Source organism: Arthrobacter sp. K4-10C, from assembly GCF_059090085.1.
In genome coordinates, this window is the sequence record NZ_JBNHFI010000004.1 from 109,834 (window position 1) to 338,382 (window position 228,549).

The window sequence follows — 228,549 nt, forward strand, 5'->3', positions numbered from 1 at the left end:
CTTCGGTCCGGCCAACCGCTCCTCCCTCGTCCACGACATGACGGAGGAGAACCGCAGGCTGCTGGTCCAGCGCCAGGCCGAGAGCCAGCAGTGGGAAACCCTTACGCGGCCGGACGGCAGCACGTACGTGGTTCCCAGGAACCGGGATGACAAATCCCTCCGCTGAGCTTCCAGGCCTGACTCACCAGCCCGTGCTTCAGGCCCCTTTCCCGGCGCTGTCCGGCCCTCAGCCGGCTCCATTTTCGGGCCCCGGGCGTAAAATGGGGGCACTGGCTCCCGCAGGAGGCAGCAGCTCTTTGCCCTGAAAATCGGGAAGGGGGTGGAAAACAGTGGCTCGTGTAGTCAGCGGGTTCGTCAACGCGACAGACAGGCTCCGTTTCATCTTTGGACCTGCCAGCCGGCTGGACGCCGATTCGCCGGTGGTGCACAAACACGATGCGTTTGAGCAGGCCTCCGAGGAGGAACTCTCGCACTTCGTGGTCGAAACCGATTCATCCGGCCATCACTACGCTGTCCGCCGCGAGGACCTTGAGCGGGAAACCTGACCCTGCCCGCAACCAACTTCCTTTGGCCAACCAGAAAGCCGGGCTGCCCTCCGTACGAACGGAAGGCAGCCCGGCTTTTTGTGGCAGCGGACGGTCCGGGCTTAGCGGCCGGTTCCGCCGTACACGGTGGCTTCGTTGTCTGCATCGAGGTCGAAAGCCTTGTGGATCACGCGCACCGCTTCGTCCAGCAGGTCCGCGTGGGTGACCACCGAGATACGGATTTCCGACGTGGAGATCATGTTGATGTTGATGCCGGCGTCGGACAGCGCCTTGAAGAACGTGGCGGAAACACCGGGGTGTGACCGCATGCCCGCGCCGATGAGCGAAAGCTTGCCGATCTGCTCGTTGTATTCGATGCTTTCAAAGCCAATCTGGTCCTGCGCTGCGTGCAAGGCGGCCAAGGCATCGGCACCTTCGACGATGGGCAGCGTGAACGAAATGTCGGTGCGGCCCGTGCCGTGCGTGGACACGTTCTGCACGATCATGTCGATGTTCGAGTGGGCGTCGGCGATGACCTGGAAGATTGCCGCGGCCTTGCCGGGGATGTCCGGTACGCCTACAACGGTGACCTTGGCTTCGGAACGGTCGTGTGCAACGCCGGAGATGATTGGCTGCTCCAAGGCAACTCCCTCTTGAGTGGTGATCTTGTCTTCGGCGCTGGGGATGACCCAGGTGCCTTCATGCTGGCTGAATGAGGAACGGACGTGCAGCGGGACACCGAACCTGCGGGCGTATTCCACGCAGCGGAGGTGCAGGATTTTAGCCCCGGACGCTGCAAGTTCGAGCATTTCCTCGCTGGAGATGGTGTCGATCTTCTGTGCTGAGGGGACAACCCGGGGGTCGGCCGTGTAAACGCCGTCCACGTCCGTGTAGATTTCGCAGACATCGGCCTCGAGTGCTGCTGCCAGTGCCACGGCTGTGGTGTCGGAACCGCCGCGGCCCAGTGTGGTGATCTCGTTGGTGGCGCGGCTCATGCCCTGGAAGCCCGCCACGATGGCGATGTTTCCCTTGTCGAGGGCCGTGCGGATGCGGTGCGGATCGACGTCGATGATCCGGGCCTTGCCGTGGATGCCGTCGGTGATCATGCCGGCCTGGGAACCCGTGAAGGACTGGGCCGAGGCGCCGAGCTTGTCGATGGCCATGGCCAGCAGCGCCATGGAAATGCGCTCACCGGCGGACAGCAGCATGTCCATCTCGCGGGCAGGAGCGGAATCGGTCACCTGCGCTGCGAGGTCCAGGAGCTCATCGGTGGTGTCACCCATGGCGGACACCACCACCACCACTTCGTTGCCGGCTTCCTGCGCGTCAACCACGCGCTTGGCCACGCGCTTGATGCCGTCGGCGTCCGCCACGGAGGAGCCGCCGAACTTTTGCACGATGAGCTGTTTGGTCACCGCACTGCCGGTGGGCAGCCCTTGCTGCTGCGTTGCGTTGTGCACTTCGGTAGTGGGCGAACTCATGCGCGTACCTTCATCGGGTTGTGGAGATCTAGAGGCCAGGCAGCCTGACGCCTGACGGCGCGACTTTCCCTGGACAGTTTATCGCCGCCCGCAGCGCGGCGTTGAATTGTGACCGAATCTCAGCCCGCAGGAGGAGCATTGGGAACGGGCGGCGGGCGTACGCTCAAGGGGTCGGAATGCTCAAAAACTGTGGGGGACAGGGGCGCAAAAAATGGCGATAGTGCCGGAAACATCGAAAGAACCGGACGGGCGGGACTCCGACGCCGGGATAACGGCCCGGGCGGTCAGCCGCAGCTTCGGCCCGGTGCGCGCCGTCGAGGATATGGACTTCCACGCCCCGGCCGGCAAGGTTACGGCGCTCATTGGCCCGAACGGAGCGGGCAAGACCACCCTCCTGCTGATGCTTGCCTCACTGCTTGCCCCGGACGCGGGCACCATCAGCGTGGGCGGGCTCGATCCGGCCCGGCACCGGGCAGAAGTCCGGAGCCGGCTCGGCTGGATGCCGGACACCCTTGGCGTCTGGGAATCGCTGACCGCGCGCGAAATCCTGACCCAAATGGCCCGCTTCTACCGGCTCCCGGCATCCGGGGTCGGGCAGCGGGTGGCAGGCATGCTTGAACGGGTCCGGCTGTCCGAGCTTGCCGACCAGCCTGCCCGGGTGTTGTCACGGGGCCAGCAGCAGAGGCTCAGCCTGGCACGGGCACTGATCCACGATCCCTCCGTCCTGCTCCTGGATGAGCCGGCCTCGGGGCTGGATCCGGGTTCCCGTGTCGAGCTGCGGACCATGCTCCGGCAGTTGGCGGCGGAGGGCAAGGCAGTGGTGGTTTCCTCCCACGTCCTCAGTGAACTTGACGAGATCGCGGACGGTGCTGTCTTCGTGAACAAGGGGAGGACAGTCCGGCAGCAGACCACCGAGGAGGCCGCGGCGGCCGGCCGGCGGTACGCCATCTCGGCCTCGGACATGACGTCGCTCGCGGCCAGACTCACCGAGCTGGGGCTGGTGTTCCGGCAGGAGGACGGGCGCCGGCCTGGGGTAAGCCTCCTGCTTCTCAACGACGGCGATGCGGAGCGGCTCCTGCGCGACCTGGTGCTTGCCGGCGTCGGAATCACTTCGTTTGCCCCGGCGTCGGGAGCACTGGAAGAGACATACATGAACCTCGAGGGGGAGCGGCAATGAGCACGCTGGCCGGGCACCGGCAGGAATCGTCCCTATCCGGCCACGCCGGAGCCTACCTGGCAGGCATTGGCCATGTGGTGGCCCTCGAACTGAAACAGCGGCTGCGCTCACGCGGCTGGTACATCATGCTTGCCATCTGGTTCGTGCTGACAGCGCTTGTGACATGGCTGACGTGGGCCAGCTGGAATGCCTCCCAGGCAGCCCAACGGGCCTACGGCGGCTACATCCCGCCGGAATCCGCCGGCCCGGGCTCGATGATCTTCGAAGTGGTGCTGGCGTTCGTCCTCCTGTTCGCCTTGCTGGTGGCGCCGGCCTTGTCGGCCAACGCAGTGAACGGCGACCGTGCCGGCGGAACGCTTGCCATCCTCCAGGTGACGCTGCTGGAACCCGGGCAGATCCTGTGGGGGAAGTTCTTTGCAGCCTGGCTGGCAGCCCTGGCGTTTCTCGTGGCCAGCATCCCGTTCCTGGTGATCGGGGTGGCGCTCGGCGGCTTGACGCCGGGTCACGTCCTGGTGTCGCTGCTGATGCTTGCCGTGGAGGTGGGGGTGGTGTGCGCCCTGGGTGTTGGCATTTCGGCCCTGGCCAACCGGCCGCTGTTTTCCATCGTAGTGACCTACCTTGCGGTGGCCGGATTGGCGGTGGGAACGCTGATCGCTTTCGGGCTGGGCAGCGGGCTCTCGCAGGGAACCGTCATGGCGAACAATGCCCAGTACCGGGCATACGAGCCGCTTGCCAACGGACCGGTGCAGCCGGAATACACCTGCGTCGGCCCGCTGCGGGAGCAACCTGCGACACGCACTGAGCGTGTGGCCTGGCTGCTCGCGATGAACCCCTACGTGGTGGTGGCAGACGCCATCCCCTACCCGGACCGCACCCTGCAGCATGGCTTCCCCACCTCGGGTGCCATCGAAGGCATCAGCCAGGGTGCCCGCTATGCGCTGGCCGGCCCCGAGGGTACCTATCCGTGCGCCAACGGCACCGTCCAGCCCACCTATCTCGGGCAAAAGACACCGCTGTGGCCACTGGGGCTGGGCCTTCAGCTGATGCTCTCAGGGCTGCTGATGTGGCTTGGCTGGCGTGCGCTCCGGACCCCGGCCCACCGGCTGGCCAGGGGTACGCGCATCGCCTAGCGGCGTAGCCGATGGGGCCACCGCGCAGGCGGGTGCTGGACAGGGCCACCCGGCTGGACCACGATTGAGGCAGTTGAAACTTCGGTGGCCGGTACCTCCCGGCCACAACCGGGGCTGGGGCTGTCCTTGGAAAGGCGGGGCTCCCATGACCGATGACCAGCACGTCTCTGCGGATTCCCACTACGAGCCCTACTTCGAGCCGATAGGGCCACGGCCAGGTGAGTGGCTGCCGCCTGAAGATGACGACGACGACGGCGGCCGCCGCCACGGACCCGGCTTCCGGGCGGAGCTGCTAGCGGCGGCAGCAGACTGGAGTGCAGGCGTGAGGACCTTGCGGTTCTGGGCCGTCGCCATGGGGGCTTTGTGTGCCACCTGGAGTGTAGTTGCGGGCCTGGTGCTCCTGCCCGGAACCGGCGGGGATTCAGCTGACTGGCTGCCCGTCCCCGTGCTCACGTACATGCTGGCGTCGTTGCTGCTCCCGGCCACCGCCGCTTTCACCTCGGTTCACTGGGGGATGGCTGCTTCCGGAAAGGCGGGTGCGGGCACGGACGCGGGGCGCGGCCTCCTCACGCCAGTGCTCGCCAGTGGCTTGCGGAGCCTGGTATTCGCGCTGCTCATCCTGCTGACGCTGCTGCTGCAGGCGGCGGCAGCCGGACAACCCGGAACCGTGGCTGCCATATCGGCTGGGGTGGCCGCCGTGGAGAGCGTCCTTTTTGGCGGCATGGGGGTGGCGGTGGCAGCACTGGGACGCCACGCTGTCCGGATGCGCCTGGCCGGGTGGGCGCTGGCCTTGGTCCTGGTTGCGGGCACCATTGCCGCCGGGTCCCTCCTGGTCCCCGCGGTGCGCAGCGAGGAACCGGTGACAGTGGCCATGAATGTGCAACGGGCGCCGGACGGAACTCCCATCGCCTATGAGTGCACGAGCATTACGGCAGGGATGACCGAGGTGTACAGGACGGAACGGATCACCTGGCTGGCCACGACAAGCCCGAGCGTGGTGTTTGTGATGCTGGCCGGGCAGCCAGGCGCCGGCGCTGAACTCCTGGGGTGGCTTTCCGCGGCACTGCAGGAAGCGGCGGATGGGACCCGGGTGGCATGCGTCAACGGTGAACCGCGAAGCCCCGATACCCCACGCATGCCCTTGGCCGCGGTGGGCCTCCTTCTGCAGGCAGCCGTGGCGGGCGCGCTGCTGGCGGCCGCGCAGGTGGCTGCGGTCCGTCGCCGGAATCTACCCTAAGGGCCGCACAGCGCCGGCATCCGCGGGATCAGGTCAGGGCGTTGCGGCGGCCTTCGAACGCACGTCCCAGCGTGACCTCATCGGCGTACTCAAGGTCGCCGCCCACGGGAAGACCGGAGGCAAGCCTGGTCACGCTGATGCCGATGGTTTTGAGCATGCGGGCCAGGTACGTGGCCGTCGCTTCACCTTCGAGGTTTGGATCGGTGGCGATGATCACTTCCTGGATGGCACCATCGTTGAGCCGGGTCAGCAGTTCCCGGATCCGGAGTTGCTCCGGCCCGATGCCGGCGATCGGATTGATGGCCCCGCCCAGCACGTGGTAACGGCCCCTGAACGAGCGCGTCCGCTCCACGGCCAGGACGTCCTTGGACTCCTCCACCACGCAAATGACGGCGGGGTCGCGGCGGGGGTCGCGGCAGATATTGCAGAGCTCCTGTTCGGTGACGTTGCCACACACCGTGCAGAACTTGACCCGGTCCTTGACAGTGGTGATCGCGTCCACCAGCCGTTTCATGTCCTGTGGATCCGCTTCAAGGATGTGGAACGCCAGCCGCTGTGCGGACTTGGGTCCCACGCCTGGAAGGCGTCCAAGCTCATCTATCAGCTCCTGGACAGCACCTTCGTACACAGTTTCCTCTTTAGCTTGGAGTGGACAGCGGGTAAAGCGGCAGGGGTCCATCCGGCTCACGGCCGGACAGTCCAGTCAGTGGCGGGGCGGCAGGGGGCTTCCGTCGGCAGAGCGCTCTTCAATCAGCTTTCCGCCCAGAATACGCTCAACCGCCGCGCGGCCGAACACCCCGGATTCTTCGATGGTTTCATCGTCGGCGCTTGGAACGTCCTGCACGTAGCTGGTGGCAGTTGATACTGCGCGTGCGGGTGCCTTGGCGCGGCCGGCCTCAGCTTCCGGGCTGTTGGACAGCCGCTGGTAGAGGCTTTGCCGGCCGTTCCCTGCTGAAGGGGACGCAACAGGAGAAGGTGCGCCGGCCCTGGACGGGACGGCCGCAGGCACAGCGGCAGGCGCCGGCCGTGCAGCGGTGGCGGGACCTGCAGCGGGCACAGCAGCGGCCATCGCGTATTCCGGCGCCCGGACCTGTTCCGCCCCCGACGGCGTTCGTAGCTCCGCCCCGGACGGGGTGACCTGTGACCGATCCGCGAGTGCCGCCGCAGGGACAGCGGCAAGACCCCAGTCCGGTTCGGTGGTCGCCCCCGGTGACGTGACGGGAATGGACGGGGGAACCTGGGCAGTGGCTGGTTCGTAGCGGGGTGCTGGAACCTGCCCGGCCTCCGCGTCCATGGAGGCGGAAGCAGGGAACCTTCCTACGTTGCTTTCGTTTCCAACCACCCACACGCCAGGTGCTTGTTCCACTGCACGGGCCCAGGGGTCCTGGGCTGCGTCATTCGCCGCAGGCTTATGCGCTGCCGTTAGTGCTCCGGGGGAAGCAGTGGCCGGGGAAGCCCCGGACGGGGAAGCCTGAACGGGAGATCCCGGGGTGCCGGGTCCTCCGGCAGTGCTGGTGTCCGGCGAGGGCGGGGGTGCAGGTGGGCGCCGGTCCGCAGGTGCCGATGAAGGCTCCCAGTCCATGGGAGGTTCCTCGTCCAGCGGAGGAGCGTCTTCATCCCGGGGCGAACCCCAGTCGTCGTCCGAGTACGAGTAATCGCCCTCCAGCGGAGGATAGGAGTTCGAGCGGGCGGCAGTGGTGGCCGGAGCCGCCTGCTGGGAGCCGTCGGCCGCGGGGCGCCGGGTTAGGCCCCCGGGGCCATAGGAATCCGGAGCTGGCGCAGAAGGTGCGGGCACAGAAGGCGCAGCCATAGAAGATGCCGGCACAGAAGTTGCGGGCACAGAAGATGCCGGCCCCGCGGATCCGGTGGTTGCCGGTGCGCCGGACCGGGAGGCTTCAGGAGCAGGAGCAGGAGCAGGAGCAGGAGCAGGGGCAGGAGCCGGGCCGGGTGCAGGAGCAGGTGTGGGCGCGGTTGGGTTTGGCGCGGGCGGGGCAGGAGCAGGGGCCAGGCCCCAGGCCACGTCAGCGGACGTGGGGGCCGCCGCTTCGCTCATTGGTGCTTTTGGGTTTGGGTCAGAGCTCGCTTGCTTTGCGCCACCGGCAACAGCGTTGATCTGGCAGTCAATCCCGACTGTCTTATGAATCGCCTGGCGCAGGTTTTCGGCGTGGTCAGCCCGCCCGAAGGCGCCAGCGAGTCCGGACGTGGTGAACGACAACGTGAGGACGGAGCCGTCGAAAGCACTCACCTGCGCGTTGGGCTCCACCAGTGCCCACGTGCTGCGCTTGATCCTGGACAGAGTCTGCAGGACATCGTGCCAGGCGCGGCGGAGTACCTCGACGTCCCCCATCGCCGGGGGAGCGGGGCGCGCCTGGGCGGAGGAGCCGGCAGCGGAGGCAGATCGCTGCGGGGGGCTTTCGCCTGCGGGAGTGGTGTCAGTCTGCCCACGACCGGTGGAGGAAGGCGCTCCTGCTTCCGGGTGGGGAGCCTGTCCGGCGGGAGGCAGGGCGGCGACCGGGGCAGGGCGCTCCGGGGAGTGGCCCTCTGGAATTGGGCGGGCAGGAGCCTGGCGTACGGGACCGGGCTGCCCAGGCGAATGGCGGCCGGCTGAGGGCGCTTCAACCGGCCAGTCGCTGGTGGTCACGCGGGGAGGGGTAAGGGGAGCCCCGGCACCTGCATCCGAAGTTGCGATGCCGGCAGGTGCGGGAACCTCCGGGCGCGGTTCAGCGGAAGTGCGTTCGGGAGCGGAGGCTGGTTCAGACGTGGCCTGCTGAATCGATGTGGCCTGCTGGGGCTGGTTCTGCCGCGGTGAGGCCGCCACCTGCGGCGGGGCGGAAGGCGCAGGGTTAGCGGTGGACGCAACTGGAGACGCCGCGGGGGCGCCGACGTCGTTCCCTGCATAGTTGAAGCGCCGTTCCACACGGTCTATCCGGGCAGCCAGGCCGCGCTCGTTCTGGTCGGAGGTGGGCAGCAGGATCCTGGCGCAGAGCAGCTCAAGGTGCAGCCGCGGGGATGTAGCACCCGTCATCTCGGTGAGCGCCGTGTTTGTGACGTCCGCGGCCCGCGACAGCTCTGCTGAACCAAGGTTGTGGGCCTGGTTCTGCAGCCTGGCGATCTGGTCCGCTGGCATCCCGCGCAGGATGGTGTTCGCGCTTTCCGGCATGGCCTTGACGATGATCAGGTCGCGAAAACGCTCCAGCAGGTCTTCAACGAAGCGGCGCGGGTCGTGACCGGTCTGGATCACCCGGTCCACCGCCCGGAATACCGTGGCGGCATCGGAAGCAGCCACCGCCTCAACCACATCATCCAGCAGCGAGGCGTGGGTGTAGCCCAGCAGCGCGACCGCAAGCTCGTAATCAAGCCCGTTGGACCCGGCGCCTGCCATGAGCTGGTCCAGGACGGACAGCGAATCACGGACGGACCCGCCGCCGGCGCGGATCACCAGCGACAGGACGCCGGGGGCCACGGGGACGTTCTCCTGGTTGCACAGGAGTTCGAGGTAGGCCATCAGGGGCTCGGGCGGCACCAGCCGGAAGGGGTAATGGTGCGTGCGGGAGCGGATGGTCCCGATAACCTTGTCCGGCTCGGTGGTGGCAAAGATGAACTTGATGTGCTCCGGCGGTTCTTCGACGATTTTCAACAGCGCGTTGAAGCCCGCGGACGTGACCATGTGCGCTTCGTCGATGATGAAGATCTTGTAGCGGTCCCGGACAGGGGCAAAGGTGGCCCGTTCACGAAGATCGCGGGCGTCGTCCACACCACCGTGGCTGGCGGCATCGATCTCGATGACGTCCAGCGATCCCGACCCGCCGCGGGCCAGTTCGATGCAGCTGGGGCACTGGCCGCAAGGGGTGTCCGTGGGGCCTTCAGCGCAGTTGAGGCAACGGGCCAGGATGCGGGCGGACGTGGTCTTGCCGCAGCCTCTGGGGCCGGAAAAGAGGTAGGCGTGGTTGACGCGGTTTTTCCGCAAAGCCGTCATGAGCGGCTCGGTGACATGCTCCTGCCCGATGACGTCGGCGAACGAGTCGGGACGATATCTGCGGTAGAGGGCGGTAGTAACTGTCACAGAGAAAACCCTACCAATCCGGGCCGACATCCTGCCGCCCTGTGGGGGAATAGTAAAGACCCCCCATGCACCCGCCAGAGCCCGTCTACCCTTGCTACCTTCCGGTCCTGGGGGAGTTCAACAGGATGACGCCACATGAGGGGCCGTCAGATACTTTACCCGATCATCGGGCACGGTTCGAATCGGGCCCCGGGGGCCAGCCTTCCACCCGCCAACTCATGAATGCCGGTTCCTCGTAGGGGTGGGCCGCCCGCAACGCTGCAACCACCCCTGACAGCAGCCGCTCCTCGACCACGCACTCGATTCTGTCCTCAGGCACCTCCTCCGGCCTGCCGGCTTCCCCCAGAAAAGGCCTGGCGCCGTCCTGCGGGAAGAAGCGGCCGGTGCCAGGAGATGTGAAGGAGCAGTGCGAATAGTTTCCGATCCGCCCTGCGCCGGCGTCGCCGATGGCCGCCAGGACAAGTTCTGTATGGGTTCTGGGCGAATAAATCACCAGGGCATGGAGCTGGGTCATGGATCCACTGTGCCGCAAGGTCAGGCAGATTCCCCGGATTTTCATTGCTTATCCAAGCGGCACCCACGATCATGGGTATGTACACCGATTGGGGCAATCTCAAGATTGTGAGCTGCGTGGCCTGGCTGAACGGGGCCGGACCCGGCAGCTCAACGGAGGTACCTACGGAATGGGCGCGTTGGGGGCGTCCATTTCTGGTTAAGCCGCCGGACCCTGTCGTCCCCAGCCCTAACGTATGGTCCAGGGATCCCCCGGCGGCACCCAATTTGGGCTATGCGCAAAACGTCAGGTAGTCTTGTACCTGCTTTTGATTCAGAAGCAGTTGGAGAATTCGCCTAGCGGCCTATGGCGCACGCCTGGAACGCGTGTTGGGTTAACGCCCTCGGGGGTTCAAATCCCCCATTCTCCGCCACAAGAAAAGCGGCTCTGACCTGCGGAAACGTAAGTCAGGGCCGCTTTCTTTTTGTCTCATGCAAACAGCTATGCAATAGGGGCTAGATGGAGGGCTACGACAGCAGTTGGCTAAGCCTTGCAACAGCATCACGCTGCATTGTGGGAGTCACGTGTGAGTAGATGTTCATCGTGGTGCTGATGTTGGAGTGTCCTAGGCGCTCCTGCACAACTTTCGGATGAACACCCGCCTCTAGTAGCAGAGTTGCGTGGGTGTGCCTCAATTCCTTGAGTGTCACTGCTTTGAGGTTCTCCTCGCCGAGGGCCTTACGAGCGTTAACCACCCGCGTCCGCCAGCGGCGGCCCACTTCATTCGGAGACCGAATCTCTCCCGCCACGTTTCCAAAAATATAGGCATCGGATCGAACTAGCTCAAGTGAAAGGGTTCCACGCTTCCGCTTGTATCGCTGGAGTACGTCAGCAGTCGCGTCGTCTATGTCGATTGGCCTGGCGCCGTTCGCTTTCGTGCTCTTGGTCTGGTTGCGCTTGATCGTGTCGGCCGCCCGCCTGACGCTGATCCTCAGGTTTTTTGCATCAAGGTCGGACCAACGCAAGGCCAGTGCCTCACTTCGCCGCATGCCCGTCTGCGCTATCACGTGCCACAAAGGGTGCAGATCATCTAGGTAGATGTCTCGATCCCACTGCATGAAGCCATTCAGCTCCGCTGGCGTCCACGTTACAATTTCTGGCTTAGCGGCTCGAATCTGCTTTCCTGTAGGGGCGTTAACCGTCTTCGTCTTGCGTGCAACGTTGATGCCAATAAGCCCGTCGTTAACGGCTAAATCCAGCATCGCCCCTATAAGTACGTGTACCTTGCTCACACTGTTGGCAGAAAGCGGATCGCCCACGTGCCCTGCATCTTTTCGCCCGGACTCTCGTAACTCCCTGTAGTGCCGCTGTAGTCGAGTTGCGGTCAGGTTGTCGAGTCTCACGCTGCCGAGATAGGGAGTCACATGGTTTCGAGCCATTTTTCGGTACCCGTACATCGTGGAGCTTTCCAGCTGAAGGCCGTCCAGCCACTGTTCTATGTAGGTTCCAACTGTCGGAGTTCCTGTCGCCGTAAAAGCCAGCTGGTTCTTGAGCTTCTTCCTAGCCTCCTGAAGCGCGTCGTCTGCCTCCGAAGCGGTGGCGAAGCCACCCTGGCCTGTAAGACGCATACCGTCCTCCGGGTGCTCTGGGTCCCTGGGCACCATGAGCTGCCACCGCCATCGTGTACCGGCTTTGATCGTGTACTTGGTAATCGACCCAGCGCCTCGACGACGGGTGCGTGTCTGAGCCCTAGGCATTGTCAGCCGCCCGGACGATAGTCACAGTCCGCATATCAGGGCTATCAGTGATGGGTTTAGGCGGCTCAACACCCCAACGCCTGCGGATCTCATCTTCTATACGTCGGGACTCTGCGTGGGCCGCGGCCGCGGCGTCCCGGTAGTGCTTTACCAGATCTTTTTGGTTCTTTATGTCCATTGCATCGGCCATGACGACCGCCTCGTAGAACTTTTCACGCTGCGCCTCATGTTCATTGAACTTAGCAATCACCCCGATGGGGTGTTCCTCCGTGGGTGGTTGTCCATCGCCTCGTACCCAACGGGCTGCACGCCATGTACTCACGGTGTTAGCGGGCAGTATTTCGACCTCACTTTCAATGCCTAGGGGCAGGATCAATAAGAGCGGGGTGGTCTGCAGGGCTTCGGCGATCACGAGGATTTCGGCCAGAGAGATGCCTTTGCGGCGGCCGTTTTCCATGTTCGCAAGGGTGGTCCGCAGCATGGGGTATCCAAGCGCCACGCACGCGTCCGCCAGATCCTGATAGCTCATTTTCAGTGCGATGCGGCGTCCCTTTATGCGAGACATGACGCCTGTGGTAAGCCGCTCAGGCCAATCTTCGGGTGGGAGCAAATTCTGAGAAGTGTTCATGAATCATGACGATACACGTGCTTTTGGCATGAATCTACTTGCCAGAACATTTTTAACCGTGTAGAACTTTGCTGTACACAAAAAAACACGATGAAAGCGATGATGTGCGGAATTATGGACAAGGACCTGATGGTAGAAACGCTCGAGGATCTGAAGCGCTCAACCAAGGCGGCTGTAACGAGAACCGAGGTCGCCGCTTTGTTTGGTGTGGACCCGCGCTCTGTCGACCGAGCGATTGAGGCTGGAGACATTCGGTGCGTTCGCTTTGGCAAACGCGTGATGATTCCCAGGGAGCCGCTCCTGGCCCTACTTTCCGCACGTGAATAGGTCAGGACGTAGTTGGTTTGACCTGTTGCCGGTGCAGCTCACGTACTGATCATGAGCACAAGCCGACTTACGCGAATGACTAGCAACATCGCAGTAGGCCGCTGCTGGAGGGCGGCCCCACTTGGCTGGACCGAAGAGCAACAGATCGCGGGAGCGAGCGGATCCGCCCACCAATTCCATGGAGCTCTAGACGCGGGTCCCGGTCAATCGCGGTGCCCACTCGTCTGCGATCGCTGTTTCTGAACTGAACCTTCGAAGTCCGGCACTGGACTAACTAGAAATTTGAGGAAAACACAATGAAAGATACGACCCCTAGCCACGCATCCGTTTTGACTGCTCTGAGTTCGGGCCCGGAGACCATCCTGCGAGAATATTCCGCTGGCGTTCTTGGTCGGCGGGAGGACAACTTGCAAGGTGGCGCGCCAGGCCAGAAGGATGACCTCTTGTTGGCTGGGTTACATGCACAGGCGAGTGCGGATGCCGCGATGATTGCTGGGCTAACCGGGCGAGCTTCGGTGGCATTTCAACGTGCGCAGGCACGACTTCCCGTGGCTGAAGCAATGATGCGGCGCGCGGCGCTGATACCCGATCACATACCCGCACCCTATGTTGTCGTCACATTGCAGGGCAGTGGATTCTATCAATTGACTGTTGAGCCCGGACGCTCGCAGAGGTTCGCGCTGAAGCCCAGTTGGTGGCGGGCGACGGGGCGACAGAAGCAAGCCGCATTCGACCACGCGTTGCAGTTGATGGGTTATCACCGGACGGGGCCCTGGCAATCCTGTGCTGCCGGGAGCCGCGATATCGGCATTTCCATTCTGCAAGCACTCATCGGGCCGATTGGGGCTAAGAATGCTTAAGCAACAGGATGCTTGGGGCGACCCCGCCTTCCAGGACGAGGCTGTTGCAGGTCCTTGGGGAGAGTTTGCTACTCCGAAAATTACAGAAGATGAACCGATTCCGTTGCGCTTGGAACCAGCGGGACCGCCATTTCCGGTGGAGATTCTGCCCAAATGGTGGGGTGCTTACGTCACCGCGTTGGCAGTGGCGACTCAAACTCCGGTAGACCTTTCGGCGTCGGTCAGTCTCGGGGTTATGGCGGCGTGTGCTGCGGGTCGGGTCCGAGTGCGATTGAATCGGAGTTGGACTGAACCACTGAACCTTTACACGGTCGCTGCAATGGCCCCAGGGAATCGTAAGTCCGGAGTCTATAAGGCGGTGACTTGGCCGCTTCGCACGTTCGAAAAGGACCTGATCGAGTCTGTGCGTACGGAAATTCGACAACAGGAAACAACTAAAAAACTCCGTGAGGACAAGGCGGAAAGGCTTCGTAGGGATGCGTTGAAGGATGCTGCCGCGGAAGGGGAGTATCTACAAGCCGTTCGCGAGGCGGATGAGAGCCAGGTTGCCCCTGCACCCCGGCTCATGGTCGACGATGCGACCCCGGAAGCCATCGCGTCATTGGCGGCATCGCAGGGAGGCCGAATCGCCATAGCATCAGCGGAGGGCGGTATTTTCGACATCTTTGCTGGGCGGTATAGCGGTGCACCGAATATGGAGGTTCTGCTTAAGGGCCATTCTGGCGACTCTCATGTGATAGACCGCAAGGGCAGGGAAAGTGAACGCATTGACTCATTGACGGTAACCATGATCCTTACGGTCCAGCCCTCGGTGCTGCGACAAATCGGGTCCCAGTCGGTCGATAAGTCGAGAGGTGAACTGGAAAGGTTTCTTTACTGCCTTCCCAGATCACACGTGGGGTTTCGTAACATCGATGCTGCTCCGGTCCCGGAGGAGACAGAGCTGGCTTACCGAGAACGGGCGTTGGAGTTGGCAGCCCGGCTTTATTCGGTGCCGGGTGAACCTGCACTCACTCTCGAGCCAGGCGCCGACGACGTCTTCCGGTCGTGGCAGATCGAAGTGGAACAGGCGCTTCGCCCGGAGGGAAAGCTTGGGAGTCCCCGACTGATCGGCTGGGGATCGAAGCTTGTTGGGGCAACAGCCAGGTTTTCGGGCATCCTTCATTTGGCCGGCGGGTATCCGATCGAGATCCCGATCAGTGGCGAGACGATGGAGGCCGCCGTGAGTCTTGGGCGGTACTACGCCGGTCACGCTGACGCGGCCTTTACGATGATGTCGGACCATGAGAATCACCGATCGGCGGGTATGTTGCTTGCCACAATTCGCCGTTATCGCTTGGCTGAGTTCAGCCGGACCGAACTCATGTCCAAGGCTTCCAGGTCGACGTTTCCGGATGCTGAATCTCTACGCCAAGCGTTGGGAGTGCTGACAGACCATGGTTGGGTGACGGCCCTGACCATGGATGAGAGGGAAGGGCCTGGGCGCCGACCTTCTCCAAGATATAGGGCCCACCCAAGTGCTCTCCGGTAGGAGAATCGGCCAGATCGAGTCGTGGCCGCGGGTCGTGCTTGAATTCCGCATGGCTACTAATGAATCAATGGAAATCAGAATCATGATATCGTTATGGCAAAGCATCCAAAACATGAAACCAGCCCGAATCTCTTGTAGAGTTCGGGAGGGGTCACCCGTATCCAGCGCAGTCCGCGCAGGATAGCCAAGATCGGTGAGCCGCACCTGGGCGGTCGCTATGGCAATAAGTGATGAGACGAATTTCCTGACTGGCGCGAGGAGCCATACCGTATCAACAGCCTTCCTTGCCCGGCGGGATCTTCCAGGTCGGACCCAAATGCGACACTGGTACGCATGGACGACAACAGAACATCAATGGCTATACGGGCGCAGGTCAAGCGCAGGCGTGAGGAAATGGGGCTGACCGCCGAGGAGTTCGCTGAGCGACTGGGCTGTACTGTCGCGGCACTCAGGTCGCTCAAGTTCAACGATTCCGACAACGAGCTGCGGGAGAAGATTGAGAAAGTTCTCGAATGGCGGCGCGGCAGCATCTCGGACATGTGGGAATCCCGAACTAACGCCGAGACGATCACCGACCTCAAGGTTCCCGATGAATCGGAGCACCCCGACCTCTGGGGTGCGACCGGACCCTCACAGAGGCCGGCGGCCCATCTCTCAGACGCCGAGTTGACTGCGGAGTTCGCCTACCGGCTCCTACGCAAGACAGCGGATGTGGCCTACCGGCTTATAACCAGGAGGCAGTACCAGCGGCTCCACATGGAAACATCGAAGATGACCAGAAGCTCTGATCGGATCGCTGACGAATAACACCCGCTGCAAGAGCCGGACATCACTTTCCCAGTTCCGGCTCTTGCCATTTTCAAGAATCAGTTTCCAGAATCGAAGGATTCCGTCGGAGCAGTGGGCCGCCTCCCAGACCGGCAAACAGCAAACACAAGATTCGTTAGCAGAGCCTCGCAAGGCACACTCAAGCATTCGGTTGACATGGGACCGGTAGGTAGCCGTGTCTAGCCGGGCCACCGGGCACTTAGGCTGTTTTTTGGCTTGGCGAGGAACCGTACTTCAGTAGCCGTGCTAGACAGGGTTGGTGTAGCGGAAGGTAAGCAACGCCACCCCCTCTGGCTTGCGCCCCTGAGAACACTTCTTCTTGGTTCGCGGTCGGGAAAGGCATGACTTCCGTCCGGGAAATTTCCCCGCGGCAGTTGGCGAACTGAAGTGGGTGAGGCGAGTGCGTCTTCGTGAGCAGCAGGAAGGCAGACTAGCTGGCCACAAGTCCCATGGTTATTGCCTTCTCGGTTCCTGAAAATCCGTTGGGAGTTTTCCAGCAGACGATTATCCCTAATTCGTCGAGCAACTCAACGAATGCTTCGTTAGGGAAAGCGTCGTACACCGCGAGAAGTGGGGCATCCGAATTCTCCGGCCTCAGAAACTTCCTATATTCGAATAGTTGGCCGATGGACTCTCGTACACCCGACGCAGGATGCCGCGCATCCAAGATCTTGATTTCAACTAGTACTTCGGAGTCGTTGGAGAGTAGAACCAGATCAATAGGATGGTGGTTAGTGGCGGGGACGAAGCCGCGGGCCTTCTCGAATTCCCCAAAGTCTCTGACTAGTTGCTCATGCCGGCGCTGGCGTCGTTGGGGCTCAATGTAAGACCTTGCAGCAATTATGTAGTCGTCGCTGCTCTTTGGTGCAAAGACAGGCTCCCGTTTTGAGTTCTTTGTGCCACCGCGCGCCGGAGTAGCGAACGAGCCGGAGGCCCTCTTCAATGCATCTTCCTTCGCCGTAACGGCGGAATCATATATATCCAAGAAGAGGTCTAGTGTTTGCACCAGCTCATTTTCATCAGGGAGGTCATTGAGGTCCCACGTCTTGGCGAGCACATTGCCGGCTTCGTACGATCGCAACAACGTACCGGAACCCAGAGCGATCTGGGCCTCGAGATGTAGAGCAAGTTCCGGTTGCAGTAGACCACGCAGGTGCAAAGCTTCGGCTCGAAGAAGGTCGTTCCCCGAAATCGGCAGTGTCCTTGCCCTCTCAGCCGCTTTTGTGACGCCTTGATTCAGGCTCAGCGAGACTTTCAGACGGTCTTGATCAAACAAGTAAACTATATAAAGGCCCTCGGTTGGGCTCTGGGTCACTTCATCGTTGAGTATTGCAACCCAAAGTCCTAACGGAAGCGCGCCAACTCCCTGACTGATCTTGACGCTATAGCCCGCGGGGAGGCGATCCTGGATAGCTGATTTGAAGTCAGTCAATGACGAAAAGATCGGCTGCTTCAAACCGAGCGGAGACAATCGGTCGTACGTATGTACGCCGATTTCCTGAAGAGCCTGCGTCATTTCCATGAGTTCCTCACAGCTGGTTGTACTTCGTTGAGTTACCCCGAGATTTTTCGACTGGGTACTTGAGCGAGTTCTTGTCGACTTTTGATACGGCCGCCTCCACAAGGTCACGGTTCACGGACTGGGAGAAGCTAATCAGATATAGCAAGACGTCAGCTGCTTCATCCATTGCCCGATTGATCGTCTCTTCTGAAATTTCTTCGTCTGAATCTATCCACTGCAGCTCGGCTGCCAACTCGCCCGCCTCACCACAGATCGCCATCGCGAGGTTCTTGGGAGTGTGAAACTGAGTCCAATCACGCTCATTCCTGAAATTCTCCACGGCGCGCACTAGATCATCGAATCGGTTCGGCATCACATCATGCTAGCCCGTGAGCCCCTGAGCCTGTGAGCCCGTGAGCCTGTACGGCCAGCAAGTTCCATTCGGGCCATTGTGTTCTGAGTCGCGGGACTACTCCGCAGGTCCACGGTGGCATGTTGAGGCCAAAAGTTCCTCGATCCCCCCGAGGTCCAAATGTCCAGGATCGGAGATAAGGCAGATTTGGCTAGTGGATCGATACCTCAAATCGGGTTACTAGCCAGAATGGGTTTTACGGATTCTGCGGATTCTACGGCGCTTCGACACGGGCTGGATGCCGCCCTAGGCGCTGGTCGAAGCCGGGTAGGAACACTCATCGAGGGAATCCCGTCGAGGTACTTGTCTGAACGACTGATGAGAATTACGGATTGTACGGATTGCACGGCGGCGCCTGAGTTCATGCTGACCATGCCAAAACACTCCTTTCTGCTGCCGGACTATGAACAGAGACGTGGTTCTTATGCACTCATGGATGGCGGGTGTTTTTCTACATGCCTTGATAGCCCACGGTTCCCTTCCCCTCTCTTTGCGCGCGTGGTCTTGATTGAGGCATCCCTTTCGTCCGGGCTTATCCAGGAGGATAAATGCAGCCAGTTCCGCTGGGGTTGGCTAACTGGGCTGGGTTTTGAGGGCAGGACTGCTTCGGCTCGGGTCGCCTGGCTGTGGTGGCTAAAACGATCCTTCGATAAGGAGTGTCGGTGCATTTCTGGAAACCATCATCAGCCAAAGACCCTGACCGTAAGGATCCAGTTTCCCGCTATTAATGTCATCACGTGGTCGGCATCCGTTCCGCCGCCGAGGCTCTGATAGCGGATGGGCATGTGATCTCGGTGGGGAGACGGGTTCTCGCAGCAATAATTCAGACACATTCCGCGAAAGTCTGGATCAAGTACTCACGCGTTTGTGGTCGTAAGTGGCCCGTACTTTACAGTCAGAGCCATGGATTGGTGGAAAACCCTCGCGGCAGGGGCAGAGCAATTTCACAAGGATTACCCTGGGACGCTGGAGGTCCTGGGCGTCGTAGTGCCCATCCTGTTGGCGATAGCGCCTGGAATTGTGGCAGTTGTGAGAAGCAAGAGAGCAGCGGCAAACTCGCAGCCAGCCCCAAAGCAGGGGCGCTGGGCATCGACCGTTCTGCGCATTGCCGCCGGCATCGGAAATGTCATCACCCGTCTTAGGACTGATCCCGAGGTAGCTAAGACAGCGATATCAAAAAGGGACACTGAGATCAGTGATCTCAAGGGCCAACTTGCTAAAGCTCGCAAGGATAGCCGCGATGCCGAACAACTCAGGGACCTGGTAGCTGAGCTTGAGGACAAGCTAGCGCAGTCAACGGCAGAAATTGAGCGGCTCAACAAGAATTGGCTTCGCGCGAGGGGCATGGATACCCTTGCTAACCAAAAGTCCTTTGAAGCTATGCGGCCAAAGCACGTCCCCGAGGCAGAGTGGCGCATTCGTCGTACACCTGACACGGGCACCCTGGAATTGTCCAACGTGGGTTTGGGTACCGCGACGGGAGTCGTGGTCAAGACCAATTTCCCCAAGGAGGTTACGCTCAGCGACGCTCATTTCAGTGAGGCGGACAATAGGTTCAGTGAGCTTTTCAAGATTGAGCCCGCATCCTTTCTGGACAATTTTGACCTTGACTTTCACGTGCACTGGTGGGATGAAGCCGGAAGGCCGCAGACCCAAATAAAAAAGGCGGTTGGATCCTAAAATCCAAACCGTCGAATGCGCCCCCGGCCTGTTGGCGCGTGACCATGGAGTAGTAGAAGGTCATTCGTTGCACGAGCTGGGTCTGCGCGGCAGGGAGGGTTGCCGGCATGAGGAGGTGACGTCCAACTCCGATGGCTCGAGCAATCAGTCGCATGCCGTATCACCCTGGCGCAACTACCACGCATGCCGCGGCCCTCATCCGCCTGCGATGGCGTCGCGGCTGTACATTCCGGGCCTGGATTCAGGGGTGCGCCGGGAGTGAGAACCGCCTGCGCCGACTGCCATCGCGTTAGATACCCGCAGTGGCTCCAGCAGCCGTCCCCGTCATCTAGGAATTGACGTCACGGACCATGACACACGCGGCTGCCTTGGCGAGCCGCGGTTCTGTCCTTTGCCACACCTGGCTTCGTACTTGGTTCGTAGCTCTTGCGCCGTACCTTTGTAGCTGCTACGTTGAAGAAGTGGTTATCTACGAAGTTGCTACGAAGGGAGTCACGAAGTGCGGGTAGGTCACGCTGATGCACAGTATATGTTCCGCGAACTGGGGAAGGCACTGGGATACAAAGTCCGCAACACCTGGAACCGGAACCTCCCTACGGACGGAGTGTGGATGTTGCCCGGAAGTGGCCTTCTGCTTCCCAGGGTTCCTGCTGTAGCAATAGAGGTCGCCGTGAGCGAGGGGCCCAAGGCCATCAAGGGGAGTCTGGACATCCTTGCGGAGGTGAGCCCCGCGCTCGGGATACTTCTCATAAACGAGGTCGAGATCCGTCGGTACGAGATCAGTAAGGGGATTGACCCTGAGGTTATCGACCAACGGCTTAACGGTCGTTTCGCATCCGCCCACGACCGCGTTCTGCGCCACCAGCAGCGGATTGAGGTTTGGTCTTACGCTCAACTGCAACACCGCTACCGCCTCGCCACCGGCAATTCTAACCCCGAAACACTCGCCCGCCTCGTGGGCTAGCAGCATCGATAACAACTCACAACAGTGGAGGAAAAAAATGCCTAAGTTCGTTAAAAACTTTTTGATCGAGGACGTCGACTGCATCTCCCGGCGGGGCATCGGCCAGGTCTACAAGGGCCGGATCACCATTGGTGATCTGGCTGATTGCCTGGTTGCCGGTGACATCAAATACGCTCCCAAATATCAGCGCGGCATGAACAGCAAGAAGAAGAGCGACGGCAGTGACTTCGATTCGACCACCTTGCTCGAGATTACGAACGAGGATCTGGACATCCAGATCTCTCGCGCGTCGGCCATTGCTGCTAAATTCCTCATGGGCGACGACGGTGACATTGACCGCGAATTCTTCAACCCGGATATCCTCTGGAACGCTCGCAAGGAGGAGGGCCGACCGCAAGTCGATTATGACCTCAAAAAGCGGACGCTGACTGTGCACTCCACCATTACCATTCCTGACAGCGCCCACCGGCACTATTCGTGCTACCTGCTCAAAAAGTGGCACGCGGATCCCGACAGTATTCCGGATGAGGTCGTTGTCGCTGAGGACGGTGACGCCATCGACGGAGCGTTGTTGCGTGAAGCCATCAAGAGCTTTGACCCCTACGACGACCAGCACAGCAGCGTTTTCGTGACGATCTTCAACGTGCCCGCAGCGCACGAAGGGCGGTTGTTTGACGAGTACAACGTTGAGGGGAAGAAGCCGAGCACGGCCAGCGCTATCGATATGTACGGGGACAAGACAGCAAGCCGCCGATTCGTAGAACACCTGATGAAGCAGTGCTCGATCTTCGACCGCTATGAGATCGAGATGCGGGCCAACACAATCGCTGCAGCGTCCCGCAAGATCACGACTGTGGCCACCCTCGATGTCGCTATCAAGCCGTTCCAGAAGCGGCTTTTGGAACTCGAGGCCAAGAAGAACAAGACGCTGTATGCCGACCTCGTCGACTTTTTCAGCCACTTCTACACAGAATGGTCCAAGCACTACAGCGAATTTCAGCCGACTGCCTCCGGCAAGGCCCGTCAGGAGCTCCGGACGGTCTCGTTCGCAATGTCTAACATCATGTTCTTCCCGATGTTCCGGATGGCCTTCGAACTTTGGGAGGATTACACAGCCAAGGGCATCGACTGGCGCTCTGAAAAGACTTGGCGCGACGGGCTCGCTCGTTTGGCCGGCAACGTCGAGGCGGAGATCGACGGCCAGACAGTGCAGGTGCCGGTCATGGCACGCGACCACGTGGACGCCAGCGGCAACCTTGTCGAAGGAAATCCTGCATGGCGCGGTCTGATCCTCGTTCAGCAGTTTGACGCGACGGGAAGCCCTCGCGGATGGAGCCTCAGCAGCACTCGTCAGACGCGGGACGCGGCATACCATTACCTGATGAAGGTGGCCGGCCTCAGTACGGGCAAGGACAAGTAAGCAAACTCCTTGTTTGCACCGGAGGGGCCTCCTTACGGGGCCCCTCCGGCGCGTCAGGCTTGCGGGCTGAACACGCACTTTGGTTCCTTGGGCGGAGGAGCGTGCAGCCGAGTGTCATCGCATGGTTGACGGGGCGCCCAAGCAGGTCAATCTGCCCACGGCACTTCGTATTCGTAGGAGAGCGGCTTGAGCGCGGCGAACTCCGGCTTCCAACCCTCAAGGAGCCGGGTGTCTCCACCTGAAGTGATTGGAAGGCCTTCCGCATCAAAGGAAAGACTGATGCTGCTTACGATGAACAGGTCGGTGACGAATTCGTCTGCATGCTGAACCTCATTGCGGGTGAGAACGACAGTTGACCCTAGGCTGCGCGTCCCCTTGACCTCGACATGGAGTTCTTCGGTCCCTCGCTCGCACTTAAGATCGTATGGCTTTCCGAGTTCTGTCACGTGCCACCCTTGAGCGGAATAGTGTTCCGTGGCCATGTCTACGGCGTGCTTTTCAATGGCCGCCCGCACAATCGGATCCTGAACTCGTCCTTGGCCGGGTGTCTGCCTAGGGGGATTCGGAATGTCAGACTCAGCGTCGAACGTGGTTTCGGCATAATCATTGCGGTCGAGGGGCCAACGGTTCTGGCCGGCCTGCAATGCCAGTCGATCCAGTTCTGCTCGTGAGAGATCTATGAATACTGCAGACCCTTGAGTATTGATCGATCGATGAAATGCGTGTGCCAGTTCCACGGGGAAGGTCGGCAGAGCGACGTCTTGGGCTACGGCGAGCGGAGTTATGGGGACTCTGTCGGGGTACAAGACTTGTCCCAGTGCGATCTCGTCTGGCCACAGGGGATTTAGATTGCCGGTGGAAGTACTGCCCGCAGCCCTGGTGAGATATACCCTGCCCATGACTCCGTTTTCGTATTCCTCCTTGGGGCGCCGAGGGCTCCCGCTACCATCTGAGTTTTTGTATCCGGTTGCCAGCAACAGGGGTGTTCCGGGCGCAAACTGTGACAGGTCTGTCGGCGTTGTCGTGGTGAAACCCCAGACTCCTGATGAAAGACCGAAGACGAGGTTCGCTTGCGGTGCCTTGTCCTGTCCAACGGTTACGACTGCTACTCTCAACGGTTCTCCTAGATCATGTATGGGAAGTGCGTGCGGAACGGCGCCAAACGAGTTCCGGTACGGCGCCGTGATATGTCCCAACTTGACGTCGTAGGGTCAACTTGCCCCGGGGCAAGGCTTGGGTGAGTTGAGGGAACGGACGGCTCTACATTCCGATAAGGTAATCGAATCGTTCTCGAAGCAGCGGGAACGTGTTGGCCGGAGGAGCGCCCTCCGCCTCTTCGTCTTCCATTGCCGCAACCAGGTTTTCGAAATCCTCGTCGTCCAGGATGATGATGTACCCGTTGCCGTCAGTTGTAGTGGCCTTGCACCTTTCAAGGGCCCTCGGCTTATCAGCAAGTGATCGGCAGGCAAGTATGCCGACCCGTCCTCGATCGTTCGAGAAGCGTCCGGCTAACTGGTCAGTCTCCGGATTCTTGACGTCTTTGCTGTAGTTCTTGCACTCGACAACGATCATTGCAGCCTTGTAGTGCGTGCTAAGCCATCGAAAAAAACCATTCTCCGCGATGTTGTCATAAGTGATGTCGAGCCGCTTCATGCCGTCGTGAATCGGCTGTTCCAGCCTGGCATTACCGAGAGAGGTCTGAAATATCGCACTTAGAAGCGCAGCGACCGCGTGGTGGTAAAGGGTCGCAGATTTCCCTCCGCCAGCTGGGACAGCTCGCATCGCATCCAAGAGTTCTCGGTAATTGACGGCCGGCGTTTTGGTAGTTTCCTCGAACTCCTGGCCGGACATCGGTGGGTTCGGGCGATGGCGCGTTGCTTCCCGGTAGTCTTCAAGTGCCTTGGGGTACTCAAGGCTATGATCGGCGGTGTCTTTTTTAGTGGTTCCCAGCTTCGCATCCAGTTCGCGAAGCAAGACCTTTCTCGTTCCATTCTTGAGAGTCTTGACCAATGCTGAGCCCGCTCGCAGTTCTTCAGCCTCGTAATAGGGGCGGAGATAGTCGCGGTAATACCGTCCCCTATCCATAGCGAGATCCACCCGAACGATTGACTTCGGAACGAGTAGCAACTTATGGTCCCCCGCTCGGGGAAGCGGCACTAGGTCGCTGTCCTGCCAAGCGCGACTCGCGGGGTCCCAGAGGGGGCCTGAGTACTGGTTCTCCGTGTCGATTTCGTGGAACTGGCACTGGTTTTGGGTGTAGCGGATGAGCTCAGTTCGGATTATGCAGGTCGTCATATCGCTGACGATGTCGCGGTCGATCCCAGGTATGAAAAGGGCTGTCTCTTCCAAATCCATAAGAAGCCCGGTCTTTGCTGCATCACTCTCCATCAAGGCCTGAACGAGTTTGTCGCTTGTGCTTTTGTCACCGAGCCCCCGTCCACGCGATTGGCCTTCGCTAACCCCAAGATGGGTCTCGTTCGGCTCCGAGAGGTGCTGGATAAGGTCCTGGGTGGCCTTCACATTTTGCGATGCGATTGCTTGCAGCAGTGAGTCAAAGAACGTTGTGAGCGCAACTTCACAGGCATTAGCAAAGGGACCTGTTTGTTTCCGGAGCGCAGTTGGATCTATATATACGGGGACATCATCCGTGATGTCTACGTCGACGAAGTCGAGTCCGCCTTGTGACACGCCAAGCTTGTAGTACTCAGAAACTCGCAACTTACCCCCCGTAAAACACTCTGGCGCTCTGGCGCCTGCATAGATCGTAACGTCCCGATCCGAGTTCTAAGGGGAAGAGCTAGCACTCCATGCAAATTTCCATGCAATGCCGCAAGCGATTTGGTGTGTATCGCCATGGATTAGGAGGTATGAATCGCATCGAAGGGACGCGCTGCTTCAGCTATTTCGCGGCGAATGGTGCTCTTGGGTGCTTATTTGTCCTTGGGAGTTCAAATCCCCCATTCTCCGCCGGTTGAGAACCCGGTCCCGCCCTGGCGGGGCCGGGTTCTTGCGTTTCCCATTGTCCCCCCGAGTCGGCGGCCACCGACTGGTCTTCTTCGACTTTGGCGCACCTTCTGATCGGTGGAACGTCGACGGCGACACTCTGCACGCATTGAGCATTCACCCGTTCCCGCTGGACCACGTCGGCAACCACAGGTACTATACCTATAGTCTACCGAGGAGCCTGGCATGGGAAACCGACCTGACGGCGTCATCCCGATCACCAATCAAAAACTCGCCCGGTTTACGGGAGCCCTGGTCGTCGGCGTCCTGGTTATCCAGGGATACACCGCCTTCGTGGCGGGCGGACGCGTCACAGCAGGCACCGCGCTGCTGCTCGCCGCGGTGGCGCTCTACATGGTGGTGTTCACGGTGAGGAACGCGACCGCTTTGCGCCAGCGCGCGTACGGAACCTACTTCGCACACGCTGTCGCCTACCTGATCATCAACGGCAGTTTCTGGGTGCACGCGTGGATCCTGATGCTGAGTGGACACGATGAGATGCTGCAGCAGGGGTGGTCCGGTCCCCTTGTGTCGATGAGCGTTCTGTGGGGCGCGGGGCTCCTGGTACACACGATTGGCGCCATGCTCAGCAGGGGCTATGAGCATGTCGAGGTCTGAAACACCGGCGGTCGGACCTGGCCTCGAACTGACCGACTATGAGCGTAAAGTCCTCAGCGCGTGGACGGACACGCACAAGAAGAGCACACTCATGCTCTTTATCTTGCTGGCCTTGTCTGAAGAACCGCGGTGGTCGGGGCAAATTCGCGACTTCATCACGCACTTGAGCGAAGGCCATCTGGCAGTGGACGAGCAGAGCATGCACCGGGCTTTACGGCGGGTGGAAGGCTTGAACCTCATCACCCATAGCCAGGAATCAGTGGCGGGTACCGGTGCCAAGCGCAAGATCTACGAGCTCACTGCCTCCGGTGAGCGGGTCCTGGCGGGCTACCTCCAGGGGCCGATGGCGTACATGACCACCAAACTCTTCCGGGACGCAACCAGTGCCGCCCGCCGCGTCCAGCCGGGTTGAGCACAGCTGCTTCCGGCATCACCGAGGTGCGCACCACCGCTATGGCTGGTTCCGCGTAGAGGCGGCTCAGGGCGGCGATGAGGCCGCAATCGATTCACGGAACGTGCCGGTTGGGCCTAAAGGTGGTCGGCGCTTGCGGCAAGTTTCCGCAGCTCTTCAACGTGTGCTTTGAATGCTTTTGATCCCTCCTTCGTCAGTCGCACCCAAGTGCGGGTTCGCGTGTTCACGGTGCCCTTGCGAAGGTCAGCGAAACCGGCCTGCTCAAGCACCTTCAGATGCTTACTCAGCACGGAGTCACTAAGGGCAAGGGCGTCACGGATGACACCGAACTCCACTTCTCCTGCTCCGGCCAGGAGTGCGCAGATGCGCAGCCTGGTCGGGACGTGGATTACTTCGTTGAAGCCGGCGCCCATTAGTCCGAGGTCCCTATCCATCGGGCAAGTTTCGTTTCCATCGCCGGCCCAGCGAAGAGGGTGAGGGCGAATGCCAGGAGTGCAGCGAGGTAGACCGTCCAATCCGCCCCGGTCACGGCGTGCAGCACAAGAGCAGCGGCAACGAGGGCCGTGAATGCCGCAAGGTAGACCAGGCCAATCAGCCGGCTTCCCGGATGCGTGTAGACGTCCAAAATTACGCGGGCTTGCCTTGATTGCAGGATCGGAAGCAAGCAGAAGACAATCACAGAGCCGCCCAGGGCAACCGTTGCCCAGCCGGAGGACGTGAACAGCGCCAGCCCGATGATCAACAGAGCCATTCCGACGCCTTGGGCCGGGTAGAGCCACTTGGGTGAACGAACAAAGGGGGCGAGGGCCCGGCGCGATTCGGAAACCGCTGCCAATGCCTGCTGCGCTTCCTCTGGGCTTGGCCGGGTACCGCTTTCGTTGGTCATGCCCTTAATCTAGACTTTCCGTAACGGAAACACAAGGTTTTCTGTTGCGGAAAGGGAAGGGCCTGCCGGCCTTACTCATGATGTGGCGGGGGCCGCCCTTCGCGACGGCCAGCGCAGGCCCCTGTCCGATAAAGCCCGCGAGTAGAGGAACAGGACACTCTCGACGCGTGCATTGCAGCCGCGCCGGAACTGTGGGCGGACACCCTATTCAATATCCGCCTCGGGACGCCCCAACCGCCGCAGGCGCGCCCTGGCAGCGATCTCGCTGGGTCCCTTGGGACCAAGGGCAAGGCGGACGACGCCGAGAACGGCCTGGGTGGCCAGCCTCACCGGAAGGGGGAAAGGACCCAGGCGGGGTACTTCCAGTCCCAGCATCTCCCGGTACCGTGGCTCCAGGCTGTACACCGCCCCGGCGAAAAGGACGCGGTAGCCGGGCCGAAGCATCGGATGCAGCGGGGCGTTGCGGATGAAGTCCACCGTCTCAGCCACGCGCGCGTCAGCACGCAGCTCGTTCCCCGCGTACCAGCGGTCCAGCTGGCGCCGCATTTCCGCCTCTGTTACCGGAGGGTTGTCAACGCCCATCAGCCTGCCGGCCTGCGCCCACTCCCTGACATAGGCGTCCGGTCCGCCCGGGATGGCGCCGCCCCAGATCTTGTGTGCCGTCAGGAAGGCATCGGTAAAGGCGATGTGGATCCAGCTGGCCAGTTCCGGATCGTTGGCACTATAGCTGCGCACGGCCCCCTGGTTGTCGTTGTAGTTTCCCTGCACCTGTTCGTGCAGGCGGCGGACCTTTCGGGACGCCTCGTCGGCCGCAGCCTTGGAACCATACGTCACCGTGAAGATCCAGCGGATGGTGTGCGCCAGGCGGCCCAGGGGGTCGTCCCGGAAGTTGGAGTGTTCATGCACGCCGGCCAGGGCGCCCGGGTGCAGGGACTGCATGAGCAGCGTCCGGATTCCGGCCACGATTGGCGACATGGAACCGTGCACCGCCCACACGGCGGAACCGGGCAGGTGGTAACCGGGGTCGTCGCCCTCTGACAGCCGCAGCGCCCAGTCCGGCGGCGTGTCCGACTTCCCCGTGAACGTCTTTCTGAGTTCGTCCTGCCATTTCCGGAGGAAAATGCGCATATCCCATTGTTGCCCAACCCGCGCGCCGGGGCTGCCCCTAAGCAGCATTCAGGTGGGCCCCATCCTCTTGGTCAAGATCAGCTCAATATTGCAAAGAAGGGGGTTCACACTGTTCCGGCCTTGTGGTCACATGGGACGTACGTCAAGACAGGGCGCGGGCGGCAATACACAGGGTTGAAGCTGAAGTGGCCAAGCACAGGGGAACAGGCAGGGGCAAGGGCGCTCGACGCCGTTGCCTTGCCGCCACGCGCGCGCTGGCCGCCACGGGGGCGCTGGCAGTCTCGGCATGCGCCGTTAACCTGTCCGGCAATGCAGCCGGGCCGGTGGCGATGGGTGCCGCTGTTGCCCCGTCTGGTGCCGCTTCGGGCGTTGTAGGGCCATCCGGTGGTTATGGTGCCGAGGCGGGTGTGGCCGGAAGCGGGCTCCTGGCGTCGTTCCGGGAGGGTCCAAGTGTGCTGCCTGCGGCCATTCTGACAGACCCGTCCGTCCTGATTTCTTTTCCCCGTCCCCAGGTTGGCAGCCACGCCGGGGGCAGTACCTCCCTTGGCGTGGGCCTGACCGGTTTCGGCAGGCCGCCGGCCGGCTACCTGATGGCGCCCCTGGCATCACTGGATCCGACGTCGCCCTTTGGTTTTCGGATCAGTCCGCTGTCCGGTGATGCCGGTGACTTCCACCTCGGGCAGGATTACGGCGCGCCTTGCGGATCCAAAGTCCATGCCGCCGATTCGGGGGTGGTCCGCGCCGCCGGGTGGCATGCCTGGGGCGGAGGAAACCGGGTGGAGATAGACCACGGGAATGGCCTCATCTCCACCTACAACCACCTGGACTCAATTGCTGTGCGCAGCGGGGATACCGTCCAGGCAGGCCAGGCCATTGCCCGTGTTGGCAGCACCGGATGGTCCACGGGCTGCCACCTGCATTTCGAGACCATCCTTGACGGCCGTCATACGAGTCCGCTGAACTGGGGCCTCATCCCGCTGCGGGCGCTCCCCGGTGAAGGGGCGTCCGGGACATTGTCGTATGCGCCGGGCACGGGTACGCCACCCGCAGCAAACCCCAACTGGATTACTCCGCTGCGGCAGGGCAGTCCACCCCGCCTTGTAGGGCTTGAGGCAGGAGCACCAACGACGACGGCGACGCCCGCCCCGCCGCAGCCTCCTGCGGCACCGCCTGCGGGACAACCAGCCGAGCCGGAACCGCCCGCAGCGGCACCCCCTGCCACCGTTCTGCCGCCCCCGCAGGAGGGGCCTGCGGCGCCACCGGCAGATTCTGCTGCATCCAGTACTCCGGACCCAACTGGTCTTGAAACAGTGGAGCCATCGCTGCCGCCAGGTGACCCGGCCGGACCGGGAGGAGGGACTTCCGCGGACGGGACGCCGCACGGGCCTGCATCGGAGGACCAGGAACCTTCGATCCCGGTGCCGGCTTCCGGTTCCGATGCCCCAACGGGGCCGGAAGGTCCGGACGGTCCGGCCCAGCCTGCCCCCGCTGGTGACGCTCCTTCGCCCACTGACCCGACCACAACTCCGCAGGCGCCTGACGCCCCGCAGGAACCCGCAGGCGAGGCACCCTCCGGTGCGCCGGCGTCGTCCCCGTCCGCCGAACCCAGCCACGATGGCACTCCGGCCACGCTTCCAACCGTGGAGGACAATCCGGGCGTACTCCCCAGGGGGTGCACCCAGGAAATTGACGGTTCCGGCCGTTACGATCGCACACGCCGGTCAGGTGAGCCAGTCCGGTCCGGCGATTCGGCAGAGTGGCAAGAGGCAGGGTGGAAGGAGAAAGAGAGGGACGAGGCAGACCAGCCTGCTGGGGAGTTGGCAACGAATGCCCCATGTGGACAACTCCGTGAAGACGAAACCGTTGGTGCGCTCGCGGTACCCAATCCCGCTGACGCTGGATGACGGAACCGGGACTGACCTCGGCAGATTGAAAGGAGGCCCCCGGAAAAGGCCCTGCCGATAAATCGGCTGCTCGGCGAAGGAAGTCCGCAAAAGCGCAGTTCTTTTATCTTTTTCCACATCGGCTACGGCGATTCGCCCAAAGTTTGCCAAATGTCTGATTGGATAAATATTACTGAAGGGTACCAGGGAAGCGCCGCTTCCCACTGACCACAGAGGTAGCAATGGAGCACATCGAGGCCGAACATCCCCGGCCACGCCACTTCCTACTCCACCTGAGCGATCCCCACCTGTTGGGGGGTCCGAATCCCCTGTACGGCGTCGTTGACAGCGAAGCCCGCCTCATCCAGCTCTTTGAAGAGGTCAAGGCATCCGGGGCGCGGCCGGAGGCTGTCATCTTTACCGGTGATCTTGCGGACAAGGGCGACCCCGAAGCGTACCGGAAGCTGCGCGCAATCGTGGATCCCGCCTGCGCGGAGATGGGCGCACAAGTCATTTGGGCGATGGGCAACCACGACAACCGTGCGAACTTCCGGGAGGGCCTGCTGGACCAGCCAGGCAGCGACGCCCCCGTGGACAACAGCTACTTCATCAACGGCCTGCGCGTCATCACCCTGGACACTTCGGTTCCCGGGTTCCACCACGGCGAGCTGAGCGACTCGCAACTGGAGTGGCTCAGCCGCGAATTGGACACCCCGGCACCTGACGGCACCATCCTGGCACTGCACCATCCGCCCGTCCCGTCCGTCCTGGATTTGTCAGTCCTGGTGGAGTTGCGGGACCAGGCCTCGCTTGCGGCGGTGGTGCGCAATTCCGACGTCCGGACCATCCTCGCCGGCCACCTGCATTACTCCACGACGGCCAGCTTTGCCGGCATCCCCGTGTCCGTGGCGTCGGCCAGCTGCTACACGCAGGACCTCAACGTTCCGGTGGGCGGAACCCGAGGGCAGGACGGCGGTCAAGCCTTCAACCTGGTGCACGTCTACGAGCACACGATCGTCCACTCGGTGGTTCCGATGGGCAGTTCGACGACGGTCGGCGAGTACGTCACCCCTGAAGAAACCGCGAGGCGGCTGGAGGCAGCAGGGGTCCGGATTCCCGAGACCGCCAAGCAGCGCAGCAGCGCCCGGCAGGGCGTGTCCTCCAGCAGGTAGGGAAGACGCAAAGCTGAAGGGCCGGCCCCTCCCGGGCCGGCCCTTTAGCTTCGATATCGCACCGGCCAGGCGGCTGCTATTTCTCCCACGGTGCTTTGATGGGGAAGTACTTCTCCAGGAAATCCGTCACCACTTCAGCGCGCTCATCCGCGGCGACTTCGGGGAAGCTGCCGTCATTGAGGCAGAAGAAGTCCATGTTCCGTTTGGACAACAGCTTGGGCAGGTAGTTGAGACCCGCCCGCATGGTGGTGTCCACGTAGCGGACCTTCGCTGCGGTCTGCGTGACGGCGCGCCCGGTCAGCAGCGCGTAGTAGTGGTAGAACGAATTGGTGACGGAGATGTTGTCCGCGGCACGGAACCGGCTGGCTGCCGTCTTCCGGAATTCCTCCGGGAACTCCCGTTCCATCTTCGCAACCACGCTGCGGCGCAACGGGGCGGCGCAGTGCTCCAGGTGGCGCGTGGTGATGCGGCCAAAGCGGTTCCACAACAGCTTGCGGTTCACCCGGGCAGCGTTCTCGAACCCGCTGCGCTCGGCCGCGTTCTCACCAAGGCCGATCCGGGTTTCCGCCTCGATGAACTTGGTGATCCCGCCGGGGGTGAAGAACAGGTCCGGGCTGACTGGGCGGCCAAAGAACATGTCGTCGTTGGAGTACAGGAAGTGCTCCGACAGTCCCTCAATATGGTGCAGCTGGCACTCCACGGCCTGCGAGTTGTGCGTGGGCAGCACCGATGGATCGGCGAAAAACTCCTCACTCCGGACGATGGTGACGGAAGGGTGGTCGGCCAGCCACGCCGGGGCGGGGGAGTCCGTGGCAATGAAGATGCGGCGGATCCAGGGCGCGAACATGTAGACGGACCGCAGCGCATACTTCAGCTCGTTGATCTGCCGGAAGCGTGCCTCGTGGTCGTCGCCTTCGCCCAGGACAACACCCTTCTGCTGTGCCCTTCGCGCGGCAATGTACTCGGGGGAGCTGCCGTCAACCCAGGAAAAGACCAGGTCGATGTCGAAGCTGATGTCGCTGGCGTGGTCCGCGAACATGTTCTCGATGGTGGGCCAGGTGTGGCCGTAGCGCTCCACAGTCCCGCGGACCGCGTCCTGCCGCAGCAGGGTCCTGCGCGTCAGCGAGTTCTCGATGGGAAGGATGAGCTGCTCGCCCTCGAAGGACCACAACTCGATCTGCGCCCCCGCAGAAGCACCGAACTCAAAACCGCCCCCGGGTTCCACCCGCGGGCGGTAGAGGCGGAAAATGCGCGCCTGGCGGCTGGTGGAAAGCTCGCCATCAGCAACAAGGACGGCGGTTTTCTTCTTGGCATCCACCGTCATGGAGTAAAAGGGCTCATCCCGGCAGGCCTCTACCAGCGCGGCGCGCAGCTTTTTCCTGTCCTTCCAGTCCAGGGCAATGACCGGCCGGTCGTTGTTGCCGCGGACCAGCAGGTAGGCCAGGCCAGCATCGGCGAGGACGTTGCGCAGAAACAGCAGGTCCTCCACCATTGCCTGGTAATGGGTCCTGTTGTAGTTGATCAGGGCATAGCGGCCCTTGTGCCTGATGACATCGGGACGGTGCTTCAGGCGCCGCTCCGCGGCAGCGGAGGTCGCCTCCTCGTGGAATTGTTCCTCTACGGACGCCTGGCCACCGAAGTAGATTTCGTCCTGAACCGGTGCTTCTGTAATGGTTGTCTCCATTGCTGGTGAAAGTGTGCGTTCCTACCTGCATGATAGTCCTGCCGGGGAAACGGCACGTTTCGGGCGGCTGCCGGTCCGGCTCAGATGCCCAGTGACTCCCGCCAGCTGCGCAGGAAGGCGCCGCCGGCGTCGTCGTGGATGACCGCGGCGTCCAGCCCAAGATCAGCCGCTGTGAGGACGTCGTACGGTTTCGCCGGGACGCCGTCCGCGGGGCGCACGTCCACGTGCTTCACCGCATGGTCGTTGTGGTGGAGCCAGTCCGCCATGGCATAGTCCGTGCGGGAATCGCCAACTGTCCGCCAGGCCTCCGGCGTGATGCCCTGCGCGGCCAGCAGTTCCACTGCCCGGCTGGCGCCAAGGTCCTTGCCGAGGCGGACGGATTCGATGTCCGTGGAGATGATGGTGGGATCCACGCGGTAGTCCACCTCGTCGTCGGAGTTCGGTGCGTGGTGGTCCAGCCGGACAACGCCCAAGCCGTGGCGGGCCATCAGGTCCATGGCATCGGCGTCGAAAAGTTTTTGCTCGGCCAGGTAATCGGCGCTGGCGACCTCGATGTGCTGCTCCACGGAGACCATGGCCCGTTTGGTCTCGTCGAAGAACATATGCGCCGCGTAGTCCTCGGCCACCAGCCGGCGGACGTCGTCCCCGTAAGCCGCAGGCACCGCGAGCTCACGGTCCACGTGGATGGGGCCGGGACCGGCCGACGTGAAACTGAACCAGACCGCCCCCTTCTCGCAAACGGCGTGGATGATGGTGCCGCTGGGGATTCCCGCTTCGAGCATGGGGACCATGACCTGTTCGCGGATGAAGGCGTCCGAGCGGCCCGTGTTGAAAATGACGGGGATGCCGGCGGTGGCAAGGGCCACCAGGTCTGCGATGATCTCCGGTTTGACGTCACGCGTCAGCGGACTCGCCACCGGGCCGTCCACGTCGAGCAGGAGCGCCAGCGGCGGGGTGGACGGCAGGCGGACGCCAGGCGCGCGAAGGGCAGGGGACTCGGGTGCTGTCATGGGGCCCATTCTTTCAGCAGCGCCGGCTGGTTCCTGAACCGCCAGCCAAAGATCACCGCTTGTGACATGGTTACTGTTTGGCTACAACCTGCCGGGGGCGCGGCCGGGCACTTCCGCTCCGCTTGGCGGGATGCCTAGGGTTGCAGGGTGATATTCAAAGCTGTGGGCGAGGGCCGCCCTTACCCCGACCATGGTTTCAGCACGCCCAAGGAGTGGGCCTCGCTGCCGCCCCGGCCGGTGCGGCTGGACGAACTGGTGACCACCAAACGCACCCTGGACCTTGAGGCCCTGCTGGCCGAGGACTCCACCTTCTTTGGGGACCTTTTCCCGCACGTGGTGCAGTACCAGGGAACCCTTTACCTTGAGGACGGCCTGCACCGGGCTGTCCGGACGGCCCTGCACCAGCGCACCGCGATCCACGCCCGGGTCCTGGTGCTCGATGGCTAGGAAGAGGAAGGCGCAGGACGCCAGTGTCCTGCACGGCCACCACGTGGTGAGCGGCCCGGAACTGCGCGCCACATTCGACGCCGCTGCACGGGACGCCGACGACACCGCCCGGGTTCGCCGCAGGGTGCTGCACGGCGTAGTGCTGGTGCTCCTGATCGGCCTGATCGCCGCAGGCATCATCACAGCCCTGGCGATCATCAACGGAAGGTTCACCATTCCCACGGCCGAACCGGCCGAGGAAACGGTCTCCGCCTGCCCCGCCGCCACCTTCGACTACACGCCGCCCGAGCAGGTCAACCTCAACGTGTACAACTCCACCAGCAGGCCGGGCCTGGCCCGCTCCGTGGCAGACGAGTTCCTGGCGCGCAAGTTCGTGGTGGGGGCCGTGGGCAATATCGATGAGGGGTACGGGGGCGTTGCCGCCGTGATCTCCGGGGCAGCCGGACAGTCTGCTGCCTTCAGTGTCCAGCGCAACCTGCCGGGTTCGGACTACTTCCAGGACGGCAGGACGGACGGCAGCGTGGACGTCGTCCTCTCCCGGGAGTACAGCTCACTGGCCCCGCCCGACCTCGTTGACCAGACGCCCGGCAAGCTCAGCTGCCCCAGGGAAAGCCGCCGCGTGGCGGATGACGACCTGTGGCCGGTCATGCCGTCGGCGGCGCCCGCGTCCTGAAGCTGCCGTCGCCCCACTGGGATCCAGCTGCTGAACCGGGCTGTTAGGGACAAGAAGGGGTCAGGGCAAGTCAGCCGGCCACGGCGGGAAGCGGCGCCACCCGCACCGGGTGGCCCCCGTCGTCGAACCTGGCCCCGGCGCCCAGCTGGATGAAGCGCACCGTCCTGGCCACGCGCGCCTCCAGCTCCGCAGGCTCGTCACTGCCCCGCGCCGCGCTGGAGGACAGCGTCCCAAGGATCAGCTGGGCCTGCTGGCCGATGTCCGCGACGGGCAGGTAGCCCTGTTCCATCCCGTCGCGCAGGATGCCCTGCAGCAGCACGCTGAGCTCACCCACATGGTCGGCAAGTTTGGCAAAGGACGACGGCGAGAGGACAGCCCCCATTGCAGGTCCCGGCGGCAGGTGGCGGCGGCTGAGGTCCACCACCTGTGCGCGCACGTACAGCGCCAGCCGCTCCACCGGGTTGTCCAGGCGTTCCAGGGAATCGCGCAGTTCCGAGAGGAACTTCTCCGTCTCGTCAAGGGCGTAGGAGATCAGCAGCTCTTCGATGTCCGCGTAGTAGTTGTAGACGGCAGTCCGTCCCACGCCCGCATGCCTTGCCACGTCAGTCATGGTCAGGCCGGGAAGCCCGTGCGAGAAGAGGAGCTCGCCGAAGGCCGTGAGGATGCGGCGCTGCGTGTCCGCCCGTTGCTCGGCGTTGCTGGCCGCTGAAATCCTTGGCATACAGACACTTTACCGCTATGTGTCAGTAAACCTGCTGCATGACCTGCCCAGCAAAATCAGGCCGGGCAGCCGTCGGGTCCGCAGGCGTCGCCCTCCGCGGAACCGACCAGCACCAGGGGGTTCGCAGCCTGCCACGCCTGGTTCAGCGCCGCCGTGAACGTCGCTGTGGGCTGGGCCCCGGAGAGGCCGTACTTCCGGTCGATGACGAAGAACGGGACGCCGCTGATTCCCAGGGACCGGCCCTCCTCGAAATCGGACCGGACGTCGTCGGCGTACTTGTCCGTGGTGAAGAGTTCCTCGACCTCCCCGGCAGCGATGCCGAGGTCTTTGCCCAGCGACGCCAGGTACTCCCGGTTGCCGATGTCCTTGCCGTGCTCGAAGTGGTCGCTGAGCAGGCGCTCCTTGGCCGCGTCCTGCTTGCCGTGCGCCCCAGCGAGGTGGATCAGGCGGTGCGCCGTGAAACTGTTGGCCACCACTACCTTGTCGAAGTGGTAATCCAGGCCCTCACCCCTGGCCTGCTGCGCAACGTGGTCGAACATCTGCGAAACCTGCTGTGGAGGCATTCCCTTGCGGGTGCTGAGGTACTCAAGCTCGGTGCCGTCATAATGTTCGGGGAGGGTGGGGTCCAGCTGGTAGCTCCGCCACTTGACCTCCAGGGCGTCGCGATGCGGGAAGGCGGCCAGGGCAGCCTCGAACCGGCGCTTGCCGATGTAGCACCACGGGCACGCAACGTCTGACCAGATCTCAACCTTCATGATGTGGACAACCCCGGCGCTGCGGTGCCCATTCCGGAAGGCGGATGTTAGATACCTCACAGTAGGTCTTGTGGCGGCACGGATCGTGGGCAATAGTCAGAAGAGGCAATCAGATACCACCGGAAAGCCCAATACACCGTGGGACGTGCCGCGTCCCGCGTTCGGATATGCCCGGCCAGCTGGGGAGCCCGGCCCCATACCTTGGAGGCCACGAATGCGGATAGGACTCGTCGCGGGACCATGGATTCCGGTTCCCCCGCCGGCTTACGGAGGGACTGAAAGGGTTGTGGACACCCTTGCCCGCGGCTTCGTCGCGGCGGGACACGAAGTCCTGCTTGCCGCCCCTTCAGACAGCACCTGCACGGTTCCGGTCATGGGTGGGATGCGGCCATCTGCAAGGGAGGATATGGGCTTTACCATGTCCGAATTCAGCCATGTCGTCAGGGCTTATGAAGGCCTGCAGGACGTTGACATCATCCATGACCACACAGTGGCCGGGCCCCTATACATGCACCGGCCGGCCGGGACTCCGCTGGTTACCACCATCCACGGGCCGCTTCGCAGCCAGGCCGTTGATATCTACCGGGCCATAGCCCGGTGCGCTGCCATCATCGCAATTTCCCGGGACCAAACCTCGCACGCGCCGGACGTGCGCGTCACCAAAGTGATTCATCACGGCATGGATGTCGGTGCCGTTCCGGTGGGAAGCGGCGCCGGTGGTTACCTGTGCTTTGTGGGGCGGGCGTGCCCGGACAAGGGACTGCAGGAAGCCATTGCGATTGCCCGTCAGGCCGGCATGCCGATAAAGATCGCGGTCAAAATGCGGGAGCCGGACGAGGTCAGCTACTTCAAGGACGTCATTGAACCGATGCTCGGGCCGAATGAGGAGTTCGTTGGGGAAGTCAACGACGAGTCCAAGTACAAACTGATGGGCGAGGCGCTGGCGTTCCTCAACCCGATTCAGTGGTCGGAGCCATTCGGGCTGGTGATGATTGAGGCACTGGCGACCGGGACGCCAGTGATCGGCACTCCGATCGGTTCCGCCCCCGAGATCATCGAGCATGGCCACACCGGTTATCTGGGCCCCACCGGCGAGTTGGCCGGATTCGTCGAAGCCGTGGGAGGAATCAGCAGGGCGGACTGCCGCCAGGCCGTTGTTGACCGGTTCAGCATGGAACGCATGGTGGCCGAACACCTCATGCTCTTTACTGAACTCCTTGAAGGGAGGATGCTGGCCGGGGTTCCGGATGCGATCAGGCTGCACCAGAATCATTAGGGGACGCGGGCTATGGGTCCTGGCAGAACCCGCCGCTTGAGAAGGGAGTCCTTTCATGACCGCCTGGAACGCAGACAACGAGGCATCGGTGTCCGACGGCTCCGTGACAATCCTGGAGGGGTCCTCGTTCTGCATTTCCTCCGGAAGCGGCGACATCAGTGCCGATGGCGGCGCGAACGGCGTGTTCTTCCAGGACACCCGCATCATCTCCCACTGGGTCCTCCGCATCAACGGTTCCCTGCGGGAACCCCTGTCCGCCCAGCGGCCGCACCCCTTCGAGGCGACGTTCGTGGGCAGGGCCACCTGGCCGGGCGGACGCTTTGACAGTCCGCTGGTCGTTCGGCAGGTCCGGCACATCGGGCCTGGGCTCCAGGACGACATCACGCTGGAGAACTATGCGGGCGAGCCGGTGGAGTGTGACATCGAGCTGCTGGTGGACGCGGACCAGGCCGACCTCTTCGACGTGAAGGGCGGGCGGACAACCGGCGGCGATGCCGCAACCCGGGACGTGTCTGGCAACCGGCTCGTCATCCAGGCTTCCCGGCATGGCCAGCAGCGCGGGTCGGTCATCGGTGCCAAGGGTGCGCAAGTAAGCACCGACGGCCTCCGGTTCCATGCCATCGTCCCGGCCCGCGGCAAGTGGACCGTCAGCATCATCGTTGTGCCGCTGGTGAACGGGGTGGCTCCGGAGAAGCCTTTCCGGGAAGGGCAGCTGCCGCACCACCGCGAAGGTGTCCGCCGGCACCTGGACTGGGAAGAAGGCGTGCCCCGCATCAGGGTGGAGGACAGCGGCCTGCAGGAGTTGCTCAACCGGAGCCAGCGCGACCTGGGTGCCCTCCGGATCTTCGATTCGCACCATCCTGAACGGGCAGCGGTCGCTGCGGGCGCGCCATGGTTCATGGCGCTGTTTGGAAGGGACTCGCTGTTGTCGTCCTACATGAGCCTGATGGTGAACCCCACTCTCGCGGCCGGTACGCTGCAGACCTTGGCCGGTATCCAGGGAAAGAAAGTGGATCCGGGCTCGGAGGAGGAACCTGGCCGCATCCCGCACGAGGTCCGGCTTGGTGTCACCGCGGGCCTGTCCCTGGGCGGCTCAGCCTATTACGGTACGGCCGATGCCACGCCGCTTTTTGTTGCGCTGTTGGGAGAGCTAAGCCGCTGGGGACTTTCCCGGGACGTGATCAGGCCGCTGCTGCCGCACGCGGACCGGGCGCTGGAATGGATCGGGAAGTACGGGGACCGGGACGGTGACGGGTTCGTCGAGTACTGCCGCCCCAATGCGCACGGCCTGGTCAACCAGGGCTGGAAGGACTCCTGGGACGGCATCAACTTCGCCGACGGCACCATGGCTGAAGCCCCGATCGCACTGTGCGAAGTCCAGGCGTACGTCTACGCCGCCTACATCGGCAGGTCGCTGCTGGCCCGCTGGGACGGCGACGTTGCGTTGGAACATCACTGGGCTGAACGTGCCGCCGAGTTGAGATCGGCCTTCAATGAAAGGTTCTGGCTGCCGGACAAAGGGTACTTTGCGGTGGCGCTGGACAAGGACAAGCGCAAGGTGGACGCCTGTACCTCCAACATGGGGCACTGCCTTTGGACGGGGATTGCGGACGAGGACAAGGCGGCCTCTGTTGCCGGCCACTTGATGTCGCCGCAGATGTTCACCGGCTGGGGGATCCGGACGCTCGCCTCCGACATGGGAGCATACAACCCTGTCAGCTACCACAACGGATCAGTGTGGCCCCATGACACGGCACTGGTGGCCACCGGCCTGATGCGCTATGGCTTCGTGGAGGAGGCGAAACGGGTTGCCGAGGGAATTTTCGATGCTGCCGACCATTTCGACGGCCGGTTGCCGGAACTCTTCTGCGGCTTTGACCGTGCGGAGTTTCCTGGACCTGTGCCCTATCCGACGGCCTGCTCGCCGCAGGCCTGGGCTGCGGCCGCACCGGTCCAGCTGACCCGCATGCTGCTCCGGTTCGACCCCGTCTACACCCGCGGGGTGGTGCACCTGGCACCGATCCTGCCGGCTTCGGTGGGCGAATTCTTGGCCGAGAACGTGTTGCTGGATACTTCCCGGATCACCCTTAGAGCCCACGGGACGAACGGCAGCATCGACGGGCTGCCGCCGGGCCTGAAGCTGCTGCCGGTTCCGCGTCCGCCCCTGGCCTACGAGCCGGGGGACAAGTGAGAAACTAGGGCACTTCCCGTTCCAGCACGAAGTCGTGCTCCACCGTGCTGCCCAGTTGGAAGGACTTGGTGCCTACCTTGCGGAACCCTGATTTTTCGTAGAAGCGGATGGCCCGCGCGTTCTGGCTGTTGACACCCAGCCACACCCCGGCGCCGCCGGCCGCCGCGGCAGCCTGGAGGCTGGCGTGCATCAGCTCGGCCGCAGCGCCCAGGCCGTGGTGCTCGGGGTGGACGTAACACTTGCTGAGCTCCACGGACGGCAGAAGGGTGAGCACGGAAGCCACCCCGGGGTCAGCCGCCGGGCGGTTCACCAGCAGGCTGTAGCCGTTGAGCCGGTAGCTGGAGTCGAGCACCAGGATGGTGATGTCCGGGTCGGCGAGGTAGCGCTGGAAGTGCTGTTCGCTGAGCGTATTGGCCAGGTGGGCCGCAATGTCTGCAGGCGACGACGACGGCGGGCAGGCAAGCGGGAAGGTGACGGCCGCCAACTCAGCCAACGCCCCGGCGTCGTGCGCTGTTGCCCTGCGGATAGTGTGGCTCATGGTGCCCTCCACGTTAAGGCTGCCGGTCGGCGTCGTAGGCCAGCCCGATCTGGCGCCGGATTTCGTCCATCGCCGCCATGATGGCCACGCTTTCACCGGGCGGCAAGAGTGTACCGGCCGTTAGGCCCCCGCGGACGAGCCGCTCGAGCTCGGCGGCCTGGTATTGCATGCCCCTGCTCTTTACGGGCTGGTCGAAGCGCTCCACGATGTTTCCTGAAACGTCATACCGGGTGAACGGGGTGGGGTTGTACCAAATGGAATCGATCTCGACCCACCCGCCGGTGCCGATGATGGCCGCGCGGTTGTTTCCGGCAGTATCCAGTGCGCAGTCCACGAGGGCCTGCTGCCCGTCCGCATACTCGAATATTGCCGCCGTTTGCCGGTCCACGCCCGTTGCGGTCATCGCAGCGCTGGCAATAATCCGCTGCGGCGCGCCGAAGACGTCGAAGGAGAAGGAAACCGGGTAGATGCCCAGGTCCAGGAGGGCGCCGCCACCCAGTGCCGGATCGTTGAGACGGTGGGCGGGGTCCTTGGGGAGGTCCTGGTTGTGGCTGGCCACCACCTTGCGGACCTCGCCGAGGGTGCCGCCAGCCACGATCTCGCGCAGGCGCGCCATGTGCGGCAGGAAGCGGGTCCACATCGCCTCCAACGCAACCAGTTCCTTCGCCGCCGCGAGGTCCACGATCTCCTGCGCCTGCCTGGCGTTGATGGTGAACGCCTTTTCCACCAGCACGTGCTTGCCGGCGTTCAGGGCCAGCAGGGCGTTTTCATGATGGAACACGTGGGGAGTGGCCACATACACCACGTCGACGTCCGGGTCGGCCACCAGGTCCTCGTAGCTGCCGTGGGCAGTGGGGATGCCGAACTTGTCGCTGAATGCCCGGCTCGATTCCATGGAGCGGGAGCCCACCGCCTGGACCGTGAACCCGTTCTCGAGGAGGTCCCGGGCCTGCAGGTCGGCAATGAAGCCGGTACCGAGGATTCCCCAGCGGAGCTGTCCGTCCGAAGTGCCACTGCTGTGGTTGGACATGGTTAGTCCTTGCTGCTGAAGGCGGCGTCGAAGGATGCGGTGGAGGCGGGGAAGTCGAACTTCTTGAGGTTGGCGAGGGCTTCGGGGGCACCGTGCAGGCGGTCCATGCCGGCGTCTTCCCATTCGACGGAGATGGGTCCGTTGTAGCCGATGGCGGCCAGGGCGCGGAAGGATGCTTCCCAGGGGACATCGCCGCGGCCGGCGGAGACGAAGTCCCAGCCGCGGCGCGGGTCGCCCCAGGCCAGGTGGGAACCGAGGACTGTGTTCCGGCCGGTCTGGCGGACCTTGGTGTCCTTGCAGTCCACGTGGTAGATCCGGTCCTTGAAGTCCCAGATGAAGGACACGGGGTCGATGCCCTGCCACATCATGTGCGACGGATCCCAGTTCAGGCCGAACGCTTCGCGGTGTCCGATGGCTTCGAGGGTGCGGACGGTGGTCCAGTAGTCGTAGGCGATCTCGGAGGGGTGGACTTCGTGGGCGAAGCGGACGCCGCATTCGTCAAAGACGTCCAGGATGGGGTTCCAGCGGTCGGCGAAGTCCTGGTAGCCGGCGTCGATGGCCTTTTCGGGGACGGGTGGGAACATGGCCACGTACTGCCAGATGGAGGAGCCGGTGAAGCCGACGACGGTGTCCACGCCGAGTGCCTTGGCAAGCCGCGCGGTGTGTTTCATTTCCTCGGCGGCGCGGGTGCGGACGCCTTCGGGGTCACCGTCGCCCCAGACCCTGGACCGGACGATGCCCTGGTGGCGGAAATCGATGGGGTCGTCACAGACGGCCTGGCCGGTGAGGTGGTTGGAGATGGCCCAGACCTTGAGGTTGTATTTTTCCAGGACGGCCAGCTTCGAGTCGACGTAGCCGGGTTCGTCCCAGCGCCAGGCGTCCAGGTGGTCGCCTGAGACGGCGATTTCCAGGCCATCGTAGCCCCAGCCGGAGGCCAGTTTCGCGACTTCCTCGAAGGGCAGGTCGGCCCACTGGCCGGTGAACAGTGTAAATGGGCGGGGCATCTCAGGCTCCTTGCGATGTGCTGGCGGGGAGTTGGACGAGGGCGCTCTTGGCGGCGGCGGATTCCTCCACCGCGTTCAGGATGTATTGGACGTTCAGTCCCTCTTCGAACGACGGCGAGGGCTGGGTTCCGGTGCTGATGGCGGTGAGGAAGTCACGGATTTGGTGGGTGAAGGTGTGTTCCCAGCCAAGGATGTGGCCCTGCGGCCACCAGGCCTCCAGGTAGGGGTGCTCCGGCTCGCTGACCACGATCCGGCGGAAGCCCTGTTCCCGGGCAGGTGCGGTGGCGTCCAGGAAGCCGAGTTCGTTCAGGTTCTCCAGGTCGAAGAGGATGGCGCCTTTGTCTCCATAGACCTCGAGCTTGAGGCTGTTCTTTTGCCCGGTGGCCACCCGGGAGGCCTCCACTGAGGCGATGGCGCCGGAGGCGAGGGACAGCGTTGCCCAGGCGGCGTCGTCGACCGTGACATCCTCCGGGCCGTCGGGACCGGGCCGCCGGTCCACGAAGGTCTGCAGCCGTCCGGTGACCCCGGTGACCTGGTCGCCCAGGAGGTACAGGACCTGGTCCACGGCGTGGGAGGCGATGTCTCCGAGCGCTCCGGAGCCTGCTGTCTCTTTCCGCAGGCGCCAGGTCATGGGGGCCTGGCCGTCGGCGAGCCAGTCCTGGAGGTAGGCGGCGCGGACGTGCCGGACGGTTCCCACCCGGCCTTCGCTGATCAGTTCCCTGGCAAGGGCAAGGGCCGGGACGCGGCGGTAGTTGAAACCGATCATCGACTGCACGCCGCGGGCACGGGCCTTTGCCGCCGCGGAAGTCATGGCCTCCGCCTCAGCCAGGGTGTTGGCCAGCGGCTTTTCCACCATGACATGCTTGCCCGCCTCGAGTGCGGCAATGGTGATCTCGGCGTGCAACCAGCCGGGCGCGCATACATCGACGATGTGGATGTCCTCCCGGGCAATCACTTCGCGCCAGTCGGTGGCGGAGTCGGCCCAGCCGTACATGGCGGCCGCTTTGGCGACCTGGCCGGAATCACGGCCTACCAGCACCTTCTGTTCGAAGGCCGGGACGTCAAAGAAGCTGGCTACGTTCCGCCACGCGTTCGAGTGGGCCTTGCCCATGAACGCGTAGCCGATGACGGCGACGCCCAGCGGACTCCCAACGCCGTTCTGCCGGCTCATGCCCCGCCCCCAAGAGTTGACGTTTCCGGTGCCCAGTCCTCGGGCAGGGGTGGGGACGCGGGGGCGCTGCTTTCGACGTCCACGAAGGTGCCGGACCCGATGGATTCAGTGATGGACACCATGCTGTCCAGTACATGGAACGCGAGTTCGCCGGTGGCGCGGTGGGGGACACCGGCACGGATGGAGCGGGCCATGTCCAGGACGCCCATGCCGCGGCCGTTAGCGGGTCCGGTGGCCGGGATGGTGGTCCAGTCCTCGTCACCGGCGCGCCAAAGCTTAATGTCGCCGTCGAAGTTGTTGGGGTCCGGCAGGGAGATGGTGGCCTCGGTGCCGGTGATCTCGACGAAGCCCATCCGGACCCGGGGCGATTCGAAGGAGAAGAGGCTGTGCGAGGAGGCGCCTGACTCGAACTGGGCCATTGCGGAGACGTGTGTGGGCACCTCCACGGTGAATTCCTCGCCGGCTTTGGGGCCGGAGCCGATGACGCGGACCTGCTTGGCCTTGGACCCGACTGCGGCAACCTTGCGGATGGAGCCGAAGGCCTGCACCAGTGTGGTGAGGTAGTAGGGGCCCATGTCGAACAGGGGACCGGCCCCGGACTGGAAGAGGAAGGCCGGGTTGGGGTGCCAGGACTCCGGGCCGGGGGTCTGGAACGTGGTCATAGCGGTCAGCGGGGTGCCGATGTCGCCGTGCTGGATCAGCCGGAGGGCGGTCTGCAACCCGGTGCCGAGGAACGTGTCCGGGGCACAGCCGAGCCGGATTCCCGCGGCGTCGGCTGTCTTGAGCAGGCCAAGCCCGGATTCCCGGTCCAGGCTGATGGGTTTCTCTGTCCAGACATGCTTTCCGGCGTTCACGGCGGCGGTGGCCACCTCGACGTGGGCCGCGGGGATGGTGAGGTTGACGATGATCTCCACGTCCGGGTGGTTCAGCGCCTTCTCTATCCCGCCCCATTCCGGGATCCCGTATTCCCTGGCCCGGGCCCCGGCGGCTTCCTCGTACAGGTCCGCGATGACGTGGACCTTCAAATCCGGGAAGACCGTGAGGTTGTCCAGGTACTGCTTGCTGATGTTTCCGGCGCCGATCACCCCGACGCCCACCGGGCCTTTGCCGGAAGAAGCTGCAGTCACCGGGGTGCTCACGCCTTGATCCCGTCGCCCGACGCCATTAGGAACGAAAGGCTTTGACCGATGCCCTCAAAAATGTCGCCTGCATAGTCGTCGAATTCAACCACGCCTACCTCCAGGGACTTAGCGGCGGCGATAACGTCCATGACCGGGACCTCACCCTGGCCTGCCGGCTGCTGTGCCTTGGTGTCAGTGGTCAGGGGCCCGTCCTTGACATGGATGAGCTTCACCCGGTCACCCAGCCTGGTGAGGATATCCACCGGGTCCTGGCCACCCACGGCCACCCAGTAAGTGTCCACCTCCAGAATCACTTCCGGATCCAGCAGGCCCTCGAAGTACTCCAACGCGGTCCTGCCCTCAATGACGGACTCCAGCTCCCACTGGTGGTTGTGGTAACCCACCCGGATGCCGTAGTCGGCCCCCTTCCTGGCGGCGGCGTTAAGCCTGGCGGCGGTGGCCTGGATATCTTCAGGATCCTGCCAGTGCTCAGCCGGCAGGTAAGGGTCAATGACGGTGCCGATGCCCAGCTCCCTGGCCGCGGCGAAGATCTGGTCCTGGTCCCCGCTCAGCAGCGGGGCGTGGCCGGAGGGAGCCGTGAGGCCGTTCTCCTTCAGGGCGGCGCCGAGTTCGGTGGCGGTGGCAACAAAGTTGTACGGCTCCACCTGGGTGAAGCCGATTTCTGCGACCCTCCGGATGGTGCCCGGCAGGTCTTTCGAGATGGCATCCCGGACGGTGTACAGCTGAAGTGCGTAGGACATGGTGCTCCTGGCGTCGGTAGCGGGCGTCGACTTACAGATGACTGCAGGTCTATTGCAAAGCTAGAAGGACTTCTGACGAAGGTCAAGCAAAAGTTGCGCGAGTGACAGAAAGAAGTGGCCGTGTTATCTATGGTTGATGACCAAAAGCCACGGTGAAGGGAGTCCGCTCCCGGAGTACCCGACCTCGCAGGGGCGGGCCGGCGACCTCTTCCAGCTGTTGCGGGACGGGCGGGCGCGCACCCGTGCAGAACTTGCCGTGAGCACCGGCCTGGCGCGTTCCACGGTGGCCTCCCGGATCGAAGCCTTAATGCTGTCCGGCCTGGTAGGCCCCGCTGGTGAGGCAACGTCCAGTGGCGGCAGGCCGCCGTCGCGCTTTGCCTTCAACCCCTCCGCACGCCTGGTCCTGGCCGTCGACGTGGGGGCAAGCCACGTCATCGTGGCGGTGACCGACCTCGGTGGAAAAATCCTCCGCGAACAGCGGCTGGCCCGGGAAGTGGCCGAGGGCCCGGAAGCGGTCCTGGACCAGGTCATCATGCAGGGAAAGGAACTGCTTAGATCGGCAGGGCGGAGCGCGGGCGGGCTCGCCGGCATCGGCATCGGCCTGCCGGGTCCCGTCGAGCATGACACGGGAAAGCCGGTGAAACCTCCCATCATGCCGGGCTGGGACGGCTTCGACGTGGCGGGTTATGTGCAGCAGTCCCTCCGCGTCCCCGTGCTGGTGGACAACGACGTGAACATCATGGCGCTGGGGGAGCAGACGGTGCATTGGCCGGAGCACGGCAACTTCTTTTTCGTGAAGGTTGCCACCGGCATCGGCTCCGGCATCATCAGCAGCGGCCAACTGCAGCGTGGTGCCAACGGCACCGCCGGTGACCTGGGGCATGTCCAGCTGGCCCGGGGGGCAGGGGTGCAATGCGCGTGCGGGAATTACGGATGCCTCGAAGCCCTCGCGTCCGGCCCTGCCATTGCGCAAGCACTGCGGGAGCAGGGAATGGACGTGAAGAAGGGCTCAGACGTCCTCCGGCTTGCGGCCGACGGAAACCTCCAGGCCATCCAGGCCCTGCGGCAGGCCGGAAGGGATATCGGCGACGTGCTGGCAACCGTGGTGAACCTCCTCAATCCGTCCGTGATTGTGGTGGGCGGCAGTATCGGTGTGTCAGGGGAGCACCTGGTGGCCGGGATACGGGAAGTGGTCTACCGGCGGTCGCCGCCACTGGCCACCTCGCAGTTGCGGATCGCCGTCTCCATGGCCGGCGGGCACGCCGCCATCCTGGGTGCCAGCCACATGGTCACCCAGCATGTCCTGTCACCGTCAGTCATCGAGGCAACACTCGCGGGTGCCGCCATTGCGGGGTAAGTAGCAGCTAGGGCTTCATCAGCACGTCGATGAACTGTGACAGGCCGTCCGCCACATCCACGTCCTTGTCGTAGAGCCACTGCAGCTGCAGGCCGTCGGAAATGGCGACCACCAGCCGGGCCAGGTCCTTCGCCGGCAGGTCCGAGCGGGCCTCTCCCGCGGCCTGCCGGCGTAGTATGTCCGCGGCCAGGACGTCCACCACCTCGGCATAGCGTTCCTTGAAATACCCGTGGGAATCGTGTCCCGGGTCGTTTGCGGTGGCGGAGGCAACGGCGTAGAGGGTGGTGAGGCCCGGTTCATCGCGGTTGCGCTCTGCGGACCGCACCATCAGGGGCAGGCCCGCTTCTGCGTCCATGGCCGCGAGGCTCCGCCGGTCCCTCTCGGCCAGCACCGCAGTGAGCAGTTCCTGCTTGCCCCGGAAATAGTGGAAAAGGGTAGCTTCCTTCACGCCCACCAGCTCGGCCACACGCTTCAGGGCCGTGCCCTCGAAGCCCTCGGTTGCAAAAACGTCCGTTGCTGTCTGAATGATCTGTTCGCGGCGTTCCGCTCCTTTGGCGTACTGGCCGCGCGGCTTTGATGAAGGCACCAAGACAGTGTATTTCACGGTCTTGACACAAAACCTAGTCAGACTCGGTTTTTGTCGGTACCATCGTCTGCAGGACCCAACGGAGGGTCACTTTTTGTCAGGAGGCACCGTGGCCGTCACGACCAACACCGAGGATCCCGCAGGGCTGCCCGCCCCCGGAACCTCAACCAGCACCAACGTTTCATCCGCTCCCGCTCCGGGAACGCCCGCCAGGACACCCCGCGCCTACGTCATCGGCATGCCCATCGCCAGCGCCGGCCTCTGGATGGCCGTCCTGGCGCCCGCCCTGGTGGTACTGGCCATCAAGATCTCGGAAATCACCACGCCGGAATCCCGCGCCGGGGCCCTGAGCCTGGTGGCCGGCGTCGGCGCCCTGATCGCGCTGCTGGCCAACCCGTTCTTCGGCCGGCTGAGCGACCGCACCACCTCCCGGTTCGGCATGCGCAAACCCTGGATCGTGGGCGGCTCCCTCGTGGGAATGGGTGCGCTGGTCCTGCTCGGGTCAGCCACCGACGTGGCGGGCGTGATGGTGGCCTGGGTCCTCGCCCAGCTCAGCTTCAACGCCGCGCTGGCAGCGCTGGTGGCCACCCTTCCGGACCAGGCCGCACCCGCCGAGCGCGGGCGCCTGTCCGGACTGATCGGGATGACACTCCCGATTGGCCTTGTGGCGGCAGCTTACTTCGCCCAGCTCTTCGACAATGCCTTCCAGATGGCGGTGGTCCCCGGAGCCGTTGGGACGGCGGTGGCCCTTGCCTTCGCCTTCACCTTCAAGGACCGGGTCCTCACCGAGAAACCGGCGCCGCTTAACCTTCGGGAGATCGCCGGTTCCTTCTACTTCAACCCCCGCACCTACCCTGGCCTTGGCTGGGCCTGGTTCACCAAGTTCCTGGTCTACATCGGCTATTGCGCCGGGCTGCTCTACCTGCCCTACTTCTTCGCGGACCACCTGCGGGTGGCCGAGACGGAAGTCGCCTCGCTGGTCTTCCAGGCCACGCTCGTCAGCTCGCTCGGAACCGTTATCACGAGCTTCGCCGGCGGCTGGATCAGTGACAGGATCGGCAAGCGCAAAGGCATGGTCATCGCGTCCGCCATCATCATGATGGCCGGCCTGGTGGTCATCGCCACCAGCACCACCACGGACCAGGTCCTGGTGGGACAGGCCATCGCAGGCCTTGGCCTTGGCTGCTTTGGAGCTGTTGACGTCGCCCTCATCGCCGACCTCCTGCCCGGCAGCCAGAGTGAAAACGCCAAGACCTTCGGCGTCTTCAACATCGCCCAGGCGCTGCCGCAGTCGCTTGTCCCCGCCCTTGCGTTCCCTGTTATCACGCTCGGCGGTTACCCCGCCCTCTTCATCGGCGGGGCCGTCGTCGGCATCATCGGCGCCGTCCTCGTTACCCGCATCAAAGGAGTCAAGTAGATGAATCCCACCCTTTCCAAGGCCGTGACGGCTCCGGCGGCCGGTTCGCCGGAGGCAGAGACCCGTATCCGGAAACTCGCCGAAGAACTGTCGCTCGAACAACAGATCCAGCTCCTGACGGGCGCGGACGTGTGGGCCACCCATGCGCTGCCTTCGATCGGCCTGTCCCGGGTGGTCCTCTCGGATGGCCCCTCGGGCGTCCGGGGTGAAGATTTCGACGAGCGTCATGACTCAGTCTCCCTGCCGTCGTCGTCCGCCCTCTCCGCAACCTGGAGCGTGGAGACTGCCCACCGCTACGGCCAGGTGCTCGGCCAGGAGGCGCGCCGCAAAGGCGTGCACGCGGTCCTCGGCCCCACCATCAACCTGCACCGCTCCCCGCTGGGCGGCCGGCACTTCGAGTGCATGAGCGAGGACCCCCGCCTCACTGCCACCATGGCTGCGGGCTACGTGGCCGGCGTCCAGTCGATGGGGGTCGGTGCAACACCCAAGCACTACATCGCCAACGAGGCAGAGACCGACCGTTTCACCGCTGACTCCGTGGTGAACGAACGAACGCTCCGCGAGCTGTACCTGGCTGCCTTCGAGGACGCCATCACCGAGGCACGGGCTTGGCTGGTGATGAGTTCCTACAACTCCATCAACGGCACCACCGCCAGCGAAAATGGGCTTCTCAAGACGCCTTTGTCCACGGAGTGGGGCTTTGACGGCGTAGTTGTCTCGGACTGGACCGGTGTCCGTTCGGTGAAGGCGGCGAACGCCCACCAGGACCTGGAAATGCCGGGACCGGCAGGCCACTGGGGACCCAAGCTGCTGGCAGCCGTGAATGACGGCAGGGTCAGCCGGACCGCCATCCTCGAAAAGGTCATCCGCATTCTCCGCCTCGCCGCCCGGGTCGGTTCACTCGAAGGCGTTGCCCCGGCCGTCACCGAACTTCCGGTGCCCCTCGACGCCGCCGCCGTGGCACGTGAAGTGGCAGTCCGCGGCGCCGTCCTGGTCCGCAACAAGGACGGCCTCCTGCCCCTTGACCCGTCGGCCCTGGCGAGCGTTGCCGTCAGCGGACATAACGCCGAGGAGGCCCGGACCCAGGGCGGCGGCAGCGCCACCGTCATGCCCAAGTACACGGTCTCACCGCTGGAAGGACTGCGTGAGGCACTGCCGGCAGGCGTCAGCCTGAGCTACGCCCGCGGCGCCAAGGTGGCCGAAGGACTGCAGGCCTTCCCGCGCACCTCGCTGCACAACCCGGTCTCCGGCGTCCCCGGGATGCGGGTGACTTTCCTGGCGGAGGACGGCTCGGAGATCTCGGGTGAGGACCGGCTGGCATCGCACCTGATCTGGTTCGGCGTCGGTATTCCCAAGGGTGCTGCCGCCATCCGCATGGAAGCTGAGTGGACGGCACCGACGGCCGGTATCCACCACCTGGGCGTGGGCACCGTGGGCCGGATCCGGTTGACCCTGAAGGGCGACGAAGTGTTCAACGGGGAGATCGATGACGACACCGATGTGCTCGGCGCCGCCCTCTTCGACCCGCCCAAGACCGTCCACCCGGTGGAAACCGCTGCGGGGGAACGCATCCGCATCGAAGCCGTCTACGAACTGCCCAAGCAGCAGGTCATTCCCTTTACCGCCATCCTCCTGGGCGAGGAAACCGTGGTGGCGGACCCGCAGGCGGACATCGACGCTGCGGTGGAAGCCGCAAAGGCCGCCGACGTGGCCGTTGTGGTGGTGGGAACCAGCGCGGCCATTGAATCGGAGGGCTTCGACCGCAAGGACCTGGACCTCCCCGGCCTGCAGAACCAGCTGGTGGAGGCAGTGGCGGCCGTGAATCCGCGCACTATTGTGGTGGTGAACTCGGGCTCGCCCGTCCTTATGCCGTGGCTCGACAAAGTGGGTGCCGTACTGCTCGGGTGGTTCGGCGGCCAGGAGTTCGGCCGGGCCATCGCTGACGTCCTCCTGGGGGTCGAGGAACCGGGCGGACGCCTGCCCACCACCTGGCCTGCCGCACTCGGGGATGTGCCGGTACTCAACACCACGCCGGTGGACGGCAAGGTGGTGTACTCCGAGGGCATTCACGTGGGCTACCGGGCCTGGCTCAAGCAGCAGGCTGAAGGTGGCGCGGCCCCTGCCCTGCCCTTCGGCTTTGGGCTGGGCTACACCACCTTCGAACTCGGCGCGCCCCACGCACCGCAGTCCATCCCGGCGGGCAACGACGTTGTGGTGCACGTCCCGGTCCGCAACACCGGGAGCCGTTCCGGCCGCGAAGTTGTCCAGGTCTACCTGGAACGCGCCGGTTCCGCAGTGGAGCGGCCCGTCCGCTGGCTTGCAGGGTACGCAGGAACCCACCTTGCCCCCGGCGGGACGGACAGCGTGGAGGTGCGGATCCCTGCCCGCTCCTTCGCGCATTACGACGGCGGCTGGCAGTTCGAGCCGGGAACCTTCCGAATCCTGGTGGGCCGGCACGCGGCCGATAGTTTCCGGGCCCTGGAGATCGAGCTCCGCTAGGGTTTTGGACGGCGGCCGGCCGGCTCCTTCACACAGGGACCGGCCCGGCCGTTTCCGTTCCGTCCTCCAGTGGGCGGGGCGCGTTGTCAGCCGATGATGGTGCGGATGGGGGACCCGGCCAGCCAGGCCGTTACGTCCTCGAATGCGCCGCCGTAAAACTCCCGGTAGCTTTCCTGGGTGACATAGCCGAGGTGCGGGGAGAGGACAGTGTTCGGAGCGGCCAGCAGCGGATGCCCGGCGGGCAGCGGCTCCTCATCGAACACGTCAAGGGCAGCCCCGCGGATCCAGCCCTGGTTGAGTGCCCGGATCAACGCGTCCTGGTTCACCAGCGGACCCCTGGCGGTGTTAACCAGGATCCCTTCGGGGCCCAGAAGCCGCAGCTCCTCCTCGCCCACGGTGTTCTCGGAGCGCGAAGACAGCCGGAGGTGGAGCGTGGCCACATCGGAGACCCGGAACAACTCCTCCTTGGACACCAGTCGGGCCCCGGACTCCGCGGCCGCTTCATCCGTCAGGTTCTGGCTCCAGGCCACGATGTCCATGCCGAACGCCCGCCCGTAGCCGGCCACGCGGCGGCCGATCTTCCCGAGTCCCACGATGCCCAGCGTCTTGCCTGCCAGCTCGAATCCCACGGTGGATTGCCAGGTTCCCGCGCGCAGCGAGTTTTCTTCCGCAGGCAGGTGCCTCGCGGCTGCGAGGAGGAGGGCCCACGTGAGTTCCGGTGCGGCGGTGGGCGAGCCGGGCGTGCCGCAGACCGTTACTCCGTGCTCCGCCGCAGCGGCAACGTCGATGGAGGCGTTGGCCATCCCGGTGGTCACCAGGAGCTGGAGGGCCGGCAGTTTCTCGAACACCTCCCGCGGGAACGCCGTCCGCTCCCGCATGGCGATCACAATGGCCACGTCAGCAAGAGCCGAGACCAGGGCGTCCCGGGACGCAAAGGGTTCCCGGAACGTGGTCACAGTGACACCCTCGGCTTCAAGCGCGGCCCAGTCCGCGAAGCCGTGCGCCACGTCCTGGTAGTCGTCAAGGATGGCAAGGCGGTGCTGCATGGAGATGTCCTTAATCCCGGAGTTCCTGGCGTGATGTTCATCGTATGGCAGGGCACCTTCCGGAACGCCGAAACTCGCACAACTGCACGGCGTGATAGCAATGGACGTGATGAAATCCCCGCGCACCCCATTCTTTCCAGCCGCATGAGCGGCCGGACCCTCGCCCGGATTCCCGCCAGCTGGATCCTGCTCGCCTGTATCGGCCTGCTGGCGTTGAACCTGCGGGGCCCGTTCGTTGCGGTCGCGCCGGTGGTTGGCCTGATGCAGGCGGAGCTGGCATTCTCGCCCGTCATGCTGGGCCTGCTGACCAGTATTCCCGTACTCTGCTTCTCCCTTGCGGCGCCCCTGGCTTCCCTGGCGGCGAGGAAGTTCGGTGCCGAATTCGCGGTGACACTGACCATCCTCGGCGTGCTGGCTGGGGTGCTGGTCCGTTCGGCCGGCGGCCCGGCCCTGGTGGTGGCCGGGACGGTGCTGATCGGCGTGGCTATAACTGTCGGCAACATCGCCGCCCCGCTGATTGTCCGCCGTGACTTCGCCCCTGCCCGGCAGGGGACCGCGATGGGAATCTACACCGCGGCGCTGAACATTGGTTCGTTCCTGACGTCGGTGGTGACGGCACCGCTGGCGGATGCGGCGGGGTGGAGGTTCGCGCTGGGTTCGGTAGCGGTCCTGGCCGTGGGGGCCATCGTGGTCTGGACCCTGGCGGTGGGTCCCCGCGGTGCCTTCTTGGCTGCAGGCGGGGACGGTAGGGACAGCAAACTGCCGCCTGTCACAGGACTAGGGTGGACAACCGCCGGACTGACGGCGGGCTTCGGCGGGCAGGCCTTCTCGTACTACGGAGTCACTGCCTGGCTGCCAAGCTACCTGCACGATGAGCTTGGCATGTCCGTCTCCGAGGCCGGCGCTGCCGCGTCCATTTTCCAGATTCTTGCGATCGTGGGCGGCCTGGGTGTCCCGTTTGCTGCCAAGTATTGGGGCGCGACGGCGGTGGCGGTCACCGTGGGTGCTCTATGGCTGACTGTTCCGTCGGGGCTTCTGCTGGCGCCGCAGCTGTGGTGGCTGTGGTCCGTTTTCGGTGGGATCGCCCAGGGCGGGGGCATCACTGTCATCTTCATCGCCATCATCCGGCTGGCGCGCGACCAGGCGTCGGCGGCCCGGATGTCCGCGACGGTCCAGGGCCTGGGCTACGCCCTTGCCGCGGTGGCGCCGCCCCTGGTGGGCCTCGTGCACGACGTCTCGCGTTCCTGGACGCCCGCCCTGCTGGTCATTTTGGTGTCCGTGCTGGCGTTCTTCGCCGGGACCACCCTCTCCGTGCGGAAGGTGCCGAAGGGTCGCTGAGGTGCGTCCCCCGCGTCGTAATCCCCCTTAACCAAGCCCGCGAGATGGCACTTGATGGCAATATCCCTGGAACATTGCCTTAAATGCCATCTCGCGGAAGGGTGGTGGTTCCGCCGCCGGGCCGGCTCTCCGGATTTCGGAGGTGCCTGTTGCGATAGGGCGTGCCGGCCCGGCGGACGGAAATCTCTAGAGTGCGGTCACCGCGGGTTATGCGGCCGCGAGCTCTTCGACCGTGGCCTTTTCGCGGGCTTCGGTGAGGTAGCGGGCGTAGGCGGGGAGGGTGAGGAAGGATGGGAAGTCCTGGGCGAGGGTGACTTCTTCGAAGATGTCGCGGGCGTCTTCGAAGCGGTCGCCGTCGAAGCGTTCGAGCCTTGCGAATTCCTCGTCGAGGAGTTCTTCGACCCAGTGGTGGGTGATGATTTCGCCGTGGTCGGTAATGGCGCGGGCGTAGATCCACTGCCAGAGCTGGGAGCGGGAGATTTCGGCGGTGGCTGCGTCTTCCATGAGGTTGTGGATGGCGACGGCGCCGTTGCCGCGGAGCCAGGATTCGATGTAGCGGATCCCGACTTCGATGTTGTTCCGGATGCCCTGTTCGGTGATGGTGCCGTGCAATGAGGCGATGTTGATCAGGGCGCGGTCGTCGGGGGTGACGTCCTCGCGGAGTTTTTCGAGCTGGTTGGGCTTTTCACCGAGGATGCTGTCGAACACCTCGCGGCACACCGGGACGAGGTCGGGGTGGGCTACCCAAGAGCCGTCAAAGCCGTCGTTGGCCTCGCGGGTCTTGTCCGCGCGGACCTTCTCGAAGGCGTTGGCGTTCGCTTCGGCGTCCTTGCGGTTGGGGACGGCTGCTGCCATGCCGCCGATGGCCATGGCGCCGCGCTTGTGGCAGGCGCGCACGAGCTGTTCGGTGTAGGCGCGCATGAAGGGTGCGGTCATGGTTACCTGGGCCCGGTCGGGGAGGACGAACCGGGGGCCGCGGGTGCGGAAGTTCTTGATGATGGAGAAGATGTAGTCCCAGCGGCCGGCGTTCAGGCCGGCGGCGTGGTCGCGCAGTTCGTAGAGGATTTCCTCCATTTCGAAGGCTGCGGTGATGGTTTCGATCAGTACGGTGGCGCGGATGGTGCCCTGCGGGATGCCCAGGAGGTCCTGGGCCAGGATGAAGATGTCGTTCCAGAGCCGGGCTTCGAGGTGGTTTTCGATCTTGGGCAGGTAGAAGTAGGGGCCTTTGCCTTGGGCGAGGAGGCGGCGGGCGTTGTGATAGAAGTAGAGGCCGAAGTCCACGATGCCGCCAGCGACGGGTTGGCCGTCGATGAGCAAGTGCTTTTCGGGCAGGTGCCAGCCGCGGGGGCGCACCACGATGGTGGGCAGGTCGCCGGCGGGGCGGAGCTTGTATTCCTTGCCTTCCTCGGTGGTGAAGTCGATCCGCCGCTCCAGCGCGTCGGTGAGGTTCAGTTGGCCCTTGATCACGTTCCGCCAGGTGGGGGTGGAGGAGTCCTCCATGTCCGCCAGCCAGACCTTGGCGCCGGAGTTCAGGGCGTTGATGGTCATCTTTTTGTCCACCGGGCCGGTGATTTCCACCCGGCGGTCCTCCAGGCCGGGGGCCGGTGGAGCGACCCGCCAGGAGGTGTCGTTGCGGATGTGCTCGGTTTCCCGGAGGAACCGTGGATCAGCGCCGGCAGCGATCTCAGCCCGCCGCATTCGACGGGCCTGCAGCAGCTCCTGCCGCCGCTCGGCAGTGGCACGGTGCAGCTTGGCAACGAATTCCAGGGCGTCCGGAGTAAGAACCTCGTCCTGCCGGCAAATGGGCTGCGCCGTCAGGTTTATGCCGTTGATGGTGAAGCTGTCAGTAAAGGTATTCATTGCAAGTCTCCTGGTACAGGCCCAACTGGGTAGCAGTAGATGTCGTTTTGAGCCTCCAAAACGACACCTGCTGCTACTTACTTGGGAGGGGGCCACGGCCCGGGTTCCCTCGCGAGCTTGCGAGCGGAGGGCGCGGCTGGGGATTAGTGGAACTGGCCCTCTTCGGTGGATCCCACGAGGGCGAGGGTGGACGCGTTCGGGTTGAGCGCTGTGGCGATGTCGTCGAAGTAGCCGGTGCCGACTTCGCGCTGGTGCTTGGTTGCGGTGTAGCCGCGGGATTCGGAGGCGAATTCCTTTTCCTGGAGTTCGACGTAGGCGCTCATGCCTTCGCGGGCGTAGCCGTGAGCGAGGTCGAACATCGAGTAGTTCAGGGCGTGGAAGCCGGCCAGGGTGATGAACTGGAACGTGAAGCCCATGGCACCGAGTTCACGCTGGAACTTGGCGATGGTGTCGTCGTCCAGGTGCTTGCGCCAGTTGAACGACGGCGAGCAGTTGTAGGAGAGCATCTGGTCCGGGAAGTCTGCCTTGACGGCTTCGGCGAACTTGCGGGCCAGTTCCAGGTCCGGGGTGCCGGTTTCCATCCAGATCAGGTCCGAGTAGGGGGCGTAGGCCTTGGCGCGGGCGATGCAGGGTTCGATGCCGTTGCGGACCTTGTAGAAGCCCTCGGCGGTGCGCTCCCCGGTGATGAATTCCTGGTCGCGCTCGTCCACGTCCGAGGTGATCAGGGTGGCCGCCTCGGCGTCGGTCCGGGCGATCACTACGGTGGGGGTTCCGGCGACGTCGGCAGCGAGGCGGGCGGCGTTCAGGGTGCGGACGTGCTGCTGGGTGGGGATGAGCACCTTGCCGCCGAGGTGCCCGCACTTCTTCTCCGAGGCGAGCTGGTCCTCCCAGTGCACACCGGAGGCGCCGGCCTGGATCATGGACTTCATGAGCTCGTAGGCGTTCAGCGGCCCGCCGAAGCCGGCCTCGGCGTCGGCAACGATCGGGACCAGCCAGTCCTGGACGGTCTGGACACCCTCGGCGAACTCGATCTGGTCGGCGCGGAGCAGGGCGTTGTTGATCCGGCGGACAACGGTGGGGACGGAGTTGGCCGGGTAGAGGGACTGGTCCGGGTAGGTGTGGCCCGAGTTGTTGGCGTCCGCGGCAACCTGCCAGCCGGAAAGGTAGATGGCCCGCAGGCCTGCCTTGACCTGCTGCACTGCCTGGTTCCCGGTCAGGGCGCCCAGGGCGTTGGTGTATTTGCCTTCCTTGTGCTCTTCGGTGAGCTGATTCCACAGCTTCTCGGCGCCGCGGCGGGCCAGGGTGTGCTCTTCGGAGACGCGGCCGCGGAGGCGGACGACGTCGGAACCTGAGTAGTCACGGGTCACACCTTCCCAGCGCGGGTTGGCGGCCCACTCGAGCTCCAGTGCCGCGGCCTGCGTGCTTGCGGTGTCCTCGGCGGACGGCTGCCGGGTGGGCTCAAATGCTGCAGTCATCGTTGATCTCCTTGATTGAGCTCCGGAGTTGGTAGGTGGGAACCGCGTCGTTGAGGTTCCCACCGGCTTTCCGGTGCGGTGTTCTTTCCGTGTGAACCACTTTTCAGCACTTTCAACCCCCTATCTAGAGAAAAAGGGTGGAAAGAAATGCAGTTCTTCGCGTATTCTGCAGAAATGTCACCTTCAAGCTGGAGCAGGGAAGCTTCGCAACCGCCTTCCACCAACACCCCGGAACTGGACATCATCAGCCTGGGCCGCCGTGTGCGCTATCTGCGGAAGCATGCCGGGCTGACGCTCGATGACCTGAGTGCCGCCGTCGGAACCGCGCCAAGCCAGCTGAGCCTGATTGAGAACGGCAAGCGGGAACCCAAACTGAGCCTCCTCCAGCACCTGGCGGGCGCCCTGAACGTCAGCATTGACCAATTGCTTGGCGCGGAGCCTCCCAGCCGCCGGGCCGCCTTGGAGATCGAGCTCGAACGCTACCAGCGCGGACCCCTCTATGAATCCCTGAACCTGCCCAGAATCCGCATCAGTTCGCGGCTTCCGCTCGATGTGCTCGAGGCCCAGGTGGGGCTCCTGCACGAGCTTGAACGCAAGATGAACGAGCAGGTGGCAACTCCTGAGGAAGCCCGCCGCGCCAACGGCGAACTGCGTGCCATGATGCGGGAGCGCGGCAACTACTTTCCGGAGTACGAAGCTGAAGCGCAGAAGGTCCTCAAGGAGGTGGGGTACACCACCGGCCCGCTCAGCCAGCATGTGATTGCGGACATCGCCGCGCACCTTGGTTTCGCCCTCCACCACGTCAGCGACCTGCCGCATTCCACGCGGTCTGTGACGGACTTGAAGAACCGCAGAATTTACCTGACGCAGAGCCAACGGCAGGACCACGACCCGCGGTCTGTGCTGCTCCAGGCCCTGGGCCACTATGTTCTGGGGCATGAAACGCCCCGCAACTACGGCGATTTCCTGGCCCAGCGGGTGGCCACCAACTATTTCGCAGCTGCTCTGCTCCTGCCAGAGCAGGCCACGGTGGAATTTTTGCAAAAAGCCAAATCCGCGAAGGAAATTGCGGTGGAGGACATCCGCGACGCATTCGCCGTCTCCTACGAGACCGCCGCGCACCGCTTCACCAACCTCGCCACCAAGCATCTGGGCGTCACCACCCACTTCCAGAAGACGCACCAGAGCGGCATCATCTACAAGGCCTACGAGAACGACGGGGTCAACTTCCCGCAGGACCACACCGGCGCCATCGAGGGGCAGCCATCATGCAAGGCCTGGACGTCGCGCGCCGTCTTTGATGTTCCGGACAAGTTCAGCGCCTACAGCCAGTACACCGACACGCCTTCCGGCACGTACTGGTGCACGGCCCGTACCGAAAAGTCGCCGAGCGGTGAGTTTTCCTTGAGCATCGGGGTGCCGTACCAGCACGTGAAGTGGTTCCGCGGGCGGGAGACGACCGCGCGGGCCACCTCCAACTGCCCGGACCCCAACTGCTGCAAGCTCCCGCCGGAGTCGCTCACGTCCGAGTGGGCAGGCAACGCGTGGCCCTCCGCCCGGGCCCACTCCCACCTCCTCGCCGCCATGCCGCCGGGGGCCTTCCCCGGCGTGGACGAGACAGAGGTGTACAGCTTCCTGGAGGCGCACTCCCGCAGCTGATGCAACCCCCGATGCCCTCGGTTATCCATGCAGTGCCCGGTACGCATCTGCTGCGGCCGGGTGCAGCGGGATGCCGGCCGTGTTGATCAGCGTCTCAGGGCTGAGGAACTGGACGCCCAGGCTGGACCGCGGGATCAGCTCGCCGGCATGGTGGACCAGCAGCTGGACGGTACGCTCCACGGTTGCCGCATCCAGGTCGGCCCGGCACAGCAGGAGGTTGGCGGCGCCCACCGTCCACACGGGCGGAACGCCGGGATAACTGCCCTCGGGAATGAGCACCCGGTCATACTGTGCGCCGTGGCGTTTGCGCAGCTCCGGCAGCAGCGCCGAAAGGTCCAGCAGCGCCACCGCCACCTCCTGCTGGGCAGCTGCGATGGCGGCGGTAGGCACTCCACCGGACCAGAAGAGGGCATCCACCGTGCCCGCCTTCAAGGCGGCCAAGCCATTGTTCAGTCCAAGGCTTACGACGGCGACCGTCCCCTCCGCGGCCGCGTCGCCATCCGCTGAGGTGCCCAGGCCAGCAGCCGAAAGGATCCGCGGGGTGGTCAGCGACGTTCCCGACCCGGGCTGGCCGACAGCCACCGTCCGGCCCGCAAGCTGGGAGAGTTCCACGATTCCGCTGTCCCGGCGCACCACACAGTGGACGTAGTTTTCATAGACCTTGCCAAGGGCCGCCACCGGCGCCGCGGCCACGCCGGGTTCCGGGGTTGCGCCAGCTGCATCGGCGAGGGCGACGGCGAACGTGGCCCGGCCGGCGCGGAGCTCCGCCAGGTTGTCCAGGCTTCCGCCCGTGGATACCGCCGTGGCGCGGCCCGCCACCCCATGGCGCTCCAAAGACGCGGCCAGGAGGGTGGAGAACTCAAGATAGAACCCGCCAGGCTCACCGCCGGCCACGGTCAGCAGGTCGGGCCGGGTTCCGGTGCAGGCGGTCAGGGCCGCCGGCAGCCACAGGGCCACGCCGGCTCCAAGACCGGCCTTCAGGAATGCCCGCCGCGAAGGAGCCGATGCGGGTGATGCGCCGTCAGCCATGGACCGGGCTCCCTTCCGGACCGGAAACCGTGCGGGAATCAGCCGGGGAAGTTGCCGGGAATTCCAGCCGGGCGGACAGGCCGTGGGGCGCGGCCGGAGCAAGTACCAGACGGCCGCCGTTGGCTGCGGCAAGCTCACCGACGATGGTCATGCCGAGCCCTGTTCCGCGCACTGACGCGTGCCGCGGTGCGCGCCAAAACCTCCTGACGGCAGCGGCGCGTTCCTGTCCGGAAAGGCCCGGGCCGTCGTCGGAAATTTCAATGGTCACGGTGGCCTGCTGCACGTGGACGGCGGCGGTGACAGTGGACCCGGGCGCGTACTTGATGGCGTTGGTAAGGAGCTCTCCTACCATCTGGCCCAGCTCGGCAGGGTGGCACGGAATCTCGGCCGGCGGTGTGGGGGATTCGGCCAGGACCAGGCGGCACCCCGCACGCTCCGCTGCCGGAGCGGCGCGGTCAACCTCCCCCTGCAGCACGGGAAAAGGGTCGATCGGCCCGGCCGCCGGCCGGGCATCGTCATTGAAGGAACGCGCTGAATCCTCGGAGGCCCGGTGCTCCGCGGCTGCCAGCTTCAGCACGCCGTCCAGGATTTCCTCCACGCGTTCCAGTTCCGCCATCACATTGCTGGCGGCTTCGTGCTCGCGTGCAGTCTCCAGCTCCAACTGGAGCACGTCCAGCCGCAGCCGCAACGCCCCAATGGGATTCCGCAACTGGTGCGAGGTGTCCGCGATCAGCTGCCGCTGCGACTCGATGCTGCCGCTCACCGTACGCGCCATGGCAGTAAAGGAACGGCTCAGTTCCCGCAGTTCCGGCGGGCCATCCTCCGGCAGGCGGCCGGCCCGGCCCGTACGGGCAAGCTCAGTCACTGCCGAATTCAGCCGGAGGACCGGCCGCAGTACCCAGGCCGTGACCCGGGCAGCAGCCAGCAGGAGGACCGCGGCAAGTCCGACGGCGGCAGCCCCGACCAGGAGCCAGCGCTCACGAAGCTTCTGCCGTGCCGTGTCCAGGTGGACGTCCAGGACCACGCCGCCCAAAACCTGGCTGGCGCTGCCGAACGGGCGGAAGATCAGTTCCGAGCCGGATCCGAAAGGCTCCAGCGGGGCAAGGCCAGCATCAGTGATGTTAAGTCCGGCCCGGGACAGCGCGTCCTGCACATCGGCTCGGTTGCCGTCCAGGCTGCCGGACGTCAGGATGCCCTGCTGCAGCCGCACCACGATCCCTTCTCCGTAGAGGTTGGAGTAGGTGTCCATTTCCCGTTGCAGCCGTACGGCGTCCCCGTCGGTGGCAGCGTCAAAGGCCACCTGTGCCAAGCGGTTCAGGGACGCTGCCCTGTTGATCTGGACTTCCTGCGTGAGTTCCCGGGCAGCCGATCCAAGAATGGCGCCGGAGACCAGGAAGACCACAAGGAGGCACAGCACGCTGAGGACCCCAAGGACACGCCGCCTCACGCGGTGTCCGCTTCCACCCGATAGCCCACGCCGCGGACGTTGATAATGAACCCGGGTTTCTGCAGTTTGGCGCGGAGCCCGGTGAGGTGGACATCGAGCGACCGTGAAGAAGCCAGGAAGGCGTCGCCCCAGAGGGAGTCCAGGATCTGCTCGCGGGTCACCACCGAGCCCGCATGCCGGGCCAGAAGGGCCAGCAGGTCGAATTCGGTGGCGGTCAGCGGCAGCAGTTCCGCGTCCTTTGCCGCGGTGCGCCGGTCCAGGTCGATCTCCAGGTCGTCGAGGACGATGGTGTGCGGAGCGCTTCGGCTGCCGCGCCGCACGCGCCTGGTCACGGCTTCGATCCGTGCCAGCAGTTCAACCAGTTTCACCGGCTTCACCAGGTAATCGTCGGCGCCGGAGCGTAGGCCGAGCACCACGCTGCGTTCGTCGTCGCGCGCTGTGAGGATCAGGATGGGACAGTCCGTGACCAGTCGGAGCTTTCGCAGCACCTCCAGTCCATCCATGTCAGGAAGGCCCAGGTCCAGGAGGATCACCTGGAAATCCCGGTGCGCCAGCAGGGCATCGGCGCCGCGGGAAACCCGGGTCGCCTTCAGGCCCGCCGTTGCCACACCCGCTGTCAGGGCGCCGGCCATGGCGTCGTCGTCCTCGACGATCAGCACGTCCATTGCCATGTTCCTTGTCCTTAAGCCGGGGTTGAGCCGCCCCCGCCATTGGAGACTACCTTCTGGCAGGCGCATTTGCCCGGCCGTGCCGGAATCCTAAGGAAGTGTTAGGAAAGCCGCCTCCGCGTTGGCTGTGCCCTGGATCACCCATAGCTTAGGTGGGGTCCTCCGCGCTTTCAGGAGACAGTTCACCCAAGGAAGGTTCATTGATGAGCACCGAACAAGCAGCGCCGCCGAACACTGCGGTCCATAACGGGGCGTCCCTCACCGAGGCGGCCCAGACCCGCAGGGCCGTGGGGAACATCCTCAAAGGCTCGGCCGGCAACCTCGTGGAGTGGTACGACCTCTACGTCTATACCGTCTTTGCCGCCTACTTCCAGGCGCACTTCTTCAATTCCAAGGACGACCTGCAGGCCGGGCTGGAGGCAATGGCTGTCTTCTCGACGTCGTTCCTCATGCGTCCCATCGGCGCCTGGTTCTTCGGCCGGTACGCGGACCGCAACGGCCGCAAGGCTGCCCTGACCCTCAGCGTGACGCTGATGTCCGCCGGGTCCTTCGCCATTGCCATACTGCCCACCCAGGACGTCATTGGCATCTGGGCCATGGTCCTGCTGGTGCTGGTCCGCCTGCTGCAGGGCTTCTCCGTGGGCGGCGAGTACGGCACCAGCGCCACCTACATGTCCGAGGCAGCAACGTCCCGCCGCCGCGGCTTCTTCTCCAGCTTCCAGTACGTGACCCTCGTGGGCGGCCAGATGCTGGCGCTGCTGGTCCTGGTGATCCTGCAGAACACCGTCGGCGGCGATGCGCTCAACGAGTGGGCCTGGCGGATTCCGTTCGCACTGGGCGGCGTGGCGGCCCTGGTGGTCCTCTGGCTCCGCCGCTCAATGGAGGAAACCGTCTCTGCGGACCAGATCCGCGCTGCCCACGTCCAGGTGGCAGGCGAAGCACAGCCGGGGACACTCAAGCTGCTGTTTACCAGCCACTGGCGGCCGCTGCTGATCTGCATCGGCGTCACCCTGGGCGGAACGGTTGCCTTCTACACGTACACCAATTTCCTCCTGAAGTTCATGAACGATACGTCCGGCATCGCGAAGACCGATACCTCCGTGATCAACTTCTGGGCGCTGTTCATTTTCATGCTGCTTCAGCCTGTGTATGGCCTGATTTCGGACAAGATCGGCCGCAAGCCGCTGCTCCTCTGGTTCGGCATCACCGGTGTGCTCTTCACCTGGCCGCTGCTCTCCACCCTGTCCGGCACCAAGGATCCGTTCACGGCGTTCCTGCTGATGATGGGCGGCCTGCTGATCGTGGGCGGCTACACCTCCATCAACGCCCTGGTGAAGGCCGAGCTTTTCCCGGCCTCCATCCGTGCCCTGGGCGTCGGCCTGGGATACGCCATCGCCAACTCACTCTTTGGCGGCACGGTTCCGCTGATCGGGGCGGCGCTGCAGAAGGCGGGCGAGGTGGAACTCTTCTTCAGCTACGTCACCGGTGCCATCGCCATTTCGCTGGTCGTCTACATCTTCGCGCTCAAGAACAAGAAGGCCACGCACCTGGACAGGGAGCAGGGCGACGCCTGGGCCGCAGCACCAACGGACGACGGCGGCGCGCTGGCAGGTGCCAAGCGCTAACCCCGGTGCGGCGCCGGCGGTGTTGACCGCGGGCGCCGCATGCCGCCGTCGTAATTTCCCGCTGTAGTTTCCCGCCGGCGCTGCTCGCGGCCGCAAAGGCCCGGGCTGACGTCGTCCACATGATCCGGCCTTCGCTGTGGCGTGACCGAAACGACCGCAAACCGTGACCCTTCCGGCATCGCCCCCGCATCAGGCCTGCTGCTTCACTGGAAGCACCCGGCCCGTGGTTGCCGGGACAGCGGCGGCTCAAGGGGGATGACATGAATGTGCCACGGCGTGCGGTGTTAGCAGTGCTGGGCCTTGTGGCTGTGCTTCCCGCTTGCTCAGCCGCGCCTCCTGACCTGGTGACAGCCCCCGGCGTGGAGCGGGTTTCGCTGGATGCGGACGCCTACCCGCAGGAGCTCGAAACCCTGCGCACGTCCGCCTACACGCTGGGCGCGGCCCTCTTGGCCGACGGCGGGGACGGCTCCGGCGGAAACATCGTCGCATCACCCGGCAGCCTGCTCATCGCGCTGCTGATGCTGCGGTCCGGTGCGGCGGGCGGGACCGCCGCGGAACTGGACCGCGTCCTCGCCCTTCCCGGCACCAGCCGGGACGAAGCCGCCAACGCCCTGCTCGCCGCCGTCGAGAAGTACGACGGCGATCCCGGCTCCGTTGACGAGGACAACCCGCCACGGAAGCCCGTCATCCATCTTGCCAACGGGCTCTTCCTGGACAGGAACACACCGGCTGGTGAGGGTTACCTGGACACCCTGGCCCGGCACTACGGCACTGGCGTCCACATGCTGGATTTCCGGGACCGGGCCGCTGCGGAACCGGCCATCGACGCGTGGGCGGACAGGAATACGGGCGGACGCATCAAGAAGGCACCGGCTCCCTTTGATCCGAGGAACACCTTCAGCCTGCTCAACGCCGTCTATTTCGCCGCAGCGTGGAACACGCCCTTCGACCCTGCCGACACTATGGACCGGCCATTCACCACCGGAACCGGTGAGGTGGCCAACGTGCCCGCCATGAGCCAGACGGCAAGCATGAAGTACGCCGCGGGGGAGGGGTGGCAGGCGGTGGACCTTCCCTATGCGGAAGGCGCCGTGATGCGCCTGGTGCTGCCGGAGGCCGCTGCCGGCAATTCTGCATCTCTCCTGAGCGTGGCTGGACTCGGCCGGATCGACGCGGCGATGGAGTCCGCCACTGTGCAGTCCGTAGGCATCACGCTGCCCCGCTGGGACCACAAGAGCAGCTTTGACCTCCGGAAAGTCCTGGAAACCATGGGCCTGTCACGCACGCTCAACACCGAGACCGACTTCGACGCCATCCAGCCGGGCCTGAAGATCACCCAGGCTGCCCAGTCCGGAAACATCACCGTGGCAGAGAAAGGGACCGTGGCGGCTGCCGTCACCCAGATCAACGGGCGGGCGGTCAGCGGGCCTCCGGAGCCGAACGTCTCGCTCGTTTTTGACCGTCCGTTCCATTACCAGGTCGTCCACAACGGGACAGGGCTGCCGCTGTTCATGGGCACAGTGGCGGACCCGCGCTCCTGACCGGCGCAGGCGGTCAGGGCCTAGCGCGGGCCGCCCTGCCAGAGGGCGTCAAAGGGCGCCCCGGACGCCAGGCGGTTCTGAATCCCGGCGGTCACAAATTCCTTGGCGGCGCGGGCGGCCTCCAGCGGTGACGCACCCTTGGCCAGTTCGGCGGCCACGGCGGCAGCAAGCGAGCAGCCGGCCCGGACACGGCCACCTCGCCCACCTTCGGTGCGGTCAGGACCTCCAGCGTCTGGCCGTCGTAGAAGACGTCGACGGCGTCCGGGCCTTCCAGCCGCACGCCGCCCTTGGCCAGGACTGCTGCGCCGCTGAGCTCGTGGATGCGCACGGCGGCTGCCTTGAGGGATTCGACGTCGGTGATCTCCAGCCCGGACAGCGACTCCGCCTCGAAGTGGTTGGGCGTCACGAAAGTGGCCAGCGGCAGGATCTGCGCCTTGAGGGCCTGGTCCGTGTCCAGGCCGTGGCCCGGTTCCTGGCCCTTGCAGATCAGCACCGGGTCAAGGACAACGTTCCCGAACCTGTTGTGCTGGAGGGCGGCGGCAACAGTGGCGATGGTGGCGGGGCTGCCCAGCATCCCGATCTTCACGGTGTCCAGAACGGAAGGTGCGCCCGACGCCGGACCGTAAGCCGCCGTCGTCGCCTCCAGCTGGTCGGCGATCACCTGCTGATCCACGGGCACGAAGCGGTGGTTCCAGCTGTCCGTGGGGTTGAAGGAGACGATGCAGGTCAGGTTGGCGATGCCAAAGACGCCCAGTTCCTGGAAGGTCTTCAGGTCGGCCTGAGCGCCGGCGCCGCCGGTGGCTTCGGAACCGGCGATGGTGAGCACCACTGCCGGGCTGGTGGCGGGCGACGTTGCATCAGCGGAAACGGAAGTCATGGTCCCATCCTGCCATCCGCTGTCGGCCGCTTTCCCTGTGTGGCCGCACAGCGGCGCCTGTCCCGGGGTGTTCAGGGCCACAAGGGGAGCATCCTTACCCGGCCGGACGTCCGGGTCATACCCCTCGTTGAGGCCCGCCCCGCCATCGTTCTCGTTCCCGGCAGCGCCCTGGTCCAGGCGTACCAGGCGCCAGACCGCGAGCCTGCCAAGAGCCAGGGCCGCACCGCCGGTGAGCGATGCCCAGCCGGCGAAGGCCAGCAGGTAGTCGGGCCGAGGCGAGGGGCTGGCGGCGAACAGGGCGAAGACCAGCCCCAGGGCGGCCCCCATGCCGGCGAACGCGGCAACGTGGAGCCACTGGTTCCGGACGGGATGGAGCAGGATCCCAAGCGGCGCGCCAAAGCAGAACGCCAGGGCGATTGCAGGCAAGGCCCCCCAGAGAACCGTCATCACCAGGGCGGGCCAAAAACCCGTCCAGTTGCCCACCAGGAAAGCCAGCACGGTGGCACAGAACAGCAGGCTCACCAGCGCCCCAAGGGCCAGCGCGCCGGTGCCCAGCACCACCCGCCGCGGCCGGCTCACGCGGTTCCCTTCGCGATCTGGAGCAGCGCGCCTCCCAGCTCTGGCTGGCTGTACACGAACCCGGAATCCAACAGTTTCTGCGGCTGCACCCAGCGGCTCTTGAGCACGAGCTCCGTCTCGGTACGGATCAGGAGTGCCCCGGCCCGGAGCAGCCACGCAGGGGCGGGAACGCCGAACCGTGCCCCGTACGCACGGCGGACCAGCTGCATGAGTTCCCGGTTGCTCACCACATCCGGTGAGGCAACATTGACCGGCCCGGTGATGTCCGTGCGCGCATGCAGGAACCGCGCGCACCGGTACAGATCCTCAACGTGGACCCAGCTGAACTTTTGCGTGCCCTCGCCCATGTGGCCGCCGAGCCCCAGGCGGGCCAGGTTGGCAAACGGGCGCAGGGCGCCCCCGCCGCGGCCCAGGACAATGGCGATGCGGAGCGGGATTTTGCGGGTGTCCGGAGTGAGGGCGGCGTCCAGTTCCGCCTCCCAGGCCTTGGCCACATCCACCGAGAAGCCGGCCCCCAGTTCCCCGTCATGTTCTGTTTGCGGGCGGTCCCGGGCGTCCCGGTAGATGGTTCCGGTGCTGGCGTTCAGCCAGGTCGACGGCGGCTGCGGGCATTGGGCGATGGCCCGGCCCAGTGCTGCGGTGGTGGATACTCTGGAGCAGAGGATGGCTGCCTTGTTTTTCGCGCTGTAGCGGCACGAGACGGACCGTCCGGCGAGGTTGATGACCAGGTTGGCGCCGTTGAGCACCCGGGCGATGGCGCCGTCGTCGTCCCATGATGCGGCTGCGGTTGCGGAGGCGGCCTTGCTGCCGGCGGCACCAGCCCGCTTCACGGTCCGCGCCCGTCCAATGACCCGCACGGTCCAGCCGTCCTGCTCAAAACGGGTGCGGAGGTACTTGCCGATGAACCCTGAGGCTCCGGCGAGCACCACTGTCTTTGACCTGGTCATGCTTCTCCCCCGGTGGTTTGTTGCTGGCTGCCGGCTATGCACGGATGCTCCGGCTCAGGCTGAGGATATCGTCGAGGACCTTGCCCACCCCAGGGACGCGCGCCATCGAGAGCACTTTGGCGATCAGCGGGACGCCGCCGTCCACAAGCTTCCTGGTGCGCTGCTGCCCCTCGGAGGTGTCATAAACCCAGAAGAGCGTGATGCCCATGTAGCCGAGCCACAGGAGCTCCGGAAGTTCGGAGCGGAACTTCTGTGGCGGCTTCGGCCGGGCGCCCTCCACTGCAGCCCGGAAAATCCCGAGCGAGGCTTCCCGGGCCGCGGCGGAACCTGCAGCGAAGGGGTTGACCGGGGAGGTGGGCCGGATGGCGGTGGTGAGGAAGTCTGCGCCGAAGCGGTGGTACGGGCCCATGGCGTCCAGCCCCGCGTGGAGGGTGGCGCGGAGCCGGCTGCTGAAGTCTGTGGCGGTATCCATGGCAGCCGCCGCTTTTGCGGCGTGCTCCTCCTGGACCTGCAGGTACAGTTCCTGGACCAGGTCGTCCTTGGAAGCGAAGTAGTAGTAGGCATTGCCTACCGAGATTCCCGCTTCTGCCGCGATGGCCCGCATGGTGGTCCTGGTGAAGCCGACTTCGCGGAACATTTTCAGCGCGACATCGGCCACAAGCTTCCTGGTCTGCCCGCTTCTGGCTGTCATGGTTCCCCCAAATATTTGAACATGTTCAATACAGAGTATTGCACAAGTTGAACGTGTTCAGTCTGCTGCCTCCAGTCCAGCCGGGGGCGTGGGAGAATGGGTCGACAGTGCTAATACAGCCGGCCTTCCGCCCTCAGTTCCGGACACCGAGCGAACCACTTTGAAACGGACTTCCTATGTCATCTGCCTCAGGCCAGAACGCCGTGCCCCAAACAGCCGCCTCCCCGGGCGCGCCACGATTCGCCTCCATCGGGTCCCCGTACTTCGGGATCATGCTCGCGGTCATGGCCGTGGTGCTGATCCTGTCCAACATCGGCGCCTCCAAGGGTGTGGTCCTGGGACCGGTCATCACGGACGGGGGGTTCTTCCTGTTCCCGCTGGCCTACATCCTGGGCGACGTCATCAGCGAGGTGTACGGCTTCAAGGTGGCACGGAAGGCGATTTTCACCACGTTTGCGCTGTCAGTGTTTGCCTCGCTCTGCTACTGGGTGATCATCGCCCTGCCCGGTTTCGACGACGAGTTCGGGACTGCCAAGCAGGCTGCCCTGGAGGGTGCCCTGGGTCCGGTGCCGCAGATCGTGCTGGCCTCCCTGCTCGCGTTCCTTGCGGGCCAAACCATCAACTCGTGGATCCTGGTCCGGATGAAGGCCCGCACGGGGGAGAAGTCCCTGTGGGCCCGGTTGATGGGCTCTTCGGGGGCGGGAGAGTTCGTGGACACCCTGATCTTCTGCAGCATCGCAGCGTCCGTCATCGGGATTACCGATTTCGCGACGTTCCTGAACTACGTGGTGGTGGGCTTCGTGTACAAGACGCTGGTGGAGTTCATCCTGGTCCCGGTCACGTCGCTGGTGATCGGCTGGATCAAGAAGCGCGAACCCAGCTACGGCGCTGCCGCACCGGACACAGCCTAGGCCCGCGCCGCGCGCAGACCCTTCGCACGCCGGGGACGCTGGAACGGTGCGGGTACGCCGGAACGTTTCAGCGTCCCGGAACCGTTCCGGCGATTCCGACGGCGGCGGCTGCCTGGGACGGGGTCCGGTGCCTGAGCGCGTCCAGGATCCGGTTCTTAAACTCCTGCTCCCTGAACAGGTCCCGCCATTCAACCCGGACGAAGAGCCAGCCGGACTCGGTGAGGGCCTTTTCCCGGCGCCGCTCCTGGAACAGGGCTTCGCCGGTTGGCTTGTAATCGAAGTACTTGACCTTGCCGTCGAACTCGAGGGCCACCAACGCGTCCTTCCAGGCGAAGTCCAGCCGGTGCCAGCCCAACCGCGTCCGGACCTCGACCTGTGCGTCGGGCATGGGCAGCCTCAGCCGGGCGAGCAGCTCCCGGGTCAGAGTTTCTCCGGCCGATTCGGCGCGGGCGTCCGCGTTGGCCAAGGCCATCCGGAGGTTCCTTACACCGCGGCGTCCTGAAAGACCGCCTGCCATGGCCTCCATCAGGGCCAGATCCGCACCGAGCCGAAGTGCTTGGTCCATGAGGACCAGAGCCTTGCGGTAGTCAAGCATCATGGCGCAGTCCACCACTGTCCGTTCGAGCGTGGTGACCCTCAGCGCGCCAATCCTGGTCACCTGCTGATCCGGGTACGGGCGGGCGTGACCCCGTACGTCGCTGCCGAGGCGTTCACGTGACGGCGACACCCGGAGCAGGATGTGGACCAGGTCATCAACATCCCAGAGGAAGAGGCCGTGGAGGCGCGCGGCCGAGGTGTGGCTATAAACAAAGCTGCCGGTCGACGTCGTCAGCGTTCCATAGGCATGCGCATGGATCAATTGCACGCTGCGCACAGAGGCGGACTGTTTCTCCCACACCGCAGCGCGGATGTAGCATCCCCACCGCAGGCGGACCAGTTCGCCCTGGTTCACGAGGCGGCGGATGGCCCGCGAATGCAGTCCTTCCGCGTGCAGCTGGCCTGTTCGCCAGAGGCTTCCCGTAACCGGAAGCCGGGGACTTTGTGCTTGAGGCTGTGTCATTCACCCAGACTCCGGTGGACGGCCTTCCGGGGCGAGGCCCCGCCGTCGTTATGTGGATAAGCGGGGACGCTGGAACGGTGCGTGCACGCGGGAACGTTCCAGCGTGTCCGCACCATTCCAGCGAGTACGACGGCGGCAGGCGGCGAAGTGCCGCCGGTAAGGGGAGTCGGGGTGGGCTAGGAGTAGTACCGGCCCAGGGTTTCGGCCTTGAAGTCGAAGAACGTGCCGGATTCGATCGCCAGCCGGGCGTCATCCACCATCTTCACCACGAACCGCTCGTTATGGATGGAGATCAAGGTGGCGGAGAGCATCTCCTTGGCCTTGAACAGGTGGTGGATGTAGGCCCGCGAGTAATGGGTGCAGGCGTAGCAGTCGCAGCCTTCCTGCAACGGCCCGAAGTCGCGCTTGTACTTCGCCCCGGACAGGTTGAACCGGCCATACGGCGTGTAGAACGCGGAGTTCCGGGCAACGCGGGTGGGGGAGACACAGTCGAAGGTGTCGGCGCCGTTTTCTATGGCGGTGAAGATGTCGTCCGGCTCGGAAATGCCCAGCAGGTGGCGCGGTTTGTCCTCCGGCAGCTCCTCGTTGCACCAGCGGACAATCGTTCCGAGGTTCTCCTTCTCCAGCGCCCCGCCGATCCCGAACCCGTCAAACGGCATCGCACCCAGGTCCCGGCAGGCCTTGCGGCGCAGGTCCTCGTACTGCGCGCCCTGGATGACGCCGAACAGCGCCTGGTACGGCTTCCCCACGCGTTCGCTTGTCAGCCGGAAGTGTTCCTCGATGCAGCGCAGCGCCCACAGCCGGGTCCGTTCCAGGGACTCCTCCTGGTAGCCCCGGGAGTTTTGCAGCGTGGTCAACTCATCGAAGGCGAACATGATGTCCGCGCCGATCCGGTGCTGCACCTGCATGGAGATCTCGGGGGAGAACCGGTGCCGGTCCCCGTTCAGGTGGGACTTGAACCAGACGCCGTCGTCGTCGATGTGGGCCAGGCGCTCCTTGCCCGGCGCCACGGCGTCATCGGGTCCGGGTGCGCCTGCGGCAGCAACCGTCTTCATGTCGATGACCTTCTTGAAGCCGGAGCCCAGGCTCATGACCTGGAATCCGCCGGAGTCGGTGAAAGTCGGCCCCGGCCAGTTCATGAACTGACCCAGCCCGCCGGCCTCGTCCAGGATGTCCGCGCCGGGCTGCAGGTACAGATGGTAGGCGTTGGCGAGCAGCGCCTGCGCACCAAGGTCCGCCATCGATTCCGGCAGGACGGCCTTGACCGTTGCCTTGGTCCCGACGGCGATAAAGGCCGGCGTTTGGATCTCCCCATGGGGGGTGGTGATGGTGCCGGTGCGGCCCTGGAATTCCCCGCCGTTGCCGGTGACCTGGGCGGCCGACGGCGGGCACGAGTCAGCCAGCCGGGTGCCTACCGTGAAGGAAAACTCTGACTGACGGGCGGGCAGCGCGGAAACATGCGAAGGAGCGGAAGCGGGGTTGGCTGGCACCGTACCAGTGTGCCAGCAATCAGCGCGGCGCCAGGTTAATCAGCTTACCGGCGCGGATGTGGAGTAGTGGTCGGAGCGCCAGGAGTCCCAGGACGAACGGATGGAATCAACCTTGGCCGCGCCCAGGTCGTAGGTGGAGACGATGACCATGGACCCCTCACCCTCTGCGCGCACGTCCTTGATTGCGGGATGGTCGGCCACCACCAGGAGGCCCTCCCCGTGCTCCGCGTAGCTGTGGACCGTGAGCCCCACCTGGTGGCTTGTCCGGTACCAGACCTTGCCGCTGATCTCTTCGCCGGTGCCCAGGGTCAGCTGGTAGGACTCACCGGGGGCCGGCAGGTCCGCCAGTCCGAGTTTGTCGATCGCGGAACCCTGCCCCTCGGTCAGGTGCAGGAAGAGCGTGTGGCGCTTGCCGTGCGGGTGGCGCTCCAGGGCAAAGCGGAGCTGCTGCAGAAACGTCAGCCAGCCCTGGGTGATGTCCTCGTCCCAGGCCGCCCACTCCGAGTTGTGGTCCAGGGCCCCGCGCGTGACGCTGACCTGCGTGCCGCCCGGAACAGGGCGGAGTTCGAACGTGTCGCCGCCGTGCACGGTCAGGCTGGTGTGGTCCGGGGCTTCCTCCACGTCGCCGGAGAAGTAGATCTCCTTGATCTCGGCGTCCAGGTCCTCGGCCTGCCAGCCATGCCATTGGGCCACCTTGGACGGTTCACGCAGCATGGTCCAGACCTGCGGCGCGTCGGCGTTAATCACTACGCTGAGATTGTTCGTCATAGCCCCGAAAATACTACTCCGGCCCGGCCCCGGGTAGGGGCAATTTGCTCAGGAGCGGACGGCCTCGAGTTCGTTGCTGATCCGGCGCTCCAGCTCGGCCATCCCGATCGTCTCGGACCCGCCGTGCGCCCGCAGGAACAGCAGGGATTCGAGCCGCAGCAGCCGCCATTCCCGCTCGGCGTCGTGGTTCGAGTTGTCGATGGAACGGAAGATTTCCTTGTCGTACAGGTTGGGCTCATTGAGTGAGCGCTGGCGGACCTTGGCGGCCATCCTCGCCTTGAACGGGTCCGTCTCCTGGTTTTCCGGCGTCCGGATCAATTTTTCGTACACCGCTGCGCGCTCGTTCTGGCCGTCTTGCCGGCAGATGTAGCTGGCCAGCGCCAGGGAGGCTTCCACCGACGCCCAGCGTCCAGGGTTTCCGTCGTACGGGAGGACGGTGAGGAGGTCGGCAACCGCCAGCGCGCTGTTGGCGTCCTTGAGCGTGATGAAGAGTTCGTGCGCGAGGTCGCTGAGGTCCTTCAGGCAGCTTCCGGACTTGAAGTTGACACCCTTGGACAGCCTGTCGGTCAGCAGCAGGACGCCCGTCGCATCCGGATGCGCCTCCGCCGTGGCTTCCACCACCGATTCCGGGGTGCCGTCCGCTGCCGGAATCAGCGCGAGTTCTTCCTCGCTGGGTCCGTTGACGGCAGGCGGGACGGGCGGCAGGGGAGGCACGACGACGGCGGGCGCCGCCACCGCGGATGCCGCCGCGCCGCCGGGCTGCTCCTGTCCGGAGCCAGCCGGGAGCGGAGTTCCGGGTCCGGGTTCGGCCGCCTGCGGGTTTTCCGCCTGTGGTGCGGCCGCGAGCGAAAGGCGTGTCACGCCGTCGGACGCTGCCTCGGACTCAGACTCGACAGTGGTGACCATGCTGCCCACGGCAATGCGCAGGGTTCCACCGCCGGACAGGCTGGCGAGCACCAGCGCGGGGGAGCCGAAATCGTCCCGTTCAAGCTCCACCTGGTGGATTTCTGCCGTCCGTTCACCGTCCGGCAACAGGATGAGGCTGCCGGTGGTCAAGGATCCAGCCTGCAGTTCACGATGGTTCCGGGCGGCTGGTGTTTCGGTCATGGGAGTCCTTAGGTTCTCTTGCGGTCCGCCGTCCAGTCTACAAAGGCGGTACCTGTATCCGGGGACCCCCAAGTTCCCGGGAGGATGTCAGGAGCCTACGCCGGCAAATGCGAGGGCCTGGCGGATCAGTCCGCCGCGGCCGCCGGAAAACTCCATCTGGACGCCGGGGCTGAGGACTTCCTCGGGCGTCATCCAGGTCAGTTCCAGGGCGTCCTGGCGGGGCTCGCATTCGCCCGTGACAGGGATGACGTACGCCAGTGACACGGCGTGTTGCCGGTCGTCCGTGAAGCCCGTCTGGGACGGCGCCGGGAAGTACTCGGCCACAGTGAAGGGGACCGGGCTGATGGGCAGCTGCGGGAACGCCAGCGGCCCCAGGTCCTTTTCCATGTGCCGGAGGAGGGCGGCGCGGATGGTTTCGCGGTAAATGACACGGCCCGACACCAGGGACCGGACCATGGTCCCGTCCTCGTCGGCCTGCAGGAGGGTGCCCACTTCGTTCACGTAACCCAGCGGATCCAGCCTGACGGGCACTGCTTCCACGTACACCATGGGCAGCCGCCCGCGCGCCTCAAAGAGGTCTTCTTCGGAAAGCCAGCCGGGATTCGGGTCAGGTGTGCGCACGTTCATGCTTAAGTTCTACCCCATGGGACGGTGCTGCGAGATCCAGACTGTGGCGGGCACGGAGGGCGCGTCGGACCCGGCCGCGTCCGGGTTGGGGACGTGGAGCGTGCTTCCGAAGGCCTCCTCGGTGAGGCTTGCCTCGACTCCGGCGGCGGACAGCCGGTCCCGCAGCGGTTCCAGGCCGCCGTCGTACTCGAAGCCCAGGCCGGACCGCGGCGGCCCGGACGCCGGACGCACCAGGAAGACTCCGCCGTTCTTGGCGGTGAAGTCGGCGGTTTCGTCGTTGTCCGGTACAGGGCGGGGCCGGGCGCCGATGTGCCGCAGGGTGCGGGCGGCGGCGTCGGCATCTTCCGTGAACCAGACCCCGACGACGGCCAGCGCCGGATCCGCGCCGGCATCGCCCGTGCCGGGAGGGGCTTTGTCCGCCAGGAAGCTGAACCCGTCGGGGGCCGTGATCCGGCAGGCGTCGCCGCGCCCGGCGCTCACCAGCTCCGCAGGCGCGGTCCCCTCGTCTTCCGCGGCAAGGTTGCTGCGGCGGGCAAATTCGGCCAGGTCGCCCACCTCCACGGCCAGCGCCGTGGTTCCGTCCTCCGCCGCCCCTTCCGGCACGTCGTGCAGGGCGAGCCGGCCGGCGCCGGCGTCGTAGACGCGGAACCCGCCGTCGCCCTCGGTCAGGACCATGCCCAGGGCGGTCAGCAGCCGGTCCCAGGAATCGGTGTTGGACGTGTAATGCAGGGGACGGACGCGGAGCATTGGATTGACCTTCATCTCGGCAGCGGGGCGATGAGGCCCATGATGCCACGGGCCGGGCCAGAGGGGGATAGAGGTTGTGCAAGGCTGCTGCTGGAGCAGAATAGGCGCATGGCCATCGAACTTGAAGAACTGCTGGTGCCCGACGCCGCCGCCTGGCGGACCTGGCTGGAGGCGAACCACCGAAGCAGCCCGGGCGTGTGGCTGGTCCTGCACAAGAAAGGCGGGCAGGTCACGGAACTGGATTATGCTGCGGCCCTGGATGAGGCGCTGTGTTTCGGCTGGATCGACGGCCAGGCCCGGCGCCGGGACGGTGAAAGCTCCTACCAGCGGATGACGCCCAGGGGGCCGCGGAGCGTGTGGTCCGCCAGGAATGTCACGTATGTGGCCAGGCTGGAGGAGGCGGGAAAGATGACCGACGCCGGCCGGGCCGCCGTCGAAGCCGCGAAGGCGGACGGCCGCTGGGAGAAGGCGTATGCGGGGCAGGCGACGGCCGAGGTTCCTGCGGACCTGGCGGCCGCGATCGCCGCCGTACCTGCTGCCCAGGCAATGTTCGACGTCCTTACCAAGACCAACCGGTTCGCCCTGATCTACCGCACGAATTCGGTCAAGCAGGCCGCCACCCGCGAGCGCAAAATCGCCGGTTTCGTGGAGATGCTGGCCCGGGGCGAAGCTCCGTACCCGCAGAAACAGCGCCCGGGCGGTACGCCGTAACAGCCCAAGGGCGGCGGAGCCTTTCCGTAACCGGTTGGGTTCTGGATAACGAACCGGTAACATTGATGGTTCACTTGCGCTGGTGCCGTCCCCCGACCCGGGGGACGGCACTTGTGCGTTCAGCGACGGATTGAATTCATGCCCCGAAACACCCTCGGAACAGTGCTTCCCGCCCTCAGACGTTTCACCGCCCGCCGCCGGCTCCTGGTGTGGACGGTGGCCGCCGCGGCGGTCCTCGTCCTGGCAGTTTCCCTGGTGCTCGCCGGCAACAGCGCGCCCGGCCCTGCCGTCACAGCCGGGCGCGTATTGGACGGCGTGGCTGCCGCCCAGGCCGCGGCCAAGGACCGCAGCGGCGGCTACGCCTCCCTGTGGCTCAAGGGCAACGACGCCACCCTGACGGAACGCGGGGGCGAAGTACCTGCGGACGGTGCGGAGGACGTGCGAAGCATCGAATGCGGCACCGGCTGGCTGGCCGGCGTCCGCGTGCAGGGCAAGGTCTTCGTCCGAAGCAGCGCGGCCGGAAACGTGGAAGAGGATGCCGGTTCAGTGCAGCTTCCGGCCTGCATCAGCCCGCAAGCCCGCGACGCCCTGCTCACGGACCTCGGCGTGGGCAAGGCGTGGCCACAACCGGACGCCGCGGCGCTGGAGGCGCCGGCGGAGGACCCGGGGTTCCGCCCGGCCTACCACCTCACGCCGGACCAGCGCTGGATGAACGATCCCCAGCGGCCATTCTTCCTGGACGGGCTGTGGCACTACTACTACCTCTACAACGTGGATTACCCCGAGGGAAACGGCACCGAGTGGTACCACGCCACCAGCACCGACCTGGTGCACTGGAACAACGAGGGCGTGGCCATCGAGAAGTTCCGGAACGGCCTGGGCGACATTGAGACCGGGTCCGCGGTGGTAGACACGGAAGGCACCGCCGGCTTCGGGAAAGGGGCCGTGATCGCCGTCCTCACCCAGCAGCATGACGGTGTCCAGCGCCAGTCGTTGTTCTACTCCACTGACAACGGCTACAGCTTCCAGAACTACGAGCAGAACCCGGTGATGGAGAACCCGGGCGCCGAGCACTGGCGGGACCCGCGGATTGTGCGGGACGAGGCCAACAACCAGTGGCTGATGCTCCTCGCCGAGGGCCACAAGATCGGCTTCTACACGTCCAAGGACCTCAAGCAGTGGACCTACGTTTCCGCCTTTGAGCGGGACGGGCTTGGCATCCTTGAATGCCCGGACTTCTTCCAGATGGACGTGGACGGTGATCCGGCCAGGCGCACCTGGGTGCTGGCCGCCAGCGCCAACGGTTCCGAAGAGGGCCGCACCACCGGGCTGGCGTACTGGACCGGCAGCTTTGACGGGAAGGGTTTCACCCCCGACGGTGGACACCAGTGGCTCGACGGCGGATCGGACTTTTACGCGGCCGTCACCTGGGATGACCCGCGCCTGACGGACGGGCAGCGGAAGGCGTCCCGGCACGCCATCGGCTGGATGAACAACTGGGCTTACGCCCGGAACCTGCCGACGGACAACTGGTTCGGGGCCGCGTCCGTGGTGCGGGACCTCCGGCTGAAGTCCGACGGCGGCCGCCCGGCATTGGTCTCCACGCCCACGCCCGCGCTGCAGGCACTTGAGGGGGAGGCGGCGCAGGTGCCTTCGGGCCCCTTGGACGGCGGGTCCGCGCTGGCCGTGCCGGACAGCGGCGCGTACAAGGCCGAGCTCGAGTTCGAAAAGCCAGCCTCCAACGCAGGGGAAGCCCGAATGCTCCTGCGAAGCGGAGGCAGGACCTACGCCACCGTGGGCTATGACTTCGGCAGCGGCAAGGCCTTTGTGGTGCGGGATGACGCCGTGGCCGCATCCATCGGCAGCGGGGACTCCCGCCCGGCGGGCAAGGGCGGGGTTGACCCCGTGTACCGGGACGCCCGCGCGGTGGAGGGGACGCCCGGTGGCGGGACCGTCCGCCTCACCGTTTACGTGGATCGCTCCTCGGTGGAAGTGTTCGTGGACGGCGGGCGGCAGACGCTGACGTCGCTGGTGTTCCCGCCCGAGGGGCGGAAGGAAGCGCGGCTGGCGGCCGACGGCGGACCGGTATTGCTCAAAAGCGGCAGCGTGGCGCCGCTCGCGGGCATCCGCTAGGGAACGGCCGGACCGGCGCTGCCTCCCGCCCCGGCGCCGCCCACGGCAGCAGCGGCCTCGATGGTCATCCAGGCCTGCAGTTGGGTGGAGAGTTCGACGGCGGCTCCCGGCGGATACGTCTCATGGGCCGGGTGCGCGGCGTGGATGGAGAAGACGCTCCGGCCGCGGTGGCTTGCCGGTGCCGTACCGGCGTCAAGGGTGCGCCGTCCGTCCCAAAAGGCCTGGGCCGTAGCCGTCACCAGGTGCGCAGCAGTGGTGCGGGTCGCCTCGGGCAGCCGGCGGTCGGTCGCTGCCAGCGCCAGGTAGCGGCAGAGGATCCCGGTGAACAGGCCGCCGTCGCCCGTTCCTTCACAGCGGAGGATTGTGCCGGACGCGGCGGCGCCGGCCTCGCTCGAGTTGCTGAGTGCCCCAGGCTGGATGCCGGCTGCCCGGACCGGCACGGTCAAGTGCCGGCCCACCGCGTCCACCAGCCCGGCCGCCCGGGCAAGGTTTGCCTCCCCGCCCAGTTCCAGGAGGGCGCCCAGCACGGGTCCCTGGTTGTAGGTGTAGACGGCCCGTTCCACCGTCACGTTTCCGGCCGCATCCAGCCGGGCGCCGTCGAGGTACAGGCGCTGCACGGGGTCCAGGAGCGTGCGGTCCAGCCAGTCCAGCAATGACTGCGCCTTGGCGCGCTGGCCGGTGCGGGCGTAAAAGAGCGCCACCGGAGCCGTGGCAGGGGCGTTCTTGAAGTCCCGTTTCCTGCTCCAGAACACGCCGCCGCCCAGGTCATCCGTGCTGGCGGCATTGAACTGCAGGGTCAGGGTTTCGCGGATCCTGGCATTGCGGCGGCGGCCCGGCTTCCGCGTCACTTCCGCCAGGGCGTCCAGGCGGAGGGCGGCCAGGGCGAGCCAGGCCATGTCGTCGTAGTAGTTGTTGACGAACGTGTTTGCGTTGCGCAGCCGCATGCCGGTCAGCAGCCGGGAGGCGAGCTGGCCGGCGCTGGCGTTTCCGGGACCGTTGAAGCGTGCCGCCGAAGATGCGCCGCGGCCCAGTTCCCGCCGGCCGGTGTCCACCAGGCAGTCCACGTAGTGGGCCTGCCACCAGTAGTGCCACGGGTTGAAGAGGCCAGCACCGGTGGCGACCCGGCGCAGCGCTGCCCGCCATCCAGGACCTGGCTGCACCGGCTGCCCTGGGTTCCACACCACGGCAGCCAGGTGGGTGCCTGGCAGGAAGAGCAGTTTCCGGCCGAAGAGCGCGGTGACGGACCGGGCTGCGTGGTTTGCGCGGTCCTGCCAGGCTGAACCAGTGGCGTGGCGGGAAGTCATGGATTCCACCCTAATGGCGCCGGTGTGGACCGGGCGGGAGCGGCGAATGGTGCGGACGGCAGGTCTTTCAGTTAACATTCACTAACTGATACGCTGCGGCTGCACCCGCGGGCCGGCCACATCAAGGAGGATGGATGGACATCACAGGCAGCGTCGCGCTCATTACCGGAGGTGCGTCCGGCCTGGGCGCCGCCACCGCCCGGACCCTGTTCGACGCCGGCGCCTCCGTTGTGGTCCTTGACCTCCCGTCGTCCGGCGGGGCCGCCTTCACGGATGAACTCAACAGCTCGGCTTCCGCAGCAGGGGAGGGGGCCGGCGGGGCGGGCCTGCGGAAGTACGCCGTCTTTGCCCCCGCCGACGTGACCAGCGAGGCAGAGGTGCAGGCCGCCGTCGACACCGCCGCCCGCCTGGGCCCGCTGCGCATTGTGGTGAATTGCGCCGGCATTGCCACGCCCGGGAAGGTGCTGGGGCGCGACGGGATCCTGCCGCTGGAGGCGTTCAACCGTGTTGTCCAGGTCAACCTGGTGGGAACCTTCAACGTGCTGCGGCTGGCCGCCGCGGCGATGGCCGCCACCGAACCTGCCGTGACGGAACTCGGCGGTCCGGAACGGGGGGTCATCATCAACACAGCGTCGGTGGCGGCGTTCGAAGGGCAGATCGGCCAGCCTGCCTACGCGGCATCGAAGGGGGCCGTGGCGGCCATGACCCTGCCCATCGCCCGGGAACTGGCGCGCTCGCTGGTCCGGGTGGTCACCATCGCGCCGGGGATCTTCGAAACCCCGATGATGGCCGGCCTGCCGCAGGAGGCGCAGGACTCGCTGGGGGCGCAGGTTCCCCATCCGTCCAGGCTTGGCAAGCCAGCTGAATACGCCCGGCTGGTGGCACACATCGTGGACAATGCCATGCTGAACGGCGAGACCATCCGCCTGGACGGCGCCATCCGGATGGGGCCGAAATGACCGCCCCCGCTGGCCGCCAGGTGGACCTGCCCACAGCCGACTTCTTCGCGTATGAATCGTTGCTGAGCCAGCCGGAACGGGACAAACTGGCCGAACTGCGTGCATTCCTTGCAGCCGAGATCGCGCCCTACGCAGCGGACTGGTGGAACAAGGCGGAGTTTCCCGCCCATATCCTGCCCAAACTCGCCGCCCTTGAGTTGAGCACGCCGGCCCAGCGGGGCTACAGCCATCTGTTCGCAGGGCTGGTGATTGCCGAGATGACCCGGGTGGACACGTCCATCGCCACGTTCTTCCTGGTCCATCACGACCTCTTCGTTGAGTCCCTCTACGCCTTCGGCAGCCCCCAACAGCGGCAGCGGCTGCTGGCTGATGCATCAAACCTGCGAATCACGGGAGCTTTCGCCCTCACCGAACCGGAGCACGGATCGGACGTGGCCGGCGGGATGGAAACCCGGGCCCGGCGAATATCGTCCGCAACAGGCAGGCCCGACGGCGGCGGGGACACCTGGGTGATCAACGGCGCCAAGCGCTGGATCGGCAACGGAACGTTCTGCGACTACATGCTGGTGTGGGCGCGGGACGAGGCGGACGGGTCCGTCCGCGGCTTCATCGTGGACGCCACCCTGCCCGGTGTCCGCAGGACCCGGATCGAAAACAAGATTGCGCTGCGTACCGTGCAGAACGCGGACATCGTCCTGGCGGACGTCCGGGTGGCCGAGGCAGACCGCTTTGCCGGCATCAGCAGCTTTGATCACACCAGGGAACTCCTCCGCAGCTCGCGCATCATGGTGGCGTGGCAGACGGTGGGGCAACAGTTGGCCGCGTTCGACGTTGCCCGGCAGTACGCCGTCGAACGCCACCAGTTCGGCCGCCCGCTGGCGCAGTTCCAGCTGATCCAGCAGCAACTGGTCACCATGCTGGGCAACGCCGTGGCCAGCATGGGAATGATGGCCGGACTGGCCCGGCTGCAGGACGAAGGCGCCGCGGGCATGCCGCAGGTCGCCCTTGCCAAGTCCTACCTCAGCGCACGGATGCGGGAAACCGTGGCGCTGGGCCGGTCCATCCTTGGCGGCAACGGCATCCTGACGGACTACAGGATGGCGAAGATCTTCTCCGACGCCGAGGCCATTTACACCTACGAGGGCTCCTTCGAAATCAACACCCTGATCACCGGCCGAGCCATCACAGGGATATCCGCCATCGCCTAGGCCTCCGGGGGGTACGGCAGCTTTTCTCCTGCTTCCACGCGGATGTCCAGGCTGTTGTTCTTCACAGGCATGGGGCAGGTGCCGTAGGGGGTGAAGGCGCTGGGGTAGTTGATGGCCCGGTTGAAGTCGAGCACCACGGAGCCGTCCGGCCGCGGCCGGGGTGCGGTCAGCTTGCGCCAGTCGTCCGTGGTGTCCCCGTTGGTCTCGTCATGGAACGTGACCGTGAGCGCGCCGAGTCTCTCTTCCTCCGCCTGCAGCCGGAACTCGTGGGGGCTGCCGGGCAACCGGAACACCACCTCGCCGACGGTCCGGTGGATGCCGTCCACCAGCGGGTTGGCGGTGGCGATGGGCACGTCCACCGGTGCGGGGTAGGGCTCGAAGCGGGCGTGAACCTCCCAGTCCGGGTTGTAGGCGTAGGTGGGCACGCCGTCGAACTCGGCCAACACCGGGGAGGCCGAGTCCCTGGTGCGGATCGCGTAGCGCCCGGCCCGCATGGCCAGTTCCACCACTACCCGGGTGCCGTCCGGGCCGCCAAACTGGACCCACATCAGGGACTCCTCGTCGGCGAGCGAGGCCGTAATGGTGCCATCCACGGTTTCACCTGACCCCACCAGCGTCAGGCCGTCGGCAGGCACGGCGGTGAGTGCCGCCGTCGTGCCTTCCGTTGGCCCGGTACCGTCCGCGGACCACAGGCCGGGAGCCAGTTCGACGGCGGCAGGCGAGTCCTCCAGCCACTGGAAGGAGGTGAGCGTCAGCCAGCCGTGGCGGGCTGCCAGCGCCTTGTCCCGGTTGGCCCGGAAGCGCTGCCAGCGCTCGCTTGCGGCGGTTAGGGTGGTCATGATTCCTTCCGGTTGTCCTGCCCCGGCTACAACTGCGGCACCCGGCCGTTCATTCCGGATCCCGGCAGCAGCCACCCTCATCGACCTGGGGGACATCACCACGGCGCGGGGAGCAGAAATGATGCTGCCCCTGTGGCTGCGGCTTTATGGCGCCCCCGGGCACGTCGGACTTCAACATCAGGGTGGTCCGCGCGGTTGAATAGGCTGCGTGGACATTCTTGTCGGAATCAACAGTGAGTGGCTGAAAGCGCTGACCTGGATCGCGGCGCTGCTGTGCGGTGTGGCGGTGCTCCTCTGGCGGCCGCGCCGCCCCGACCTTGCCGCGCTCGCGGGCGTCGTTGTGTTCATCGCCGCCAGCACGGGTGCGGGCATCTACGTCCTGAACCACCTGGGCGACGGCCGCTGGGGCGGGGATAGGGAAGCGAGGCTCAACCCGCCGCCGCTCTCGGAGACACCCGTGGTGGGGGAGTTCCTGGGCCCGCTCGACGCCGCCTTGGACGGAATGGCCACCGGCGTGAACGACTTCTTGGACTTCCGTGCCGCCCTTCCCGTGGCACTGGAGTATTTCGCAGCGGCCTGCTGGGCGCTGGCTGTGCTGGTGCCGGTGGGCGTGGTGGCGGCGGCCGCCAACGCGGCGGGGTCCCTCCGTCGTAATGTCGAAGCCGCCGCGGCACGCACGGAACTGGCGCAGCTCCGCCCGGAATTGGCGCAGCTCCGCGCGGAACTTGAGCGCGTGAAGCGCCACGTCGGTTACCCCGCTGACGACATTATCTGAGACGGATTCCCCCGTGACCCTGCCCTGCGGGTACCATTTTTAGCTAGTAACGTGGCTCACAGTATCCAGCGCAGTGTACGAGCCAAGTCCCGAAACCCTCGAGAGATTGCTTCCATGGCTCACACTGCAACAAATCCCGAAACCGACCTTGCCGCCGAACTGAGGGCAGATGTCCGGCGCGTCTCCACGCTGCTGGGCGAATCCCTGGTCCGCCAGCACGGACCCGAACTCCTTGACCTCGTGGAGCAGGTCCGCCTCCTCACCAAGGAGTCCAAGGAAGCCGCCCGCGGCGGTGCCGACGCCACCGGGCCCTGGAGCGCGCACGACGTCGTTGCCCAGGTCCGCGAGCTCCTCGGCTCCCTGCCCATCGAGCAGGCCACGGACCTGGTCCGTGCCTTCGCGTTCTACTTCCACCTTGCCAACGCGGCCGAGCAGGTCCACCGCGTCCGCGGCCTGCGGACCCGGGCGGAGAAGGACGGCTGGCTGGCCAAGGCTGTGTCCGACATCGCCCGCCAGGCAGGCCCGGCCGTGCTGCAGGAGGTGGTGAACGGGCTGGACGTCCGCCCCATCTTCACCGCCCACCCCACCGAAGCCTCGCGCCGCTCCGTGCTTGATAAGGTCCGCAAGCTCTCCGACGTGCTGGCCCAGCCCACCCAGGAAGGCACCACAGCCAGGCGCCGGCAGGACCGCCAGCTGGCCGAGATCATCGACCAGATGTGGCAGACCGACGAACTGCGGCAGGTCCGGCCCACACCCGTTGACGAAGCCCGCAACGCCATCTACTACCTGGGTGGCATCCTCACCGATGCCATGCCGGAGATGCTGACGGAACTGTCCGAACTGCTGGGGGACCACGGCGTCACCCTGGCCTCCAAGGACGCACCCATCCGCTTCGGTTCCTGGATCGGCGGCGACCGCGACGGCAACCCCAACGTCACCGCGGCCGTCACCCGCGAAATCCTGCAGATCCAGAACCAGCACGCCATCCGCATCAGCATCGGCATGATCGACGAGCTGATCTCCATCCTCTCGAACTCCACAGCACTCGCCGGAGCAGACCGGGAGCTGCTTGAGTCCATCGACGCGGACCTGAAGAAGCTGCCCGGCCTGGACAAACGGGTCCTGGAACTGAACGCCCAGGAGCCGTACCGGCTGAAGCTGACCTGCATCAAGGCCAAGCTCATCAACACCGGCAAGCGCGTGGCGGCCAACTCGAACCACGAGCACGGCCGCGACTACAACGGAACCGACGAGCTCCTGGCAGACCTTGAGCTGCTGGAACTCTCGCTCCGCAACCACTCCGCCTCCCTCGCAGCCGACGGCGCCCTTGCCAGGGTCCGCCGCGCCGTCGCCTCCTTCGGCCTGCACCTGGCCACGCTGGATATCCGCGAACACGCCGACCACCACCACGACGTTGTGGGCCAGCTGATGGACCGGATCGGCGGGCCCGGGCTCCGCTACGCCGAGCTCAGCCGCGAGGAACGCTTCGAGGTGCTGGGCTCCGAGCTTGCCTCCCGCCGGCCCCTGTCCGGCCACCCGATCAAGCTCGACGGCGCCGCGGACGGCACGTACGACGTCTTCCGCGAGATCCGCCGGGCCCTGCGCATGTACGGCCCGGACGTCATTGAGACCTACATCATCTCCATGACCCGCGGAGCAGACGACGTCCTGGCCGCCGCCGTCATTGCCCGTGAAGCAGGCCTGGTGAACCTGTTCGGCGAAAAGCCTTACGCCAAGCTCGGGTTCGCGCCGCTGCTCGAAACGGTGGAGGAGCTCCGTGCCTCCGCCGAGATCATCGACCAGCTGCTCTCTGACCCGTCCTACCGCGAACTCGTGCGGCTGCGCGGTGACGTGCAGGAAGTGATGCTGGGCTACTCGGACTCGAACAAGGAGTCCGGCGTGCTGACCAGCCAGTGGGAAATCCACAAGACCCAGCGGAAACTCCGGGACGTGGCGGCAAAGCACGGGGTGCGGGTACGCCTGTTCCACGGCCGCGGCGGGTCCGTGGGCCGCGGCGGCGGGCCCACCTACGACGCGATCCTGGCCCAGCCGAACGGGGTACTGGAGGGGGAGATCAAGTTCACCGAGCAGGGTGAAGTCATCTCGGACAAGTACTCTCTGCCCGAGCTGGCACGGGAAAACCTGGAGCTGTCCCTGGCCGCCGTACTGCAGGGTTCGGCCCTCCACCGCGACCCGCGGACATCCGAAGACCAGCGGGAACGGTACGGGCACGTTATGGAGATCATCTCCGATGCCGCCTTCGACCGGTACCGGAAACTCGTGGACCACCCTGACCTGCCCGCCTACTTCATGGCATCCACCCCGGTGGAGCAGCTGGGCTCCCTGAACATCGGTTCCCGCCCGTCCAAGCGCCCGGACTCCGGTGCGGGCCTCGGCGGCCTGCGGGCCATCCCGTGGGTGTTCGGCTGGACCCAGTCCCGTCAGATCGTGCCTGGCTGGTTCGGCGTAGGCTCCGGCCTCAAGGCCGCCCGGGAGGCCGGCAACGCGGCCCAGCTCGCGGAGATGATGGAGCACTGGCACTTCTTCCGCTCCGTGCTGTCCAACGTGGAGATGACCCTCGCCAAGACGGACCTGGACATCGCGGGCTACTACGTGGACACCCTGGTACCGAAGGAGCTGCACCACATCTTCCGGACCATCCGGGAGGAATACGAGCTGACCGTGGCCGAGGTGCAGCAGCTTACCGGCGAGCACGTCCTGCTGGATGCCCAGCCCACGCTCAAGCGCTCACTCGAGGTCCGCGACCAGTACCTGGACCCCATCAGCTACCTGCAGGTGGAGCTGCTGCGGCGCGTTCGCGCCGAGAGCGGAAGCATCAGCGGGGCGGAGATAGACGAACGGCTCCAGCGCGCCATGCTCATCACCGTCAACGGGGTGGCCGCAGGCCTGCGCAACACCGGCTAAAACCCTCTCGCACTTCTGGCGTGTTTTCGGGCGACGCTCTCTCACTCGCGGTGCGGGCGTGAGAGAGGGTTTAGATAGGGTGGAGGGCATGCCTTCCTTCCAGACCCGCCTCAAGATCACCGGGCTCCGGCCGGGCAACCGGCCCGAGTCGGTCATGGAGGCCGCCGTCGAGGCGCTGGGGACGCGCCACCACGTTGAGTCCCACCAGCTTCAGATCTCCGGCGGGGTGCCGCAGCTGAACCTGCGTTTCCTCGTGGAGGCAACCGAGGACAGGGGCGAGAACCAGCAGGCGCGCGAGTCGGCTGCCATGATGCGCGACGCCGTCGAACGCGTTGCCCTCACCGGCTCGCTCAGCGTGCTCCGCCGCAGCCGCGGCAAGTGGGCGCCCGTCTAGCCCTTCAGGCCGGCGGGCCGGGTTCCTCCACCGGTGACCGGTTCCCCCGGCGGCGGGTGACGATAATTCCGACGACGGCACCCACCACCAGCCCGAGCGCCACCCCGATCAGGGAACTGGCCCAGAACGGCAGCCTGGTTGCCGATCCTGTGAAGTAGCCCAGGCCCACCAGCCAGCAGGCCCACAGCACGGCACCCAGGCCGGCGCACAGGCTGAAACCCCGGACCGAAACATTGGCGATGCCGGCCGCGGCGGACGTCGCCAGGCGCCCGCCGGGGATGAACCTGGCGCCGATGATGGTGCCGTACGTCGATGACCGCCCTGCCTTGGCGAGTGCGTCGTGGATGCCTTGATGCACGCGGCGTCCCCACTTCCAGCGGTCCAGGACGTGGCTGAGGCGCCGCCGGAAGAGCTGGAAAACCACCATGTCCCCCACCCATGAGGCCAGGGCTGACAGCAAAGCCACCAAAAACACGTTGGCCCGGCCGTCAGCGGAAAGGGCCCCACCGGTAATCACCACCATTTCCGAGGGGATGGGCGGGAAAATGGCGTCGCCAAGGACCACGGGGATGATCCAGAAATAGATCGCAGCCCCCCAGCTGTCAGCGCTGCCGAAGTCCATGGGCACAACGTACCGCACTCCGGGCCCATGCCGAAGGGGATCAGCCCCTGGGCAGGAAGGGATGGCGCATCCTTCCCTTCATTCCGGGTGGGACGTGGCCAAGGTGCCTTCCCGCGAGGAAGTACCAGTATGGCCAGGCGATCCATGCGGCCGCGCCGACGGCCACTCCGGTGCCGCCCACACCCCAGCGGAGCCAGCCCGGAAGGTGTTCCGCGAAGGCAAGGCCTGCCACCGGCAGGGCCGCCAGCAGTCCGCCGCCGATAGCGGTGCCCAGCTTGGCCAGATCCTGCGGGCAGCCGCCTGATGCCAGCAAGGCCCTGTTCGCCAGCAGGAACCAGCCGCCCTGGACTGTCATCGCGGCAATCGAGATCGCCGTGGAGGGCACGAAGTCGAGCTTTCTGGCGACCAGGAGGAACGAACTCGCGGATCCGGCGGCGCAGGCGGCCACCACCGCCCACTTGCCCGCTTCACTGCCCGGCGAACGTGGCAGCCGGCGGTGCACCTGGACGATAACCGGGATGACAGCGAGGCTGAACACCCCGCCTACGGCGTCGTTGACCGTACCGAAGACATAGGGTCCGTTCCGCGGCACTTCCACCGCGTACATGGCCCCGAGGGTAGCTACGCCCGCGACGCCGAGACCGGCGGCGGCATAGGCGAACTTGGCAGCCGCGCGGTCGCCCGGTATCTCAGTGAACGTATCCATGGTCCTGCCGTCCTTTCCGTGCCGGCCTCATTGCGGGTGGAACGTGGACACCAGCCCGGTCAGCTGGGGTGAAGGCTCGACGCCCAGTTCGGCCTGCAGCCGGCTGGCGAACATCCTGTAGGCCCGGACTGCCGCTGCCCGGTTTCCCGCAGCCAGATGCGCCTGGACCAGGAGAAGGTGGGCAGATTCCCGCAACGGTTCGATCCCCACCGCAGACAGCGCCGCTACGACGGCCCGCCCGGGTTCCCCGGCATCAAGATACTGCCGGGCCATAAGCTCCAACGCGCTGAGCCGCAGTTGCCGCAGCCGCTCCTGTTCAAACACCACCCAGTCGTCGTACCAGCCCGGCAGCAGCTCCGCCCGGCCAAGATGGTCCAAACAGGTATCCGGAACCAGGGCGAAGGGCTGTTCCCTCAGCGCGGTCACAAGCGACTGCAGGGCCGTCACGTCAAGGCGTACGGATTCGTCCAGTTCCAGGGTGTCCGCCCCTGATCGGAGGAGCTGGGGAAACGAGTGGGAGACGCACCAGACCGCCGTGCGCAGGTTGCCGGCGGCCTGGGTCTCGCTGCTTCTCGGCCACAACAGACCAGACAGGAAACTCCGGCGACGGCAACCCAGGAGCCCCACGCAGGCAATGAGCCGCTGCTCCCGGCTGGGAACCGTGAAGGTGGTGTTGCCCCGCTGTAACCGCCAAGCCCCCAGCAGGCTTAAATGCCATTCCTGCGCGAGAGCCCCCGTCATGCCATTTCCCTTCAAGCGGCAACACTTGACCCCCCACACCATCGTGACACCTGCGCCCGTCATGTCAATACGTTTTAGTAACAGAGGGGGGAGGGTAGTTTACAAGGGATAGTCGACTTCCACCTGGTCCCTGGCACACGTGGACCGGGGCACGATAACCAAGCGTTGGCCGGGAGGGTACTTTCTGGTCAGCCGCCGGGGTTTTGGTCTTTCTGCAGCAGGTCCAGCCAGCGACGCACGGCCAGGAGGATTTCTTCCGAACTGCCGGCGGCCTCCACCGATTCCCGGTCCTGGCCCGGATGGCTGGATATCAGGCGGGCGCGAAGGGAATTGTTGTGGGCGGGTTCCACCCAGGCGCGGATAACCATCGTGCCTTCTTTGTCCGCCATGCGCGGGCGCCTGCTTTCCTGGTTTTTGCGGTCCAATTTTCCCACGAACGAATTTACTCCGCGGTATCACCATCCTAAAGGCACAAAATATGCGCCCGGACCATCACTGTCCCGCCGCGAATCTCAAAAACAACGCAGAAATAACACGGCAGTAATGAAGCTGCCACGGGCCGACGCGTTGACTTGTCGCGAGACGTCGAAAGGGGGTGATTGACATGACGGAACTTACCATCCAGGACCTGGACGGCCAGCAGGTGGAGCTGCTGCCCTCGAAGGAAACCCTGGCCCTGTTCGACGCATCGTTCGACTGGGCAAGTGTCACCGCGAACAATTCCTCGCTGGCGCTGAACATTGGCGCTGTGCACTCGGAGGCATACAGCGCTGCGGTCCAGAACATTGCTGTTCTCCAGCACTAATCCATCCAACGTCGGAAAGCCGTTCCCGGGGATGTCCGGGGGAAAGAGGTGAGATGCTGTGACGGCATCACATGCGCTGTTGCGCGAGGAACTCGATGCCGAAGTCATGGAGCTGCTGCCCGTAAGGGAAACTCTGTGCTTCGACATTAACATTTCGCCGGTAATCGCCGTGAACCTTTCGATGGCCATTAATGCAGGCACAATTGGTTCCGTCGCGAACTCAGCCGCGGTACAGGAGCTGTTGGTCCTGCAACAGTAGGCTGAAGCAATTCCGAATCCGGTGGGCATGCTCCACTTCCGGAGCGTGCCCACCGCCATTAACCGCCCAAGGTATGAATCGACCAAACTTATCGGTGGGGAATGTGACAACAGCACCCGATGCCGCCTTTGACCAGCGCTGGGCAGCTGCACCCGGAATTGTGTTTCTGGGCCCGGTTGAAGGTTCCGGCCTCAAGGACCGCAGCTATTTGCTGCAGCGCGGGGACGGGCAAATTGTCCAGCTGTCGGAGCTGCTTCACCTGGTGATGGTTTCCGTCTCGGCGGAGAAGCCGCTCCGCCAGGCAGCCCGGGAGATCAGCGACGCCTACGGCCGAGAGCTGGATGTCAGCGGGCTGTGTCACTTGCTGACCACCCGGCTGGCGCCGATGGGACTGGTGCAGGATGCTGCTGCCGACTCCGCCGGGGTCCCCGGTCCTCCCGTCGCGAACCCGCTGCTTGCCCTGCGGCTGCGGGGAACGCTGCTTCCCGAAAAAGCCGTCAACGCCCTGGCCCGGGTGCTCTCGCCGCTTTACTGGCCGCCGGTGGTGGTGGTTGTCCTGGCGGCCCTCACCGCCGTCGATATCCTCATGATCCTCAGGGGCGACTTCAACGCAGCCCTGCAGCAGGTCTTGGTCACTCCTGCGCTGCTGCTCGGCATCGTGGTGATGCTGATGGCGGGGGCAGTAATCCACGAACTTGGCCACGCCACGGCGTGCCGGTACGGCGGGGCACGGCCCGGGGTCATCGGCGTCGGCGTCTACCTGGTATTTCCCGCGTTCTTCACCAACGTGACGGACTCCTACCGGCTGGGCAGGGCCGGCCGGATCCGCACCGACCTTGGCGGGCTGTACTTCAACTGCCTCTGCCTGCTTGCCTTCGGCGGCGCGTACCTTGCCACAGGCCAGGGGTTCTTCCTGCTGGCGGCGGCCCTGATGCATATCGGGATGGTCCAGCAGCTGGTCCCCACCCTGCGGTTTGACGGGTATTTTGTCTTGGCCGATATCGCCGGTGTGCCGGACCTGTTCAACCGGATTCGCCCGGTCCTTTTGAGCATCCTGCCGGGACGGCCGATGGATCCGCGGGTCAGGGAGCTTCGCCCGTTCGCCCGCCGCATCGTCACCGCCTGGGTAGTAAGCGTTGTTCCACTCCTGCTCCTGGCGCTTGGCTGGATGCTGCTGAACCTGCCGCTGATCCTCAGGCAGACCGCCGGCGCTATTGGACACCATGCAGGACTCGGCGTCGGCGCGATCGGGGCAGGCGACCCCGCCGCGGCGGTGCTCTCCATCCTGTCCATCATCCTGCTGTCCCTGCCGGTGGCCGGCCTGGCCATTCTTCTGTACCGCCTGCTGCTGGCCGTCGTCACCCTGCTCCGGCGCCTGGCCGGGCGCGCCTGGAGTACGCGGGCAGGACAGCAAACAGAACCACTGCCTGCCCCGGCAGGTTCTGCACCAGAGAAAGGAAGGCCGGCAATGGCTATCGATGTTCCGTCCGCGGCCACACGCGACGGCGTCCCCACCCTTCAGGATTTCCTCGCCGAACGGCCTGCGCCCCCGGCCGTGCTTGCCGAAGAAGGCTGGCAGGGTGCCCTCCGCCGGCTCAGCGGCAATTCCATCAACCCCGCTCCGGGCCGCCGGGAGCGCGCCCGCCTGCAGGCTATCGCAGACGTCCAGCGGCGGCTGGACGGCCCAAAGACCGTAGTGGTGGTCAATCCCAAGGGCGGTGCCCACAAAACCACGGCCACCCTGTTACTCGCCGCAACAATGGGCATCCAACGCGGCGGTTACACGCTCGCCTGGGACAACAACGAAACCCGGGGCACGCTCGGATGGCGGGCCCCGCTGGCTGGGCACCCCCGGACGGCGGTTGACCTCCTGCAGGAAGTGGACCGCTTTGAAGACTCCGCGCTGGGGCGGATCGGAGACCTGGACCGGTTCGTGCGCTACCAGGGTTCCACGCAGTTTGATGTGCTGGCTTCGGACGAGGACGCCGCCGGGGCGGCCACTATCGGCAGCCGGGAGTTCGACCGGCTGCACACGGCGCTGCGCCGCTTCTACCGGATCATCATGGTGGACACCGGGAACAATATGCGGTCCTCCAACTGGGAAGCAGCTGTGGACGCTGCCGATGAGCTGGTCATAGTCTCCACCCTTCGCGAAGACACGGTGGCAAGCGCGGTGTGGCTTATCGACGGGCTCCGCGAGCGCGGATACCAGGCCAAAGTCAGCAACGCCGTTACTTTGCTCGCCGCCCCGTCCCGGCAGACCGACACGCAGCTCCACAGAAGGACGAGACGCCATTTCGAAAGCCTGACCAGGGAGGTGCTGGACGTCCCGTACGACAGGTCCCTCGTCTCGGGCGCCCGGCTGAACTACCAGGCGCTGCAGCCCGCAACCTGCGAGGCCTGGCTGCATGCCTCTGCCGCGGTAATGCGCGGCCTGTAGGCCACACGTTCAGGACCGTACGGGGGAGGCCTCGCTGAGTTCCAGTGCGCTCCGGTACTCCACCGGCTTTCCGGAGATCGGATCCACGAACCGGATGCCCCGGGCCAGGAGCTGCAGGGGCTTGGCGTAGTCGTCCGGCGACTTGTCCAGCAGGTCCGGGTAGAAGGCATCATTGACGATCCCCAGTCCCAGGGAAGCCATGTGCACCCGCAACTGGTGGGTCTTGCCGGTGTGCGGCTCCAGGCGGTACCTGGCGAGGCTGCCGCCGCCCGCGCTGCCGCCGTCGCCCGCGCTGCCGCCGTCGAACGTTTCCAGCCGCTCGATCCTTGTTTCGGCGTTAGGTTCGCCTTCGATGACCTCCGCGAGCAGGTAGCTGCGGGACTTGGTCATGCGGTTGCGCACCACGACAGGAAATTCGACGGCGGGATGCCCCGGCGCGGGCTCTGCGGCGGACACGCACTCGTATTCCTTCTGGACCAGCCGCTTCTCGAAGAGCACCTGGTACCTGCCCCGCGTCTGCGGGTTGGTGGAGAACAGCAGCACGCCGGCGGTCATCCGGTCCAGCCGGTGCATCGGGACCAGGTCCGGAAGGTCCAGCTGGTTCCGCAGCCGCACCAGGGCGGACTCCTGGATGTACGTGCCGCCCGGCGTCGTGGGCAGGAAGTGCGGCTTATCCACCACCAGGAGGTGCTCATCCTGGTGCAGGATGCCGATCTCCACCGGGATCCGGGCCTCGCGCGGGAGGGTGCGGTAATACCAGATAAAGGTGTGGTCCTGCAGGGGAGTGCCGCGGTGCAGCGGAACGCCGCCCTCGCCCACGATCTCGCCGGCGTCGAACCTGTCCTCGATGCCCTGCGGGTCGATGTGCCCCCAGCGGTGCATCATGTAGTCCATTGCGGTGTTCCACGGACCCTCCTCGGGGAGACGCAGGCGGGTGGCGTTGACGCCGTCGCGCACGGGGAGGGGGGATTGCATCACCGGTCCATTCTACTTGGCGTGCTCCTCGCCCTGGCCGCGCGCCGACGGGAAAAAAGTTCTTGACAATAAAAGTTGTCGGTCCCGATACTTGGAGCATGCAGGACATCGAAGTGATCGAAGACCCGGCGGCGGCCGAGGCGTCGCTGGATCCCATCCGGACCCGGATCCTCCGCGAACTGGCGCAGCCCGGATCGGCCACGCAACTGGCAGTGAAGGTCGGGCTGCCCCGGCAGAAGGTCAACTACCACCTCAAGGCCCTCGAACGGCACGGCCTGGTGGAACTGGTGGAGGAACGGCGCAAGGGCAATGTGACCGAGCGCGTACTCCAGGCCACGGCGGCGTCCTACCTCATCTCGCCCTCGGCGCTCGCCTCTGTGTCGCCGGATCCCCGCCGTTTCGCGGACCGGTTCTCAGCCTTCTGGCTGCTGGCCCTCGCCGGCCGGATGGTGCAGGAGATGGGGAAGCTGATCGCCGGCGCCACGGCAGCCCGCCAGAACCTTGCCACCTTCGCCATCGACGGCGAGATCACCTTCCGCACCGCCGCTGACCGCGCCGCCTTCGCCGAGGAGCTGGGGGTGGCGGTGACGCGGCTGGTGGACAGGTACCACGACGGCGGCGCCTCCTCCCGGGGGCGCCGGCACCGGCTGGTGGTGGCCTTGCACCCCGCACTCAAAACGACCAATCACACAACCTCAAGCAAGGAGCAGGACAATGACTGACAACCGCAACTTCGAGATCGTCTACGACACCGAACTCCCCGGCACGCCGGAGCGGGTGTGGGAGGCCGTCACCACCGGAACCCCCGGCTGGATGTTCCCTACGGACCAGTGGCCGGACGTCAAGACTGTCACGGAATACCCCACGCACCTGGTCTCCCGGATGGACGGTCCCGACGGCTGGTTCAACCAGCTGGAGCACGTCCTGGAGCCGCTCGACGGCGGACGCGCCCGCCTGCACTACGTCCACAGCGGCATCTTCGCGGACGACTGGGACCAGCAGTACGACGGCGCCAGCCGGCACACCGAGTTCTACCTGCACACGCTGGGCCAGTACCTGCAGCACTTCGATGGCAAGCCGGTGGTCTTCGCCGACATCCAGGGGCCTGCTGCCTCCCAGGTGCCGGACGGGTTTGAACAGCTCCGCAAGGCCCTGGGTCTTTCGTCCGCACAGCAGGGCTCGCCGGTGGACGTGGAGCTCGACGGCGTCGGGCGGCTCACGGGGGAAGTGGACTTCGCCAACGAGCACTTCCTGGGCCTGCGCACCGGGGACGCCATGTACCGCTTCTTCGGCCGCAACGCCTGGGGCGCCCCCGTCGGGATGACCGTCCACGACTTCAGCGGCTCCGGGGATCCGGAGACTACCGCCAAGGCCTGGGGTGGCTTCCTGGAGCGGGTGTACTCCTAGCCCCTTGCCCTCGCCCTAGGCGATCGCCGCTTCCGGTGCGGTGGTCAGGGTCCGGCGGAGCTGGGGGGCTGCGTTGAGCCGGTCCTGGGCGGCGCGCAGTGCCAGCACCGCGGCCTCCAGCTGTTCGGGCGGCAGGGTGAAGGGCAGGCGGAGGTTCCGTTCGAAAGCACCGCCGATCCCGAACCGCGGTCCTGCGGCCAGCCTGATGCCGAATTCCGGCGCCAAAACTGTCAGTGCGGTACTGGAAGGTGCGGGCAGGCGGCACCAGACCGACAGGCCGCCGGCGGGCACCGGGGTTTCCCACTCCGGCAGATGCCCGCCCAGCAGTTCGAGCAGCGCCGCCCGGTTGGTGCGAAGTGACGCCAGCCGCGCCGGCAGCGGTTCGTCCAGCGACCGGACCAGATGCGCGGCCGCAAGCTGTTCCATGACGGGACCGCCCAAATCTACGGTGGTGCGTGCCGCGGCGAACCGCCGGATCATCGCTTCGGAGGCCCGGATCCAGCCGGTCCGAAGGCCGCCCCAGTGGGACTTGCTGAGCGAGCCGATGGTGACCACATCGGGGCTGAAGGCTGCAAGCGGCGTGGTGGCCACGCCGTCGAGGTTCAATTCGCGGAGCGTCTCATCTGCCACCATGATCGTGCCGGCCGCAGTTGCGGCGCGGACCAGCCTCCGGCGCTGGGAGTCCGGCATTACCATGCCGGTGGGGTTGTGGAAGTCCGGCACCATGTACGCAATCTTGGGGCGCTGCTGGGCGAGGGCGGTTTCCAGCGCGGGCAGGTCCCAGCCGCCTGCCGCGAAGGCGACAGGAATGGGGCGGCACTTGGCGGCCCGGATGGCGTCCAGGGCATTGGGATAGCTCGGGTGTTCCACCAGGACCCGGTCCTGCCGGTCGGCCAGGGTGCGGATCACAATGGTCAGTGCGTGCTGGGCGCCCGACGTCACCATGACCTGCCCGGCGTGCGTGGGCACCCCTGCTGCCGTGTATCGGTCGGCGACCGCCTGGCGGAGGGGAAGCAGACCGATTGCGTCGTAACCGAAGCCCGGCAGCAGCGCTGGAAGTTCGGTGAGCGCCGCGGCGAAGGCCCGGTGTACGAGCTCTCCGCTGGCCGGCAGTGCCGCGTACGCCAGGTCAAGCAGCCCTTCCGGCGCTGCCAGGCCGGGTGCTGCCATGGCCTGGGCCCCTTTTCGTTTGGCGGGGCCCAAAAGCGCCGGTCCGTAAGGGTGCAGGTCCGGGATCCGGGTCCTGCCCCTGCTGCCCTGCCCGCTGCTGAGGAAGCCCTGTTCACGAAGGCTTGTGTAGGCGGCCGTGACCGTGGTCCTGCTGAGGCCCAGCGCTGCGGACAAGGCGCGCTCGCTGGGCAGTGCCGTGTCCAGCGGCACCCGGCCGTCCAGGATGAGGAGCCGGACCACGTCCGCCAGTTCACGGTATGCCGGGGCGGTCCCGTTGTTCCAGAAGCCCAGGAGGCGTGACAGTGCTGCGGCATTCAGGGAAGGCGCCATGTAGCCAGTGTCTCAAACTGGCTATGTAATCGAAAGCCAGTTGCGTGGGAGGCTGAAACCATGTTGTCCCGCAGACTGTTCCAGCTCTTCACCGGCCTCGCCATGTATGGCATCTCCCTGGCCATGTTCATCCGGGCCGGGCTCGGCCTGGACCCCTGGGATGTTTTCCATCAGGGCGTGGCGAACCGGGCGGGGATGAGCATCGGTTTGGTGGTGATAATTGTGAGCTTCCTGGTGCTCCTGCTGTGGATCCCATTGCGGCAGAGGCCCGGCTTCGGAACGCTCTGCAACGCCGTCCTGGTTGGTGTCTTCGCAGATGTCGGACTGGCCCTGATCCCCGCCGTCTCACACCTCGCTGGCCAGATTGGGCTGCTCGCCGGCGCCGTCCTGCTCAACGGCATTGCGTCTGCCTGCTACATCGGCGCCCGCTTTGGCCCGGGTGCCCGGGACGGGCTGATGACCGGCCTCGCAAGGCGCACCGGGTGGTCCGTCCGCCTGTCCCGCACGCTGATCGAGGTGACCGTCCTGGCCATCGGATGGCTTCTCGGCGGCTCGGTGGGCGTGGGAACCGTTGTCTACGCGCTGGCCATCGGACCCCTGGTGCAGCTGCTGCTGCCGCGGTTCATGGTCCCTGCCGCACTCCCCAGGACCGCGGACGAGGCTCCTGCCACCGTTCCCTGAAACCCTTTGCCATCATGCGGGCGCTGACGGTTCCGGCTGGCATTGGGGGCAGAAGTAGATGTCTCGTTCCTCGTCGCCGTTCGGTTTCCCCAGCAGCCCGCGACGGACAGGGGTTCCGCACTTCAGGCACGGCTGGTGCTCGCGCCGGTATACCCAGTAGCCGGGCCGCCCCGCCATCCGTCCCACGGGCATTCCGCGGGCGTTGAGGATGGTGACGCGGCGGCCTGACCCCAGGTTCACCTCCAGCAGCTGCTTGGCGTCCGTCATCATGGTCCGCACGTCAGCCACATCCGACACGGGAGTAGCGGGATGTACCCCGGAGAGGAAGCACGCCTCGCAGCGGTAGATGTTGCCGATGCCGGCGAGGTTCCGCTGGTCCAGGAGTGCCACGCCCACCGGAACCTCCGGTGCCGAGCGGACCCGGCGCTCGGCTTCGTCGAGGTCCCAGTCGGGGCCCAGGACATCCGGACCGAGGAATCCCACAATGGAGTCCTCGTCCGCCGTGGCCACCACTTCCACGATGCCCAGTGAAAACCCGACGGCGTCCGCGGCCGCTGTGCGCAAAACACACCTGGCCGTGTACCCGGGTTTCCGCCACCTGCCGCCGGGCGGATAGATCTGCCAGGTGCCTTCCATCTTTAGGTGCGAATGGATGGTGAGTCTCTTTTGGTCCGGTCCCACCACGCGCATCAGGAGGTGCTTGCCGCGGGGCACCACCTCCGCCACCGTCCAGCCGGCAAGGTTCAGGGTGGCGAACCGCGGGACCCGGAAGTCGGAGGCCAGCAGGGTCTGCCCCGCCAGGGCTTTGTGCAACTGGTTTGCCGCCCGCCAGACGGAGTCGCCCTCAGGCACGGATCCTCAGCCCCTTCGGGGTGGAGTACGCGCCTGCGGAACCGAGGGCGGACGCCACCGGGGTGTCCAGGATGCCGTGCCCGTTTACCTTCTCCATGACCAGCTTGTCCACCGCGCCGCGCGTCACGACGCCCACAAGGGCCGCGCCCGCTGCACCCAGGATGGCTTCGTCGTCGCTGAAGGCCAGCAATGTCTTGCCGCCCCGTTCCACGTAGAGGACCAGCGCCCCATCCACCAGGACCACAAGCGCGCCCGCCTTCCGTCCGGGACGGTGACCGGTTCCTGCGTCGTCCTGCACGGCGGGCCACGGCAGGGCGGCGCCGTAGGGGTTGGCGGGGTCGGTGGCGGCCAGTGCCAGGGCGACGGGCTCCGGTTTGGCGAGCTGGGTGTCCTCCGCGTATGAGCGCAGCCGGTCAACGGTGGCGGGCACGGCAAACTGGGCTGCTCCCAGATGCTCGATGAAGTAGCCCCGCCGGCAGCGCCCGGCTTCCTCCAGCCTGGCCAGCACCTTGTACATCAGGCCGAAGCCGCCCAGAATCTGCTCGGCCATGACGGAGCCCCTGGTGACAACGCCGTAGCGGTCGAGCAGGAGTTCGGCAGTGGCGCGGGCATGGATGGTGGGATCCAGTTCCGGTTCCGGCAGCGCAGACCACCTGCCTGCTGCCAAGGGTGGAGTTGCCGCAGCGCCGGAGCTTCCGTAGCGCCCGCCGGCCAAACCAGCCGATCCCATCAGCCCGGTGCCGTGGGAACGGCCCAGCCTGCTGGGCCGTGGCGCCCTTGCCCGCGGTGCCCGTGCCACCTGGCGGTGCGCGGTATGGCCGCCCGCAATCAGGGCACGGACGGGGGCGAAGGTGTCCCCGGTGATCCGGCCGGCCCACGCCAGCTCCCACAGGGCCGTCACCACCTCCTGGTCGCTGAGCACCGAATCCATGCCACCGGCAATCTCCGTCAGCTGGCGGAAGAAGTAGCCGCCGCCGTTCGTCCGTAGATGGTCCAGCAGGCGTTGGCCGGCGCCGCCCGGCTCGTACTCCGGATTGGGGTTCAGGGTGAGCTCGGCCGAGTCGGCCAAATGCAGGCTGATCCAGCCATCATTTCCCGGCAGGGCTCCGGCCCCGGACCACAGGACTTCTCCGGCGGCCATGAGCTCATCCAGCATGGCGGGCTGGTAGTTGGACACCCGGCTGGCAAGGATGAGTGGCTCCCACGCGGAGGCGGGAACGGGCACCCCGGAAAGTTGGTCAATGGCGGTAATGATGCCGTCCAGGCCGCGAAGCGACGGTTGGCCGCGTCCGCCGCCCGGAACCCGGACGTGCTGCCAGGCTGGCAGGAACCGGCCGTAGGCAGCGGCATCCACCGGCTCCACCTCGGCGCGCAGCGCCGCCAGGGAACGACGGCGAAGTTTCCGCAGCACCTCCGCATCGCACCATTCGCTGATCACGACGTGCGGGAGTTCCGGCCTTGCCGGCTGGGCGGGAGCCTCTGCCGCCGGCCCTTCCAGCCCTTGGCCTTCCCGTACCTGGCCCTCCAGCACCTGGCCCTCACCGTAGCCAGCTTCCGCGGGGTAGTCCGCTCCGCCGTCGTCCTCTGCCAGGCCTGCCGGGACGTGCCCCGGTGGTGCCGTGTGCGGCCGGAATTCGCCCTCCACCACGCGTCCGTCCGCGGCGAGCCGCTTGAGGGCTGTGCCCACCACGGCCACGCCGAGTCCCAGCCGGGCTGCAGCTTCCCCGGCGGTGAACGGGCCATGGGTGCGGGCGTAGCGCGAGACGAGATCGCTCAGCGGGTCCGCCACCGGCTCAATGAAGGCCAGCGGCACGCCCATGGGCAGCGGCACGCCAAGGGCATCCCGCAGCCGGGCGGCGTCCTCGACGGCGGCGAAGCGCTCTACTCCGCCGATGTTCACCTTGATGGCCCGGTTGGCGCGCTGCAGCGCGACCAGGTGGGTTGTTGCCTCCGCCACTGCGTCCCCGGACGGGGACCCCGCCGTTGTGGCCCCGGCCGCCCCGGCAACTTCCAGCCGCACGGCGACCTCCGCGGGATCCAGTGGCCCCAGGAGCCGCAGCAGGTCTGCGACGCCCTCGAGCCCCCGTGCCCGCCGGTCCGGGGCAAGTCGCTGGAGCTCCCGTTCCGTGGCCTCGATGACCTTCGCGTCCAGCAGCTCCCGCAGTTCAACCCGGCCCAGGAGCTCGTTGAGGAGCGTCGAATCCAGGGCAAGGGCAGCTGCCCGGCGTTCGGCCAGGGGTGAATCACCCTCGTACAGGAACTGGGCCACGTAGCCGAACAGCAGGGATTTGGCGAACGGCGAAGGCTGGGACGTGGTGGTCTGCACGATCCGCAGCTCCCGCCGCTCCACGGATGCTGCGATGTCCTTCAGCGCCGGGAGGTCGTAGACATCCTGCAGGCACTCGCGCACCGTTTCCAGCACGATGGGGAAAGTGGGGTATTTCCGGGCGACGTCCAGCAGCTGGGCGGAACGCTGCCGTTGCTGCCACAGCGGCTGCCGTTTTCCGGGAGTCTGGCGGGGGAGCAGGAGGGCGCGGGCCGCGCACTCGCGGAAGCGGGACGCGAACAGTGCACTCCCGCCCACCTCGGCGGTGACAATCTGCTCAAGTTCCTCGGGATCAAAGAGGAACAGCTCCGCGCCCGGTGGCTCGTCCTCCATCATGGGCACGCGCAGGACAATGCCGTCGTCGGCTGCCATGGCCGATCCATCCAGCCCGTACCGCTGGTGGAGCCGCTGCCCGACGGCGAGGGCCCACGGAGCGTGTACCGGCATGCCGAACGGGCTGTGCAGGATGACGCGCCAGTCGCCCAGCTCGTCGTGGAACCGCTCCACCACCAGTGTGGTGTCGCTGGGTACAACCTCGGTGGCCTGCTTCTGCTCCGTCAGGTACTGGATCAGGTTGTTGGCGGCGAAATCGTCCAGGCCGCTTGCTCTGCAGCGCTCGGTGGCGGGACCGGCGTCGGCGGCCGAGAGTTCGCGGACGAACGCGCCCAGCGCCCGGCCCAGGTCCACCGGCCGCCCCAGTGAGTCGCCTTTCCAGAACGGCAGCTTGCCGGGCTGGCCGAAGGCAGGGGATACCAGCACGCGGTCGTGGGTGATGTCCTCGATCTTCCAACTGGTGGCACCCAGCGCGAAGACGTCCCCCACGCGGGACTCGTACACCATTTCCTCGTCCAGCTCGCCCACGCGCCGGCCCCCCTTGGGCGCAGGGGTGGGTTTGCCGTCCCCGGCAGGGGACGCGGAGCCTTCCAGTTCGGTTCCGATGATGTACACGCCGAACAGGCCACGGTCAGGGATGGTGCCGCCGGAGGTTACCGCCAGGCGCTGCGCACCGGGCCGGCCCTCGATGGTCCCCGCGTTGCGGTCCCAGACGATCCTGGGCCGGAGCTCGGCGAATTCGTCGGACGGGTAGCGGCCGGCCAGCAGGTCAAGGGTGGCCTCGAACGCCGAACGGGGGAGCGAAGCGAACGGGGCTGAGCGGCGGACAGTGGCGAACCATTCCTCCACGTCGATGCTCCCCAGGGCGGTGGCGGCCACCGTTTGCTGGGCAAGGATGTCCAGCGGGTTGCCCGGGATGCTGAGGCGTTCAATTTTGCCGTTCAGCATTCGTTCCACCGTTATGGCGGTGTGGACGAGGTCCGCGCGGTGCTTCGGGAACAGGACGCCCTGGGAGACTTCGCCCACCTGGTGGCCGGCCCGCCCCACGCGCTGCAGCCCGCTGGCCACCGACGGGGGCGATTCCACCTGTACCACCAGGTCCACGGCACCCATGTCGATGCCGAGTTCCAGCGAGGAGGTGGCCACCACGCAGCGCAGCCGTCCCGATTTCAGGTCGTCCTCGATCAGTGCCCGCTGGTCCTTGGAAACCGAGCCGTGGTGCGCCCGCGCCAGCACCGGATCCGCGCCCGCCGAGCTGCCTGCCTGCGCCATCATGTGCGCGGGCGTCGCCGTGGAAGCAGGAACGCCCGACGGCGGGATGCCGGGCCCTGAAGTTCCGGCAGCTTCCAGCCCTCCGGCGCCAGGATCATCCCAGCCGCCGCCGGCCGCCACCAGCTGCCGTTCGGCGTAGATCTCATTGAGCCGGGCTGTCAGCCGTTCGGACAGCCGGCGGGAGTTGGCGAACACAATCGTTGACTGGTTGGCCAGCACCAGGTCAACGATTTTCTCCTCAACGTGCGGCCAGATGGAGGCCTGCGGCTGGAGCCCGGAGGCAGGGCCTGAATCAAAGGCACCGGCGGCGCCCTGGAGATCGGACATGTCCTCCACCGGCACGGACACCGTGAGGTCCCAGTTTTTCTTGGCGGGCGGGGCAACGATTTCCACCGGCGCCGAACCCGCCAGGAACTGTGCCACAAGTTCCCGGGGCTCAACGGTGGCGGAGAGCCCGATCCGCTGGGCCGGTTTGGGCAGCAGGGCATCAAGCCGTTCAAGGGAAACGGCCAGGTGCGCGCCGCGCTTGGTACCGGCCACCGCGTGCACCTCGTCGATGATGATCGTGTCCACCCCGGTGAGGGTTTCGCGTGCCCTGGAAGTGAGCATCAGGAACAGGGATTCGGGGGTGGTGATCAGGATGTCCGGCGGGTTGCTCAGCAACGCCCGCCGGTCCGTGGCCGTGGTGTCCCCCGACCTGACACCCACGGTGATCATGGGCGCCGGAAGGTCCAGCCGCTTGGCGGTCTGGGTGATGCCGATCAGAGGGGAGCGCAGGTTCCGTTCGACGTCGACGCCGAGGGCTTTCAGCGGTGAGATGTAGAGGACGCGGGACTTGCGCTTCGGTGCCCGGGGCCTCCGGCCTTTCGCCGGTCGCCTGGACGCTGCCGACACCGCATCCTCCATCGCCGGCAGCTCCGGTTCCGGCGCGGGGACGGAACTGAGCAACCGGTCCAGGGCCCACAGAAACGCGGCAAGGGTTTTACCGGAGCCCGTGGGAGCGACCACCAGGGCATGCGAACCGGAGGAAATGGCGTTCCAGGCTCCGGCCTGGGCAGGGGTGGGTTCGGAGAAAGCGCCCAGGAACCACTCACGCGTTGGCCTGCTGAACTGGGCCATGGGCGTGGCGTCCACCGAACGCCCCCCGCCCCTGGCTGACTTTTCCTGGTTCATGCCTCCATGATGCCCCAGGCCACCGACAGGACTGCCGGCACCCCCGGAACCTTTGCTCAAGCCGTTCCGTCCTGCGCCAGGTCCTTGGTGGCCGGGCCTTCCAGGAGTGTTCCATCGCTTGTGAAGCGGGAGCCGTGCAGGGGGCAGTCCCACGTCATTTCGTTGTCGTTCCAGTGCACGATGCCGCCGAGGTGGGTGCAAACGGCGGAAAGCTTGCAGGTGGTCCCGTCCACCGTGGAGACGGCCACCGGACGGGTGCCTTCGCGGTACACCTTGCCCTCGCCTTCGGCGGGAACGACAGGCGGGGCCGCCGGCACTTCCTTGCCCCTTTTGAGGGCCCGGGCACCCTCGGTTTTCAAGCCTTCCGCTGCCAGCTGCCCCCATCCGGAAGCGAGCTTTGCCGCCACACCGGCATTGAGTGCGACGGCGGAGAACGCCCCGGACGGCGACGTGACACGATGGTGGATGGTGTCCGCCCAGGGCAGGTTGCCGCCGAGGATATCGGCGGAAATACCCAGGGCTGCGGCGACGGCGTTGGTCATGCCCCACTTGTTGTAGCCGGTGCCGAAGTAGACATGGCCCTTGCCGCGGGGCAGCTTGCCGAAGAACGGCATCAGGTTGGTGGCCATGTAGTCCTGCGCCGACCAGGCGTGCGTGGTTCGTGCGTCCGGATAATGCTGCCGCGTCCAGTCGAGCAGCCCTTGCAGATGAGCCTTCTCGGACTCCGCCCGGCCCACGTGGTGCCCGTGCCCGCCCACCAGCAGGAGCCTGCGTCCATCATGCTCCACATCGCGCAGCGAGTGCGTGGGCTGCTCCACCGAAATGTACATCCCGGCCGGCGGCTCCTGCCCCTCCTGCAGCTCAAGGGCTGCCGCGTAGGACCGGCTGGGCTTCAGCTTGGCGAAATACAGGCCGCGGTCCAGGACCGGGATGCCCGTTGCGAGCACCACCCGGTCCGCGCGCACACTGCCCCGGCTGGTCCGCACCACAGACGGAAGGTCCCCGGCGACGTCCCGCAGCCGCACGCCGCCCACAACCGTGCCGCCGCGGCCGCGGATGTCCGCCACGAGTGTGTCCACCACCTCCATGGGATGGATCTGCGCCTGGTCGGGGAGGCGGACGGCGCCGTGCACGGCGAACGGCAGGCCGGCGTCGCGCACGTATTCCATGGCCAGCCCCGCGGTGGTTCCGGCGCTCACCTCCTCGCGGAGCTTCTCCGTCCCCTGGGCAGTCGCCGCGTACGTGTAGGCATCCCGGCGCTGGTACGGGACCTTGTGGTCGTCCAGGTAGCGCAGCAGCCAGGCCTGGCCTTCACGGTTACCATCCACATAGGCCTGCACCTGCTTTTGCGAATACTGGCGGGCGAGCTGGGACAGGAACGTGCCCTGCAGCAGGGTCACCTTTGCCGTGGTGTTGCCGGTGGTGACGGCCCCGGGATGCCGCGCCTCAAGAACCAGCACCTTTTGGCCGGAACGGGCCAGCAGCAGTGCGGTGACCAGGCCGGTCAGCCCTGCTCCGGCCACCACAGTGTCGTATTTGGTGTCGGGCTCGAAGGGATCGGACGTGAATGCCGCGGTGCGGTCCAACCAAATTGACGTCATGCCAACTCAACCTGCCTCCGGTCTCAAAGCCCTGGTGGGGCCAGTTTGTAATGGGTCCGTTATAGACCTGACCTATCGGTGCCGCAGTTGCTAAGTATACTTACTTTGTCGGGGTAGTCTATGGTCAGGCGCAGCCCGGCAGCCATGGAAAACGAAAACGACAAACAGCAGGAGAAATCATGACAAGCATGAGTTCCGACGGTCGTACCGTAGGCCGTACCAACATCCAAAAAGCAGCTCTCGCCGTGGGAGCGGTCTTCCTCCTGGTGGGTGTCCTGGGCTTCATTCCCGGCGTCACCAGCAACTACGAGACCATGGGCTTCGCCGGACACGAGTCCGAAGCCATGCTGCTGGGCATTTTCCAGGTATCGGTGCTGCACAACATCGTCCACCTGTTGTTCGGCGCGGCCGGCATCGCCATGGCCCGCAGTGCCGCACAGTCCCGGAACTACCTGGTGATCGGCGGTGCCATCTACCTGGTGCTGTGGCTTTACGGCCTGCTGATCGGGCTGGATACTGCAGCCAACTTCGTCCCCGTTAACATGGCGGACAACTGGCTGCACTTCGTCCTGGGTGTTGGCATGCTGGGCCTGGGCCTCGTCCTTTCCCGGGGCACCGCCCGCGCTGGCCGTACCACCACGGCGCACTAACCCGGCACTTCAGCCACAACTCCGCGGGCACAAGGCCCCGCGACGCATATCAACAAACTGCAGGCGGCCCGGCACCAAGCCGGACCGCCTGCAGTTGTCTGTGTGGATGGGGCCGAGGGGACAGGACGAAGTCCTATGCCGGCTGGAACGCCCCGATGCTGAGCAGCATGATGTTGGCGTTGCTGCACGCCTTGGTGGGCTGCGGCAGGAACAGGGAGGCAGTGTCCTCCGGCAGATAGATGCGGTAGCCCGCTGCGTCCACCATGGCGCAGTCCGAATAGTTTCCGGCCTGGGTATAGCGCAGTACGGCGGAGCCGGCCTGGCCAGGCGCCAGGAGGACGTCGGTCACGGGCGTTGATTCATCACGGGCGGCGGGGGCGCCGATGGGGCCGCCGGCATTGTCTGCCGCCAGGGATACTCCAGCGAAGCCCTTGAGCAGGCAGGGTTCGGCCCCGGTGTTGGTGAGATTGAGTTTCATGTAGACGCTGCCTGCGGCACCTCCGCCCGAGGCGTCGGTGGCCGCGGTGAGTGCTGCCGCCTTGCACAGCCCCGGCGCCCCAGGAGCGGACGTTTCCGGAGCAGTGGCCGGCGGCGTTGCAGACGACGTGGGCGGCGCCGACGTAGCGGTCGGGTTGGCTGTGCCGGTGCCCGGTGCCGTCGTCGTCGCCTGGGACTGCGGTTGGCTTGGACCGCAGGCGGTGAGCATCAATGCAGCCGCTGCGGCCGCCGTCGACATGGCTATCCCCTGGAAGATTCTCTGAGACCTCATGCCACCACCTTCGCCTCAGCGGTTGCCCGCGTCAACGATGCCGGATGCCTGGCGCCCACTTTGATGCCCGGATCGTGATGATCCGGGCATCAAAAGCCTCGGCTACCTGGTGCCCGCGCTGCCCGTGGCCTTCCGGCCTGCACCGCTGCGCAGCAGCGCCGCGCCGCCCAGGATGAACCCGCCGACGCCTGCGGCAAGCCCGGCCCAGCTGCGGGCCTCTGCTCCGCTGTCCGTCACGGCCGCGGCCTGCTCGGCCTGGCTGGTCTGCTCTGTGGAATGCCCCGCGGAATGCGAGGTGCCCGCTGATCCGGCATGGCCGGCGGAGCTTTCAGCAGCCGTCACGGTGATAAACGGCGCAGGCGCTTCGAGGGAGTGCGGGTCCTCGCCATCCTTCGCGATCTGGGACCAGTCGGTCTGGCCGGTCTCGCACGTCTGGAGGGTGGGGAAGTGAAGCGTAGTTCCGGCGGCGTCAGGAAGCTTCACGGACAGGACCAGTGCGTCGCGCAGGTCGTGGGCCAGGGGAGCCTTGGCGGTATAGACGACCTGGCTGGTCCGCTTGGTAATGGACGAGCCGTCCGCGAGCTTCCTGGGTTCGGCGAGTTGTTCCGTCACCTTTTCCACCGTCCAGTTGGGGTTGACAGTGGGCTGTGCGTCATTGAGTTCAGCGGGCAGGGTGATGGCCACCTTGGTGGTGCCGGATCCGTCGCAGCCGTGGGGAATCCCGAAGGTCAGCAGGGCGTAGGAGTTGGCGGAGGTCTTGTCCGGCGTCACGCCGACGTGCGCCGAAGCGCCGCCCGCCGCTGCGAGCATCAGTGCTGCGGCGCCACCCGTGGCTGCGGCGGTGGTCAGGGTACGGCGAAGGAGGGAGGTGTTCATGGGTTGCCTTTCTGGCGCACGCCCGGGTTAGGGGGTGCAGAAGTTCGAGTCCCGCTGCCGGCCGAATCCCGGTGCGGGTTAGGAGCAAAGCGCGACGGCGGAAGGCGGGCCGCGTCGGCTGTCCTGCCGCAGGTTCCGCCAGGGACGGCGGGGAGCGGTAGCAGGCGGGAAAACTGAAAAAACGGGAGGAACGGCGCCCGGCGCTTGCGTGCGGGGAAGCCCTGCAAGGGGACGAAGCCAGGCCGCAAGGGCCCACAGGGCGTCTTCGCCCTTGGCCAGCAGGAGCGCGCAGCCCAGTGTCGCCAAGGCGTGCGCGGCCAGCATCAGGGACACGGATCCCGTTTGGGCAGGGGGGACCTGCCCCGCCACTGTGACCAGGTCGGGAAGCACCGCAGTGCTTCCGCCATGCTGGTGGCCGGGATGGGCGGCAGGTCCTGCCGCAACGGCCGGGGCGCTGAAGCTGGTGAACAACCCGTGCAGCGCGAGCTGCCCCGCGGTCAGGAGCGCCGCCATGGCCGGGAGGGTGAGCCGCAGACGGGTGGCTGCAGTGCTGGCGAGGATGGTCAGGGCCAGTACACCCAGCATGATGCCGGGGGCCGGCAGGAGGCCGCCGCCGGCCACGTGCGCTCCCGCCGCCAGGGAGATGACTGCGGTGGCCAGGGCGGAGGACCGGAAGAGGTGGAAAGGCGTGCGTGGGCGGTGCGTCAGCACGGATCCTCCTCTCCCTCTGCGATGGGCGGCGAGGGGCCAGGTTTGGCCCCGCCGGTCCAGATTCTATCGGTGATTCGCCCCGCGGCAGGTACCGGATGTCCGCTTCTGTGGACAGCCGGACCGGCTCATTCGCAGCCGGCCAGCAGCTCGGCGAGGACATCCGCGGCGGTGTCATGCCGGATCAGGGGAGCCGCCTGGCCCGCCCAGAGGGACATCAGCCCGGTGTTCCCACGGGCGGCCGCCTCGGGCCGGAAACGCCCCGTCAGCCAGTTCTGGACCGGAAACGGCGCAATCAATCCTGCATCGGCAAGGTCCTCGGTAACGCGGTTGGGTATGCCGCGGGCCAACCTTCCACTGAGTGCGCGGGTGAGGACCGTGCTCCCGGCGGCAGGGCTGAAAAGCAGCGACCGGTAGGCGGGCGCGGCGGCCGACTCCCGGGTGGCCAGGAACGCGGTGCCCACCTGCACGGCCTCCGCGCCCAGGGCAAAGGCCGCAGCGACGCCGCGCCGGTCCGCGATTCCTCCGGCCGCTACCACGGGGATACGCACGGCATCCGCCACCTGGGGAACCAGGGCGAAGGTGCCCACAAGGGATTCTTCGGCCGGCTGCAGGAAGGACACGCGGTGTCCGCCGGACTCCATTCCGCTGGCCACGATGGCGTCCACGCCACCGGCTTCCAGTGCGACAGCCTCATCGACAGTGGTGGCGGTGCCCAGCACTTTGATGCCGCGCCGGTGCGCCTCCTCCACCACCTCCGGTGCGGGGACGCCGAACACAAAGCTGACGACGGCGGGACGGGCTTCCAGCGTGGCCGCCACCTGTTCTCCGTAGTCGGGCAGGTACCGGCCGGGCATCTGTGGCAGCGGGATCCCGAGTTCCTCGAAATATGGCTTCAGCGGGGCCGTGTAGCGGTCGAAGTCCGCCTGGTCCGGCGCCCCGGCTTCATCGCCCGTGGGCACCCACAGATTAAGGGCGAAGGGCCTGGCGGTGGCGGCACGCAGGTCCGCTGCCGTCCGCTGGATGGCGCCGCCGTCGTAGCCGTAGAGGCCGTAGGAACCCAGGCCGCCGCCGCCGCTCACCGCTGCCGTGAGCCGCACGGAGGAGACGCCGCCGAAAGGGCCAAGGACAACGGGGACGTCGATCCCTAGGATTTCCGTGATGCGGGTGCCGCGGAAGGCGGTGTGGTCCGGTGGGGTCATGGCGTTCTCCGTAGCTGGTGGCGGCGTGTGGGCTGGTTCCTTCCCAGTCTTGCAAAGGCCCCGCGGCCGCTGTAGTCAGTTCGCTGTGATTGAAGGGAAGCCGACCAGGTCGTAGCCGTCGGCGATGTGGAACAGGCGGCGGCCGCCGACGGAGGCGACCACCCACACCACGTCGCCGTCTGCAGTGCGGGCATCCACATGCCCGGCGTGGATACGGGCACCGTTCCGCCTTAGTTCCACGGTGTCGCCGATCTCGACATCGTCCCAGCGGGCAGGGCTCTTGACGCGGTTCGTCATTGAAGTCACGGGTTTTCCTTTAGTGGTCGGGCGGCTGTCCAGCCGGTTCCTGCCATCAAACAGGACGGGCCCGGTGGCTTCAATGGAGGACTGACCACGCCAGCAGCCGGCCGCTTGTGCAGCCCTCCAGCGCCCCGGTAGGCCTGGCGGGAACCGCGGCGCTAGACTGCGAGCGTATGTGTCGGCGATCTAAGGAGAAGTTTATGGACTACACCGGAAGCCAGTCAGAGCGAGCAGTCCCCGCGGGCGAGCTGGACCGCTCGCATATCGGCCAGACCGTCAGCTTTCAGCCGAACGAGTTCACCGTTGTTTTCGGCAAGATCGCTGGAATCGCAAGGACGGAGGCGCTGGTCTACCTGACCCTCGACGGTGTTGCAGGCGGCACGCACCTGAAGGAAGAGTACGACCTGCCCCTCACGCACGACGTCTACCTGCAGGTGGATGTCATCACCAACGCCGAGTCCACCCTCAAGGACCTTTTCGGGAAGGTCCAGGAAAACCTCCGCAGCGCAGGCCACAAGGGCGAGGACCGCACGGACAAGCTGTAGCCAGCTGCCCGGCATTTTCCTGGTCCCTGCCAACGGCAGGACGGCGGCCGGCTCCGGGAACAGCAGGCAAAAAACGGCCATTGCTGACCCGGGGCCGGCCTGCCATTCTGGGTGCATCCGCAGTTCAGGCACCCAGAGCGACAGGACAGGGCAATGCCTCTTTATCTCTCGAAATTCAGCTACACGCCGGAGACCTGGGCCCGGCTGATCAACAACCCGGAGGACCGGCGGAAGGCAGCGCAGGCCTACATTGAGTCGGTGGGCGGAAAGCTCCACGGATTCTGGTACGGCTTCGGCGCCCACGACGGCTACAACCTCTGGGAAGCGCCGGACAACGTGTCCATGGCCGCCGTGGCCGTGGCCATCAGCGGGGGAGGCGCGCTCAGCTCAATCGAAACCACGGTGCTCCTCACTGTTGAGGAAACGATGGAAGCGCTACAGAAGGCCGGGGACATCAAGTACCGCCCGCCGGGAACGCAGTAGTTTCCCAGCTCTCCGGAAGGCGGACGACGGCGGGAGGTTCCCGCCGTCGTCCGCCTGGCCTTTTGCAGGTGCCCGGCAGGACGACTGTCCTCAGTACGCCTTGACCCGCTGCGCCACGACGAGGTGGATCAGGGCAAAGACGTGGTCCTGGTCGATTGCCGCCAGCGCCGCGTCCAGCGCGGCGGGAACGTCCTTGTCCTCCGTAACGGTGACGCCGAAACCGCCGAACGCTTTGGCCATCAGGCCAAAGTCGGGGTTCTTCAGCTGCGTGCCCGATACCCGCTCCGGGTAGTGCCGTTCCTGATGGGTTCGAATAGTGCCGTATTCCTGGTTGTCCATCACGATCACCAGCGGTGTGGCACCGTACTGCGCGGCGGTTGCCAGTTCCTGCCCATTCATGAGGAACTCGCCGTCACCCGCGATGGTGACCACCCGGCGTCGCGGTTCGGCAAGGGACGCGGCGATGGCTGACGGGACGGAATAGCCCATGGAGCCGTTGCGGGCACTGATCATCGACGCGTAACGGCGGGTGGGAAAGTACCTGTGGGCCCAGTTGGTGTGCTCACCGGCACCGAACGTCACCATGGCATCCGCCGGCAGCCTGGGCACGAGGTGGGCCATCAACGTGTCCATCCGGGCCTGGCCTGCTGCCGGCGCAGCCGGAGGGAGCGTGGCAAACTGTTCCTGCTCGGCCCGCATCCGGCCCGTCCATTCCTTCCACTCATCCTTCACCGGCAACCGGATGTCCGCGAGGTCCCGTACAAACGACTCCGGCTTCGCCAGGATCTGCCGCGAGACGGGACCGGACCGCCCTCGCAGGGAGGGGTCGATGGTGACCAGGAAGTTCTTTTTGTTCCAGTCCTGCCGGCAGACAAAGCCGTCCGTGATGACGTCGCCCGGCACCGTGCCCACAAACACCAGCAGGTCGGTTTCCTCCAGCAGGTCATACGTGGGGCGCGGCCGGCCGTAGCCGATCGGGCCCACATAGGAGGGTGAATCGAAGGGCACGGTTCCCTGCGTTCGCCATTCCGCCGCTGCCGGGATGTGGTGGCGCTCCAGCCAGGCGGTGAGCTGGCCGGCTGCCTCCGGGGTCCAGTCGTTCCCGCCCGTGACGAACAGCGGCTTGGTGGATTCCGCCAGCGCAGCCTCCAGGGCCGCGGCGTCCGTCCTGCTCATTCCGCCGGCCGCCACCGGGATGGCGGGGTGCAGGGCCGGATCAATCTGCTGCCTGATGACGTCCTCCGGCAGGCCCACCACCACCGGGCCCGGCCGCCCGCTCATCGCAGCGAACATCGCCTCAGCTACGATTTCGGAGGCTCGTTCCGGGTGGTCCAGGACCATGACCCGCTTTGCACCAGTATCGAACCAGGCCTTGATGTCGAACTCCTGGAAGGCTTCGCGGTCCCGGTGCGCGAACGGGATGAGGCCCACAAAGAGCAGCATGGGCGTGGAGTCCTGCCAGGCGGTGTGCAGCCCCACGTGCGCGTTGGCCGCACCCGGACCCCGGGTGACCATGGCCACACCCGGGCGCTGATGCAACTTGCCGTCGGCCTCAGCCATGTAGGCAGCACCGCCCTCGTGGCGGCAGACGACGGTCTCGATAGCCGAATGGTGCAGGCCGTCCAGGACGTCCAGGAAGCTCTCGCCCGGGACCACGTAGGTGCGCTCCACGCCGTGGGCCACCAACGAATCAACGATGACGTGGCCGGCGGATTTCAGCGCAGGTCCTGGCACGTCCGGCACATGGGGTTGCAGAGCGCCGGAGCCGGCCGCACCGGAGTGGTCAGGGACGACGGCGGAACGCGGGGCGGGGAAGATGGTCACGGTGGACTGGGACTCTGGTGTCATGTTCTTTCTTTAGTTCGATGTTCTGGGAGTGGACTACGCGGGTGTAGAGCTAGGCGACAGGTGTGCGGTTTGCGACGACGGGTGCGGTGCCTGTGTAGCCGTCGCGGGTTTCGGCGATTTCGTGGATGCGTTTGCGGCAGGCGTACCAGCCGACGACCATCAGGATTGAGGCGATGGCGGTGACGAGCATGGTCAGGGGGGAGTCGATGAAGACCATGACCAGGACGCCGAGGAGGAAGAGGAGGGAGAGGTAGCCGGTGTAGGGGGCGCCGATCATGCGGAAGGAGGGGCGTTTGAGCCAGCCTTTGTCGGCCCAGCGTTTGAGTTGGATCTGGCACAGGACGATGGTGGCCCAGGTCATGATGATGCCTACGGAGGCGACGTTGAGGACGATTTCGAAGGCCTGGGCCGGGACGAGGTAGTTCAGCGGGACGCCGAGGAGGGAGACGCCGGCGGTGATGGCGATGCCGCCGTAGGGGACGCCTGCTTTGTTCATCCGGGAGGCGAATTTGGGGGCGGAGCCGTTGACGGACATGGAGCGCAGGATCCGGCCGGTGGAGTAGAGCCCGGCGTTCAGTGAGGACAGGGCTGCGGTGAGGACGACGAGGTTCATGATGACGTCCACGCCCTGGATGCCGATGGAGCCGAAGAAGGTCACGAAGGGGCTGACGCCCTTTTCGTAGGAGGTGTAGGGCAGCAGCAGGGCGAGCAGGATGACGGAGCCGACGTAGAACACGGCGATGCGGAAGACCACGGAGTTGATGGCCTTGGGCATGATTTTTTCGGGGTTTTCGGTTTCGCCGGCGGCGGTGCCGACCAGTTCGATGGAGGCGTAGGCGAACAGGACGCCTTGCATGAGGATGATCATGGGCAGCAGGCCGTTGGGGAAGATTCCGCCGTTGTCGCTGATGAGGCTGAAGCCGACCTGTTGGCCGTCCACGGGGGTGCCGAAGATGACGAAGTAGGTCCCGACGATGAGGAAGATGACCAGGGCTGCGACCTTGATCAGGGCGAACCAGAATTCCATTTCGCCGAAGACCTTGACGGAGACCAGGTTCAGGGCGAGGACGACGAGGAGGGCGATCAGTGCCCAGGCCCATTGCGGGACGGCTGCCATCCAGGGGATGTAGTTGCCGAAGAAGTTCATGTAGAGGGCGGCGGCGGTGATGTCCACGATGGTGGTGGTGGCCCAGTTGATCCAGTAGAACCAGCCGGAGACGAACGCTGCTTTTTCGCCGAAGAATTCGCGGGCGTAGGAGACGAAGGAGCCCGAGGAGGGGCGGTGCAGGACCAGTTCGCCCAGGGCGCGCAGGATCAGGAACGCGAAGAAACCGCACACCGCGTAGGCGATGACCAGGGACGGGCCGGCCGCGTTCAGGCGGCCGCCGGCGCCCAGGAACAAGCCGGTGCCGATCGCGCCGCCGATCGCGATCATCTGGATCTGCCGGGGCTTGAGGTTCTTGTGGTAGCCCTTGTCCTCAGCGTGCAGCGCCCGCTCCGAAGCATGCGCGTGGCCGCCGTCGGGTTGAACAGGTACAACCTCGTCGTTGGGGTTGATGGGCATGGTTGATCCTTTCGATACAGAGAAGATCCTGCTTGGTGGGGAAAGAAGCTGCGGGTTTTGGACCGGGGGCCCTAGAAAACAGACCAGCCGGTGCGGTCCGAAAGATCGGCGAGGGCCGCGGTTCCGGCCAGGGAGTTGCCCTTGGCATCCAGGCGCGGGCTCCAGACGCAGATGGCGCACTGGCCCGGGACGATGACCAGGATTCCGCCGCCTACGCCGCTTTTCCCCGGGAGGCCCACCCGGTAGGCGAATTCACCAGCGGCGTCGTACATCCCGCAGGTGAGCATGATGGAGCCGATCCGTTTCGCCTCGCTCGGGGACAGGACAGGTCCCCGTGCTCCCTGGCCGTCCCGGGCAAGGAAGAGACCAGCTTTTGCCAGTTCCACGCATGTCATCATGATCGAGCACTGGCGGACATAGTTCTCAACCACGCCTTCCGCCCGCTGCCGAAGGTTGCCAAAGTCCTTCAGGAAGTGGGCCAGCGCAAGGTTGCGGCTGCTGGCGGCCAGCTCGCCGGCCGCGGCGGCTTCGTCGATGAAGGGGCCTGGTTGTCCTTGCTTCCGCGCTTCGGACTGTTCGGTGAGGAACCGCAGAAGCTGCGTGGCGGCGTCGGACGTTTCTTCCATCAGATGGTCGGTGACCACCAGGGCGCCAGCGTTGATGAACGGATTCCGCGGAATGCCGTGTTCCACCTCCAGCTGCACCAGAGAGTTGAAGGACGTTCCGGACGGTTCGCGCAGGACCCTCGACCAGAGGCTGCCCGGGTTGTTCCCCTGGAGGGCCATGGCCAGCGTGAAGACCTTGGAAATGGACTGGATGGAAAAGGGGGTGTGCGCGTCGCCGGAGCTGAACACTTCTCCGCCGGTGGTGGCAATTGCTATCCCGAACCTGTCGAACGGGACCCCTGCGAGGAAGGGAATGTTGGTGGGCACTGACCCGGCTTCCTTCCGGGGGCGGTGCTTGCTGACGATGTCGTTGAGGAGGGCACCCAAGGGCGGTGCATCCAGTGTTGCGGTCATTTCCTGCCTGAAGGCTCGTGGTGGTTGGCCGCCCACTCCTGGATGTGGAGCAGTGCGACCAGGGAATCGCGCGGGTTGCCGAAGTCCAGGCGGGTTACCCGCGCGGCCTTGCTGACCCGGTAGTAGACGGTGTTTTTGTGCAGGTTCATGCGTTTGGCGCACTCGGCGACGTCGAAGGATGCGTCGAAGTACGCCCGCAGGGTCGCGGCGAGTTCCGCATCCTGCCGGAGCAGCGAGGCCAGGCTGCGGTGCCGGAAGGGGGAGGAGGTGAAGTTCCTGACCGCCTCGCGGAAGAGGATCTCCTCTTCGAAGTCATCCACGGTGGCAACGGCACCGGCTTCAGAAGTCCCAACGCACGCCAGCAGGGCTTCCGTGATGCGGGTTGCCGTGTGGATGGACAGCAGATCCGGGACCACGGGCCCGACGGCAGCGAACGGGGTGAGGCCAAGGTGCTTGCGTGCGTCCCGGACGATGGCTTCCGCCAGGGTGCGCAGCCCTGGTTCTGAAGCGCCGGACTGCAGGGCCGGGATGATCATGGCGGTATCGCCATTGAACTGCCCGACGACGGCGGAAGCCTTGTAGGCGGCGGCGTGGATGGAAGCGAGGTTGGCGAGTTCGCCGTGCTTGAGGGCGGCGTCGTCGGCTTGCGAGTCGGCCGCGGACATGCCGATCAGGATCAGGGCAGCCGGGCGGTCCGCCGGGATCTTTTCGCTGTGGGCACTGGCTGCGGCCTCAGCCGGACCGGACAGGATCCGGACAATGCGGTCCTCCCTCATGTGCACGGACTGTTGGTTGCGGTAGCGGATCAACTCCGCGGAGACCCGCGCGGCGGAACCCGTCAGGACGTAGTCAACATCGGGGCCAAAGCCTTCTCCGGTCTCCTGGAGCCAGATGTAGCCCATGATCCGGTCGCCGGCGAACAGGGTGATGGCCACCCGTTCGCGCAGCCCGTCCTGTGGTCTGGCGGGCACGCGCACAGGCAACCGGGTGCGGTGGAGCTCGCGGTAGGCGCCCAGGTCCTTGAGCAGCAGTTCGTACTTCCGTGGGCCGCGCCGGGCGAGGATGGAGGCCTTCCGCAGCTCGTCGATGTCGTTGGACACGGTGGAGTAGGCCAGGACTTTGTTGGCGGCGTCCTCAATGACCACGTGGCTGGACGTTAGCCGTGCAGTGGTCTGGGCGATGGCAAAGAGGTCCTCTTCGAGCAGGGTCAGCACTTCGCTCTGGTAGCTGCGCGGCTGGATCCTGTCCTTGGCGATGGACAGCAGGCGGTCCCAGTCAGCCCCGGGATCCACCAGGAGCAGCCCGGCCCCCGCGGTGCGCAGCAGTTCCTCAGCCTCGGCAAGGTCTTCCCGCTGGCCTTTGACTGCGACCACCGGCGGGGGATTCTTCAGGAGCCGGCGGAGGGCTGGCAGGGCCGAACGGCCGCGCACGCCGACCAGCAGGACAAAGGCCCCGTTCCCGTCCGCCGTTTCGTCGTCGGCATCCAGGATCAGGAGCCGTTCTATGGCCGCCTGCGCCGGAGACGGACGCAGGATAAGGCTGGCGAAACCCAAGGGGAGATCCGAGAGGATGTCGTCCACCGTAACAGCGGTCATGGGCTTCCTTTTACATTGATCCCACCGGGCGGCTTTGCCCGGTCACCTCATGGTATCCAGCCCGCGGAGCGCCAAATATGGAACGGATTCCAAGCCTGAAGTCCGGTTTTTGGTTCCGTGTCCATGGAACAGGCTGGTCTCGAAAGCCTTTCCGGGAACCGTGGTTTTTGTTCTTTTGCTGACGGAGGCCGGCCTGTCGTTAGCGGTCGCGCTTCCTCGCACAGGGCTCAATAAGGTGCTGCCGGTGCATGCTTGTCTCAAACAGATTGAGATGAGGTCACAGATGCAGGCGACTGATCTGAACAGCGACGCGGGTGAGTCCTTTGGACAGTGGACCCGTGGACCCGTGGCGATGATGCCGCAATCCATGGCGGGGGTCGTCATTGGAGCCCACGTCGGGTACCGCGACCTGGCCGGGTTTGGCCGCCGGTTCCCACTACCGTCCAAGTCGAATTGAGGATCTGATGTTAACAACCAACAACCCGAGCCCATCCAGTGTCCCGGGCCGAGCCCCGGTAGCCGGACCTTCGCGTACGGCCCGCTCTGTGCGGCAAGTTGGGACACGTGCGGTGCTCGCAGAGCTGTCCGGAACACAGGATGTACTCGCCCTGCAGGCTGCGCTTCTGGAAAATCCCCTACCAGGCCAACAAGACGTTGTGGCGGCGGCAAGCACCGTCCTGGTCACCGCAGAGTCGCCCTCTGCAGCCCGACGGATAGGACGGGCTATTCAAGAACTGGACCTAACAGACCCTGTGCACCGCGATGCCGGGCTGGTAGTCATTGACACCGTGTACGACGGCGAAGACCTCGCTGAAGTAGCAAAGCTGACCGGCCTCAGCGCCGAAGGTGTAGTTGCGGCCCACGCAGGCCAGACCTGGAGCGTGGCGTTCATCGGATTCGCACCGGGTTTTGGGTACATGGTCGGGGAAAACCGCGCTTTGGAAGTTCCCCGCCGAAGCTCTCCGCGCACCGCAGTTCCCGAAGGCTCGGTAGCGCTGGCAGGACACTATTCCGCGGTGTATCCCCGCAAGTCCCCTGGAGGTTGGCAGCTAATTGGGCGTACGGGAGCCAGCATGTGGGACCTCAATCGTCCAGAGCCTGCTTTGGTATACCCCGGGCAACGGGTCCAGTTCCGCGCTGTCCGCGACGTTATTCGGATGACCCGGGAACCTGTCCCGACAGATATCCAGGTAAACGAAGTTGGGAGAAAGCCAACAGGCTCGGGACTTCGGATCCTCTCCCCGGGCGTTTGCAGCCTGATTCAGGACCTGGGCCGGCCAGGCCTTTCTGCCCTGGGTGTCTCCGCCTCCGGGGCGCTTGACCGATCATCATTGCGCCGAGCAAACCGCCTGGTGGGAAACGACTCGGCAGCCGCTGCCATCGAGACAGTAGCTGGCGGCCTCAAAGTCCAGGCAGTCGGAGATCAGGTGGTGGCCGTTACGGGGGCAAGCTCAACACTCACCATCTTCCTCCCGCCTGACCCGGCCGTTTCGGACCGGAAAGATTCCTCCACCAGCCTGCGGTCAGGCCCGCACCGCACCGCACCTGTGGCCGCGCCCTTCGCACTCCTGGATGGTGAAATCCTCAGCTTCGGGGCACCCACTTCCGGCTTCCGCAACTACCTGGCTGTCCGCGGCGGTGTCGACGTCCCGCCTGTGCTGGGCAGCCGATCCACAGACACCATGTCCGGCATCGGCCCTGGGCCCCTTTCGCCAGGGCAGGTCCTGGCATCGGGCGACGCGACAGAGTCCACTGCAGTGGGAAGTCCTGAATCCCAACCCGACTACCTCCCGGGCGGGACCGTCACTTTGGACCTGATTCCGGGTCCGCGCGCCGACTGGTTTGACCCTGCCGCTCTCGACTCCCTGTGCAGCCAGGACTGGACAGTCAAACCCGACTCCAACCGCGTAGGCATGAGACTGCAGGGAAACCCCCTCCGCCGCAGCCGCACCAGCGAACTTCCCAGCGAAGGAACGGTAGCCGGGGCAATCCAGATTCCGCCTGATGGTCTTCCTGTGCTCTTCCTGGCCGACCACCCCGTCACCGGCGGCTACCCGGTCATTGGTGTGGTGATGGAGCACCAGCTTGACCTGGCTGCGCAAATCCCCATCGGCGGCAAAATCCGCTTCCGCATCGCACCCGGCCAGACTGCCTCCGATTCCAGTACCACCGAAAATGACCGCCGGACTCCCGGCCGCCCCACCCAGAAAGGTGAGTAATTGATGCGCAAAGTCCTGATTGCCAACCGCGGTGAAATAGCCGTACGCGTAGCCCGGGCGTGCAATGACGCCCAACTGACCTCCGTTGCCGTGTATGCCGACATCGACGCTGACTCCATGCACGTCCAGGCCTCGGACGAGGCCTACAGCCTTGGGGGCAACTCCCCGGGAGACACCTACCTGAACATCGAAAAGTTGCTCACCATAGCGGCGGACTCCGGGGCAGACGCTGTCCATCCCGGGTACGGGTTCCTCTCGGAGAACGCAGACTTTGCCCAGGGTGTCTTGGACGCCGGGCTTGTATGGATCGGCCCATCCCCGGAGGCGATTCGCCAGCTGGGTAACAAGATCACCGCGCGAGACATCGCCTTACGCGCAGGCGCGCCGCTGGTCCCCGGAAGCGATGGCCCGGTCGCGTCCGCATCGGAGGCACGCTCATTCGCCGAGGAGCATGGGCTCCCGGTTGCGATCAAGGCCGCGTTCGGGGGAGGCGGCCGTGGCTTGAAAGTCGTGAGAACCATCGAAGAAATTGAAGAAGCCTTCGACTCCGCCGTCCGGGAGGCGGTAGTCGCGTTCGGCCGCGGCGAATGCTTCGTGGAACGATACCTTGACAGGCCGCGGCACGTGGAAGCGCAGGTGCTCGCTGACCAGCACGGCAACGTCATCGTCGTCGGAACCCGCGATTGTTCCCTGCAGCGCCGGCATCAGAAGCTCGTGGAGGAGGCGCCAGCGCCGTTCCTCACAGAAGAACAGATCCGCCAAATTTACGACTCCGCCAAGGCCCTCTGCCGTGAGACCGGCTACGTCGGGGCCGGAACAGTGGAATTCCTCGTAGCTGCCGACGGAACCGTGGCCTTCTTGGAGGTGAACACCCGGCTTCAGGTCGAACATCCCATCAGCGAAGAAACCACGGGAATCGACCTCGTGCAGGAGCAACTGCGCATCGCCGCGGGCGAACCCCTGCGCTTTACGGAAGATCCCACACCGCGAGGACATGCCTTTGAATTCAGGATCAACGCTGAGGACGTGGGACGGGGCTTCCTGCCCTCTCCCGGAACCATCAGAGAATTCATTAGCCCCACCGGGCCAGGGGTGCGCCTCGACACCGGCGTCCGCTCCGGGTCCGTTGTACCCCCACAATTCGACTCCCTGTTGGCGAAACTGATCGTCACTGGCGCAGACCGCCAGCAGGCGCTCCGTAGGGCCCGCCGCGCCCTGCGCGAAATCAACATCACCGGAGTTCCCACCGTCCTGCCCTTTCATCAAGCGGTCGTTACAGCGCCGGACTTCACATCGGAAACCGGAATTAACGTCCATACCCGGTGGATCGAAACCGATTTCACACACGACATCCTGGCTGATCCCGATTTCAGCACCACCGCACCTGAAGGTGACCGCCGGACGATCACCGTCGAGGTCGACGGCCGCCGGCACACTGTGGGGCTGCCGGCCACCCTGCTTAACAACTGGTTTCAGTCAGGACATCCGATCCCCGCTGGGACTCCCTCGGCGGCCACAGCCCAAGTGAGCCATCCCACAAACCGCTATTCAGCTCCAGAGAGCAACGACATGGCTGCGGAACTCCGCGCCCCAATGAGCGGAACCATAGTGAAGTGGCTGGTAGAACCTGGCACTGAGGTAGCCGAAGGAGACCCAGTAGTCGTGCTTGAAGCCATGAAGATGGAGAGCAGCGTTCCGGCCCACCGTGGAGGAACCCTCACCGAGGCTGAGGCAGCGGCCGGCGATGTCATCAGTGCGGGCTCTGTCCTTGCCCTCATCAACTAAACCGCAAATCACACGGCTACTATGGGGTGCTCACGACCGTCACCGTCCTGGGAGCCTGGAAGGAAAGGAACCTGATCCAGTCGGGCTTGTGATCCTTCAGCCTGATCAGGGGCAGCGCGGCGGCGGTTTCCTGGACAATGACGGCCGCCTCAAGTTCGGCCAGTTTGGCCCCGAGGCACCGATGAATGCCGAAGCCGAAAACCAAGCCGCTGGGCGCCGGTGTTTTCGGGGAAGGCTGGAAGCCCGGGGGCACGTGGGAGGTTTCGGGGTTGCCTGTGATGTGGTTGCCCGAGAGCTCGAGAAGGATCTCTTCTCCGGCCAAAATGCTTCCACCGCCGAGCGTCGTATCTCGGGTTGCGACGCGGCGCCAGGTGGGGACCGATGATTCGGTGGTTAGCACGTGCCGAACCATGGTTCGGGCGCATGCTTCGGCGGAAACGTCGCTCCAGGCCTGGAGGGAAGACCCCTGGAGGAGTCGGAACAGGGTGGTGCTGATCAGTTGGGTAGTTGTTTCCTGCCCCGCGATCAGCAGGAAGTAGCCAAGCGAACACATTTCAGGAGTGGACAGGCCGTGTTCGGCCAATGATTTGAAAAGATTCGGGCCAGGAGCGCGCAAAGACTCGGTTACCAACTGGCGCAGCCAGACGTAAAAGTCCGCTGCACTGCAGGCCAGCTCAAGTTGCCGCTCCTCATCGGGCCAGCCCCAAAACAGCTCCATGGAATCGATGCCCCACCGCTTGAGGTGCGGAAGATCCCGCACGGGAAGGCCGAGAAGTTCGAGCATGACAACAGCCGGGGGAATCGCAGCCATGGTCTGCACGAGGTCCGTTTGGCCGGTTCGGCCCAATTGGGTTGCGGCATTTACCGCCGCTTCCTTCGCCAGTTCGCGTATTCGCGGCTCCATGGCTGCAACCTTGGCGGGAGTGAAGTAGCCCGCAACGACCTTGCGAATTCCCGAATGCGAGTCGGTGTCGTTGCTGGCCAGGACCGGGGGCAACGCAAAGCGCACATTCTGCAGCACGCGGAGGGCTGGCCCCGCCAGAGGTGTTACCGCAACGAGGGCATTTGCCGGGCTGAAGTCGGCAGGTCTTTGCAGGACCTCACGGACAATGTCAGGGTTGCGCACCACAATGTAGGGGCAGCCCGCCAATTCCTGACTTTCCGTCTGCCCCCGGTCTTCTGTCCCGGGCCGGGAGGGCCGGGCGGCTGATGCCCTTGTCATGAGGGCAAACCGTTCAGCCACGCAGCTGCTTCGGCGCGAAAATCTGCAGGGCAAAGGTCCGATGCCCGCTCCGGGAGGGCACCAACGAATGGTACCCGCAGTGCTCCGAGCACCTGCCGGTTGCTGTAGTGAACAACATCCGGGATGCGTGGCCAGCTTCCGAGTACAACGCCGATGACCCGAAGTTCCCGTGCCGCCAGCGCTTCGAGGGTCAACGCGGTGTGGTTCAGTGTCCCGAGAGCCGGCCGGGCAACCAGCACGAATGCCGCGGCCAGGATGGACCCGAGGTCCGCCATGGTGCCGCCGTCGGAATCCAGTTCCACCAGCAGACCGCCTGCACCTTCCACCAGAACGTGGTCATGGGACTCCGCGAGCTGGCGGACCCGGTCCGCGTGCGCAGCCACCGTCGGGAGCGGTGTTCCGTCGAGGGCGGCAGCGGCGACAGGCGCCAGCGGCTGCTGCAGGACGACTCCTGTTTCGGCCGTCACGGTCCCGGCGAGCCGGACAATTTCGCTGGTGTCGGAGTCGCCGGCGGCGGCTCCGGACTGGCACGGTTTGTACACCGCGACGCTGCGCCCCGATCCGTGGAGGGCGGCGGCGATGGCCGCCGTCGTGATGGTTTTTCCGACGCCGGTGTCCGTTCCGGTGACCAGGACGATGCCGGGCAGGTTCATGGAAGTTCCTCCAATACGCGGCGCAGTACTGCGCAACTGGTGTTGATTTCCTCGGGGGTCAGGGTGGCGCGGGCCGTAAGCCGCAGCCGTGAAATTCCGTCCGGGACGGACGGCGGGCGGAAGCAGCCGACCAGGACTCCGCCCGTCCGCGCGGCTGCGCTGGTTACCAGGGCCGATTCCGCGGACGGCATGGGGATGGACTGGACTGCGCCCGCTGCCCGGTCGACAGCAGCGCCGCGGGCTGCGAGAGCGGGGGCGAGCCCGGCCCTCAGCCCAGCAGCGTACCTATGGACGGCTTCCGCCCGCCATGGCTCTTCCCGGATGATCCGCACGGCGGTGAGGGCCGCTGCCGCTGAGGCGGGCGCCAACCCCGTGTCAAAGATGAAGCTCCGGGCTCGGTTGACGAGGTGTTCCCGCAGGAGGGCGGATCCCAGGACCGCCCCGCCCTGGCTACCCAGGGCCTTGGACAGCGTCGCGGTCACGATCACGTTCGGCTGCCCGGCAAGGGCTGTCCCGGCCACCGAGCCGCGGCCCTGGAAGCCATCTGTGCCGGTGACTCCGAGGCTGTGCGCCTCGTCGATAAGCAGCACGGCGTCATATTCCTCAGCGAGGGCCAGCAGGCCAGCGAGCGGGGCTTCGTCGCCCAGGACGCTGTAGACGGACTCGACGGCGATCAGCGCACGAGGCTCCGGGCGGTCTGCAAGCAGCCTTGCAACTTCCTCGACGCGGTTGTGGGTGAACGATTCGGTGCGGGAACGGCTGAGGCGGAAGCCGTCCAGCATCGAGGCGTGGCAGTGTTCATCTGCGACGATCAGGGTCCCCGGGCCACCGAGCGCAGTGATCGCGCCGATATTGGCCAGGTAGCCGGAGGAGAACACCAGCGCCGTTTCCATCCCGAGCAGCAAGGCCAATTCCTGCTCAAGATCAAGGTGCAAACGGGTAGTTCCGGCGACCAGGCGGGAGGACGTTGCTCCCGCACCCCACAGCGACGCGGCCGCCGCGGCTGCCTCGCAAACCCGAGGGTCCGTCGCGAGGCCCAGATAATCATTGCTGGCCAGGTCGATGAACTTTTCGCGCGCGGCGCGGGGGAGCGGGCGGCGGACCAAGCCCCGGCGGTCCCGGACTGCGGCCTGCCGCTCGAGCCACCGGGTCATCGACGTGCTCATGCCGGGGCTCCGGACAGTGCCGGGACGCGCTCATGAACTTCCGCAACGGCGGCCGTCATGCCTGCCGTGATCTTCTCAACGTCCCCCGCGGTGCTGATGTACGGGGGCATGGCGTAGACGAGATTCCGGAACGGCCGCACCCAGACCCCGTGACGGATGGCCGCGGCGGTGACCGCGGTGACGTCGACGGCGTCGTGCAGTTCGATGACTCCGACCGCGCCGAGGGTCCGGACATCCCGGACTGCGTCAAGGTCCAAGGCGGGGGCCAACCCGGACCTCAGACCCGCGCCGATCCTGGCGACGTCGTTGCGCCAGCCGCCGTCGCCGATGATACCGAGGCTGGCGTTGGCCACCGCACATGCCAGCGGGTTGCCCATGAACGTGGGGCCGTGCAGCAGCGCCCCGGCACCGTCGCTCGAAACCGTGGCTGCAACGTCTGACGTGCAGAGCATCGCGGCGAGAGTCAGGTACCCGCCGGTCAGGGCCTTGCCCACACACATGATGTCCGGAACGACACCGGCATGATCGGCAGCGAACAGCTCGCCAGTGCGCCCAAAGCCGGTGGCGATCTCATCGAAGATGAGCAGCAGACCGTGCCGGTCCGCCACCTGCCGCAGCGCTCTCAGGCACTCCGCCGGGTAGGCGTGCATCCCGCCGGCACCCTGAAGCACCGGTTCGACGATAATGGCGGCCAGCTCCTCTGCAAGCACAGCCGCAGTTTCCGCGAGCTCGGATGCCCACGCCCGCACAGCTTCCGGTGTGGCGGACGCAGCCGCCGGGGGACGGGGCGCAAAGGCGTTTCCGGCCAGCAGGCCCGGAAACGCGGAATGCATGCCGTCCACGGGATCGCAGACCCCCATCGCCGCGAAAGTATCGCCGTGGTATCCGCCGCGAATGCTCAGGAACCGCTGCCTCTGTGGCTGCCCCAAGGCAGTCTGGAACTGCACCGCCAGCTTCAGGGCCACCTCCACGGCGACCGAACCAGAGTCCGCAAGGAACACACGGTCCAGGCCCGGCGTCCCCGGCGCGGAAGGGCTCATGTCCACCAGCCGCTCGGCCAGTTCCACCGCCGGGGCATGTGTGAGGCCGCCGAACATCACATGGCTGAAACTCTCCAGCTGCCGCTGCGCGGCGGCGTCCAGCACCGGATTGCGGTAGCCGTGGATCACCGACCACCACGAGGACATCGCATCCACCACCTCATGGCGTGTGCCGTCCTCGCCCCGCAGCCGCAGCCGAACGCCGTCGGCCGCCTCGACCTCCCACAGCGGAAGGTCCGGGGACGCCGGGGCGTAGGGATGCCACAACCGCGCGCGGTCCCGCTGGATCAGGCGGCCCGGCTCCGCGTCCCCGGTCATGGTGCAAGCACCCCGTGGCGGGAGCATTCTGCAGACCATCCCAGGGGAGTCACCTGGACCTTCATCCGGCGCCGGCAGGCCGCGCAGTATCGCGGCGGTTCCATGGCGAGCCGCTCGCGGCACTTGCGGTGAACGTCCGACGTCGGGCCGGCGCCGCCGTCGCAGTGCCCGCCGCAGTGCCCGCAAAACTTATCCGTGGTTGAGCGTGTTGCGACGGTGTTGGTTGAGCGGTAGGGGAGCGGGACCCGGTTCATAGCGTCTTCTGGAGTTCCTTGATGGGCATATTGAGTTCGACCAGCAGGTTCAAGTCTGCGGTGGCAGGGCGGCCCAAGGTAGTGAGGTAGTTGCCGACGATGACGGCATTGATGCCACCGAGCAGGCCCTCGCGGGTGCCGAGGTCGCCGAGGGTCAGTTCGCGGCCGCCAGCGTAGCGCAGAACGGTGCGGGGCATGGCCAGCCGGAACGCGGCGATGGCCCGGAGGGCGTCCTTGCCGTCCATGATGCCTTGGTTTTCCAGCGGGGTTCCAGGGCGGGGGTTGAGGAAATTCAACGGGACTTCGTGGGGTTCCAGGACAGCGAGCTGTGCGGCGAGTTCGGCGCGCTGTTCCAGACTTTCGCCCATACCGATCAGCGCCCCGCAACACAGTTCCATGCCAGCATCCTTGACCATGGCGCAGGTCTCCAGCCGCTCCTCGTAGGTGTGGGTGGTGACCACCTGCGGGAAGTAGCTGCGCGCTGTTTCCAGGTTGTGGTTGTAGCGGTGGACGCCCCAGCTTGCGAGTTGGTCCACCTGCCGCTGGGTCAGCATGCCCAGCGAGCAGGCGATGTTGATGTCCACTTCTTCATTGATCCGGTCGATGGCGAACTTGATCTGGTTCATAAGCTTGATATCGGGTCCGCGAACGGCGGCGACGATGCAGAACTCGGTGGCTCCCGTGGCGGCGGTCTCCTTCGCGGCTTTGACCAGTTCCGGGATGTCCAGCCAGACACCGCGTACGGGGGAGTCGAAGAGGCCTGACTGGCTGCAGAAGTGGCAGTCCTCGGGGCAGCCTCCGGTCTTGATGGAAATGATGCCCTCCACTTCCACGTCCTCGCCACAGTGGCGCAACCGGACTTCGTGTGCGAGCTGGAGGGCCGCGGGAAGAGCATCGTCGGGGAGACGGAGGACTTCTTCGAGTTGAGCCTGAGACAGGCCGATACCCTCCTCAAGGACCTGTTGGCGGGCATTATCCAGCACCTGGTAGCCTGTGCCACTTCTGGCCGGGGTGGCGGATTCCCCGCTGGTCGGGACGTTTGTCTGAATCGTCATTGATAAGTCCTTGGCGCTTGCTCGGATATTCCTCAAAGCAGACGCTAGTTCGCCGTCCCTGCCGCCATTTTGTGTGGTTTCTACAAAGATTCCGATGGATCAGATAAATGGAGGAGATAAGAATCGAAGGTGCCCCAACTTCAACGCCCTGACGTCTCGTAACCCTTGTGCTTGGAAAAGCGACGGTTGTAGTAGCACTCCTTGGGAAAGCCAGGCACTTTCTCCTTGACCTTTTGTAGGACCGCCTGGCGATCAGCTACATCCATCACGAGCTCGAGGACGTGTAATTGCGATGCCGACCTGAGGCGCTGGGCTCTGTCCTCATCAGTTTTCGCCGGGCGTTTTCCAGACCCTGACGGACGCTTCATCAAGCCCAGGTGCTTATTGAATGTGAACGGCCAGCTTCCCATCTTCTTGGGCGAAGCCTGGCCATACGGAGTCAGGAGGCGGGTGCCGACGCGGTGGACCCGCGGACCGTAAGGTGGGTGGGCATGACGGAGCGGCTGCGGCTCCCGCCGCCAGCCAGCGGGTTGAGCTGGGCCAGAAGCATGGACACGGCCACCCGTCCGGCCTGCTCGATGGGCGAGCTTAGGGTGGTCAGCGGCGGGTTGCAGAAATCAGCGCCGAAAATATCATCACAGCCAACGATGCTCATGTCCCCGGGTACGCGGAGCCCGCGCTCCCGCAGGCGTTGCAGCATCCCGATGGCGATCAGGTCGTTGAAGACGATGCAGGCAGTGACCCCGCTGTGGACCGCGGCATCGGCGGCCGCAGCACCGGATTGGGTTTTCGGCGCAAAGGGTCCCAGGCTGCGCACCTGGACTCCGCGGTCCTCGGCCACGGCGGACAGTTTGGCCCAGCGCCTGGCGCTGGACTGGGATACGGCAGGACCGGCCACATAAGCCACGGACGTGTGGCCCAGGGAAATGAGATGGTCCAAAGCCTGGGTCATGGCTGAAGGGGTATCGATGATGACAGCCGGTACACCGTCAACGTCGCGGTTCACCGTGACCATGGGCATGCGCTGTGCGGCAGTGGCGAGGGCCTCGTCATTCAGGCGCGATGCTGCCACGATGACACCGTCCGCACTCTTGCGGAGCTGCTCCAGCGTGCTGGCCTCAACCTCGTCCGACTCCTCGGTGTCCACCAGCAGCTGCGTGTACCCCGCGGCCTTGAGTTGGAGCTGCGTGCCGCGGATGAGGTCGAAGTAGAAGGGGTTGGTGATATCCGGCACCAGGACGCCCACCGCGCCGGTCTTCCCGGAGCTCAGCGCCTTCGCCTGCGAGTTTGGTGTGTAGTTAAGTTCGAGGGCGGCTGCCTGGATCCGCTCCCGGGTGCGGATATTCACGCGGTCGGGGTTCGTCAGGGCCCGTGACACGGTTGACGCAGCGACGCCACACAAGGCGGCAATGTCATGGATGGTGGCAGGGCGTTCTGCTGCCACGGGTTGCGTCACCAATGGACGTTCCTCTCTGAACGACGGGGATCCGGCTGTGACCACAGCCACACCGTGGATCAACAATGCCACACTTGGCAGGTTTTGGCAATCGGTTGTCACATCGATGCCAAAATGGCTAGACTCAAAGGGACAGGACCTGCCTGTGAACTGCGTCACCGCGCTCCAGCGCCGGCGCAGGCTTACCGAGGAGTTTTCGTGACCCAACCCAGTGCCGTGTGGAACCTGTCCGGTTTCGGCGACGAAGTAGACCCCGACCCCACCGTCCAGGCTGCCGTGCTGCTTGCCTTGGGTGCCAGCCATATCGAAGTCCGCAGCGCCTGGGGAACCAACGTTTCAGAGCTGGCGCAGGACCAGGTCCAGCGGCTGAAGGCCATCCTTGACGATAAGGGCCTCCGGGTCTCGGCTGTCGCCAGTCCCATTGGAAAAGTGGATGTCGGCCTGCCGGTGGACCACGAGGTTACCCGGCTTCGCCAGATCATCTCGGTGGCCAAAGGCCTGGACGCCAGCTACGTCCGGATCTTTTCCTTTTACCGTTCGGAAGGCCAAAGCCAGGAAGACATCCGGGAGGCCGTCATGGAACGCATGGCCGCCCTCGCGGAAGAAGCCGCAGCGCATGGCATCGTCCTGCTCCACGAGAACGAAAAGGGCATCTACGGCGATACGCCTGAACGGGTCCTGGACATCATGCAGGCGGTCAACTCGCCCGCCTTGCGCGTCGCCTGGGACAACGCCAACTTCGTCCAGGTAGGAGTCAAGCCGTACACGGAGGGCTACGCCATGCTGCGCCCCTATCTTGACTACCTGCAGGTCAAGGACGCCATTGCCACCACGGGCGAAGTGGTTCCGGCCGGTGAAGGCGACGGCGAACTGGATGCCACCATTGCTGCGCTCGCAGCCGACGGCTTCACCGGCTTTGCCTCACTCGAGCCGCACCTCGCCAGCGCACACGAGCTTGGCGGTTACTCCGGACCGGTTGCGTTCGGGATTGCAGCCCGCGCCTTTTCGAGGCTGGCAGTAAAGAACGGCGTCACGCTCGCCTGACATCCACGTACAGCCCATCCTTCGAAGGAGCAGGAACATGGCAACAGCGGCAATCATCGGTTGCGGTGACATATCGGGCGTCCATTTCGGGGCGCTTGCCACAATGGAGGACGTCCAGGTGGTGGCGGTCTGCGACACGGACCCGGGAAGGCTGGAGACGGCAAAGGCAGGCCATGACGTCCCGGGGTACACGGACTACCGCGAGATGCTCACGCAGGCGCGTCCCGACGTCGTGCATATCTGTACGCCCCACCACCTGCACGCGTCGCTCGCAGTGGAGTGCCTGGAGCGCGGCGTCAACGTGATTGTCGAGAAACCGCTCGCGCACACGCTCGAGGAGGGGCGCCGGCTGATCCAGGCAGCGGAGCGCAGCGCGGCGAAAATTGCCGTTTGCTTCCAGAACCGTTACAACGCGACGTCGCAAGCCATGCGGACAATGCTCGACGGCGGGACGCTGGGCCAGGTGCTCGGTGCCTCCGCCACCGTCATGTGGCACCGCAACGCCGATTACTACCGCGACCGTCCGTGGCGCGGCACCTGGGCCGAAGGTGGCGGCGGGCTGATGATGAACCAGGCCATCCACACTGTGGACCTGCTGCAATGGCTGGTGGGGGACGTTGCCAAGGTGGAAGGCCGGGCGTCCACACGCTCGCTGGGGGGCGTGATCGAGGTGGAGGACACCGCGGAGTTCGTGGCGGACCACGTAAACGGTGCCCGAAGCGTCTTCTACGCCACCCTTGCAAATGCCGTCAATGCGCCGGTGACGCTGGACATCGTCACGGAGGGCGCAACGCTTAGCCTGCGCGGCGACCTGACAGTCACCCACGCCGACGGCACGGTGGAAGTGATCCAGGAGCGGATAGCGGAAACAGGGGGCAGGTCCTACTGGGGTGTTTCACACGAGCTGCTCATCAAGGACTTCTACGCCATGCTCCATGAACCCGGACCATTTTGGATTAGTCCCGCGGAAGCGGGGAAATCACTCAGCATTGTCAAAGACATCTACTCCCAGACCTACCCGGAGATTGCCGGGCGGGTGGCGTAGGCAGGCCGCTAAGGAGCCCTGATGGCAGCCTGAACCCCAAGGTGGTTCCGGCTGCTTCCATGCCTGAATGCCGTGCTTCCCAGTACAGGCCTGCCGCAACATGGCAACAGTTGAAGAAACTTTTGACAATCGGTTGCCAAGTCCGGCACGAGTCCGTACTGTAAGTCCCACACCCACTAAACATGTGGTGCACACCACACCTTCGTACTGATTGACATCAGGCAGAACTCACTAGGAGCCGACAATGAAGTTAGGTCCCAAGGCCGCAGCGGCCACCATCGTCCTGAGCGCCTCGGTGGCGCTCACCGCGTGTGGCGGCGCCGGAGCCGGATCCAATGCCGGCGGTGGCGGACCCGCCACTACTGCACTGACCCTGGGCGTGCTCCGGGACCTCACCTCCTGGGATCCTGCACAGGCCCACGTCGGCCACGCCCTGCAGCCCTACCAGGCAGCGTATGACACCCTGATCCTGCGCGAGCCGGACGGCAAGCTCAGCCCCATGCTGGCCACGGAGTGGAAGTACAACGACACCAACACCAAGCTCACCGTGGACCTTCGCACGGACGTCACGTTCAGTGACGGCGCCAAGTTCGACGCTGAAGCGGCCAAGGCAAACCTGGACCACTTCAAGAAGGCGAACGGGCCGCAGATGGCACAGTTGGCCTCGGTGTCCGACGTTGCCGTGGTGGACGCGGACACCATCGACATCAACCTCAGTGCAGCAGAACCTGCGCTGGAATATTTCCTCAGCCAGGCAGCCGGCCTGATGGGAAGCCCCAAGGCGCTCGGGACCGATGCCATCAAGACAGAGCCGGTCGGATCCGGCCCGTACGTTATGGACAAGGCCGCCTCCGTCAAGGACTCACAGTCGGTCTTTACTGCTCGCGAGGGCTACTGGAACAAGGACCTCCAGAAGTACCAGAAGCTGACCCTCAAGATCCTCACTGATCCCACGGCCCGCACCAACGCCCTGGTTTCAGGGCAGATCGACGCCACCCTTTTGGATCCCAAGGCCGGCAAGCAAGCCGAGGGCGCCAGGATGAAGCTCGTCACCAACCAGGTTGACTGGTCCGGACTGCTCCTCCTGGACCGCGACGGCACCAAGAACCCGGCATTGGCCAACGTCAAGGTCCGCCAGGCCATCAACCACGCATTCGACCGCAAGACCATCCTGGAACAGGTAATGCTCGGCCAGGGAACCCCCACCTCGCAGCCGTTCGGCAAGGACAGCGGTGCGTGGACGGAGGAGCTGGAAAACTACTACAGCTACGATCCCGAGAAGGCCAAGGCCCTCCTGAAGGAATCCGGCTTCGAGGGTAACGTGACCCTGGATGTCCCCACCCTTCCGGGTGCTGAAACCCTGATTTCGGTCCTCCAGCAGCAACTTGCAGACGTGGGCATCACCCTGAAGCCCGGGGCCGCAATTACCAACACTTTCACCGCAGACGTCGCAGCGCAGAAGTACCACGCCCTGTTCTTCAACCTCTTCCAGGGCGAGCCAACGGTCGCGATTGACCAGATTGTCTCCACCAAGGCGCTGTACAACCCGTTCAAGAACACCACTTCAGAGCTTGAGGAAAAGATCCAGGCAGTGCGCACCGGTGGCGAAGACGCCGGCAAGCTGGCCCAGGAAGTCAACAAGTACGTAGTGGAGCAGGCATGGTTCGCACCGCTGTTCCGGGTGAACCAGATGTACTACCACAACGACAAAGTGAGCGTGACCCCGCAGGTACAGCAGGCCGTTCCGTCCATCTACAACTACTCGCCTGCCAAGTAGGACCCCATGATCAAGTTCATTGCGAAAAGGCTGGGCAGCGGTCTGGTGGTGTTGTTCGTGGTCTCGGCACTCACCTTTACCCTGCTGTATACCTCCAGCGGCAGCATCGCCCGCAACATCCTGGGCGACCAGGCCACGCCTGAACAGGTTGCCCTGAAAGAACAGGAGCTGGGACTCGACCAGCCCCTCCTGACCCGGTACTTCGCCTGGCTGGCTGATGCCTTGAGCGGAAACCTTGGAGCTTCCTGGTTCACCTCGGAGCCGGTGGCCAACTCGTTGGCAACCCGGATTCCGGTAACCATGACCATGGTTTTCGCCGCAATGATCCTGATCGCCATCTGCGCAGCGCTGATCGGCGTTGCCGCAGCCGTCAAGCGCGGCTGGGTGGACAGGGTGGTCCAGGTGGGCGCCATTATCGGCGATTCCATCCCGGGGTACGTGATCGGCGTGTTCCTGGTGACCATCCTGGCCATCCAGCTGGGCTTCTTCCCGGCCACCAGCACCATTTCTCCCGGAGTAGGCCCGGAGGCCTGGGTCTACTCGATGACGCTTCCCGTCATCGCCCTGCTGATCAACGGCGTGACCGGCGGCGCCCAGCAGATCCGCAGCGCTGTCATCAAGCAGCTTGAGCGCGATTACGTCCGGACGCTGCGCAGCCGGGGCATCGGGGAGCGGGAAATCCTCTTCAAGCACGTACTGCGCAGCGCGGCCCCCGCGGGCCTGACCGTGCTCAGCCTGCAGCTGATCGGCATGCTGGGCGGTGTGGTGATCATCGAACAAATCTTCGCCCTGCCAGGAATGGGCCCCCTAGCCGTGGCCGCTACAAACCAGACAGACCTTCCCGTGGTCATGGGAGTGGTGATGTACACGGTGGTAGTGGTCATCGTGGTGAACCTCCTGGTGGACATTCTCAATGGTTGGCTCAACCCGAAAGTACGTGTGTCATGAGCGATTCGGTAGAAACAGCAGCTGTTGCCCTCCCCGCAGCGCCGGGACAGAGCGGCACCGTGGTCCGCTCCAGCGTTACCCGCCGCCTCCTCAAGAACCCCCTCGGCATCGCGTCCCTGGTCATTCTGGCAGGCATTGCGGGGCTGGCCATCCTCGCGCCGGTCGTGGCACCGTTCGACGAGAATTTCGCGAACATCACCAAGACGCTGGCTGCCCCCGACGCGGAGAACATCCTGGGCACGGACAGCGCCGGCCGCGACACCTGGAGCCGCCTGCTCTTCGGCGCCCAGCTGACACTTCTCTCGGCACTGCTGTGCGCTGGCGTTGCCATCGCCATCGGCCTTCCCGCCGGGCTGATCGCCGGGTACTACTCCGGCAAGTTCGAGGCTGTGTCGAACTGGGTGGTCAGCATCCTCATGAGCCTTCCCGGCCTGATTGTGCTGCTTACCATCCGTGCCGCTTTCGGGCCCTCGGTCTGGATTTCGATGATCGCGTTCGGCATCCTCATCAGCCCGTCATACTTCCGGCTGACCCGCACCGCGGTCCAGTCGGTCCGCAACGAGCTCTACGTAGATGCGGCGCGCGTTTCCGGCCTGTCGGACTGGAGCATCATCGCCCGCCACATCTTCTCCGTAGTGCGCGCCCCGATCATCATCCAGACCGCGGCGATCGCCGGTGTGGCCATCGCCATCCAGTCCGGACTGGAGTTCCTGGGCCTCGGCGACCCCACCAAGGCAACGTGGGGCGTCATGCTCTCCGAGGGCTTCAAGAACGTTTACCTGACGCCCACCCTGCTGATGTGGCCGGCACTGGCCATGGCGCTGACCATCGGCGGCCTGGTCCTGCTGGGCAACGCCGTGCGCGACGCCCTGGAAGACGGCGAAAAGATCAAGTACCGCAAGAAGCGCACCCCGGTCCGGGCTGCTTCATCGGAACGCACGACGGCGGGAGCCGCCACGGCGCGCCCGTCACGTAAGTCCGTGGCCGCCGTCGAGGCCGGGACGGAGCACCACCTGGTCAAGGTCACCCACCTTGGGGTTGGCTACCCCCAGGCGGACGGTTCCATCAAGAAGGTGGTGGACGACGTGTCGTTCCACGTGGACCGGGGCGAGATTCTTGGCATCGTGGGCGAATCCGGTTCGGGCAAGTCCCAGACGGCGTTCTCCATCCTCGGCCTGCTGCCGGACAACGCCCGCATCGTGGCGGGATCCATCCAGTTCGACGGCAACTACACTGTCGCTCCCGGTGAGGACCGCGTCAGCCAGGAACGGCTGTCCAAGCTGCGCGGCAAGCGGATCTCCTACATTCCGCAGGAGCCCATGAGCAACCTGGACCCTGCCTTCACCATCGGCTCCCAGCTGGTCACGCCCATGGTGCGGGTGCTCGGAATCTCCAAGGCAGAAGCCCGCACCCGGGCACTTAGGCTGCTCACCGACGTCGGAATCGCTAACCCGGAGCGCACCTTCGAGGCATATCCGCATGAGGTCTCCGGCGGCATGGCACAACGCGTGCTGATCGCCGGCGCCATCAGCTGCGAACCGGACCTGGTCATCGCGGACGAACCCACCACCGCCCTGGACGTCACCGTGCAGGCCGACGTGCTGGACCTGCTGCGGGAACTCCAGCAGCGCCTGAACATCGGCGTCATCCTGGTCACCCACAACTTCGGCGTCGTCGCCGACCTCTGCGACCGAGTGGTGGTTATGCAGAACGGCCGGCTCGTCGAAGAAGGAACCGTCCGCGAGATCCTCCGCAACCCGAAAGAGCAGTACACCCAGACCCTGCTGGGGTCGATGCTTGAAGGAAAGAAGCCAATGACCATGCTTGTCTCCCCGCCTGAGGGGCCCGTTGCCCACGAAACCGCCAGCCCGGGTGCGGCCGCCAGGGATTCAGACGCTGAGAAGGAGCCGGTCGCATGAGTGCCACCTCCAGCGCCCCGCTGCTGTCGGTGGAAGACCTCGTGGTCGAGTACCCCAGCAAGAGGTTCCGGGCCAAACCGTTCCGGGCACTGACGGACATCAACATCACCATCGGGCAAGGCGAAACCCTCGGACTGGTGGGGGAATCCGGCTCCGGCAAGACTACCTTGGGCCGCGCCGTCCTGGGCCTGGCACCGGTCACCGGCGGCAAAGTCGTCTTCGAGGGCAACGACATCAGTAACGCCACCCGCAAACAGCGCCGGACGCTGAGCCGGGACCTCCAGGTGGTCTTCCAGGACCCCTATACGTCTCTGAACCCGGCGCTGGAAATCGGCGACATCCTGGCTGAGCCCCTTGCCGTGCAGGGCATGGACGCCGGCGCGGCCAGGAAGCGTGTCGGGGAGCTGCTGGACCAGGTGGGCCTGCCGTCTGACGCCATCCACCGCCTGCCTCGTGAATTCAGCGGCGGGCAGCGCCAGCGCGTCGCCATTGCCCGGGCACTGGCACTGTCACCCAAGCTGATCGTCTGCGACGAGCCCGTCAGCGCCCTGGACCTTTCCACCCAGGCCCGTGTCCTGGACCTGTTCCTGCAGATCCAGCAGGAAACCGGCGTCTCCTACCTGTTCGTCTCCCACGACCTCGACGTCGTCCGGCACATCAGCCACCGCGTAGCGGTCATGTACCGCGGTGAAATTGTCGAGCAGGGACCGGCCGAGGTTGTCACCCGCGACCCTGAACACCCTTACACCCAGCGGCTCCTGCTGGCATCCCCGGTCCCGGATCCGGACCGGCAGGAACAACGGCGGGAGGACCGCCACCGGCTGCTGGAAGCCCAGCGCCAACAGACTGAACAGGCAGGGGCCGCGGCCTGACAGCCGCACCCACGCACACCCAAGGCCTGCAAGGGCCGGAACACCACGGAGGAACAAGTGGCCAAGATAGGCGTACAGGCGATGATGCTGAAGGACAGCTTCGCCGAAGTCGGAGCGTTCGAGACGCTCCGCAAGGTCAGCGCGATCGGATACAACGCGGTGGAGATTTCCCAGATCCCCATGACGCCGGAGAACGTTGATGAGCTCGACCGTTCCCGCTCGGAACTGGGCATGGACATTGCCGCTCTGTCGGTGGCCGTCGAAGGCCGCAAAGGCATGCCCGTGGAATCACTCGCGGACAACTTCGACAAGATCGTGGACGACGCGAAGCGCCTGGACACGTCCCTGCTGCGCATCGGAATGCTGCCGTTCGGGGCCATGAAGTCCCTGGACGCCGTGGTTGACTTCGCCAGGCAGGCCAACGGCTATGCGGAGCGGCTGCAGGAGCACGGCATCAGCCTTTATTACCACAACCACCACATCGAGTTTGCCAAGTTCGACGGCAAGTACATGCTGGACGTCATCGCGGACAACTCTCCGGCGATGGGCATGGAAATCGACGTGCACTGGGTCCAGCGGGGTGGCCTGGACCCGGTCCGGACCCTCAAGAAGTATGCCGGCCGTACCGCGATGGTGCATTTGAAGGACTACCGGATCGGCCAGATGCCGGAAGCCTCCTTCGGAATGCTGGAAGCGGGCGACTTCGGCGGATTCATGGCCGAGTTCAAGAACGTGGTCCAGTTCGCCGAGGTGGGCGAGGGCAACCTGGACTTCCCGTCCATCATTCCCGCCGCCCAGGCCGCGGGCGCGCAATACCTCCTGGTGGAGCAGGACGAACTCTACGGACGCACCGTGTGGGATGCGCTGCAGACCTCCTACGACAACCTGGTAGCCATGGGCCACGGCGACCTTTTTTAGACTTCATTCAGATACGGAGAACCCATTCATGAGCAGCAAAGTACGCCTTGGCATCATAGGCTTTGGCCAGCAGGGCGGTGCCTACGCCAGGTTCATCAAGGACGGCCTGGTCCCGAACATGGAAATCGGCGCCATCTGTGACACCGATCCGGCAAAGAAGGAACTGGCGGCCTCACAGTACCCGGATGCGCCGTTCTACGACGACTACATCACGATGCTCGAAGGCGGCGACGTCGACGCAATTGTCACCTGCGTCCCGCACTACCTCCATCCCGGGATGGGCATCGAGTCACTCAAGCGCGATATCCACGCGCTCGTTGAGAAGCCGGCCGGCGTCTACACCCGGCAGGTCCAGGAATTGAACGAGTTCGCGGCGTCCAAGCCAGGGCTGTCCTTCGGCATCATGTTCAACCAGCGCAACAACCCGCTGTACAAAAAGCTCAAGGAGATCGTCGACAACGGGGAGATCGGCAGCATCCGCCGGACCAACTGGATCATCACCAACTGGTGGCGGCCGCAGGGCTACTACAACTCCAGCGAGTGGCGCGCCACCTGGGGCGGAGAAGGCGGCGGCGTCCTGGTCAACCAGGCCCCGCACCAGCTCGACCTTTGGCAGTGGATCTGCGGCGTTCCAAAGTCCGTGTACTCCAAGGTGGCGTACGGCTTCCGGCGCGATATCGCCGTCGAGGACGAAGTCACCGCAGTGGTGGATTATGGCGACGGCGCAACGGGCGTTTTCGTGACCGCCACCCACGACATCGTGGGAACCGACAGGTTCGAGATTCTTGGTGACCAGGGCAAGATCGTCGTCGAGAACAGCCAGACCGCAACCGTGACGCGGCTGGTCAAGCCGGAGCGCGAACTCAGTGACGCCATGGGCATGGACGATATCCGCAAGCTTTTCATGGGCCAGCTGAACCGCGAGGAGTTCTGCAGCACGGAAGTCATCGAATTCGAGTCCGCCTGGGGCAGCCAGCACGCGGGTGTCCTGGAGAACTTCGCCGCCAACATCCTGGACGGCACGCCGCTGCTGGCACCCGGCTCGGACGGCATCAATGGGGTCCGCCTGGCCAACGCCATCCACCTCTCCAGCTGGACCGGCAAGGAGGTTCCGCTGGACTTCGACGAAGAGGAGTACCTGCAGGAACTGAACAAGCGCATCTCGGAGGAAGGCAAGTTCCCCGAGCGCACGTAGGCTCGGGACCAGGACAGGCCGGTTGCCGCGACAACGTTGGCAACCGGCCTGTTTTAGTTGCCAAACCGGACTAGGATGAAGCAGTGACTGACGCGTCGATCTCCGAAGCAGCAACTGTCCCTGCCAAACGTGGCCGCGGGGAGAAGTCCAACGCCACCATCTACGACATCGCCAAGCTTGCCGGTGTCAACCCCTCCACCGTGTCGCGGGCACTCACCAAGCCCGGGAGGGTCAGCGCGAAGACCCAGAAGATCATCGAGGATGCCGCCGCGCAACTGAACTACCAGGTGAACCCGTTCGCGCGTGCGCTTCCCACGGGGAGGACACAGACCATCGGCCTGATCGTCGCCGATATCACCAACCCCACGTTCTTCGACATCATCCGGGGTGCCGAGACCACCGGGGCAGCCCGCGATTACACCTTGGTTCTTGCCGAGTCCGCCGAGTCGCCGGAGACAGAGGTCACCGCGGCGCGCCGCCTGCTGAGCACGGTGGACGGCCTCATCCTGGCCAGCCCCCGCATGGATGACGACCAGATCCGGGCCCTGGCCGCCGACAAACCGGTAGCGGTTATCAACCGACAAATCGACGGCGTTCCCTGCGTGGTTCCGGACGTCAATAAGGGCATCAGCCAGGCCGTCCGCAGCCTGGCCGCCAACGGACACAAGCAGCTCGCCTACGTAGCCGGGCCGCCGCAGTCCTGGATGACAGCCCGCCGCTGGGAGGGCGTCAGAGCGGCCTGCGAGTGGTCCAAGCTGGACGCCGTGCGCCTGGAATCCACCAAGCCAACCGTCGACGGCGGCCGGCAGGTTGCGCGCGACGTCCTGAAAAGCGGTGCGACGGCGGTGATCACCTACAACGACCTCCTCGCCATCGGCCTGATGCAGGAGCTCCAGGCCGGAGGCATGCGGGTCCCGGACCAGATCAGCATCGTGGGCTTCGACGACATCTTCGGTGCTGATTTCACCACGCCTGCCCTGACTACCGTGCGCTCACCCCTCCGGGAATGCGGGACAACGGCGGTAACCATCCTGCTGGACGTCCTGCTCGGGCACGAGGCTCCGGAAGGTGCCGTCACGGTGGAAACGGAGCTGGTGGTACGAGGCTCAAGCGGACGGCTGCTGGACTAGCCGGAAAACCCACCACAACGGTCGTTGCAAAAAGTTGGCAATATTTGGCAACCGGTTGACAAAACTATGGACTGCCGCACAAGATTGACCTATGTCACAGTCCCTCGCAGCCCACCCCGACCGGCTCCTGCCCGCAGATCCCGGGACGCGCAGCATCGCGCGCTCCTTGCTGGAGCGCGTCCAGGACCTGCCCATCATTTCCCCGCACGGCCACGTTGACGGCGCCGTCATCGAACAGAACACGCCGTTCCCGGACCCCGCAGCCCTCCTGGTCAGCCCGGACCACTACGTCACCCGCCTGATCCATGCCAGCGGCGTTCCGATGGACCGGCTGCGGGACGGAGCCGCGTCGGCGCCGGCATCACGGGAGGTCTGGCGGACGTTCGTGGATTCCTGGCCGCTGTTCGAGGGCACTGCCTCCGGATACTGGCTGCGCACACAGTTCGATTCTGTCTTCAGGCTCGGCGCGGACCTGGGAGACATGTCCGCCGATGCCAGCTATGACGCCATCGCCGCAAAGCTGCAGGAACCCGGCTTCCGTCCCCGGCAGCTCTTCAAGGATTTCAACATCGAAGTCCTGGCCACCACGGACGATCCCCTCGACAACCTCGCCAGCCACAAGGCACTGACGCAGGATCCGACATTCAACGGACGCGTCCTGCCGACGTTCCGTCCGGACGCCTACCTCAATCTGGCGCACCCCAGCTGGAGCGCCAACGTGGACCGGCTGATCGAAACGGCCGGCGGGGGAGCCACGGGCTACGCCGGCTACATTGCGGCCCTGGAGAACCGCCGCCGCTACTTCGTGGAGCACGGCGCCGTCTCCGCGGACCACGGCGTCCGCACCCCCGCCACGCTCAAGCTGGACACTGCCGGAGCGGAAGCGCTCTTCGAGCGGGCACGTGCAGGCAGGGCAACTGCCCAGGACCGGGACGCCTTCGAGGCCCACATGATGTACCAGATGGCCCGGATGTCCGTGGAGGACGGGCTGGTCATGACCATCCACCCGGGGTCATACCGGAACCACCACGAACCAACGTTCAACGCCTTTGGTGCCGACACCGGACACGACATCCCCTTCGCCGTGAATTACACCGAGGCCGTCCGTCCGCTGCTGCAGGACTTTGGCACCGCCAAGGACTTCCACCTGGTCCTCTTCACCCTGGACGAGACCGTGTTCTCCCGGGAACTCGCCCCGCTGGCCGGCTTCTATCCCTCCGTGTACCTTGGTGCACCGTGGTGGTTCCTGGACGCACCGGACGCCATGCTGCGTTTCCGCTCCGCCGTCACCGAGACCGCCGGTTTCTCCCGTTCGTCGGGCTTCATCGACGACACGCGGGCGTTTTGCTCCATCCCCGCACGGCACGACGCCTCACGCAGGATCGAAGCATCCTTCCTTGCCCGCCTTGTGGCCGAGCACCGCATCAGTGAAGACCGCGCACACGAGCTGATCCTCGACGTCGTTGATTCATCGCCGCGACGGGTTTTCAAGCTGTGACCGCCGGACTGCGCCCCGTGGCGGGCCCCTCCGCGGTCCAGGAACTTCCGCCCTTGGACCGGAAGCTTTTTCCCTACCCCAAGCCACCTGTCCGGATAGTCCACCTCGGGCTCGGCGCTTTCCACCGGTCCCACCAGGCCTGGTACACCCAGCAGGCTTCCGACGCCGACCAGTGGGGAATCGCCGCCTTCACCGGCCGCCGGCCCGACGCTGCACTCGCCCTGGAAGCGCAGGGCGGTCTGTTCACCGTCGTCGAGCGTGGTGACAGCGGTGACTCGTTCTCCGTTGTGGGGAGCATTGTCGAAGCCGCGGACGGCGGCAATCTTGGGCGTTTGACCGAACTTCTGGCCGCGCCGGAGACTGCCGTAGTGACGCTTACCATCACGGAGGCTGCGTATGGACTTGGCGCCGAAGACCTCCCGCTGCTGGCCGCCGGAGGGGACCCCACGACGCCGATGGGCCGCCTGGTCGCCGGCCTGGCCGCCCGCAGGGACGCGGGCGGAGGTCGCCTCGCCGTGGTCAGTTGCGACAACCTTTCGGAGAATGGAACAGTCGCCCGTAATGGCGTGTTGGGACTTGCCGGAAAGCTCGACGCCAACCTGGCTGCATGGATCGGGGCAAACGTCAGCTTCGTGAGTACGTCCGTCGACCGGATTACTCCGCGGACTACCCGGGAAGACATTGCCCTGGTAGGGGAGAGGTGCGGATACCGCGACGGTTCGCCCGTGGTCACCGAGCCGTTCCACAACTGGATCCTGAGCGGCGGGTTTCCCGCCGGCCGCCCGCGCTGGGAAGACGCCGGAGCGGTCTTCGTTGACGACATCGAGCCCTACGAGAACCGCAAGCTGTGGCTGCTCAACGGAGCCCACTCCATCCTCGCCTACGGTGGGCAGCTGCGCGGCCATGCCACCGTGGCGGAAGCCCTGGCTGACAAGGTGTGCCGGCAGGCTGTGGAGCGGTTCTGGGATGAGGCGGAAGCCAACCTTCCCGCCACCGGCCTGGAGCTTTCCGCCTACCGGTCCGCGCTCCTGGCGCGGTTCGGCAACGCCCGGATTGCGCACCACCTGGCGCAGATAGCCATGGACGGCAGCACCAAGCTGCGGATGCGTGCAGTGCCTGTCCTGAAGGCGGAACGGGATGCCGGCCGGACCGGTGCCGGTGCGGCGCTCATGATCGCTGCCTGGATGGACTTCACGGCCTCAGGCGTAACCATCAACGATCCCCTGGCGGACGGTGTGACCGCCGCCAACAAGCTCAGCGGAACCGCACGCACCCACGCGCTGTTGGAGCTGGTGGATGCCGTACTGGCGGGAGACCACGCTGTGGTGGAGCTGGTGGCGTCCCTTGCGGGCAGCTTTGCGCGGTAGCCCGCCGCGGAATAAGCCAACCCCAGGGCTGCCCGGTCCCTGCCCCGCAGGAGCCGGGCAGCTCCTTTTGCTGAAGTTTCACCACAAAAGTGGCAACCGCTTGCCAAATGTTTGCCACACGGCTAGGATTACAACATACGACCCGCAGGCATTCCGGCGCGCAGCACTGCCGCCCTAGCCGAAAATCCCCAACATCTTTCCGTCAGCCTGCGGGCCGGCACCGGGTAAAGGAGCCCAATATGAAAAAGCTGAGCAAGCTGAGCATCGTCGGCTATGGCGCCGGCGACGCCGCCAACAACCTGGCCTTCACCACCGCCACCATGTTCCTGCTGGTCTATTACACGGACGTCGCCGGCATCTCTGCCGCCGCCGCCGGGACGCTGCTTTTGGTGGTCCGTGTTTTTGATGCGTTCGCCGACGTCTTCGCCGGCCGGGTGGTGGACCGGACGTTCAGCAAGCGGTTTGGCAAGTTCCGGCCGTTCATCATGTTCGGGTCCATCCCCTTGCTCCTGCTGAGCGTTGCCACATTCTCGGTGCCGCAGCTCGGCGAATCCGGCACCCTGCTGTACGCCTACGTCACCTACGCAGCACTTGGCCTGGCTTACAGCCTGGTCAACATTCCGTACGGCTCCTTGGCCGGGGCCATGACGCAGGACCCGGGCGAGCGCGCCAAGCTGGGTTCGGCCCGCATGGTGGGCGCCGCACTGGTGGGCTCCTCACTGGGCATCTTCGTGGCCCCGCTGGTAAAGCCCGGTGCTGACCTGCAAGCCACGTTTACGGGCATCACCATCGCATTCGTGGTCATCGGCGCAACCCTGTACTTCTTCACCGTCCTCACGGCCAAGGAACGCGTCCACCGGGCAGTACCCAACGTGACGCTCAAGCAGAGCATGGAAACGCTGAAGAGCAACAAGCCGCTGATGATGCTGTGCCTGAGCTCCTTCCTTTTCCTGTCCGGCTACCTGGCCCTGACCTCCGTCCAGCTGTACTACCTGCGCGACGTGCTGGGAAGGCTGGACCTCTACCCCGTCCTGTCCATCCTGCAACTGGTAATGACTTTCGTGCTGGCCGCCTTCATGCCCCGGCTGGTGCGCGCCGTAGGGAAAAAGAACGTCTACGTCTACTCCGCGGCCGTCTCCGTGGTGGGCGGTGTGATCGTTTTCCTTGCGCCCTCCAACCAGACGTGGATTGGTTTCAGCGGCCTGGTGGTCAGCCTGCTGGGTGTTCTGGCTGTCAACATCGTGGTGTGGGCCCTGGAAGCGGACACCGTGGAGTACGGCGAGTGGAAGACCGGCGTCCGGACCGAGGGCATCACTTACGCCCTCTTCTCCTTTACCCGGAAGACCGGGCAGGCCGTGGGCGGAGCGCTCGCTGCCTACGCCCTGGCCCTGGGCGGCTATAAATCAGGTGCCGCCCAGACTTCTGAAGCCATCGTGGGAATCCAGGTTGCGGCGGGTGCCATTCCCGCCGTCCTCACCGTCCTGGCCCTGCTGGTCATGTCCAAGTACAAGTTGACGGACGCCTTGCATGCCGAAATCCTCTCTGACATCCGTGCCCGCCGGTCAAGTGCCGGAACTGGCGCCAGTGACGCTGCCCTCGGTGATGAAGGTTTTCCCGACGGCGTGACGTCCCGTGAGGAAGTCGCCGCGCCGTCCTTCACCTCCTCCAAGTAAGCCCCAAGCCAAGCAAGTCCAGCCCAGCCCTGAAAGGACCAGCTGTGAAAATCATTGCCGCCGACGTCTTCGTGACCAGCCCCTCCCGGAACTTCGTGACCCTGCGGATCACCACCGAGGACGGTGTGACCGGCATCGGCGACGCCACCCTCAACGGCCGGGAGCTCGCCGTCGCCGCGTACTTGAAGGAGCACGTTGCGCAGCTGCTGATCGGCAAGGACCCGCACCGGATCGAGGACACCTGGCAGTTCCTTTACCGCAGCTCTTACTGGCGCCGCGGGCCCGTGACCATGGCCGCGATCGCCGCGGTAGACATGGCGCTGTGGGATATCAAGGGCAAGCTGGCCGGCATGCCGGTCTACCAGTTGCTGGGCGGGGCGTCCCGGACCGGGCTCCGCGCCTACGGCCACGCGTCAGGCTCGGACATCCCGTCCCTCTTCGACTCCGTGCGTGAACACCTGGAACTTGGCTACAAGTCCATCCGGATCCAGACCGCCGTTCCCGGGATCAAGGCCGTGTACGGTGTCGCGGCGCAGGCGCAGGCGTCGGGGGAGCGGTATGACTATGAGCCGGCTGGCCGGGGCACCTTCCCGCTGGAGGAGGACTGGGACACCCGCGCCTACCTCCGCCACCTGCCCACCGTGTTCGAGGCGGTGCGGAACGAGTTCGGCCCGGAAATCCCGCTGCTGCATGACGGCCACCACCGGATGACACCGATCCAGGCCGCCAAGCTGGGTAAGGCGCTGGAGCCCTATGACCTGTTCTGGCTGGAGGACTGCACCCCGGCCGAGAACCAGGAGGGCCTCCGCCTGGTCCGCCAGCACACCACCACGCCGTTGGCCATCGGGGAAATTTTCAACACCGTGTGGGACTACCAGACGCTGATCAAGGAACAGCTGATCGACTACGTGCGGGCCGCGTCCACCCACTTCGGCGGGATCAGCCCGTTGAAGAAGGTCATGGACTTCGCCGCGCAGTACCAGATCAAGTCCGGCTTCCACGGCCCCACCGACATTTCCCCGGTCGGGTTCGCCGCGCAGCTGCACGTGGGCCTGGCCATCCACAACTACGGCATCCAGGAATACATGCAGCACTCGGACAAGACCAACGAGGTCTTCCAGCAGTCCATGACCTTCAAGGACGGCTACCTGCACCCGGGCGACAACCCCGGCATCGGCGTCGAATTCAACGAAGAAGCCGCCGCTGCGTACCCGTACCAGCAGGCCTACCTGCCCTACAACCGACTCATCGACGGAACGGTCCACGACTGGTGAACACTCTCAAACCAGCAGCAACGGGCCCTGAACTGGCCGGTGCCGCCAAGCTCCGCGTCGTTGTCATGGGCGTGTCCGGGTGCGGCAAAACCACCATCGGCGACCTCGTGGCACGCGAACTCGGCGTCCCGTTCCTCGACGGTGATTCGCTCCACCCGGTGGAGAACGTTGCCAAAATGGCGGCCGGCACACCCCTCACGGACGATGACCGCTGGCCCTGGCTCGCCACCGTGGGCTCCGAGTTGGCCAACGCCGGAGACGGCGGGCTGGTGCTCGCCTGCTCCGCGCTGCGGCGAAGCTACCGTGACGCCATTCGCGCCAAGGCGCCTGACACCGTCTTCCTGCACCTGCACGGCAGCAGGGAAGTCCTCAGCCAGCGCCTCGAAGGCCGGACCGGGCACTTCATGCCCACCACCCTCCTCGACTCCCAACTCGCCACCCTCGAACCGCTCCAGGCCGACGAAGCAGGGTTCGTCGTCGACATCGCCGCCCCTGTTGACGAAGTGGTGGCCTCGGCACTGGCGAACCTTGCCGCCGTCGTCCGTCCCGCCCCTGCCGGGACCGGCACCCGGCCGCGGCAGCCCGGCGTGGACCTGGCGGCACCGCCGTTCAACCTCGACGGCGAGGCCATCGCCTGGGTGGAAGGCACCATTGGTGCCATGAGCCTTGAGGAGAAGATTGGGCAGCTGTTCATCAACCACAACAACAGCTATTCACCGGAGTACCTCGACGGCGTGCTGGACACCTACCACGTGGGAGGCATGCGATACCGTCCAGGTCCCTCCGCTGCCGTGCAGGAACACATCCGGTACGCGCAGTCCAGGTCCCGGATTCCGCTGCTGGTTGCATCCAACCCGGAGATGGGAGGTGCTGGAAGCTGCGACGACGGGACGTTCGTCTCCACCCACCTGCAGGCGGGGTCGCACCCGGACAAGGGCATTGCCCGGCAGATGGGCCAGGTGGCCGGGGTTGAAACCGCCGCCCTTGGCTGCAACTGGGCATTCGCGCCGATCGTGGACATCCACTACAACTGGCGGAACACAGTGGTTTCAACGCGTTCGTTCGGCAACACCCCGGACGTCGTGGTGGAGCGGGCCAAGGAGTACTTCGACGGGATCAGTGAATCGCCCACTGTCTGCGCCATGAAGCACTTCCCGGGCGACGGTGTTGATGAACGGGACCAGCATGTGGTGACGTCCTACAACACCTTCGGCTACGAGGAGTGGAACCGGACCTACGGGCATGTGTACCGCGAGATGATCTCCCACGGGGTGCAGTCCATCATGGTGGGGCACATCGGCGCACCGGAACTGTCCCGGCACTTCAGGCCAGGCATCGAGGACAAGGACATCCTGCCCGCCACGCTCTCACCTGAGCTGTTGCAGGACCTGCTCCGCGGTGAACTTGGCTTCAACGGGCTGATCCTCACCGACGCATCGCTCATGGTGGGCCTCACCCAGGCGATGAAGCGCAAGGACCTGGTGCCTGCCACCATCGCCGCCGGCTGCGACATGTTCCTGTTCTTCCGCAACCCCGCGGAGGACTTCCAGTACATGCTGGAAGGGTACAAGTCCGGCGTCGTTACCGAGGAGCGGCTGCATGATGCCCTGCGGCGGATCCTTGGGCTGAAGGCTTCGCTGGGGCTGCACCGGAAGGCGGTGGAGGAACTGGTGCCGCCGGCTGAGGGGCTCTCCGCCATTGGCAGTGCTGCGCACCGGGCCATTGCGGCCGAGGTCGCGGACAAGACGGTAACGCTGGTCAAGGATACAGCGGGGAATCTTCCGATCACTCCCGAAACCCACCCGCGGATTCGCCTGTACGGCATTTCCGGCGGCTCGGACTTTACCCGGGCCGACCCGCTGGCCTACCTGGACACTGTCAAGGAGGAACTCGAAGCCGCCGGCTTCGAAGTGCACGTCTTCCGGACTGCCGAACAGCGCGAAGCTGCGGGGGAGGCGGGAGTGAACTTCATGACCGTCCTGTCGGAGGAAGCCACGGCGGACTACCCGGAGAAGTACGACGCCGCCTTCGTTTTCGCCAACGTCAAGGGGTTTGCCCAGGAGGCAGCCATTCGCATCAAATGGTCCGCCCCCATGGCCGCCGAGATTCCCTGGTACGTCACGGAAGTGCCCACAGTGTTCGTTTCGCTCAACCAGCCGAACCACCTGATCGATGTTCCCATGGTGAAGACGGCCATCCATGCCCATGCCGGGACGCGCGAGGCCATCCGGGCAGCCATCGACAAGATCCAGGGCAAGACGGCGTTCCAGGGCACGTTCAACGAAAACGTGTTCTGCGGTTCCTTCGACACCCGGCTCTAAAGCGCCAGGCAACCGAGCCGACGAAGCAGAAGGCCCCTCTTCCGGTACAGGAAGAGGGGCCTTCTTATTGGCGGTGACGGTGGGATTTGAACCCACGTTGGCTTTTACACCAAACAACATTTCGAGTGTTGCACCTTCGGCCGCTCGGACACGTCACCAACCTCAATAGGGTACCGGAGCGAGGCGCACATCCCCAAAACGGGGGCGGGAACCAGCTGACTCCAGGGCCGGAAAATGTCGTACCAATCCTGCCAGGCTTTGAGTATGAACACGGAAGCGGTCACGGACGCGGGCGGTGGTGGCGGTATTGCTGCTGCTGTGGCGTTGGTGGCTGGTTTTGTTGAAGGGGTTGCTGGCGTTGTTGCCGGTGGTCCGGGCGCGGTTTCCGATGATGTAGCCGCTGATGGTGTTGATCCGTTGCGGCGGTACGCCGGCGACTGTTTGGACGGGTTGGCGCTGATTGCCAGGATCGAGGCTGCGGCCGCCGCGGTGAAGGTGCGGTTGGTGGCCGGGTACGCGGAGGCTGCCGCTGCCTTGGAGGAACCGGCCTGCAGTTCCCAGTGGGCTGCCGGGCAGCAGATGGCTGTGGTCGCGGAGGTCGCCTGCGTCCTGACGATCGGGGAGCCGGGGCGGGTGCGCTGGTCGGTGCGGCGCGTGCGTTGACCGGCTCGTTGCCGGCGGCTTTGGATGCGTTGCAGGCCGGGGCGGTGTCGTGGCAGAACGCCCAGGTCCTGGTGGACGAGGCCACGGGCCTGGACGCTGCGGGTTTGGCGGCCCTGGAGGCACGCTTCCTGTGCGTGGATGGACTTGGCACGGGCCTTGACGGGGCCGGCGCTGGGGGTGTTGCGGGGGAGTTGCCGCCGGCGCGGTTGCGGCGGAAGGTGCGGTCGTGGCGGGAACGCCACCATCCCGAATCGATCGGGACCCGTCACGCCAAGGCGGTGGCGGGCCGGCGGATGGAATACTCACCGGACCGGGACGCGATGGGCTGGGTCTCGCTGTTCCTGCCCGCCGACAAAGCCAACGCCGTGTGGAACCGGACCAGGGCCCTGGCCCGCGGACTGCAGGGCCCGCACGAGGCCCGCACCCTTTCCCAGTTGATGGCTGATCTCGGTGCCGCCGCGCTCCTTGGTGCGCCGGACCGCGCCGGCACCGGCCCGGCGGGCGGCCCGGTGGTGGTGCCGTCCCCGCAGGCGCAGGTGCTGGTGACTGTCCCGGTGTTCTCCCTGCTCGGGCTCACGGATGAACCCGCGGTCCTGGACGGCCAGGGCCCGGTCCCGGCGTCGATGGCGAGGAAGCTCGTTGCCGAGGGGGCGGGATGGTTTTACCGGGTGCTGGTGGATCCGCGGGACGGGGCCCCGTTGGAGATCGGCCGGACCAGTTACCGGTTGACGAAGGCGATGCGGAACTGGCTTCGGCTCAGGGACGGCAAGTGCCCGTTCCCGGGGTGCAGCAACTCCTCGCCGGACAACGAAGCCGACCACCTGCTCGCCTGGCACCACGGCGGCGCCACCGGAATCACCAACCTCGGACAGCCCTTCCCCAGGCACCACCGGATGAAACACACCAGCCGCTGGAAACCCACCCCGGCAACAAAAAACCAACCACCCGGCTGGACCTACCCGCCGGCCGGCACTACAAGAGCGAACACCAGGACTGGGAACCACCACACTGGCCGCCGGGATTTATGTCTGGCGAACTTCCGGGGGACCGAAGCCTGCTTGAACTGACCCTTGTGAGGTGCCTGTCTTAGCCACTGAGCGGGACTGGTAGTGCTGTCACCCGCCGTCGGACTTTCCCATGGGCACCAGTCCAGCTAGATTCGTCAGCAAGATGACGAATTCACAAAAGCCCGTCCACGCGACCGCCTACTGGACCACTGCACGGGAACATGGCGAGCTCCGGTCCGAGGACATCCCGGCGCCGGGCCCCGGCGAAGCCCTTGTCCGCGCCCTCTACTCCGGCATCAGTAAAGGCACGGAGATGGTAGTCCACAGCGGCGCCGTCCCGCCGCGGGTCGCCGAGGAGATGCGGGCACCCCACCAGGAGGGGCAGTTCCCGGGACCGGTGAAGTACGGATACCTGTCGGTGGGTGTGGTGGAGGAAGGCCCGGACGAGTGGAAGGGCCAGCGGGTTTTCTGCCTGAACCCGCATCAGGACCGCTACGTGCTTCCAGTCGCCGAGCTGACAAGGATTCCCGACGACGTCCCTTCACAACGCGCGGTCCTCACCGGAACCGTGGAAACCGCTGTCAACGCACTATGGGAGGCCGGACCCCGACTGGGGGACCGGGTTGCGGTGGTGGGTGCAGGCCTGGTAGGCGGCATGGTGGCCACGCTCCTGCGCACATTCCCACTCTCCCGACTCCAGCTGGTTGACCTGAACCCTGGCCGGAAACAGCTGGCGGACACCCTGGGCGTTGACTTCGCCCACCCGGATGCCGCCCTGGCCGACTGTGACATCGTGTTCCACTGCTCCGCATCGCAGGAAGGCCTGGAGCGGAGCCTCCAGCTGGTTGGCGACGAAGGGGACGTCATTGAGATGTCCTGGTACGCCAACCGGGAAGTCACCCTGCCCCTCGGCGAAGACTTCCACGCGAGGCGCCTGTCCATCAGGGCCAGCCAGGTGGGCGTCGTGGCCCGTGCCCGCCGCCACCGCCGTACCAGCGCGGACCGCCTGCAGCTTGCCGTGTCCCTCCTGAAAGATCCGGTGTTCGATGCATTCCTCACCGGTTCGTCGCCGTTCGCTGACCTGCCGGACGTGGTGCAGGGCCTCGCCCACGGCACCCTCGAGGCCCTGTGCCACGTCATCGAGTACCGCCAGGACACCGGGGAACTGCAGGAATCAGCTCCCATCAACTCCACAGACCAGAGGTAACGCATGTTCAGCCTGACCGTCCGCCGCCACTTCATGATCGCCCACAGCCTGCCGCGGGAATCGTTCGGCCCGGCCCAGGCCCTGCACGGGGCCACGTTCGTCGCGGAGGTGGCATTCCGCCGTCGTGCCCTGAACGATGACGCGATCGTCCTGGACATCGGCGCCGCCGGAACAGTGATCGAGGACGTCCTGGCGGGGTTGAACTACCGCAACCTGGACGAGCACGCCGACTTCGCAGGCAAGCTCAGTACCACCGAAGCGCTTGCCCAGTACATCGCGCACGCGGTTGCAGACAAGATCAAGGACCACGACGACGGCCGTCACCTTGACGGCATCGACGTCACCCTGCGCGAAAATCCGGACGCCTGGGCCACCTACTCCCTGGACCTGGCCGGCTAGATCCATGCTCCCCATCCGCCTGCTGGTTCCCGCAAACATCCGCCATCACTCCGGCGGCAACGCGTACAACGCCCGGCTGGTCCGCGGGATGACGGACCTCGGGGCCGATGTTGAGGTGGTGCCCGTTGAAGGGTCCTGGCCGGAAGCCTCAGCAAAAGACCGACGCCGGTTCGGAAGCCTTCTGGGAGCCTGGGAACAGGAGGCGGAGCGGAAGCCGGCCCTGGTCATCGTGGACGGCCTGGTAGCCGTAGGTGCCCCCGACGAGCTGGAGTACGCGGCCAAGGCGGGGCGCAAAGCCTGGGTGCTGGCGCATATGACGGTTGATAAAACGGAGGATCCCCGGCCACTTGATCGTGAAGCCCGGGCCATGCGGGCAGCTGCCGGCATCATCTCCACCAGCACCAGCACGGCGGCAACCCTGCAGGCGCGGCACGGGATGTCCCGCATCCACGTGGCACTTCCCGGCGTCGATTCGGCGCCGGTGGCGTCCGGATCCCGGCCGCCCCGCCTCATTGTCATGGCGGCGCACCTGCCCAACAAGGACCAGCTGCTCACGGTGGAAGCCCTGACACTGGTCAAGGACCTGGAGTGGTCGGCCGCCCTGGTGGGATCGGACCAGGCGGACCCGGACTATGCGGCAAACGTGCGCGCCTCCGTTGCCGCCCACGGGCTGGACAGCCGGATCCGCCTTACGGGCGAACTTCTCGGGAGCGCTCTGGATCGTGAGTGGGACGCCGCCGACCTGAGCCTGCTGGTATCCCGCGTCGAGGCATTCGGCATGGTGGTCACGGAGTCGCTGGCCCGGGGCATCCCGGTAGTGGTACGCCAGGGGACAGGGGCTGTGGAAGCGCTGGGGCTGGCGCAACTTGTTAAGGACGACGGCGGCGCCCGGCTTCCCGGGACGGCGGTGCCGCTTGCGCCCGGGGACCAGGAAAATCCCGCCAGGCTCGCCGGCGTACTGCGTCGCTGGCTGGAGGATCCGGAAACCAGAAACGAATGGCGTGCAGCCGCACTGGCGGCCCGGGACCGCCTACCGGGTTGGGACCAGACGGCCGGCACCGTGCTGGACGCGTTGGCGAATCGGGAAATGGAGCCCACCTAGGGAACGTCCCGCTATAAACGGCTCCGGTGCCCCGCGAAGAAGTCGCGGAGCAGTGCCCCGCACTCCGCTTCCCGCACACCGGGGTAGACCTCCACCCAATGGTTCAGCCGGCGCTCGCGGAGGACATCGAACACGGAACCCGCGGCGCCGGCCTTCTCATCCCAGGCGCCGAAGACCACGCGCGGAATCCGGGCCAGGACGATTGCGCCCGCGCACATGGCGCACGGTTCCAGGGTGACCACCAGCGTGCAGTCGGACAGCCGCCAGCCGTCGGCCGTCCCGCCCTCGAGCGCCGCAAGTTCCCGCAACCGCTCCGCAGCCCGTCGGATGGCCACCACCTCCGCGTGGGCTGTGGGGTCGCCAAGCTCCTCCCGCTGGTTGCGCCCGGAACCCAGCACGGCGCCGTCGGGCCCCAGCACCACGGCGCCAATCGGCACGTCCGCGGTGTCCAGGGCGCGGCGGGCCTCTGCGAGGGCGAGACCCATCCACGTGTCGTGTTTCCCAGCGGAGACCATGGCTCAATGATAGTTTCGAAGGATACCCAGGGCCCGTGACGCAACTTGCTGGGAGGCAGAATGAGCACCGTCCGAGACCGCGTGGACAAGTGGTTCAAACCCTATGCCGCCCTCTGGCTGACCATGATCATCGGCGGCGCCCTGGTGCTCGCCATGGCACTGCTGGGCGCCGAAGTGTATTCGGACGTGGTGGATGAGGAAGGCTTGGCAAGCCTGGACATTCCCGCCCTCGATTATTTCCAGTCCTTGCGGAACCCGGAAACGGACGCCTTCGTCACCGGCTTCACCAACATTGGCGGCGGAATCGGGATGCCCATCCTCGCGAGTATCCTGACCGCGTGGCTGACGTTCCTGAGCAGGTCGTGGCGGCCCGTCATCCTGGTTGGCGGCGCCGCCGCCGTGTCCACCACGGCCACCACGCTGAGCAAGCGGTTGGTCGGCCGGTCCCGCCCCGACCATTCGGAGGCAGTGCCGCCCTATGAAACCTCGCCGTCCTTCCCCAGCGGCCACACCCTGAACACCACGGTGGTGATCGGTGTGCTGCTGTATATCCTGTGCCTCCAGTTCTACAAACTTTGGGTACGCATCACGGCCATCACGGCGGGCGTGATCTTTATCATCGCCATGGGCTTGAGCCGGGTGTTCCTGGGGCACCACTGGCTGACGGATGTGATGGCCGGCTGGCTGCTGGGCCTGGCCTGGGTGGCGATGGTGATCCTTGCCCACCGGCTGTTCCATCTGACCAGGCGGAAGGAACACGCCGGACCGGCACCAGATTTCGAGCATCCCGTGGTGCGCGACGTGGTGGCCGAGGCCATGCATCACGACGGCCACGGCGGGCGCGGGACCGATAACGCCGGGTGATAGTTTTGACGAATGCGAACTCTCGTTGTGGACCACCCGCTCGTCGCCCATAAGCTCACCGTCCTGCGGGACAAGAACACCCCGTCTCCGGTGTTCCGGCAGCTGACCGAAGAACTGGTGACCCTCCTGGCCTACGAGGCAACCCGCGAGGTCCGCACCGAACCCGTCACCATCGAGACTCCGGTCAGCACCACCGTGGGTACCGCGTTCACCAAACCCACCCCCCTGGTTGTCCCCATCCTTCGCGCCGGCCTGGGAATGCTCGAGGGCATGACCAAGCTGGTCCCCACCGCCGAAGTGGGATTCCTGGGCATGGCCCGGGACGAGGAAACCCTGGACATCATCACCTATGCCGAACGTCTCCCGGAGGATCTCACCGACCGGCAGATCTTCGTCCTGGACCCGATGCTAGCCACTGGCGGAACCCTGCGGGAAGCCATCAAGTTCCTGTTCAAGCGCGGCGCCTCGGACGTCACGTGCATCTGCCTGTTGGCCGCACCCGAAGGCCTTGCCAAGCTGGAGGAGGAACTCTCGGACGCTAACGTGACCATCGTCCTGGCCTCCATCGACGAGAAGCTGAACAGCAAGTCCTACATTGTCCCGGGACTCGGGGACGCGGGCGACCGCCTGTACGGCATCGCAGGCTGAACCGGCCGGGCGAGTCTTCCGCATTCGGCGGCCCGCCCGTAGCCTGTGCCCATGGACTGGAAACTTGAACTTGTGTTTGTCCCTGTGTCCGATGTGGACCGTGCCAAGGACTTTTACGTCAACAAGGTGGGCTTCAACGCCGATTTCGACCAGCGGCCCACCGACTCCATCCGATTCGTCCAGCTGACCCCGCCTGGCTCCGCCTGCTCGATCTGCATCGGAGAAGGGCTTACGGACGCCCCTCCGGGTACGGGATCCAACCTCCAGCTGGTTGTCAACGACATTGAGGCCGCGCATCGCCATTTGAAGGAGAACGGCGTGGACGTCAGCGACGTGGACGTGCAGGACTGGGGCCACTTCGTCTACTTCGCAGACCCGGACGGTAACAGGTGGGCCGTGCAGTACATCCCGGGACGGGACTCTTAACAGGAAAACTCCCCGGCTTTCACGCCTGTGATGCGCGAAGGCCGGGGAGAATCAGCGGCAGCAGGGCTGCTCAGTACCAGTTGTTGGACAGGTGGAAGTTCAGCGCGCCACAGGGGGACTGGTAGCGCTCCTTGATGTAGTTCAGGCCCCAGTTGATCTGCGTGCGGTAGTTGGTGAGGTAGTCCGCACCGGCGCTCGCCATCTTCTCGGCGGGCAGGGACTGCACGATGCCGTATGCGCCGCTGCTGGGGTTGGTGGCCGTGGTGGTCCAGTCGGATTCCTTGGTCCACAGCGTCACCAGGCACTGCATCTGGTCCTGCGCCCAGCCGTAGGAACCGAGCTGCCCTGCGGCGTAGGCCTGGGCGCCGGCGGGGTCGTTGACCGCGACGACGGGGGCCAGCTCGGGTGCGGGCGCAGGCTCGGGTGCCGGAGCAGGTTCCGCGGCGGGGGCTGGCTCCGGTGCGGGCGCCGGGGCCGGTTCGGCGGCCTGTGGAACAACGTTGATTTCAGCGGGAGCAGGGGACTCGGCCGGGTTGGACCGGATCTCGCTCTTCTCGATGCTCATCTGCGCATCGGACTCGGCCGTCGCAGTGTTCGAGGTTGATGCGGCAGGAATCAAACCATCCGTTGCCTGGCCTGCGGCGCCTACTCCCACAAGCAGTGCACCGGACGCCACGAGGACTGCGGCGCGTTGGCCCAGGGTGAACTTACTGCCTTCGGGACGCTGGGCGTCGTTGTCGGAGCCGTTTTTTGGCCGCGGTTTTACCGGGAATTTGAACATGGTGAATCGCCTCTCACACCTGCGGAGTTAGCTGTCGGGTTCGGATGAGGGCATCCGGCCACACGGAAAAATCACGTGCTGGCTTAACCCCAAGGGCAGTCAATACCCGGGACGGTGGGTCCCCCGCCTCTGCCTTCGATCAATTCGGAATCCGGGAAGTGGCAGAGTTTGGCGTCATCCGGATACACGGCCCGAACGGGAACCGTACTTAATCGACGGTACAGGAACCGGGCGCTTAAGTCACATTTAGGTAACGGACATCACGACCACGGCGCGTCGGCTTGCAGTGACGACGGTCTCACTGGCAGCTGCAGGGCAAACGCGGTGCGGCCCGGCCGTGATGCTACCGTTACCCGTCCCGTGAGCCTCAATCACTGATTGCAGAATGGACAAGCCCGGGCCGCCGGTACCTTCTGCTGCTGGGGGAGGTTGTTGGTCATGGAGTGCGAAGTGGCCGTGAGGCAACTCTCCAATCGTTGGATATAGCCTGGCCATGGGGTTCCTGTGACCAGGCTGTGAATCCCCGGCGCAGGACGCTGGACGGGCAAGGAAGCCGGTCCCACCGGCCTGTCGGCAAGATTTTCTTGTCCCGCTCCGCGCGCCGCTGGACACAGTCCCACGGCATGGGGAGTGATTTTGGCATTTCGCACTCAGTTGAATGAAAGGAATCCTGAGTGCTTGCCTGCCGAATAACGTTCGGCAGAAGGGGCCTTTTTAGACATCAGAACGGATAACGAACGTTATTCTTTCGCTTCTTCCAGAATCGTGATCTGCGCCACAATAGAGCATTTCGTCTCACTATTCGGACGATCCGGTCCATTGTTACTTGCAAGTTGCCATTGTTACGCTGCACACTTCCAATGTGAACAAGAACTCAACAGCACCTGCAGCCGCAGAATATTGGCCCAGCACATCAGCTGCTGCCGACATGCGCTGTTGTCGAATGCACGCCTGACCTTCTCCACCCTTCGAAGTTCTTAGGCATTCGCCCCCCAGCCCAGCGTCGGGCGCCCCTCCCCAGTTCGCATTGCGGGAAAACCCAGCATTCGAGCCGCGATGGCGGCCATTCACATTGAGGTAAGCAATCCATGTCTGTTGCATCCGGATACGTCCACATCTCTGTCCGCAACGCCGCGAAGGCCGGCCAGCCCTCCGGCCTGCGTCCCGGCTTTGGCCCCCGCCCGTCGCTCTCGCCTTCTTCCGGAAGCAGCTTTCCCGCCCAGGGCTACGCGCCGCAGGGCTACAACCCCAACTCCTACGGGCAGCTCCGCGCCGTTCCCGCGGCCGACTCCGCACCTGTCACTGCACCCACGCCTGTGGTGGCCGGACCCAACGCCGTCCGCCCCGTAGCAAACGACAACGTGGCCCGCGGGTTCGTCCTGTACATGGGCATTGACGAGGAAACTGCCGCGGCGGCAGGCACCTCCATCGCCAAGCTCGCCCAGGAGATCCGCGCTTACGCCCAGTCCCTGGTGACCGGTGCTGAGAGCTACGCAGCCGTTGCGGTTGCCCCTGCCGGCACCCCCGGTTCCGCGCTCGACGTCGTTCGTTCCACCTTCGGCGACCCCACCGTGAACTCCCGCCAGCGCACCGAGACGCCGCGCCCGCAGCAGCCCCAGGAACCGCGCCCGTCCGGCGTGCTCATTGACCTTGCCCGCCGCGAGGTCCACCTCGACGGCGAATCGCTCAACCTGACGTTCAAGGAATTCGAACTCCTCAACTACCTGGTGGAGAACGGCACCCGCACCGTGGGCCGCGACGAACTGCTCGAAGGCCTGTGGCGGAACGCCGAGGAAGTGCCTAACGAGCGCACCATCGACGTCCACATCCGCCGCCTCCGCTCCAAGCTGGGCCGCCTGGCCAACACGGTCCGCACCGTCCGTGGCCAGGGCTACCGGTTCTACGAGCACCCCGAAGTTGTGGTCTGGGCCGCTCCGGAGTACTCAATCTGACCCGTACCGCCTGGCAGGCGCCCGCCCCTTGGGGGCGGGCGCTTGTTCGTTAAGCTTGGGGCATGAGGGAGCACCATCTTCGACGGCTTGTGATCATGCGCCATGCCAAGGCCGACTGGCCGGGCGGCGTGCCCGATCATGAGCGGCCGCTGGAGGAACGCGGGCACCGGGAAGCGCCGCTGGCCGGGCGTTGGCTGCTCAAGCACAACATCGTCCCGGACTTCATCCTCTGCTCGAGCGCATTGCGCACGCGGCAGACCTGCACCTGGGTGTGTTCCGAACTGGGGGACAAGGCACCCACTCCGAAGCTGGAGGACGGGCTCTACGCCGCCTCGGCCCTTCGGATGCTCTCGGTCATCAACCACGTCCCGGATACGGTGACCACGCTCATGCTGATCTCCCACCTGCCAGGCGTGCAGGACCTGGCCATGCACCTGGCTTCCCGCGATTCCGACCACGACGCCTATATGGACGCAGCCACCCGGTTTCCCACCAGCGCGCTCACGGTGCTCGAGACGGAGAAGCCGTGGGCGGAGCTGGACGGGCAGGATGCCAGGATCACGAGGTTCAAGGTGCCCCGCGCCCACTAGCCCCGGCTCTGGCAGAGTAGGAGCGTGAACCTCCGAGACTCCCTGCTTGCAGTGCTGGTGGCCGTGCTGTGGGGCCTGAACTTCGTGGCGATTGACATCGGCCTGCACCCGGGCGGTGCCGATGTGCCCCCGCTCCTGTTCGTGGCCATGCGCTTCGTCCTGGTGGTTTTGCCGTGGATCTTCTTCATCAGAAAACCGGACGTCAGCTGGAAGGCAATCATCGGCGTCGGGCTCTTCATGAGTGCAGGCCAGTTCGGCCTCCTCTATCTGTCCATGGCCCTGGGGATGCCGGCAGGACTGGCGTCGCTCGTGCTGCAGGCCCAGGTGCTGCTGACCGTCCTCCTGGCCGCCGGGTTCCTGGGTGAGCGGCCGAGCCGCCGGCAGCTGGCCGGCGTCGTCCTGGGCGTGGCGGGCCTCGCCGTCGTGGCGGTGGGCAGGAGCGCCGTGGCACCGCTGCTGCCGCTTGTGATCGTACTGGCAGCGGCCCTGTCCTGGGCTGTTGGAAACGTCATTGCCCGGAAAGCGAAGGCGGCCTCGGGACTCGGCCTGGTGGTCTGGTCCGGGGCGGTGGTTCCCGTGCCCCTCAGCGCGCTTTCACTGCTCGTGGACGGCCCGGGCACCGTCCTCGCCACGCTCACCAGTCTGCCGGCAGCCACTATCCTGACTGCGCTCTACACGGCCGTTTTTGCTTCGCTTGTGGGCTACGGCATCTGGAACCGGCTCCTGGCCAGCCATCCGTCGTCGGCCGTAGTGCCGTTTACTTTGCTGGTCCCCGTCGTGGGCATGACAGCCGCCTGGCTGGCACTGGGGGAGGTGCCGACACCTCCCGAGCTGGCTGGCGGGCTGCTGCTCCTGGGTGGGGTGGCGACCGCGGTGCTCACCACTGGAGGGCGGCGTCAGCGTCGCCGGGTGGAACCGGCACCAGGTTTGGGTGCGGGCCTGAGCGCCGGCGAAGAGGACGACGACGGGCGCTTGGCTGGTGCGGGCAGGCGTGCCGGTGCGCGTGATCCGGAGCGGCGCTGAGCCGCAGTGCCGTTCGCCGCAGCGCCCCTGGCTGCTGTGCCCTTTGCCGGCGTGCCTTTGGCGGCCGGCCTGGAAATTGCGGCAGCCCGCCGATGGGGAACGGGACGGCGGGGCGGCGACGCCCGCCTGCCCGCCGGCCAGGCAGCGCCGAGGAAGAGGAACAGGAACGTGGCCACGGCGGATGCTGCGGCACCCATGAAGTAGTTGTCCGGATCATCCGTGGGGAGGGGTGTGCCCAGGAACGACGACTCGCCGTCGAACGCCAGCTCCCAGGTGCTGAGAAAGGCCAGGGCGAACCCGACCGTGAGGCTGGTGCCGGCGCCGGCGGCCAGCAAAACCAGCCGCCGCCCGCGGGCCAGGACCTCACCGATCGCCGACAGGTAGGCAAGGGCCAGGACGCCAAGGAACGCGACGAATACCGGCTCCGCGAGCGTCATTCCCGTGAGCACCAGCAGCCCCGCGGCGACGATGCCGGTGATGACCGCAAATCTTCCGCTGTTCCCCATGTGGCGCATGTGCACCATCATCCCTGAGGAGCAGGCCGCTGCAGGACGTAGCCGCGCATGATGGCCATGATTGCCGCAACGCTTTGGTCACGGCTGCGCTCGGGGTTGTACGTCTGCCGGTCCAGCCCCACCACAAAGCACGCACCAAAGATTGCGGTCTCCAGGCTGCCCCGGGACACTGATTCATCCACCGGATACGCCTTGGCCACGCCGTCAACCGCCTGCGCGATAACAGCCAGCAGCTCACTGCGCAAAATGGCGAAGGTGCCCTGCCATTCGCTCGGCGTCCGCCAGTTCTCACTGACCCAAAGCCGGGCGAAGGACGGGTACTCGGCCATGAAATCCATGGCCTGCCCGATCATGGCTTCCATGGCCAGCAGCGGATCTTTCGCCGGCTCCGCGGCGGAACCGAGCAGGCGGGCCTTGAGGATGTCGACGCCGTGCCGAAGCAGCTGCGCGATAAGTTCGGACTTGCTGCCGAAGTTGTAGTAGACGGTGCCTTTGGATACCCCGGCGGCGTGGGCGATTTCGTCCACGGTGACGTTGGCGGCGCCGCGTTCGCCAATGAGTTCCATGGAGGCGTCAAAGAGCTTCTGCCGGGTTGCCGTGGTCCGTGCCGGCCGGAGCCCCTTTGCTGCGGCCGCCGGCCCGGGGGTCATACCGCGATCTCCGGTTTGAGCGTCTTAAGCGTCCAATACTTACTCCTGCGGACGGCCAGCGTGGACATCCCTGCCCCGAGCAGGGTGTACCCCAGGAGCCCGAGTACCGTGGGGACGATCATGGACAGGTCGGCGCCGTAGACCAGGTGCCGCATGCCCGTGACCACGTAGCCCATCGGCAGGATCTGGTGCGCCAGGTGGAGGGGCTCCGGAGTGGTCTGCCAAGGGAACGTGCCGCCGGAGGACACCAGCTGGAGCACCAGCAGGATCAGCACCACCAGTTTGCCGGGCGACCCCAGCAGCGCAACGACGCCCTGGATGATGGCGCTGAAGGCCATGGCCGCCGCCAGCATGAAAAGCCACATCAGGACCGGGTGGACGGGGTTCAGTCCGAGCGCCAGGTTCACCACCAGGGTGAGGAGGGTGGCCTGCACCGCGGATACGGCCAGGAATGGAAGCCAGCCGCCTGCCGCGATCTTCCAGGACGGCGCGTTGGATGCGAGGGCCCGCTGCGTGATGGGACGCATGACCTGCACCAGCATGAAGATGCCGATCCACAACGCCAGGGTGAGGAAGAACGGCGCAAGCCCTGCCCCGTAGGAGTCTGCTTTCGCCTGCGAGACGTTGCTGACGGCAACGGGATCGGCCATGACCCGGGACAGGTTGCTCTTCTGGGCGTCGTCGGGGTTGGGTACCTGCCCTGCCCCCTTGCCGATCTCGTCCGCAAGGGTACGGGAGCCATCAGCGGCAGTGGCAGCCCCTGCCGCCAGCTGGCCCGCACCGGCGTCGAGCTTTCGCGCGCCGTCGGCCAGGCTGGCGGTGCCGTCCAGTGCTGCTTGTTCGCCGGTGGCCAGTGTGGCGGCCCCGGTGTGCAGCTGGTCGGCTCCGCTGGAGGCCTGCTGGACGGCGTCCTTGAGTGCCGGGGTTCCCGACGCGAGCTGCGCCGCGCCGACGCTGACGGACTCGGCCCCGTCGGCCAGCTGCTGGACCTGGGCAGCGTCCGTCTGGATTCTTGCCTTCGCCGCTGCAACGGGGCTGGACGCTGCCACGGCGTCGAAGTCCGCCAGGATGCTGTCCGCCTGCTCCTGGGTCAGGACTCCGGCGGCGATCAGCCTGGTATTCGACTCGACCACCCGCGTGCGGAGCCCCTGGTCGGCGGCTTCCAGTTGCCCGGCCACGTCCTGGAACTTCGCGTTCAACTGTGCATTGCCGGCAGCCACCTGCGCGGCTCCGGAGGCGAGGGTCTGGGTGTCGGTGGGCAACGACGCGGTCCTGTCCTTGAGGACGGACAGGCCGCTGCTGAGCTGGCCGGCGCCGTCGGTCAGCTGGTTCGCGCCGTCCCGCAGCTTCAGCTGCCCCGCATAGAGGTCACCCGCGCCGGTACTGAGCCCGGCGGTTCCCTCATGCAGGGTGGCCGAGCCATCCCGGAGCTGTTCCACGCCCTCGGCGAGCTTGCCGGCGCCGTCCGCAGCCTGGAGCATCCGGGTGTGGATGGTGCCAAAGCCCGTCAACAGCTGGTTGGCCGTCTCCTCGCCCACTTCCGTGGCCACCGTGCTGTGCACCGAGGTGGTCAGCTTGTCCACGATGGTGCTCAGGAGGTAGTTGTTCGCATCGTTGGTAGTGACATTCAGCATGGCCTGGCTGGCCGAGTCGAAACTGCCCGGCGAAACGAGGTTCGCGGAAAAGTCCTTCGGGATCTTCAGGGCAAACGCGTACTCACCGTCACTGACGCCCCGGTCCGCTTCTTCTGTGCTGGCCACCGGCACCCAGTGGAAGACATTGCCTTCCACCAGGCTCTCCGCCACCTTGCTCCCGGCGGCCAAGTGGGTGCCGTCGCTGGCAGTGGCACCTGAGTCCTCAACAACCAGCGCCGCATCCAGGTGGTCCAGGTTGCCGTACGGATCCCAATTGGCGTACAGGTAGACCGCACCGTACAAGAGGGGCACCATGGTCAGCGCAAGGATGGTCAGCTTGGGCAGCAGGCCACCGGTCATGCGTTTGAGTTCGGAGCGGGCCAGCCGCAGTACGGTCACTTGGCAACCTCTGTTTCACGTTCGGTGTCCTGGTGGTCTGGCTGGTCCACAGCGTCCTGCGGCTCCACTTCGCCCCCATCCCCATTGCGGTCCTGCTGCCCGGCGTTCCCGATCACAGCTGTTGGGCCGGTCCATGCCTGCGGGAGGGCGCTGACGGTAGCCACGACGGCGAGCGGCCGCCCGCCGTCGGACGCCAGCTGCCGCAGCCGCGGCAACCAGTCGCCGTCGTCCGCGCTGTGCCGGTCCGGCGAGTCCACCACCAGCAAGTCGGTGCGGGGATTGGCCAGGGCCAGCGAGGTGAGGAGCTCGAGCCGCCGGCGCGCGTCCAGTTGTTCGGTCCACAGATCGGCAATGTCCTCGAAGCTATTGACCTTGAGCCAGGGTCCGCTCAGCAGGGCCCCCCGGTAGCGGCGTGGCACAAGAGCCAGGTCCTCCGTTACCAGGTCGCGGACGCTCAGGTGCTGTTCAGGCTCGTTGACTCCGGGGGAGTCAACGAGTGCACTGGCAAGCCGCAGTTGCCGGATGCGCTGATGGGAATCCCAGCTGAGCATCCCGCCGCTGGCTTTCATCCTGCCGCTCAGGACCAGGGCAAGGGCCGTCCGGTGGTCCTGGCGCCCGCCGGCGACCAGGAGCAGTTGGCCCCGCGTCACCTGTAGCGAGGTGGGCGGGAACAGGGGATTGCGGCGGCCTTTGACGTGGAGCTGGTGCGCTGAAAGCAAGGAAGCCCTTTCGCGGGGAGTGTGGCTCTTCCAGCTTAACAAAACTGACCGGTCAGTTCAAATAAGGAATCAGAGGCCGTACTTCTCCAGTAGGCGCAGCCACACCTCGCTGATGGTGGGGTAGGAGGGAACAGCGTGCCAAAGCCGGTCCAAGGGCACTTCGCCCACGACGGCAATGGTTGCGGCATGAAGCAGCTCCGCAACATCGGGGCCCGCGAAAGTGGCGCCGAGGAGCACTTTGCGGCCTTCGTCCACAACCAGCTGGGCCCAGCCCTCGTAGTTTTCGGAGTGCAGCGAGGAACCGGCCACCTGGATTGGAAGCTCTACCGAGGAGGCGTTGTAGCCGTCTTTCAGCGCCTTTTCCAAGGTGCGGCCCACGGAGGCCAGTTCGGGATCCGTGAAGACCACGCTCGGTACCGCATGCCGGCTGGCTGTCTGCGCGTACCGGCTCCAGTCGGCAGGGGTGCCTGCGAGTTCCCCGCTGGCGCGGGCAGCGATGGCGTCACCGGTGGCCCGGGCCTCGTATTTGCCTTGGTGCGTATAGAGGTTGTGTCCGGCGGCGTCTCCCACCGCATACAGCCACGGTTCGTTTCCGGGGGTCCCCTGGACCAGGCCCGTGTTGTCCGTGGCAAGGGCCAGGCGGCCGTCCTTGTCCGCTTCAAAGCCAAGGCTTTCAAGGCCCAGTCCTTCCAGGGCGGGGTGGCGGCCGGTGGAGACAAGGACTTTGTCCGACGTCACGGTAGTTCCGTCGCCCAGCGCCAGGGTGAATGTGCCGTCGTCGTTCCCGGTGATTCGCTCGGTGGCCGTGTTTAGGCGCAGTTCCACACCGTCGGCGCGCAGTCCCGCAGCCACCAGGCGAGCGGCTTCCCGGGGGAAGTTGCCCAACACTCCGCTGCGCGCCACGAGCGTTACGGCTGATCCCATGCGCGCGAAAGCCTGGGCCAATTCGGTGCCCGCTACGCCGCCCCCAAGGACGGCGAGCCGCCCCGGGACCTCTTTGGCGGAAGTGGCTTCGCGGGTGCCCCACACCTGCAAGTCCTCCAGCCCTTCGATCGGGGGAGTGTTGGGCATCGAGCCCGTGGCCAGGACCACCGCCTGGCGTGCCCGGAGCAGGTGCGATGTTCCGTCCAGTCCGGCCACCTCCACAGTTTTCGGTGCCGTAAGCCAGGCGTGGCCACGGACCAGTTCGATCCCCGTCTCCTTGACCCATGACACCTGGCTGTCATCCTGCCAATTGGAGGTCATGTAGTCGCGGCGCTTCAGGACGGCTGATGCATCCAGCGTGCGGGTGACTGCTTCCTTGGCGCCCGGCGCGGTCTGCGCGCCATGCAACGCAGTTCCGGGCCGCAGGAGTGCCTTGGACGGCATGCAGGCCCAGTAGGAGCATTCGCCACCCACCAGTTCCGCTTCCACCAATACGGCCGTCAGTCCGCCCTGCACCACCCGGTCGGCCACGTTTTCCCCCACGGCGCCTGCGCCGATCACCACTACATCAAATTCGCGCTCAACAGCCTCGGGCATCATGGGGAAAAGCCTACGCCGGGGCGGTGACAGGAGCGGCCAAGATGGAGGCGCAGGCCGGCGGCTTCGCGCAGGAATCCGACGGCGGAGGTAACACGGCGTAAAACAAAAGGTCCGCACCGGCGAACCGGTGCGGACCTTGCATGTGCGCCCAAAGGGATTCGAACCCCTGACCTTCTGTTCCGTAGACAGACGCTCTATCCAGCTGAGCTATGGGCGCATCTCGTGTTCCTGGAGAAGAACCGCTCTCCCTGAACCTCGAATTACTTTACGCGAGGTTGGCCGCAGTGCCAAATTGAAAGCAGTGTAATCTGTGCAACTAGACCGGTATAGGTGACCTTCATCACTTAACCGGCCATTTTCCGGCTACTTTTCCTTGAATTCTCGGGGAATCCGGTTTTCACGCCTCCATTTGCCCGACATTCCGCCCAGAAACGCCGGTGGTCCGGACCATAGCATTTAGCTCACACCGATGAACCCGAGGAAGGGAACCGCAATGGGCGATCTGGCGCAAAAGCCGCTGCTTGAGAAAGCACCCACCACACATGCCGGTCTGCTGGCATGGGTCGAAGAGGTTGCTGAGCTTACGCAGCCGGACCGCATCTACTGGGTTGACGGATCCGAAGAGGAAAACACCCGTCTCACCGATGAGCTGGTTGCAGCCGGAACGCTGACCCGGCTGAACCAGGAGCTGTTCCCCAACTCCTTCGCCGCTTTCTCGGATCCCGCTGACGTGGCACGCGTAGAAGAGCAGACCTTCATCTGCTCGGAGAACAGGCGCGACGCCGGCTTCACCAACAACTGGATGGCCCCGGCCGAGATGAAAGAGAAGCTGCGCGGCCTGTTCGCCGGCTCCATGCGCGGCCGCACCATGTACGTCATCCCGTTCGTCATGGGCCACCTGGACGCCGAGGATCCGAAGTTCGGCGTCGAGATCACGGACAGCGCCTACGTTGTCGCCTCCATGCGCATCATGGCCCGCATCGGCACCGACGTCCTGAACCGCATCACCGAGACGAACGCCTTCTTCGTCCCCGCCCTGCACTCCCTGGGTGCTCCGCTCGCCGCCGGCCAGGAAGACGTGCCGTGGCCGTGCAATCCGGACAAGTGGATTGTCCACTTCCCGGAGGAGCGGTCCATCTGGTCCTTCGGTTCCGGCTACGGCGGCAACGCGCTGCTGGGCAAGAAGTGCTACGCGCTGCGCATCGCCTCCGTGATGGCCCGCGATGAGGGCTGGCTGGCCGAGCACATGCTCATCCTCAAGCTGACCTCCCCGGAGCAGAAAACGTACTACGTCTCCGCGGCATTCCCCTCCGCCTGCGGGAAGACAAACCTCGCCCTGCTCGACCCCACCATCAAGGGCTGGAAGGTGGAGACCCTCGGCGACGACATCACCTGGATGCGGTTCGGCAAGGAAGGCGAACTGCGCGCGGTCAACCCCGAGGCCGGCCTCTTCGGCGTCGCGCCGGGCACCGGCTGGGGCACCAACCCCAACGCCATGCGCGCCATCGCCAAGGGCAACAGCATCTTCACCAACGTTGCACTGACCGACGACGGCGGCGTGTGGTGGGAGGGCATGACCGAGGAAGTGCCGGCCCACCTGACTGACTGGCAGGGCAACTCCTGGACGCCCGATTCGGGCAGGCCTGCCGCGCACCCCAACTCCCGCTTCTGCACCCCCATCGACCAGATCGACATGCTGGCCGAGGAGTACCACAGCCCCAACGGCGTGGAGCTGTCCGCCATCCTGTTCGGCGGCCGCCGCAAGACCACCATTCCGCTGGTCACGGAGGCCCGTAGCTGGTCCAACGGCATCTTCATGGGTTCCACCCTGTCCTCCGAGACCACTGCCGCGGCAGCAGGTGCGGTGGGAGTGGTCCGCCGCGACCCCATGGCCATGCTGCCATTCATGGGCTACGACGCCGGCGACTACCTGAACCACTGGGTCAACCTCTCCGCCAAGGCCAACCCGGAGCGCCTGCCCAAGATCTTCCTGGTCAACTGGTTCCGCCGGAACTCCGAGGGCGGCTTCGCATGGCCTGGCTTCGGCGACAACGCCCGCGTCCTCAAGTGGGCCATCGAGCGCCTCGAGGGCAAGGCCGACGCCGTCGAAACGCCCATCGGGTTCGTTCCCACCGGTGACTCGATCGACCTCGAGGGCCTGGACATGACTCCGGCGCAGGTGGAGGAGGCCGTGAAGGTCGACCCCACCGAGTGGGCCGCAGAGCTGGCCTCGATCGAGGAATGGTTCGCCAACTTCGGCGACTCACTCCCCGAAGCTCTCCAGTCCGAGCTGGCAGGCCTGAAGAAGCGCCTGGGCTGACCCTGTTCCAGCAGTACGGCGGCGGCCCCGCACCTTTCCGAGTGAAAGGTGCGGGGCCGCCGTCGTGTATGGAGATGTTGTTGCACCGTCCTGCGGGCTGGGTCCGGTGGGATCGTCCGCCGGGCTCTAGAGGGCCGGACGGAACCCGATCATGTCAAAGACCGGGGCCATCTGGCGGGACCCGGGCAGGTCCGCGACCACCACCAAGTCAAGCTCCCGGTAGAAAGCCTCCCTGGCCCGGGCCAGGGCTGCCCGCAGCTTGCATTCGTTGATGAGCGGACAGTTGCCCGTCGCCGCCATGCATTCAGCCGGGTCGGTGCGGGTGTCCAGCTCGCGCAGGACCTGCCCCACCGTCGCTGTGCGGCCCGCGTGGCTGAGGCGGGAACCACCCGTCCGGCCGCGCACCACCTCGATCAGCCCAAGGGTCCGCAGTTTTGCCATGGCCTTGCTGACGTGGTTGTAGGGCGTCCCCACCGAATCCGCGATGCTTTGCGTGGTGAGCAGCTCGCCGCCGGGAACGGCGGCGAGCACCATCAATGCCCGCAGGCTGACGTCGGCGAAGGCGTTGATTTTCATGCCGGGGCGCGGTCTAGTCCACCCAGATTGCGGGTTCGCTGGCGTCGGCGCCGAGTTCGCCGAACTCCAGGGTCCGGGTTGCCGCGTTGGCTGCGTAAGGCAGCACTGCCGCAAACACGGAACCGTCCCGGTGTTCGGTGGCCACATAAATGGCGTCCGAGTCGTCCTCCACCAGCTGGATGTCGCAGACGACTGCGGCAGCCCGGAAGTCCTCCCGGTTCTGCCGCAGCACGGTGTGGAGGTCGCTGATCATCGCGTCTGCGTCGAAGTCCGCGTCGGAGTCATCCGCCGCATCAGCGGGGGAGACGGCAACAAGCCGCACCTCGCCGTCGTTCTGCACTGTCAGGGCGAAAGGCAGGAAGCCGCCGTTCCGCTGGAGTTGCTCCTGGGCGGCGCCGACGCCCGTCCCCAGGAGGTTCTCCAGGTCCGTTGCCGTGCCTTCCGGAACAGAGTCGCGCCAGGAGGCCTGTCCTTCCGCTTCCGGCATTGTCCCGTCAGCCATTCCGGCCTAGGCCCGGACGATCGACAGGACGCGGTCGCGGACCCGTTCCATGGTGCCGCGGTCGGTGGCCTCGGCGTTCAGCCGGAGGAACGGTTCGGTGTTGGAGGGGCGCAGGTTGAACCAGTAGCTGCCGTCGTTGGCCGTGAACGTGCTGCCGTCCAGGGTGTCGATGGTGATGTCGTCGCCCGCGAAGGCTGCGCGGACGCGCTCGACGGCGCCGGGCTTGTCCTCCACCACGGAGTTGATCTCGCCAGAGCTGACGTAGGGCTCGTATTCGCGTCCGAGCTCGGACAGCGGGCCCTCCTGCTCGCCCAGGGCAGCCAGGACGTGCATGGCGGCCAGCATGCCCGTGTCCGCGTTCCAGAAGTCGCGGAAGTAGAAGTGGGCTGAGTGTTCGCCGCCGAACACCGCGCCTTCCTCTGCCATGACTGCCTTGATGAAGGAGTGGCCCACGCGGGTGCGGACCGCTCGGCCGCCGTCGTGCTCCACGAGCTCCGCCACGGCGCGGGAGGTGAGGAGGTTGTGGATGATCGTCGGGGTGGCTTCACCCTGCGCCTTGGCGCGGGCGATCTCGCGCCGCGCCACCATGCCGGTAATGGCCGACGGCGACACGGGCTCGCCCTTCTCGTCGACCACGAAGCAGCGGTCGGCGTCGCCGTCGAAGGCCAGGCCGATATCCGCGCCGTGCTCGATCACTGCGGCCTGCAGGTCCCGGAGGTTTTCGGGCTCCAGCGGGTTGGCGGGGTGGTTGGGGAAAGAGCCGTCGAGCTCGAAGTACAGGGGGATGATGTCGAACGGCAGCTTGGGAAGCAGGGCGTCGCCCAGGACCGCTGGGGTGGTGAGGCCGGCCATGCCGTTTCCGGCATCTACAACGACTTTGAGGGGGCGGGAGCCGGACAGGTCCACGAGCTTGCGGAGGTACTCGGCGTAGTCCTTGAGCACGTCGCGGACGCTGATCAGGCCACGGGTGCCGGCGGCCGGGATTGATCCAGTATTGAGATAGTGCTCCGCGAGGTTCTGGATGTCCTTGAGCCCGGTTTCTGAGGAGATGGGAACAGCGCCGGCCTTGGACATCTTGATGCCGTTGTAGCCCGCGGGGTTGTGGCTTGCGGTGAACGTGGCACCCGCGCGGTTGAGGATGCCGCACGCAAAGTACAGCTCATCGGTGGAAATCAGGTCCAGCAGCTCAACGTTCGCGCCGCGGGTCGCTGCCCCGTTGGCAAAGGCCTTGCTGAATTCCGGGGAGGACGGGCGCATGTCCCCGCCCACCAGAATGGTCTGGCCTTTGAGCTGCAGGACGTCCACGAACGCGGCCCCCACGGCTTCGACGATTTCGGCGGTGATGGACTCGCCCACAATGCCGCGGACGTCGTAGGCCTTGAAGGATGCCGAGAGATCAAAAGTCGTTGTCTGTTCGCTAGTCACGGGCTTTATCTTACGATGGCGCGGAAGGTGCCTGTGGAGGAGGGGTGGCCGCAGCCGATTGTGACGGCCGGGTTCGTCAGGGTGCTTTCCACATAGGGGGACCCCATGTGCCGGCTGTCGGAGGTGGCTGGGATACTGAACTAATGGTCGATAACCAGCATGCCGCCACCCTGACTGACACGCCCCCTTCACCTGGTGCGGCTTCCGCCGGCTCCGGCTCCGCCACCCACCGGCAGGCGCTGGAGGTCCTCCGGGAACTGGTGGGCCATCCGCAGGCCGATTTCCATGAGGGGCAGTTTGAAGCCATCGAAGCACTGGTCGACGGCGGCCGGCGGGCTTTGGTGGTCCAGCGCACCGGCTGGGGAAAATCGGCGGTGTACTTCGTCGCGTCCCTGCTTCTCCGGCGCCGCGGTGCCGGCCCCACCCTTATCGTTTCGCCCCTGCTTGCCCTGATGCGGGACCAGGTGGCTGCCGCCGCCCGGGCAGGGGTGCGCGCGGTGGCCATCAACTCTGCAAACCAGCTTGAGTGGGACACCGTGCGCGAACAGCTGGCCGCGGACGAGGTCGATGTCCTGCTCGTCTCCCCGGAGCGCCTCACCAACCCTTCGTTCCGGGAAAACCAGCTGCCGGAACTGATCCGGCGCACCGGCCTGCTGGTCATCGATGAAGCACACTGCATTTCCGACTGGGGGCACGATTTTCGCCCGGACTACCGCAGGATTGCGGACCTCATCACCCGGCTGCCGGAGTCGGTCCCCGTGCTCGCCACCACTGCCACTGCCAACTCCCGGGTTGTGCACGATATCGAGGAACAACTGGGGGCAGGCGTCCTGACCATCCGCGGTGCCCTGGGCCGGGACTCGCTCCGCCTCGGCGTCCTCTCCCTTCCTGACTCCAAACAGCGACTGGGCTGGCTCCTGACGCATCTGTCCGGTCTTCCCGGCAGCGGCATCATCTACACCTTGACGGTTTCCGCTGCAGAGGACACCGCCCGGCTCCTGATGGAGGCAGGGCATGAGGTGCTGGCCTACACCGGCCGGACTGATCCTGCGGACCGCGAACGCGCCGAGCAACTGCTGAAGGACAACCAGGTCAAGGCCCTGGTGGCCACGTCGGCGCTGGGAATGGGATTCGACAAACCCGACCTGGGTTTCGTGGTCCACTTGGGCGCGCCTTCGTCGCCCGTGGCGTACTACCAGCAGGTGGGGCGTGCCGGCCGCGGCGCCGCCAATGCGGACGTCCTCCTGCTTCCAGGCGCCGAGGACCGGGAGATCTGGCAGTACTTCGCCACCGCCTCCATGCCCTCCGAGGAAAAGGCGGCTGCCGTCCTCACAGCGCTGGCGGAGGCAGGGACCGCGCTGTCCACCGTGGCCCTTGAAGCGCGGGTGGACCTCCGCCGCACACCGCTCGAGCTGCTGCTCAAGGTCCTGTCCGTGGACGGCGCGGTGGAGCGCGTCGGCGGCGGATGGCGGTCCACGGGACGGCCATGGGTCTATGACGCGGAGCGGTACCAGCGGATTGCCGAGGCCCGGGTGGATGAGCAGGACTCCATGATCATTTACCAGGACACGGCAGGGTGCCGGATGGAATACATCACCTCGGTCCTTGACGACGAAACGGCGCACCCCTGCGGGCGGTGTGACAACTGCGCCGGGCAATGGTTCCCGGCCGAGGTGGCGGCGGACGCTACGGCAGCCGCCAGCCAGACGCTTAGCAGGGCGGGCGGGATGCTGGAGGCACGGCTCCAGTGGCCCAGCGGGATGGACCGCCTTGGCGTACCAGTCAAGGGAAAACTCAAGCCGAACGAAGGCCTGTCAGAGGGGCGGGTCCTGGCAAGACTGACGGATCTGGGCTGGGGTGGTGCTTTGCGGGAGCTGTTTGCTGCCGGCGCCCAGGACCGGCCGATGGACCCCGGCATGCTCCAGGCCTGCGTGCAAGTCCTGCGGGAATGGGGTGCCGGCGATTCACGCACCCCGGGCTGGAGCGGAGCCGGCAGGCCCGCGGCCATCGTGAGCATCCCGTCACGGAGCCGGCCGCAGCTGGTGGGTTCCCTCGCCAGGGGCATCTCGGAGATTGGTCGCATTCCCTACCTTGGCGAGCTGCAGCTGGCCCACGGCGGGCCCACCGGGAGCCGTGGCGGCAATAGCGCCTACCGGCTGGCTGGGGTGTGGGACCGCCTGGTCACCGGACCGGAACTCGAAGCGGCGCTGAAGGCAGTCCAGGGGCAGAGCGTGATGCTGATCGATGACCTGGCGGACAGCCGGTGGACGCTCACGGTCGCGGGTCGCTCCCTTCGGCAGGCCGGGGCTGGGGCTGTTCTTCCGCTGGTGCTCGCCCAGGCCGGCTAACTTCCGCGCCGGCGTGCCGGGGCAGGAGGAGGCTGTCCACGGTGCTGGCGAGCATCAGCGCCGCCATCGCCACGAACGCGCCGCGGAACGGTCCTGCTGCGTCCTGGGGAACAACGGCCAGTCCGTCGAAGATCCGGATCAGCAGGGCCGCCACGGCGATGCCGGCACCGGTCGCCAGTTGCACAAGGGTGGCGGAGACGGTGTTCGCTGACGTCAACTGTGCCGGCACGATGTCTGCGTACTGCACCGAGGCGTAGGCCGAGAAGCCGATGGACCGGAATGCCCCGCTGCAGACCAGCAGGGCGAAGGTCACTGCCTGGGGCGTGTCGGGTGTGAGGTACGCGCATGCTGCGAAGGTTCCGGCCGATGCGACGGACGCGAAGACCAGCATGGCCTTGAAGCCGAAGCGCCTGATGAGCGGTGTGGTGGCCGGCTTGATGCCGATGTTGCCGACGAAGACTGCGGCCACCATGATGCCGGCGTGGATGGGGGACCAGCCGAATCCTGTCTGGAACATCAAGGGCAGCAGGAACGGTACTGAGCTGATGGTCAGGCGGTAGACGAACCCGCCGGTGGCCATGGCGCGGAAGGTCCGCGTGCGGAACACGTCCAGGTCGAACAGCGGATTCCGGGCCCTGCGCATCCACAGCACCGCGGCGGCCAGGCAAAGCGCTCCGGCGGCTGCGCTGATCCCCGCCCAGGGGGTGTCCGGGTGTGCGGTGGCCAGTTCCAGGCCAACCACCAAAGCGCCGACGCCCAGGGTGGTGAGGAACAGTCCCGGCCAGTCGAGCCGGCGGCCGGGGTCACCTGCGGATCCGGGCACAAGCCGCAGCGCCGCAATCAGGGCGGCAGCGCCGAACGGAAGGTTGATCAGGAAGATCCAGTGCCAGGACAGGTAGGTGGTGAGGGCGCCGCCCACCAGGGGAGCGAGGACCGGGGCAAGGAGCCCGGGCCACACCAGGAAGGCGGTGGCGCGGAGCAACTCGGATTTGGGTGTCCCGCGGAGCACCACAAGCGTTCCGACCGGCACCATCATGGCACCGCCGGCGCCCTGGGCGATGCGGCTGAGGGTCAGCGTAGTCAGGTCCTGGCTCAGGGCACAGGCCAGCGAGGCGGCCGTGAAGACGGCAATAGCGAGGCAAAACACGAGGCGTGCTCCGAAGCGTTCTGCGAGCCAGCCGCTGATCGGGATGCCGACGGCCACGGTCAGCAGGTACGCCGTCATGGTGATGTTCACGTCGGCCGCCGGGACGCCGAAGTCGGCGGAAATGTTGGGGATTGCGGTCGTCAGGACCGTACCGTCCAGGAACTCCATGAAAAACGTTGCCGCTACCAGGAGCGCCAGGCGGGGATTCCACGCCTGCCCGGTGCTGCGGGTTCCGTCCACGTGCGTACTTGCTGCCATCCGTTTATGGTGCCACCGCTCAGTGATCACCGCAGGATGGCGTCCGGTCCCCGGACGAACCGGAGCCGGCCAAGCGTCCTGGCACCGCGAAGTGCCGGGGAACGCAAAAGGCCCCGGTCCGTAGACCGGGGCCAAACGCGGAGACGGGGGGATTTGAACCCCCGGTCGAGTTTAACCCCGACCCTTCATTAGCAGTGAAGTCCATTCGGCCGCTCTGGCACGTCTCCAATTGCTATTCCTAGCCCACCAAGGATACGCAGATCCGGGCATGCAGTGCAAAACGGCTGCCCGCCGGCTGAAGCAGGCCTCGGTGGAGTTAGCGCAAACCTCAGGCCGAAGGTTGCGCGGCCCGCACCATCCGGATCTCGCGCAGGTTCTCCCAGTCGGCCAGCGTGTCTTCGGCCCCGTCCGCTTGAAAACCGAACCGGCGGTAGAAGCTGATGGCCCGGCTGTTGTCCGCGGCCACCCAAAGGCTCGCGGCCTGGTTTCCAAGGGCAGCTTCCAACAGCCGGCGGCCCAGGCCCAGGCCCTGGTGCGACGCCAGCAGGTACAGCCCCCACAGGTCCAGGTCCCCGGATGACGGCAGCGGGTGACCTTCCGGCGAACCCGGCGCGGGCAGCCGCCGGATGCCCGCGAAGCCAACGATTGAACCGCCGTCGCAGGCCACCCACGCCTCGGCAGGCTCGGGGCGGTCCAGCAGCATCCGCCACAGTGCCAGGCGGTCAGCCGGATCCACCCCGGACAGGAAGGCGTCGGACAGCATACCCCGGTAGGTTTCCCGCCAGCAGCGGATGTGCACCTCGGCCAGCGGGTCCACGTCGGCAGCGGCAGCCCGGCGCACCGACAATCCAGGCGTCACGACAGACCGCCGGCCAGCGCCTTCCACAGGAAATGCTGGCTACGCGCCTGCAGCGCAGCGGCCTGCCGGTTGTCCGACGCGCCGGCGTGGCCCCCTTCCAAGGCTTCATGGAACCAGACGTTCGGGATGCCCATGGCCAGCATGCGGGCCGCCATCTTCCGTGCCTGGACGGGGCCCACCCTGTCATCCGAGGTCGCCGTCCAGATGAACGTTTCGGGGTACTCCACCCCGTCGCGGAGCAGGTGGTAGGGGGAGAAGGTCCTGATGTACTCCCACTGCTCCGGCACATCGGGGTCGCCATATTCTGCGATCCAGGAGTGGCCGGCGGACAGCTTGGTGTAGCGCCGCATGTCCAGCAGGGGGACCCCGCAGGAAGCGGCCCCGAACAGCTCCGGGTACTGGGCGAGCATGTTCCCCACCAGCAGCCCGCCGTTGGAGCCGCCTACGCAGCCGAGCCGTTCCCGCGAGGTGACGCCGCGGTTGATGAGGTCGCGGGCAACGGCAGCGAAGTCCTGGTACGCCTTGTGCCGGTTTTCCTTCAAGGCCGCCCGGTGCCAGGCCGGCCCGTATTCGCCGCCGCCGCGGATGTTGGCCACCACGTACACCCCGCCGCGGGAATGACCGGCTTCACCGCCGGGGCCGGCCGATCCAGTGGTCCTGCGCTCCAGCCACGCCCTGCCCACAGTGCCGCTGTAGGCAGGCGTGCGGGAGATTTCGAATCCGCCGTACCCGGACAGCTGCGTGGGGTTCTGGCCGTCCAGCGGCAGGTTCCGGGACGCCACCTGGAAATACGGGACGCGCGTTCCGTCTTCGGAGACGGCGAAGTGCTGCTGCACTTCGTAGTCGCTTTCGGCAAAGAACGACGGCGACGCTTTAACCGTCGCATGCCGGCTCACCACGCCGGGGGCCCCGCCGCCGTCGTGGTTGCGTTCCAGCGTGCCCCGCATCAGGGTGCTGGGGGTGGTGAACCCGGTGGCGACGAGCCAGAAGTCGTCGCCCGCACCGCCGTCGGCCGCTGCTTCATCCTCGTCGTCCACGGCGTAGGCGTTGACGTCGTGCAGAGGCGGGCACGCGTCCAGGGGAGTGGCTGCCCAGGCGCCGGTCGCGCGGTCAGTGCTGCCAGTGTCGCCAGAGTTCGTATTGTCAACCCGGCGGGACGGGTCAAGGACCCGGATTTCGGACGAGACGTCCGTGAGGAGGTTCAGGAGCAGGAAGTTCCGCGTCCAGCTCCAGGACTGGAGGGAGGTGCGGGCATCCGGGGTGAACAGGACGGACAGGCGGCGGCCGCCGGCCAGGTAGTCCTCGAACCCGGCGGCCAGCAGCGAGCCGGCCGGGTAGGTGGTGCCGTCCAGGACCCAGTCCTGCTGGGGCCGGAACAGCAGCCAGTCGCGGTGGGCACTGACGTTGACGTCGGTGGGGACGTCGATCGCTACCCAGTCCCCGCCGCGGAGCACCAGGTTGGTGCGGTTGAAGAAGTCGATGTAGTCGACGGCGAAGGTGCGTTCAAAGCCGGGCGTGGAGTCGTGGGCCACCACGGCCATCATGTGGTCCTCCGGCACCTCAAACAGCCGGGGTGCGGCGGCCAGGCTGATACCCCGCTTAAGGGTGACGGCCGTCCGGGCGTAGGAGGAGGCCGTCTTGGGCATACCATCCGCCGTGGAGGCGACCAGCAGTGTGTCAGCGTCCAGCCATGACACGTTGCCCTTCGCCGTCGGAAGGTCAAAACCGCCCCGGGCCGGGTCCACGAATGTCCGGGTTTCGACGTCGAATTCGCGGTAGCGGTTGGCGTCGCCGCCGTCGGGGGAGAGCGCCAGCAGGGCCAGCCGGTAGGGGGCACCGGGTGCCGGCCGGAGGAATGTGGCGCCGTGGAAGACCCACTCTTCGCCTTCAGCCGCGGCCAGGGCGTCGACGTCCAGCAGGACATCCCACTCGGGTGAGTCGGTGCAGTAGCTTTCCCACGTGGTGCGGCGCCACAGCCCTTTGGGGTTCTGCTGGTCCTTCCAGAAGTTGTAGTACCACTCGCCGCGCTTGCCCACCATGGCGATCCGGTCCGTGGAGTCGAGCACCTCCAGGATCCTGCGCTCAAGGGCCTTGTAGTCGGCGTCCTCGAGCAGGTCCTCGGTCCGCGAGTTCTGTTCCTTGACCCAGGCAAGCTGTTCTTCGCCGTAGATGTCTTCGAGCCAGGCGTTCTCGTCAGCAGGCTCGGACGCGAGGCCCGCGGCGACGCTCCCCGGGTCGGCCTCGGTGGAACCCGGGATGGACGCTGAATCAGCTGCAGTGGTGGTCATCCGCCCATCCAAACAACATCCCCGGAGGCTGGCAAGTCAGGTGCCCACCCCGTACCCGGCTTTCAGCCCGTACTCTGGATGCCGTGGAAAATACGCAGAGCATCCGGGCCGCCATCATTGGTGCCGGCCCGCGCGGCACCAGCGTGCTGGAACGCCTGCTCGCGCACGCCGCCGCGCGCCTGGCCAACCCTGGCGGGGCTCTCCGGCTGCACATCGACGTCGTGGACCCTTATCCCGCCGGCCCGGGGCATGTCTGGCAGCCCCGGCAGTCACGCCTGTTCCTGATGAACACCCAGTCCTTCTACCCGACCCTAATTCCGGAGGACCCGTCGCTTCCGGCGCCCCTGGCCGGCACCTCGTTCGACCAGTGGCGGGAGCGGCAGCAGCGCGAACCGCTGCCGTCACTCAGCGCGGACGAGCGCGCGGAACTTGCGGTGCTGGAGTCAAACGACTTTCCCAGCCGGGCCCTGTACGGCAGGTACCTTCGTTCCACCCTGGAGGACGTGCTGGACAAGGCGCCGGAGGGCGTCACCGTCCAATTCCACGAAACGTCCGTCCTGTCGGTGCGCCCGGCAGGAGACGGGATGTTCGACGTCGTCCTGGCTACCGGCGCCACGCTCCGCACCGGTTCAGTGGTGCTGGCACTGGGCCACATCCCCTCCCGGCTGAACCCGGAACAGCGCGAGCTGCAGGCTGCGTCCGAGCAGTTGGGCCTGCAGTACCTGCCTCCTGCGGTGCCCGCCGATGTGGACTGGTCCCTGCTCCCGGCCGGTGAACCTGTCCTGGTCCGCGGCATGGGGCTGAACTTCTTCGACACCATGGTGCAGCTCACCGAGGGCCGGGGCGGAAAATTCGTCCCCAGCGGCGTGCGGCTGGAGTATGAACCGTCGGGCCAGGAGCCGCTGATCATTGCCGCGTCCCGGCGTGGCACCCCGTACCGGGCGAAGGCTGCGCTGGAAGGCTACTACCCGGCGTCGGTCACCCTCCGCTACCTGACCGAAACGGCGCTGGACCGGTTCCGCAAGGCCGGCATCCGGCCCGGGTTCGACCATGACCTGTGGCCGCTGCTGCACCGTGACACGCTCTGGGCGTATTACTCAACCCTGGTGCGCTCGCAGCCGGCCGCTGTCCGGGACAGGGCTGCCTTCCTCGCTGCCCTTGAAGAAGCGCTGCACCCGCACGCGCATTCGGCCGCCAACTGGGAGGACAGCGTGGAGAGCGTGCTGGCGGTCCACGTGGGTCCCCGGCACCGGCTGGACCTCCCCGCGCTCGCAGCACCCCTGGCGGGGAGGACGTTTGCTTCGCGGGCCGAACTCGATGCCGCCGTGGTGGAGTACCTGCTGGACGATGCCCGCCGTTCAGCCCTTGGCGAGGACGACCCCGTCAAGATGGCCATCGGCGCACTCCACCACGGCCGCGCGGTCCTCAAGACGGCAGTGGCCGACGGCGGCATCACCGATGAATCCTGGGTCGCCGGCCTGCGTGGCTGGTTCGAGTCCTTCGTGGAGGGCCTTGCCAGCGGACCGCCGGCCCTGCGCTCCGAGCAGCTGGCGGCGCTGGCCCGGGCCGGAGTGGTGAGCTTTGTGGGACCCGACCCCAAGTTCGGGGTTGACCGCAGGACCCGGAGGTTCACTGCGTCATCGCCATGGGTGGCAGGTCCACCGGCTGCCGCGGCCACAATGGTGGAAGCCCTGGCGCCGGGCAACAGGGTTTCAGCCAACGACTCCCCGCTCCTTGAACAGCTGCTGGCGGACGGCGCCGTCCGGCCACGGCTCATGATGACCGCCGAGGGAGCGCCCGTGCAGTCCACCGGGCTGGACGTGGTGCCCCATCCGTACCGTCCGGTCGCTGCCAACGGCGCCGTGACCGAGGGCCTGTACGTGCTGGGCCTCCAGCTGTCCTCCAACCAGTGGGGAACCGCCATTGCCGCCGAAGCCGTGCACCCCGGACGCCCCGCCTACCGCAGCGGCCAGCGCACGCTCCGCGATGCCGACGAGATAGCCGCAGCCATCCTCGGCGAATAACCCCAACCCCGGCACGCTCTCTCACTTTTGGCGCCGAATATCCGGACGCTCTCTCACGTATGGCACCTAAACCACCAACGCCCACTCACGCGAGTGAGCGGGCGTTGGTTTCGACGTGCCCTTGAGTCGGGGTGTGTGACGGTGTTACCGGGCCGCGCGCAGGCAGGCGCGGTAGGCAGCAATGGCCTGGCCGTAGTTCGCCTGTCCTGTCACGTCAGCCGGGCGGGACGGCTTGACCGGCGCCGTGCACACCGGCGGAACCGCAGTAGTGGCCGCGACCTGGACCGCCACCTTGACCACGGTGCCCGATTCAGCAGCGGTGAGCACCAAAGTCCCGGTGCCTTCTGCCGCTCCGTCCGGTACCGCCAGGTTCACACCGGCTGAACCTGAAGTGACCGGAACGGTGCCCAATTGGGTGACGGTCCCGGCAGCGTCGGTGAAAGCAGCCGCCAAGGTGGTGTTGACCGGGCTGCCCAGCGATGTCAGGTCCAGCTTGGAAACAGCGAGGGTTACGGCCTCGCCCGGCTGCACCTCTTCGGGGGTGGTGTTGCTGACGGCGACGGAACGCCGCGCGAAATCCGGTGACACCGGGCTGCTCTTCTGCAGGTAGCTGATCCATGCGTCCCGGTCCACCAGCCCGGAGTCCCTGGTGTTGGTGCCCTCGGTGAAGATCCGGAAGTTGTCACCACCGGTGGCAAGGAAGCTGAACGTTCCCACCCGGTAGGACTTTGCCGGGTCCAGCAGTTCGCCATTCACCCGGACAGACGTAATGCGGTCACCGGCAGGCCGGGCGGCGTCGTAGGTGTAGTTCACGTTCTTGGACAGCCCCAGCTGGATGTAGGCGCGGCTGGGAACCGTACCATCCGGGTTGGTCTGCCACTGCTGTTCCAGCAGCGTCTTGAACTGGGCACCTGTAAGCGACGTGGTCCACACGTTGTTCACGAACGGAAGCACAGCGTTTGCCTCGGCGTAGGTGATGCTACCGTCCGGGGCGTAGTAGAGCTCGTTCCGGAGTCCGCCGGCATTGACCACACCGATTTCGGCGCCGCCCAGCTCGGCAGGCTGCAGCGAGGCTAGCAGGGAGTCGGCCACCAGGTTGCCCAAGGTGGACTCATTGGCCCGGTCATCGCGCTTGGCAACACCGGCAGCGTCCGTGGTAAACGCTGTGGTGATGTCGGCAGTGACCGAACCGACGGGCTCGTTGCCAATCACCGCGGCGTCAGCGAGGGCTTTCTTGACGATAGCGTCGACGGCGGCGACGCGGGGGTAAGCGGCGGTCAGGTCCGTGGCGGGGTCGGTGGTGCGCTTCACGTTGCCGGCCTTGTACGCCGTCACCTCTTTGGTGGCGGTGTCTACGGTCAGTTGGATCTGTCCCACGTTCTCGCCGTAGTTTCCGGTCTGCACGACTGGACGGGTCTTGCCGTCGACGCCCGGAACAGGGGCGTCCCACGCGTATTCCTTGTGGGTGTGTCCGGTGAAGATGGCGTCGACGTCCGCGGTCGTTCCGGTGACCAGCTTGGCGAACGGGCCGCCGGCCGCCACCTCCTCCTCCAGAGTGGCGCCTTCCACCGCACCCGAGCCGGCGCCGTCGTGGTTTTCCACGATGATGACGTCTGCCAGGTTCTCCGCCGTAATCCTGGCGGCAGCACGGTTGATGGCGTCCACGGGGTCCCCGAACTCAAGGTCGGCGATACCGGCGGGCGTCACCAGGGAAGGAACCTCCTGGGTGACGGTGCCGATCACGGCCACCTTGATCCCGTTCATTTCCAACACGGTGAACTCGGGCAGGACAGGGTCCATGGTGCCCTTCCGGTAGACGTTGGCACCCAGGTAGGGGAACTTTGCATTGGTGCCACCGGCGATGACCCGGTCGCGCAGGTCCGCCCACCCGCCGTCGAACTCGTGGTTTCCCACCGCTGATGCCTGCAGTTCCAGGGCGTTCAGCACGTCAATGGTGGGCTGGTCCTTGGCGACGGCGGATGCGAACAGCGAGGCGCCGATGTTGTCGCCGGCGGACAGGAGGGCGGTGGCACCAGGGGCGGCGGCCGCCCGGAGCTTTTCGATGGTTCCGGCGAACTGGACCGTGTTGGTGTCGATCCTGCCGTGGAAGTCGTTGATTCCCAGGAAGTTCAGGTCCACCGTGGCAGGTGTGGAAGGCAGGTTCAGGCCCACCAGCACCGGATCGTGGTCGCTTGCCCGGAACTGGTCCGGCGCGTAGTAGTTGGTGATGTTGTAGTTGTAGCGGCTGTACTCCAGCGCCAGGGACTCCACCGAGTTGATGTTCCAGATGTCCGCGCCGGACACCACGGCATCGGCGGCGGGGGACGCCAGGATATGGTCCAGGGAGCCCACCATCCCGCCGAACAGGTAGGAGTGCTTTGCGGAGCCATCGGCGTTCCGCGCCTTCTCGTCCTGGTTGACGTAGCCCGCAGACGTGAAGACGTTGATGGGGTCTTCCTTGGCGTAGGCGTTGAAGTCGCCGATCAAAAACACCTTGTCCGTGCCCTTGGTGGACTGCAGGGACGAGGCGAAGTCCAGCAGCGACTTGGCCTGGGCGGTGCGTGCCAGGTTCGAGGCGCCCTGCCCCTGGTCCGTATCGTCCGGCGTTGCTGCCGAGCCCTTGGACTTGAAGTGGTTGGCAATGGCGATGAACTCGGTTCCGGCGCCGCCTCCAACCGGCTTGAATACCTGCGCCAGCGGCTTGCGGGCACTGGCGAAGGCAACCGTGTCATTGTGGATGATGGACTCGCCCACCGGCTCGGCTGCGGCCTTCTTGTAGATGAAGGCGGTGCGGATCATGTCCTCATCGCCAAGCGGCGGGGCGTTCGCCGGCGAACGGACGTAGTCCCAGACTCCCGGCGCTGCGACGTTCAGGGCGTCCACCAGCTTGGCCAGGGCGTCGTCGCGGTTCTTGCCGAACTGGGCGGAGTTTTCTACCTCCATCAGGGTGACAAGATCGGCGCCCGCCTTGGTGATGGCGGAAACAAGCTTGTCCTGTTGCCGCTGGAAGTTCTCCGCGTTGGCGGCGCCGCGTGCGGCGCAGCCGCCCCGGACCGTGACGGGGTTTCCCTCGCGGTCCGTGTGGTATGTGCAGCCGGTGAGCTGGTCGCCTGTCGTGGGGAAGTAGTTCAGGACGTTGAAGGAGGCAATCTTCAGGTTGCCGCCCACCGGTTCGGGAGCCTCGGTTCGCGTCGCGCCGAAGGTGGCCGGCTGGACAGCGTCCGCATTGCCGGGCGTGAGGTGCGTGAGCGGCTGGAGCTTCCAGGAGTCGTTGGCGTAGCCAAGGACCACGTTGGTGGTGAAGGTGGCCGGCGAACCCACGCGGACGGGATCAGTGTCCGTGAGGTACGGCAGGGGCAGGGCCTTGTTGGCGCTGCTGCCCAGGAAGTTGGTGCTCGCGCCGTCGTCGAGCTTGATGCCCCGCTCGGCGTTTTCCTTGCCGACGGCGGCGTGTTCGGCGGTGCCGTACGGCGCCACCGCGGTGGGCTGGACCAGGGGAGTGGTGCCGCCGGCCAAACCGATCTCGCCGTACTGGTTGAGGCCGTAGTTGTCGGTGACCGTCAGCGGGCCCTGCGGTGCCAGGAGCATGCCTTCGAGGGACTCGCGGAAGGTCTCGTTGGCGGGCAGGGTGAAGGTGGTCGGCTTGACCTCCGGAGCGGCGTCGGCCAGTTTGGTGAGCCCTGCGGCCGCGCCAACGTTGATTTGCGTCATCCCGTAGTACTCGACCACGGCCCCGGTCAACTGCACATAGTCGCCGATCTGGACTGAACCCACAGTAGCGGGGGAGTAGACGAAGATCCCGTCGGATGCAGCATGCCCCGTGGCCGTCAGGTCGCCGCCGGTGCCCGCGGTCTGGAGGTAGTAGCCGTTCAGGCCGCCTGTGGGGAACACCGCGGTGACCTTGCCTGTGGTGGTGACCGTGGCACCCGCCAGCGGGCTGGCGGTGCCGGTGCCCTGGATCTCGGCGATGGATTTCACCGCGGGAGCTGGATCAGGTGTTGGGTCGGGATCCGGGGCTGCCCCGCCGGAGGGCGTGGGCGTGATGGTGGCGCTGAGCGTGAAGTCGGCAGAGTTGTTGTTGCTGTCTGCGCCGCCGGTCCTGTTCAGGCTCCTGACATCACTGGTGCCGGCGGGTGCCGTGGCGGCCTTCGTCTCGTAGGTGTTGGAGGCGCCGTACCCAAGGAGATCGGCTACGCCGGCCGGTTCCAGCTGGGAGCCGGTGGAAAGTGCGACGGCGGCGGGCTGCTTGGCGAGGATGATGGTTCCGGTGGTGCCGCTGGGGTTAAGGCCAGTGGCCACGACGTCGGGTGCCGGCAGTTCGGCTCCTTCGGCGCCGCCATTGTTGCTGCCGCCCTTGACGAGGTAGTAGCCCTTTGCCGGGACGGACCCGGACAAGGCCGCCACGCCGCTGGGCGCTGACGAGCTGGTGGCCGGGCGGTACTGCAGGGACCAGCCGTCCAGCGACACCGGGGCGTCCGAGGTGTTGTATAGCTCGACGAACTTGTTCTTATATGCGGCGCCGGCGCTGCCGCCGCTGAGGTAGGCCTCGTTGATCACGACGGGCGAGGTTCCTGCCGCGGCTGAGACCTCCGCGGCTGGATCGTCCGCAACGGCGGGGAGAGCTGCCAGGGGAGCTGCCATGAGCCCCGCGGACAAGGCTGTTCCCAGCGCTAGTTTCCATGGTGTTTGATGCATCCGCTCTTACTTTCATAAGGGTGTCCCCGGTAGGGGACCCGATGGGAAGTGTCCGGGTTGTACCAACGGACAGATGGCCCGGACCCTGCTCCTGGTCAAGTGGTGTTCCGGCACATCACAACAGCGCTGAATGAACGCAAGGTGGCTAGAGCGTGCATTCGGCAGGACGTTCCCCAGCGGAACGGGCCGCCCACCGGCCTGGAGCCCCCGTAGCCTGGTTCCGGTGATGCTGCTGGTGGTTATGGCCGGCAGATACCCCCATGTGTGCCGGCCATCACCAAAGAATACCGGCCGGTAGCTTCCGGGAAAGGGGACGGCAGCGGTTTTTTCGGCGGCCCATCGAGAAAAAGGAAGGACCCCCGCCGGCCAGCGGACTGGCGGACAGGGGCCCTCTTTTGCGGAAGGTAAGAGATTCGAACTCTTGGTACGGGGTTACCGCACACTGGTTTTCAAGACCAGCTCCTTCGGCCGCTCGGACAACCTTCCTCAGCTAGTAGTGTTTCATAGGCACTTGCCTGCAACAAAACAGAGCCCGGACCGTGTCCGGTGCACACTGGTTGCAGCCAGTATTCAGTCAGGAACGGGAGTGGTCCATGAAAGCCGTCTACATTTCGGAGCCGGGCGGCCCGGAGGTCCTGGAGGTCCGTGAGGCTGACGCTCCGGTGCCCGGCCCCGGCGAGGTGCTCATCGACGTCGTTGCCGCGGGCCTGAACCGGGCCGACGTGCAGCAGCGGCGCGGCTTTTACCCGGCGCCACCCGGCGCCTCCGAGATTCCTGGACTCGAGGTGTCGGGCAGGATCGCCGGCTTCGGGCCGGGGGTTACCAAGGCTTTCTCGGTGGGTGACAAGGTGGTGGCACTGCTGGCCGGCGGCGGATATTCCCAGCAGGTGGCGGTTCCCGCCGAGCAGGTCCTGCGCGTGCCCGAGGGCGTCGACCTGGTTACGGCGGCTTCGCTTCCGGAGGTTTCGGCCACCGTCTATTCCAACCTGGTCATGACTGCCCAGCTGCAGCCGGGTGAGACGGTCCTCATCCATGGTGCCACCGGCGGGATCGGCACCATGGCCATCCAGTTGGCGAAAGCACTCGGGGCCAGGGTGGCCGCGACGGCCGGCACGGACGAGAAGGTCAGCACCGCGAAGGCTTTCCTGGGGGCGGACATCGCCATCAACTATGCGGAGGAAGACTTTCCTGAAAGCCTCCGCCGGCAGAACGGGGGGAAGGGCGCGGACGTTATCCTCGACGTCGTCGGGGCCAAATACCTTCCGCGGAACGTGGATGCTCTGGCGGACTACGGCCGCCTTGTGGTCATCGGCCTGCAGGGCGGTACCAAGGGGGAGCTGGACCTGGGCCAGCTGCTGAAGAAGCGTGCCGCGGTGGTGGCCACCGCCCTCCGGCCCCGCCCGGTGGCGGAAAAGGGCGCCATCATGAACGCAGTCAGGGAGGCAGTGTGGCCACTGGTCAGCGACGGCAGGATCAGGCCGCTGGTGGCTAAGACCTTCCCGCTGGACCAGGTACAGGCCGCGCACCGCTACTTCGACAGCGGTGACCATGTGGGAAAAATCCTCCTGGTCATGTAGCGGGTAGATACTCAGTATTGTGTTCCGCTCGCCTCGGCGCTAGGCTTCTTGCTATACGCGGTATGCACGGTTCTTGGGGGGCCGTGCATACCGTCGCTACCAGCCGAAGGAGCACCATGTCCATCCGCCACAGCCTCCTCGCCCTGCTGCAGGACCAGCCGCGCTACGGCTACCAGCTGCGGGTCGAGTTCGAGAACCGGACAGGGGCAACGTGGCCCCTCAATATCGGGCAGGTCTACACCACCCTGGACCGGCTGGAGCGGGACGGCCTCGTGGCAAAGGACGGGGACGACGGTGAGGGCCACGTGGTGTACAGCATCACCGCCGCCGGTGAGGCGGAGGTGCGCAGCTGGTTCGCCGCGCCCGTCGAGCGCAACAGTCCGCCCCGGAACGAACTCGCCATCAAACTGGCACTCGCTGTCACCCTCCCCGGAGTAGACGTCCAGGCCATCATCCAGGCCCAGCGGGTGGCTTCCATCCGGGCGCTGCAGGATTACACCAAAGCCCGCAGGGATACCATGGCCAGCCAGCGCAGCGGAGATACAGCCTGGCTTCTGGTCCTTGACTCCCTCATCTTCCAGACGGAAGCGGAAGTCCGCTGGCTGGACCTCTGCGAGGCCAGGATGGTCCAGCAAGCGCAGTCAGCCGGCGCCGGCACGGCACGCAACACGTCCAACGGGGTAACGGAAGACGCCGCCCCGCTCATCGCGGACAGCCGCCGGTGAGCGTCCAGGGGCCGCAGCAGGTCCTGGAACTCGCCAAGGTCAGCAGGACGTTCGGGGAAGGCGCGACGGCCGTCGCCGCGCTGCGGGACGTGGACCTCACCATCGGCGCGGGGGAGTTTGTTGCGGTCATGGGGCCATCGGGGTCCGGCAAGTCGTCCCTGCTTGCGCTGGCCGGGGGCCTGGACCGGCCGACGTCGGGCGCTGTGTTTGTGGAATCCACGCCCCTTGCCGGGCTGGGACTGAATGAACTGGCACGGCTGCGGCGGCGTGCGGTGGGCTACGTCTTCCAGGACTTCAACCTGGTCCCGACCCTTACCGCCGCCGAGAATGTTGCCCTGCCGCTGGAGCTCGATGGAACGGCGTCGAAGAAGGCCCGCCGGCAGGCAGCGGATGCCCTCCGCCAGGTGGGGATACCGGAGCTCGCGGACCGGTTCATGGACCAAATGTCCGGCGGCCAGCAGCAGCGGGTGGCCATCGCGCGGGCAGTGGTGGGCCAGCGCCGGCTGATTCTTGCTGACGAGCCAACGGGTGCACTTGACTCGACCACCGGCCAGGGCGTCATGGAGGTGCTGCGCTCGCGGGCCGACGCGGGGGCGGCGGTCATGCTGGTCACCCACGAGGCGCGGCACGCCGCCTGGGCAGACCGGGTGGTGTTCCTCCGCGACGGCCGGATCGTGGACCAGGCCACGGCCATGCATGATCCCACCATGCTCCTGGCGCAGGCCGGTCTCTGATGCCGCTGGACCTCACTCCGGCGCCGGGAGGGCGCCGGAGCAGTTTCCGGCTTGCCCTCCGCATGGCCCGGCGGGACATCCGGCGGCACCGCGGGCGGTCGTTCCTGATCGTGCTCCTGATCATGCTGCCCGTGGCAGGAATGACCGGAGCGGCCACCCTGTACAAAAGCTCGCAACGGACGCCGGAAGAGATTGTCCGGTACGAACTGGGCCAAACGCAGGCACGGTTCGGTGCTCTGCCGGCGATAAACGGTGAGTCCCTCCAGGACCCGCTGAACGACGCCATAGTGGCGGGCAGCACGGGCAACGTGGATCCTGAGTTTGTGGCCACACCGCCCCAGGAGCTGCTCCCGGACGGTTACGAGGTGTTGCCGCTGCGGCAATTGCAGCTCACCACGTCTGTCGGCGAAGCGCTGGTGTCGTTGAACGGAGTGCAGGTGGACGCGCTCCACCCTGCATTCACCGGCAAGTTCACCCTCCTTGATGGGCGGGCACCGGAAACGGATAAGGAGGTCCTGGTCTCGCGGGGACTGCTGGAACGCTTCAGCCTGGCGTTCGGGGAGGAATTTACGACGTCGGCAGGGGGCTTTGTCCCGGTAGGCACCATCCGTGATGCGGACGCCTCCGACAACAACAGCTTCCTCTACCTTCAGCCCGGGCAGGTGCCGGCAGCGGCCCTGCCAAGCGAACTTCCGCAGTCGACGTCCTACTACCTGGTGGGTCCGGATCCGATCTCCTGGCAGCAAATCAGGGAGGCCAACAGCCGGGGTGTGGCGGTGCTCTCCCGCAGCGTCGTGCTGGATCCGCCGCCCATGGACCAGCGGGTGGTACCCGGAGCCCAGCCCCAGTACGGGCAGGCGGAGACGTGGACCCTCTACGGCACTTTGGGACTCCTGGGAGCCTTGGCGCTGCTGGAAGTGGGCCTGCTCGCCGGTGCTGCCTTCGCGGTGGGCGCAAAGAGGCAGGTGCGGGAACTTGCGCTGCTGGCAGCCTCCGGCGCGGAAGCTCCCGCGGTGCGTTCGGTAGTCACAGCAGGGGGCCTGTGGCTCGGTTCCGTCGCTGTCGTCACCGGTGCGGCCGTGGGCTTTGCCGGAGCGGCCGCGGCCGTTGTTTGGGTTCGATCCACAGGCTCTGCCCGCCTTGCCGGAGTGCACCCGGACATACTGCTGACGGCCGTTGCAATGGTCATGGGCCTGGCCGCCTGCATTCTCGCGGCGTTGGCACCGGCCAACCAGGTTGCCCGCCAGGCGCTACTCGGCGCCCTTAAATCCGGCCGCGCTCCCGCCGGCAAAGGAACACGAACCAGCATCACGGGTGCAGCGCTGCTGGCGGCGGCAACCGGTCTCCTGGCTGCCGGATGGCTGCTGGGAAAGTCGCAGCCGGACCCGGACCGGAACGCGGAGCAATTGCCGTTCGTGGCCGGGCTGCTGATCGGCGGAGCAGTGCTGGCTGTTGTTGGACTCGTGCTTCTGACCGGATGGCTGATTGTCCTGCTGACCTCACGGACCCAGCGGCTGTCCCTGCCCGTCCGGATGGCCGCGCGGGATTCAGCGCGGAACCGGGGCCGGACCGTGCCGGCAGTGGCCGCGGTGCTTGCCGCCGCCACGCTCGCGAGCGCAGGCCTGGTGCTTTCGGCCAGCCAGCAGGCCGGGATGCGGGAAAACCACTGGTGGAGCGCTTTGGAGAACCAGGCGCACCTGCCGCTGGTTGTGGACGCGCCGATGCTCACGGACGGCGGCAACCAGCCGTCCATGAGGGTGGATCCGGCTGTGCTCTCCTCCCGGGTGGAGCAGGCAGTCGGCGCAGTTGAGTGGACGAGGGTCGTCACGGCGCCGGCAGCGATCAGTAACTGTGTCTTTGGCCCTGATGTGGACTTGTCGGTCCCCGCCCGCACGGAGAGCTCCAACTGCATTCTGTACTCCCTGGCTGTACCCGAGGGCCATGAATGCCCCATGACACCGCAGCGGAGGGTGGTGGACCCGAAAGACTGGCGCTGCCGTGGATCAATGATCCGTGAAGCGGGTTCCCCACGGGCCATTGTGGTGGGAGGTGCCGATGACATCCGGATGATGCTCGGTACGGACGCCGGCGCTGACGCCCTGGCGGTGCTGGATTCCGGTGGCATGGTGGTCACAAACCCCGTCTTTGTCCAGGAGGGGAAAGCTGTGCTGCTGGGACAGGACGTCCGCACCCAGCTGCAGTCGCCGTCGGACGGCTCGATTGTTCATGCGACGGTCAGCAGCACGGCCTTGCCAGCGGCGGTAGTGGAACCGGCGGTGGCGGTGCCCTACTACGGTTTCATCTCGCCGGAGACGGCCGAGAGGCTGGATCTGGGAGCGGAACCGGCCGGGCTGCTGGTCCAGCTGGACAGGCGGCCCTCAGCCGCTGAGACTGACGCAGCGGCCGCGGCAGTGGCAGGTGTTTACAAGCAGCCAGGCGCGGGGTTCTGGGTGGAGCCGGGCATCTCGCAGGACAACGACTGGATGTCCTGGTCGATCGTCGCCGCCGCTGCATTGATAACGCTCAGTGCAGCAGGTATCACCACCGGACTCTCGCTGGCTGACGCACGAACGGACCACGTAACCCTTGCCGGGGTGGGAGCATCCCCGCGGCTGCGGAAGGCCCTGGCGGCCTCCCAAGCGCTGCTCACCTCCGGGCTCGGCGGCGTGCTTGGATGCCTGGCCGGGACCCTGCCGGCGGTACTCATTGCAGCCTCCACCGAGCTGCGCATAGCCGTGGAGGTTCCGTGGCTGCACCTGCTGGTATTGATGTTGGCCGTACCGGCGGTGGGGGCTGCGCTCGCATGGCTGTTTACCCGTGCTGCCCTGCCCATGTCACGCCGCGGGCTCGCCGGCTGAAAGCCGCCCCGGGCGGACTTTCGACGCCTCTTGCCTGCCGTTCACCGCAGCGTCCCGGGGAACGCGGGAAAAGCCATCCCCATCCTTATCACGCGTTGGTAAGGTGCCTTAGTAAGGGGAGACCAGCACCCAGCTCAAGGAGGAGACATGGCCGGAACGCCTGATCATCGGAATGGTCCAGGGCGAAGGGAGGGTGCGGTCGCCACTGACGCCGCCCTTCCCGCTGCTGCCGTGGACGAGAACGTCCGCGAGGCGGAAGAACGGAAGTGGACGCCGGGAAAGATCGCGCTATGGGCCGCGATTGCCCTGCTGGGCGGCGTGGCATGGTTCATGCTGGCGATCATCCGGGGTGAAACAGTCAACGCGATCTGGTTTGTCTTTGCCTCAGTCTGTACATACCTGATCGGCTACCGCTTCTATTCGAAGGTGATCGAACGCTTCATCACCAAACCGGATGACCGCAGGGCCACCCCTGCGGAGTACAAGGCGGACGGCAAGGACTACGTCCGGACGGACCGGAACGTCCTGTTCGGCCACCACTTCGCAGCCATCGCCGGTGCCGGCCCGCTGGTAGGCCCGGTCCTTGCCGCCCAGATGGGATACCTGCCTGGAACCATTTGGATCATCATCGGCGTCGTGCTGGCCGGCGCGGTGCAGGACTATCTGGTGATGTTCTTCTCCATGCGTCGGGGCGGGCGCTCGCTGGGCCAGATGGCCCGGGAGGAGCTGGGAGTCGTTGGCGGCACGGCCGCCCTGATTGCCACCCTCCTGATCATGGTGATCATCGTTGCCATCCTCGCGCTCGTCGTCGTCAATGCCCTGGGTGAAAGCCCGTGGGGTGTCTTCTCCGTTGGCCTGACCATCCCGATCGCCCTGTTCATGGGCGTCTACCTGCGGTACCTGCGGCCAGGGAAAATCATGGAGGTCTCGCTGATCGGGTTTGTCCTGCTCCTGGCGGCCATCATCGGCGGCGGCATCGTTGCCGAGACCCCGTGGGGTGCCGATATTTTCAGCCTGGACAAGGTAACTATCGCCTGGGGCATCATCATCTACGGTTTCATCGCCGCAATCCTGCCCGTGTGGCTGCTGCTGGCACCGCGTGACTACCTCTCCACATTCATGAAGATCGGCGTGATCGTGATGCTGGCGGTGGCCATCATCGTGGTCCGTCCGGAGATCAACGTGCCCGCGTTCAGCGAGTTCGCCAGCCGCGATAACGGCCCCGTGTTCCCGGGCGCCCTGTTCCCGTTCCTGTTTGTCACCATCGCCTGCGGAGCACTGTCCGGCTTCCACGCCCTGATTTCCTCGGGCACCACCCCCAAGCTGGTGGAGAAGGAACGGCAGACCCGGTTCATCGGTTACGGCGGAATGCTGATGGAGTCCTTCGTGGCCATCATGGCCCTGGTGGCGGCCATCTCCATCGACCGCGGGCTTTACTTTGCGATGAATGCGCCTGGAGCACTTACCGGCGGAACGGTGGAAACAGCCGCCACGTGGGTCAACAGCCTCGGCCTGGCCGGCGTGAACGTTACCCCGGAGATGCTGTCGCAGACGGCCGCCAACGTGGGTGAGGAAAGCATCGTCTCACGCACCGGCGGTGCCCCCACCCTCGCGGTGGGCCTGGCGCACATCATGCAGCAGCTCATCGGCGGCACCGCCATGATGGCCTTCTGGTACCACTTCGCCATCATGTTCGAAGCACTGTTCATCCTCACGGCCGTGGACGCCGGCACCCGCGTGGCCCGGTTCATGCTCCAGGACTCCATCGGCAACTTCATCCCCAAGTTCAAGGAACACTCCTGGCGGCCCGGAGCATGGCTTTGCACCGCAATCATGGTCGGGGCCTGGGGGCTGGTGCTGCTGATGGGCGTCACCGACCCGCTGGGCGGCATCAACACACTGTTCCCGCTGTTCGGCATCGCCAACCAGCTGCTCGCAGCCATCGCGCTGTCCGTGTGCCTGGCCATCGCAGCCAAACGCGGCTCCTTCAAGTACCTATGGATTGTGGCCCTGCCGCTGGCGTTTGCCGCCGTGGTTACCATCACCGCCAGCTTCCAGAAGATTTTCTCCCCGGTGCCCGCGGTGGGTTACTTCGCCAATAACGCGGCGTTCAGCAAAGCCCTCGCCGAGGGAAAGACCGAATTCGGCACCGCGAAGACCGCGACAGCCATGGAAGCCGTGGTCCGCAACACCGCCATCCAGGGCTGGTTGTCCGTGATCTTCGTGGTCCTGAGCATCATCGTGATCGCGACGGCGGTGCTCGCCACAGTGAAGGCCTTCCGCAACCACGCCGCCGGGACACCCGTCACCGACAACGAGGACCCGGCCCGGCCGTCGCGTGTCTTCGCCCCCGCCGGGCTCGTCCCCACTCCCGCAGAGCGCCAGTTGCTGGCCGAATGGGAGAAAGTACCGGCTGAACTTCGGTTCGAACGGGCAGGGCACCACTGATGAGCACGGGACTCGCGGCCCTGTCCACCGGTTTCAAGGGTTTTGCGCGGTACATGGGCGGCCTCTTGGGCGCCGATGCCTACGCCAAGTACCTGGAGCACCACCGGCTGGCAGGGCACCAGGAACCGCCCCTCACGGAGCGCGAGTTCTGGCGTGACCGGACCGACCGGCAGGACAACAATCCTCAGGGCAGGTGCTGCTGATTGAGCCCGCAGCGTACAAGCGTGTCAGGTGGGTTCATCGAGTGGACCCCGGGCGGATCGCTCATGAGAGTATGAACGCATGAGCGATCCGAAAGACACTCAGGCACCTGAGGACCTCCCGGTAGAAGGCACCCCCGTAGACGACAGCCCGGCCCCCGTGCCAGCGCAGGCAGGGCAAACCAACGGCGCCAAGAAGGGCAGCAACCTGCACGACCTGGTGGACGAACCGGCTAAGGTGATGCGGATCGGCACCATGATCCGGCAGCTCCTCGAAGAGGTTAAGTCCGCTCCGCTCGATGACGCCGCCCGGGGCAGGCTCGCTGAGATCCACGAGCGGTCCATCAAGGAACTCGAGGATGGCCTGGCTCCGGAGCTCGTGGAGGAGCTGGACCGGATCAGCCTTCCCTTTTCCGACGAGGCAACCCCGTCCGACGCCGAGCTCCGCATCGCGCAGGCCCAGCTGGTGGGCTGGCTCGAAGGGCTGTTCCACGGTATCCAGACTGCCATTGCGGCGCAGCACGCAGCCCGGGAACACGCTGCGGCGCAAATGCAGCTGCGCCAGCTTCCGCCGGGGACGATGATCGCCCCGGGCGTGGTGATCGGCGAGAACGGCGAGCCCCAGCGTTCCCCGGCGGGGTCCCGGCCCGGAGCTCCTGCACAGCCGGGCAAGCGCGAAGACCCGGACCACGGTCCCGGACAGTACCTGTAGGTTGCGCTTGGGCTTTTTCAGCGCCGCCAGGCAGGGGCGCACGGACGATGCGGAACTGGGGAAGGGGTTGTGGCGCCGCGCGCATGACCGCTTCCATCGGGGACTGGACCGCTTCCACCAGGTGCTCGAAGGCGTGGAGGACGACCAGCTGTACGAGGAGCTGGTAGGGATCGCCAATGAGCTGGCAGCCCTTTTGGAACGGGTACGCGCGGTCTGCATGGAAGCGCAGCGGCGCTCACCCAGTGAGGGCCTGGACATCCCTGTGGCCTTGTCCGGAGTGCACCGGGCCCTGTCCAAGGCGGGCAACTCGCTTGCCACCACCGCCGAGGCGGCCGCCATGCTGCGGCTCGCTGTGGGGCCTGTGCCGGTGGGGGCTGCGTCGGTGCGGCGCCGTGCCGAGGCCGTTTTCCAGCAGGTGGCCGACGCCGAACGGCACCTTCACGAGGCGGCCTCCTAACTGCCGCGGACGGGATATTCCCGGTTACGCGTTTGGCTTAGTCAGGCCAAAAAGGAAGGGTGGGCCGTCTAGGGTTTGGCAGGATGAAGGAATGACTTTTTCACCTTCCTTGACTTTCAATGACGGAAACACGATCCCCCAGCTTGGCTACGGCGTGTGGCAGGTTGAGGACGGCGTGGCGGAGAAGGTGGTCCGCCAGGCGTTTGAGGCGGGCTACCGCCACATCGATACGGCAAAGATCTACGGCAACGAGGCAGGCGTCGGCCGCGCGATCGCCAGCTCCGGCCTGTCCCCTGAGCAGATCTTCATCACCACCAAGCTATGGAACTCGGACCAGGGGTTCGAGTCCACGCTGGCTGCCTTCGAAGAGTCGATGGACCGTCTGGGCCTGGAGACGCTGGACCTGTACCTGATCCACTGGATGCAGCCCAAGCAGGACAAGTACGTGGACACCTGGAAGGCGCTGATCGAGCTCCAGAAGCGCGGACGCGTGAAATCCATTGGCGTTTCCAACTTCACCGTCGAAGGCCTGCAGCGGCTGATTGACGAGACCGGCGTGGTGCCGGCCATCCACCAGATTGAACTCCACCCCTACTTCAGCCAGCGCCAGCTGCGCGAATTTGGGGCTGCCAAGGGCATCCTGACCCAGGCATGGTCTCCGCTGGGCCAGGGCGGCGAGCTTCTTGAGGATGCAACCGTCGCGGCCATTGCCGCGAAGCACCAGGCGACTCCCGCACAGGTTGTCATCGCGTGGCACCTTGCTATCGGCAACGTGGTGATCCCCAAGTCCGTCACCGAATCGCGGATCCACGAGAACTTCGCGGCACTGGAGGTGACCCTGGACGCGGATGACGTCCAGGCCATCAACGGGCTGGACCAGACGGCGACCGGTGAAGGCCGCATCGGGCCGGACCCGGCAGTTTCCGACTTCGCCTAAGTGATGCTGTAGCCGCACTTCAGCGATGCTGGCCCGCGTTGCCCGATTTTCCCGGGCAGCGCGGGTTCCTGCTTTTAAGCGGATTCCTGCTTTAAGCCGCGCGGAGCGAATTAGGCGGCGATCCGGACCTGCTCGACGGGGACCTCGTCAATCACGGCCCAGCTGTCCTCGCCGGCGCAGTGCCTGTTCGCGAACCGCTGTGCCTCTGCCAAGGTATCGAAAGTTTCAGCCCGGGCCCGGCCGCAGTCGGCGTCGAAGTACGTGACGTGAAATTCCTGTACGGTGTGGTTTTCCATAAATCCAGTCTGCAACCGGGGTCTGACAATTCCGTGAATCAGCGCCGCGTGTTGCCGTTAGGCGTTGACTGGCCGTATGCAAACCCACCGGCGGGCGCCAGTCAGCCGCTCGAATTCGTACGACGTGCAGTTTGAGGACTGCTCGGCCAAGCCGGCGAACAGCTCGTCGAGCTCGTGCTGCCCGAAGGCATTGCGCAAGGCGCCCAGGACACTCACCGGTTCCCTGCGTGACCAGAGTGCCCGGCGTGGACCGTCGTCACCGTTGTGAATGGCGACTTCCGCCTCATACAGCTTGGACCTCAACACAAGGAAATCATCCGAGTCAGCCAAGACTCAGTATGCTCCCGGCACGGTAAATGCCGCTAGCTACTAAGCCACCCGGATTCTTCACCTGGCTTTGCCATCTCGCCGGCCATGGGGTTCCTACGGCGACGCCTCACTGTTGTCCAGCCGGAGGACACGTTCCTGGGCCAGCATGGCTGTCCGTCCCGCTTTGTCAGCTGCCCGCGCGGCTTGTTTCGCTTCGGCTGCAGTGGCAGCAAGCCTCTTGCGGGACCGGTCCAGCTCCTCCTCCGCAGCCTTCAACCTGTCGCGAAGTTCAGTGGTTTCTTTCACGAGGGCGTCGATTTCGGCGCGGGTTTCTTCCACCTGCTCCTGCAGCTCCTGCACGAGGCTGCCCGTCCTCGCCTCCTCGGCCTGGGCATCGGCGAGGGCGGCTTTCGCTCTTTCCAGCGCAGGTGGTGATGCGGGCCGGGGAGACTGCCGGACTGCCTCAAGCCGGGGCTTGGCTGCCTTGGGCCGGGAGGTGCGCTCCGGCGTCGTACGCTCCTTCTTGACCGGCGCTGATACCGGTGCCGGTCCCCGGACGGGGGGAGCGGCAGGTGCGGGCAGGGCCCCCGGTAGCGCTACCGCTCCCTCCAGGTCGGCAGCGCTGACCCCATCCGCCGAGAGGGTCTTCAGGAGCCGCCCGCTGCGGACAGCAGCCGCTGCCCCTTCGTCCGCTGTCAGGGCCCGGAGCGTCTCCTCCACCTCACCGGCGATGGTGTCGCTGATGGCCCTGCCCTGCTGCTGGACAACGGACCTGGCAGTGTCGACGGCGGCGGCCAGCATGGTACGGCGCTCCCGTCCCAGCTCGCGGAGGGCCGGGGCGTCCAGCGACGCCTGCGCCTCCCGCATCCGGGAACCGAGATCGGCCAGCCCGGCAAGGACGTCCGGCTGGTGCAGGGCAAGCATGTTCACCGACCAGGCAGCCACTGATGGCTTGGGAAGTCCCTTGACGGCGGTGCCCAGTTCCTTGTCCTTCCCGGCAGCGTCCTTTGCCGCAGCTGTTCTTGCGGCCACGAAGTCCTCAAGCGGCACGGCATAAATCGCGTTCGCAATATCTGCCAGTGCCTGCTCATCCATGTCCGCCATCATAGGCGGGAGACCAGGGCAGTCCGGGGATAGAGCCAACCGTTGCCCGCGGTGGCGGAGCACGTTGTGGCAACTGCTGTTAGGTGCTCGGCCTGCTGCCCTCGCGGATGTGTCCACTTAGGGCATCGGCCAGCTGATCCACACCCGTGATGTCCTGGTTGTTCGTGGTTTCATCCAGGACCAGCAGTTGCGCGTAGCGATGGAGGAGCCGGCGACGGCTGGGGGAGGCGTACGCGGTCTCAAACGCACGCCCTCATCGCCGGCTCCGCTCACAACACTAAAGAGAGCCACCCGCCGGCGCCCGAGTAATCAGTACCTGATTTGGCGCGAGGCTATACGTGCGGGGTTCCAATTCTGCTGCAGTGCTGCTGCAGAATGGGGCCAACGCCGGAAACCTCCCCAATGGGTGGACCGTGTTTGACTGGGATTGTGATCAGAAAAGCAGGGCAGGACGATATTGAACGCCTGCAGGACATCGAGACGGCTGCGGGCGAGGCCTTTCGCTCGATCGGGATGCAAGCGATAGCGGACGATGCTCCCCCGAGCGCTCAGGAACTCCGCCGGTACGTATCCACTGGACGGTCCTGGGTCAGTACCGATCCGATGGGGCGCCCGGTCGCCTACATCCTCATAGACATCCTTGGCACGAATGCACACATTGAACAGGTAACGGTGCACCCCGACGTTGCACGCCAGGGCATCGGCAGGGCGCTGATTAGCGAGGTTGCATTGTGGGCAGCTTCGCAGGGACTCAAGGCGCTGACGCTGACCACTTTTCGGGACGTTCCGTGGAACGCGCCCTACTACGAGCGTCTGGGCTTCACCACGGTGCCCGCACACCTGTGGCCCGGGGAAATCGACCGGCTGGTCCAGGCGGAAGCTGCGCACGGCCTGGATGCCTGGCCGCGAGTGGTGATGATGAAATCCCTGAGCGAGGGTCAGTGCTTCCCGCTCACACGCACCCCGCCAACCGCCCCCGTCCACGGCGTGTCGCCCGGGGCGGACAGGGACAAATGCGCGAAAACGTACCCCTGCTGAAGTGCAATGACCTGTGAAGTGGCCCCGCCGCAAGCCAAGGTAAGCTCCACCGGCCGAAAAATGGCACCGGGATACTCCTGTCCAACGAGGACCTTCGCACCGGAAGCACCAACACAGGCCGCGGTGACGGTGTACTGCCCGGCCGCCGGCACCTTCTCGGTTTTGCCAAAGCCCCTGACGGGGCCGTCCAGTGGCCCAACATCGGAAAGGAGGACTGGACCCGGTGATGTCCTGAGGAGCCGCTCCAGCTCAGCGTAGTTCTCAGCTTCCTGCTCCAAAACCTGGGTGTTGTTGTATGGCTGGAGGGATGCCGTTGCGGGCGGGGGGTCTGCTGCTGGGGTGTGCACGGACTCTGGGGCAGTTGTTGTCTGCACCGGTTCGGGGTAGTCATAGGAGCACCCCGTCATGCCGCCAAGAGGGATCAGCAGGCACAGGGCACATGCCAGCAGCTGCCGCTTGTCCTTTATTGCCACTCTTCAATGGTGGGCAGCCCTGCCATTCAGCACAACCTCGAAAACACGCGCGCCGCTTCCCAAGCATGTCAGTGCCCAGCGGGACCGCAGGCCGCGTTTGGGCGCACTGGAACCGCCTCGTGTTCGAAGCCGACTCCGATACGGAGGGAGACCAAAGTGTGCCCTGCCCTTATAGGGCTCGACCCCTTATCCAGCGAAAAACCCCGGAAACCCCCTGAAGCAAGGGGCAGAGCGGCTGGCGCCTCCGGGGTGAGGGTAACTCCGGCTTCGGAGTGGGTGGTAGCCGCGAACTGGCCGCCGACGGGGATGCCCTTGGGCTGACGCGATGTGGTGGCCATGCCCCCATGTCTGCGTTGAGACAGAAAGGTCGAGAATGCTACTGGCAGGTAGGGGAGCTGGACACATTGACCGGCGGGAAGGGCTATTTTTAGCATGAAAGTCCTCAGGTAACTTGCTGAAGCGGAGTCCGCCATGGGGCAGCAGAAGAAGCCGAAATCAGCCAAGACCGCCTCCGGGAAGCAGGGCCAATCACCACCGTCCGAGGGCGTGAAGGTACCCCTGTGGAAGAAGCCTCTCGCCTGGGTTGCGACTCTTCTGCTGGCAGCGCTGGGTGGTGGTGTCACTGCCTGGCTCCAGCCGCGGGTCACTGGCGTCATCGACGCGGCTATCGAAACGGGAGATCCGATTACCGTGCGGTCCTCCTTGAAACCGTCCAGCGACGATGTGGTGCTGCCTGCAAGCAGGCCGCTTGCTCAGGCTGAAATCGACCGGTTGAGCTCATTGAGCCCCGGGGATCAAATTGCCTGGCTGGAGGCGAATAGCGGGGTTCCGGTAGGGATACGCACGCTGACAGTGACCTTGAAGGGCAACAGGAGCCAGTTGGTAAGGGTGACAGATATTCGACCCGTCAGTGAGTGCGAGGCGCCGAGCAGGGGAACTCTGATGCGAACTGGCTACGGCCGGGGAGCCGTCAAGGAGTCGATAGAACTCGACCTGTACGTTGACGACCCCACCAGGCAGGAGGTCTTCAAGTCTGGAAGCCCGACATTAGAGCCATTCTTTCCGGGGCACACGATCACCCTCGAATCCGCAGAAGAGGAATATCTGGTAGTAAACGTTCACCCCAGCGGAACAAGGACCTGCGACGTTCACGTCGAGATGACAGTGATGGACGGTGATCGGGAGGTCCGTCAGAGACTCACTGACGAGTCGCTTAGCCTTGCGCCTTACGAAGAGGCACACGACCCGGGCAGGGAATCGGAATACTCCGCGGTGTTCCTTGGCGGGGCGATCTGCAAGAACGTCGTGCCGGCGCCGGCCAACTACGAAGAGGACATCGTGGCGGCGTGCGGGCCCGGGAACTGGCGGGGATAGACGGGCCGGAAGCGCATCGAGCACCCTGTGGTGTCTCGCGCGGGTCGGGCTCGTGCCCGGAGCGTCGGCGGGCAGCCTGATTGGGCGGGCCGGGCTATTGCTCGGAGTCGCCGTCGGCATTCTGCCCATCCGTCCCGCGCTGCCTCAGCGGGCGGTGCTGACCCCGGTGGAGCGGGCAAGCGCGGCAGCCACGTACGCGGCGTCGCGACCCACGCCGTAGATGGTCATGGAGGTCAGCCCGAACTGAAAGGGGAGGCCCATGAAGCTGAGCCCCGCCCAGTCCTCCGACATTCCGCGTGTGTGCCGTGGCAGCCCGTCGGCGTCCACCGGGAGGCCCTCGATCCAAGTGAAGTCGTGCCGGAAGCCCGTGGCCCACAGCACCGAGGCGACCGTGAGGACGCGACCGTCCTCGAGGACGGGCTGCCCGTTCCAGGTACCGGCAAGCCGGGCGCCGCGCTCAGCGCCGGCCGCCCTGAGGTCCTCCGGGCTGATCCCGATAAGAGGTCCGCCGCCGCGGATGACGTCCCGCACGGACCCGCGACCGATCGGCGTGGCCCGGGTGAAGACGTGGTGGAAGATCGCCAGCAGCAGCCCGAAGGCGTGGTCGGACACGAGGCGCGGGACCCTCGGGGTGGGCTTGCCGGCCACTGTGACATCCCGGCCGGAGTTGGCAAGCTCAATGCCGAGCTGGACTCCGGAGGTGCCGCAACCGACGACGAGGACCGGCCCCTCGGGGAGATCGGCGGGCCGGTGGTAGGCGGAGCTGTGCAACTGGGCTATCGACGGATCCAGATCCCAGCCGATCGTCGGAATGCGGGGGTGCGTGGCAAAGCCGGTGGCGACGACGACGCGCTGCGCAAGCCATGCACCGTCATCCGTCTCGGCCCTGAAGCCGGCGCCTACTGCAGCGCGTTTGAGGCCACGAACATGCGTGTGCGGATGCAGCGGGACATTGAACCTCTCGGCGTATTCGTCGAGATAGGCGGCGAACTCTGAGCCTCTCGGGAGATAGCGCCGCGGCGCGGGGAAGGGCATCCCGGGGAGCGAGGACACGTGCGCTGGTGTGAAGAGCCTCAGCGTGTCCCAGCGGTCCCGCCACACGTCTCCCGGTGCTGCGCGGCCGTCGATGACGGCATGTTCGAGCCCATGCCGCGCGAGCTCCCGGCTCACCGCGACGCCGCATTGACCCGCGCCGATCACGAGCGTGTCTGTCTGCCTGTCACCCAGAGCCCATCCCCCCTTCAGAAACCCAATCCGAGCCAGCCCGCTCTACAGAGTTTGGCCGGTGGCCCTCCAAAATTTTCCTTTTGGTACCGGGCCTGGTCCGAAGCGACGACCTCGTGGAAACTACCGCCAGTGGTTAACGGAACAGCAGCAAGACTTCCGACCTAATACTCACGTCAACTGGCTGCCCTTGCGGACGTCCTCGTGTCCCACAGGACGTTGTGCCTCCCATACCAGATACACGTCGGGACACAGGCGTACGTCCGGTACCCCGAGGTGGTGCAACTTTACGCTCGGGGCGACAACGGGCGAAAGGCCGCAATGCCCCCTATTTCCCCCCGCGTAAAGGAGTGGACCTGATGGATAGGACTCAACCCTGGTCCAGTAGATCCGGTCCTCGAGCTGTCGCCTTCCCTGACTGGGGTTGGAGCATAGTGATCCGGCTCCTCGCTTCGGGCGCCCTTAACCCGATATTTGCTGGGGGCCGTGGCCTGAAGGGAGACCAAAGTGTGCCCTGGCCCTAAGCGAGGGTTCTGTCTTAACCAGCGAAAAACCCCGGAAACCCCTTGAAGCAAGGGGCAGTCCGGGGTTTATCCCGAGCTTCCTATCAGAATCGAACTGATGACCTTTTCATTACGAGTGAAACGCTCTACCGACTGAGCTAAGGAAGCGCGCACAAGATTTCCGGAGGAACCGGGCGCCTCATGCAAGAGTCAACTGTAATAGAGTCCCCGCGCCCGGGTCAAAATGGGCGGGCTCCAGCAGCTGAGGCGTTCAGCACACCGTGTTGTCGGCAGGGACCTGGCCGCTCACCAGGTACCTGTCCACCGGATCCTCAAGGCAGCTGTTGGAGCGGCCGTAGGCCGTGTGCCCTTCGCCTTCCCACGTCAGCAGCGTGGCATTTCCCAACTGCTTGCGCAGGGATGACGCCCATTCAACAGGGGTGGCCGGGTCACCCGTAGTGCCGATGACCACGATGGGGGACTCGCCGGTGTATTCAACGGGGGCAGGCGTCCGGACGTTCTTGTAGGGCCAGTCCGCACAGCTGGTGCCGCCGTAGGCGAAGAAGTACCCGAGCGTGGGCGACTCCTGCATCAGTCGCTGCTGCTCGGCCCGCATGGCGGCCGGGTCTGACTCCATGGGGTAGTCCAGGCAGTTGATCGCGTTGAAGGCGAACGTCGAGTTGGACGTGTAGGAGCCGTTGGATGCACGGTCTGCCCCGAGGTCCGCGAGGCGCAACATCAGGCTGACATCCCCCGTCATCGCCGCGTCCAGCGCCTGGGTCAGGGCCGGCCAGCTCTGGTCGTTGTACAGCGGGGTGATCAGGCCGCTCACGAACATCGTGGCGTTGACAAGGCGGCCGTCCTTGGCGGTGCGCGGGGTTTGCTGGACAGCTGCGATCAGGTCGCGGATCTGCTCCACACCGGAATCCACGTCACCGCTCAGCGGGCAGCCGTCCTGCGCCTGGCAGCTGGCAACATAAGCCCGGATGGCCTTTTCGAAGGCGCGTGCCTGGCCGCTGGTCAGTTCCTCGTTGCTGATCGAGGGGTCAAGGGCGCCGTCCAGCACCATGCGGCCCACGTTGTCCGGGAACAGGGACGCGTACGTGGAGCCCAGGAATGTGCCGTAGGAGTAGCCCAGGTAGTTCAGCTTGGGGTCATTGACCACGGCGCGAAGGATGTCCAGGTCCTTGGCGGCGCTCTGGGTGTCGATGTGCGCCAGGACTTCGCCGGTTTTTTCGGCGCACTGGTCCGCAATCGCCTTGTTGTCGGCGCGGGCAGCTGCCAGGCCGGCCTCCGTTTCGAGATCGTAGATCTTGGCCCGCGCCGCATCGCGCTCGGCATCGGTCAGGCAAGTGACCGGAGCAGACCGCTTTACCCCGCGGGGGTCGAAGCCCACCAGGTCATACGCATCCCGGACGGACTGCGAAAAGTGCGTTCCGGCGGCGTCCTTGACGAAGTCGTAGCCGGATGCCCCCGGACCCCCGGGGTTGACCAGCAGGCTTCCGGTCTTGTTGCCCGTGCTGGAAGCCTTGAGCGCGGCAATCTGGATGGTCTCGCCGTCGGGATCCCCATAGTCCATGGGGACGGTAACCTTGGCGCACTGGAACTGGTCCTCGCAGGGCTCCCACACCACTTCCTGGGAGTAGAAACGCTCCAGCCCGGAGGGTGCGGAGGCCACGATGGAGGGATCGGCCTTCGCGGTTGCCGTCTCCTGGTTCCGGTCTCCGCCATTGAGCAGGCTGCACGAGGCCAGGACCATGGCGAGAACCATGGCACCGGCGGCACGGACGCCGATCACCACGGACCGGGGGCGTGCGGGCAGGGGGCGGGCAGTCATCGGGTCTCCTTGGAGGGCTAGATCAGGCTGGCTGCCATGGACTCAATGGTCAACAGCGGGGCAACGTTGGTGGTGGTGATGCGTTCACGGGCTTTGTTGATGGCGTCCATCCGGGCAAGAGTGGCTTCTGGAGTGGAGTGGCTGGCGAACTCCTCCAATTCATTCCTCAACTCAACGTTCACCAGCTCCACAGCATTCCCGAGCTGGATAATCAGCACATCGCGGTAGAACGAGAGAAGATCCGTCAGCGTACGGTCCAGCGAGTCGGTGATGGACCGCTTTGCCCGGCGTTTCTGGTCTTCCTCAAGCTGTTTCAGCTGGCTTCGCATGGCAGGTGGGAGGGTGCCGGATTCGGGTGCGCCCAGTGTGGCGAGCAGCGCGGCCTTCTCCGCGGCGTCACGTTCCTCGTTTGAGCTTGTTGCTTCTGCGGTGGCGATTTTCACCAGCTTGTCCGCCATCATCACGGCCGCCGTAACGCCGCGAAGCCCCAGCGGAAACCGCACTGTTTCAAGGCGGCGTTCCCGCGCGGCGGCGTCCCTGGCCAGACGGCGGGCAATGCCCACATGGCTTTGCGCGGCGCGTGCGGCCCTTTCCGCGAGGGCAGGGTCCACGCCGTCGCGCTTCACCAGGAGGGCGGCAACGTCCGCGGCAGGAGGCAGCCGCAGCGCAACGCTGCGGCATCGTGAACGGATGGTGACCAGCACGTCCGCAGGGGAGGGCGCGCACAGCATCCAGACCGTCCGGGGAGTGGGCTCCTCAATCGCCTTGAGGAGCACGTTGGTGGTCCGTTCCGCCATCCGGTCCGCGTCCTCCACCACGATGATCCGCCAGCGCCCGGACGAAGGCCGATTTCCGGCGGTGGCCACCAGCTCGCGGGCCTCGTCAATGGTGATGGTGACCTTCTCGGTCCGGACGAACGTCACGTCCGAGTGTGTTTCGCCGAGGATGGTGTGGCATGCCGGGCAGGTGCCGCAGCCGCGAAGGTTCACGTCCTCCTGGTCGCAGTTAAGCGCCGCCGCAAAGGCCTTCGCGGCGTTGGAGCGTCCGGAGCCCGGCGGGCCCGTGAACAGCCAGGCATGCGTCAGGCCCTCACCACGGGATGCCTGGCGCAGTTGTTCGACGACGGCGGGCTGGCCCTGCAGGTCATCCCACACTGTCATGGGTTACCGCCGCTGTGGGCGCCCATGGAAGGCGCGGCACCTGCGGAGGCCACCGAGCGGGCGGCCAGCAGGGCATCCACCCGCTCCAGGATTTGCGCCGCCAGATCCCCGACCGGCAGGCGGGCGGGCAGCACCAGATAGGAATCAGGCCGGCTGCCCGCCAGCTCGAGGAACGCTTCCCGGATCCGGCCATGGAATTCGTCCGCTTCTGACTCCAGCCGGTCTTCTGCCGTGTCGCCGGCAGTCCGGCGTTGGCGCCCCTCTGCAGGATCCACGTCCAGCAGGATGGTGAGGTGGGGTTGGAGGTTGGAAGTGGCCCATTCATTCAGGGCCAGCACGCCGTCTGTCCCAAGGTTCCGCCCGGCGCCCTGGTAAGCGACAGAGGAATCGATGTAGCGGTCGGTCAGGACGGTTTCGCCGCGTTCCAGCGCCGGACGGATCACCTGGGTAGCGTGTGCGGCACGGGAAGCGGCAAAGATCAGGGCTTCGGTGTGGGCGTCGATCACGCCGTGGCCATGGTCCAGGACCAGGGAACGCAGTTTCTCGCCGATAACGGTTCCGCCCGGCTCCCGGGTACGGAGCACCGTTAGGCCGCGGGACTCCAGAGCCTCCGCGAGCAGGGCCGCCTGCGTCGACTTGCCGGCACCATCGCCGCCTTCAAACGCGATGAAAAGACCGGGCCCTTGTTTGCTCACCCCTCAAGCCTACCGACCGGTGCGGATTTTCAGCGATTGGAGGAAAGTCCATGTGGACACTTCCGCCAGTCCCCTCCGCCCCTTTCCGGCGCAGTCCGGCCGGAACAGTACGCTTTTGACCATGAGTCTTTCCGAACAGCATGCCGCTGCCCTGTCAGCAGAAACGGTGGTGGTTGCGGCCGGGCGTCCCGCGCGGGAACGGGACCAACCCGTCAACCCACCCCTGGTCCTCTCATCGACCTATTACGGCACGGGGGCGCTGGATACCGGAGACCGCGGCTACGGGCGCTACTCCAACCCCACCTGGGACCCCTTCGAAGAGGCGCTCGCCCAGCTGGAAGGTGCCGAACTGCCGGGCCTCCTCTACGCCTCGGGCCTCGCCGCCGTCAGCTCCGCACTGTCACTCATCCCCGCGGGGGGAGCGCTGGTCATGCCCACCCACAGCTATTCGGGCACCCTTGTGATGGCATCGGAACTGGCGCAGAAGGGTTTCGTCGAGCTCCGCACCGTTGATATCGCGGACACGGCTGCCGTCAAAGCAGCGCTGGCCCCCACTGGTCCCGGCGCCCGCGCTGCGTCTATGCTCTGGCTGGAAAGCCCCACCAACCCCATGCTCGGCATCGCAGACATCAAGGCGCTGACGGACGCGGCGCATGCCGCCGGCGCCATCGTGGTAACGGACAACACCTTCTCCACGCCGCTGGTTCAGCAACCGCTGGCCCTGGGGTCCGACGTCGTCCTGCACTCGGTAACCAAGTACCTGTCGGGCCATTCGGACGTCGTGTTGGGCGCCCTGGTGACATCCAACCCGGACATCCGCTCGGCCCTGCTGCACAACAGGACCATCCATGGCGGCATTGCCGGCCCCTTCGAAGCGTGGCTGGCGCTGCGGGGCCTCAGGACCCTCGCGCTCCGGGTGGAACGGTCGCAGCAGTCCGCGATGGTCCTGGCGGAGCGGCTCAGCAGGCATCCCCGGATCGAGTCCACCCGGTTCCCGGGGCTTCCCGCCGACCCCGGGCACGACCGGGCCAAAGCGCAGATGAAGGGATTCGGATCCATCGTCTGTGTCCAGGTGGCACCTGCCGGGGGACTGGACGGTGCCGAAGCCGCGGACAAGCTGGTCCACGCCCTGGAACTGTGGCTGCCGGCGACATCCCTTGGTGGAGTCGAATCCCTCATTGAGCGCCGGCGCCGGCATGCGGCCGAGCCTGCAAGCGTTCCGGAGAACCTGGTCCGGCTGAGCGTGGGCATCGAGAATGCCGAAGACCTTTGGGCAGACCTGGAGCAGGCGCTGGACACGCTGGGAGGCTAGGCTTGGGTTGTGGACGGTGAACTGATTATTCGGCCTGTTGAACAGGCAGTGTTCTTTATCCTTGCCCTGGTGGCACTGGGCCTTGAGCTCTGGGCCGTGGCAGACTGTGCGCGGCACCGTGCAAATGCTTTCGAGGCAACCGGCAAGCGGACCAAGACCTTTTGGCTGGCGCTGACTGGCGGCGCCGCTCTGGTGGGTGTCATCTCACTGTTCGGCAGCGGCGGGGGCATCTTTGGCACCCTGGGCCTATTTGGGCTGGCCGCTGTGGTGGCCGCGTCCGTGTACCTCGCGGATGTGCGGCCGGCAGTCAAGGATGCAGGCCGTGGCGGCAGCCGCAATATGGGGCCCTACGGTCCCTGGTGACCCCTGCCGGGCGGCTCCGCCGCCGGCGGGCGCCCTCCGTTCTCCGTAACCCCTAGGAAAGCGGGGCCACCGCTTCCCAGTCCACAGTCAATTCGCCAAGCCGCCACCGGGCAGGGCCGTCCTGCACCGGCCAGCCGGCGTCCCGCAAGGCCCGGCACATGCCCTGCCAGCGCTGCCGGTTGCCGAACGACGCCAGGGGAGCGGCCTCCAGCCACGCCCGGTCCATCGCCTGCATCAGCGTGTGGACGCGTTCACCCGGGACGTTGCGGTGGATCAGCGCCTTCGGCAGGCGTTCTGCTACGTCTGACGGCAGGGCGAAGCTGCCGAACCGGACGGAAATGCTGAGTGACAGAGGCCGTTCGGCGTCGAGCGCAACCCACGTCACCCGCCGCCCGATTTCGTCGCAGGTCCCGTCAATGAACAGGCCGTCAGCGGCCAGCCGGTCCTGGACCAGCCGCCAGATTCCCGCGACATCCGCCTCCTCATATTGCCGAAGCACGTTGAAGGCGCGCACCAGGACCGGGCGGCCGGGGACAGGAAGCTCGAAGCCGCCGACGTGAAAGCTCAGGCCTGGCCGCTGAAGGGGCAGGGCCGCGCGCACGCGCGCAGGTTCTATTTCAATGCCGCAGACCTGGACGTCCGGCCTGACGGCGGCCAGCCGGTCATAGAGTTCGACGGCGGTGGCTGGCGTGGCGCCATACCCCAGGTCCACCACCAGCGGGTCCGCCGCTGCCCGCAGGCGCCAGGCCTGCGGGCCTGCCAGCCAGCGGTCCAGCCGGCGCATGCGGTTGGGATTGGTGGTGCCGCGGGTAACATTGCCCACCGGCCTGGCCTGCCTGCCCGCGGGATTCCTGCCCGTGATCTGCGGGGCGCGCACCCGCTCAGCCTTTTGCACCACCGCCCCACCTTACCGTTGCCTCGGCAGCGGGGCGCTCGTCCGCCGGCGCCTTGTAACGCTGGGCGGGTGGCAACGGCGCTCGGCTAGGATGAAAATCATGACTTACAAGCTGATTCTGCTGCGCCATGGCCACAGCGAATGGAACGCCAAGAACCTGTTCACCGGCTGGGTGGACGTTGACCTGAACGACCAGGGCCGCGAGGAAGCAGCGCGCGGCGGCGAGCTCCTGGTGGAGAACAACGTTCTCCCCGATGTGCTCTACACCTCCCTGCTGAAGAGGGCCATCAACACGGCCAACATCGCTTTGGACAAGGCTGACCGCGGCTGGATTCCGGTGAAGCGCGACTGGCGCCTGAATGAGCGACACTACGGCGCGCTGCAGGGCAAGGACAAGGCGCAGACCCTGGCTGAATACGGCGAGGACCAGTTCATGGAGTGGCGCCGTTCCTACGACACCCCGCCGCCTCCGCTGGATGACAGCTCCGAATTTTCCCAGGCGCACGATCCCCGGTACGCCGGACTCGGTGCCGCGCTTCCCCGCACCGAGTGCCTGAAGGACGTATTGGTCCGCCTGCTGCCGTACTGGGAGTCGGACATCAAGGAAGACCTGAAGGCCGGCAAGACTGTCTTGGTGACCGCCCACGGCAACTCCCTGCGCGCACTGGTCAAGCACCTGGACGGCATCAGCGACGAAGCCATCGCCGGACTGAACATCCCCACCGGCATCCCGCTCGTGTACGACCTCGACGAGGACTTCCAGCCCATCAAGCCGGGCGGAACCTACCTCGATCCCGAAGCTGCCGAGCAGGCTATCCTGGCTGTCGCCAACCAGGGCAAGCGGTAAGGCATTAAGTAACGACGGCGGGCCGGTCACCCAGGTGACCGGCCCGCCGTCGTTATTCTCGCTGCGTGTTAGCTGTGTTCGATGCCGTTCGGTTGCCAAGCGCCCGTGACCAGGTAGGTGACCTTCTGGGCGACGGAAACGCCGTGGTCCGCGAAGCGCTCAAAGTAACGGCTGGCCAGGGCCACATCCACCGTGGTGGCGGGCGACTCTGCCCACTCCGGGGCGGCGATCGCCTTGAAGACGCTCAGGTGCAGGTCGTTGATGTCGCTGTTCGCCTTCAGGATGTCCCTTGCCACCTCAAGGTCGCGGGTTTCCAGCAGGACGGTCAGCTTGTCAGCAATGACCTGGTCCAGCTCGGCCATGCGCTTGAACGTCTCCGTCATGGACGCCGGAATAACCGTCGACGGGAAGCGGAGACGGGCGAGCTGTGCGATGTGCCGGGCAAGGTCGCCCATCCGCTCCAGTGATGCGCTCATGCGGAGGGAGCCCACGATCATGCGCAGGTCGCTGGCAACCGGGCCCTGCAGCGCCAGGATGTCAATGGCCCGCTCGTCCAGGCTGTTCTGCAGGAAGTCGATCCGCGCGTCCGCGGCAATGACGTCCTGGGCGAGGTCCACGTCCGCCACTTCGAAGGAGGTGGTGGCCTTGTCCATCGCTTCGCTGACCAGGCGGGAAATCTCCACCAGCTGGTCACCCACCGCGGTGAGCTCTTCCTGAAAAACCTTACGCACGTAGGCGTCCTTTCCTTGGAACCCCTGCCGGCCCGCTTCCGGGCAGCAGGAATTGTGTCGCCGTTCGGCACTCCAACTGGTTACTCTGCCAGTATCCGGTAAACGGTTAGGCCCTTGCAGGTGAACGTTAGTTGAACCGTCGGCGCAAGGCGCACGGACGCGCCGGATGGGCCCGTGCAAGCGCATAAGGTGGATTTGTGGATCCTATGCTCATCGGCCTGGTCGCAGGCCTCGTCGGCCTGGCGCTTGGCACCTTTGGCGTGCTCGCCTACCGGGTCAGCGAGAAACAGCGCCGGCTGCTGGACGTGGACGCCGAGGAGCTGGCACTGCCTCCAGGCGCCGCGGAAGTGCTCGCCGTCGTCGGACGTGCCTTTGTGGTGGTGGACGCCGTGGACGGCGTGGTGCGTGCCAGCCCCGCCGCCTACGCCTACGGACTGGTCCGCGGCCACACGGTGGTCCACAAGGAACTGCTGGACATGACAGCAGGCGTACGGCGCGACGGCGTCATCCTGGAGAGGCAGCTGGAACTGCCGCGCGGTCCGCTGGGGCAGGGAACCATCATTGTCCAGGTCCGGGCAGCGATGCTCGGCGAGGAGTACATCCTCCTGCTCGCGGACGACCGCACGGAGATCACCCGCACCGAGGAGATCCGCAACGACTTCGTGGCCAACGTCTCCCATGAACTCAAGACCCCGGTTGGGGCCATTTCCCTGCTGGCTGAAGCGCTCGAATCATCCGCGGACGACGAACTTGCCGTCCGCCGTTTCGCCAAACGCATGCACAAGGAGTCCGCCCGGCTTGCCGCACTGGTGCAGGACATCATCGAACTCTCGCGGCTGCAGGGCGCCAGCGTCACCCAGCAGGGCGGACCCGTAGACGTCAATGCCGTCATCGCCGAAGCAGTGGACCGGTCCCAGCTGCCCGCGGAAAGCAAGAACATCAGCATCGTGGTGGGCGGCCGGACCGAGGGCAAAGTCTTCGGGGACCAGGACTTGCTGGTCACGGCCTTGCGCAACCTGATTGACAATGCCATCCGGTACTCGCCGGCCAACACCCGGGTGGGAATCGGAGTCCGGTCCAAAGAAGGGCTCGTCTCCATTTCCGTCACAGACCAGGGCGAAGGCCTCACCGCCGAAGAGCAGGAACGCGTCTTCGAACGCTTCTACCGGGTGGACTCGGCACGCTCCCGCCATACGGGCGGCACCGGCCTTGGCCTGAGCATCGTCAAACACGTCGCGTCCAACCACGGCGGCGAGGTGACCGTGTGGTCCCAGCCCGGGCAGGGATCCACCTTCACCCTCCGCCTGCCCGAAATGGAAGGGCAGGACGGCGACGACGACCTTCCGCCCGCCGCCCCTGTGCAGGAGCCGGCACGGCAGGGGACCGAACTGCCGTCAGTCACCCAAGTACCCCGCGCCGCCGGCGCAAAAGAACGAGGAGCTAGCGCTTGAGCAGGATCTTGATTGTGGAGGACGAGGAGTCGTTCAGCGATCCGTTGTCCTATTTGCTGGGTAAAGAGGGTTTCGAAGTGGAGGTGGTGGACAACGGACTGGACGCCATCACTGAATTCGACCGCAACGGCGCCGACCTGGTGCTCCTGGACCTGCAGCTGCCCGGGCTCTCCGGAACCGAGGTGTGCCGCCAGCTCCGCCAGCGTTCGAGCGTCCCGGTGATCATGCTGACGGCCAAGGACTCGGAAATCGACAAGGTGGTGGGGCTGGAGCTGGGCGCTGACGACTACGTCACCAAGCCCTATTCCTCCAGGGAACTGGTGGCGAGGGTCCGGGCAGTGCTGCGCCGCCAGGGTGAGCCGGAAGAGCTGATCTCCTCCACTGTCCAGGCTGGCCCGGTCCGGATGGACATCGAGCGGCACGTGGTGAGCGTGGACGGGGAGCAGGTCCTGCTTCCCCTCAAGGAATTCGAGCTTCTCGAAATGCTCCTGCGCAACTCCGGCCGGGTACTGACCCGCGGCCAGCTCATCGACCGCGTGTGGGGGTCCGACTACGTGGGCGACACCAAGACGTTGGATGTCCACGTGAAGCGCCTTCGCGGCAAGATCGAACCGGATCCCTCCGCACCGCGCTACCTCGTGACCGTGCGCGGGCTCGGTTACAAGTTCGAGCCGTAAGCGGCGCGCACCCGCTGCAGCGGGTCATACGACATACAGAAGGGAGGGGCCGGCCGGCCCCTCCCTTCTGTATGTCGTCTTGCCTCTGCGGCCTAGTGGCCGGTGCCGCCTCCGAGTTCGGAGGCAGTCGGCGACGGCGTGGCAGTGCTGGTCGGCGACGGAGTGCTGCCGGCCGGCAGGTATTCCTTGTACTCCGGCAGGGTGGCGTCCAGGACGGGAACCTTGACCGTGTTGCTGACGTTGGTGCCGCTTTCGGTGATCTTGACGTCCACCAGTGACCCCGGGATACCGCCCGTGGTGCTCAGGATGGCTTCGTCGGACTCGTTGTTCAGCAGCGTGTAGGAGTTGGCCTTGACCGGAACCTCAGTCTGTGAGCCTTCGGCGCCGTTGACCGTAAGCTTCACGTCCTGCGACGACGAGTTGTAGACGGCGCCGATGACACGGCCCGGCTGGTCCTCGCCGTTGGAGATAATCAGGATGTTGCGCAGCTGGAGCGGGCCGAGGTCGGTGATGATGCCATCCGACGCCTGGTACTGCTCGCCTGTCTGCTGGGAATTGATGTACCCGCAGCCCGACGTCAGCAGTCCGATGCCAAGGGCGGCAGCCGTCAATGCCAGTTTGCCGCGCTGGGCCCGGCTCGTCGCAGTGAAACGCACGTCACGTACTCCTCAAGAGTCTTGAAACATATTCAGGCATAGCCTATCCGGAAAGCCGCCCAAACAAGGATTCGGCGCTGTCACATCGGCCTTGGCAGCGCTTCGGGGATGCACTATTATCTGCATCCGTCAAGGGGTCTAAGGGGGTTACTTTGGCCCATTTTCCGCGTATTTTCGCGGTTCCGGGCCCTTTCCGCGGCCGGGCATATGCCTGAATCGTGATAAACTGGTCTGCGGGAAAGGGGAAATGTCCACATGGTATTTGAGGTCGGCGAGACAGTAGTTTACCCTCACCACGGTGCTGCGAAGATTGAAGAAATCAAGATGCGCACCATCAAGGGCGAAGAGAAAATGTATCTCAAGCTCAAGGTGGCTCAGGGTGATCTGACCATTGAAGTTCCAGCAGAAAACGTTGACCTTGTTGGGGTCCGGGACGTAGTGGGCAAGGATGGCTTGGAGCACGTGTTTGATGTGCTCCGCGCCGAGTTCACCGAAGAGCCCACCAACTGGTCACGCAGGTACAAGGCAAATCTGGAGAAGCTTGCTTCCGGTGACGTCATCAAGGTTGCAGAGGTCGTCCGCGACCTGTGGCGCCGGGATCACGACCGGGGCCTTTCCGCAGGCGAGAAGCGAATGCTGGCCAAGGCCCGGCAGATTCTGATCTCAGAACTGGCGCTGGCTGAAAAGACCGATGAAGAGAAGGCGGCAAGCGTTCTCGACGAGGTTTTGGCTTCCTAAGAATTGAGCCCCGGCCGCACGAAAGTGCAGCCGGGGTTTCTTTTCGCCGCGGAACGTGCGCCGGCGCACAGCCGGCATGGGTCGTGTCAGACACGGCGGCCCGCACCGACGTAGGCTAGTCGGCATGAGCGAAACACCTACCCGCCTGGTCACCGCAGTGATCCTGGTGGCCGCAGGTTCGGGGCAACGGCTTGGTTACGGCATGCCCAAAGCCGCAGTGCCGCTGGGTGGAGAACCCATCCTGATGCATGCCCTGCGCGGCGTCGTCGCGTCCGGAATCAGCAGCCAGGTGTGCATTGCGCTGCCGGCGGGGGATGACGGACTGCGCCGGTTGTGCGAGGACTTCCGGGAAGAACTTGCCGACGGCGGTCCCCTCCTGACGATCGTTGACGGCGGTGCCACCCGCGCAGATTCAGTCAGGGCGGGGCTGGGTGCCCTCATGGACGGCACGGATGCAGTTCTGGTCCACGATGCCGCCCGCGCACTTACGCCGGACTCAGTTTTCCACCGGATTGCCGGCGCCCTCGCTGCAGGCGCCGAAGCCGTCATTCCGGCGATTGCCGTGGTGGACACGGTCAAGACAGTGGCAGCCACCACGGGCGGCAGCAGTTCTCCGGCGCCGGAGGTTGTTACCGGAACCGCCCCCCGGGAAGATTTGCGCGCAGTTCAGACGCCCCAGGGATTCCGCCTGGGGACGCTGCAGCGCGCCCATCAGGCTGCCCAGGCCCTTGACCCCCAGCAGGCAGCAGCCGTCACTGATGACGCCATGCTGGTCGAAATGACCGGCACGGCAGTCCACGTGGTCCGCGGCTCCACCCAGTCGTTGAAGATCACCACGCCGCTTGACCTGATCCTGGCCGAAGGGCTGCTGGAAGGCCCCCTGGGCGCACGGTGGGTGGAAGGGTAGGGATGGCAGACCTCCACATGATCATTCCCCGCACTGGAATCGGGCTGGACGTCCACGCCTACGCCGCGGAGGATGCGCCGCGCCCATTGTGGTTGGGCGGACTGCTGTGGCCCGGCGAGCGGGGCCTCGCGGGGCACTCGGACGGGGACCCCGTGGCGCATGCCGCGGCGGACGCCCTGTTTTCGGCCGCCGGAGTTGGAGACCTCGGCACCCACTTCGGCACCGACCGGCCTGAGTTTGCCGGCGCCTCCGGGGTCACCCTCCTGGCCGAAGCGGCGCGGATCGTCCGGGCTGCCGGATTCGAAATCGGCAACGTGGCGGTCCAGTTCGTGGCCAACCGGCCCAAGTTTGGGCCCCGGCGCGAGGAATCCCAGCAGGTCCTCAGCGACGCCGCCGATGCCCCGGTCAGCGTTACGGCCACCACCAGCGACCGCCTGGGATTTACCGGGCGGGGCGAAGGGATTTCCGCGGTGGCAACCGCTTTGGTCTACCCCCGGCCCGCCGGCGCCATCGGCTAATCTGGAGCGGTGACCCTGCGCTTCTATGACACCGCCTCCGCCGAAGTCCGGAACTTCGTCCCCCTCGTCGACGGAAAGGCCAGCCTCTACTACTGCGGCGCAACTGTGCAGGGCATGCCCCACGTCGGGCACATCCGCTCCGCCATCGCGTTCGACCAGCTCACCCGCTGGCTGTCCTACCGCGGGTACCGCGTCACGGTGGTGCGGAACGTCACGGACATTGATGACAAGATCCTGGCGAAGTCGGAGGCCTCCTTCGCCCCGGATTTCACGCCGGAACCGGGGGAGGTGGCCCAGGAAGAGTGGTGGGCCCTGGCGTACCGCTACGAGCAGGAGTTCCTCAAGGCGTACGACACCCTGGGTGTTTCCCGGCCCACTTACGAGCCGCGGGCCACCGGCCACATCCCCGAGATGCACGCCCTGATCCAGCAGCTGATCGACCGCGGCCACGCCTACCCCGCCCTGGACGATTCCGGCGACGTCTACTTCGACGTCCGCTCCTGGAGCAAGTACGGCGCGCTGACCCGGCAGAACATTGACGACATGCAGGCTGCTCCGGACGCCGATCCCCGCGGAAAGAAGGACCCCCGCGACTTCGCCCTGTGGAAGGGTTCCAAGGAAGGTGAACCCGCCACCGCGAGCTGGGCTTCCCCCTGGGGTGCGGGCCGTCCAGGCTGGCACCTCGAATGCTCCGCCATGGTCACGAAGTACCTCGGCACGGAGTTTGATTTCCATGGCGGCGGGCTGGATTTGCGGTTCCCGCACCATGAGAACGAGATGGCGCAGTCCCAGGCGGCCGGACATCCGTTCGCGAACTTCTGGATGCACAACGGAATGGTTACCTACGAGGGCGAAAAAATGTCCAAGTCCATCGGCAACACCATCAGCCCCGGCGAAATGCTGGAACTCGCCCCTCCCCGGGTGGTCCGCTACTACCTTGGCCAGGCCCATTACCGTTCGGTGCTGGACTACCGCCCCACGTCGCTGCAGGAGGCAGCAGCCGCCGTCGAACGCATCGACGGGTTCCTGGCAAAGTCTGCCGCCCGCTTCGGCCGTGATGCCGCCTCCCCTGCAGGCAACCCAGGCATGTCCGGCGGAAGCCTCGAGGCATTCTCGGAAGCAATGGATGACGACCTGAACGTGCCACGTGCGCTGGCCGCCCTGCACGACGCCGTGCGCGCCGGCAACACGGCCCTGGCGGAGGGCGACGACGACGCGGCCCGGAACGCGATGCACGCGGTCACCGTGATGACCGGCGTCCTCGGGCTCGATGCCGTTGCGGGTTCCGATGCCGGGAACAGCAGGGAGTCTGAGGCGCTGGGCATCCTGGTGGAGGCGCAGCTCGCTGCCCGGGCCGCGGCACGGACCAACAAGGACTGGGCTGCCTCGGATGCCATCCGGGACATGCTGAACGACGCCGGCGTGCTGGTTGAGGACGGCGCGGACGGGGCCAGCTGGAGCCTGAAGCGCGACTAGCCGGGCTGCGCGGCCGCCCCGGTCATTCGATTTTTCCCGGGTCAGTAGACTGGTATGCAGACTCAGTCAACACAATCAAGGGTGGAACATCATGGCCAACAATGGTCGCCGATCGGTCAAAGCGAAGAAGGGCCCAACCATCGGGACCGGTGGCCATGGCCGCAAAGCACTGGAGGGCAAGGGTCCCACGCCGAAGGCGGAAGACCGGCCATACCATAAGGCGCACAAGGCCAAGCAGCTCGCCGAGCGGTCCGCCGCCAAGCGCGGTGCCGGTGCCCGCAGCGCAGGAGCCGCTAAATCCGGCCCCAAGGGACGGGCCACCGAGGAAGTCGTCACCGGCCGCAACTCAGTGGTGGAGGCGCTCCGCGCCGGCATTCCCGCCAAGGCACTGCACATCGCCATCCGCATCGAGATGGATGACCGCGTCAAGGAATCCCTGAAACTCGCTGCGGAGCGTGGCATCCCGCTCCTGGAAACGGGCAAGCCCGAACTGGACCGCATGACCGATGACGCCGTCCACCAGGGGCTGGTCCTGCAGATTCCGCCCTACGACTACGCGGACGCGTATGAACTGGCCCAAGAAACGGTGGACAAGTGGCAGAAGGGGCACATCGGCAACGCGCCGCTTTTCGTCGCCCTTGACGGCATCACCGACCCCCGCAACCTCGGCGCCATCATCCGTTCGGTGTCCGCCTTCAGCGGCCACGGGGTCGTCGTCCCTGAGCGCCGCTCCGTCGGGGTTACCGCCTCCGCCTGGAAAACCAGCGCCGGTGCCGCAGTCCGGGTCCCGGTGGCCCGCGCCTCCAACCTCAACAACGCCCTCAAGCAGTTCAAGAACATGGGCATCTTCGTCCTGGGCCTGGACGGCGACGGCGACGTTTCGCTGCCGGACCTAACGCTGGCCACGGAACCTGTCTGCATCGTGGTGGGCTCGGAAGGCAAGGGACTGAGCCGCCTGGTCCGGGAGAACTGCGACCAGATTGTTTCCATCCCCATCGACTCCGCGATGGAATCGCTGAACGCATCCATGGCGGTGGGCATCTCGCTGTACGAGGTCTCGCGCCAGCGGGCAGCCAAGTAGGCAACAGATTGGGGCCCGTGTTCCCCGCGGGCCTTTCCCGCGTCATGTTTAGCGTCCGGGCAGGTCAAATGCCGGTGGCGGCTACTATTTAGGTGATGGTCATGCCGCTTTTCGACACCGCTTCCACCATGGACGCCTCCACGGCAGTTCCCCTCGGTGTCAGCGTTCCGCGCGCGGATTCCGGCGCCACGCGGCACCGGGCCGGGGGCAGGGCCAATGTGGCCTGCTACGCCCCCGGAGTGCCCAGCCTGGAAATCGTCTACATCCCGCCCGGCGGGGACTGGCGCGTCCAGGCGCTGCCCAACGTCACCTCCGGCGTCCACCACGGGATCATCGCGGACCTGCCCTACGGCTCGCGGTACGGGTTCCGTCCCGCGGCACCGGAACAGTCTCTGCCGGTGGCCATGCCCACCAGGGAAGTTGAGGACGACGGCGGCCAGCCCCTGCTGCTTGACCCTTACGGCCGCGCGGTGGACCAGCGGGACGGCTTGCTGACCAGTGTACGGATGGCCGGCGATTTCAACTGGGATGGCGATGACCGGCTGCGGCTGAAGTGGCGCAACACCATTATTTACGAAGCCCACGTCCGGGGGCAGACCATGCTCCACCCGGATGTGCCCCCGGAGCTCCGCGGCACCTACGCGGGCATGGCCCACCCTGCCGTTGTGGAGCACCTCACGAGCCTGGGAATCACCTCGGTGCAGCTGCTGCCGGTGCACTTCCACCTCGATGAACCGCACCTGCAGGACCTGGGACTGACCAACTACTGGGGCTACAACACAGCGGCCTTCTTTGCTCCGCACCCGGCATACGCCACAAAGGCGGCGCAGGAGGCCGGGCCGAAAGCAGTGCAGGACGAATTCAAGAGCATGGTCAAGGCGCTTCATGCCGCCGGGCTGGAAGTTATCCTTGACGTCGTCTACAACCACACTGCCGAGGGCGGACCTGACGGCCAAACCGTGAGCTTCCGGGGCCTGGGTGAGGACACCTATTACCGCACGGACGGGCACGGCAAGTACGTGGACACCACAGGCTGCGGCAACAGCCTGAACTTCGCTGAGCCCCGGGTGGTCCAACTGGTGGTGGACTCCCTCCGGTACTGGGTGGACGAATTCCACATTGACGGCTTCCGTTTCGACCTGGCCGTCACGCTGTGCCGGAATGCTGCCAACGACTTCGACCCCCGGCACCCGTTCCTGGTGGCCATTGCAGCCGACCCCGTCCTCTCGGACGTGAAGCTGATTGCCGAACCCTGGGATGTGGGCTACGGCGGCTGGCAAACCGGACGGTTTCCGGTCGGCTGGGTGGACTGGAACGACCATTTCCGGGATGCCCTCCGTTCCTTCTGGCTGTCGGACCGGGCGGCACTCGAAAACGGCGGCCACGGCGGGTCCGTCGCCAAGCTCGCCGACTCCCTGTCAGGCTCCGCAGCCCTCTTCCACGCCTCCGGACGATCCCGCCTGGCGTCGGTGAATTACATCACCGCCCACGACGGTTTCACCCTGAACGACCTCGTTTCCTTCGACCGGAAGCATAACGAAGCGAACGGCGAGCAGAACAGGGACGGCCACGGCGACAACCGCAGCTACAACCACGGCGTGGAGGGCCCTACCGAGGACGGGGACATCCTGGCCAAGCGCGCCCAATCCCGCCGTAACCTGATGGCCTCGCTGCTCATTTCACTCGGCGTGCCCATGATCACCGCCGGTGACGAACTGGCGCGGACCCAGCAGGGTAACAACAATGCCTACTGCCAGGACAATGCCATCACCTGGGTGGACTGGACCCGGACGCCGGAATCCCACGAGATGCTGCGCAGCACCAAGCGGTACATCCGGCTCCGCAAGGAGTTCCTCGCCGCCCAGCCCCACGACTTCCCGGTCCGGGACGAACAGTCCTACCTGTACTGGTTCGACCAGGACGGCCACCCCATGTCCACGGAGCGGTGGAACGATCCGCACCACCGGGTGGTGCAGCTCCTGCTCGGCTCGGATGACGGGGAACTAGCGGGCCTGGTGGTGGTGAACGGTGGGACCTCTGATGTGCAGATCACGCTGCCACGCGTCACCGCTGAAGGCACTGCTGCGCGCATGTTTGAGCTCCGCCTGACCACCTCACCCCTGCACGAGCTGCGGCAGGGCGGGGTGGTGGCCGCGGGGGAGAAGGACCTGGTCGAGGCCAACTCCATCAGCATCTACCGCACTTAGCCGGACCCGGAATGCGCAACCGATCCTTCCTGCCCCTGCTGCTGGGTGCGCTCGTCGTGCTTGCCGTGGTGGTGTTCGGCGGGCCCGGCATCGTGGGCCAGCTGACGGAAACCACGACGCCGGGCGCCACGTCCAGCGTGACGGCAACACCGGGCGCCACGGCACCGTCCGGGCAGGCAGGGCCGGCACCCGCCCCGGTGGCCGGCAACCCGTCAGGGCTGCCGTCCATCCGGGAATCGGAACTGCCGCCCGAGGGCCGCAGAGTCCTGGCACTCATCCGTGCGGGCGGCCCGTACCAGTACCGCCAGGATGACCAGACCTTCGGCAACTTTGAGCGCATCCTGCCGCGGCAGGACAGGGGATACTACCGTGAGTACACCGTGCCAACACCCGGGGAATCCGACCGGGGCGCCCGCCGGATCGTGGCCGGTGACGGCGGCGAAAAGTACTACACAGAAGACCATTACGAGTCGTTCAAATTCATAGCGGAAGGCAGCTGAGCAAAGCCATGAAAATCTATTCCGGCGATACCTGGACCCTGGAGGAGCTGCAGGAACAGGTGGCCGACGCCGGACGCCGAAGCCTTGTTGTCCCCCCTGCGGACAGCAAACGCGCAGTCCTGGAAACGTTCGGCGAAGTCCTCAGCTTTCCCGAGCACTACGGGGTCAACCTTGACGCCCTGAACGATTCGCTGCATGACTTCGCGGACGCCATCACGGACAACGGAAACGCTCCGGTCACCGTCCTCTGGCAGGTGGCTGCCCCGTTCCGGAGCGACAGGTCCTTTGGGATCATCTGCGAGATCCTCCAGGACGCGGAGAGCTACGCGGGCAAGGACCTGGCCGTCACCGCCGTCCTGCTCTAGCGGCGCTCAGCCGCCGGCAGGCTCCTCCTGTGACAGGTAGGTGTCGAGCAGTTCCGAGGCCCGGCCGCCGTCGTCCTCTGCCGCCAGCCCCTTGCGCATACTCTCCGCCTTCTCCCTGCCCGCCGGGAAGGGAGGCAGGAGCGGAACTTCCGGGTCGGTCAGTACCTCGATCACCACGGGCCGGTCTGCGGCGAACGCCTGGTCCCAGGCGTCGCCGAGGAGCTCCGGGTCCTCCACCCGGATGCCCGAAAGGCCCAACAACTCGGCGTACCCGGCGAACGGGAAATCGGGGAGCTCCTGGCTGGCCGGGAACCGGGGCTCGCCTTCTGACTCGCGCTGTTCCCAGGTGACCTCGGTCAGCTCCCGGTTGTTGAAGACGCACACCACGAACCGCGGGTCCTGCCACTGCTGCCAGCGGTGGGCGACGGTGGCCAGTTCGGCGACGCCCGCCATTTGCATGGCGCCGTCCCCGGCCAGGGCCACCAGCGGCCGGTCCGGATGCGCCAGCTTGGCGGCGATCCCGTAGGGGATGGAACACCCCATGCTGGCGAGCGTTCCCGAAAGGTGCGCAGGGACACCGGGCGGCAACACCAGCTGCCGGGCATACCAGTACACACAGCTTCCGACGTCGACGCTCACCTGGGCATTCTCCGGCAGCCTGCCGTTGAGCTCCCTGACCACCCGTTCCGGGTTGACCGGCAGGGCAGGCACGGCGGCCCGGTCCGCGGCGAGGATGCGCCAGCGGCTGACTTCCTGCTCTACGTCCGAGCGCCACTGGCTGCGCGGGCGGTACTCGAGCTTCCGGTCCAGGGCAGCGAGGGCGGACGCTGCGTCACCAGCGAGTCCCACCTCCACGGGGTAGCGGTTGCCGATCTTCTTTTCGTCGATATCGATCTGCACGGCACGGGCTGCCCCGGGTGGCGGGTAGAACTCGGTCCACGGATCATTGGAGCCCACAATCAGCAGGGCATCGCAGTTGCCCATCAGGTGTGCACTGGCGGTGGTGCCCAGGTGCCCCATGGTCCCGACGGCGAACGGCAGCGTCTCATCCACATACGGCTTGCCCAGCAGGCTGGTGGCGATGCCGGCACCGAGCTTTTCCGCTACGGCCAGCACCTCATCGAAGGCGTGCCGGGCGCCCTGGCCCACAAGCAGGGCCACCTTGTCCGCGGAGTTCAGGACGGCGGCCGCAGCGTCGAGGTCCTCTTCCCGGGGCGTCTTGGCGGCCGAACTCCACGAAGGTCCGGTGACCACGATGCCGTGTTGCTGCTCCAGTTCCGGTGCGGGAGCGGACTGGATGTCATGCGGGACGATCACCACGCACGGCGAGGAGGTTGCCTTGGCCGTGCGGAAGGCCCGGTCCAGGACCATGGGCACCTGCTCGGGTGCACTGACCAGCTGCACGAACTGGGAGGCGACATCCTTGAACAGGGCGCCCAGATCAATCTCCTGCATGTAGCCCGAGCCCAGCACGGTACGGCTTTGCTGCCCTACGATCGCGACCACCGGCACGCCGTCGAGCTTGGCATCGTACAACCCGTTGAGGAGGTGGACCGCGCCCGGGCCTTGCGTGGAGGTCACCACCCCCACGCCGCCCGTGTACTTGGCATGGCCCACGGCCATGAACGCCGCTGTTTCCTCGTGCCGGGCCTGGACAAACTCAACGCGCCCGCCCGCCCGCCGGAGCGCCCCCATGAAGCCGTTGATCCCGTCGCCGCTGTAGCCGAAGACCCGGTTCACTCCCCAGGTGGTGAGCCTGTCCACGATCACGTCGGCCACTGTACGTTCGGTCATGGGGTCCTCCTGGGTCGGTTCCGGCCGGGTTCGGAAGGGGTCAGGCGTTGACGATCAGGCCCAGCTCCGCCTTCGACGCCAGGGCCTCATGCCGTGGCAGGACCCGGACGGTGTAGCCGAAGGGGCCAGAGCGGTCGATCACCAGGGAGCCGCTGAACAGGTGGCGGCCACTGCCCAGGTTCTCCTTCACCTGCAGCTCCATGAGGGTGATGTCCGACAGGGTGTCGTTTTCCTCAGCCCGGCCGTAGGCCACCTCAACACACACGTCATCCGGGGTGAGGCTGGTCAGGGCCACATAGGCGTTGACCTGGAGCGTGTCCCCGATCTGCGGGTCCTCGGAGACGCCCACCGAGTCGACGTGCTCTACGTGGACCTGGGGCCAGGCGGAACGGACCTTGGCTGACCACGATGCCAGCGCGCGGGCCTGTGAGTACGACCCGGCGATGGCGCTCCGCCCTGCTTCGGCGGCGGGGCGGTAGAGGATGTTCACATAGTCCCGCAGCATGCGCTCAGCCGAGACGGCCGGGCCCAGGTGGGACAAGGTGTGCTTGATCATGGACACCCAGTGCGTTGGCACCTTTTCCGCTTCAGACGTCGACGGCCCGGCGGCCCCCGCAGCTTCCGAAACGGTGCTGCCGTAGAACCTCGGCGCCACCTGGGTTTCGAGCAGCTCGTACAGGGCGGCCGCCTCGATGTCGTCGCGTTCTTCCGGCGAGGCACCGTTATTGGCGGTGGGTATCGCCCAGCCGTTCTCGCCGTCGTACATCTCATCCCACCAGCCGTCCAGGACGGACAGGTTCAGCGAACCGTTCAGCGCCGCCTTCATGCCGGACGTCCCACAGGCCTCCAGCGGGCGCAGCGGGTTGTTCAGCCAGACGTCGCAGCCCGGGAAGAGGGTGCGTGCCATGGCAATGTCATAGTTGGGCAGGAACACGATCCGGTGCCGGACCTCGGGATCGTCGGTGAAGCGGACCAGGTCCTGGATCATCTTCTTGCCGGCGTCGTCGGCCGGATGGGACTTGCCGGCGATGACCAGCTGAATGGGATGTTCCTTGTGGAGGAGCAGTGCCTTCAGCCGCTCCGGCTCCCGCAGCATGAGGGTCAGCCGCTTGTAGGTGGGGACGCGGCGGGCGAACCCGATGGTCAGCACATCCGGGTCCAGGACGTTGTCCGTCCAACCCAGCTCGGCATCGGCGGCACCGCGCTTCTTCCAGGCGGCACGCAGGCGGCGGCGGACGTCATCCACCAGCGCGGACCGCATCTCGCGGCGCAGTGCCCACACATCGGCGTCACTGACGTTGTAGGCCAGGTCCCAGCGGCCATTGGCCTCAGCCTCGCTGCCGAACTGGTCACGGGCCAGCTTGGCAATCCTGCTGTCCACCCAGGTGGGCACGTGGACGCCGTTGGTGACCGACGTGATGGGCACTTCCGAGGGGTCAAACCCTGGCCACAGTGCGGAGAACATCCCCCGTGATACCTCGCCGTGCAGCTTGGCCACGCCGTTGGCGCGTTGTGCCAGGCGCAGGCCCATCACGGCCATGTTGAACACCGCCGGGTTTCCGTCGGCGTAGTTCTCGCGGCCCAATTCCAGGATCCGGTCAACCGGCACGTCCGGCGCCAGGCCGGCCTGGAAGAAGTGGGAGATCTGCGCGATTTCGAACCGGTCGATGCCGGCCGGAACGGGGGTATGCGTGGTGAACACGGTGGAAGCGCGTCCCGCCGCCAGGGCTTCGTCAAACGTGAGGGCCTGGTCCCCGGACATGAGTTCCTGGATGCGTTCAATGCCCAGGAAGCCGGCGTGGCCCTCGTTGGTGTGGAACACCTCGGGCGCAGCCGAGCCGGTCAGCTGCTGGAAGGCGCGCAGCGCCTTGACCCCGCCCATGCCCAGCAGCAGTTCCTGCTGCAGCCGGTGGTCACCGCCGCCGCCGTACAGCCGGTCGGTGATGCTGCGGGCGGCGTCATCGTTGCCGGGCACATTCGAGTCAAGGAGCAGGAGGGGGACGCGTCCGACGTCGGCACGCCAGATGTGTGCCAGCAGCCGGCGCCCGTTGGGCAGCGGCAGGGTGATTTGCAGCGGCCGGCCGTTGCCGTCCGCGGAGGGCTCACGCAGCAGGGTGAGGGGAAGGCCGTCCGGGTCCAGGACGGGGTACGTCTCCTGCTGCCAGGCGTCGCGGGACAGCGATTGCTTGAAGTAGCCGGCCTGGTAGAGCAGGCCCACGCCGATCAGGGGCACGCCCAGGTCCGAGGCCGCTTTCAGGTGGTCGCCGGCCAGGATGCCCAGGCCGCCCGAATACTGGGGCAGGACCTCGGTGATGCCGAACTCGGGGGAGAAGTACGCGATGGAGGCCGGCGCGTCGGGGCCCAGGCCCTGGTACCAGCGCGGTTCCTCGAGGTACCGGTCAAGGTCCTGTTCGGCTGCGCGCACCCGCTCCACAACCGACTGGTTGGCTGCGAGCCGCTGGAACTCTTCCCTGCTGACCATGCCAAGGAATCCGACGGGGTCCTGTTCGCTTTCTTCCCAGATCCGGGGGTTGAGTCCGGCGAAAAGTTCCCTGGTGGGGCGGTGCCAGGACCAGCGCAAATTGCTCGCCAGCCGTGCCAGCGGACGGATGGGCTCGGGGAGGACTGTACGGACCGTAAACCTGCGGATTGCCTTCACCTGCGTCACACTAACGGACAACCTGGGCGGCCGGAACCAGCTTTGGGTTTCTTTTGGGTAAATGACAAGGGAGTGGAGGAAATGACGTGCGGCGTGGCGGAATTAGTGAGCAGCCTTAGCAATCTTCGGCATTTCTCGCTAACGTCGAGCCTGTGACGACTAACTCAGGAACCAGTGCCGCAACAGAGATAATGTCAAGGGGATCCATCACCGAGGGACTGCGGTTCGGACGTTTTCCGATCACTGCCGTGCAGCCCGTCGTTGAGGGTGGAAAGTTCCCGGCCAAAGCCCTTCCGGGCGAAGGAATCGTGGTGGGTGCCACCTGTTTCCGGGAAGGACACGACCAGCTCGGCGTCAGCGCCGTCCTCCTGGACCCGTCGGGTGCCGAGCGCCAGCGCGTCCGGCTCACGCCGCCGCGCGGGGAACGCGGCATGGGGACCGACCGCTGGGAAGGCATCCTCACGCCGTCGGAAACCGGGCAGTGGTCCTTTCTCATCGAAGCCTGGCACGACCGCTATGGCACGTGGCACCACAACGCCGAGGTGAAGATCGACGCCGGCGTTGATGTTGAACTGATGCTCGCCGAGGGGGCGGCGCTGCTCTCCGAAGCCGCGGGCGACGAGTCCCGCAGCGAGGCGGACCGGGACGCCCTCCGCCGGGCGGCCGACACACTGGCAAACCAGTTCCTCAGCACTGAGGAGCGGCTCGGCGCCGGCTTTGGCCCCGAGCTGGCGGACATCGTGGCCCGCCAGCCCATCCGCGAACTGGTGACTGTTTCCGAGAAGTACCCGTTGAATGTTGAGCGTGACCGTGCCGGGCGCGGCGCCTGGTACGAGTTCTTCCCACGTTCGGAGGGCGCCGTCAAGGACCACTCCACGGGCACGTGGACCTCCGGAAACTTCCGCACTGCGGCTAAGCGGCTGGACGCCGTGGCAGCCATGGGTTTTGACGTTATTTACATGCCGCCCATCCACCCCATCGGCGTGAAGCACCGCAAGGGGCCCAACAATACGCTGGTTGCCGGCCCGAACGACCCCGGTTCGCCCTGGGCAATCGGGGCTGAGGAAGGCGGGCACGATGCGATCCATCCCGACCTCGGCACGTTCGACGACTTTGACGCCTTCGTGGCCCGGGCCAACGAACTGGGGCTGGAAGTTGCCCTTGACCTGGCCCTGCAGGCCGCGCCCGACCACCCGTGGGTGACGTCCCACCCGGAGTGGTTCACAACCCGCGTTGACGGCAGTATTGCTTACGCCGAGAACCCGCCCAAGAAGTACCAGGACATTTATCCGCTCAATTTCGATAATGACCCCGAGGGCCTTTCGAATGAAATTCTGCGGATTGTCCTGCTGTGGGTCAGCCACGGCGTAAAGATTTTCCGGGTTGATAACCCGCACACCAAGCCCGTGTGGTTCTGGGAATGGCTGATCGGAGAAGTTAATAAGGCAGTCCCGGGAGTGGTGTTCCTCGCGGAGGCGTTCACCCGCCCGGCCATGATGCACGCCCTGGGAAGGGCCGGGTTCCAGCAGTCCTACACCTACTTCACCTGGCGCAACACCAAGAAGGAAATCGAGGACTACTTCCACGAAGTAAGCCACGAATCACCGGCGTTCTTCCGCCCCAACTTCTTCGTCAATACCCCGGACATCCTCACCCCCTACCTTCAGTTCGGCGGCCCGGCCGCGTTCCGGATCAGGGCGGTGCTCGCCGCCACGGCCAGCCCGCTGTGGGGTGTCTACGCCGGTTACGAGCTGTACGAGCATGTGGCCCGGCCGGGAGCCGAGGAGTACATCGACAACGAGAAGTTCGAATACAAGGCACGCGACTGGGACGCCGCAGCCGAATCGGGGCGCACGCTGGCTCCGCTCATCACCCGGCTGAACCACTTGCGGCGGGACCATCCGGCGCTGCTGGACCTGCAGAACCTGACCGTCCACCAGAGCACGGACGATGCCACGGTGGTGTACTCCAAGCACAAGACCCTGCCAGACGGTTCCAAGGACACCCTCATTGTGGTGGTTAACGTGGACCCGCACGTCACCAAGGAATGCTCAGTCAAACTCGACCTGGCCGCACTTGAGCTCGACCCGCAGGACCTGACCGCAAACGGGGGCTTCCATGTGGACGACCTCCTCTCCGGGGAAAGCTGGGAGTGGGGCGAGTACAACTACGTGCGCCTCGACCCGCATCTTGAGCCCGCGCACATCCTGAGCGTGAGGAGAATGCATCAGTGAGTTTTAATCCGCAAAGTTCGGGCCAGCACTTCACTCCCAAGAGCACATTCGAGCTCAACGCCCCGGGCCTTCAGCATGATCCGCTGTGGTACCGGAAGGCTGTGTTCTACGAAGTACTGGTTCGGGCTTTTGCGGATGCCAACGGCGATGGGTCCGGAGACTTCTCCGGGCTCATCGACCGCCTGGACTACCTGCAATGGCTGGGTGTGGACTGCCTCTGGCTGCCGCCCTTCTTCCAGTCACCGCTACGGGACGGCGGCTACGACATTTCGGACTACAACTCGGTCCTGGACGAGTTTGGCACCATCAGCGACTTCAAGCGCCTGGTGGCCGAGGCACACGCCCGTGGGGTGCGCGTGATCATCGACCTGCCGCTGAACCACACCTCGGACCAGCACCCGTGGTTCCAGGAATCCCGCAAAGACCCCGAGGGCCCCTTTGGGGACTTCTACGTGTGGAGCGATACGGACGAGAAGTACCAGGATGCCCGCATCATCTTCGTCGATACCGAGGAGTCGAACTGGACGTTCGACCCCATCCGGCGGCAGTTCTTCTGGCACCGGTTCTTCAGCCACCAGCCGGACCTGAACTTCGAAAACCCAAAAGTGATCGACGCGCTCTTCGACGTGGTGCGGTTCTGGCTCGACCAGGGCATCGACGGTTTCCGCGCGGATGCAATCCCTTACCTCTACGAGGAGGAGGGGACAAACTGTGAAAACCTGCCGGCCACCCACGAGTTCCTCCGGAAACTGCGGGCCATGGTGGACGAAAGCTATCCCGGCAGGGTCATCATCGCCGAGGCAAACCAGCCGCCCAACGAAGTGGTGGAGTACTTCGGCACGGAAGAGGCTCCGGAATGCCACATGGCGTTCCACTTCCCGATCATGCCGCGCCTCTACTACGCGCTCCGGGACCAGAAGGCGGCGCCCATCATCGAGACCATGAAGGACACCCCGGACATTCCGGAGGGCGCGCAGTGGGGAACCTTCCTGCGCAACCATGACGAACTGACCCTCGAAATGGTCACGGCCGACGAACGCGCGGCCATGCTCGGCTGGTACGCGCCCGATCCCCGGATGCGGGCCAATATCGGCATCCGGCGCCGGCTGGCGCCGCTGCTGGACAACTCGCGTGCGGAGATTGAACTGATCAACGCGCTGCTCCTGTCCCTGCCCGGCAGCCCGTTCCTGTACTACGGGGACGAAATCGGCATGGGGGACAATATCTGGCTGGAAGACCGGGACGCGGTCCGCACGCCCATGCAGTGGAACCCCGACCGGAACGCGGGATTTTCCCACGCGGACCCGGGCAAGCTGTACCTGCCTCCCATCCAGTCGCTGGTGTACAACTACAGCATGGCGAACGTGGAGGCCGAAGCCGCCCATTCCGGTTCCCTGCTGCGCTGGACCCGGCAGATCCTCAGCGTCCGCAAGAACCATGCGGCGTTCGGCCTGGGCGGGTTCAGGCACCTGGAGGCCGACCACGATGCCGTCCTTGCCTATCTCCGGGAACTGCCGGATGGCAACAGCGCAGGACTGGACGGGGAAACCATCCTGTGCGCCTTCAACCTTTCGCAGCACCCCGTGGCAGCCCGGCTGCGGGTTCCCGAGTACGCCGGGCGCGGGCTGCGGGACGTCTTCGGGGGGCAGGCGTTCCCCGGAATCAACGACGACGGAACGTTGACGCTGACCCTGGGCAGCCACGATTTCTTCTGGTTGCGCGTGCGGGCGGCGTCTTCGAACCCGTCGTCGCCCTACACCCAGGCCATGCCCATCCTGTCGATAGAGGAGTGACATGAACCAGCCTATTCTCACCCCCGCCCTGACCGCGCTTCTCCAGGAATGGCTGCCGAGGCAGCGCTGGTTTCCGGTAAAGACCCCCGACTTCGAGATGTCCCAGGCAGGAAGCCTGGGGCTCGAGGACCCCGCAAAGCACGCAGCGCTGTCCGTGTTTTTGCTGAACATCACCACGCATGGTCCGGACGGCGGCAAACGGACAACCGTGGTCCAGGTTCCGCTGAGTTTCCGGCCCGCGCCCGCCGCAGGCATGGAACGCGCGCTTGTGGGCCAGGCTGCCGGGACAGACCCGTCACGGCCGTGGGTTTACGACGCCGTCCACGATCCCGACTTCGTCGGCGGCTGGCTGGAGCTTATCCGGCAGGAAACAAAGGCCCCCAGCGGCACGGCGGGAGGCTTCAAGGTGGCCGGAAGCTACCGGCTGCCCACAGCGCGCGGCGTTGTGAAGGTCCTGTCCGGGGAGCAGTCCAACAGTTCAGTCATAGTGGACGACGGCGAATCGGCCGCGATCGTGAAGTTCTTCCGGGTGTTGTCCGAGGGCGCCAATCCGGAGGTCGAAGTGGGTTCGGCACTGACGTCCGCCGGGACTTCCGAAGTGCCTGCCACCCTGGGATGGGTGCGCGGCGAATGGCTTGCGCAGGGCAGGACGGCGTCCGAAGACAAGGGTACCCGCCGGGTCCAGGGCGAGTTGGCTGTGGCCCACGAGTTCCTGGCCGGCGGCCGGGACGCCTGGCGGCTCGCCGTGGATGCCGCCCGGTCCGGGACGGACTTCACTGCAGAGGCAAAGGCCCTCGGTGCCGCCACCGCCACCGTGCACCGCCGGCTCGCTGAAGCCCTGGGGCAGTCCGCCGAAAGTGAACCCGGCAAGGTAATTGCGCCGGGAGTAGCACAGCGCGTCCGCCAGGCATGGGCGGAAGCCGGTCCCGCCGTCGGGCCCTACGACCAAGAACTGGAGGCACTGCTGGAAGGCCTCGACGGCGTGTCCACGGGACCGCTGCAGCGGATCCACGGCGACCTCCATCTGGGCCAGATCCTGCAGGTTCCTGCGCCGGATGGACCAGGCCGGTGGGCCATCCTCGACTTCGAAGGTGAACCTCTCCGGCCCATCGCCGAACGGAACGTCCCCGACGTTCCCCTGCGCGACGTCGTCGGCATGCTGCGGTCCTTCGACTATGCGGCAGGAGCGGCACAGCGGGAGCAGGAAGGCGCACAGGTGCCTGAGTCCTGGGTCGATGACTGCGCTGACGCGTTCCTGGCCGGGTACGCGAGCGTCACGCCCGGAACAGTGGACCGGAACGCGCCACTCTTTGTGGCATTGTGGCTGGACAAGGCACTGTACGAAGTAGTTTATGAAATGCGTAACAGGCCCGACTGGCTGGCGATCCCTGTGAACGCCTCCAGGCGGCTCCTTAGCGGTAACAGCGCCGGCGACCACGCCGGGGCAGCATCGGAAGGTAACGAAATGACAGGCTCAGCACGAACTGACCGGCCAGGGACGCCGCTGCAGGTGGACGACGGCACCCTGGGAAAGATCGCAAACGGTGAACACCACGCCCCGCATTCGGTTCTGGGCGCGCACCTGGACGACTACGGCCATGTCACCATCCGTACCGTGAAGCACCTTGCGGAAGCAGTCAGCGTCATCACCTCCGCAGGCGAAACTCCCATGGAGCATGAAGCCCACGGGGTGTGGGTGGCGGTTCTGGAACCGCTTCAGCACGGACATGTGCCTGACTACCGGCTGTCGGTCACCTACCCCGGCGCCGAGCCGGTGACGGTGGACGATCCGTACCGCTACCTGCCCACTGTCGGTGAAGTGGACCTGCACCTGATCGGTGAGGGCCGGCACGAGAAACTGTGGGAAGTGCTGGGCGCCCACGCCCGGCATTACAAATCATCACTGGGAGACGTTGACGGCGTTTCCTTCTCCGTCTGGGCTCCGAACGCCCAGGCCGTCCGGGTCAAGGGCGACTTCAACGCCTGGGACGGACGCGAGAACTCCCTCCGCTCCCTGGGCTCCTCCGGCGTGTGGGAACTCTTCATTCCCGGCGTTGCGGCAGGCGCTTGCTACAAGTTCGAAATTCGGACGAAAGCCGGTTACTGGGTGGAAAAGGCCGATCCCCTGGCCTTCGGTACCGAGGTTCCCCCGCTGACGGCGTCAAGGGTGGTGGAGTCCTCCTACGCCTTCAAGGATGACGAATGGATGGAGGCCCGCTCCCAGCGGGACCCGCACAACTCAGCAATGAGCGTCTATGAGGTGCACCTCGGATCCTGGCGCCTGGGGCTGGGATACCGCGAGCTCGCCAAGGAACTGGTGGACTACGTCAAATGGCTGGGGTTCACCCACGTGGAGTTCATGCCCGTGGCGGAGCACCCGTTCGGCGGCTCCTGGGGCTACCAGGTCACCTCCTACTTCGCGCCCACGTCCCGCTTTGGCCACCCCGACGAGTTCCGGTACCTGGTTGACACGCTGCACCAGGCGGGCATCGGCGTGCTGCTGGACTGGGTCCCTGCGCACTTCCCCAAGGACGCCTGGGCCCTTGCCCAGTTCGACGGCGAGCCATTGTACGAGCACGCCGACCCGAACCTCGGTGAGCACCCGGACTGGGGCACCCTGATCTTTGACTTCGGCCGCACCGAAGTACGCAACTTCCTGGTGGCCAACGCCCTGTACTGGCTTGATGAGTTCCACATCGACGGCCTGCGGGTGGATGCAGTCGCCTCGATGCTGTACCTGGATTACTCCCGCGAGGACGGCCAGTGGCAGCCCAACCGCTTTGGCGGCCGGGAAAACCTGGAGGCAATCTCCTTCCTGCAGGAAGTCAACGCCACGGTGTACAAGACGCACCCGGGTGCCGTGATGATCGCCGAGGAGTCCACCGCGTTCCCCGGGGTTACAGCCCCTACCAGCCATGGCGGCCTGGGATTCGGCCTCAAGTGGAACATGGGCTGGATGCACGACTCCCTCAAATACGCATCCGAGGATCCCGTCAACCGCAAGTGGCACCACGGCACCGTCACGTTCTCCATGGTCTACGCCTTCACGGAAAACTTCCTGCTGCCGATCAGCCACGATGAGGTCGTGCACGGCAAGGGTTCGATGCTGCGCAAGATGCCTGGCGACCGTTGGCAGCAGCTCGCCAACCTCCGCGCCTTCCTCGCGTACCAGTGGGCGCACCCCGGCAAGCAGCTGATTTTCATGGGCACCGAGTTCGGCCAGGAAGCCGAGTGGTCCGAGCAGCACGGTCTCGACTGGTGGCTTGCGGACATTCCCGCACACAAGGGCCTGCAGCTCCTGACCAAGGATCTAAATGAGCTGTACAAGAGCACACCGGCGCTCTACACCCGGGACAACGAGCCCGGCGGCTTCCAGTGGATCAACGGGGGAGACGCGGACCACAACGTTCTGTCCTTCATCCGCCGGGACGCGGACGGCAACCCACTCGTCTGCGCCATCAACTTCTCGGGCGGGCCGCACGTCGGCTACACCCTGGGAGTCCCGACGGCGGGGCAGTGGACGGAAGTACTCAACACAGACCATGCCATCTACGGCGGATCCGGTGTTCTGAACGACGGCAAGCTCAAGGCCACGGACGAGGGCCAGGACGGGCAGCCCGCCACGCTGACGGTCACCCTGCCTCCGCTTGGCGCAGCATACTTCAAGCCGGGTGCAGGTGCCCCGGAAGTATCGGGGCCGGGCGTAACTGGCATCGCTTAGTTTGCCGGCTCGAACCACTCGAACAGCCCGGGGTCCGTGTGATTCCGGGCTGTTCCGTGTCTTGCCGCGCGCTGACCTGGCTGGGTCTAGCCGGGAGTTGGCCATCCCGGGCAAGTGGTGGTAAAGTTAGTTTCCGCGCTGGTCCACAGAGTCAGCCGGAAAACCCGACCAAGAAGCTTGAAGCTGATGAAGGTCGCGGGCGCCGGTTTGACAGGAGTGAAGCCAGCCGGTAAGTTTGAAAAGTTGCTCCGGAGCGATCTTGGACCGTGTGGTTTGGGTGGTGCCGGGTGTGTCTGTTGTTTGAGAACTCAATAGTGTGCCAAGTTTGTTGATACCGATTGTTTTTTGATTGGTTGAATTGATCGGGCTGCCCGCCCCTGTGGGT

General features: G+C 65.7%; 190 protein-coding genes, 6 tRNA genes, 1 other RNA gene, 3 pseudogenes and 1 riboswitch (1 of these 201 only partly in view). Of the genes and pseudogenes, 102 read left to right on the top strand and 98 right to left on the bottom strand.

Translation table 11 applies throughout. From position 1 onward, the window contains the following. Together AC5RUU_RS06725 and AC5RUU_RS06730 are read left to right on the top strand one after the other, a co-directional pair. Positions 1 to 166, top strand: the 3' portion of a protein-coding gene (locus tag AC5RUU_RS06725; RefSeq protein WP_493974436.1) for a hypothetical protein. It extends 77 nt beyond the left edge of the window; only the last 166 of its 243 coding nucleotides appear in the window; the start codon falls outside the window, past its left edge; its stop codon occupies positions 164 to 166. Positions 167 to 329: 163 nt separating this feature from the next. Next, positions 330 to 545: a hypothetical protein gene (locus AC5RUU_RS06730; protein WP_493974437.1), complete on the top strand. Its 216-nt coding sequence runs from the start codon at positions 330 to 332 to the stop codon at positions 543 to 545. 101 nt (positions 546 to 646) lie between these two features. Here the strand turns inward: AC5RUU_RS06730 and AC5RUU_RS06735 are convergent, their stop codons facing one another. Then, positions 647 to 2,005 (bottom strand): aspartate kinase, encoded by a 1,359-nt coding sequence (locus tag AC5RUU_RS06735; RefSeq protein WP_493974438.1) that lies wholly within the window; start codon positions 2,003 to 2,005, stop codon positions 647 to 649. Between the two features lie 211 nt (positions 2,006 to 2,216). On the opposite strand from AC5RUU_RS06735, the gene AC5RUU_RS06740 reads away from it, so the two are divergent. The 3 genes from AC5RUU_RS06740 to AC5RUU_RS06750 all read left to right on the top strand — a co-directional run bounded on the left by AC5RUU_RS06740 (position 2,217) and on the right by AC5RUU_RS06750 (position 5,549). After that, entirely contained in the window at positions 2,217 to 3,182 is a 966-nt protein-coding gene (locus tag AC5RUU_RS06740; RefSeq protein WP_493974439.1) for an ABC transporter ATP-binding protein, read from the top strand. Beyond that, a complete protein-coding gene (locus AC5RUU_RS06745; protein ID WP_493974440.1) occupies positions 3,179 to 4,312 on the top strand; it encodes an ABC transporter permease in 1,134 nt (377 codons plus the stop codon). Before AC5RUU_RS06740 ends, AC5RUU_RS06745 begins: the two co-directional genes overlap by 4 nt. Before the next feature lie 145 nt (positions 4,313 to 4,457). Continuing rightward, complete coding sequence (locus tag AC5RUU_RS06750; RefSeq protein ID WP_493974441.1) at positions 4,458 to 5,549, top strand: hypothetical protein; 1,092 nt, start codon at positions 4,458 to 4,460, stop codon at positions 5,547 to 5,549. Positions 5,550 to 5,577: 28 nt separating this feature from the next. Here AC5RUU_RS06750 and recR read toward each other — a convergent pair whose 3' ends face one another. The 4 genes from recR to AC5RUU_RS06770 form a co-directional block, all read right to left on the bottom strand. Then, positions 5,578 to 6,177: a recombination mediator RecR gene (recR, locus tag AC5RUU_RS06755; RefSeq protein WP_493974442.1), complete on the bottom strand. Its 600-nt coding sequence runs from the start codon at positions 6,175 to 6,177 to the stop codon at positions 5,578 to 5,580. 75 nt (positions 6,178 to 6,252) lie between these two features. Then, positions 6,253 to 9,642 carry a DNA polymerase III subunit gamma and tau gene (locus AC5RUU_RS06760; RefSeq protein ID WP_493974443.1) on the bottom strand — a complete coding sequence of 1,130 codons (3,390 nt, stop codon included), beginning with the start codon at positions 9,640 to 9,642 and terminating at the stop codon, positions 6,253 to 6,255. A gap of 21 nt (positions 9,643 to 9,663) precedes the next feature. Continuing rightward, positions 9,664 to 9,760: signal recognition particle sRNA small type (gene ffs, locus AC5RUU_RS06765), an RNA gene on the bottom strand. A gap of 15 nt (positions 9,761 to 9,775) precedes the next feature. Continuing rightward, positions 9,776 to 10,126 (bottom strand): hypothetical protein, encoded by a 351-nt coding sequence (locus tag AC5RUU_RS06770; RefSeq protein ID WP_493974444.1) that lies wholly within the window; start codon positions 10,124 to 10,126, stop codon positions 9,776 to 9,778. Between the two features lie 324 nt (positions 10,127 to 10,450). On the opposite strand from AC5RUU_RS06770, the gene AC5RUU_RS06775 reads away from it, so the two are divergent. Next, positions 10,451 to 10,538, top strand: a tRNA-Ser gene (locus tag AC5RUU_RS06775). A gap of 94 nt (positions 10,539 to 10,632) precedes the next feature. On the opposite strand, the gene AC5RUU_RS06780 is transcribed toward AC5RUU_RS06775, so the two are convergent. Then, entirely contained in the window at positions 10,633 to 11,733 is a 1,101-nt protein-coding gene (locus tag AC5RUU_RS06780) for a tyrosine-type recombinase/integrase (protein ID WP_493974445.1), read from the bottom strand. A 121-nt stretch (positions 11,734 to 11,854) separates the two neighbouring features. Continuing rightward, positions 11,855 to 12,490 carry a helix-turn-helix domain-containing protein gene (locus AC5RUU_RS06785; RefSeq protein ID WP_493974446.1) on the bottom strand — a complete coding sequence of 212 codons (636 nt, stop codon included), beginning with the start codon at positions 12,488 to 12,490 and terminating at the stop codon, positions 11,855 to 11,857. Positions 12,491 to 12,580: 90 nt separating this feature from the next. Here AC5RUU_RS06785 and AC5RUU_RS06790 point away from each other — a divergent pair, with 90 nt between their 5' ends. From AC5RUU_RS06790 to AC5RUU_RS06805, 4 genes are all read left to right on the top strand, one after another. Next, entirely contained in the window at positions 12,581 to 12,817 is a 237-nt protein-coding gene (locus AC5RUU_RS06790) for a helix-turn-helix domain-containing protein (RefSeq protein WP_493974447.1), read from the top strand. A gap of 296 nt (positions 12,818 to 13,113) precedes the next feature. After that, positions 13,114 to 13,677, top strand: a complete 564-nt coding sequence (locus AC5RUU_RS06795) for a hypothetical protein (RefSeq protein WP_493974448.1) — start codon at positions 13,114 to 13,116, stop codon at positions 13,675 to 13,677. Beyond that, a complete protein-coding gene (locus tag AC5RUU_RS06800; protein WP_493974449.1) occupies positions 13,670 to 15,208 on the top strand; it encodes a YfjI family protein in 1,539 nt (512 codons plus the stop codon). The genes AC5RUU_RS06795 and AC5RUU_RS06800 overlap by 8 nt, the downstream gene beginning before the upstream one ends. A 333-nt stretch (positions 15,209 to 15,541) precedes the next feature. Beyond that, positions 15,542 to 16,015, top strand: coding sequence for a hypothetical protein (locus AC5RUU_RS06805; protein ID WP_493974450.1), 474 nt, complete (start codon positions 15,542 to 15,544; stop codon positions 16,013 to 16,015). Positions 16,016 to 16,466: 451 nt separating this feature from the next. On the opposite strand, the gene AC5RUU_RS06810 is transcribed toward AC5RUU_RS06805, so the two are convergent. Together AC5RUU_RS06810 and AC5RUU_RS06815 are read right to left on the bottom strand one after the other, a co-directional pair. After that, the gene (locus AC5RUU_RS06810) at positions 16,467 to 17,558 is read right to left on the bottom strand and encodes an MrcB family domain-containing protein (RefSeq protein ID WP_493974451.1); all 1,092 of its coding nucleotides are present in this window, start codon (positions 17,556 to 17,558) and stop codon (positions 16,467 to 16,469) included. A 7-nt stretch (positions 17,559 to 17,565) separates the two neighbouring features. After that, entirely contained in the window at positions 17,566 to 17,910 is a 345-nt protein-coding gene (locus AC5RUU_RS06815) for a nucleotide pyrophosphohydrolase (protein ID WP_493974452.1), read from the bottom strand. A 942-nt stretch (positions 17,911 to 18,852) separates the two neighbouring features. Between AC5RUU_RS06815 and AC5RUU_RS06820 the strand changes: the two genes are divergently transcribed. From AC5RUU_RS06820 to AC5RUU_RS06830, 3 genes are all read left to right on the top strand, one after another. Further along, on the top strand, positions 18,853 to 19,629 hold the full coding sequence (locus AC5RUU_RS06820) for a hypothetical protein (protein ID WP_493974453.1): 777 nt from the start codon (positions 18,853 to 18,855) through the stop codon (positions 19,627 to 19,629). A gap of 529 nt (positions 19,630 to 20,158) precedes the next feature. Continuing rightward, positions 20,159 to 20,593, top strand: a complete 435-nt coding sequence (locus AC5RUU_RS06825; RefSeq protein WP_493974454.1) for a hypothetical protein — start codon at positions 20,159 to 20,161, stop codon at positions 20,591 to 20,593. Between the two features lie 37 nt (positions 20,594 to 20,630). Next, positions 20,631 to 22,013, top strand: coding sequence for a DNA sulfur modification protein DndB (locus AC5RUU_RS06830; RefSeq protein WP_493974455.1), 1,383 nt, complete (start codon positions 20,631 to 20,633; stop codon positions 22,011 to 22,013). A 146-nt stretch (positions 22,014 to 22,159) separates the two neighbouring features. Here the strand turns inward: AC5RUU_RS06830 and AC5RUU_RS06835 are convergent, their stop codons facing one another. Then, entirely contained in the window at positions 22,160 to 23,128 is a 969-nt protein-coding gene (locus AC5RUU_RS06835) for a protein NO VEIN domain-containing protein (protein ID WP_493974456.1), read from the bottom strand. Positions 23,129 to 23,273: 145 nt separating this feature from the next. Further along, positions 23,274 to 24,731: a DUF8370 family protein gene (locus AC5RUU_RS06840; protein WP_493974457.1), complete on the bottom strand. Its 1,458-nt coding sequence runs from the start codon at positions 24,729 to 24,731 to the stop codon at positions 23,274 to 23,276. Positions 24,732 to 25,202: 471 nt separating this feature from the next. Here AC5RUU_RS06840 and AC5RUU_RS06845 point away from each other — a divergent pair, with 471 nt between their 5' ends. Both AC5RUU_RS06845 and AC5RUU_RS06850 read left to right on the top strand, forming a co-directional pair. Further along, entirely contained in the window at positions 25,203 to 25,634 is a 432-nt protein-coding gene (locus tag AC5RUU_RS06845; RefSeq protein WP_493974458.1) for a hypothetical protein, read from the top strand. Then, positions 25,621 to 26,046, top strand: a complete 426-nt coding sequence (locus AC5RUU_RS06850; protein WP_493974459.1) for a PadR family transcriptional regulator — start codon at positions 25,621 to 25,623, stop codon at positions 26,044 to 26,046. Before AC5RUU_RS06845 ends, AC5RUU_RS06850 begins: the two co-directional genes overlap by 14 nt. Before the next feature lie 116 nt (positions 26,047 to 26,162). Here AC5RUU_RS06850 and AC5RUU_RS06855 read toward each other — a convergent pair whose 3' ends face one another. The 3 genes from AC5RUU_RS06855 to AC5RUU_RS06865 all read right to left on the bottom strand — a co-directional run bounded on the left by AC5RUU_RS06855 (position 26,163) and on the right by AC5RUU_RS06865 (position 28,060). Next, positions 26,163 to 26,480, bottom strand: coding sequence for a transcriptional regulator (locus AC5RUU_RS06855; RefSeq protein ID WP_493974460.1), 318 nt, complete (start codon positions 26,478 to 26,480; stop codon positions 26,163 to 26,165). Beyond that, on the bottom strand, positions 26,459 to 26,932 hold the full coding sequence (locus tag AC5RUU_RS06860; RefSeq protein ID WP_493974461.1) for a hypothetical protein: 474 nt from the start codon (positions 26,930 to 26,932) through the stop codon (positions 26,459 to 26,461). The genes AC5RUU_RS06855 and AC5RUU_RS06860 overlap by 22 nt, the downstream gene beginning before the upstream one ends. Positions 26,933 to 27,136: 204 nt before the next feature. Beyond that, entirely contained in the window at positions 27,137 to 28,060 is a 924-nt protein-coding gene (locus AC5RUU_RS06865) for an oxygenase MpaB family protein (protein WP_493974462.1), read from the bottom strand. Positions 28,061 to 28,245: 185 nt separating this feature from the next. Here AC5RUU_RS06865 and AC5RUU_RS06870 point away from each other — a divergent pair, with 185 nt between their 5' ends. Further along, on the top strand, positions 28,246 to 29,964 hold the full coding sequence (locus tag AC5RUU_RS06870; RefSeq protein ID WP_493974463.1) for a M23 family metallopeptidase: 1,719 nt from the start codon (positions 28,246 to 28,248) through the stop codon (positions 29,962 to 29,964). Between the two features lie 221 nt (positions 29,965 to 30,185). Continuing rightward, positions 30,186 to 31,115: a phosphodiesterase gene (locus AC5RUU_RS06875; protein ID WP_493974464.1), complete on the top strand. Its 930-nt coding sequence runs from the start codon at positions 30,186 to 30,188 to the stop codon at positions 31,113 to 31,115. Between the two features lie 76 nt (positions 31,116 to 31,191). On the opposite strand, the gene AC5RUU_RS06880 is transcribed toward AC5RUU_RS06875, so the two are convergent. Together AC5RUU_RS06880 and AC5RUU_RS06885 are read right to left on the bottom strand one after the other, a co-directional pair. Then, entirely contained in the window at positions 31,192 to 32,799 is a 1,608-nt protein-coding gene (locus AC5RUU_RS06880) for a stealth family protein (protein WP_493974465.1), read from the bottom strand. A gap of 80 nt (positions 32,800 to 32,879) precedes the next feature. Then, positions 32,880 to 33,809 (bottom strand): hypothetical protein, encoded by a 930-nt coding sequence (locus tag AC5RUU_RS06885; protein ID WP_493974466.1) that lies wholly within the window; start codon positions 33,807 to 33,809, stop codon positions 32,880 to 32,882. Between the two features lie 147 nt (positions 33,810 to 33,956). Between AC5RUU_RS06885 and AC5RUU_RS06890 the strand changes: the two genes are divergently transcribed. Beyond that, positions 33,957 to 34,256 (top strand): type II toxin-antitoxin system VapB family antitoxin, encoded by a 300-nt coding sequence (locus AC5RUU_RS06890; RefSeq protein ID WP_493974467.1) that lies wholly within the window; start codon positions 33,957 to 33,959, stop codon positions 34,254 to 34,256. Then, on the top strand, positions 34,249 to 34,929 hold the full coding sequence (locus AC5RUU_RS06895) for a LytR C-terminal domain-containing protein (protein WP_493974468.1): 681 nt from the start codon (positions 34,249 to 34,251) through the stop codon (positions 34,927 to 34,929). Before AC5RUU_RS06890 ends, AC5RUU_RS06895 begins: the two co-directional genes overlap by 8 nt. Before the next feature lie 70 nt (positions 34,930 to 34,999). Here AC5RUU_RS06895 and AC5RUU_RS06900 read toward each other — a convergent pair whose 3' ends face one another. Both AC5RUU_RS06900 and AC5RUU_RS06905 read right to left on the bottom strand, forming a co-directional pair. After that, positions 35,000 to 35,650 carry a TetR/AcrR family transcriptional regulator gene (locus tag AC5RUU_RS06900; protein ID WP_493974469.1) on the bottom strand — a complete coding sequence of 217 codons (651 nt, stop codon included), beginning with the start codon at positions 35,648 to 35,650 and terminating at the stop codon, positions 35,000 to 35,002. A 56-nt stretch (positions 35,651 to 35,706) separates the two neighbouring features. Then, a complete protein-coding gene (locus tag AC5RUU_RS06905; protein WP_493974470.1) occupies positions 35,707 to 36,405 on the bottom strand; it encodes a DsbA family oxidoreductase in 699 nt (232 codons plus the stop codon). A gap of 214 nt (positions 36,406 to 36,619) precedes the next feature. On the opposite strand from AC5RUU_RS06905, the gene AC5RUU_RS06910 reads away from it, so the two are divergent. Together AC5RUU_RS06910 and AC5RUU_RS06915 are read left to right on the top strand one after the other, a co-directional pair. Further along, positions 36,620 to 37,681, top strand: a complete 1,062-nt coding sequence (locus AC5RUU_RS06910; protein ID WP_493974471.1) for a glycosyltransferase family 4 protein — start codon at positions 36,620 to 36,622, stop codon at positions 37,679 to 37,681. Between the two features lie 55 nt (positions 37,682 to 37,736). Next, complete coding sequence (locus AC5RUU_RS06915; RefSeq protein WP_493974472.1) at positions 37,737 to 39,872, top strand: amylo-alpha-1,6-glucosidase; 2,136 nt, start codon at positions 37,737 to 37,739, stop codon at positions 39,870 to 39,872. 4 nt (positions 39,873 to 39,876) lie between these two features. Here the strand turns inward: AC5RUU_RS06915 and AC5RUU_RS06920 are convergent, their stop codons facing one another. From AC5RUU_RS06920 to AC5RUU_RS06945, 6 genes are read right to left on the bottom strand one after another with little or no spacing between them, the layout of a single operon-like run. Then, positions 39,877 to 40,410 (bottom strand): GNAT family N-acetyltransferase, encoded by a 534-nt coding sequence (locus AC5RUU_RS06920; RefSeq protein ID WP_493974473.1) that lies wholly within the window; start codon positions 40,408 to 40,410, stop codon positions 39,877 to 39,879. Between the two features lie 13 nt (positions 40,411 to 40,423). Beyond that, positions 40,424 to 41,440, bottom strand: a complete 1,017-nt coding sequence (locus tag AC5RUU_RS06925; RefSeq protein WP_493974474.1) for a Gfo/Idh/MocA family protein — start codon at positions 41,438 to 41,440, stop codon at positions 40,424 to 40,426. A gap of 2 nt (positions 41,441 to 41,442) precedes the next feature. Further along, positions 41,443 to 42,444, bottom strand: coding sequence for a sugar phosphate isomerase/epimerase family protein (locus AC5RUU_RS06930; RefSeq protein ID WP_493974475.1), 1,002 nt, complete (start codon positions 42,442 to 42,444; stop codon positions 41,443 to 41,445). Between the two features lies 1 nt (position 42,445). Beyond that, positions 42,446 to 43,615: a Gfo/Idh/MocA family protein gene (locus AC5RUU_RS06935; RefSeq protein ID WP_493974476.1), complete on the bottom strand. Its 1,170-nt coding sequence runs from the start codon at positions 43,613 to 43,615 to the stop codon at positions 42,446 to 42,448. Then, complete coding sequence (locus AC5RUU_RS06940) at positions 43,612 to 44,742, bottom strand: Gfo/Idh/MocA family protein (protein ID WP_493974477.1); 1,131 nt, start codon at positions 44,740 to 44,742, stop codon at positions 43,612 to 43,614. The genes AC5RUU_RS06935 and AC5RUU_RS06940 overlap by 4 nt, the downstream gene beginning before the upstream one ends. A gap of 8 nt (positions 44,743 to 44,750) precedes the next feature. Next, positions 44,751 to 45,497 (bottom strand): sugar phosphate isomerase/epimerase family protein, encoded by a 747-nt coding sequence (locus AC5RUU_RS06945; RefSeq protein WP_493974478.1) that lies wholly within the window; start codon positions 45,495 to 45,497, stop codon positions 44,751 to 44,753. Positions 45,498 to 45,633: 136 nt separating this feature from the next. Here AC5RUU_RS06945 and AC5RUU_RS06950 point away from each other — a divergent pair, with 136 nt between their 5' ends. Beyond that, entirely contained in the window at positions 45,634 to 46,854 is a 1,221-nt protein-coding gene (locus AC5RUU_RS06950; RefSeq protein WP_493974479.1) for an ROK family transcriptional regulator, read from the top strand. 7 nt (positions 46,855 to 46,861) lie between these two features. Here AC5RUU_RS06950 and AC5RUU_RS06955 read toward each other — a convergent pair whose 3' ends face one another. After that, positions 46,862 to 47,440 carry a TetR/AcrR family transcriptional regulator gene (locus AC5RUU_RS06955; protein WP_493974480.1) on the bottom strand — a complete coding sequence of 193 codons (579 nt, stop codon included), beginning with the start codon at positions 47,438 to 47,440 and terminating at the stop codon, positions 46,862 to 46,864. Between the two features lie 145 nt (positions 47,441 to 47,585). Between AC5RUU_RS06955 and AC5RUU_RS06960 the strand changes: the two genes are divergently transcribed. Continuing rightward, positions 47,586 to 48,857: an MFS transporter gene (locus AC5RUU_RS06960; RefSeq protein ID WP_493974620.1), complete on the top strand. Its 1,272-nt coding sequence runs from the start codon at positions 47,586 to 47,588 to the stop codon at positions 48,855 to 48,857. Then, positions 48,858 to 51,356, top strand: coding sequence for a beta-glucosidase (locus tag AC5RUU_RS06965; RefSeq protein ID WP_493974481.1), 2,499 nt, complete (start codon positions 48,858 to 48,860; stop codon positions 51,354 to 51,356). An 86-nt stretch (positions 51,357 to 51,442) separates the two neighbouring features. Here AC5RUU_RS06965 and AC5RUU_RS06970 read toward each other — a convergent pair whose 3' ends face one another. After that, positions 51,443 to 52,402, bottom strand: coding sequence for a D-2-hydroxyacid dehydrogenase family protein (locus tag AC5RUU_RS06970; protein WP_493974482.1), 960 nt, complete (start codon positions 52,400 to 52,402; stop codon positions 51,443 to 51,445). Positions 52,403 to 52,546: 144 nt separating this feature from the next. Here AC5RUU_RS06970 and AC5RUU_RS06975 point away from each other — a divergent pair, with 144 nt between their 5' ends. Further along, on the top strand, positions 52,547 to 53,740 hold the full coding sequence (locus tag AC5RUU_RS06975) for an MFS transporter (RefSeq protein ID WP_493974483.1): 1,194 nt from the start codon (positions 52,547 to 52,549) through the stop codon (positions 53,738 to 53,740). Between the two features lie 207 nt (positions 53,741 to 53,947). Here AC5RUU_RS06975 and aceB read toward each other — a convergent pair whose 3' ends face one another. Continuing rightward, a complete protein-coding gene (aceB, locus tag AC5RUU_RS06980; protein WP_493974484.1) occupies positions 53,948 to 55,600 on the bottom strand; it encodes a malate synthase A in 1,653 nt (550 codons plus the stop codon). Between the two features lie 143 nt (positions 55,601 to 55,743). Continuing rightward, on the bottom strand, positions 55,744 to 57,075 hold the full coding sequence (gene aceA, locus AC5RUU_RS06985; RefSeq protein WP_493974485.1) for an isocitrate lyase: 1,332 nt from the start codon (positions 57,073 to 57,075) through the stop codon (positions 55,744 to 55,746). Positions 57,076 to 57,222: 147 nt separating this feature from the next. Between aceA and AC5RUU_RS06990 the strand changes: the two genes are divergently transcribed. Then, complete coding sequence (locus tag AC5RUU_RS06990; protein WP_493974486.1) at positions 57,223 to 58,734, top strand: helix-turn-helix domain-containing protein; 1,512 nt, start codon at positions 57,223 to 57,225, stop codon at positions 58,732 to 58,734. 21 nt (positions 58,735 to 58,755) lie between these two features. On the opposite strand, the gene AC5RUU_RS06995 is transcribed toward AC5RUU_RS06990, so the two are convergent. The 3 genes from AC5RUU_RS06995 to AC5RUU_RS07005 are packed head-to-tail and all read right to left on the bottom strand — an operon-like array spanning position 58,756 to position 61,875. Next, on the bottom strand, positions 58,756 to 59,763 hold the full coding sequence (locus tag AC5RUU_RS06995; protein ID WP_493974487.1) for a TAXI family TRAP transporter solute-binding subunit: 1,008 nt from the start codon (positions 59,761 to 59,763) through the stop codon (positions 58,756 to 58,758). After that, the gene (locus AC5RUU_RS07000; RefSeq protein ID WP_493974488.1) at positions 59,756 to 61,210 is read right to left on the bottom strand and encodes a sensor histidine kinase; all 1,455 of its coding nucleotides are present in this window, start codon (positions 61,208 to 61,210) and stop codon (positions 59,756 to 59,758) included. Before AC5RUU_RS07000 ends, AC5RUU_RS06995 begins: the two co-directional genes overlap by 8 nt. Beyond that, entirely contained in the window at positions 61,207 to 61,875 is a 669-nt protein-coding gene (locus AC5RUU_RS07005; RefSeq protein WP_493974621.1) for a response regulator transcription factor, read from the bottom strand. The genes AC5RUU_RS07000 and AC5RUU_RS07005 overlap by 4 nt, the downstream gene beginning before the upstream one ends. A gap of 206 nt (positions 61,876 to 62,081) precedes the next feature. On the opposite strand from AC5RUU_RS07005, the gene AC5RUU_RS07010 reads away from it, so the two are divergent. After that, positions 62,082 to 63,503 (top strand): MFS transporter, encoded by a 1,422-nt coding sequence (locus AC5RUU_RS07010; RefSeq protein WP_493974489.1) that lies wholly within the window; start codon positions 62,082 to 62,084, stop codon positions 63,501 to 63,503. Positions 63,504 to 63,763: 260 nt separating this feature from the next. Continuing rightward, positions 63,764 to 65,044 carry a serpin family protein gene (locus AC5RUU_RS07015; protein WP_493974490.1) on the top strand — a complete coding sequence of 427 codons (1,281 nt, stop codon included), beginning with the start codon at positions 63,764 to 63,766 and terminating at the stop codon, positions 65,042 to 65,044. Between the two features lie 20 nt (positions 65,045 to 65,064). Here AC5RUU_RS07015 and AC5RUU_RS07020 read toward each other — a convergent pair. From AC5RUU_RS07020 to AC5RUU_RS07030, 3 genes and pseudogenes are all read right to left on the bottom strand, one after another. Then, positions 65,065 to 65,921: pseudogene (locus AC5RUU_RS07020) on the bottom strand (hydroxymethylpyrimidine/phosphomethylpyrimidine kinase). A 575-nt stretch (positions 65,922 to 66,496) separates the two neighbouring features. Further along, entirely contained in the window at positions 66,497 to 67,447 is a 951-nt protein-coding gene (locus tag AC5RUU_RS07025; protein ID WP_493974491.1) for a TIGR01777 family oxidoreductase, read from the bottom strand. A gap of 34 nt (positions 67,448 to 67,481) precedes the next feature. Beyond that, a complete protein-coding gene (locus AC5RUU_RS07030) occupies positions 67,482 to 68,138 on the bottom strand; it encodes a TetR/AcrR family transcriptional regulator (protein WP_493974492.1) in 657 nt (218 codons plus the stop codon). Positions 68,139 to 68,314: 176 nt separating this feature from the next. Here AC5RUU_RS07030 and AC5RUU_RS07035 point away from each other — a divergent pair, with 176 nt between their 5' ends. After that, a complete protein-coding gene (locus AC5RUU_RS07035; protein WP_493974493.1) occupies positions 68,315 to 69,049 on the top strand; it encodes a queuosine precursor transporter in 735 nt (244 codons plus the stop codon). A gap of 67 nt (positions 69,050 to 69,116) precedes the next feature. Here AC5RUU_RS07035 and AC5RUU_RS07040 read toward each other — a convergent pair whose 3' ends face one another. The 6 genes from AC5RUU_RS07040 to AC5RUU_RS07065 all read right to left on the bottom strand — a co-directional run bounded on the left by AC5RUU_RS07040 (position 69,117) and on the right by AC5RUU_RS07065 (position 74,848). After that, positions 69,117 to 70,109, bottom strand: coding sequence for a type IV toxin-antitoxin system AbiEi family antitoxin domain-containing protein (locus AC5RUU_RS07040; RefSeq protein WP_493974494.1), 993 nt, complete (start codon positions 70,107 to 70,109; stop codon positions 69,117 to 69,119). 176 nt (positions 70,110 to 70,285) lie between these two features. Next, a complete protein-coding gene (gene tgt, locus AC5RUU_RS07045) occupies positions 70,286 to 71,599 on the bottom strand; it encodes a tRNA guanosine(34) transglycosylase Tgt (protein ID WP_493974495.1) in 1,314 nt (437 codons plus the stop codon). 39 nt (positions 71,600 to 71,638) lie between these two features. Beyond that, complete coding sequence (locus AC5RUU_RS07050) at positions 71,639 to 72,367, bottom strand: SRPBCC family protein (RefSeq protein WP_493974496.1); 729 nt, start codon at positions 72,365 to 72,367, stop codon at positions 71,639 to 71,641. Between the two features lie 48 nt (positions 72,368 to 72,415). Next, positions 72,416 to 73,474: a DUF6707 family protein gene (locus AC5RUU_RS07055; RefSeq protein WP_493974497.1), complete on the bottom strand. Its 1,059-nt coding sequence runs from the start codon at positions 73,472 to 73,474 to the stop codon at positions 72,416 to 72,418. An 87-nt stretch (positions 73,475 to 73,561) separates the two neighbouring features. Next, positions 73,562 to 74,101: an NUDIX hydrolase family protein gene (locus AC5RUU_RS07060; RefSeq protein WP_459793545.1), complete on the bottom strand. Its 540-nt coding sequence runs from the start codon at positions 74,099 to 74,101 to the stop codon at positions 73,562 to 73,564. 9 nt (positions 74,102 to 74,110) lie between these two features. Next, entirely contained in the window at positions 74,111 to 74,848 is a 738-nt protein-coding gene (locus tag AC5RUU_RS07065; protein WP_493974622.1) for a VOC family protein, read from the bottom strand. Positions 74,849 to 74,956: 108 nt separating this feature from the next. On the opposite strand from AC5RUU_RS07065, the gene AC5RUU_RS07070 reads away from it, so the two are divergent. After that, positions 74,957 to 75,559: a YdeI/OmpD-associated family protein gene (locus AC5RUU_RS07070; RefSeq protein ID WP_493974498.1), complete on the top strand. Its 603-nt coding sequence runs from the start codon at positions 74,957 to 74,959 to the stop codon at positions 75,557 to 75,559. Positions 75,560 to 75,697: 138 nt separating this feature from the next. Beyond that, positions 75,698 to 77,692 (top strand): glycoside hydrolase family 32 protein, encoded by a 1,995-nt coding sequence (locus tag AC5RUU_RS07075; protein WP_493974499.1) that lies wholly within the window; start codon positions 75,698 to 75,700, stop codon positions 77,690 to 77,692. Here the strand turns inward: AC5RUU_RS07075 and AC5RUU_RS07080 are convergent. Then, the gene (locus AC5RUU_RS07080) at positions 77,689 to 78,996 is read right to left on the bottom strand and encodes a glycoside hydrolase family 76 protein (protein ID WP_493974500.1); all 1,308 of its coding nucleotides are present in this window, start codon (positions 78,994 to 78,996) and stop codon (positions 77,689 to 77,691) included. The genes AC5RUU_RS07075 and AC5RUU_RS07080 overlap by 4 nt on opposite strands. A 134-nt stretch (positions 78,997 to 79,130) precedes the next feature. On the opposite strand from AC5RUU_RS07080, the gene AC5RUU_RS07085 reads away from it, so the two are divergent. Together AC5RUU_RS07085 and AC5RUU_RS07090 are read left to right on the top strand one after the other, a co-directional pair. Continuing rightward, positions 79,131 to 79,955, top strand: a complete 825-nt coding sequence (locus AC5RUU_RS07085; RefSeq protein WP_493974501.1) for an SDR family NAD(P)-dependent oxidoreductase — start codon at positions 79,131 to 79,133, stop codon at positions 79,953 to 79,955. Next, positions 79,952 to 81,163, top strand: coding sequence for an acyl-CoA dehydrogenase family protein (locus tag AC5RUU_RS07090; protein ID WP_493974502.1), 1,212 nt, complete (start codon positions 79,952 to 79,954; stop codon positions 81,161 to 81,163). The genes AC5RUU_RS07085 and AC5RUU_RS07090 overlap by 4 nt, the downstream gene beginning before the upstream one ends. Here the strand turns inward: AC5RUU_RS07090 and AC5RUU_RS07095 are convergent. After that, a complete protein-coding gene (locus AC5RUU_RS07095; protein ID WP_493974503.1) occupies positions 81,160 to 82,002 on the bottom strand; it encodes a DUF1684 domain-containing protein in 843 nt (280 codons plus the stop codon). The genes AC5RUU_RS07090 and AC5RUU_RS07095 overlap by 4 nt on opposite strands. A gap of 208 nt (positions 82,003 to 82,210) precedes the next feature. Between AC5RUU_RS07095 and AC5RUU_RS07100 the strand changes: the two genes are divergently transcribed. From AC5RUU_RS07100 to AC5RUU_RS07110, 3 genes are all read left to right on the top strand, one after another. After that, entirely contained in the window at positions 82,211 to 82,777 is a 567-nt protein-coding gene (locus AC5RUU_RS07100; protein WP_493974504.1) for a hypothetical protein, read from the top strand. A gap of 114 nt (positions 82,778 to 82,891) precedes the next feature. After that, complete coding sequence (gene ppc / locus AC5RUU_RS07105) at positions 82,892 to 85,702, top strand: phosphoenolpyruvate carboxylase (protein WP_493974505.1); 2,811 nt, start codon at positions 82,892 to 82,894, stop codon at positions 85,700 to 85,702. Between the two features lie 88 nt (positions 85,703 to 85,790). Continuing rightward, entirely contained in the window at positions 85,791 to 86,096 is a 306-nt protein-coding gene (locus AC5RUU_RS07110) for a hypothetical protein (protein ID WP_493974506.1), read from the top strand. A gap of 4 nt (positions 86,097 to 86,100) precedes the next feature. On the opposite strand, the gene AC5RUU_RS07115 is transcribed toward AC5RUU_RS07110, so the two are convergent. From AC5RUU_RS07115 to AC5RUU_RS07130, 4 genes are all read right to left on the bottom strand, one after another. After that, a complete protein-coding gene (locus AC5RUU_RS07115) occupies positions 86,101 to 86,718 on the bottom strand; it encodes a DedA family protein (RefSeq protein ID WP_493974507.1) in 618 nt (205 codons plus the stop codon). 40 nt (positions 86,719 to 86,758) lie between these two features. Further along, positions 86,759 to 87,424, bottom strand: coding sequence for a hypothetical protein (locus tag AC5RUU_RS07120; RefSeq protein ID WP_493974508.1), 666 nt, complete (start codon positions 87,422 to 87,424; stop codon positions 86,759 to 86,761). Positions 87,425 to 87,451: 27 nt separating this feature from the next. Then, positions 87,452 to 88,165, bottom strand: a complete 714-nt coding sequence (locus tag AC5RUU_RS07125) for an AfsR/SARP family transcriptional regulator (protein ID WP_493974509.1) — start codon at positions 88,163 to 88,165, stop codon at positions 87,452 to 87,454. A gap of 188 nt (positions 88,166 to 88,353) precedes the next feature. After that, positions 88,354 to 88,554, bottom strand: coding sequence for a hypothetical protein (locus tag AC5RUU_RS07130; RefSeq protein ID WP_493974510.1), 201 nt, complete (start codon positions 88,552 to 88,554; stop codon positions 88,354 to 88,356). Positions 88,555 to 88,769: 215 nt separating this feature from the next. On the opposite strand from AC5RUU_RS07130, the gene AC5RUU_RS07135 reads away from it, so the two are divergent. The 3 genes from AC5RUU_RS07135 to AC5RUU_RS07145 all read left to right on the top strand — a co-directional run bounded on the left by AC5RUU_RS07135 (position 88,770) and on the right by AC5RUU_RS07145 (position 91,669). Then, positions 88,770 to 88,970: a hypothetical protein gene (locus tag AC5RUU_RS07135; RefSeq protein WP_493974511.1), complete on the top strand. Its 201-nt coding sequence runs from the start codon at positions 88,770 to 88,772 to the stop codon at positions 88,968 to 88,970. 58 nt (positions 88,971 to 89,028) lie between these two features. Further along, on the top strand, positions 89,029 to 89,229 hold the full coding sequence (locus tag AC5RUU_RS07140) for a hypothetical protein (RefSeq protein ID WP_493974512.1): 201 nt from the start codon (positions 89,029 to 89,031) through the stop codon (positions 89,227 to 89,229). Positions 89,230 to 89,332: 103 nt separating this feature from the next. Then, positions 89,333 to 91,669: a MinD/ParA family ATP-binding protein gene (locus AC5RUU_RS07145; protein WP_493974513.1), complete on the top strand. Its 2,337-nt coding sequence runs from the start codon at positions 89,333 to 89,335 to the stop codon at positions 91,667 to 91,669. A gap of 9 nt (positions 91,670 to 91,678) precedes the next feature. Here the strand turns inward: AC5RUU_RS07145 and AC5RUU_RS07150 are convergent, their stop codons facing one another. Beyond that, positions 91,679 to 92,644 (bottom strand): RluA family pseudouridine synthase, encoded by a 966-nt coding sequence (locus tag AC5RUU_RS07150; protein WP_493974623.1) that lies wholly within the window; start codon positions 92,642 to 92,644, stop codon positions 91,679 to 91,681. A gap of 98 nt (positions 92,645 to 92,742) precedes the next feature. Between AC5RUU_RS07150 and AC5RUU_RS07155 the strand changes: the two genes are divergently transcribed. Both AC5RUU_RS07155 and AC5RUU_RS07160 read left to right on the top strand, forming a co-directional pair. Continuing rightward, entirely contained in the window at positions 92,743 to 93,366 is a 624-nt protein-coding gene (locus AC5RUU_RS07155; protein WP_493974514.1) for a helix-turn-helix domain-containing protein, read from the top strand. Next, positions 93,359 to 94,051 (top strand): SRPBCC family protein, encoded by a 693-nt coding sequence (locus AC5RUU_RS07160; protein WP_493974515.1) that lies wholly within the window; start codon positions 93,359 to 93,361, stop codon positions 94,049 to 94,051. Before AC5RUU_RS07155 ends, AC5RUU_RS07160 begins: the two co-directional genes overlap by 8 nt. A gap of 15 nt (positions 94,052 to 94,066) precedes the next feature. Here the strand turns inward: AC5RUU_RS07160 and yczR are convergent, their stop codons facing one another. After that, the gene (gene yczR / locus AC5RUU_RS07165; protein WP_493974516.1) at positions 94,067 to 95,551 is read right to left on the bottom strand and encodes a MocR-like transcription factor YczR; all 1,485 of its coding nucleotides are present in this window, start codon (positions 95,549 to 95,551) and stop codon (positions 94,067 to 94,069) included. A gap of 60 nt (positions 95,552 to 95,611) precedes the next feature. On the opposite strand from yczR, the gene yczE reads away from it, so the two are divergent. After that, entirely contained in the window at positions 95,612 to 96,232 is a 621-nt protein-coding gene (gene yczE / locus AC5RUU_RS07170; protein ID WP_493974517.1) for a membrane protein YczE, read from the top strand. Positions 96,233 to 96,244: 12 nt separating this feature from the next. Here the strand turns inward: yczE and AC5RUU_RS07175 are convergent, their stop codons facing one another. From AC5RUU_RS07175 to AC5RUU_RS07185, 3 genes are all read right to left on the bottom strand, one after another. Next, positions 96,245 to 97,084 carry an Fpg/Nei family DNA glycosylase gene (locus AC5RUU_RS07175; protein ID WP_493974518.1) on the bottom strand — a complete coding sequence of 280 codons (840 nt, stop codon included), beginning with the start codon at positions 97,082 to 97,084 and terminating at the stop codon, positions 96,245 to 96,247. Then, positions 97,077 to 102,134: an ATP-dependent helicase gene (locus AC5RUU_RS07180; protein WP_493974624.1), complete on the bottom strand. Its 5,058-nt coding sequence runs from the start codon at positions 102,132 to 102,134 to the stop codon at positions 97,077 to 97,079. Before AC5RUU_RS07180 ends, AC5RUU_RS07175 begins: the two co-directional genes overlap by 8 nt. 110 nt (positions 102,135 to 102,244) lie before the next feature. Beyond that, the gene (locus tag AC5RUU_RS07185; protein WP_493974519.1) at positions 102,245 to 103,789 is read right to left on the bottom strand and encodes an FAD-dependent oxidoreductase; all 1,545 of its coding nucleotides are present in this window, start codon (positions 103,787 to 103,789) and stop codon (positions 102,245 to 102,247) included. A gap of 188 nt (positions 103,790 to 103,977) precedes the next feature. Here AC5RUU_RS07185 and AC5RUU_RS07190 point away from each other — a divergent pair, with 188 nt between their 5' ends. Next, positions 103,978 to 104,439 carry a DUF4383 domain-containing protein gene (locus AC5RUU_RS07190; RefSeq protein ID WP_493974625.1) on the top strand — a complete coding sequence of 154 codons (462 nt, stop codon included), beginning with the start codon at positions 103,978 to 103,980 and terminating at the stop codon, positions 104,437 to 104,439. Between the two features lie 133 nt (positions 104,440 to 104,572). Here the strand turns inward: AC5RUU_RS07190 and AC5RUU_RS07195 are convergent, their stop codons facing one another. From AC5RUU_RS07195 to AC5RUU_RS07215, 5 genes are all read right to left on the bottom strand, one after another. After that, on the bottom strand, positions 104,573 to 105,208 hold the full coding sequence (locus AC5RUU_RS07195; RefSeq protein WP_493974520.1) for a DUF4232 domain-containing protein: 636 nt from the start codon (positions 105,206 to 105,208) through the stop codon (positions 104,573 to 104,575). Positions 105,209 to 105,310: 102 nt separating this feature from the next. Then, the gene (locus AC5RUU_RS07200; protein WP_493974521.1) at positions 105,311 to 106,084 is read right to left on the bottom strand and encodes a YcnI family copper-binding membrane protein; all 774 of its coding nucleotides are present in this window, start codon (positions 106,082 to 106,084) and stop codon (positions 105,311 to 105,313) included. 78 nt (positions 106,085 to 106,162) lie between these two features. Then, entirely contained in the window at positions 106,163 to 106,795 is a 633-nt protein-coding gene (locus tag AC5RUU_RS07205) for a hypothetical protein (RefSeq protein WP_493974522.1), read from the bottom strand. Between the two features lie 125 nt (positions 106,796 to 106,920). Continuing rightward, positions 106,921 to 107,994, bottom strand: coding sequence for an NAD(P)H-dependent flavin oxidoreductase (locus AC5RUU_RS07210; RefSeq protein WP_493974523.1), 1,074 nt, complete (start codon positions 107,992 to 107,994; stop codon positions 106,921 to 106,923). A 75-nt stretch (positions 107,995 to 108,069) separates the two neighbouring features. Next, positions 108,070 to 108,291 (bottom strand): hypothetical protein, encoded by a 222-nt coding sequence (locus AC5RUU_RS07215; protein WP_493974626.1) that lies wholly within the window; start codon positions 108,289 to 108,291, stop codon positions 108,070 to 108,072. 203 nt (positions 108,292 to 108,494) lie between these two features. Between AC5RUU_RS07215 and AC5RUU_RS07220 the strand changes: the two genes are divergently transcribed. Continuing rightward, positions 108,495 to 108,839, top strand: a complete 345-nt coding sequence (locus AC5RUU_RS07220) for a hypothetical protein (RefSeq protein ID WP_493974524.1) — start codon at positions 108,495 to 108,497, stop codon at positions 108,837 to 108,839. 153 nt (positions 108,840 to 108,992) lie between these two features. Continuing rightward, positions 108,993 to 109,322, top strand: coding sequence for a GYD domain-containing protein (locus tag AC5RUU_RS07225; RefSeq protein WP_493974525.1), 330 nt, complete (start codon positions 108,993 to 108,995; stop codon positions 109,320 to 109,322). Between the two features lie 90 nt (positions 109,323 to 109,412). Here the strand turns inward: AC5RUU_RS07225 and AC5RUU_RS07230 are convergent, their stop codons facing one another. The 4 genes from AC5RUU_RS07230 to AC5RUU_RS07245 form a co-directional block, all read right to left on the bottom strand. Next, positions 109,413 to 111,170: a thiamine pyrophosphate-dependent enzyme gene (locus tag AC5RUU_RS07230; RefSeq protein WP_493974526.1), complete on the bottom strand. Its 1,758-nt coding sequence runs from the start codon at positions 111,168 to 111,170 to the stop codon at positions 109,413 to 109,415. A 49-nt stretch (positions 111,171 to 111,219) separates the two neighbouring features. After that, positions 111,220 to 112,734 carry an amino acid permease gene (locus AC5RUU_RS07235; RefSeq protein WP_493974527.1) on the bottom strand — a complete coding sequence of 505 codons (1,515 nt, stop codon included), beginning with the start codon at positions 112,732 to 112,734 and terminating at the stop codon, positions 111,220 to 111,222. A 71-nt stretch (positions 112,735 to 112,805) separates the two neighbouring features. Beyond that, positions 112,806 to 113,753: a glutaminase gene (locus AC5RUU_RS07240; RefSeq protein ID WP_493974528.1), complete on the bottom strand. Its 948-nt coding sequence runs from the start codon at positions 113,751 to 113,753 to the stop codon at positions 112,806 to 112,808. Further along, a complete protein-coding gene (locus tag AC5RUU_RS07245) occupies positions 113,750 to 115,348 on the bottom strand; it encodes a PucR family transcriptional regulator (protein WP_493974529.1) in 1,599 nt (532 codons plus the stop codon). Before AC5RUU_RS07245 ends, AC5RUU_RS07240 begins: the two co-directional genes overlap by 4 nt. A gap of 283 nt (positions 115,349 to 115,631) precedes the next feature. Here AC5RUU_RS07245 and AC5RUU_RS07250 point away from each other — a divergent pair. From AC5RUU_RS07250 to AC5RUU_RS07260, 3 genes and pseudogenes are all read left to right on the top strand, one after another. Beyond that, positions 115,632 to 115,781, top strand: a pseudogene (locus AC5RUU_RS07250) (LamB/YcsF family protein); the annotation flags it as partial. A 31-nt stretch (positions 115,782 to 115,812) separates the two neighbouring features. Next, positions 115,813 to 117,567 (top strand): 5-oxoprolinase subunit B/C family protein, encoded by a 1,755-nt coding sequence (locus AC5RUU_RS07255; protein WP_493974530.1) that lies wholly within the window; start codon positions 115,813 to 115,815, stop codon positions 117,565 to 117,567. A gap of 3 nt (positions 117,568 to 117,570) precedes the next feature. Continuing rightward, the gene (locus AC5RUU_RS07260; RefSeq protein ID WP_493974531.1) at positions 117,571 to 119,352 is read left to right on the top strand and encodes an acetyl/propionyl/methylcrotonyl-CoA carboxylase subunit alpha; all 1,782 of its coding nucleotides are present in this window, start codon (positions 117,571 to 117,573) and stop codon (positions 119,350 to 119,352) included. A 19-nt stretch (positions 119,353 to 119,371) separates the two neighbouring features. Here AC5RUU_RS07260 and AC5RUU_RS07265 read toward each other — a convergent pair whose 3' ends face one another. The 7 genes from AC5RUU_RS07265 to AC5RUU_RS07295 all read right to left on the bottom strand — a co-directional run bounded on the left by AC5RUU_RS07265 (position 119,372) and on the right by AC5RUU_RS07295 (position 126,537). Continuing rightward, entirely contained in the window at positions 119,372 to 120,502 is a 1,131-nt protein-coding gene (locus AC5RUU_RS07265) for a cytochrome P450 family protein (protein ID WP_493974532.1), read from the bottom strand. 68 nt (positions 120,503 to 120,570) lie between these two features. After that, a complete protein-coding gene (gene bioD / locus AC5RUU_RS07270) occupies positions 120,571 to 121,248 on the bottom strand; it encodes a dethiobiotin synthase (RefSeq protein ID WP_493974533.1) in 678 nt (225 codons plus the stop codon). Then, positions 121,245 to 122,402 carry an 8-amino-7-oxononanoate synthase gene (locus AC5RUU_RS07275; RefSeq protein ID WP_493974627.1) on the bottom strand — a complete coding sequence of 386 codons (1,158 nt, stop codon included), beginning with the start codon at positions 122,400 to 122,402 and terminating at the stop codon, positions 121,245 to 121,247. The genes bioD and AC5RUU_RS07275 overlap by 4 nt, the downstream gene beginning before the upstream one ends. An 8-nt stretch (positions 122,403 to 122,410) precedes the next feature. Further along, the gene (locus tag AC5RUU_RS07280) at positions 122,411 to 123,772 is read right to left on the bottom strand and encodes an adenosylmethionine--8-amino-7-oxononanoate transaminase (RefSeq protein WP_493974534.1); all 1,362 of its coding nucleotides are present in this window, start codon (positions 123,770 to 123,772) and stop codon (positions 122,411 to 122,413) included. Continuing rightward, entirely contained in the window at positions 123,769 to 124,026 is a 258-nt protein-coding gene (gene bsaP, locus AC5RUU_RS07285) for a biotin synthase auxiliary protein BsaP (protein WP_493974535.1), read from the bottom strand. Before bsaP ends, AC5RUU_RS07280 begins: the two co-directional genes overlap by 4 nt. After that, positions 124,023 to 125,081: a biotin synthase BioB gene (gene bioB, locus AC5RUU_RS07290; RefSeq protein ID WP_493974536.1), complete on the bottom strand. Its 1,059-nt coding sequence runs from the start codon at positions 125,079 to 125,081 to the stop codon at positions 124,023 to 124,025. The genes bsaP and bioB overlap by 4 nt, the downstream gene beginning before the upstream one ends. A 439-nt stretch (positions 125,082 to 125,520) precedes the next feature. Then, positions 125,521 to 126,537: a LacI family DNA-binding transcriptional regulator gene (locus AC5RUU_RS07295; protein ID WP_493974628.1), complete on the bottom strand. Its 1,017-nt coding sequence runs from the start codon at positions 126,535 to 126,537 to the stop codon at positions 125,521 to 125,523. A gap of 198 nt (positions 126,538 to 126,735) precedes the next feature. Between AC5RUU_RS07295 and AC5RUU_RS07300 the strand changes: the two genes are divergently transcribed. The 14 genes from AC5RUU_RS07300 to AC5RUU_RS07365 all read left to right on the top strand — a co-directional run bounded on the left by AC5RUU_RS07300 (position 126,736) and on the right by AC5RUU_RS07365 (position 145,518). Then, positions 126,736 to 127,581 (top strand): sugar phosphate isomerase/epimerase family protein, encoded by an 846-nt coding sequence (locus AC5RUU_RS07300; RefSeq protein ID WP_493974537.1) that lies wholly within the window; start codon positions 126,736 to 126,738, stop codon positions 127,579 to 127,581. A gap of 37 nt (positions 127,582 to 127,618) precedes the next feature. Then, a complete protein-coding gene (locus AC5RUU_RS07305; protein ID WP_493974538.1) occupies positions 127,619 to 128,626 on the top strand; it encodes a Gfo/Idh/MocA family protein in 1,008 nt (335 codons plus the stop codon). A 244-nt stretch (positions 128,627 to 128,870) separates the two neighbouring features. Then, a complete protein-coding gene (locus AC5RUU_RS07310) occupies positions 128,871 to 130,403 on the top strand; it encodes an ABC transporter substrate-binding protein (protein ID WP_493974539.1) in 1,533 nt (510 codons plus the stop codon). Positions 130,404 to 130,409: 6 nt separating this feature from the next. Further along, positions 130,410 to 131,351 (top strand): ABC transporter permease, encoded by a 942-nt coding sequence (locus AC5RUU_RS07315; protein WP_493974540.1) that lies wholly within the window; start codon positions 130,410 to 130,412, stop codon positions 131,349 to 131,351. After that, positions 131,348 to 133,270 carry a dipeptide/oligopeptide/nickel ABC transporter permease/ATP-binding protein gene (locus AC5RUU_RS07320; protein WP_493974541.1) on the top strand — a complete coding sequence of 641 codons (1,923 nt, stop codon included), beginning with the start codon at positions 131,348 to 131,350 and terminating at the stop codon, positions 133,268 to 133,270. The genes AC5RUU_RS07315 and AC5RUU_RS07320 overlap by 4 nt, the downstream gene beginning before the upstream one ends. Further along, positions 133,267 to 134,142, top strand: a complete 876-nt coding sequence (locus AC5RUU_RS07325; RefSeq protein ID WP_493974542.1) for an ATP-binding cassette domain-containing protein — start codon at positions 133,267 to 133,269, stop codon at positions 134,140 to 134,142. The genes AC5RUU_RS07320 and AC5RUU_RS07325 overlap by 4 nt, the downstream gene beginning before the upstream one ends. Before the next feature lie 57 nt (positions 134,143 to 134,199). Beyond that, positions 134,200 to 135,060, top strand: a complete 861-nt coding sequence (locus AC5RUU_RS07330) for a sugar phosphate isomerase/epimerase family protein (RefSeq protein ID WP_493974543.1) — start codon at positions 134,200 to 134,202, stop codon at positions 135,058 to 135,060. Between the two features lie 28 nt (positions 135,061 to 135,088). Continuing rightward, positions 135,089 to 136,255: a Gfo/Idh/MocA family protein gene (locus AC5RUU_RS07335; RefSeq protein WP_493974544.1), complete on the top strand. Its 1,167-nt coding sequence runs from the start codon at positions 135,089 to 135,091 to the stop codon at positions 136,253 to 136,255. Between the two features lie 83 nt (positions 136,256 to 136,338). Continuing rightward, a complete protein-coding gene (locus tag AC5RUU_RS07340; protein WP_493974545.1) occupies positions 136,339 to 137,385 on the top strand; it encodes a LacI family DNA-binding transcriptional regulator in 1,047 nt (348 codons plus the stop codon). 91 nt (positions 137,386 to 137,476) lie between these two features. Beyond that, a complete protein-coding gene (uxaC, locus tag AC5RUU_RS07345) occupies positions 137,477 to 138,883 on the top strand; it encodes a glucuronate isomerase (protein ID WP_493974546.1) in 1,407 nt (468 codons plus the stop codon). Continuing rightward, the gene (locus tag AC5RUU_RS07350) at positions 138,880 to 140,250 is read left to right on the top strand and encodes a mannitol dehydrogenase family protein (RefSeq protein WP_493974547.1); all 1,371 of its coding nucleotides are present in this window, start codon (positions 138,880 to 138,882) and stop codon (positions 140,248 to 140,250) included. Before uxaC ends, AC5RUU_RS07350 begins: the two co-directional genes overlap by 4 nt. A gap of 239 nt (positions 140,251 to 140,489) precedes the next feature. After that, on the top strand, positions 140,490 to 141,923 hold the full coding sequence (uidB, locus tag AC5RUU_RS07355; protein ID WP_493974548.1) for a glucuronide transporter: 1,434 nt from the start codon (positions 140,490 to 140,492) through the stop codon (positions 141,921 to 141,923). Between the two features lie 44 nt (positions 141,924 to 141,967). After that, on the top strand, positions 141,968 to 143,197 hold the full coding sequence (manD, locus tag AC5RUU_RS07360) for a D-mannonate dehydratase ManD (protein WP_493974549.1): 1,230 nt from the start codon (positions 141,968 to 141,970) through the stop codon (positions 143,195 to 143,197). A 65-nt stretch (positions 143,198 to 143,262) separates the two neighbouring features. Continuing rightward, the gene (locus AC5RUU_RS07365) at positions 143,263 to 145,518 is read left to right on the top strand and encodes a gluconokinase, GntK/IdnK-type (protein ID WP_493974629.1); all 2,256 of its coding nucleotides are present in this window, start codon (positions 143,263 to 143,265) and stop codon (positions 145,516 to 145,518) included. Positions 145,519 to 145,586: 68 nt separating this feature from the next. On the opposite strand, the gene AC5RUU_RS07370 is transcribed toward AC5RUU_RS07365, so the two are convergent. Further along, positions 145,587 to 145,676, bottom strand: a tRNA-Ser gene (locus AC5RUU_RS07370). A gap of 106 nt (positions 145,677 to 145,782) precedes the next feature. Here AC5RUU_RS07370 and AC5RUU_RS07375 point away from each other — a divergent pair. The 4 genes and pseudogenes from AC5RUU_RS07375 to AC5RUU_RS07390 all read left to right on the top strand — a co-directional run bounded on the left by AC5RUU_RS07375 (position 145,783) and on the right by AC5RUU_RS07390 (position 149,896). After that, positions 145,783 to 147,271 (top strand): annotated as a pseudogene (locus AC5RUU_RS07375) (HNH endonuclease signature motif containing protein). Positions 147,272 to 147,351: 80 nt separating this feature from the next. Then, positions 147,352 to 148,395: a zinc-dependent alcohol dehydrogenase gene (locus AC5RUU_RS07380; protein WP_493974550.1), complete on the top strand. Its 1,044-nt coding sequence runs from the start codon at positions 147,352 to 147,354 to the stop codon at positions 148,393 to 148,395. 3 nt (positions 148,396 to 148,398) lie between these two features. Continuing rightward, on the top strand, positions 148,399 to 148,794 hold the full coding sequence (locus tag AC5RUU_RS07385; RefSeq protein ID WP_493974551.1) for a 6-pyruvoyl trahydropterin synthase family protein: 396 nt from the start codon (positions 148,399 to 148,401) through the stop codon (positions 148,792 to 148,794). 4 nt (positions 148,795 to 148,798) lie between these two features. Next, positions 148,799 to 149,896 carry a glycosyltransferase family 4 protein gene (locus AC5RUU_RS07390; RefSeq protein WP_493974552.1) on the top strand — a complete coding sequence of 366 codons (1,098 nt, stop codon included), beginning with the start codon at positions 148,799 to 148,801 and terminating at the stop codon, positions 149,894 to 149,896. An 11-nt stretch (positions 149,897 to 149,907) separates the two neighbouring features. Here the strand turns inward: AC5RUU_RS07390 and AC5RUU_RS07395 are convergent, their stop codons facing one another. Next, positions 149,908 to 150,411 (bottom strand): nucleoside deaminase, encoded by a 504-nt coding sequence (locus AC5RUU_RS07395; RefSeq protein WP_493974553.1) that lies wholly within the window; start codon positions 150,409 to 150,411, stop codon positions 149,908 to 149,910. A 60-nt stretch (positions 150,412 to 150,471) separates the two neighbouring features. Here AC5RUU_RS07395 and AC5RUU_RS07400 point away from each other — a divergent pair, with 60 nt between their 5' ends. Genes AC5RUU_RS07400 through AC5RUU_RS07410 form a run of 3 tightly spaced genes read left to right on the top strand, consistent with a single transcriptional unit; the run spans position 150,472 to position 152,349 of the window. Then, entirely contained in the window at positions 150,472 to 151,275 is an 804-nt protein-coding gene (locus AC5RUU_RS07400) for a phosphatase PAP2 family protein (protein ID WP_493974554.1), read from the top strand. 12 nt (positions 151,276 to 151,287) lie between these two features. After that, a complete protein-coding gene (gene upp / locus AC5RUU_RS07405) occupies positions 151,288 to 151,923 on the top strand; it encodes a uracil phosphoribosyltransferase (RefSeq protein ID WP_493974555.1) in 636 nt (211 codons plus the stop codon). A gap of 51 nt (positions 151,924 to 151,974) precedes the next feature. Then, positions 151,975 to 152,349, top strand: a complete 375-nt coding sequence (locus tag AC5RUU_RS07410; RefSeq protein ID WP_493974556.1) for a glyoxalase superfamily protein — start codon at positions 151,975 to 151,977, stop codon at positions 152,347 to 152,349. 70 nt (positions 152,350 to 152,419) lie between these two features. Here AC5RUU_RS07410 and AC5RUU_RS07415 read toward each other — a convergent pair whose 3' ends face one another. Further along, on the bottom strand, positions 152,420 to 153,130 hold the full coding sequence (locus AC5RUU_RS07415) for an aggregation-promoting factor C-terminal-like domain-containing protein (protein ID WP_493974557.1): 711 nt from the start codon (positions 153,128 to 153,130) through the stop codon (positions 152,420 to 152,422). A gap of 5 nt (positions 153,131 to 153,135) precedes the next feature. After that, positions 153,136 to 153,290: riboswitch (cyclic di-AMP (ydaO/yuaA leader) on the bottom strand. A 928-nt stretch (positions 153,291 to 154,218) separates the two neighbouring features. Here AC5RUU_RS07415 and AC5RUU_RS07420 point away from each other — a divergent pair. From AC5RUU_RS07420 to AC5RUU_RS07430, 3 genes are all read left to right on the top strand, one after another. Continuing rightward, positions 154,219 to 155,082, top strand: coding sequence for a winged helix-turn-helix domain-containing protein (locus AC5RUU_RS07420; RefSeq protein ID WP_493974558.1), 864 nt, complete (start codon positions 154,219 to 154,221; stop codon positions 155,080 to 155,082). 62 nt (positions 155,083 to 155,144) lie between these two features. After that, complete coding sequence (locus AC5RUU_RS07425; protein WP_493974559.1) at positions 155,145 to 155,672, top strand: SixA phosphatase family protein; 528 nt, start codon at positions 155,145 to 155,147, stop codon at positions 155,670 to 155,672. Positions 155,673 to 155,696: 24 nt separating this feature from the next. Then, positions 155,697 to 156,695, top strand: a complete 999-nt coding sequence (locus AC5RUU_RS07430; RefSeq protein ID WP_493974560.1) for an EamA family transporter — start codon at positions 155,697 to 155,699, stop codon at positions 156,693 to 156,695. A gap of 523 nt (positions 156,696 to 157,218) precedes the next feature. Here AC5RUU_RS07430 and AC5RUU_RS07435 read toward each other — a convergent pair. From AC5RUU_RS07435 to AC5RUU_RS07455, 5 genes are all read right to left on the bottom strand, one after another. After that, the gene (locus AC5RUU_RS07435) at positions 157,219 to 157,860 is read right to left on the bottom strand and encodes a TetR/AcrR family transcriptional regulator (protein ID WP_493974561.1); all 642 of its coding nucleotides are present in this window, start codon (positions 157,858 to 157,860) and stop codon (positions 157,219 to 157,221) included. Continuing rightward, positions 157,857 to 159,893: a YhgE/Pip family protein gene (locus AC5RUU_RS07440; protein ID WP_493974562.1), complete on the bottom strand. Its 2,037-nt coding sequence runs from the start codon at positions 159,891 to 159,893 to the stop codon at positions 157,857 to 157,859. Before AC5RUU_RS07440 ends, AC5RUU_RS07435 begins: the two co-directional genes overlap by 4 nt. Next, positions 159,890 to 160,612, bottom strand: coding sequence for an ABC transporter ATP-binding protein (locus AC5RUU_RS07445; protein WP_493974563.1), 723 nt, complete (start codon positions 160,610 to 160,612; stop codon positions 159,890 to 159,892). Before AC5RUU_RS07445 ends, AC5RUU_RS07440 begins: the two co-directional genes overlap by 4 nt. 69 nt (positions 160,613 to 160,681) lie before the next feature. After that, complete coding sequence (locus AC5RUU_RS07450) at positions 160,682 to 162,136, bottom strand: dihydrolipoyl dehydrogenase family protein (protein WP_493974564.1); 1,455 nt, start codon at positions 162,134 to 162,136, stop codon at positions 160,682 to 160,684. Between the two features lie 143 nt (positions 162,137 to 162,279). After that, positions 162,280 to 162,353: transfer RNA gene (locus tag AC5RUU_RS07455), tRNA-Arg, on the bottom strand. A gap of 276 nt (positions 162,354 to 162,629) precedes the next feature. On the opposite strand from AC5RUU_RS07455, the gene AC5RUU_RS07460 reads away from it, so the two are divergent. Beyond that, on the top strand, positions 162,630 to 164,456 hold the full coding sequence (locus AC5RUU_RS07460; protein WP_493974565.1) for a phosphoenolpyruvate carboxykinase (GTP): 1,827 nt from the start codon (positions 162,630 to 162,632) through the stop codon (positions 164,454 to 164,456). A gap of 126 nt (positions 164,457 to 164,582) precedes the next feature. Here AC5RUU_RS07460 and AC5RUU_RS07465 read toward each other — a convergent pair whose 3' ends face one another. From AC5RUU_RS07465 to AC5RUU_RS07475, 3 genes are read right to left on the bottom strand one after another with little or no spacing between them, the layout of a single operon-like run. After that, positions 164,583 to 165,032, bottom strand: a complete 450-nt coding sequence (locus tag AC5RUU_RS07465; protein ID WP_493974566.1) for an RrF2 family transcriptional regulator — start codon at positions 165,030 to 165,032, stop codon at positions 164,583 to 164,585. Positions 165,033 to 165,045: 13 nt separating this feature from the next. Continuing rightward, a complete protein-coding gene (locus AC5RUU_RS07470; RefSeq protein WP_493974567.1) occupies positions 165,046 to 165,534 on the bottom strand; it encodes a hypothetical protein in 489 nt (162 codons plus the stop codon). 6 nt (positions 165,535 to 165,540) lie between these two features. Continuing rightward, entirely contained in the window at positions 165,541 to 166,959 is a 1,419-nt protein-coding gene (locus tag AC5RUU_RS07475) for a phosphomannomutase/phosphoglucomutase (RefSeq protein WP_493974568.1), read from the bottom strand. 143 nt (positions 166,960 to 167,102) lie between these two features. Between AC5RUU_RS07475 and AC5RUU_RS07480 the strand changes: the two genes are divergently transcribed. After that, positions 167,103 to 169,307, top strand: coding sequence for a RecQ family ATP-dependent DNA helicase (locus AC5RUU_RS07480; RefSeq protein ID WP_493974569.1), 2,205 nt, complete (start codon positions 167,103 to 167,105; stop codon positions 169,305 to 169,307). On the opposite strand, the gene AC5RUU_RS07485 is transcribed toward AC5RUU_RS07480, so the two are convergent. From AC5RUU_RS07485 to AC5RUU_RS07500, 4 genes are all read right to left on the bottom strand, one after another. After that, a complete protein-coding gene (locus tag AC5RUU_RS07485) occupies positions 169,231 to 170,712 on the bottom strand; it encodes an MFS transporter (RefSeq protein ID WP_493974570.1) in 1,482 nt (493 codons plus the stop codon). The two genes, AC5RUU_RS07480 and AC5RUU_RS07485, sit on opposite strands and share 77 nt — an antisense overlap. A 138-nt stretch (positions 170,713 to 170,850) precedes the next feature. Next, a tRNA-Ser gene (locus AC5RUU_RS07490) sits at positions 170,851 to 170,939 on the bottom strand. Between the two features lie 101 nt (positions 170,940 to 171,040). Continuing rightward, positions 171,041 to 171,571 carry a GNAT family N-acetyltransferase gene (locus AC5RUU_RS07495; protein WP_493974571.1) on the bottom strand — a complete coding sequence of 177 codons (531 nt, stop codon included), beginning with the start codon at positions 171,569 to 171,571 and terminating at the stop codon, positions 171,041 to 171,043. Next, positions 171,568 to 173,859, bottom strand: a complete 2,292-nt coding sequence (locus AC5RUU_RS07500) for a prolyl oligopeptidase family serine peptidase (protein ID WP_493974572.1) — start codon at positions 173,857 to 173,859, stop codon at positions 171,568 to 171,570. The genes AC5RUU_RS07495 and AC5RUU_RS07500 overlap by 4 nt, the downstream gene beginning before the upstream one ends. An 83-nt stretch (positions 173,860 to 173,942) precedes the next feature. Between AC5RUU_RS07500 and AC5RUU_RS07505 the strand changes: the two genes are divergently transcribed. Continuing rightward, a complete protein-coding gene (locus AC5RUU_RS07505) occupies positions 173,943 to 175,883 on the top strand; it encodes an FAD/NAD(P)-binding protein (RefSeq protein WP_493974573.1) in 1,941 nt (646 codons plus the stop codon). Positions 175,884 to 176,027: 144 nt separating this feature from the next. On the opposite strand, the gene AC5RUU_RS07510 is transcribed toward AC5RUU_RS07505, so the two are convergent. Beyond that, complete coding sequence (locus AC5RUU_RS07510; protein WP_493974574.1) at positions 176,028 to 180,578, bottom strand: ExeM/NucH family extracellular endonuclease; 4,551 nt, start codon at positions 180,576 to 180,578, stop codon at positions 176,028 to 176,030. Between the two features lie 398 nt (positions 180,579 to 180,976). Further along, positions 180,977 to 181,064 (bottom strand) — tRNA-Ser (locus AC5RUU_RS07515). A 107-nt stretch (positions 181,065 to 181,171) separates the two neighbouring features. On the opposite strand from AC5RUU_RS07515, the gene AC5RUU_RS07520 reads away from it, so the two are divergent. From AC5RUU_RS07520 to AC5RUU_RS07560, 9 genes are all read left to right on the top strand, one after another. Continuing rightward, positions 181,172 to 182,155: an NAD(P)H-quinone oxidoreductase gene (locus AC5RUU_RS07520; RefSeq protein ID WP_493974575.1), complete on the top strand. Its 984-nt coding sequence runs from the start codon at positions 181,172 to 181,174 to the stop codon at positions 182,153 to 182,155. Between the two features lie 116 nt (positions 182,156 to 182,271). Beyond that, a complete protein-coding gene (locus AC5RUU_RS07525; RefSeq protein WP_493974576.1) occupies positions 182,272 to 182,880 on the top strand; it encodes a PadR family transcriptional regulator in 609 nt (202 codons plus the stop codon). After that, positions 182,877 to 183,614: an ABC transporter ATP-binding protein gene (locus AC5RUU_RS07530; RefSeq protein ID WP_493974577.1), complete on the top strand. Its 738-nt coding sequence runs from the start codon at positions 182,877 to 182,879 to the stop codon at positions 183,612 to 183,614. Before AC5RUU_RS07525 ends, AC5RUU_RS07530 begins: the two co-directional genes overlap by 4 nt. Then, positions 183,614 to 186,472, top strand: coding sequence for an ABC transporter permease (locus AC5RUU_RS07535; RefSeq protein WP_493974578.1), 2,859 nt, complete (start codon positions 183,614 to 183,616; stop codon positions 186,470 to 186,472). The genes AC5RUU_RS07530 and AC5RUU_RS07535 overlap by 1 nt, the downstream gene beginning before the upstream one ends. 147 nt (positions 186,473 to 186,619) lie before the next feature. Beyond that, positions 186,620 to 188,920, top strand: coding sequence for a carbon starvation CstA family protein (locus AC5RUU_RS07540; RefSeq protein WP_493974579.1), 2,301 nt, complete (start codon positions 186,620 to 186,622; stop codon positions 188,918 to 188,920). Beyond that, positions 188,920 to 189,123 (top strand): YbdD/YjiX family protein, encoded by a 204-nt coding sequence (locus tag AC5RUU_RS07545; protein ID WP_493974580.1) that lies wholly within the window; start codon positions 188,920 to 188,922, stop codon positions 189,121 to 189,123. The genes AC5RUU_RS07540 and AC5RUU_RS07545 overlap by 1 nt, the downstream gene beginning before the upstream one ends. 79 nt (positions 189,124 to 189,202) lie before the next feature. Further along, positions 189,203 to 189,832: a bacterial proteasome activator family protein gene (locus tag AC5RUU_RS07550; protein ID WP_493974581.1), complete on the top strand. Its 630-nt coding sequence runs from the start codon at positions 189,203 to 189,205 to the stop codon at positions 189,830 to 189,832. 7 nt (positions 189,833 to 189,839) lie between these two features. Continuing rightward, positions 189,840 to 190,289 carry a hypothetical protein gene (locus AC5RUU_RS07555; protein ID WP_493974582.1) on the top strand — a complete coding sequence of 150 codons (450 nt, stop codon included), beginning with the start codon at positions 189,840 to 189,842 and terminating at the stop codon, positions 190,287 to 190,289. Positions 190,290 to 190,380: 91 nt separating this feature from the next. Then, complete coding sequence (locus AC5RUU_RS07560; protein ID WP_493974583.1) at positions 190,381 to 191,226, top strand: aldo/keto reductase; 846 nt, start codon at positions 190,381 to 190,383, stop codon at positions 191,224 to 191,226. 110 nt (positions 191,227 to 191,336) lie between these two features. Here AC5RUU_RS07560 and AC5RUU_RS07565 read toward each other — a convergent pair whose 3' ends face one another. The 3 genes from AC5RUU_RS07565 to AC5RUU_RS07575 all read right to left on the bottom strand — a co-directional run bounded on the left by AC5RUU_RS07565 (position 191,337) and on the right by AC5RUU_RS07575 (position 192,926). After that, on the bottom strand, positions 191,337 to 191,522 hold the full coding sequence (locus AC5RUU_RS07565; protein ID WP_493974584.1) for a hypothetical protein: 186 nt from the start codon (positions 191,520 to 191,522) through the stop codon (positions 191,337 to 191,339). A gap of 57 nt (positions 191,523 to 191,579) precedes the next feature. After that, positions 191,580 to 191,852, bottom strand: coding sequence for a hypothetical protein (locus AC5RUU_RS07570; RefSeq protein ID WP_493974585.1), 273 nt, complete (start codon positions 191,850 to 191,852; stop codon positions 191,580 to 191,582). Positions 191,853 to 191,945: 93 nt separating this feature from the next. After that, on the bottom strand, positions 191,946 to 192,926 hold the full coding sequence (locus AC5RUU_RS07575) for a hypothetical protein (protein ID WP_493974586.1): 981 nt from the start codon (positions 192,924 to 192,926) through the stop codon (positions 191,946 to 191,948). Positions 192,927 to 193,364: 438 nt separating this feature from the next. Here AC5RUU_RS07575 and AC5RUU_RS07580 point away from each other — a divergent pair, with 438 nt between their 5' ends. Beyond that, positions 193,365 to 193,973 carry a GNAT family N-acetyltransferase gene (locus AC5RUU_RS07580; protein ID WP_493974587.1) on the top strand — a complete coding sequence of 203 codons (609 nt, stop codon included), beginning with the start codon at positions 193,365 to 193,367 and terminating at the stop codon, positions 193,971 to 193,973. Positions 193,974 to 194,917: 944 nt separating this feature from the next. After that, a complete protein-coding gene (locus AC5RUU_RS07585; protein WP_493974588.1) occupies positions 194,918 to 195,820 on the top strand; it encodes a hypothetical protein in 903 nt (300 codons plus the stop codon). A 144-nt stretch (positions 195,821 to 195,964) separates the two neighbouring features. On the opposite strand, the gene AC5RUU_RS07590 is transcribed toward AC5RUU_RS07585, so the two are convergent. The 5 genes from AC5RUU_RS07590 to tmk all read right to left on the bottom strand — a co-directional run bounded on the left by AC5RUU_RS07590 (position 195,965) and on the right by tmk (position 201,239). Next, entirely contained in the window at positions 195,965 to 197,020 is a 1,056-nt protein-coding gene (locus AC5RUU_RS07590; RefSeq protein ID WP_493974589.1) for a flavin-containing monooxygenase, read from the bottom strand. A gap of 622 nt (positions 197,021 to 197,642) precedes the next feature. Beyond that, positions 197,643 to 197,715, bottom strand: a tRNA-Thr gene (locus tag AC5RUU_RS07595). 103 nt (positions 197,716 to 197,818) lie between these two features. Further along, positions 197,819 to 199,384 (bottom strand): alpha/beta hydrolase, encoded by a 1,566-nt coding sequence (locus AC5RUU_RS07600; protein WP_493974590.1) that lies wholly within the window; start codon positions 199,382 to 199,384, stop codon positions 197,819 to 197,821. Between the two features lie 17 nt (positions 199,385 to 199,401). Further along, entirely contained in the window at positions 199,402 to 200,544 is a 1,143-nt protein-coding gene (locus AC5RUU_RS07605; protein ID WP_493974591.1) for a DNA polymerase III subunit delta', read from the bottom strand. Next, positions 200,541 to 201,239 carry a dTMP kinase gene (gene tmk, locus AC5RUU_RS07610; RefSeq protein WP_493974592.1) on the bottom strand — a complete coding sequence of 233 codons (699 nt, stop codon included), beginning with the start codon at positions 201,237 to 201,239 and terminating at the stop codon, positions 200,541 to 200,543. The genes AC5RUU_RS07605 and tmk overlap by 4 nt, the downstream gene beginning before the upstream one ends. Positions 201,240 to 201,360: 121 nt before the next feature. On the opposite strand from tmk, the gene AC5RUU_RS07615 reads away from it, so the two are divergent. Both AC5RUU_RS07615 and AC5RUU_RS07620 read left to right on the top strand, forming a co-directional pair. After that, entirely contained in the window at positions 201,361 to 202,551 is a 1,191-nt protein-coding gene (locus AC5RUU_RS07615; protein WP_493974593.1) for a trans-sulfuration enzyme family protein, read from the top strand. Between the two features lie 9 nt (positions 202,552 to 202,560). Continuing rightward, the gene (locus AC5RUU_RS07620; RefSeq protein ID WP_493974594.1) at positions 202,561 to 202,914 is read left to right on the top strand and encodes a DUF2516 family protein; all 354 of its coding nucleotides are present in this window, start codon (positions 202,561 to 202,563) and stop codon (positions 202,912 to 202,914) included. Positions 202,915 to 202,966: 52 nt separating this feature from the next. Here the strand turns inward: AC5RUU_RS07620 and AC5RUU_RS07625 are convergent, their stop codons facing one another. Continuing rightward, a complete protein-coding gene (locus tag AC5RUU_RS07625) occupies positions 202,967 to 203,812 on the bottom strand; it encodes a class I SAM-dependent methyltransferase (protein ID WP_493974595.1) in 846 nt (281 codons plus the stop codon). Positions 203,813 to 203,909: 97 nt separating this feature from the next. On the opposite strand from AC5RUU_RS07625, the gene AC5RUU_RS07630 reads away from it, so the two are divergent. Then, positions 203,910 to 204,656, top strand: a complete 747-nt coding sequence (locus AC5RUU_RS07630; RefSeq protein ID WP_493974596.1) for a phosphoglyceromutase — start codon at positions 203,910 to 203,912, stop codon at positions 204,654 to 204,656. Positions 204,657 to 204,724: 68 nt separating this feature from the next. Here AC5RUU_RS07630 and phoU read toward each other — a convergent pair whose 3' ends face one another. Next, a complete protein-coding gene (phoU, locus tag AC5RUU_RS07635) occupies positions 204,725 to 205,387 on the bottom strand; it encodes a phosphate signaling complex protein PhoU (RefSeq protein ID WP_493974597.1) in 663 nt (220 codons plus the stop codon). 206 nt (positions 205,388 to 205,593) lie between these two features. On the opposite strand from phoU, the gene AC5RUU_RS07640 reads away from it, so the two are divergent. Both AC5RUU_RS07640 and AC5RUU_RS07645 read left to right on the top strand, forming a co-directional pair. Further along, a complete protein-coding gene (locus tag AC5RUU_RS07640) occupies positions 205,594 to 206,838 on the top strand; it encodes a sensor histidine kinase (protein ID WP_493974630.1) in 1,245 nt (414 codons plus the stop codon). Continuing rightward, positions 206,835 to 207,515: a response regulator gene (locus tag AC5RUU_RS07645; protein ID WP_079598280.1), complete on the top strand. Its 681-nt coding sequence runs from the start codon at positions 206,835 to 206,837 to the stop codon at positions 207,513 to 207,515. The genes AC5RUU_RS07640 and AC5RUU_RS07645 overlap by 4 nt, the downstream gene beginning before the upstream one ends. Positions 207,516 to 207,607: 92 nt before the next feature. Here AC5RUU_RS07645 and AC5RUU_RS07650 read toward each other — a convergent pair whose 3' ends face one another. After that, entirely contained in the window at positions 207,608 to 208,171 is a 564-nt protein-coding gene (locus tag AC5RUU_RS07650) for a hypothetical protein (RefSeq protein ID WP_493974598.1), read from the bottom strand. A gap of 255 nt (positions 208,172 to 208,426) precedes the next feature. Here AC5RUU_RS07650 and AC5RUU_RS07655 point away from each other — a divergent pair, with 255 nt between their 5' ends. The 8 genes from AC5RUU_RS07655 (at position 208,427) to AC5RUU_RS07690 (ending at position 215,963) form a co-directional block, all read left to right on the top strand. Further along, entirely contained in the window at positions 208,427 to 208,909 is a 483-nt protein-coding gene (locus AC5RUU_RS07655) for a CarD family transcriptional regulator (RefSeq protein WP_009357288.1), read from the top strand. Positions 208,910 to 209,033: 124 nt separating this feature from the next. Continuing rightward, the gene (gene ispD, locus AC5RUU_RS07660) at positions 209,034 to 209,816 is read left to right on the top strand and encodes a 2-C-methyl-D-erythritol 4-phosphate cytidylyltransferase (RefSeq protein WP_493974599.1); all 783 of its coding nucleotides are present in this window, start codon (positions 209,034 to 209,036) and stop codon (positions 209,814 to 209,816) included. 2 nt (positions 209,817 to 209,818) lie between these two features. Further along, complete coding sequence (gene ispF, locus AC5RUU_RS07665; protein ID WP_493974600.1) at positions 209,819 to 210,334, top strand: 2-C-methyl-D-erythritol 2,4-cyclodiphosphate synthase; 516 nt, start codon at positions 209,819 to 209,821, stop codon at positions 210,332 to 210,334. Between the two features lie 9 nt (positions 210,335 to 210,343). Beyond that, positions 210,344 to 211,810, top strand: a complete 1,467-nt coding sequence (gene cysS, locus AC5RUU_RS07670; protein WP_493974601.1) for a cysteine--tRNA ligase — start codon at positions 210,344 to 210,346, stop codon at positions 211,808 to 211,810. 91 nt (positions 211,811 to 211,901) lie between these two features. Next, a complete protein-coding gene (rlmB, locus tag AC5RUU_RS07675; RefSeq protein ID WP_493974602.1) occupies positions 211,902 to 212,891 on the top strand; it encodes a 23S rRNA (guanosine(2251)-2'-O)-methyltransferase RlmB in 990 nt (329 codons plus the stop codon). A 95-nt stretch (positions 212,892 to 212,986) separates the two neighbouring features. Continuing rightward, on the top strand, positions 212,987 to 215,098 hold the full coding sequence (gene glgX, locus AC5RUU_RS07680; protein WP_493974603.1) for a glycogen debranching protein GlgX: 2,112 nt from the start codon (positions 212,987 to 212,989) through the stop codon (positions 215,096 to 215,098). An 11-nt stretch (positions 215,099 to 215,109) separates the two neighbouring features. Beyond that, positions 215,110 to 215,598 (top strand): guanyl-specific ribonuclease, encoded by a 489-nt coding sequence (locus AC5RUU_RS07685; RefSeq protein ID WP_493974604.1) that lies wholly within the window; start codon positions 215,110 to 215,112, stop codon positions 215,596 to 215,598. An 8-nt stretch (positions 215,599 to 215,606) separates the two neighbouring features. Then, entirely contained in the window at positions 215,607 to 215,963 is a 357-nt protein-coding gene (locus tag AC5RUU_RS07690) for a barstar family protein (protein WP_493974605.1), read from the top strand. Positions 215,964 to 215,969: 6 nt separating this feature from the next. On the opposite strand, the gene AC5RUU_RS07695 is transcribed toward AC5RUU_RS07690, so the two are convergent. Together AC5RUU_RS07695 and glgP are read right to left on the bottom strand one after the other, a co-directional pair. Beyond that, a complete protein-coding gene (locus AC5RUU_RS07695; RefSeq protein WP_493974606.1) occupies positions 215,970 to 217,757 on the bottom strand; it encodes a thiamine pyrophosphate-requiring protein in 1,788 nt (595 codons plus the stop codon). A gap of 40 nt (positions 217,758 to 217,797) precedes the next feature. Beyond that, positions 217,798 to 220,416: an alpha-glucan family phosphorylase gene (glgP, locus tag AC5RUU_RS07700; RefSeq protein ID WP_493974607.1), complete on the bottom strand. Its 2,619-nt coding sequence runs from the start codon at positions 220,414 to 220,416 to the stop codon at positions 217,798 to 217,800. Positions 220,417 to 220,607: 191 nt separating this feature from the next. Between glgP and AC5RUU_RS07705 the strand changes: the two genes are divergently transcribed. The 3 genes from AC5RUU_RS07705 to AC5RUU_RS07715 are packed head-to-tail and all read left to right on the top strand — an operon-like array spanning position 220,608 to position 228,164. Continuing rightward, positions 220,608 to 222,650, top strand: coding sequence for an alpha-1,4-glucan--maltose-1-phosphate maltosyltransferase (locus tag AC5RUU_RS07705; protein ID WP_493974608.1), 2,043 nt, complete (start codon positions 220,608 to 220,610; stop codon positions 222,648 to 222,650). Then, the gene (gene treS, locus AC5RUU_RS07710; protein WP_493974609.1) at positions 222,647 to 224,443 is read left to right on the top strand and encodes a maltose alpha-D-glucosyltransferase; all 1,797 of its coding nucleotides are present in this window, start codon (positions 222,647 to 222,649) and stop codon (positions 224,441 to 224,443) included. The genes AC5RUU_RS07705 and treS overlap by 4 nt, the downstream gene beginning before the upstream one ends. Before the next feature lies 1 nt (position 224,444). Next, positions 224,445 to 228,164 carry a 1,4-alpha-glucan branching enzyme gene (locus AC5RUU_RS07715; protein WP_493974610.1) on the top strand — a complete coding sequence of 1,240 codons (3,720 nt, stop codon included), beginning with the start codon at positions 224,445 to 224,447 and terminating at the stop codon, positions 228,162 to 228,164. A gap of 126 nt (positions 228,165 to 228,290) precedes the next feature. Here the strand turns inward: AC5RUU_RS07715 and AC5RUU_RS07720 are convergent. Continuing rightward, positions 228,291 to 228,549 (bottom strand): hypothetical protein (locus AC5RUU_RS07720; protein WP_493974611.1); only part of this gene is annotated, 259 nt, incomplete at its 5' end.

Excerpts from the sequence above, each read along its gene's own strand:
- AC5RUU_RS06735 (WP_493974438.1), bottom strand. The coding sequence starts at position 2,005 with ATGAGTTCGCCCACTACCGAAGTGCACAACGCAACGCAGCAGCAAGGG.
- AC5RUU_RS06740 (WP_493974439.1), top strand. The coding sequence starts at position 2,217 with ATGGCGATAGTGCCGGAAACATCGAAAGAACCGGACGGGCGGGACTCC.
- AC5RUU_RS06745 (WP_493974440.1), top strand. The coding sequence starts at position 3,179 with ATGAGCACGCTGGCCGGGCACCGGCAGGAATCGTCCCTATCCGGCCAC.
- AC5RUU_RS06750 (WP_493974441.1), top strand. The coding sequence starts at position 4,458 with ATGACCGATGACCAGCACGTCTCTGCGGATTCCCACTACGAGCCCTAC.
- AC5RUU_RS06760 (WP_493974443.1), bottom strand. The coding sequence starts at position 9,642 with ATGTCGGCCCGGATTGGTAGGGTTTTCTCTGTGACAGTTACTACCGCC.
- AC5RUU_RS06770 (WP_493974444.1), bottom strand. The coding sequence starts at position 10,126 with ATGACCCAGCTCCATGCCCTGGTGATTTATTCGCCCAGAACCCATACA.
- AC5RUU_RS06780 (WP_493974445.1), bottom strand. The coding sequence starts at position 11,733 with ATGCGTCTTACAGGCCAGGGTGGCTTCGCCACCGCTTCGGAGGCAGAC.
- AC5RUU_RS06785 (WP_493974446.1), bottom strand. The coding sequence starts at position 12,490 with ATGAACACTTCTCAGAATTTGCTCCCACCCGAAGATTGGCCTGAGCGG.
- AC5RUU_RS06790 (WP_493974447.1), top strand. The coding sequence starts at position 12,581 with ATGAAAGCGATGATGTGCGGAATTATGGACAAGGACCTGATGGTAGAA.
- AC5RUU_RS06795 (WP_493974448.1), top strand. The coding sequence starts at position 13,114 with ATGAAAGATACGACCCCTAGCCACGCATCCGTTTTGACTGCTCTGAGT.
- AC5RUU_RS06800 (WP_493974449.1), top strand. The coding sequence starts at position 13,670 with ATGCTTAAGCAACAGGATGCTTGGGGCGACCCCGCCTTCCAGGACGAG.
- AC5RUU_RS06805 (WP_493974450.1), top strand. The coding sequence starts at position 15,542 with ATGGACGACAACAGAACATCAATGGCTATACGGGCGCAGGTCAAGCGC.
- AC5RUU_RS06810 (WP_493974451.1), bottom strand. The coding sequence starts at position 17,558 with ATGGAAATGACGCAGGCTCTTCAGGAAATCGGCGTACATACGTACGAC.
- AC5RUU_RS06815 (WP_493974452.1), bottom strand. The coding sequence starts at position 17,910 with ATGCCGAACCGATTCGATGATCTAGTGCGCGCCGTGGAGAATTTCAGG.
- AC5RUU_RS06820 (WP_493974453.1), top strand. The coding sequence starts at position 18,853 with ATGGATTGGTGGAAAACCCTCGCGGCAGGGGCAGAGCAATTTCACAAG.
- AC5RUU_RS06825 (WP_493974454.1), top strand. The coding sequence starts at position 20,159 with ATGTTCCGCGAACTGGGGAAGGCACTGGGATACAAAGTCCGCAACACC.
- AC5RUU_RS06830 (WP_493974455.1), top strand. The coding sequence starts at position 20,631 with ATGCCTAAGTTCGTTAAAAACTTTTTGATCGAGGACGTCGACTGCATC.
- AC5RUU_RS06845 (WP_493974458.1), top strand. The coding sequence starts at position 25,203 with ATGGGAAACCGACCTGACGGCGTCATCCCGATCACCAATCAAAAACTC.
- AC5RUU_RS06850 (WP_493974459.1), top strand. The coding sequence starts at position 25,621 with ATGTCGAGGTCTGAAACACCGGCGGTCGGACCTGGCCTCGAACTGACC.
- AC5RUU_RS06855 (WP_493974460.1), bottom strand. The coding sequence starts at position 26,480 with ATGGATAGGGACCTCGGACTAATGGGCGCCGGCTTCAACGAAGTAATC.
- AC5RUU_RS06860 (WP_493974461.1), bottom strand. The coding sequence starts at position 26,932 with ATGACCAACGAAAGCGGTACCCGGCCAAGCCCAGAGGAAGCGCAGCAG.
- AC5RUU_RS06865 (WP_493974462.1), bottom strand. The coding sequence starts at position 28,060 with ATGCGCATTTTCCTCCGGAAATGGCAGGACGAACTCAGAAAGACGTTC.
- AC5RUU_RS06875 (WP_493974464.1), top strand. The coding sequence starts at position 30,186 with ATGGAGCACATCGAGGCCGAACATCCCCGGCCACGCCACTTCCTACTC.
- AC5RUU_RS06880 (WP_493974465.1), bottom strand. The coding sequence starts at position 32,799 with ATGGAGACAACCATTACAGAAGCACCGGTTCAGGACGAAATCTACTTC.
- AC5RUU_RS06885 (WP_493974466.1), bottom strand. The coding sequence starts at position 33,809 with ATGACAGCACCCGAGTCCCCTGCCCTTCGCGCGCCTGGCGTCCGCCTG.
- AC5RUU_RS06895 (WP_493974468.1), top strand. The coding sequence starts at position 34,249 with ATGGCTAGGAAGAGGAAGGCGCAGGACGCCAGTGTCCTGCACGGCCAC.
- AC5RUU_RS06900 (WP_493974469.1), bottom strand. The coding sequence starts at position 35,650 with ATGCCAAGGATTTCAGCGGCCAGCAACGCCGAGCAACGGGCGGACACG.
- AC5RUU_RS06905 (WP_493974470.1), bottom strand. The coding sequence starts at position 36,405 with ATGAAGGTTGAGATCTGGTCAGACGTTGCGTGCCCGTGGTGCTACATC.
- AC5RUU_RS06910 (WP_493974471.1), top strand. The coding sequence starts at position 36,620 with ATGCGGATAGGACTCGTCGCGGGACCATGGATTCCGGTTCCCCCGCCG.
- AC5RUU_RS06915 (WP_493974472.1), top strand. The coding sequence starts at position 37,737 with ATGACCGCCTGGAACGCAGACAACGAGGCATCGGTGTCCGACGGCTCC.
- AC5RUU_RS06920 (WP_493974473.1), bottom strand. The coding sequence starts at position 40,410 with ATGAGCCACACTATCCGCAGGGCAACAGCGCACGACGCCGGGGCGTTG.
- AC5RUU_RS06925 (WP_493974474.1), bottom strand. The coding sequence starts at position 41,440 with ATGTCCAACCACAGCAGTGGCACTTCGGACGGACAGCTCCGCTGGGGA.
- AC5RUU_RS06930 (WP_493974475.1), bottom strand. The coding sequence starts at position 42,444 with ATGCCCCGCCCATTTACACTGTTCACCGGCCAGTGGGCCGACCTGCCC.
- AC5RUU_RS06935 (WP_493974476.1), bottom strand. The coding sequence starts at position 43,615 with ATGAGCCGGCAGAACGGCGTTGGGAGTCCGCTGGGCGTCGCCGTCATC.
- AC5RUU_RS06945 (WP_493974478.1), bottom strand. The coding sequence starts at position 45,497 with ATGTCCTACGCACTTCAGCTGTACACCGTCCGGGATGCCATCTCGAAA.
- AC5RUU_RS06950 (WP_493974479.1), top strand. The coding sequence starts at position 45,634 with ATGACCAAAAGCCACGGTGAAGGGAGTCCGCTCCCGGAGTACCCGACC.
- AC5RUU_RS06965 (WP_493974481.1), top strand. The coding sequence starts at position 48,858 with ATGAATCCCACCCTTTCCAAGGCCGTGACGGCTCCGGCGGCCGGTTCG.
- AC5RUU_RS06970 (WP_493974482.1), bottom strand. The coding sequence starts at position 52,402 with ATGCAGCACCGCCTTGCCATCCTTGACGACTACCAGGACGTGGCGCAC.
- AC5RUU_RS06975 (WP_493974483.1), top strand. The coding sequence starts at position 52,547 with ATGAGCGGCCGGACCCTCGCCCGGATTCCCGCCAGCTGGATCCTGCTC.
- aceB (WP_493974484.1), bottom strand. The coding sequence starts at position 55,600 with ATGAATACCTTTACTGACAGCTTCACCATCAACGGCATAAACCTGACG.
- aceA (WP_493974485.1), bottom strand. The coding sequence starts at position 57,075 with ATGACTGCAGCATTTGAGCCCACCCGGCAGCCGTCCGCCGAGGACACC.
- AC5RUU_RS06990 (WP_493974486.1), top strand. The coding sequence starts at position 57,223 with ATGCAGTTCTTCGCGTATTCTGCAGAAATGTCACCTTCAAGCTGGAGC.
- AC5RUU_RS06995 (WP_493974487.1), bottom strand. The coding sequence starts at position 59,763 with ATGGCTGACGGCGCATCACCCGCATCGGCTCCTTCGCGGCGGGCATTC.
- AC5RUU_RS07005 (WP_493974621.1), bottom strand. The coding sequence starts at position 61,875 with ATGGACGTGCTGATCGTCGAGGACGACGACGCCATGGCCGGCGCCCTG.
- AC5RUU_RS07010 (WP_493974489.1), top strand. The coding sequence starts at position 62,082 with ATGAGCACCGAACAAGCAGCGCCGCCGAACACTGCGGTCCATAACGGG.
- AC5RUU_RS07015 (WP_493974490.1), top strand. The coding sequence starts at position 63,764 with ATGAATGTGCCACGGCGTGCGGTGTTAGCAGTGCTGGGCCTTGTGGCT.
- AC5RUU_RS07025 (WP_493974491.1), bottom strand. The coding sequence starts at position 67,447 with ATGACCAGGTCAAAGACAGTGGTGCTCGCCGGAGCCTCAGGGTTCATC.
- AC5RUU_RS07030 (WP_493974492.1), bottom strand. The coding sequence starts at position 68,138 with ATGACAGCCAGAAGCGGGCAGACCAGGAAGCTTGTGGCCGATGTCGCG.
- AC5RUU_RS07035 (WP_493974493.1), top strand. The coding sequence starts at position 68,315 with ATGTCATCTGCCTCAGGCCAGAACGCCGTGCCCCAAACAGCCGCCTCC.
- AC5RUU_RS07040 (WP_493974494.1), bottom strand. The coding sequence starts at position 70,109 with ATGACACAGCCTCAAGCACAAAGTCCCCGGCTTCCGGTTACGGGAAGC.
- AC5RUU_RS07050 (WP_493974496.1), bottom strand. The coding sequence starts at position 72,367 with ATGACGAACAATCTCAGCGTAGTGATTAACGCCGACGCGCCGCAGGTC.
- AC5RUU_RS07055 (WP_493974497.1), bottom strand. The coding sequence starts at position 73,474 with ATGACCGAAACACCAGCCGCCCGGAACCATCGTGAACTGCAGGCTGGA.
- AC5RUU_RS07060 (WP_459793545.1), bottom strand. The coding sequence starts at position 74,101 with ATGAACGTGCGCACACCTGACCCGAATCCCGGCTGGCTTTCCGAAGAA.
- AC5RUU_RS07065 (WP_493974622.1), bottom strand. The coding sequence starts at position 74,848 with ATGCTCCGCGTCCGTCCCCTGCATTACACGTCCAACACCGATTCCTGG.
- AC5RUU_RS07070 (WP_493974498.1), top strand. The coding sequence starts at position 74,957 with ATGGCCATCGAACTTGAAGAACTGCTGGTGCCCGACGCCGCCGCCTGG.
- AC5RUU_RS07075 (WP_493974499.1), top strand. The coding sequence starts at position 75,698 with ATGCCCCGAAACACCCTCGGAACAGTGCTTCCCGCCCTCAGACGTTTC.
- AC5RUU_RS07080 (WP_493974500.1), bottom strand. The coding sequence starts at position 78,996 with ATGACTTCCCGCCACGCCACTGGTTCAGCCTGGCAGGACCGCGCAAAC.
- AC5RUU_RS07085 (WP_493974501.1), top strand. The coding sequence starts at position 79,131 with ATGGACATCACAGGCAGCGTCGCGCTCATTACCGGAGGTGCGTCCGGC.
- AC5RUU_RS07090 (WP_493974502.1), top strand. The coding sequence starts at position 79,952 with ATGACCGCCCCCGCTGGCCGCCAGGTGGACCTGCCCACAGCCGACTTC.
- AC5RUU_RS07095 (WP_493974503.1), bottom strand. The coding sequence starts at position 82,002 with ATGACCACCCTAACCGCCGCAAGCGAGCGCTGGCAGCGCTTCCGGGCC.
- ppc (WP_493974505.1), top strand. The coding sequence starts at position 82,892 with ATGGCTCACACTGCAACAAATCCCGAAACCGACCTTGCCGCCGAACTG.
- AC5RUU_RS07110 (WP_493974506.1), top strand. The coding sequence starts at position 85,791 with ATGCCTTCCTTCCAGACCCGCCTCAAGATCACCGGGCTCCGGCCGGGC.
- AC5RUU_RS07115 (WP_493974507.1), bottom strand. The coding sequence starts at position 86,718 with ATGGACTTCGGCAGCGCTGACAGCTGGGGGGCTGCGATCTATTTCTGG.
- AC5RUU_RS07120 (WP_493974508.1), bottom strand. The coding sequence starts at position 87,424 with ATGGATACGTTCACTGAGATACCGGGCGACCGCGCGGCTGCCAAGTTC.
- AC5RUU_RS07125 (WP_493974509.1), bottom strand. The coding sequence starts at position 88,165 with ATGACGGGGGCTCTCGCGCAGGAATGGCATTTAAGCCTGCTGGGGGCT.
- AC5RUU_RS07130 (WP_493974510.1), bottom strand. The coding sequence starts at position 88,554 with ATGGCGGACAAAGAAGGCACGATGGTTATCCGCGCCTGGGTGGAACCC.
- AC5RUU_RS07135 (WP_493974511.1), top strand. The coding sequence starts at position 88,770 with ATGACGGAACTTACCATCCAGGACCTGGACGGCCAGCAGGTGGAGCTG.
- AC5RUU_RS07150 (WP_493974623.1), bottom strand. The coding sequence starts at position 92,644 with ATGCAATCCCCCCTCCCCGTGCGCGACGGCGTCAACGCCACCCGCCTG.
- AC5RUU_RS07155 (WP_493974514.1), top strand. The coding sequence starts at position 92,743 with ATGCAGGACATCGAAGTGATCGAAGACCCGGCGGCGGCCGAGGCGTCG.
- AC5RUU_RS07160 (WP_493974515.1), top strand. The coding sequence starts at position 93,359 with ATGACTGACAACCGCAACTTCGAGATCGTCTACGACACCGAACTCCCC.
- yczR (WP_493974516.1), bottom strand. The coding sequence starts at position 95,551 with ATGGCGCCTTCCCTGAATGCCGCAGCACTGTCACGCCTCCTGGGCTTC.
- yczE (WP_493974517.1), top strand. The coding sequence starts at position 95,612 with ATGTTGTCCCGCAGACTGTTCCAGCTCTTCACCGGCCTCGCCATGTAT.
- AC5RUU_RS07180 (WP_493974624.1), bottom strand. The coding sequence starts at position 102,134 with ATGGCCCAGTTCAGCAGGCCAACGCGTGAGTGGTTCCTGGGCGCTTTC.
- AC5RUU_RS07185 (WP_493974519.1), bottom strand. The coding sequence starts at position 103,789 with ATGACGTCAATTTGGTTGGACCGCACCGCGGCATTCACGTCCGATCCC.
- AC5RUU_RS07190 (WP_493974625.1), top strand. The coding sequence starts at position 103,978 with ATGAGTTCCGACGGTCGTACCGTAGGCCGTACCAACATCCAAAAAGCA.
- AC5RUU_RS07195 (WP_493974520.1), bottom strand. The coding sequence starts at position 105,208 with ATGAGGTCTCAGAGAATCTTCCAGGGGATAGCCATGTCGACGGCGGCC.
- AC5RUU_RS07200 (WP_493974521.1), bottom strand. The coding sequence starts at position 106,084 with ATGAACACCTCCCTCCTTCGCCGTACCCTGACCACCGCCGCAGCCACG.
- AC5RUU_RS07210 (WP_493974523.1), bottom strand. The coding sequence starts at position 107,994 with ATGACCCCACCGGACCACACCGCCTTCCGCGGCACCCGCATCACGGAA.
- AC5RUU_RS07215 (WP_493974626.1), bottom strand. The coding sequence starts at position 108,291 with ATGACGAACCGCGTCAAGAGCCCTGCCCGCTGGGACGATGTCGAGATC.
- AC5RUU_RS07220 (WP_493974524.1), top strand. The coding sequence starts at position 108,495 with ATGGACTACACCGGAAGCCAGTCAGAGCGAGCAGTCCCCGCGGGCGAG.
- AC5RUU_RS07225 (WP_493974525.1), top strand. The coding sequence starts at position 108,993 with ATGCCTCTTTATCTCTCGAAATTCAGCTACACGCCGGAGACCTGGGCC.
- AC5RUU_RS07230 (WP_493974526.1), bottom strand. The coding sequence starts at position 111,170 with ATGACACCAGAGTCCCAGTCCACCGTGACCATCTTCCCCGCCCCGCGT.
- AC5RUU_RS07235 (WP_493974527.1), bottom strand. The coding sequence starts at position 112,734 with ATGCCCATCAACCCCAACGACGAGGTTGTACCTGTTCAACCCGACGGC.
- AC5RUU_RS07240 (WP_493974528.1), bottom strand. The coding sequence starts at position 113,753 with ATGACCGCAACACTGGATGCACCGCCCTTGGGTGCCCTCCTCAACGAC.
- AC5RUU_RS07245 (WP_493974529.1), bottom strand. The coding sequence starts at position 115,348 with ATGACCGCTGTTACGGTGGACGACATCCTCTCGGATCTCCCCTTGGGT.
- AC5RUU_RS07255 (WP_493974530.1), top strand. The coding sequence starts at position 115,813 with ATGTTAACAACCAACAACCCGAGCCCATCCAGTGTCCCGGGCCGAGCC.
- AC5RUU_RS07260 (WP_493974531.1), top strand. The coding sequence starts at position 117,571 with ATGCGCAAAGTCCTGATTGCCAACCGCGGTGAAATAGCCGTACGCGTA.
- bioD (WP_493974533.1), bottom strand. The coding sequence starts at position 121,248 with ATGAACCTGCCCGGCATCGTCCTGGTCACCGGAACGGACACCGGCGTC.
- AC5RUU_RS07275 (WP_493974627.1), bottom strand. The coding sequence starts at position 122,402 with ATGACCCGGTGGCTCGAGCGGCAGGCCGCAGTCCGGGACCGCCGGGGC.
- AC5RUU_RS07280 (WP_493974534.1), bottom strand. The coding sequence starts at position 123,772 with ATGACCGGGGACGCGGAGCCGGGCCGCCTGATCCAGCGGGACCGCGCG.
- bsaP (WP_493974535.1), bottom strand. The coding sequence starts at position 124,026 with ATGAACCGGGTCCCGCTCCCCTACCGCTCAACCAACACCGTCGCAACA.
- bioB (WP_493974536.1), bottom strand. The coding sequence starts at position 125,081 with ATGACGATTCAGACAAACGTCCCGACCAGCGGGGAATCCGCCACCCCG.
- AC5RUU_RS07305 (WP_493974538.1), top strand. The coding sequence starts at position 127,619 with ATGGCAACAGCGGCAATCATCGGTTGCGGTGACATATCGGGCGTCCAT.
- AC5RUU_RS07310 (WP_493974539.1), top strand. The coding sequence starts at position 128,871 with ATGAAGTTAGGTCCCAAGGCCGCAGCGGCCACCATCGTCCTGAGCGCC.
- AC5RUU_RS07315 (WP_493974540.1), top strand. The coding sequence starts at position 130,410 with ATGATCAAGTTCATTGCGAAAAGGCTGGGCAGCGGTCTGGTGGTGTTG.
- AC5RUU_RS07320 (WP_493974541.1), top strand. The coding sequence starts at position 131,348 with ATGAGCGATTCGGTAGAAACAGCAGCTGTTGCCCTCCCCGCAGCGCCG.
- AC5RUU_RS07325 (WP_493974542.1), top strand. The coding sequence starts at position 133,267 with ATGAGTGCCACCTCCAGCGCCCCGCTGCTGTCGGTGGAAGACCTCGTG.
- AC5RUU_RS07335 (WP_493974544.1), top strand. The coding sequence starts at position 135,089 with ATGAGCAGCAAAGTACGCCTTGGCATCATAGGCTTTGGCCAGCAGGGC.
- uxaC (WP_493974546.1), top strand. The coding sequence starts at position 137,477 with ATGTCACAGTCCCTCGCAGCCCACCCCGACCGGCTCCTGCCCGCAGAT.
- uidB (WP_493974548.1), top strand. The coding sequence starts at position 140,490 with ATGAAAAAGCTGAGCAAGCTGAGCATCGTCGGCTATGGCGCCGGCGAC.
- AC5RUU_RS07365 (WP_493974629.1), top strand. The coding sequence starts at position 143,263 with ATGGGCGTGTCCGGGTGCGGCAAAACCACCATCGGCGACCTCGTGGCA.
- AC5RUU_RS07380 (WP_493974550.1), top strand. The coding sequence starts at position 147,352 with ATGACGAATTCACAAAAGCCCGTCCACGCGACCGCCTACTGGACCACT.
- AC5RUU_RS07385 (WP_493974551.1), top strand. The coding sequence starts at position 148,399 with ATGTTCAGCCTGACCGTCCGCCGCCACTTCATGATCGCCCACAGCCTG.
- AC5RUU_RS07390 (WP_493974552.1), top strand. The coding sequence starts at position 148,799 with ATGCTCCCCATCCGCCTGCTGGTTCCCGCAAACATCCGCCATCACTCC.
- AC5RUU_RS07395 (WP_493974553.1), bottom strand. The coding sequence starts at position 150,411 with ATGGTCTCCGCTGGGAAACACGACACGTGGATGGGTCTCGCCCTCGCA.
- AC5RUU_RS07400 (WP_493974554.1), top strand. The coding sequence starts at position 150,472 with ATGAGCACCGTCCGAGACCGCGTGGACAAGTGGTTCAAACCCTATGCC.
- upp (WP_493974555.1), top strand. The coding sequence starts at position 151,288 with ATGCGAACTCTCGTTGTGGACCACCCGCTCGTCGCCCATAAGCTCACC.
- AC5RUU_RS07410 (WP_493974556.1), top strand. The coding sequence starts at position 151,975 with ATGGACTGGAAACTTGAACTTGTGTTTGTCCCTGTGTCCGATGTGGAC.
- AC5RUU_RS07415 (WP_493974557.1), bottom strand. The coding sequence starts at position 153,130 with ATGTTCAAATTCCCGGTAAAACCGCGGCCAAAAAACGGCTCCGACAAC.
- AC5RUU_RS07420 (WP_493974558.1), top strand. The coding sequence starts at position 154,219 with ATGTCTGTTGCATCCGGATACGTCCACATCTCTGTCCGCAACGCCGCG.
- AC5RUU_RS07425 (WP_493974559.1), top strand. The coding sequence starts at position 155,145 with ATGAGGGAGCACCATCTTCGACGGCTTGTGATCATGCGCCATGCCAAG.
- AC5RUU_RS07435 (WP_493974561.1), bottom strand. The coding sequence starts at position 157,860 with ATGACCCCCGGGCCGGCGGCCGCAGCAAAGGGGCTCCGGCCGGCACGG.
- AC5RUU_RS07450 (WP_493974564.1), bottom strand. The coding sequence starts at position 162,136 with ATGATGCCCGAGGCTGTTGAGCGCGAATTTGATGTAGTGGTGATCGGC.
- AC5RUU_RS07460 (WP_493974565.1), top strand. The coding sequence starts at position 162,630 with ATGGGCGATCTGGCGCAAAAGCCGCTGCTTGAGAAAGCACCCACCACA.
- AC5RUU_RS07465 (WP_493974566.1), bottom strand. The coding sequence starts at position 165,032 with ATGAAAATCAACGCCTTCGCCGACGTCAGCCTGCGGGCATTGATGGTG.
- AC5RUU_RS07470 (WP_493974567.1), bottom strand. The coding sequence starts at position 165,534 with ATGGCTGACGGGACAATGCCGGAAGCGGAAGGACAGGCCTCCTGGCGC.
- AC5RUU_RS07480 (WP_493974569.1), top strand. The coding sequence starts at position 167,103 with ATGGTCGATAACCAGCATGCCGCCACCCTGACTGACACGCCCCCTTCA.
- AC5RUU_RS07485 (WP_493974570.1), bottom strand. The coding sequence starts at position 170,712 with ATGGCAGCAAGTACGCACGTGGACGGAACCCGCAGCACCGGGCAGGCG.
- AC5RUU_RS07500 (WP_493974572.1), bottom strand. The coding sequence starts at position 173,859 with ATGACCACCACTGCAGCTGATTCAGCGTCCATCCCGGGTTCCACCGAG.
- AC5RUU_RS07510 (WP_493974574.1), bottom strand. The coding sequence starts at position 180,578 with ATGCATCAAACACCATGGAAACTAGCGCTGGGAACAGCCTTGTCCGCG.
- AC5RUU_RS07520 (WP_493974575.1), top strand. The coding sequence starts at position 181,172 with ATGAAAGCCGTCTACATTTCGGAGCCGGGCGGCCCGGAGGTCCTGGAG.
- AC5RUU_RS07525 (WP_493974576.1), top strand. The coding sequence starts at position 182,272 with ATGTCCATCCGCCACAGCCTCCTCGCCCTGCTGCAGGACCAGCCGCGC.
- AC5RUU_RS07535 (WP_493974578.1), top strand. The coding sequence starts at position 183,614 with ATGCCGCTGGACCTCACTCCGGCGCCGGGAGGGCGCCGGAGCAGTTTC.
- AC5RUU_RS07540 (WP_493974579.1), top strand. The coding sequence starts at position 186,620 with ATGGCCGGAACGCCTGATCATCGGAATGGTCCAGGGCGAAGGGAGGGT.
- AC5RUU_RS07545 (WP_493974580.1), top strand. The coding sequence starts at position 188,920 with ATGAGCACGGGACTCGCGGCCCTGTCCACCGGTTTCAAGGGTTTTGCG.
- AC5RUU_RS07550 (WP_493974581.1), top strand. The coding sequence starts at position 189,203 with ATGAGCGATCCGAAAGACACTCAGGCACCTGAGGACCTCCCGGTAGAA.
- AC5RUU_RS07560 (WP_493974583.1), top strand. The coding sequence starts at position 190,381 with ATGACTTTTTCACCTTCCTTGACTTTCAATGACGGAAACACGATCCCC.
- AC5RUU_RS07565 (WP_493974584.1), bottom strand. The coding sequence starts at position 191,522 with ATGGAAAACCACACCGTACAGGAATTTCACGTCACGTACTTCGACGCC.
- AC5RUU_RS07575 (WP_493974586.1), bottom strand. The coding sequence starts at position 192,926 with ATGGATGAGCAGGCACTGGCAGATATTGCGAACGCGATTTATGCCGTG.
- AC5RUU_RS07585 (WP_493974588.1), top strand. The coding sequence starts at position 194,918 with ATGGGGCAGCAGAAGAAGCCGAAATCAGCCAAGACCGCCTCCGGGAAG.
- AC5RUU_RS07600 (WP_493974590.1), bottom strand. The coding sequence starts at position 199,384 with ATGACTGCCCGCCCCCTGCCCGCACGCCCCCGGTCCGTGGTGATCGGC.
- AC5RUU_RS07605 (WP_493974591.1), bottom strand. The coding sequence starts at position 200,544 with ATGACAGTGTGGGATGACCTGCAGGGCCAGCCCGCCGTCGTCGAACAA.
- AC5RUU_RS07615 (WP_493974593.1), top strand. The coding sequence starts at position 201,361 with ATGAGTCTTTCCGAACAGCATGCCGCTGCCCTGTCAGCAGAAACGGTG.
- AC5RUU_RS07630 (WP_493974596.1), top strand. The coding sequence starts at position 203,910 with ATGACTTACAAGCTGATTCTGCTGCGCCATGGCCACAGCGAATGGAAC.
- AC5RUU_RS07640 (WP_493974630.1), top strand. The coding sequence starts at position 205,594 with ATGCTCATCGGCCTGGTCGCAGGCCTCGTCGGCCTGGCGCTTGGCACC.
- AC5RUU_RS07655 (WP_009357288.1), top strand. The coding sequence starts at position 208,427 with ATGGTATTTGAGGTCGGCGAGACAGTAGTTTACCCTCACCACGGTGCT.
- ispD (WP_493974599.1), top strand. The coding sequence starts at position 209,034 with ATGAGCGAAACACCTACCCGCCTGGTCACCGCAGTGATCCTGGTGGCC.
- ispF (WP_493974600.1), top strand. The coding sequence starts at position 209,819 with ATGGCAGACCTCCACATGATCATTCCCCGCACTGGAATCGGGCTGGAC.
- rlmB (WP_493974602.1), top strand. The coding sequence starts at position 211,902 with ATGGCCAACAATGGTCGCCGATCGGTCAAAGCGAAGAAGGGCCCAACC.
- glgX (WP_493974603.1), top strand. The coding sequence starts at position 212,987 with ATGGTCATGCCGCTTTTCGACACCGCTTCCACCATGGACGCCTCCACG.
- AC5RUU_RS07685 (WP_493974604.1), top strand. The coding sequence starts at position 215,110 with ATGCGCAACCGATCCTTCCTGCCCCTGCTGCTGGGTGCGCTCGTCGTG.
- AC5RUU_RS07690 (WP_493974605.1), top strand. The coding sequence starts at position 215,607 with ATGAAAATCTATTCCGGCGATACCTGGACCCTGGAGGAGCTGCAGGAA.
- AC5RUU_RS07695 (WP_493974606.1), bottom strand. The coding sequence starts at position 217,757 with ATGACCGAACGTACAGTGGCCGACGTGATCGTGGACAGGCTCACCACC.
- AC5RUU_RS07705 (WP_493974608.1), top strand. The coding sequence starts at position 220,608 with ATGTCAAGGGGATCCATCACCGAGGGACTGCGGTTCGGACGTTTTCCG.
- AC5RUU_RS07715 (WP_493974610.1), top strand. The coding sequence starts at position 224,445 with ATGAACCAGCCTATTCTCACCCCCGCCCTGACCGCGCTTCTCCAGGAA.